This is a genomic window from Vibrio renipiscarius (genome assembly GCF_000827885.1).
GTDB classification, from domain to species: domain Bacteria; phylum Pseudomonadota; class Gammaproteobacteria; order Enterobacterales; family Vibrionaceae; genus Vibrio; species Vibrio renipiscarius.
The window spans coordinates 1-230,686 of the sequence record NZ_JTKH01000023.1 but is presented as its reverse complement, the minus strand read 5'-3'; the positions used below and the strand labels follow the sequence as shown (position 1 = coordinate 230,686).

The window sequence follows — 230,686 nt, the reverse complement described above, 5'->3', positions numbered from 1 at the left end:
ATCGAGTGTCATAACGTAATTGAGTTTTTGTTCATGTTCCAACGTAAAGCCTTCTAGTTGCTCAGGCTCTTCGTTGTGTAGACGAATTTCTTGATAGATGTGCTCACGCAGTTGGTAAAGGTGACGTCCGGCTGGAGTGACAGTAATCACCACACCATTGTCTGCCAAGGTGCGTGACATTTCTTCCGCTTTACATGGCGCATAGATGCGTAAAATGGCGTTTAAGCTTGCATCGGCAAATGGCAGGCGGTGACTGGAAGCAACCGTAAACTGACAATTCGGGTAGCGTTTGGCTGCAAAGCGAATCGCCACTTTTGAAATGTCTAAACCAAATACAGTGGAATCTTCCGATTGCGCTCGCAGCGAATTTGCCACTTCATCGGTGTAGTAGCCTTCGCCACAGCCGATATCAAGCAGTTGATGCTCTGTCTCGACAAGATATTGCGCACACAGTTGTGCAACAGCTTGTTTCATCGGTTGGTAGTAGTCTTTTTCCAAGAAACGACGGCGTGCTTGCATCATCTCTTTATTGTCGCCTGGATCTTTTGAACGTTTGTGCTGGACAGGCATCAGGTTGACATAGCCTTCTTTGGCAAGATCAAACCCATGGTTATTGCTGCAGCGGTACGTTCGCTCGGCAAAAGCAAGCGGTAGGTGACAAAGAGGACATTGATAAGACATAGTAAGCTCAACAGACGAAGTTAGGCGGCAGAGTCTAGCAAGAAAGCGTCGCGGGAAAAAGCCTTGGCAAAAGGGATTTGCTTATCGAGAGAACAAAAGCGCCCGCAGTGACGCGGGCGCTTGGAAAACAAGAAAATTTTGACGGAGGATTAAGCAGAGATAATGGTGCTTAGCTCGTAATTTTCATTAGGTTGTAGGGTTACGCCATCGTTGATGGTTGGTGCATGAAGTGTGGACTCCACACAGAACATGGTTTTGTAACCATCATTTTCCATGTCAGCCATATCTGTCGCCACTTCGATCCACGGGTTCCAGAGAACAGCAGAATTGTGACCGGCATTGGTGATATTCAAAGTACGGTTTAGCACTTGGTCTTCGACTTTGATCACAGCTTCTGGCTGAGTGTAAACGCGATCGATACCGGCTGTTAGCATCAGGTTTTCGCCGCCTTGACAGATCTTACCTTCTTGTAAACCATCAATATACTCAGCGCCCATGCCAGTGACTTGCATTTGTTCGATGTCACTGATGTTCAAGTAGGTATGCAATGCGCTAGAGAATGTCCAAGCATGATCGTCAATGTTTTGCACTTTCAATGTGACTTTCAATTCGTCACCGACTTCCATGACTAAGCGTAAATCAAATAAATGAGGCCAAATGCTAAGCGTATCTTCGCTTGGGAATAGCGCCAATTCGACGATCACGCCTTGCTCATTTTCACGGTGCTCTACCAATTCCCACTCTTGGCTGCGGGCAAAACCATGGGCAGGAGCCGCCACTCGGCCAAACCAAGGCCAACAGACCGGAATCCCACCACGCAGTGCTTTCTCGCCATCAAAGATCGCGGCTTTGCTCATCCAGATAAGATCTTCTTGGCCAGTCGGTTGATAAGACACAACGTGACCACCCAGTAGGGCAATACCCGCTACGGCCTTTTCGTGTATTACACGAACGATTTTCACTTCGCCTTGCTGAACGATAGTGACGTTATCTGAGAGAACAGCGATTGCTGGTAATTGAGACAAGTTCATAAAAGAGTCCTCGAATTTTAAAATTAGATTCCGTTGGCCCATTTTGGATCAAAGAGGTGAAAAATGAAAAACCAAAGGAATGTAATTTCGATAAAAGTCAGTATTTTAAGTATAAAATGCCGTTTTTTAGGTACTAAAAAGGCGACTCAAGAGCCGCCTTTTTTCACGATTTTTCTCAAAGAAAAGTTCGCTAATCGTTATCTAAGAAATTACTTAGAGATGTGTGCGATTAGGTCAAGAACTTTGTTTGAGTAACCGATTTCGTTGTCGTACCAAGATACAACTTTAACGAAGTTATCAGTTAGTGCGATACCAGCTTTAGCATCGAATACTGAAGTTTGAACTTCGCCAATGAAGTCTTGAGAAACAACTTGGTCTTCAGTGTAGCCTAGAACGCCTTTTAGTTCGCCTTCAGATGCTGCTTTCATAGCTGCACAGATAGCTTCGTAAGATGCGCCTTTCTCTAGGTTAACAGTTAGGTCAACTACAGAAACGTTAGCAGTTGGTACGCGGAAAGCCATACCAGTTAGTTTGCCGTTTAGTTCTGGAAGAACAACGCCTACTGCTTTAGCTGCACCAGTTGATGATGGGATGATGTTCTGAGAAGCACCACGACCACCACGCCAGTCTTTAGCTGAAGGACCATCTACAGTTTTTTGAGTAGCTGTAGTAGCGTGTACAGTTGTCATAAGACCTGAAACGATACCGAAGTTGTCGTTTAGAACTTTAGCGATAGGCGCTAGACAGTTTGTAGTACAAGAAGCGTTAGAAACGATGTCTTGGCCTGCGTAAGTTGAATCGTTTACGCCCATAACGAACATTGGAGTTGCGTCTTTAGAAGGACCAGTAAGAACAACTTTCTTAGCACCTGCAGTGATGTGTTGACGTGCAGTTGCGTCGTCTAGGAATAGACCAGTAGCTTCTGCTACTACGTCAACGCCGATTGCATCCCACTTAAGATCTTCAGGGTTGCGCTCTGCAGTTACACGTACAGTTACACGTACAGTTTTACCGTTAACGATTAGGTTACCGCCTTCAACTTCAACAGTACCGTTGAAACGGCCGTGAGTTGAGTCGTACTTTAGCATGTATGCCATGTATTCTACGTCGATAAGGTCGTTAATACCTACAACTTCAATGTCGTTGCGCTCTTGCGCTGCACGGAATACGAAACGACCGATACGGCCAAAACCGTTAATACCTACTTTGATAGTCATTATAGCTGCTCCACAACTTAATTTCTGATTAAAGATAACTGGTAGTAAAATTACAGAATCCAGTAAATGTCTGCAAGAGATAATCGGACTTAACTTGTTTAATGTCAAAAAAAACCGACGCTTTTTTTCACAATTAGTCGCAAATGGTTATCTTTTATACTGATATTTACTTTTTTACTGCCCAGTTGACATAAAATGGTCGCATGGCCAAATCTTAGCCAGCTTTCAAACTACTCTATCACGGTGAGAAAGTATGTGCTACAAAAGGTCGTGAAAGGTTAGTTTTTGGTAATAATCTAGCTAAAATTAGATTAGTAAACAAAGGAGTAAGCGAATGAAAACAGAAATTGAAAAAGTTTCCAAGCCGGAAGAATACTGGCGCGAACGCTTATCTGATGAGGAATTTCGCGTCTGCAGACAGCAAGGGACAGAAGCCCCTTTTAGCGGAAAGTTGTTGCACAATCGAGAATCAGGGGTTTATTCGTGCACGTGTTGCCAAGCCCCCTTGTTTCAATCAAGCAATAAGTTCGACTCAGGTTGTGGTTGGCCAAGCTTTGATGCCCCAATTAATGATCAAGCGGTGCGTTATTTAGAAGATCTGAGTCACGGAATGGTTCGTTCTGAGATTCGTTGCGCGACCTGTGATAGCCATCTAGGTCACGTTTTTCCAGATGGCCCACCGACGACCGGCGAGCGATTTTGTGTGAATTCTGTGTCGTTAATTTTCAACAATCAACAAAAAAGCGGTGATTAAATCACCGCTGTTTGTTTCATTCTTTCAAAATCAATGTGCTCTTACATTAAGGCTGACTCGTTAATTATTCTTATATAAAGGAATGATCGCTGTGCTGTAAGTGCCTTTTTCAATTGCGCTGTATACATCAAGCGCAATCTCATCGAGTTGTTGGTATTGCGCTTCGCTCAACCCATACATAAGTTGGCGGTTAAGTACAGAGGCGGTCGGAACCTTGTATTGCTTCGCGACTTGCGCCCATATATAAGCGCGTTCTTTATATTGGTTTTGGAAGTTCAGACTCGCCAGTGTCTTAATCGTATCAAGGTTGGTGTTTTTCCCATCCGCCAGTTCCAATGAACGGTTCAAAAGATATAACGTTTTGTTTACGTCACGGCTGGTATAAAAAGTGGCGAGTGCATATTGCATTTCGGCACTCTCAAGCGCTTTTGAACCTTCGAGTTGTAAAAAATAGCGACGCGCTTCCTTATCTCCCTCTTGGCTCCACAGGAAATAGAGTGCTTGTGCTGAGGCGGATTGTTTAATGTCTGCCACGACTCGCACTAACTCATCATTAATGTGCATCAGCGTGGTGAAGCGCTTTTCCTTACGATTGTTTTGATCGATAGGTTGGATTTGAGCGGCCAGCGATAAGCATTTTTTAAACTCAGTGAGAATATGGTATTCACGAATTTTGTTGTCGTCAGACGGGTTCTTTATTAACTCGAAACGATGCCAAACTAAGTCAGTTCTTGGTAATCGGCACTGACCATCGTCCATATTCAGATGCTCGCAGCGCAGTGCAGGATTTTCTTCACACAGTTGGTCGGTGTTTTTTCTTCCTTCAAAGCACCCGCTTAAAAGAAATCCTATGCCAATCATGGTGGCCAATTTGAGTCTGTTCATAATTTGCTGCTTGTGATCAGAGACGCTTATTCTGGGTTCATGTCTTGACTCGATTAACGAGCCAGTTATGTTTTGCTTAGACAATGACAATCAAGGATTATCCATGGACGCTGAGCAATTAGTTAATGCCATTACTCCAGAAGCATACGAGCGTTTGCTGTATGCGGTTGAAACCGGAAAGTGGCCAGAAGGAACGATTCTCTCCCAATCACAGCGTGATTCATGCATGCAAGCGGTGATGCTTTACCAAGCGAAACATAATCATGATGCCCAACATATGACGGTTGCTCAGGGGGGCGAAATCAGTTTTAAATCCAAAGCGGAACTCAAAAAACAATTTCAAAAAGCACAATCTGACATTGTCCGCGTCAACCCAAATGATATCGATTGACGTAAGAGATAGATAATAAAAAGGTAGATGCGTGGCATCTACCTTTTTTGTTTAATTATCCGCAGCACTTCTTAAATTTTTTGCCGCTGCCACAAATACACGGATCATTACGTCCTACTTTGAGGCTTTTGATTGGTTGAGAAAGACGCTCATCTTGTACTTCTTCTTGCAAAGTGTATTCACCATCAATGTAATACCAAAGACCGTCTTCACGCACAAAGCGGGAGCGCTCTTCAAGACAGTATTCTTCGTCATCTTGTTCAAAGTAGGCTTGAAAAGTAACGAAGCCTTCTTCGCTATTTTTGCCATCTTCGCTGCCCATGACTTCAAGAGATAACCAGTGACTGTGAACTGAATCTGCAATCGCATCGCGTTGAGCTTCAGCATCGCAGCTTGGGTGGTAAGTCTTAACCACAAAGTCGACCAGCTGTTTTACATGCGCGCTATAGCGAGCACGCATCAGTTGTTCTGGGGTTTGAGCGTGGTGATGATCAAGATGGACAGGTTGGCAACACTCTTCATAGCTAGTTAGGTTGCCGCAAGGACAATGACTCATACGAGCACCATTTGTTAGGCTGAAATTGGCGCTAGTGTATTGAGCCATCTACTGAGAGTAAAGAGCTACCTTACACTCATGGGTATTACGGCGCTAAATCGTATGATGGGGGTCTTCAACGTGATGTTATTTCTCGCCAAATGGGCGTGTTTCTAATGTGAGGCTATGTGGATCACAAGATAAAATGGAACCTTGTTCATACCAATCACCAAGTACAATACGTGTCATGGCCTGCTGATTCGAGCTCGTAAAACGGTGCGTGTTTGGGCGGTGGGTGTGGCCGTGAATCATCAAATCAACATTATGTGCCGTCATAACGTCTTCCACTTCGCTTTGTGTTACATCCATAATCTCCAGCGATTTGGATTGTTTCGTATCACGTGCGCCTTGCTGAATTTTGCCAACGATTTTTCTTTTAAGCATCATTGGTAAGCGATTGAATACCCATTGCAGCCAAGGTTGGTTTACTTTGGCACGAAATGCCAAGTATTGGGTATCTTCGGTACACAGCGTGTCGCCATGCAATATTACGGCTTTACGTCCATACAGGTCGATGACGGTTTCATCCCCCAATAATGTCATGCCCGTTTGCTTGGCAAAGCGTTGACCGACGAGGAAGTCGCGATTGCCCTTAACAAAAAAGCACGGCACACCACGGTCGGTGAGTTGTTTAAATTCCGCGCGAACTTGCTTGGCAAAATCACTGCTATCATCGTCGCCTACCCAAAAATCAAACAGATCACCAAGAACATATAATGCATCAGCATGGATGGCTTCGTTGCGCATGAACTGGGTGAAACAGCGATTGATGTCTGTCGTATTGGGAGAGAGGTGCAGATCGGAGATAAAGAGTGTGGTCATAATATTTGAAGAGTTAATAAAAAGGGCGCAAAGCGCCCTTTATTGACAACTATGCTTCGATAGTTGTGCCAGTGATTACCACGTCTTCTAGTGGTACATCTTGGTGCATACCGTAAGAGCCAGTGCTTACACCTTTGATTTGGTCAACGATGTCCATGCCTTCAACAACTTCAGCAAATACACAGTAACCCCAACCGTCTAGGCTTTCGCTACGGAAGTCTAGGAAAGTGTTGTTGCTCACGTTGATGAAGAACTGAGAGCTTGCCGAATGCGGTTCCATAGTACGAGCCATTGCAAGTGTACCCACTTTATTGCTTAGGCCGTTGTTTGCTTCGTTTTTGATCGTTGCACGAGTTGCCTTCTCACGTAGGCCAGACTCCATGCCACCACCTTGAATCATGAAACCATCGATAACACGGTGGAATAGTGTGTTGTCGTAAAAACCATCACGGCAGTACTGTAGGAAGTTTGCGCTTGTTTCTGGAGCGTTCTCAGTGTCTAGCTTAACTTTGATGTCACCAAAATTAGTGTGAAGGGTGATCATGATTGTATCCTTAACCGATGTTTTTGATTTGAGCTTAAGATTCTATCTTAACTTTTCAGACATTAATACGTGAAAAGAAGGGGTTCTCCTACCAGTATAGGTGCTAATGATGGCTTTTTAACCGTTTGAGGGATTACCTAATCAAGTGTGAATTGATATACTGAGTGCCTATTTTGTTTCACCCAGATTAAGCATAGAGATCATGTTAAAAATATATAACACACTCACAAGACAGAAAGAGGAATTCAAACCAATCACTGCTGGTAAAATCGGCATGTATGTCTGTGGGGTAACCATTTACGATCTCTGTCATATCGGTCATGGCCGCACGTTTGTTTCATTCGACGTGGTTTCACGCTACTTGCGTTACCTTGGTTACGATTTGACGTTCGTTCGTAATATCACGGATATTGATGACAAAATCATCAAACGTGCCAATGAAAACGGTGAAAGTTGCGAGTCATTGACTGAGCGTCTTATCGGTGAAATGCACGCAGATTTTGACGCGTTGAATATGAAGCGTCCAGATGTTGAACCTCGTGCTACGGAATATATCGACGAAATCATTGCGTTGGTTGAAAAGCTGATTGAACGTGGTTTTGCTTATGTCGCAAGCAATGGCGATGTGATGTTTGAAGTAAGCAAATTCGATGAATACGGCAAGCTGTCTAAGCAAGATCTTGATCAGCTACAAGCTGGTGCGCGCGTGGATATTGAATCGGCAAAACGCAGCCCACTCGACTTTGTATTATGGAAAATGTCTAAGCCTGGCGAACCTACATGGGAATCACCATGGGGCGCAGGCCGTCCAGGTTGGCACATCGAATGTTCAGCAATGAACTCTTCTATTCTTGGTAATCATTTCGATATCCATGGCGGTGGTTCTGATCTGCAGTTCCCACACCACGAAAATGAAATCGCTCAATCGTGCTGCGCGCATAACACCCAGTATGTGAATACTTGGATGCACAGCGGCATGGTGATGGTGGATAAAGAGAAAATGTCTAAATCGCTAGGCAACTTCTTCACTATTCGTGATGTATTGGGTCACTACGACGCAGAAACGGTTCGTTACTTCCTAATGTCTGGTCACTACCGTAGCCAACTAAACTACAGCGAAGAAAACCTAAACCAAGCGCGTGCTTCACTTGAGCGTCTATACACCTCGCTACGTGGTCTAGATCTGTCAGTTGAAGCGGCAGGTGGCGAAGAGTACCAAGCGCGTTTTAATGACGCGATGAACGATGACTTCAATACACCAGAAGCTTACTCAGTTCTGTTTGATATGGCGCGTGAGATTAACCGTCTGAAAGCTGAAAACGTAGAGCAAGCGAGCGCGCTCGGCGTGGTCATGCGTGAAATGGCAGAAGTGATTGGTATTCTTCATCAAGATGCAGAGGCCTTCTTAAAAGGTGATGCGGGTAACGATGATGAAGTGGCTGAAATTGAAGCATTGATCAAACTGCGTAACGATTCTCGTGCATCGAAAGATTGGGCTAACGCGGATTTAGCGCGTGATAAGCTTAACGAGATGGGTATTGAGCTAGAAGATGGCGCAGAGGGCACAACCTGGCGTCGTAAATAAACTCCACATCAATACGTTAGTGGATGTTTGAATAATTTTAAGGGGCTGAATCGTCAGCCCTTTTTTCTATCCGATTTGTTTATTTTTACAGGGTGTTTTTCGTGGCTCAGATGTACTTCTATTACTCGGCAATGAATGCGGGTAAATCCACTACGCTTCTTCAATCGTCATTTAATTACCAAGAGCGTGGTATGAACCCAGTGATTTTCACTGCGGCATTAGATGATCGCTACGGCATTGGTAAAGTGAGTTCGCGTATTGGTTTGCAGTCAGATGCTTTCTTGTTTAAGCCAGAAACCGACATGTTTAAGGCGATTGAAACCCTTAATAATGAAGAGAAGCGTCACTGTATTTTGATTGATGAATGTCAGTTCTTATCGAAAGAGCAGGTATATCAGTTAACGGAAGTGGTTGATAAATTGCATATTCCGGTGCTGTGCTACGGTCTTCGTACCGACTTTCTTGGTGAGTTGTTTGAAGGCAGTAAATACTTACTTTCTTGGGCAGATAAGCTGGTTGAGCTGAAAACGATTTGTCATTGTGGCCGTAAAGCGAACATGGTGATCCGCACAGACGAACACGGTAATGCGATTGCACAAGGTGATCAAGTGGCGATTGGTGGGAATGATCGTTACGTATCAGCTTGCCGTCAGCACTACAAAGAAGCACTGGGCCAATAAACGGCAATGATGCTTTTCGTGCAAAAACAAAAACCGGAGCCAATGGCTCCGGTTTTTGTTGCATTCGTAAATCTAAAGATTAACGAGCACGGAAGACGATGCGGCCTTTAGATAGGTCGTATGGAGTCATCTCTACAGTTACTTTGTCACCAGTAAGAATACGGATGTAGTTCTTACGCATTTTACCAGAGATGTGAGCAGTAACTACGTGACCGTTTTCTAGCTCAACACGGAACATTGTGTTTGGAAGAGTATCAAGGACTGTGCCTTGCATCTCAATTACGTCTTCTTTAGCCATTTATTCCTCTTTTTCAAAATGGACAATTTCAACCGGCTATTTGCGCCGATAAAAATGAATTAAGTAAAGTTGGGGCGTATTCTACCCTCGCCAAGTCTGATTTACTAGCCTTTGATGCGGTTGAAAGCGGACTTTGTAATTCATCGCTGGGCATTCATCAATTTGGTAACCGAGATAAAGCCACTGTTTTCCTTGGTTACGGCAATAATCAATTTGCAGTAATACCCCTAGGGTTCCAAGTGAAAACTCACTGTTTGGTTCGAAAAAGGTATAAAAAGCACTGGCACTATTGCTCAGAATATCGGTAACTGCAATGCCAATTAGGTTTCCGTTATCGTAAATGTGCAAATATTGTGTATTTAACCACGCACAATGCGAAAACTGAGCAAAGGTTTCACGGTTAGGTGGATACATACTGCCTTCACGATGGCGCGCTTCGATATAGCGGCTATAAAGTGAAAACCAATGCTCATCCATTTCTTCCTTGAGCTGATAGGTAATCCCTTTCGCTTTGGCCAGGAGGCGTTTTTGGCTGCGAGAGGGGGTGAAGTTTGGAATAGCAATACGAATCGGCTGGCAGGCGCTGCAAAGTTCACAGTGGGGCTTATACATCGTATCACCACTACGACGAAATCCATTGGCGAGCAACACTTCATAATTTGATGAGCTGTGCAGTTCCGGGTCTAATGCGACCGCGACGCGTTCTTGTCGATTCGGTAGATAGCTACAAGGATGGTTATCGGTTAAACCAATCCGAATTTGCTGCAAGTCAGAACTCATTTCATCTCTCGGTGGGTAAATTAAGCCATTGTGGCTGAAAGCACTGCTCCTCAAGAGCTTGATATCTTAAAGATAGCAGGCTTTGAATAAAGCTCTCTCGTTCCAGTTCAAATGCGCCTAAAGATTGCGTGTGCTCATTCAATACTTGGCAATCAATTAATTGTCCGCCTTGCTGCTGGAAATGATCGCAGAAATACCACAAAGCGATTTTTGATGCGTTACTTTCCAGGCTAAACATCGATTCGCCACAGAACAATTGCCCGATAGACAGCCCATACAAGCCGCCAATCAAACGATTTTCTTGCCATACTTCAACAGAGTGGCAGCGCCCTTGTTTTGCCAACGCTTTGTAAGCATGCCGCATATCTTCATTGAGCCAGGTTTCTTCCGCGCAGCGCAGGGCGGCACATTGGTCGATCACTTGAGCCGTCGCATGGTTGATACTGACTTGATATTGATGCTTGCGTTGGAATTTCTTCAAACTTTTTGATGGTTTAAACAGGCTGGGTTTGAATACGGCGCGAGGTGAAGGGCTCCACCATAAAATCGGTTCGCCTGGGCCATACCATGGAAATATGCCATTGTGGTAAGCTGTTAGTATACGATCTGCCGACAGATCACCGCCAAACGCTAATAAGCCATTGGGATCATCCAGTGCGTCAAATGGCGACGGGAAGCTCAAGTTATTGGGGTCGAGTTCTGTCAGATAAATAGCCATCAAGAGGTTTCGATTATGATGAAGAAGTGGGTATGGATATTATTGATTTTTCCTCTGTTTGCCAATGCCGCATATCAACGGAACGTGGCTCGTCCTGTCAATGAAGTCGTATTTGGCAAGGTTGATTCAGTCCGTTACATCACTCAGCAAGAAATTGTGGCGTCGAAAAGTAACGGTTGGGAAACGTTCTTAGGGGCCGTAGTGGGAGGCTTGGTGGGCAATCAATTTGGCGGTGGTACCGGTAAAGAAGTGGCGACTGCCGTCGGGGCGGTCGCGGGTGCAAGCGTTGCGCGTAATCGCGCCAATCAAAGCTACAGCGTTGAGTATCGACTGGTTGAGTTGCTGATACAAACAGACGACAAACGTTTGATCAATGTTATCCAAGATGTCGATAGTTCAATGATTTTCCAGCGCAATGATCCGGTTAGAATTCTCTATTTCAATGATGGCGTCCGAGTCGATAAAGAGTACTAATACTTCATTCTCTTGTTGTTCCTCATTGTGTGTTTTCCCGTCGTTAAAACTCGATTTGCTCTGGTTTTAGCGGCGGTTTTTCGTTAGTCTGCCAGTATGAAGAATTTTTCATCGCTCTTATGGAAGCGAGCGAGCAAGGAATAGTAGTCTCAATGGAAAGCCTTACATTACAACCAATCAATAAAGTCGATGGTGAGGTCAACTTACCGGGTTCTAAAAGCGTATCAAACCGTGCCTTACTGCTTGCGGCATTGGCGCAGGGAACCACACGTTTAACCAATTTGCTCGATAGTGACGACATTCGTCATATGCTCAATGCGTTGACTTCGCTCGGGGTTAATTATCGTTTGTCGGATGATAAGACTGAGTGTGAAGTGGATGGTTTAGGCGCTGCATTTTCAGGTGGACAGCGCGTTGGTGAACAGTGCGTTGCTGGACCAAGCGACGCGATTCAACCATTAGAATTATTCTTAGGTAACGCGGGCACCGCGATGCGCCCGTTAGCGGCCGCTTTATGTTTAGGTTCCGGTGAGTATGTGCTGACTGGTGAGCCACGCATGAAAGAGCGCCCAATTGGCCATTTGGTGGATGCGTTGCGTCAAGCCGGTGCCGAGATTCGCTACCTTGAAAATGACAACTACCCACCCATTCAGATTGTAGGTCGTGGCCTAAATGGCGGTAGCGTTGAGATTGATGGTTCTATCTCAAGCCAGTTCCTGACCGCATTTTTGATGTCAGCGCCATTAGCGAAAGACGATGTGACGATCAATATTATCGGTGATTTGGTGTCGAAACCTTACATCGATATTACCTTGCATATTATGGCTCAGTTTGGGGTTGAGGTAGAAAACCGTAATTACCAACAATTCGCGATTAAAGCCGGCCAACGCTATGTATCACCGGGTGACTTCTTGGTCGAAGGCGATGCGTCTTCGGCGTCCTATTTCTTAGCGGCGGCAGCGATTAAAGGTGGGGCGATTAAAGTTACCGGCATCGGTAAAAACAGCATCCAAGGTGATATTCAATTTGCTGACGCGTTAGAAAAAATGGGCGCGGACATTGAGTGGGGTGATGATTACGTGATTTCACGCGTGGGCAAGCTCAAAGCGGTTGATTTAGACTTTAATCATATCCCTGATGCCGCAATGACGATTGCCACGACAGCGTTGTTTGCAGAAGGCACAACGGCGATCCGCAATGTTTACAATTGGCGGGTGAAAGAGACCGATCGTTTGTCAGCGATGGCCACTGAGTTACGTAAAGTCGGTGCAGAAGTGGAAGAGGGGCATGATTACATCATCATAACCCCACCAACACAGCTTAAGCATGCCGCGATCGATACTTACGACGATCACCGCATGGCGATGTGTTTTTCTCTGGTGGCTTTAAGCGATACACCGGTGACGATTAATGATCCTAAGTGTACATCGAAGACATTTCCTGATTACTTCGACAAGTTGGCAGGGTTAAGTTGCTAAATTTTCAGGAAAATAAAAGCCAGAGTAAACCTCTGGCTTTTTTGTGTATGAACGAATTACCGTCGAGAATCAGTTTTCTAGCGTAAACTCTTTCGATAGGTGGTGAGCAAGATACTTAAACATATTGAAAACGGCGGTGGTATTTGCCGTTGGAATGCCTTGCTCATCTAAGAAGTAGTTACCTTTAAATATCAGTACTTCTTCTTTTTCTTCAACGCTATCTGCACGCATACCTTCGATGTAATCATCGTGGGCTTGAATGACTTGGTTGGCGATCAACAACAGATCAAACTGAGAAATGGTTTTTTTTTCGCTCATCATGGATGCCTTTAAATAGAGGGTGGACGAGATATGGCGCGATTGTACGTGCAGTCAGAGGCATTTTCCAATGACCTGTAACAATTTTAATCATTGCAAAGAGTTGAAATGTTTTGTGACGGGCGACATAAATCTGCGTACTTTGTTGGCAGAAATATAAACCACGCGTTTAGTATGTGGCACTTTATCAGGTAAGGCATTGATTGCTTGACCAAACTAATCGTTAAATGGGTTTACTCGCATGTTTAACGACTTGAGTAAGATCGCGCATTTGTCGAGCAGTCAAAAGTGATTTTAAAAAAAGATATTGATCTTCTGCTCATCTCGCTCGATAGTAAAAAAAGAAGCAATATTATAAGTATGTTGTGCGATAAATTCGCGTCATCAGTCACTAAAGGACACTAGAGTCAGTTATGGGTAAGTCACTCGTTATTGTGGAATCGCCTGCTAAGGCTAAGACCATCAATAAATATCTCGGTAAGGACTTCATCGTAAAGTCTAGTGTGGGTCACGTGCGTGATCTACCGACAGCGGGACAAAGCACCGGCCAAAAAGCGGCAGCGGTATCAACCAAAGGTATGAGCCCTGAAGAGAAAGCTCGTGTGAAGCACGAGAAAGATCGTAAATCGCTGATTAAAAAAATGGGTATTGACCCATTTAACGGCTGGGAAGCGAATTACCAAATACTACCGGGTAAAGAGAAGGTAGTCGCTGAGCTACAGAAACTCGCCGAAGACGCAGATTGCGTTTATCTCGCAACCGATTTGGACCGCGAAGGAGAAGCTATCGCATGGCACCTTCGTGAGATCATCGGTGGCGATGAAGAGCGATACAAGCGTGTAGTGTTTAACGAAATTACCAAAAATGCTATCCAGCAAGCGTTCGAGAAACCGGGCGAACTCAGCATGGATGGCGTTAATGCCCAACAAGCACGTCGTTTCATGGACCGTGTGGTTGGCTTTATGGTCTCTCCATTACTGTGGAAAAAAGTGGCTCGTGGCCTGTCAGCTGGTCGTGTTCAGTCAGTGGCAGTGAAGTTATTGGTTGAGCGTGAGCGCGAAATCAAAGCGTTTATCCCTGAAGAATTTTGGGATATTCACGCCAATACGAAGACGCAAAACAACACAGACTTCCGCTTACAGGTGGCTCAGAAGGATGGGGTGGTATTTAAACCAACCAATCAAGCTGACACCATGGCTGCGGTATCGGTACTTGAAAATGCGGCGTTTGAAGTGTGTAAACGCGAAGACCGTCCAACATCAAGTAAGCCATCTGCACCCTTTATTACGTCAACGCTTCAGCAAGCGGCAAGTACGCGCTTAGGCTACGGCGTTAAAAAGACCATGATGCTGGCTCAGCGCTTGTATGAAGCGGGTTACATCACCTATATGCGTACTGACTCAACTAACTTGAGTTCAGAGGCTGTAGAGACGCTACGCGAGTATATCGGTACAGAGTTCGGTGAAGCCTACCTACCTGCAAGTAAACTTGTGTACGGTAGTAAAGAGGGCGCTCAAGAGGCGCACGAAGCGATTCGTCCATCGGATGTCATGGTTAAGACTGAAGATCTTGTTTCTATGGAAGCGGATGCTCACAAACTGTACAACCTCATTTGGAACCAGTTTGTGGCGTGTCAAATGACACCTGCGCAATACGATTCAACGACCGTTAGTGTGAAAGCGGCGGAGTACACGCTAAAAGCGAAAGGTCGCATTCTGAAATTTGATGGTTGGACTCGCGTTCAACGTCCAATGGGCAAGAATGAAGACCAAATTCTTCCTGCGGTTCAAGTGGGTGACAAAATCGACCTGGTTGATCTTGAGCCTAAACAACACTTTACCAAGCCACCTGCTCGCTTTACTGAAGCGGCATTGGTTAAAGAACTTGAAAAGCGTGGTATTGGCCGTCCTTCAACGTACGCGTCAATTATCTCTACCATTCAAGATCGTGGTTACGTGAAGGTTGAACAACGTCGCTTCTACGCTGAAAAAATGGGTGAGATCGTTACTGACCGTCTTGATGGCAGCTTCCATGAGTTGATGAACTACGAGTTCACCTCAAAAATGGAACAGAAGCTTGACCAAGTTGCAGTCGGTGATGCGAACTGGAAATCCGTGCTTGATAACTTCTTTACCGATTTTACTGGTGATTTAGAGAAAGCGGAATTGGATGAAGATGTGGGTGGCATGAAGCCTAACCATATCGTTTATACCGATATCAAGTGTCCAACGTGTTCACGTGAGATGGGTATTCGTACGGCATCAACAGGCGTGTTCCTCGGTTGTTCTGGTTATGCTTTGCCACCGAAAGAGCGTTGCAAAACCACCATTAACCTAGGCGATGAAGAAGGCATTATCAACGTTCTTGAAGAAGATGTTGAAACGGCGGCTCTTCGAGCGAAAAAACGTTGTCCGATCTGTGAAACGGCGATGGATGCCTATCTCATCGATGATAAGCGTAAGCTGCATGTTTGTGGTAATAACCCGAACTGTGAAGGTTATGTTGTCGAGTTTGGTGAGTACAAAGTTAAAGGTTACGAAGGCCCACTGGTTGAGTGTGACAAGTGTGGTAGCGACATGGTTCTTAAGAACGGCCGCTTCGGTAAATACATGGATTGCACCAGCGAAACCTGTAAGAACACGCGTAAGATTCTTAAAAATGGTGAAGTTGCACCACCGAAAGAAGATCCAGTACATCTGCCAGAACTGCCGTGTGAAAATTCAGACGCGTACTTTGTTTTACGTGACGGTGCCTCTGGTTTGTTCTTAGCGGCGAGTACTTTCCCTAAATCACGTGAAACACGTGCGCCATTAGTGGAAGAGCTAAAACGCTTTAAAGATCGTATTTCTGCGAAGTTCCATTATCTTGCGGATGCACCAGAGAAAGATCCTGACGGTCTGCCAATGGTTGTGCGTTTTAGCCGTAAGACGAAAGAGAACTATGTACGTTCTGAAGTGGACGGTAAGCCATCAGGTTACACCGCACTTTTCGAGAATGGAAAGTGGGAAATCACGGATAAGCGTAAAAACAAATAATCGAAAGTGAATCAAAAAAGCAGCGATAATTCGCTGCTTTTTTTTTGTCTCAAGATCGTCGCTAAATAACACATCTAATCACCCATCGTTACAAGCGTTCAGTTATTCATCAGTTTTCAATCTAATACCGAGTTGACTCTCAGTAATTGTAATTTATAGGTTTATCTTCTTGCTAGGTGCGTCACAATTTTGTTTGGTGTAAGTTAATGAAATGTGTCTTGCGCAACAGAATGTGTGAGCTAAGTCAGGCGCTTATTAAGTAACCTGTGAGCATCAACCGGTATGGGATATTTTAAATTGTAATCTTTGTCAGATACGATAATTTATAGCCAACGATTTGCACATATTGATGGAGGGTTTTACATAATATCTCCGGGTGATTACTGAGTTTTTACTCAAATTCGAACTAAAGATGCCAAGATTAGGCGTCAAATTATAAATAATATGGAGAGTTAAAAATGGCTGGTGTTTTAGGGATGATCCTTGCTGGTGGAGAGGGCTCAAGATTGCGTCCGTTGACGGAATCTCGTAGTAAGCCTTCGGTTCCTTTCGGTGGCAGCTACCGCCTTATCGATTTCGCGCTAAACAATTTTGTTAATGCTGACCTGATGCGCATTTATGTGCTGACGCAATTCAAATCTCAATCGCTGTTTCATCACTTGAAAAAAGGGTGGAACATCAATGGTATTACTGACCGTTTTATTGACCCAATTCCTGCGCAAATGCGTACAGGGAAGCGTTGGTATGAAGGTACGGCTGATGCCATCTATCAAAATTTACGTTTTATGGAGTTGGCTGAACCTGAGCAAGTGTGTATTTTCGGGTCGGACCATATCTATAAAATGGACATCAAGCAGATGCTTGATTTCCACAAACAAAAAGAAGCTTCTTTGACCGTATCAGCGTTACGTATGCCATTGTCTCAAGCCTCCCAATTTGGAGTAATTGAAGTGGATACGGAAGGGCGTATGATCGGTTTTGAAGAAAAACCAGAGAATCCAAAATCTATCCCAGGTGATCCAGGTTTTGCGCTTGTCTCTATGGGTAACTATGTCTTTGAAGCTCCAGCTTTATTTTCTGAGTTGGTTGAAGACGCTGACAACCCAGATTCAACCCACGATTTTGGTAAAGATATCATTCCGAAGATGTTCCCGCGTGGCGATGTCTATGTGTATGACTTCAGTACCAACAAAATTACGGGTGAGAAAGAAGAAGTTTATTGGCGCGATGTTGGTACCATTCATGCGTACTGGGAAGCGCATATGGACTTATTGCGTAAAGATGCACCGTTCTCGCTTTATAACCGCAAGTGGCCAATTCATACTTACTACCCACCATTGCCACCTGCGACATTCACTGACTGTGATAACGGCCGCGTTCAGATCATCGATAGCCTAGTTTGTAACGGTAGCTTGGTACGCGGATCGCGTATTGAAAAATCGGTATTGGGTTTCCGCAGTAACATTGCATCGGCTTGTGATATTTCAGAAAGTATCTTGCTTGGTGATGTGAAGATTGGTGAAGGCTGTGTTTTACGTCGAGTCATCATCGATAAAAATGTGGACATTGCACCAGGGACACAAGTGGGTGTTAACCTGAAAGAAGATCGCAAACACTTCCATGTTTCTGATGAAGGCATTGTGGTGATTCCTAAAGGAGCAAAAGTTGGCTACTAAGAATTTATCGATACTGTTTGTAGCATCGGAAATTGAAGGGCTAATCAAAAGCGGTGGCTTAGCGGATGTCGCTAAGGCACTGCCTGAAGCGTTACGTTCACTAGGTCAAGATGCGCGAGTGGCATTGCCAGCCTATCAAAAAATTGCGGGGATTGATCAAGCTCCCGTCATTTTAGATACTCATCTTGAGCATTGGCCGCATACGCCATATCAAGTTCGCCAACTGCATGTTGGCGATATACCGGTTTTTGCGATTGAGTGCGCTCAGTACTTCAGTCGTGATGAGATGTATTCTGAATACAATCAAGCGTATCCTGATAATGGTGAACGCTTTTCATTTTTCAGTGCTGCTAGCTTGGATATGTTGGCTAAATTGGGTTTTCAGCCAGATATCATCCATGCCAATGATTGGCATACGGGATTTGTTCCTTACCTACTAAAGCATCGTTATGCTGAATGCCCATTCTTTGCCAATACGAAGAGTGTCATTTCGATTCATAATGCCGTTTTCAAAGGCGTATTTAGCTATGAAGAAGTGCATTGTTTACCTGAAATGCAAGTGCATTATGCCCCTGATGCGGCAGTAAGTAATACGCACATTACCATGCTAAAAGCGGGCGTAATGACGGCAGATAAAATCAATGCAGTCAGCCCAACTTATGCTCAAGAACTCCAAACAGAGCTTGGCAGTCATGGTATGGCAGCAGAGTTCCGTGCGCGTTCTGCAGATTTAGTCGGCATTCTTAATGGTTGTGATTATGGGGCTTGGAGCCCGGAAACGGATCATTATTTACCGCTCAACTTCAAAGCCAATAAGCAAAGTATGTTGCGCGGTAAGAAAGCGAGTAAAAATGCCCTTCAAGAGCGAGTCGGATTACCGATCATTGACAATGCAATGTATGGGATGGTTTGCCGCCTGACAAATCAGAAGGGTGTGCAGTATTTGATCCCAATCCTTGAGCGTTTCTTGAAGTTGGATGTGCAAGTGGTGATCGTTGGAACCGGCGATCCTAAGTTGGCATATCAACTCAAAGCGATTGCTGAGCGTTACAGTGAGAAGTTTGCGTTTGTTGAAGCTTACGATAACGAGTTGGCTCACTGGGTTGAAGCGGGTTCTGATTTCTTTTTAATGCCTTCTGAATTTGAGCCTTGCGGCCTCAATCAGATCTACAGCATGGCTTATGGTACTTTGCCAATTGTACGTGCTGTTGGTGGGTTAAAAGACAGTGTCGTGGATTACGACAGTGCACCACAGCAAGCGACGGGGTTTGTGTTTGATTTACCAGAACCGCTCGAGTTGCTCAGCATCATGCAACGTTCACTACTGCTTTATACGCAAGACCCTGCGGAAATGAGACGCGTGCAACTATACGCTATGGAGAAAAATTTCTGCTGGAAACAAGCGGCAGATGAATACCTTTCTTTGTATCATGCGGCCTTTCATTAACCTCTGAGTCTGTGTAAGACAGGTTATGAATGTAAAAAAAGACGTCTAATGACGTCTTTTTTTACATATTAATCGTCTCAACCCCTCATAAATTGACCTAATTTGACGTAAAAATTCGCGACATTGTGGTAGTCTTCCTTTTCCCTATTTGAGACAAGCCAGTTTATATAGATGAGCGAAACTCTGCTTTTTCATAAGACCTATCCGCATCCAACCAGTAAAGAGTGGGTTGTATTCATTCACGGTGCAGGAGGCAGTTCTTCGATATGGTTTAAACAAATCAAAGCCTATAAAGCGCATTTTAATCTGTTGCTGATCGATCTGCGTGGCCATGGCAAATCCAACCAGCTTATTAAAGAAATTATTACTAATCGTTACACGTTTAAAACGGTGACTCTGGATATATTGCAAGTCTTGGATCATCTGAAAATTCAATCGGCGCATTTTGTCGGAATGTCGTTAGGGACGATCATCGTTCGCAATTTAGCTGAGTTGGCGTCAGGTCGAGTCAAATCGATGGTGCTAGGTGGCGCTGTAACGCGCTTGAATACACGTTCACAGCTATTGGTGAAGGTAGGTAACTACTGCAAGCATATTGTGCCTTACATGTGGCTATATCGATTATTTGCGTATGTTGTGATGCCACAGCGTGCTCAAAAACAATCTCGACATCTATTTATCCGAGAAGCAAAGAAGTTATGCCAGAAAGAGTTTAAGCGTTGGTTTATCTTAGCGGCGGATGTAAACCCGTTGATGCGCTATTTCAAAGAAAGAGAATTGCCGATCCCAACCTTATATCTGATGGGCGATCGCGATTACATGTTCATCAAACCGGTGAAAGAAATGGTTGCGGTGCATCAACTCAGTCAGCTCAAAGAGATTGCGAACTGTGGTCATGTCTGCAATATCGAGCGTCCTGAAGAATTTAACCAGCACTCAATCGCCTTTATTCGCCAACAAATCATGGTGAATTAACGTCAGCGGTTTCATGAATCACTTGTGAAACCGGCTTAACTGGCTGAGCTCATCGGTGAGCCACATTGCCAGCATAGGCCAAATTGCCCTTCATTCTCTTCGCCGCAACTTAAGCAATGCCATGATTGTTCAAGTTGCGGTTGTTCAAACTGCGCCACCAACGCTTGTGCCTTCTCCTGTTGGCGACCATCGAGTAACCAAACATAGGGTTCGCTGGCTTCACCAAAAGGCAACTCGCCTTGTAGGCCGAAAAGGCCTTCGCCTCTCACTTCACAATCGATATTATTTGAACGCAAAAGCTCACACACAATGTGCGCTTGAGGTGGATTGTTTGCGCTAAATATTTTCACTAAGCTTCTCCGTTAGACGCCTTAGGATTGTGTTTAATTTTAGCCATGATCCATTTCGCGACAATAGGGAACACGCCAAGCAGAGCAAAAGAAACCAACACAGACGGTGACACAATGCCTGACAGTGATTCTATTTGGGCTAGTTGGGTGCCCGCATTAAGATAAACGGCGGTGCCAGGCAGCATTCCGATTTGGCTGACCAAGTAGAAACGGGCTGCCGTTATTGGGGTGAGGCCCATTAATAAGTTTATGAGAAAAAATGGGAATACAGGGAGCAAGCGGAGTGAAAACAGATAAAACGCGCCGTCTTTTTCTACGCCTTGGTTGATCGCTGAGAGTTTGTCACCAAATTTACGTTGCACCCAGTCTCGGAGTAAAAAACGACTGCTAAGAAAGGCAAGCGTTGCTCCTAGTGTGCTGGCAAAAGAAACCAAGACGAGGCTGGTCCAAAAGCCAAATAGAGCTGCGCCAAGCAGTGTCACAACGGCAGCACCAGGAATGGAGAAGGCGGTAATGGCAAGATAGGCAAAGAAATAGAGTGCGGCGGCGAGCACGAAGTTTTGTTCAATACTCAATGCGAGCTGTGCTTGTTGAGCTTTGGCATTTTCTAGCGTGAGTTGATCACCAAACTGCGTGATTAGCAGCGCAATGATGGCAATAAGCAGTAAGCCGAAAAGTAATTTTTTATTCATCTTTGTTCTCACTTAGCGAAGCATGATGTCATCACTGACTTTCTTAACTTTAGATGACTTTGAGCGAATTCGGTATCAGAGTGTGTTTTGTATAGGAACTTAAAAACAAAGAAAAACTTTCAAAAAAAAACCAGCGATTATCGCTGGCGTTTATTTCATGAGGCTGATCAGTGTCCAAGAGTGGACATCAATTCTTGGCGACGAGATTGCGGGATAACAGACCAATGAGTGCCTTTAATCGCGCCTTCCAGTGCCCACAGAAGTTCCAAACTCACATTAGAGTCATGCGATGCTTGAATCGCTTGGTAGGCTTTAAGCGATCCTGCTTGCTCTAAACCTTCGACTGATTCGATCCCCGCCTTTTTCAACATGCGTTCAGTTGCAAGACGCAGATTGGGTAAATCTTTAATTCGTGTCGGTTTGGTTTTTTCTTGGGTATTTTTTTCTTGCTTGGCAAGAGAAAGCGCAGCCATACCGATTTGCAGTGTTTTTTCACTGTCTTGGTACCAGGCTTCACTTAGGGCAAAGTATTTGGTGACAACAGGAAAGCCTCGCTTGTGATAAACGTACGGTTCTAACCCTTGTTGCTTGAATTGTTCGATAAGGGCACTGTCGGCACGAATATGAAGTTTATCGTGAACGACAAGCGCAAACATTGTGTCGTCGGCGAAAATGCCAAACCCACCAAACATAGAGCGAGATCTGATTCGACCTAGTGGCTCAAAAAGTCTCATTGAGTCTTTAAGTATTGGTTTATCCATTCTGTACTTTCTCGGAGTATGTTTATATACGCCACCTAATTCAGGCCGAGAGAATAGCAGTCAATGCAGTATCTGGATTTTAATCAGTAATGTGTGCATTTCTACCATCGGTAACCCCGCTGCCGTGCATATAAAATGTGTAGGCCGGTGGCTTTGCGTCCCAACTTTTCAGATTGGTTTGCCCTGTGCGTGACTTAATTTGCTGAGCTAAAGATTAAAGGGTAATTAGCAGGATAATGTGTTTACTATGAAATAAATGTGACTTTTATTCAAGAGTAAGTTTTGATTTTGAGGTATTAGCCGAAGGATTGACCTTCGGCTAATCTTTGCAGGATCATTGAGTTAGTTGATTTTTGCTACGGTACTACGTTCAACAATCTCTGGGTGCATTTCAAAAACACGCTTTTCATGTTCTTTGTCTTTAATGCGCTCAAGTAAAATTTCAAACGCGTTTTTACCGACACGGCGTTTTGGTTGGTGGACAGTCGTTAGCGGTGGTGAAAAGTATTCAGCCAACTCAATGTTGTCGTAACCAATAACGGAAATGTCTTGAGGTACACGAATGCCTTTTTGCTGCAGGCGGCTCATTAAGCCAAGAGCCATGGTGTCGTTGAAGCAGAAAACCGCCGTAGGACGCTTGTCCATTGCGGCTAGTTGGTCGGCAGCAAGTACCGCGGTATCACATTCAAAGTTACCTTCAAGAATCCAATCTTCATTAACGGCAAGTTGAGCTTGGTTCATCGCGCGTTTAAAGCCCAAAATACGCTCTTGGCAAACCGCTTTTTCAAAGTGACCACTTAAACAAGCGATGTCTTTATGACCGTGATCAATCAGGAACTTAGTTGCTAGGTAGCCACCTTCTTCCGAGTTGTCGATGATGTTGTCAGCCTGAGATGTTTCTGGGCCCCAATCCATCACGACTTTAGGAATGTCTTTGTGATTGTTCAGCATTTCGCTCAATTCTTCCGTAAGGTCAGAACACATCACCAAAATGCCATCTACACGTTTTTCCGCCAACATACGAATATAGTCGCGTTGTTTTTCGTAGATACCGCCAGTATTACATAGAATCAAGGTGTAACCTTGACGGTAACAGTAGCTTTCAACGCCGTCGATAACTTCAGAGAAGAATAGGTTGGTTGATTGAGTGACTAGCATACCGATAGTACGAGTGGTATTGCATTTTAGGCTACGAGCAACCGCACTGGGTGCATAGTTTAGCTCTTTCACTGCTGCGTTCACGCGTTCTTGCGTTGTCTCTGCAACAAAACGAGTTTTGTTGATCACGTGTGACACAGTTGTGGTTGATACGCCGGCAAGGCGCGCAACATCTTTAATAGTGGCCATAAGGGGTTGTCCTATCTATAGCTGCCACCGCGGTATTCACATATCAGAATAATTTGGCAGAAAGTATTAAAAACACAAAAACCGCTTACTTAATGGCAGCGGTTTGTATTTAATTCATTAATTTTTATCGTTTGCGTTGTCGATTTTAGACCGCATCTCGTCTGGGGGCAAATAAAAATCGAATCCCCCATCCGGTTATTGATGTATTCGGCTTATTCGCCTTTCAGGTATTGGCAATCCAGTTCTAAAAATGCCACCAGTAGCGAGACTACCGCAGAGTAAAAACCAAACTTATCGAGCGTTTGGCATTTAGCTGAAAACTTAGGACCCCAGCTTAAAATGTGCTGACGGATAAACGCTTCTTGCTCTGCGAGTGCCGCTTCAAAGTGTGGCTCTTGCTCTAGCTCGTTTGAACGAATGATGAGGTTGCCTAACAAGTCCAGCTCGATCGCGATATGATCAGCAGGTTCGTTTAGACCTTTCTCAACCGCAACGCTGTGTTTTTCCAGCAATGCGTCCATCTCGTTCGCCGGCTTATCGTGAAGTAAGCCAGTCGTACCAATGTACATTGACGCGTAAGGCAAAGCAGACTCTTTGTCGGATTTCAAAAACAAATCACAAAAATCTGCTGACAACTCTAATTGACCATCTTCACGGTCAATTTGGCGATTCAGTGCATCGACGACACGGTCAATGGCGGGTTTAAGGCTCGGGTTTTCACCAAGACCACTTAAAAAGCTGCGAATCTCAGGGCTTTGATATTGTTCTAAATCTGCCACAGTAAGCTCTTTGGCAAATAAGCTAGAGAACCACCAGTAAATTTCTGAACGCTTTTCGTTAAACGCTTTCAACTCTTGCATCAAACAATGCTCCTATTTTTATGCTGTTCTTATTCTAGCGAAGAAAGATGAATAGGGATAACACACAATAAAGTAAAATGCGTCGATAAATGGCAAAATGTTAACGGATGAGCTGGTTTTGTTTTGAATCAATAAAAAATCATCTTTCTTGATTTTAATGTAACAAATACTAGAAATATGACGATTTATGAATAGAATACACTGGAATACAATTCCCAATGTAAAATAAGTGGTTTAGATGAGCTATCACGTATTAGTTGTAGAAGATGACGCAGTAACTCGCAGTAAGCTTGTTGGCTACTTTCAAAATGAAGGTTATACAGTCAGCGAAGCAGAAAGCGGCGAGCAGATGCGTGACACACTACAAAATCATGCGATTGATTTAGTCATGCTAGACATCAATCTTCCTGGTGAAGATGGTTTGATGTTAACGCGTGAACTACGCAGTCAATCTGACATTGGAATTATCCTGGTAACAGGACGCACGGATAGCATTGATAAAATCGTTGGCTTAGAAATGGGTGCCGACGACTACGTAACAAAACCGTTTGAACTGCGCGAACTGTTGGTACGTGTAAAAAATCTACTGTGGCGCATTTCGTCTGCACGTAATGCTGGCAGTGTTGTTGATCAGAAAAACGACACGAATTTAGTTCGTTTTGGCGAGTGGATGTTTGATGTCCAGCGTCGTGCGCTTAGCCGTAACGGTGAGCCAGTAAAACTGACTAAAGCGGAATACGAGCTTCTAGTCGCGCTTTCAACGTACCCGAACCAAGTGCTTAGCCGTGAGCGTATTTTGAATATGATCAGCCATCGAGTGGATGCACCTAACGATCGTACCATTGATGTACTGATTCGTCGTATGCGCGCTAAGATGGAGTTTGATCCAAAGAACCCTCAAATCTTTGTGACTGTTCATGGTGAAGGTTATATGTTCGCGGGTGATTAACCCGCGATGATACCGTTCAATAATAAAAAAACCGAAGCCTAGGCTTCGGTTTTTCTTTATCTACTTTTCTTTATCAACACAGCATCAACACAGCACGGCGGCAAAGAATTACAGATTACTCTGCGATGCTTCGACGCTGGTTTCTTCATAATCTGACGCCCAATTTCGCAAGCTTTGCCAAATACGACCGAGAGTCTCGTGCCAATAGCGCTCAGTTTGTTCTAAATAAACCGCTTTTGGCGTGTATTTATTCCACGCTTGATGCACTTCATTTTGCGCAAGATAATTGGTTGGCGCCGGGTAGGGGGTTAACCCTGCAGAATGAAATTCATTGAGTGCGCGTTGCATATGGCTGGCCGATGTCACCAACACCACTTCTTTGCGTTTGACAAAAGCGGCGGCTTGGCGGGCTTCTTCCCACGTATCTTTCGCGGTTTCCAGCAGGATGATATCGGATTTTGATACCCCAAGCGCAAGCGCTACTTTCGCCATCATACGCGCATTGCTGACTTCAGAACCGCCAGCATAACCGGACAAAATGAGCTTTGATCCCGGGTAGATGCGCAGAATGCGGATCCCTTCGGCCAAGCGCATTAATGCGGTGCGACTCAGTTCAGAGGTCGGCGGAATGGAATCATCCACCACATGCCCACTGCCAAGTACCATGACGTAATCAATCGACTTATCGACGGGTAAAAAACCGCTGTATTGACGCTCAATCGGCATCAATAGGCGAGAAGCAGTAGGTTGGAATGAAATTAAAAATATTCCGATAAAAGAAAAGAGCACAACAAAGCAGCCTGTTTTCTGCTTTCTTGTAAACATGATCAACATTAAGCCAATAAAGCCAATGATCAGCATCGCTGGTAAAGGCATGAGCAAAGATGAGACGACTTTTTTCAGCTCAAACATACTTAAATAGTCCGAAAAAACACCAGTTGGTTATAATTTAAGAGAATCCCTCTTTATATCTGCCCTTCTTGTGACAGAATAGCAGCACGATTGGACATGATAACTCAAGCTGCTGTGACTGAAGACCGTAATTTCGACGATATTGCCCACAAATTTGCAAAAAACATATACGGCTCTGACAAAGGCGAAATTCGTCAAGTCATTGTCTGGCAAGATCTTGAACAAGCTCTCGCCAAATTAGGCGCTGATTCGCAAACTATTCAAGTGCTCGATGCCGGTGGCGGACTTGCGCAAATGTCGCAAAAGATTGCCCAACTCGGACATCAAGTAGCGCTGTGTGATCTATCTTCTGAGATGTTGCAGATTGCAAAACAAGAAATAGAACGTAACGGTCTACTTGACCACTATCGACTCATTCATTCTCCGGTACAGGAGATTGCTCAGCATATGGATGCTCAGGTAGATTTGGTGATGTTCCATGCGGTAATGGAATGGTTAGTTGATCCTAAATCTGCATTGAAGACGGTGCTTGAGCAAGTAAAACCAGAGGGCATCGCATCGGTGATGTTCTACAACCACCACGGTTTGGTTTATAAAAATGCTGTGTGTGGCAACATTCCGCATGTCCTTGATGGCATGCCACACCGCAAACGGTTTAAACTTCAACCGCAGAAAGGCTTAATTCCTGAAGAGGTCTATCAATGGATCGAAGAGGCGGGTTTTGAAATCTGTGGTAAATCGGGCATTCGCTGTTTTAGTGATTACATTGGTAATCGTAAAAACATGGGCGAATTCCAGTATGAAGATGTGTTGGCGTTAGAAGAAAAATTCTGTCGACAAGAGCCTTACCTCTCATTAGGCCGATACATACACGTATGGGCGAAGAAAAAAGATAAACAGGAAGAACAATGAGTGAGATGACTCTCAATGTTGCTGAGCAGCCGATCGACGAATTAGTCGGCTGGGTGAAGCAGCACGATTTCTCATTGAACCTAAGCAGCGAAAGATTAGCGTTTCTTATCGCAATCTCAGTATTGAGTAATGAAAGGTTTGATGAAGAATTGGGTGAAGGTGAGCTCCATGATGCGTTCATTATCGTCACTCGATTATTTGAAGATACCGGTGAAGCGTCGGCATTTCGTGCGAATAACGCGATTAACGAAATGGTTAAGCAGCGCCTAATTAGCCGTTTTACTAGTGAAGTGAATGATGGCGTCAGTATTTATCGTTTGTCACCTTTGGCGATCGGTATTACGGATTATTACGTTCGTCACCGTGAGTTCTCCCGCCTGAAATTATCGATTCAATTATCGATGGTGGCCGATGAAATGGCGAAAGCGATTGAAGCGGCGCAAAAAGGCGGAACGCCGGGTCACTGGAAGAAAAACGTGTATGGCGTATTGAAATACTCCGTAGGCGAAATTTTTGACCAGATCGACCTCAACCAGCGTGTGATGGATGAGCAGCAACAATCAGTGAAACTGCAAATTGCAGAGTTGCTGAACAAAGATTGGCGCGAAGCGATCAATAACTGTGAAGCGTTGCTGTCTGAAACGTCAACCACGCTACGTGAACTGCAAGATACCTTACAAGCGGCCGGTGATGAGCTGCAAACGCAGATCTTGGATATCCAAGAAATCATCTACGGTGATGAAGAGCTTGAGTTTGTCGAAGAGACCTTATTTGGCCTTCAGATGAAGCTTGACCGCATTACCCGCTGGGGTCAGCAAGCGATCGATTTGTGGATTGGTTATGACCGTCACGTACACAAGTTTATCCGTACTGCGATTGATATGGATAAGAACCGTGCGTTTAGCACGCGTCTGCGTCAATCCATGAAAGACTACTTCGATATGCCTTGGTTCTTAACCTATGCCGACGCTGAGCGTTTGAGCGACTTACGTGATGAAGCCCTTGTGTTACGTGACGATGAAGTGACAGGTCAAGTGCCATTAGAAGTAGAATACGAAGAGTTTCAACAAGTCAATGATGAGCTGTCAGAGCGCATTGGCGAGATGCTTAGAGCGCATAAAGAGCAAGGCGCTCCGATTGATTTAGGGATCGTATTGCGCGATTACCTAGCCCTGCATCCACGCACTCATCATTTTGATTTAGCCCGAATTGTTGTCGACCAAGCCGTCAGAATGGGTTACTCCGAAGCGGATTACCAAGCGGTTCAGCCAGACTGGCAAGCGATCAACGAATTTGGTGCAAAGGTACAAGCAAATGTCATCGACCGATACTAATGAATACATGTCAGAAAAACTGACAAAAGCAATTTCTAATCCCCTGTTTCCTGCGCTTGATAGCGTGCTGCGAGCTGGGCGTCATATCTCAAGTGAAGACTTAGATAACCATGCGCTGTTGTCTGATTTTGAGACCGATTTAGCGTTGTTTTATCAGCGCTACAACACTGAATTAGTGAAAGCGCCGGAAGGCTTCTTTTACTTGCGTCCTCGTTCAACGTCGTTGATCAGCCGCAGTGTGCTTTCTGAGCTGGACATGTTGGTAGGTAAGGTTCTGTGTTTCCTTTACCTTAGCCCTGAGCGTTTAGCGCACGAAGGGATCTTTACCAATCAAGAGTTGTACGAAGAGTTACTGCAATTAACCGATGAAAATAAGTTAATGAAGTTGGTGACTAACCGCGCAAATGGCTCTGATCTGGATAAAGAAAAGCTGTTTGATAAAGTGCGTACCTCATTACGTCGCCTGCGTCGCCTTGGCATGATCATCAATATCGGTGAAACCGGTAAATTCCGTATTAGTGAAGCGGTATTCCGCTTTGGTGCGGATGTTCGCGTGGGCGATGATGTGCGTGAAGCGCAACTGCGTCTTATCCGCGATGGTGAAGCGGTTATTCACACCAAAGAACCAAGTCAAGGCAGTTTGCTGAATGACGATGATCACCAAGAACAAGAAGAATTAGAGGGTGAAGCATGATTCAACGCGGTAAATACCAATCACTAACCATGATCAACTGGAACGGCTTCTTTGCTCGTACTTTTGATATCGATGGTTTGGTTACGACGCTATCGGGTGGTAACGGTGCGGGTAAGTCGACCACGATGGCGGCATTTATTACAGCGCTTATTCCTGACCAATCGCTGCTGCATTTCCGCAACACCACCGAAGCGGGCAGCAACCAAGCATCACGCGACAAAGGCCTTTACGGTAAATTGCAGCCGGGCGCCTGTTATGCGGCGTTGGATGTGGTTAACTCGCGTAATCAACGTCTATTGTTTGCGGTTAAGTTGCAGCAAGTCGCGGGTCGCGATAAAAAAGTCGATATCAAACCGTTTGTGATTCAAGGCTTACCAAGCCACGTGAAACCAACGGATCTATTGATTGAAAGCGTGTCAGAAACGCAAGCTCGTGTACGTCAAATTAACGAAGTGAAAGACAGCGTAGCGCAATACGAAGGTGTGCAATTTAAAGCATTCCCATCGATTGTCGATTACCATGCTCAGATGTTTGAGTACGGCGTTATTCCGAAGAAACTGCGTAACTCTTCTGACCGCTCAAAGTTCTATCGTTTGATTGAAGCATCACTGTACGGTGGTATTTCAAGTGCGATTACCCGCTCGCTACGTGATTACTTGCTGCCACAAAATGGCGGCGTGAAGAAAGCGTTCCAAGATATGGAATCAGCGCTGCGTGAAAACCGCATGACGCTAGAAGCGATCAAAACGACTCAAGCTGACCGTGACTTGTTCAAACATTTGATTACTGAATCGACCAACTACGTGGCGGCCGATTACATGCGCCATGCCAATGAGCGTCGTAATAAAATTGAACAAACCATGTCATTGCGTGGCGAGCTATTTGGTTCACGCCAAAGCCTGATTGAGCAAAATAACCTGCTTAATCGAGTGCAAGAAGAGCTGGAATTATTGATTGAAGGCGAAGCGGCACTTGAGCAAGACCATCAAGCGGCATCTGATCACCTGCAATTGGTTCAAAATGCTCTGCGTCAGCAAGAAAAAATCGCCCGTTACCAAGAAGATCTTGAAGAGCTGAGTGAGCGTCTTGAAGAGCAAGCGATGGTCGTGGAAGAAGCGCAAGAGCGCGTGCTGATGTCTGAAGAGCAGGCGACGGTTGCTGAAGAAGAAGTGGATAGCTTGAAAACGCAGTTGGCCGATTACCAACAAGCGTTGGATATGCAGCAAACGCGTGCGTTGCAATATCAACAAGCGGTGGAAGCGTTAGGCAAAGCACAACAATTGTTGTCGGATGACTCGCTGACCGCAGAAACGGCGCAAGCCTTGGTTTCGCAGCTCAAACATCGTGAAACAGACAACACCACTACGCTGTTGGCTCTAAAGCATAAATTGGATATGTCATCGGCGGCGGCAAAGCAGTTTGAGACGGCACTGCGCCTCGTTCGCAGTGTGCGTGGTGAGGTCGCACGTGAAGAGGCGGCTGAACAAGCAAAGCAAGTGATCGTTCAAGCTCGTGAAGCTAAACAGGTGAGTGAGAATGAAGCCCAATGGCGTGCTCAACATCGCGATTTAGAACGCAGCTTAGTGCAGCAGCGCCAAGCTCGTGAGCTTGGTCAAGACTATCAAAAGCAACACAATGTTGAGTTGGTTGATGAGATAAGTTTTGAACAAGAGCGTGAGCGTCACGCGGTACAGATTGAATCGTTAGAATTTGCACAAGATGAATTGCGTGAACAACGCAGTGAGCAACGTCGCACTGAGCAAGATGCCCTAGCTGACATCAATAAACTGGAAGCAAGCGCTCCAACGTGGATTGCAGCAAACGATGCCCTTGAAAGTTTAAAAGAGCAAAGTGGTGCAGAGCTTGAAGACAGTCAAGCGGTCATGACGCAAATGCAATTGGTGCTTGAGGAAGAAAAGCAGCAGTCGATTGCGAAAGACAAACTGGCTGAACGTCGCGCCTTCCTAGACAGTGAAATTGAGCGTTTGGCGTCGCCAGGTGGTTCAAACGACCCTCGTGTTAAAGGCCTAGCGGATACGCTGGGTGGCGTACTGCTGTCTGAAATTTATGATGACATTACCTTGAGTGATGCGCCTTATTTCAGTGCGATGTACGGTCCGGCACGTCATGCTATCGTGGTCTCTGATTTATCAGGTATCGAAGAAAAGCTGGTTGAGTTGGATGATTGTCCAGAAGACTTGTACATCATTGAAGGTGATATCGACGCGTTTGATGACAGCTCATTTGATGCAGAAGAGCTGGAAGGCGCGGTATGTGTGCGTCTTAACGAGCGTCAACTGCGTTACTCTCGCTTGCCTGAAATTCCATTGTTTGGTCGCGCGGCGCGTGAACAACGTTTGGAACTATTGCGCGCAGAGCGTGAAGAAGTGGTTGAGAACCACGCTAAAGCGGCGTTTGATTCGCAAAAGCTTCAGCGCCTTTACCAAGCATTCAACAACTTTGTCGCGAAGCACATTCAGGTTGCGTTCCTAGCAGACCCGGAACAAACACTGCTGGCAGTACGTGAAAAACGCAGTCAAGCGGCGCGCATTGTGTCTGAACTCGACAGCAAAGAACAGCAACAACGCAGCCAGTTGATGGCCAGTAAGCAAGCGATCTCATTGTTGGATAAGCTCGCACCCATCATGCGCTTTATCGAAGATGAAACGCTAGAAGCGCGTTTTGCTGAACTAGAAGATAAGTTGGCTCAAGTATCACAAGCAAAAGGCTTCTTAACGCTGCATGCTAAATCAGTGGCGGAATTGGAAAGCGTTATTAGTGCACTGGATATCGACCCTGAGCAATTTGATGCATTAGAAGCCGATTACCAAGCGGCGGATCGTCAGCTACAAACGCTGAAAACCCAAATTTTTGCGTTGTCAGATTTGGTTGAACGTCGCCATTACTTCGCTTACTCCGATTCGGTGGCACTATTAAGCAAGAGCAGTGAACTGAGTGAACAGCTAAAAGCGAAGTTGGTTGATGCTGAACGTATGCGTACACGCAGCCGTGATGAGCTTAAGCAAACTCGCGAGCAGATGAACCAGTACAACCAAGTGTTGGCATCACTGAAGAGTTCGCACCATGCGAAACAAGAAACGGTACAAGAATTTAAACTAGAGCTGCAAGAATTTGGTGTGACAGCCGATGAAGGTGCAGCAGAACGTGCACAGCGTCGTCGTGATGAACTGCAAGAGCGTCTGCACGTTTCTCGTAGCCGTAAGAGCGAGCATGAGCGTACGATCACCTCGACAGAGCTTGAGATGAAGACGCTGGCGAAGCGCATGAAGAAAGTGCAGAAGGAATACTCTGAGCTGCGTACCTTCGTGGTGTTAGCGAAAGCCGGTTGGTGTTCAGTGCTACGTCTTGCTCGTGCGAATGATGTTGAGCGTCGCCTACACAAGCGTGAACTGGCCTACATGTCGGCATCTGAGCTACGCTCTATGTCAGATAAGTCGTTGGGTGCATTGCGTCTGGCGGTATCGGATAACGATGACTTGCGCGATTCACTGCGTTTGTCTGAAGATACGGCTTACCCAGAACGCAAAGTATTGTTCTACATCGCGGTTTATCAGCATCTGCGCGAGCGTATTCGTCAAGACATCATTCGTACGGATGACCCGGTAGAAGCCATTGAAGAGATGGAAGTTGAATTGGCTCGTCTAACCGAAGAGCTGACTCAACGTGAAAACCGTCTGGCGATCAGTTCGGATTCTGTGGCGAGCATCATTAAGAAAACGATCCAACGTGAACAGAACCGCATCCGTATGCTGAACCAAGGCTTGTCTAACATTGCCTTTGGTCAAGTACAAGGTGTGCGTTTGAATGTGAAGATTCGTGAAAGTCATGAAGTATTACTGAATGGCTTGGCAACGCAACAAGAGCAACACAAAGACTTGTTTGAGAGCCCACGCTTTACCTTCTCTGAAGCTATGGCAAAACTGTTCCAGCGAGTGAACCCGCATATTGATATGGGTCAGCGTTCGCCTCAGATTCTTGGAGAAGAACTGCTTGATTACCGTAACTACCTCGAACTCAGCGTTGAAGTTTGTCGTGGTTCTGATGGTTGGTTACAAGCAGAATCAGGCGCATTGTCAACGGGTGAGGCGATTGGTACTGGTCAGTCTATCCTATTGATGGTTGTTCAGAGCTGGGAAGAAGAGTCTCGTCGTCTGCGCAGTAAAGACATCATTCCATGTCGCTTGTTGTTCCTTGATGAAGCCGCGCGTCTGGATACCAAGTCTATCTCGACCTTGTTTGAGTTGTGTGACCGTCTGGATATGCAGCTTCTGATCGCCGCTCCAGAGAACATTAGCCCAGAAAAAGGCACGACCTACAAACTGGTACGTAAAGTGTTCAAAGACCACGAACATGTTCACGTAGTAGGCTTGCGTGGTTTCGGCCAAACAGAGAAGCCGAAGAGTGATGTTCAGCAGTTGATTGAAGAGTTGTAATTTTCCAATCTGTTACTGAATATTCGGATATTGAAAGGCTACCTGAGGGTAGCCTTTTTTGTCTCGAGCTGGGAAGGAACGGTTGGAGAGGGCGATAAAAAAGCTGCCGAAAGGCAGCTTTAAAATATCAACAACACTTAGTTACATCACGATCAAAGTGGTGTCGCGAAATGTTTAACGGCGTAAGCGACTCGCTCTTCTGGCTTAGGATAGTCAGCAGGCATACCAAGGGCTTCAATGTGGCGAAGGCGAGGTAATAAACCCGCACCATTGGCAATTTGAATTGCTAAGCCAGGGCGAGCATTCAATTCCAATACCATCGGTCCTTCTTCTTTATCGAGCACCATGTCAGTTCCCATGTAGCCGAGTCCAGTCATTTCCCAAGCGCTGGAAGCCAGCACAAGTAACTTTTCCCAGTGAGGCACTTGCAAAGTCATTAAATCTTTATCGGTGTCCGGGTGCAGTTTGATCGGCCGATCAAATTGTACAGCACGAATGGCTCGGCCTGTCGCAATATCAAGCCCAACCCCGACTGCGCCTTGGTGCAAGTTCGCTTTACCATCAGAGGCTGAGGTAGAACAACGCATCATCGCCATGACCGGGTAGCCTTTAAAGACGATAATGCGCACATCCGGCACGCCTTCATAACTGAAGCCGTCGAAGCAGTCATCGAATTTAATCAGGTTCTCAACCACGGCGACATCATTCTTGCCGCCTAGTGAGAATAAACCAGCCAATGCGTTACTGATATGACGTTCCACATCTTCTTGGTTGATGGTTGCTCCAGATGGCTTGGTGTAAACCCCATCCTTATGAGAGATCACCACCAAAATACCTTTACCACCGCTGCCTTGTGCGGGTTTGATAACAAAACCTGGCCATTCTTTGACCATGTTATGAATCTTGCCGACATCCGCTTGGTGGCGAATAACACCGATCAGTTTTGGTACCGTTGCGCCAGCCTCTTCCGCGATGATCTTTGTTTTTAGCTTATCATCGACCAAAGGGTATTTAGAGCGATCATTGTAACGACCAATGTAACTGTGGTTACGTTGGTTCATCCCCATGATCCCTTTATGGCGCAATCTATATGGCGAGGTATAGCGTTCTACTAAGCGAGAAAGAAACATAAGCTTAATCCTCAACTAAAGGTTTAAAACGACGCAATTCCGTGAGGCGGTAACCGGTGTACGTACCGAGCAATAGAATACAAGCCAGTACCAACAGTTGCAGACCAATAAAGTTAAAGGTTAGATGCTGAACATACGAGTTGGTCATCGCGAGGTAAACAAGTACCGCAGTCATCAATGAGCCGCCACCTTGCAGTACCACTTCTTTCGGACCTTCTTCTTCCCATAGAATCGACATACGTTCGATCGTCCATGACAAGATGATCATAGGGAAGAACGTAATCGATAGACCCTCGGTTAGGCCGACTTTAAAGGCCACGACGGTAAATACGGAAATAATCATGATTACGGTGATGATCACCGCAGAGATCCGGGCCACCAGCAGTAGGTTAAGCCTTGAGAGGTAACTACGGATAACCAAACCCGTACCGACAATCAAAAGGAAACCGACAATACCGGTCACAAGCTGGGTCTGCACGAAGGCAACCGCGATGAGGACAGGCATGAATGTGCCTGAGGTTTTCAAACCAATGATCACACGCAAGAAGACGACAATTAGCGCACCAATTGGGATCAGCATGATGGTTTTAAACATCGCTTGCTCTTCGAGCGGCAAACTATGGATAGAGAGGTTGAGTAGGCCGTCCGCTTGCACTTTATCGGCAGTTGCTTGTTGAGGAGAGACCTCCTGAGCAATCATAGAAAAATGCACTTGGCTGTTTTGACCGCCGACTAAATCGAGCAGTGAAACATTGGATTCATCCCAGACCAAAATATTTGGAGAGATCGCTTGGTCGGATGTTTCAGGATTGAAAAGCAACCAATGCTGGCCATCCCAGACTTGGTTCATGTGCTGAATGGTTTGACGACGACGGCCGTCTTCCAGCTCAATCACGCCGACAATTTTACCTGGAATCTTGCTGAACGCTAAAATCTTATCGACCGCTTCAACTTTAGACATTTTGTTGAGGATCAAAGCCGCATTTTGGCTGTCGCTGTCGTTGAGTTGCTTGATCAGCTCGCGGGTAAAAGTCACATTGTCTGCTGAGCGTTTGTTGGCGCGTTCGATCAGGGCAATCGCCGCAGCTTCAACCGGGCCATCAAACGTAGGGGCTTGAATTTCACCACTTGGTTCTATAGAAGCAACTTTGGCTTGAGGGTCAACCAAGAACTGAGCTTTGTAATAGATCGTTTCAGGCCCGCTTGCTTGACGAACCGACCATTCTGCACGGCGGCCGTTTTCAGAAGTCACGTAAGCCACGCCATAGCCTGGCGAAGAGGAAGATTCACTCACCAACGTAAAGCCGGTTTGAGTGTCAGGTACAGCGAGTGACGCTTTTACAGGTTTGTTTTCAGCATCAAACTGCACACGGGCTTCAATATCCCAGACTTGGCGAGTTTCACCTGGAGTCCACGGCACGCCGTAGCTTTGGTGTCTGAAAATGCTGAGTGCAGTACCTGCAATCACAAGTAAGCTTACAAAAATGTAAAAAGGGACTTTTGAAGTCATAAAAGGCCTTAAATGGGTTATTTTTCCTCAGACTGAACGTATTTCTTACTTACGTCCACCACCGCGATATCTTTAATAAATTCACGTCCAAGCAATACAGGATGGCTCATCTGCGAGCGGTCTGCCAATGTAAATTGTGCTTTTTCATGGATTTTTCCCACTTTGACCCAAAGTTCAACCACTGCTCGGCGTTCAACTTCTTCGTTAGTAGATTGACGAATTTTAACAAACTTTAAGACAGGGGCTTCAATCCAATTGTTGTCATCCATTGGCGTTTGTTCATCAGACAAATGGAAGCGCACCCATTTTTTTCCGTTACGTTCAAATTGTTCGATGTCGACGGCATTCAATGACGAGGTTGCCGCACCGGTATCGACACGCGCATCAAACGTTTGCTTGATTGAATCAATCGTCACTTGCTCAATTTCGCCCAACGTCACACCGTGAACGGGATTCGTTGGTGCCGGCGCTGGTGAGGCCATCACAACCGGCGCAGGAGGCGTGCTTTGATAGTCTTCAATTTTGGTTAACGTGGTTTCTTGAAGTTGGAACGAGCGCTCTTGCAGTTGAATCAATTTTTCTTCTAGTGTCACAATCTGTGCAGATTGCTGCTCTAGATGAAGATTAAGAGAGTCAATTTGAGCACTAAGGTTCGTATCGATATTTTGAAGGGTCGAGAGGGTTTGCTGGTGGTTTTGCTCGACTTTCATTAAAGAGCAGCCCGACAGCAGTGTGACAGCGATAACTGGAGTGATACGGATGAACATTAAAACGCCTGCGTATAGTCTGTTTTATATCAGCAAGTGGTTTTGGCTTGTCGTACTTACCGATAATGATATGAGTTAATTAACAATTTGATTTTAGCTTAAGGTTTGGGAAATCTCATAGACCTAGTTCAAAAAGTTCTTATGAGAAGAGAATGTAACAGTAGAAAAATCAAAAAATAAGGACGCATTATGCATCCTTATTTAATTTTGTCTAAGGTTACTTACATGAGATCTATTCTGAGTTAAATCTATGTCAATAATTGGTAGCGTTTAGACATTTTTTCTTAATAAATCTATGGCTTAGTTGCTACAAGTACCGCACGACGAGGGGCTGGATGGCCTTCTACCGTTTTACTTGAATCGTTAGGATCAAGGTAATCTGGGAGGGAATTATGCGTCATCCAGTCTGTGGTGCGTTGTTCACCAACCGACGTTACGTTCTCATCAACAATGCGCACATCGATAAAGCCCACTTGTTCTAGCCATACTTTCAGTGCTTTGGCGGAAGGGAAGAAGTAAACATTGCGCATTTGTGCATAACGGTCAAATGGCACTAACACCGAGGTTTCATCACCTTCAATCACTAAGGTTTCCAGTACCAATTCACCACCTGAGACCAGTTGGTCTTTCAGTTGGATCAGGTGATCAAGTGGAGAGCGGCGGTGGTAAAGCACACCCATGCTAAACACCGTATCAAATGCTTCTAGCTTAGGCAGTTGTTCAATGCCTAGCGGGAGAAGATGTGCACGCTGGTCATCGCCCATCATTTTACGAATGGCTTCAAATTGAATCAGGAAGAGGTGTGAAGGGTCAATCCCCACACACATACGCGCGCCAGCGCCAAGCATGCGCCACATGTGGTAGCCGTTACCACAGCCAACATCTAGAACGTTACGGTCCTTTAGTGGGCTGATATGCGGTAATACGCGGTCCCATTTCCAGTCGCTACGCCATTCGGTATCAATATGAATGCCGTGTACGTGGTATGGGCCTTTGCGCCACGGATGGAAAGTACGCAGTAAGTTCTCAAGCTTTTTCAGCTCGCCCGGGTGCATCGGCTCGTTATTCGTTATCGTCACCGACTCGGTGATATCGATATTGTCTGGCGTTCCTGCCGGAATTTTATTCAGTGCACGTAGCCAGCGGTCAAAATCGCCATGCTCGGCATTCTGCCAATCGGTCAGTTGTTGTGGCAAAACATTCAGCCAAGGTTGCAGGCGCGTATCTTGGGCGATGAGTTGGTAAAAATTGGCAAAATTAAACATAGGTTTTCACTGAGTAAATAAAATAGAAATATGACACAAAGGCCAAAGGCGCAGAGTTTCTCGTTGCTTATTATTTGATGGCGAACATTGAACCAAAATTAAAGCACTGGAACCAAACATCAAAGCTAGTAAAGCCAATCTCGGCAAAGCGTTCTTTGTGTTCTCTTTTTGAATCAGGACGCATTACATTTTCAATCGCACTGCGTTTTTGGCTGATTTCAAGTTCGCTGTAACCATTGGCACGCTTAAAGTCATGGTGCAGGTCGATCAGCAGTTCATTGGCAACGGCATCTTCGAACACATACTTCTCGGACAGAATTAAAATGCCACCCGGGCGTAAACCCGCGTATATCTTTTCGAGTAGTGTGTAACGATCGGCCGGCGATAGAAATTGCAGCGTGAAGTTTAGCACCACCACTGACGCGTCTTTAATCTCGATATGACGAATATCCGCTTCGACGATCTCGACAGGCGTATCACTGCGGTAGGCATTTACGTGTAGCTTACAGCGCTCTACCATCGCAGAGGAGTTATCAACCCCAATGATCTTACAGCCTTCTTGCTGAATATGACGACGCATAGAGAGCGTAGCCGCGCCTAATGAGCAGCCCAAGTCATAGACATTACTGTGTGGTTTTGCAAAGCGTTCAGCCAGCATGCCAATCGCGGAGATAATATTGCTATAACCCGGAACCGAGCGCTGAATCATATCAGGGAAGACTTCCGCGACACGCTCATCAAACGTGAAGTCACCGATTTTATCGATAGGAGCCGAAAAAATGGTATCCGAATTGCTCTTAGGGTTCATAAGTTATCTCGCGCTATTGCGACTAGCATGGAAAAGGGCGCGTATTTTATGAAAATTTCACGCTTCTGTCATGTATTGCGTTATTGCTTGTAAAAAAGGCCCTTAAAACATCGTCAGTTGGTTGTCATCATTCTTGGATGACAAGGCTGGAAAGGCGGCGATGTCGGGTAGGGCAATATGACTTTGCAATTGTTGATAGAGCGCTAGAGCCAGCTCCGGCGCCAAGACGTTATCGGGCGTGTGGACCATTAAATAGGGCTGCTTTCCTTGTCGTATCCACTCTGGTAATTTCGCAAGCCAAGGCTTGAATAGCGCCATGTTGGCGTCGAGTTCAGGATGGCCAATGAAACGGATCATCGGATGATTGGCGGTCGAAATTGCGTGGACGGGCACTCGTGGTTTTTTCTTTTGCGCGTCGATAATCACGTCGTTTATCGGTTCTGCTGAGAAGACGGGGCGGCTGTCCATAATAATGCGATCGATTCCGCTCTCGATTAACCACTGATTTAAGCGTTTCTCATCGTCATTTTTGGCGAAAAAACCGAGGTGACGCACTTCAACACCCAGTGGAAAGTTGGGCGGAAACAAGGCGCAAAATTTTTGGAGAGTCGGCAAATCTGCCGGCGTGAACGCGGCAGGCAGTTGAATTGTCCACTGTCCGATACGCTCATGCAGCGGGGACATGACTTGCATGAAGTCTTTGAGCTGTGCTTGGCAGCCTTTCAGCATCTGTTGGTGCGTAATGGCTTGAGGCAGTTTGAAGGTAAACTTGAAATCATCATGGCTGGCGGCATGCCAATTGCGCACAGTCTGGGGGCTGGGCGTGGCGTAGAAAGTGGTATTGCCTTCTACGGTATGAAATACCTGCGTGTACTTTTCTAGCCGCTCGGCGGGCTTGGTGCTTGAACCATAAAAACCTTGTTGCCACTGATTATGTGACCACATGGTGAGCCCAAGGCGAATCGGTAATGACGTCATAATCTCGCTTGCCAATTGTCCATTCCCGATACTTTACGAAACTTTTACTAAAATCACTAGCAGACCACGATATCCAATGGGTTGAGATGCGCACTGACGCTCGCATATAAAGGTAACTTGGGGTTATAATCAGCGCCAATTTTTGTCATTGATGCCATTTTGCCCCTTAGCTGGTTTAAAAAGCACCAATAGACAGTAAATCGCAATAAATTGTATGTTGAATAGTCGATTTTCCATCGCTTTCAGCGTATAAATGGAACTTTGCTCTGTCGATATTTTTATGCTCGACAGACGGTATTAACAAAATTAGAGAGATTGGGAATTTCATTATGCGTACCCATTACTGTGGTCACCTGAACAAGTCCCTTGCAGGACAAACTGTAGAACTTTGCGGCTGGGTTAACCGTCGCCGTGATTTGGGCGGTCTTATTTTTATCGATATGCGCGATCGCGAAGGTATCGTTCAGGTAGTAGTTGATCCAGACATGGCTGATGCTTACAAAGTCGCAGAGCAACTACGCAATGAATTCTGTATCAAACTGACTGGTGAAGTACGCGCTCGTCCTGAAAGCCAAATCAATGCAGGTATGGCAACGGGTGAAGTTGAGATCCTAGCGTCAGGTCTTGAAATCATTAACCGTTCTGATGTGCTTCCTCTAGACTTCAACCAAAAGAACTCTGAAGAGCAGCGTCTAAAATACCGCTACTTAGATCTACGTCGTCCAGAAATGAGCGATCGCATCAAACTGCGTGCAAAAGCGTCAAGCTTTGTTCGTCGTTTCCTTGATGAAAATGGTTTCCTAGACATCGAAACGCCAGTACTAACCAAAGCAACGCCAGAAGGCGCTCGTGACTACCTAGTACCAAGCCGTGTACACAAAGGCAGCTTCTACGCGCTACCTCAATCACCACAGCTATTCAAACAGCTACTGATGATGTCTGGTTTTGACCGTTACTACCAAATCGTTAAATGTTTCCGTGATGAAGATCTACGTGCTGACCGTCAGCCTGAATTTACTCAGATCGATATCGAAACGTCTTTCATGTCTGCTGAGCAAGTACGTGAAAAAACAGAAGCGATGATTCGTCAAATGTGGCAAGAGCTTCTAAATGTTGATCTGGGTGAATTCCCAATCATGTCATTTGAAGAAGCGGCGCGTCGTTTTGGTTCTGATAAACCCGATCTACGTAACCCACTTGAACTTGTAGACGTGGCTGACATCCTGAAAGATGTGGACTTCAAAGTGTTCTCTGGTCCTGCCAATGACGAAAAAGGCCGCGTAGCGGTAATTCGCGTTCCTGGCGGTGCTGCACTGTCTCGTAAGCAAATCGACGAGTACACTAACTTTGTTGGCATCTACGGCGCGAAAGGCCTAGCATGGATGAAAGTGAACGATCGTGCGGCTGGCTTTGAAGGCGTACAGTCTCCAGTGGCTAAGTTCCTGAACGAAGAAGTGGTTGCTCAAATCCTAGATCGCACTCAAGCAGAAACGGGCGACATCATTCTATTCGGCGCAGACAGCAAGCGTATCGTAACTGAAGCGATGGGCGCACTGCGTCTGAAGCTAGGTACTGACCTTGAGCTGACTGATAAAGCAGCATGGAAACCGCTATGGGTTATTGACTTCCCAATGTTTGAAGAAGATGACGAAGGCAACCTGCATGCTATGCACCACCCATTCACGTCTCCTCTAGGCCTAACGGCTGAAGAGCTAACGGCGAACCCTGCGTCAGCAAACTCAAATGCTTACGATATGGTTATTAACGGCTACGAAGTGGGCGGTGGTTCAGTACGTATTCATAACGCAGAAATGCAATCGGCAGTATTTAGCATTCTAGGTATTGAAGCGGACGAGCAAAAAGCGAAGTTTGGCTTCCTACTAGACGCATTGAAATTTGGTACGCCACCACACGCAGGTCTTGCATTCGGTCTAGACCGTCTAGTGATGCTACTATGTGGTACAGACAACATCCGTGATGTTATCGCGTTCCCTAAAACGACGGCGGCTTCATGTCTACTGACTAACGCTCCAAGTCTTGCAAACCCTGCATCACTTGATGAGTTAGCGATTGCCGTGACAGCAGCGAAAGAGAAATCAGCTGAGTAATTAAATCAGTCTTGATTGAAAAAAACCACTTCAAACGAAGTGGTTTTTTTGTTTTTGGTGCAATGTATTCAACGCGATGGGGTGAGTCAGTACTCACGTCCGCTGGGCATTAAGCAAAGATCGTACGTAACCATAATCCCCACGGAGTAGTCACACCGGCCGTGAGGTATTTAATGTCGCCATTTTTGATGATAGCAATGGTGGGGGTGACGCTGATCCCCCATTCTCGGCTAATATGGCCTTGCTGATCGTTGATGACCGGAAATTGGTGTTGCTTTGCCGTCAGGTAAGATTGGATGCGGGCATCATCTCCGGATGATAGTGCGACCGTAACGACGTGATGATCCTCTGCAAACCAATCGACCGTTGGGCTGACCCATTTACACGCCCCGCACCATGTCGCCCAGAAATAGACAATCACCGGTTGGCCATCTTGGCTTAACGCGTTGACGTCAACCAACTCGCCGTTGATATCGAATGCCTGAATCTCAGGCGCTTTGCCTTTGGGGGCGTCATTGCTGTGATAAAAATCCATGCCATACGAAGCAACCCCGATGATAACGATGGCGAAAAACAGCTCTCTTAGCCAGTATCGCCACCGTGGTTTTTTATTGTGTGTGCTCATGCTATTTGCTCGCTTGCTTGATCGCTTCCATCACGTGTTGCTCGGATAATATGACGGGTAATGGGATACCTTTTGGTGCATTGGGGCCATAAACGATATTAAACGGCACGCCGTAGCGTCCATTACTGTGTAAGTATTGAGTTACGTTGTCGTTTGGTGTTGTCCAATCACCTTTCATCAACACCATATTCGGTTTTTGTAATTCACTATAGACGGGGTCTTGTAAGATCACGCCGATCTTATTGGCTTTACACGTGATGCACCAATCGGCGGTCACATCGACAAACACGGTTTTGCCTTGATCAGTAAGTTGGGTAATGGTGTCGCTGCGTAGCGTTTGCCAGTTTAAATCGTCGACAGTCGGGGTTGCCCAATGGTCGGCGGTCAAACTACCTATGAGCAAGACCGTTCCACCGCCGAGGGTAAAGGTGGCGATAATAGGAATGAACACCTTGCGGCCATACTGCTTTACCAACCAAATAAAGGTGAATAATGTGATGGTGAGGCCAACGAGCCAAACGACACCTACGCCAAAAAATGGCGATAGTAAACTGATGAGCCAGTAGGTGGTGGCGAGCATCATCAAGCCAAAACCTATCTTAACTCGATTCATCCACACGCCCGGTTTTGGCATAAATTGAACCAGCTTGGGCGCGATGGCAAACAGTAGCCACGGCGCATTCATACCGATGCCAAGCGCAATAAAGATAACCCACAGTTCGCCTATACTTGCCCCTAGCGCGTAAGCCACTGCCGTACCAAGAAAAGGGGCGCTGCATGGTGTGGCGAGTAACGTAGCAAACATACCTTGCACAAAATGCCCTAGATAACTCTGCTTTCCTTGCTGTGCAGCCCATGTATTGAGGCGCGATGGCAGGCGAAATTCAAATAACCCCAGTAAGTTGAGTGCAAAAATGAAGGTGACGGACAACATCAATACAATAAATTGCACACTTTGGAATTGAATACCCCAGCCAACACTGCCGCCACCCATTTTGAGTGCGGTCAGCATACCGGCAAGAAGGGCAAATGACGTTATGATCCCCAATGCCGAAGCGATAAAGGACGCTCTGATCTGTTGTGCCGAAGCATCATATTGCAGCGCGATGCTGTTGAGCTTTAACCCCAGCACAGGCAACACACACGGCATCACATTGAGAATCAAACCCCCAATCAGAGCGAAGGCGATCATCGCGATCATGCTGGTGGTCTTGGTTTGAATCGGCGTCGCTCCAACAGGCGTTGCTATCTCTGTGGCAAAGGTCGTGTCAGCGACCGTCACGACGACCGATTTTCCACTGAGATCAACGTGGCCTTTCCAATTACTCACATTGAAGATGGCCGTGAGCAGATGGCCCGCGGAAGATTCACTATCGCCACCCGTTATTAATCGAGGTTTTCCAAAAAACTCGTTATCGACATCGTGACCATCAACTAAGACTTGTGGGGATTGCCACGCGGTTTTATTGATTAGTTGAACAATGAATTGCTGTTGTGCGTCATCCCAATAGCTGGCTGAAACGTGAACATCGTTATTGGGGCGTGGGCTTTGGCTTAAGCCTTGATTGAAGAGAAACATCGCCTCTTGTTCTATCTTCAATGCGCGAGGGTCAATCGTCATCTCGATGGGATAATCGGTGATGACGCAAATATCCGTGCAGGAAGGTAAACGCAGACGAGCACTCAGTTGCGCGGGTTGATCGGCGTGCTCTAAGGTGATCGTTAATGGGAAGGCGACATGAGATTGATAGCCTAATGTTTGAATGCCCAATTGCTTAAAATAGCGTGGAACAGGCCAGTGCCATTCGATCTGTTTGATATTGTTGGATGCAGACCAATCCAGTTCTGGTGCAATACCTGCCTCACCGGGGCTGCGCCAATAAGTTTTCCAATTATCGGCCAGTTTGACATCAAGCACCGCTTGCAGGGTTTGATTGTTTGCATCGGCTTCGCCTGTCAACATCAGGCGCAGTTCGTCCGGCGGATGAGTATGATCGCTGATCCACCCCGTGGTCTGCGCAAGGGCGCTGGCGGCAAATAGTACACTCGCGAGTAGGGCAATCAGCATACTTGCCTTGCGCCTAATGGTGGCCTTTGTCATATGACAGGCTAAATCGTAAATACGTCGGTTTTCTAACACAAAAAATCTCCAAAAATAAATATGAATAAAAGGGCGGCCTAAGCGCGTTTTATTCTTGGAAGACGCAGTGTGTTAAATGCAGTCGCCGTTTTGGTTGAGGTGCTGGCGTTAGACGACGGATAGTCGTGTGGACGAATCGACCACGCCAAGCCAGTAATAAACATAGGACGATAAAAGGCGCAAGCCAATCGGTTTTCGTGGAGAGTTGTGGCAATGATTGTTGGCCGACATGACAAGGATCGCGATTATCACTGGTTGCGATATTGGCTTGAGCGTCGTTAAGACTTAATTGAAATGTGCGCTGATAGAGCGATTGCCATTGTGTCGCTTCGTTTGATGACCCACGAAGCGCCCCGTTGCTGGCAGTGTTTATCCATTGAGTGGCATCAAATACGGCTTTATTCAGACATGAAAAAACCACCAAGCTGATAAGGATCAGTGCCCAGTGCGGTAAGCGATATCGTTTATTGGTGTGAATATGAATCGCCTGTCACCAACAAGGTTCAGAAGAGAATGAACGCCAGCCTAGAGAAGATAGGATACGGATTCAAGAGCGGAATTGTAAAACGGCATGATCCAATCTTAATCGAGCCGTTTTACTGCTGCGATGATGCTTTTTCGCTATTTCAGCGTGATTTCTTTCCATTCGCCTGGTTGGAGATCGCCTAAAGCAATCTCACCAACAGAGTGGCGAATCAAACGTAATGTCGGGAAACCAATATGTGCGGTCATACGGCGGACTTGGCGATTACGACCTTCAATGATGGTCAAGGCAATCCAAGTGGTCGGGATATTGGCACGAAAACGAACAGGGGGCGTGCGCTCCCAAACCTCTGGCGCGGTCATGATTTCAACGTTTGCTGGGAGCGTCATGCCATCTTTAAGCTCAACCCCTTCGCGTAACTTATCCAAATCTGCTTCGCTTGGTGCACCATCGACTTGAACCCAGTAAGTTTTTGGCGATTTAGAGCTTGGTTGTGTCAACTTCGCCTGCAAAATACCATCGTTGGTCAGTACTAATAAACCTTCACTATCACGATCTAAACGACCAGCAGGGTAGACCTCTTTCACATCGATGAAGTCGGCTAAAGTTTTGCGACCTTCGCCATCGGTAAACTGAGTCAAGGTATCAAAAGGTTTGTTGAACACAATGACCTTACGCTGATCGGGCGAGATTTTAGGTTTGGTTGAAGCCGTCTTCTTGCGATGTGTTGAAGAATGCGTTTTTGTGCGCGTGGCTTGATCGTCGCGTTTGAAACGTTTTGTCGTTCCTTGAGATGATTTATTTGAAGACGAACGACTAGAACGTGTCTGCATGTTAACTACCCTGCAAAAATGTAAATAATATGTGTGAATGGATTTAAAGATTATACGGTTTACGCTATCATTTGCGCGCCGAAATTTGGATTGACGCACGGTATATCGAAGTAGCAAATTGGCCTTTTTGGCGTTTGTTACTCACTTCATGTGGTGTCAAACAACTCGGGAATAGAGGACTATTACCCATCGTCGTTTCTTTCAAGGTATAGCCTGAAACAGAAATGTGTGACAGAGCTCAGAATCCTGCACCTTGACGTCATTTGGGTATAGTAGACTATTATGATGATTTTGTTTAATTATAACGATTAGCTCTCATGGATTTTGCCCAAATGGGCAAAGAATTAAAGAGACGAACAAATCGTAAGCAAGCGAGGGGACGATGCGGTAACTTGCTGGCGAACACATAGTCAAAGCTAAACACCCCATAGGCTTTGTTAGAACAATAGGGAAATTTCATGCCTACAGATAAACCTACAATCATTTATACCATTACTGATGAAGCTCCCGCGTTAGCGACCTATTCGCTATTGCCAATCATCCAATCATTTACTGCTTCATCGGGTATTAACGTTGATACACGAGATATATCTCTTGCTGGGCGTATTATTGCTAACTTCCCAGACTACTTAACGGAAGAACAACGTATTGGCGATGCGCTGGCTGAATTAGGTGAATTGGCGAAAACACCCCAGGCAAACATCATTAAATTGCCAAACATTTCAGCTTCTGTACCTCAATTGAAAGCGGCAATCAAAGAGTTGCAAGCGAAAGGCTACAACTTACCGAATTACCCTGAAGAGTGTCATAGCGACGAAGAAAAAGCGGTTCAAGCGACTTACGACAAGATCAAAGGCAGTGCGGTAAACCCAGTATTGCGTGAAGGTAACTCTGATCGTCGCGCGCCACTCTCAGTGAAGAACTACGCAAAGAAAAATCCACACTCGATGGGGGCGTGGTCAAAAGAGTCGTTGTCGCATGTTTCTAGCATGGCGGACAAAGATTTCTTTGGTAGCGAAAAGTCGGTCACAGTGAATGGCGCAACCAACGTTAAAATTGAATTTGTTGGTGCGGATGGCACCAGTAAAGAACTGAAAGCACCGTTTGCACTGCAAGATAAAGAAATCATCGACAGCGCGGTGTTAAATAAAGCGGCACTCGTGAGCTTCTTTGAAGAACAAATTGAAGAAGCTAAGCAACAAGACGTCCTTTTGTCACTGCACCTGAAAGCCACGATGATGAAGGTATCGGATCCGGTGATCTTTGGTCATGCGGTTAAAGTTTACTATAAAGATGTCTTTGCCAAATACGGTACGTTATTCGAAGAGCTAGGCGTTGACGTCAATAATGGCTTGGGCGACGTATACTCGAAAATTGAGGCGTTACCTTCGGCACAGAAAGAAGAAATCGAAGCGGCATTGCAAGCGGTGTATGAAACACAACCACCATTGGCAATGGTTGACTCTGACCGAGGCATTACCAACCTACACGTGCCAAGCGATATCATTGTGGATGCATCTATGCCAGCAATGTTGCGTTCATCGGGACAAATGTGGGGTCCAGACGGTAAACAAAAAGACACCAAAGCGTTGATCCCAGATCGCAGCTATGCGGGCATTTACCAAGCGGTGATCGATTTTTGTAAGCAATACGGTGCGTTTGACCCAACCACCATGGGCAGTGTGCCTAACGTGGGTTTGATGGCGCAAAAAGCGGAAGAGTATGGTTCTCATGATAAAACGTTTATCTTAGACGGGGCTGGTACGGTTCGTATCGTGGATGCTTCTGGTGCTGTGCTACTAGAACAAAGCGTTGAAGAAGGCGACATCTTCCGTATGTGTCAGGTTAAAGACGCGCCGATTCAAGATTGGGTAAAACTAGCGGTCACCCGTGCTCGCGCTGCAAATGTCCCAGCGGTTTTTTGGTTAGACGAAGCCCGTGCCCACGATGCTGAGCTGATTAAGAAAGTGAATGCCTACTTACCGGATTACGATACGGCTGGCCTAGAGCTTAAGATCCTTTCTCCTATTGATGCATGTCAGTTCTCATTGGAGCGTATCAAAGAAGGACTGGATACGATTTCCGTCACGGGTAACGTATTGCGTGATTACTTGACCGACTTGTTCCCAATTTTAGAACTGGGCACTTCAGCAAAAATGCTATCGATTGTTCCGCTAATGAATGGCGGCGGTCTGTTTGAAACAGGGGCGGGTGGTTCGGCGCCTAAACATGTCCAGCAGGTCGAAAAAGAAAACCACTTACGCTGGGATTCATTAGGAGAGTTCTTAGCATTAGCGGCTTCCCTAGAGCACCTGAGCACCGTATCTGGCAACGACAAAGCGCAAGTTTTGGCGGATGCACTCGATAAAGCCACTGGTGAGTTCCTCGATAACAACAAGTCGCCATCACGTAAAGTTGGTGAGTTGGACAACCGTGGCAGCCACTACTTCCTTGCGACGTACTGGGCACAAGCGTTGGCAACGCAATCGGCAGATGCTGAGTTAGCGGCTGAATTTGCTCCTATCGCGAAGGCTTTAGCGGAAGGTGAAAAGCAGATTGTTGCTGAGCTTAATGGCGCACAGGGCATCGTAGGTGATTTGGGCGGTTACTATGCATTAGAAGATGGCAAAGTCTCCTCGCTGATGCGTCCGAGTGCGACATTGAATCGCATTCTTCATCGTTAAGTTTTAATGACGCGATGTTGATGATCTAAAAAACCGCCGAGTGGCGGTTTTTTTATCTACACGCAAAATGTAATCGTAAATTTATTATAATAATATGCACTCGGCAGCGATTATTTTGCGGGTTCAGCCTCCACTGGAGTAACGACGCTCGCGTGATAACCTTTTGGGCCTTCTTCGACCTCGAATAACACGTGTTGGCCGGCTTTCAGAGTACGGTAGCCATCCATTTGGATAGTGGAGTAGTGAGCGAACACATCACTCTCGTCCCCTTCCGCACAAATAAAACCAAATCCTTTGGCGTTGTTAAACCATTTTACTGTACCTGTCGCCATGCTTACGTCCCTCATGCATTGTTTACTGATGTTGTTAAATGACCACACTCCTGTGCGGTGATACGACGATAGTGAAAAATCACCCAACCGTTGGCGAATTTTTAAGTCACTATTTTTCCAGAGTAGTCAATGATAGAGTACAGTCAATAGGAAAAAGGTATTACTTACTGAATATTCACATACAATTGTGCTGCATGCATTACAGTTTGATAACGATTTTCACGCTGGCGACATAAAAGTTTGAATGAATTTAGTGACGGTTGATGTATTTTTGGTCACTTGTTATGTCTTTCTGCAGACAAAGAAATCTTTTATTTGCAGCGATACCATTGCTGGATTAGTCTTTAAGTATGGGGTTTTAACTGCTTGTGCTTTTTGCTCTTACTAAGATATCCATCTAATTTTTCCGTACGACGAAATGTTAAAGTAATTAACGAAACTGTGTAGATTATACGAATCATGAGCAAGCATTTTGAATGGGTAACACCAGACTCAGATCTTCTTGAGTTAGAAAAAACAGAAGTGAAGCCACCATCCATGTATCACGTTGTTTTGAATAACGATGATTACACACCGATGGACTTTGTCATTGAAATCTTGGAGCGATTTTTTTCAATGGATATCGACAAAGCAACCCAGATCATGCTCCAGATCCACTATGAAGGGAAAGCCATTTGCGGCACATTTACCGCGGAAGTGGCTGAAACCAAAGTTGCTCAAGTAACAATGTATTCAAGGGAAAATGAGCACCCATTGCTTTGTACTATGGAACAAGCTTAACGCTTGAACGGACAATTTTAGTTGTTCTTTGAGGAGGTCCTTATGCTGAATAAAGAATTAGAGTCGAGTCTGAATGGCGCATTCGCTCGTGCCCGAGACAAACGACATGAGTTTATGACTGTCGAGCACCTCCTGCTTGCATTGTTAGAAAATGATGCCGCGCGAGATGCTTTGGTCGCTTGTCAGGCTGACATTGATGCACTTCGCAATGAGCTTGATGTATTTATCGATCAAACCACGCCTCTCATCCCTGAAAATGACGAAACACGTGAAACGCAGCCAACATTGAGTTTCCAGCGCGTATTACAGCGTGCCGTGTTCCACGTCCAATCATCTGGTCGCAGTGAAGTGACAGGCGCGAATGTACTTGTCGCCATTTTTAGTGAACAAGAATCACACGCCGCGTACCTATTGAAAAAGAACGATGTGAGCCGATTAGATATCGTGAATTTCATCTCTCACGGGATCACCAAAGGCGCCAGCTCTAATGACGAGCCATCTTCGGATTCTTTCGGGAGTGAAACCCCGGTAGAAGAAGCGAATGGAGAAGAACGTCTAGAAAGTTTCGCTTCTAACTTGAATCAATTGGCTAAGCAGGGACAAATCGACCCGCTGATTGGCCGTGACAAAGAACTTGAACGTACGGTCCAAGTACTGTGTCGTCGTCGCAAAAATAATCCGCTATTAGTCGGTGAAGCGGGTGTCGGTAAAACGGCGATTGCGGAAGGCTTAGCATGGCGCATTGTTGAAGGCCAAGTGCCAGACATTATCAAAGACAGCGTGATCTATTCGTTAGATATTGGTTCGCTGTTGGCGGGTACAAAATATCGTGGCGACTTTGAAAAGCGTTTCAAAACCATTTTGAAACAGCTTGAAAAAGAAGATGATGCGATTCTATTTATCGATGAAATTCATACCATTATCGGCGCAGGCGCTGCTTCTGGCGGCCAAGTCGATGCTGCAAATCTGATTAAGCCACTACTAAGCAGCGGTAAACTGCGCTGTATTGGTTCAACGACTTATCAAGAATACAGCAACATTTTTGAGAAAGAACGCGCGCTTGCTCGTCGCTTCCAAAAAATCGATGTGGTCGAGCCATCGCTAGATGACACCACCAAGATTTTGATGGGTTTAAAACCGAAATATGAAGCGCACCATGAAGTTCGTTATACCAATAAAGCGCTTCGTGCAGCCGTTGAGTTATCTGCGAAATACATTAATGAACGTCATTTGCCAGATAAAGCGATTGATGTCATTGATGAAGCCGGTGCGCGCAGTCGCTTAGCCCCTGCCAGTCGCCGTAAGAAAACTGTCGGCGTAGCAGACATCGAAGCAATGGTTGCGAAGATGGCACGTATTCCTGAGAAATCAGTGTCGTCATCAGATAAAGAAACCCTGCAAACGCTTGAAAAGAAAATGAAGATGATGGTGTTTGGTCAAGATGGCGCAATCGAAGTCTTAACCGAAGCAATCAAGCTGACGCGTGCCGGCCTCGGTGCTGATAATAAACCAGTCGGTTCATTCTTGTTTGCTGGCCCAACCGGCGTCGGTAAAACGGAAGTAACGGTACAGTTATCAAAACTGCTGGGCATCGAACTACTGCGTTTTGACATGTCTGAGTATGGCGAACGTCACTCAGTGAGTCGTTTGATTGGCGCACCTCCAGGTTATGTGGGTTATGATCAAGGCGGTCTACTGACCGATGCGGTCCTAAAACATCCGCATTCAGTGGTGTTACTTGATGAAATCGAAAAAGCGCACCCTGATATCTTTAACTTGTTATTGCAAGTGATGGATAACGGTACGCTAACGGATAACAACGGCCGTAAAGCGGATTTCCGTAACGTAATTTTGGTAATGACCACCAACGCTGGTGTGCAAGAAACCGAAAAACGTTCTATTGGTTTGGTGCAGCAAGATCACAGCCCAGATGCGATGGCAGAGATCAAAAAAGTCTTTACGCCAGAGTTCCGTAACCGTTTAGATAACATTATGTGGTTCAATAGCTTAGATGAAGAAGTGATTCATCAAGTGGTGGATAAATTCATCGTTGAACTGCAAGCGCAATTGGATGCGCGTGGTGTCTCTATGGAAGTGTCTGATGACGCACGTAAGTGGTTAGCAGCCAAAGGTTACGATAAAGCGATGGGGGCACGTCCAATGGGACGAGTGATCCAAGATAAGCTGAAAAAACCATTGGCGAATGAACTGTTGTTTGGTGCGCTGGTGGATGGCGGCTCAGTGAAAGTCACATTGAAAGACGACGAACTGAAATTCTTCTTTGATCAAGAGAAAGAAGCGGTTGCTCACTAAATCACGCGACACTTGAATTAATCGCTTAAATCGAAAAGCCAGAACGCATGTTCTGGCTTTTTTCTTGGTTAAAATATGTTTTTGGTCGTTACAGCGCCAACGAGTGACGGATGTGCTGATACGCAATATCGACGTCATGGGGTATGGGTTGTTCGATTTGAAACCCTTTCGACGGATAGTTTTTAATTCGCTCAAAATCCCCCAACATGGCTTCTATGACGGTAAATAAGTCGATTTCATCAGTAAAGTAATCATCAAAGCGGTGTTTGGTTGATGTGACAGATACATGCTCAACGGGCATTGGCCATTGCTTCATAAATGTTGCGTAGGCGCGTCGTTCCATGTACGGCTTTTGTACTAAGATGAAGCGTTTAAACGACAGGCCTAATTCTTGTAAGCGCTGTGCGCCGAATAAAACATTTTCACCACTGTTGGACGCGCGATTTTCAATAATAATATCTTCAGCCGGTACGCCAAGGTCTTGTGCGATTACCGCAAATGTTTCCGCTTCACTTTGTTCAAAGACGCCCTCGGTTAAACGGCCAAAACCGCCGGAGAAAAGAATCTTGCCAGCCATTCCCTGCAGGTAGAGTTGCGCGGCATGTTCCGCGACTCGAAGGTCGTTACTACCCAACACAAAAATACAATCGGCTGGTGTCATGTCATGATCAAGCTGCATGTATTGCCACAAAACATCGATGTGACGAAATAGAGGAGTGTGTGTGTTCACGATAGGTACTCCTACAATAACTCTAATGTGTGGTGAAAGTGAAAACGATAGCCGAGTTGCATGATCTTATCGGCACTGACTAATTTATCGTCGATATGTACGATAGGGGGGAGCGGTTCGTCGCGACCGGCACGTTGAAGTGCGGTTTGATAAAATTCGGCTTTGTTGGTGGTGTTAGGTGTGGTGGCATTGACCACATCGGCAGACAGATTTAATGCAGCGAAACTCACCACACCAACCGCGTCAATTTGATGCACCATGTTGGCAGGGGCGCGATCGCTGACTTGGCGAAGCTTTCCTGCAAAATTGGCGGGATTTCGATTAGGGCCAAGCAAGCCACTACAGCGAACAATGGCGTATTCCAAACCACTCTCTATGAGCGTTTGTTCGGCTTCAAGCATGATCTTAGCGTTAGTAGAAAAGGCATCATCGTTTAGAGCCAACGCGAGCGTCGCATCGTCTTCATGCATGGTGCCAGCCCGGTCAGGATAGACGGTTGTCGAGCTGACCATGACTATTTTTTTGATGTTTATTTGTTGCGCGATAGCAACCAGTTTCGCCCAATATTCGGCATATTCAGTGCCTTTTCCGCGACGAAATCCAGGCGGGAAACAGCCAATAATCATATCAAGCTGTAGTGGCTTTAACCGCTGAATACAGATCTCGATATCGTCGCTTAGATCGATCTGTACCGTGCTAAAACCGAGTGCGTTTAGAGTATCGCATCCTTGCGAGGTGGTTTTACTCACCGTGACCGAATGGCCTAAGTTGACCAAGAATTGAGAGAGCGGCTGGCCGAGCCAACCTCCACCAATGATCCCTATTTGTTTCATCACTCACCTCCGATTAGATTTGTTTTTCTGCGTTGAGCAGCAGTCGCAGCTGTTGCCGCATAAAAGTATGCGCTGGGCAATGGCTCACCGTTTGATGCTGAATGACATCAATATTGGCGTGCCACGATAAGTTTTCAAACTGAGAACGCAGTTGAATGAGCTTACCGCTTGATAAAGCAGGTTGTGCGATGTGTTTCGGCAACATCCCCCAACCAAAGCCGCTACTGATGAGTTCCAATAAAATATAGTGACTGTCGGCAAACCATACCTCAGGACTATGTGCATGCTGAAAACTGCTCATTTCACTCGATTTAGACCGTATCACGATTTGTCGGTGCAATCTAAGCATATCAAGGTGCGGAACGGTCTCTTGGGCCAAAGCGTGATGGCTTGCTACGTAGACATCAAATTCAACACTTCCCAGCCCTTCAAAGTCGAGATTGTCGTCTAGCGATACCTCATTGAACATTATCCCCATCGTGGCACGTTGTTGTTTCACCAAGGCGATGATATCGATGCTTGACGCGGTAAGGCATTCAAATCGTAATGTTGGGTAGCGAGCGCACACAGCATTGAGTGCGGCGGACAACTGTGTCATCGGGATGCCTTCATCGACGGCTAGGGTAATATCTTGAAATTCGATATGTTCCAGATGCAACGCGCAGTTCAGTAAGCGTTGATGCTGAATAAGCGAAGCTTTGGCGTAGGGCAGCAAACGTTGGCCGTGCAGGGTGAGTTTAGGGTAACGAGAACTGCGGTCGAAAAGCTCAAATCCACAGTCGATCTCAATATTCATCACGTGTTGACTGATGGCCGATTGCACTTTTTTAAGCTTTCGTGCTGCGGCAGAAAAAGAGCCTTGCTCAACGGTGGTCACAAAGGCTTCAAGTTGCTCAATACTAAACATATCACTTTAACTGATGGTATCTAACTTTTAACTATCATAGATGTAGATAAAAATAAGCGCAAATCGAAATAGACTGTGAGAAACACCATGCAAACGAAAGAGCGAATTTTCCACGCTGTAACATTTGAAGCCATCGCCTTGGCAATCATCATTCCAACGACCGCGTTGCTCACAGGTAAGGCGACGGGTGACTTAGCCATTGTTGGCGTCGGTCTAAGTCTGTTTACGGTGGTTTGGAATTATTTTTACAACATTTTATTTGACCGTTGGTTTGGCAGTGAGCGCTCGAATCGCTCATTGGCACTGCGAATTGGCCATACGTTTGGCTTTGAAGGTGGGTTGATTTTCTTATCGGTGCCGACCATTGCGTGGTTTTTGCAAATCGGTATTGGCGCAGCGTTATTGCTAGAAGCGGGCTTTCTCGTGTTCTTTTTCTTCTATGCGACGGGATTTAACTGGGTGTATGACCGAATCCAACCTTATCGTCGGCTGTTTACTCAAAATGTCGTTCTTTAAAAGAGTGGAACAGACGTATTGAATGAGAAATACACAAGGATAGGCATTAAAAAAGAGCACCTTGGGTGCTCTTTTTCCAGATTATTTTTGAGTGCTTAATACACGCAAAATTTTATCTGCATTTTCGGCTACTTCGATACCTTCATCGGTCAAGTAACCACCATCTGGTAAGGTACAAAGTCCTTTTTCAAATAAACTTTTCACGGCTAACTGCACGTCTTCTGATGCATCGCTGTGAACTTTAATGCCAGTAGCTGAGCTACTAATGTCGAATTGCAGTAGCAAATTAAGTTCTGATAGATATTCTGGCAAGTATTTCATGGTTTGTTCCTTATAATTAGTACCAACACCCGTATAACCTCAAACGACGATTTATTCTCAATCTAAACGCTTTTGTTACGGGGTATCTTAAAAGTACTGCTAATACGGCTTGGAAACAATGCTCTACGATAAGAATTGTTAGGCAGCCCAAAAAAGTAGATTTTTGCATAACGAATACTATTAATATGAAAAATTAGACTAAACGGAAAAAAACGCCAGTAAATAAATCAAACAATAATGTTAAGTTTATGATTTTTCGTTGTTTGTGGCTATTGCTATTAGGTTGATTTACCTGTTTTTATACGATTAGGACTCGATTGGAATCACGTGGGAAATCTCATTTTAAACAATTCAAGTTAACGTCAAAATTAGTACTTGAATTTGTGTTTAATTAGGAGGATTATCCGCGACCATAAACTCACCCGCTTCAAATTGTCACGCTATTATGAATCTCAATCAATTTGACTCTTTATTGCCGCCACAAATGGCTGAGCGCGCTGCTGAAATTGGCCTAGGCAAAGCAACCAAAGATCCTGTTAAGTCTTTTCTTCTCGCAATTTCTGCCGGTATTCATATCGGGATTGCTTTTATATTCTATACCACTGTGACGACTGGTGCGTCAGATATGGCTTGGGGTATGACACGCCTAATTGGCGGCATTGCTTTTAGTCTTGGTCTGATTCTTGTGGTTGTAACGGGTGGAGAGCTGTTTACCAGTTCGGTGTTGACCTTGGTCGCGCGCGCGAGCGGTAAAATCTCTTGGGGTATGCTGTTTAAAAACTGGTGTGTTGTCTATGTTGGCAACCTGATCGGTGCGATTCTATTGGTCGGCTGTATGCTATTGACTAAACAATACATGTTTGATCATGGGCAGGTCGGTCTAAACGCGATGGCCATCTCACAGCACAAATTGCACCACGGCTTTTTCCAAGCGATGGCCCTCGGCATTATGTGTAATGTCCTCGTCTGTATTGCGGTATGGATGACGTTCAGTGGTCGCACATTAACCGATAAGATCATGGTGATGATTTTACCCGTGGCAATGTTTGTTTCGGCTGGTTTTGAGCACTGTATTGCGAATATGTTCCAAGTGCCGATGGCGATAGGGATCAAGAACTTCGCCCCGGCTGAATTTTGGCAAATGACGGGCGCAAATATCGCCGATTACGCCGATCTTAATATGATTGATTTCATCACGAACAATCTGTTGCCAGTAACGCTTGGCAATATTATTGGTGGTGGATTATTTGTTGGTATGTGGTATTGGCTTATCTATCTACGAGATGACCAGCATTGATCAACCCACACATCATCAAGAAGGCTCGCATTGCGGGCCTTTTTTACATCCATACATCGCCAATATGGTCAGGAAGAAGCCACCCATACCCCTTCAACTCCTTTGGTTTATCAACTAACCAGTTTCTTTGGTCGTCATGCTCTCGAAAAGTTTCTGGGGTCTGTGTGAGCGATTGATCTAATACATCCCATGGCATTTTGTTCGTCCTTTGTGTGATGATTTACGCCTATCAGAGGGAAGTGTAGAGTGTGTTTTTTGCGCATTTATGACAGCGATAAAGGCAAAAATTCGCGATGTTAAATAACTGCCTACAGTGTTATCCACAGATTTTGTGGATAAGATCGTGATGATAATGGTGTTCAAGCAAGTAATGAGATCACTTTTTGTGAGGTCTCGCAAGAATACGGCCATTGTTATTGATGCATGTCTTTATCGCTAAAGAGAGCGTAGTGGTCGTTGATATTGAGAGCGTTACAAATATCGCGACCATAATCATGAGCTGATATTTTATTGCGATGATTGGACTGGCACCGCCCAAAATTTGTCCGGTCATCATACCCGGCAACGTCACAAGCCCCATCGTACTCATACTGGCCAGAGAAGGCGCGAGTGACTTTTGAATGGCTTCACGCACAAAAGGCACACTTGCGTAGCGTGGTGAAGCGCCTAGCGATATAGCGCCTTCGTATTCCGCTTTACGGTGCTCAAAGCTAGCAAAGAGATTTTGTAGTGCAACGATATTGCCACTTAACGAGTTGCCTAACAGCATCCCCGCTAAAGGAATTAGGTATTGTGCATTATAGAGTGGGGTAGGTCGAATGACCGCCAAACAGATAATCGCGATAACCGGAAAACCGCCTAATATCAGGCCCAAAGTCGCCGGTCCAAGCAACTTACTTTTTGGTAGTCGCGCTTTGTTGGTGATGGAACTTGCACCAATCAAAACCATCACCAACAGCCAGATAATATTGATCACTGGGTTACTAATTTTGAAGAGGTAATCGAGATAAAGGCCAACCAGCACGAGTTGAATCGCCATTCGAGCCACGCTAATGAGCAGCTCTTTTTCGATACGTAATTGATAGTATCGACTGATCATTACTGGGATGAATAGAGTACAAAAAAAGAGGGCCAATGTTGCCCATGAAATATCAACTACAGATGTCATAAATGTTCCTTGATGTCAGGAATCATTGTACCGCATTTAGCGTTAATGACGCACAAATTCAACGTAGAACAAGGCTATACTTGGAGGAGTTGTTTTTATCTAATCATTAACATAAGTAGAACAACATGGTTAAAAAGTGCGCCGAATTGCGTTAAAATGGCCGAAAGCGAGCCGGAAAGATAAAAGCATTATGTTATAGATTTCCAACAGTTATGCTCTTAACATTTCTTCATAAGTGGAGGTATGTTGACACATAAAACCTTAATCAAACACATCTCTGTGTCAACTCAAAAAAGTAGAGAATAACAACGTTTCTACGGGAGTAATTGATTGAACCATACGAAGAATATGGTCTAGAATTTTCCTTAGAAACAGTAAAACAAATAGTTCAAATTTTGGGCTAACCAAAAACACTAAATACACAATAGGCAAATGTATGAGTGATGTTAACAAAATTGAAAAAGGCGAGAAGCTTTCGCTGGAGTGGAAATCTTTCCTCTTCATCACAGTGATTCTCTTTCCAATTCTTAGTGTCGCATTCGTAGGCGGTTACGGATTTATCGTTTGGGCACTGCAAGTGTTCTTCTTTGGTCCTCCTGGCGCGCATGGTATGTAAGCCTCGGCTCACAACGACACTTCTATATAAGAATTTTAAGAGAGCAAATCATGAAGAATATGATTATTAAACTGTGGCGCACCATGTCGCGCCCGGCAGTTCATATCAGCCTAGGTGTGCTGACGATGGGCGGCTTTATCGCAGGTGTTATTTTCTGGGGTGGTTTTAACACTGCACTAGAAGTCACCAACACAGAGAAGTTCTGTATCAGCTGTCACACAATGCGTGACAACGTGTACGTAGAACTGCAAGAGACGGTGCACTGGAAAAACCATTCCGGTGTTCGCGCTACGTGTCCTGACTGTCACGTTCCACATAACTGGACGGACAAAATTGCACGTAAGATGCAAGCTTCAAAAGAAGTTTTTGCTCAAGTATTCGGCAACTACGATGAACCTGGCGTGTTTGAAGAGCGCCGTATCGAACTTGCAAAACATGAATGGGATCGTTTCTCTGCAAACAAATCTCAAGAATGTAAAGATTGTCACAACTATGAATCAATGGATTTCGAGCAAATGTCTCCGACTGCTCGTATTCAGATGAAACAAGCGGCAGAAAAAGATCAAAGCTGTGTGGATTGCCACAAAGGTATCGCACACAACCTACCAGCAGGTATGGATAGCATTGGCGGTATCGTTGGTGATCTAGAAGGTCTGGCTTCAGGCACTAACTACGATGTTGGTCAAACGCTTGTAAGTGTTCGTCACCTACCAATTTATTTCGATGATAAAGGCGAGAAAGAAGCGGGTCTTCTAAACCCTGCATCAAGCGTGAAAGTAATCGCAGATAAAGGCGACTACGCTGAAGTTGAAATCGATGGCTGGCGTAAGGCGAAAGGCTTTGGTCGCGTAATTCAAGCTGATTTTGGTAAAAACATTGCAGTCGCTTCTCTTCTTAAAGAAGCATCAACAGACAGCAAAGTGGTGACTACTGGCGAGAAGAAAGTGGATGAGCTAACGGGTCTTCCTTGGGAGAAAGTAGCTGCGACAGTATGGATTAAGAAAGAATCTATGCTGAACGACATTACACCAATCTGGGAAAAATCAGCAGAAGCGTACAAAACAAACTGTTCTGTTTGTCACACTCAACCAGCTGAAGCGCACTTCGATGCGAACACTTGGCCAGGTATGTTCGACGGTATGCTTGCATTCGTTAACCTAGATACAGACAGCGAAGCATTGATCTTGAAGTATCTACAGATGCACTCTTCAGATTTTGCTGAAGGTCACCACTAATACGCGTCGGATGGAGTAATTTTAATGGCAATTACACGAAGAAGTTTTCTTAAGGGCGTAGCGACGACAAGTGCTGCGTCAGTAATCGGTCCTAGCCTGTTAGCGTCAGCTTCAGCTAGTGCTGCAGAGAGCACGGGTACTTGGAAAGTAACCGGTTCTCACTGGGGCGCATTCCGCGCCCACATCTACGCGGGTAAAGTTCAAGAGATCCAACCAATTGAACTAGATAAAAACCCAACCGAGATGTTGAACGGTATTAAAGGCATCATCTACAGCCCATCACGTGTACGTTACCCAATGGTGCGTCTAGATTGGTTGAAGAAGCACAAATACAGCGCTGAAACTCGCGGTAACAACCGTTTCATCCGTGTGACTTGGGATGAAGCGCTAGACTTGTTCTACCGTGAACTTGAACGTGTGCAAAAAGACTACGGTCCTTGGGCTCTACACGCTGGCCAGACTGGTTGGAACCAAACAGGTTCATTCAACAACTGTACTGCGCACATGCAACGTGCTGTCGGTATGCATGGTAACTTCATCACGAAAGTAGGTGACTACTCGACGGGTGCTGGCCAAACCATCATGCCTTACGTTCTAGGCTCTACAGAAGTTTACGCGCAAGGTACTTCTTGGTCTGAGATTCTTGAGAATTCAGACAACATCGTACTTTGGGCAAATGACCCAGTGAAAAACCTACAAGTAGGTTGGAACTGTGAAACGCATGAGTCATTCAAGTACCTAGCGCAACTGCAAGAAAAAGTAGCGAAAGGCGAAATCAATGTTCTTTCTGTTGACCCAGTTAAGAACAAAACTCAGCGTTACCTGAATAACGATCACCTGTACATCAACCCGATGACAGACGTGGCGTTCATGATGGCAGTTGCTCACGTTCTTTATAACGAAAACCTATACGACAAAGAGTTCATCGCGACTTACTGTCTAGGTTTCGACGACTTCATTGGTTACGTACAAGGCGAAACCAAAGATAAAGTTGTTAAGACTCCTGAGTGGGCTGAAGAGATCTGTGGCGTTAAAGCTGACAAGATCCGCGAATTTGCTCGCATGCTTGTGAACGGTCGTACACAGATCCTTATGGGTTGGTGTATCCAACGTCAAGAGCACGGTGAGCAGCCATACTGGGCAGCAGCAGTAGTTGCAGCGATGGTTGGTCAAATCGGTCTACCTGGCGGCGGTATCTCTTACGGTCACCACTACTCAAGTATCGGTGTTCCATCAACGGGCTTTGCTGGCCCTGGTGGTTTCCCTCGTAACCTTGATACGGGTTCTAAGCCAAAATGGGACAACAACGATTTTAACGGTTACAGCCGTACTATCCCTGTTGCTCGTTGGATTGACTGTCTACTTGAACCAGGCAAAGAGATTCGTTACAACGGTGGTAAAGTTAAACTTCCTGACTTCAAGATGATGATCATCTCAGGTTGTAACCCTTGGCATCACCACCAAGATCGTAACCGTATGAAGAAAGCATTCATGAAGCTTCAAACGGTAGTTACGATCGAGTTCGCTTGGACTGCTACATGTCGCTTCTCTGATATCGTGCTTCCAGCATGTACTCAGTGGGAACGTAACGACATTGACGTATACGGCTCGTACTCAAACAAAGGTTTGGTAGCGATGCACCGTCTAGTGGATCCATTGTTCCAATCTAAGACTGACTTCCAAATCATGAGTGAGCTTACTCAACGCTTTGGTCGTCGCGACGAGTACACTCGTGGTATGAGCGAGATGGAATGGATTCAAAGCCTATACAACGATTGTAAAGCAGCGAACACTGGTAAGTTTGAAATGCCAGAATTTGCTGAGTTCTGGGAGCAGAGTGTTCTAGATTTCGGCGAAGGTAAACCTTGGGTACGTCACGCTGACTTCCGTCAAGACCCTGAGATCAACCCTCTAGGTACACCGTCAGGCTTTATCGAGATCACTTCTCGTAAGATCGGCCGTTACGGTTACGAACACTGTCAAGAACACCCAATGTGGTTTGAAAAGACAGAACGTTCACACGGTGGTCCAGGTTCAGACAAACACCCGTTCTGGTTGCAATCTTGCCACCCAGACAAGCGTTTGCACTCACAAATGTGTGAGTCTGATGAATTCCGTGCAACTTACACCGTTCAAGGTCGTGAGCCGGTTTACATCAACCCGGTAGATGCAAAAGAAAAAGGCATCAAAGACGGTGACTTAGTACGTGTGTTTAACGACCGTGGTCAGCTAATGGCTGGTGCTGTTCTAACGGACAGCTACCCACGTGGTGTTATTCGTATCGAAGAAGGTGCATGGTACGGTCCACTAAGCGAAAAAGTGGGCGCTATCTGTACTTACGGCGATCCAAACACGCTAACACTCGATATCGGTTCTTCTGAGCTAGCTCAAGCAACGTCTGCAAACACTTGTATCGTTGACTTTGAGAAGTTCCAAGGCAAAGTACCACCAGTGACTTCATTCGGTGGTCCAATCGAAGTGAACTAATCACGCTTAATCTGTGATAGTGAAATGCAAAAACCAGCCCTCGGGCTGGTTTTTTTATGCCTCGATAACTTTTATGCCTCGAAATCACGGTTGCCTCAATAGGTATGCGTTTCCCAACTGCAACCTGTGTGATCATTACGCCTACCGCCCAGAGCGACCGAGGGTTAAGCTCGCCAATATAGAAGCTCTGCTATAAACTAAGCATCAAAATAAGACATTGATTAGGTTTTAGTATGTCTATCATCTTGGGAATTGACCCAGGCTCTCGTATCACTGGTTATGGCGTTATTCGCCAGCAGGGGCGTCATCTACAATACTTAGGTAGTGGTTGCATCCGAATGTCAGAAAAAGAATTACCAGGCCGCTTAAAACAAATTTATGCGGGCGTAACAGAAATCATCACTCAGTTTCAGCCGGATGTTTTTGCTATCGAGCAAGTCTTCATGTCCAAAAATGCGGATTCAGCTCTTAAGCTTGGACAGGCGCGTGGCAGCGCGATCGTTGCGGCAGTCAACGCCGATTTACCCGTTCATGAATACGCCGCGAGGTTGATCAAGCAAGCGGTGACCGGCACCGGTGGCGCAGACAAAAAACAAGTGCAGCATATGGTCATGCAAATGTTGAAATTACCAGCCTGCCCACAGGCGGATGCTGCCGATGCGCTTGGTGTGGCTATTTGTCATGCTAATACCAACAAAACGTTAGTCGCTTTAGCCGGAAAGGCCGTCAGCGCACGACGTGGCCGTTATCGTTAAACCTACTCGTCTACTAGCCTTCATAGCCAGTTTTTACTGGCTATCCATCCAGTTATTTATTATCATCAAACCACACTTTATTACACTAGGTATCTACCGTGATTGGACGTCTCCGCGGCATTTTGCTGGAAAAGCAACCTCCTGAACTCCTGATTGAAGTCAATGGCATTGGCTATGAAGTACAAATGCCGATGAGTTGCTTTTACGAATTACCCAATGTCGGTGAAGAAGCAATCATCTATACCCATTTTGTCGTTCGTGAAGACGCACAGCTACTCTATGGTTTTAACACCGTAAAAGAGCGTGCACTATTCCGCGAAGTCATCAAAGCGAATGGGGTAGGGCCTAAGCTTGGTTTAGGGATTCTGTCGGGCATGACGGCAACTCAGTTTGTTGCCAGTGTAGAGCGTGAAGACATTTCCACTTTAGTCAAATTGCCGGGTGTTGGTAAGAAAACGGCAGAACGTTTGGTCGTCGAAATGAAAGATCGCCTGAAAGGCTGGAGCGCTGGTGACTTATTTACGCCGTTTACCGATGCTGCACCGTTAGATAACGGTGGTAGCGCCAATCAAGGTCAAGCGGAAGAAGAGGCCGTGAGTGCCTTACTTGCACTGGGTTATAAACCTGTACAAGCATCTAAACTGGTCTCTCAAGTGATGAAGCCTGGCATGACCTGTGAAGCGCTGATCAAAGACGCGCTTAAATCGATGGTGTAGTAGGAAAAAGAATCATGATTGAAGCGGATCGATTGATCGCACCAGATATGCCGGTCTCACGCGAAGAAGACGTGATCGACCGCGCTATTCGCCCGAAGAAGCTGGCAGACTATCGTGGCCAAGACCACGTACGAAGCCAAATGGAAATCTTTATCCAAGCGGCCAAACTTCGTGGTGAGCCATTAGACCACTTGCTTATCTTTGGCCCTCCGGGACTTGGTAAAACAACGCTGGCGAATATTGTCGCGAACGAGATGGGCGTGAACATTCGTACCACTTCTGGACCTGTACTCGAAAAAGCGGGCGACCTGGCCGCATTGCTGACCAACCTTGAAGAAAATGACGTGCTCTTCATCGATGAAATACATCGCCTTAGCCCAATGGTTGAAGAAGTGCTCTATCCAGCAATGGAAGACTATCAGCTCGATATTATGATTGGTGAAGGCCCCGCAGCCCGCTCAATCAAAATTGATTTGCCTCCTTTTACGCTTATTGGCGCGACGACCCGTGCAGGATCGCTCACCTCGCCATTACGTGACCGTTTTGGTATTACACAACGTCTTGAGTATTACCAAGTCCCTGACTTGCAGCATATCGTTCAGCGCAGTGCCGATTGCTTAGGGTTATCGATGGAATCGGAAGGAGCGCTTGAAGTTGCTCGTCGTGCTCGTGGTACGCCACGTATCGCGAACCGCTTATTGCGCCGAGTGCGCGATTATGCCGAAGTGAAAGGCAATGGACACATTAGCCCAGATATTGCGGATAAAGCGCTTAATATGCTTGATGTCGATGCGCAAGGCTTCGATTACATGGATAGAAAGCTATTGCTCGCTATTATGGAAAAATTTGGCGGTGGACCGGTTGGCTTAGACAACATGGCTGCAGCGATAGGCGAAGAAAAAGACACCATAGAAGATGTTCTTGAACCTTACCTTATCCAACAAGGTTATTTACAACGTACTCCTCGCGGTCGAATTGCCACTGATCGTGCTTATTTGCACTTTGGTATTGATAAGTAAACTTTGATTACCAATCTGATCGTTCCCACTCAGGTGTTCGTAAAAAATTACGATAATTTGTGAACATTTGAGTGAGTTTGTTTTTATTCTCTCTTCAAAACTCATTGGTTGTGTCTTCGGTCACATTTAATCGATCTGATTTAGCGCTGTTTAAGTAGCGGGAATTCATGATTTGTTAATGTTCCAGAAGATTTATACGCCGTTTCACCTCTCATTTTCACTATCCACCATCGGCATAGTTGCCAAAATCTTGACTTAGATCAATCTGGTGCATTTTTGTTCGGGAATGCAAATTTAAACTTGATGTAGATCAAAGCGCACCTTTACTAGAAACCTTTTGAAACATCGGGCTTTTAGCAGTAATATTAGAGATAGCTATATTAGCTGATGCTTAACAATTAACTAACCATTGCGGCACATGTTTGCAACAAAAAGATGTTCTTATTAACATCTCTCGACTTGGTTCAACTGTCGAGGTGCCAAAGCAATTAATGTAGAGCGTGTCTTTCAGCCGACACATAGGAGTTACCATGATTGACATAGTTGATCTATCGCGGTTGCAGTTTGCTTTAACTGCGATGTATCACTTTCTATTCGTACCACTGACCCTAGGTATGGCATTCCTGCTTGCCATCATGGAATCACTGTACGTAATGACCGATAAGCAAATCTATAAGGACATGACAAAGTTCTGGGGTAAGCTTTTTGGTATTAACTTCGCCCTTGGTGTGGCTACAGGCCTAACCATGGAATTCCAGTTTGGTACGAACTGGTCTTATTATTCCCATTATGTAGGTGATATCTTCGGAGCACCTCTTGCCATTGAAGCCCTCGTTGCTTTCTTCTTAGAATCCACTTTTGTAGGTTTATTCTTCTTTGGTTGGGATCGACTGACAAAACGCCAGCACTTAGTGGTGACGTGGTTAGTTGCATTGGGTTCAAACTTCTCTGCGCTTTGGATTCTTATCGCGAACGGCTGGATGCAAAACCCAGTTGGCGCTGAATTCAACTTTGAAACCATGCGTATGGAAATGGTGAGCTTTGCTGATGTGGTGTTAAACCCAGTTGCTCAAGTTAAATTCGTTCACACCGTGGCTTCTGGCTACACCTGTGGCGCGATGTTTGTTCTTGGTATCAGCTCTTACTACCTAATTAAAGGTCGTGACGTCGCGTTTGCACGTCGTTCGTTTGCTATTGCAGCATCGTTCGGCATGGCCGCTATTCTTTCAACAATCGTACTGGGTGATGAATCGGGTTACGAGCTAGGCGAAGTTCAGAAAGTGAAACTGGCCGCAGTTGAAGCTGAATGGCATACAGAGCCTGCACCTGCCGCGTTCACGCTATTTGGTTTCCCAAACCAAGAAACGATGGAAACCGACTACGCGATCAAGATCCCTTACGTCATGGGTATTATCGCAACGCGTTCTTTCGATGAGCAAGTAACAGGCCTGCACGATCTTCGTGAAGACCACGTAGAGCGTATCCGTACGGGTATGTACGCGTACGAATTGCTAGAAAAACTTCGCTCAGGTGATAAATCAGAAGCGAACATGGCCGCGTTTGATGAAGTGAAAGGTGACCTAGGTTACGGCTTACTTCTGAAGCGTTACACTGACACCGTTACGGATGCGAGCGAAGCACAAATCCAAGCGGCAGCGGATGACTCTATCCCGACAGTATGGCCGCTATTCTGGTCGTTCCGTATCATGGTTGCCTGTGGCTTCATCATGTTGTTTGTCTTCGGTGCTGCATTCTGGCAAACCTGTCGTCAAAAGATTGAGCAGAAAACGTGGGTTCTTAAAGCCGCGCTATTTAGTATTCCATTACCTTGGATCGCAATTGAAGCGGGTTGGTTCGTTGCAGAATATGGTCGTCAACCATGGGCAGTCGGTGAAATTCTACCGGTTCATGTTGCGGCATCTGCTCTGACAGCGGCGGAAATTTGGACTTCACTATTTGCAATTCTAGCGCTTTACACGGTGTTCTTGATTGCTGAAGTTTACCTAATGGTTAAGTTTGCACGTAAAGGACCAAGCAGTCTGAAAACAGGCCGCTACCACTTCGAACAAAACGCTGACTCTGTTGAAGACAAAGTTAGTCGCCAAGTAGAAGCGTAAGGAGAAAGAATATGTTTGATTACGAAATCTTGCGATTCATCTGGTGGGTACTGATTGGTGTGCTGCTGGTTGGTTTCGCGATTACCGATGGTTTCGATATGGGTGTAGGCGCGCTTGTGCCTATTATCGGTAAGAACGACACTGAACGTCGCGTGATGATCAACTCGATCGCACCGCACTGGGATGGTAACCAAGTATGGCTTATCACCGCGGGTGGCGCTTTGTTCGCAGCATGGCCGCTTGTGTACGCAACGTCGTTCTCAGGTTTCTACCTGGCGATGATTCTGACGCTTGCCGCACTATGGCTACGTCCAATCGGTCTTGATTATCGTTCGAAAATTGAAGATAAAAAATGGCGTAACACTTGGGATATCTGTATCTCAATCAGTGGTTTCGTTCCGCCAATCATCTTCGGTGTCGCGTTTGGTAACCTACTGCAAGGCGTACCGTTCGAACTAAGCGATTTCATGATGCCGACGTACCACGGTTCGTTCTTTGGCCTATTGAATCCATTCGCGTTGCTGTGTGGTTTTGTTAGCTTGTTCATGATCTTGATGCAAGGTGCTGCTTGGCTACAAATGAAAACGACCGATGCGGTCCATACTCGTGCACGTAACGTCGCGCAAGTTATGGGTCTTCTAACGGTCGCGACATTTGTGATTGCAGGCTTCTTCATCCAAGGTATGGAAGGTTACGTTGTTAAATCTGTGATTGACACTGGCGCGGCATCGAATCCACTAACGAAAGAAGTGGTTCGTGAAGCAGGTGCATGGATGAACAACTTTGACGCTTACCCAGCGCTTTGGGCTGCGCCGCTATTAGGTATCGCAATGCCATTGCTTGCAGTACTTGCGTCTCGCTTTGAAAAATGTGGTTTTGCATTCCTATTCTCAAGCTTAGGTAATGCCGGCATTATCTTCACTGCGGGTCTATCAATGTTCCCGTTCGTGATGCCATCAAGCCGCGTTCCAAGCCATAGCTTGACAATGTGGGATGCGACATCCTCTGAACTAACGTTGAACCTGATGACGGGCGTTGCTTTTGTCATGGTGCCGATCATTCTTGGTTACACCACGTGGACGTACTACAAAATGTTCGGCCGCTTGGACAGCAAGTTCATTGAAGAAAACAAAAACTCACTTTACTAAGGAGCAATCATTATGTGGTATTTCGCATGGATTCTAGGTGTACTGCTTGCTTGCGCATTCGGTATCATCAACGCTCTTTGGTTAGAGCATTCAGAAATGATGGATAAAGACAGTGAGTGATCTCGCTGCAAAGGTGGCGAAGTTACATGCCCCTTTAGATAAGTCTCTGCTAAGAGGCTTATCTCTGATTTTAGGTTTTTTCCACGTCGCGATGGTGATGTGGGACCCTCATGCGTATTCAGAGGCGATAGGCGGATTTAATTCGGTTATCTCTCCTCTGATGATTTGGGCGATTTGCTCAAGCATGGTGTTTGGTTTGTCATTCAAACCGTATAACTGGTATTGGCAGATTCTATTCAGCCCATATTTCAGTTTAACGATCCTTATTTACTTAAGCGTCCTTTACGTTTGGTAATGATTTAGTCCAATAAAACATCAAAAAATCATTGAAATAGCGCCATACTTGATAAGTTGGCGCTATTTTTTTGTCTAACTTCTGAAATCGACTCGTCACGGGTGCACATCGCTCATAGAGTTGGGGTATAGTAATGTTACAAGATAGGATTTTAGAGTTTTATTGTGGATACAAACCTTCAGACTTTTGAATGGCCCGTTACCGTTTATTATGAAGATACTGATGCGGGCGGTGTGGTCTATCACTCCAATTACTTAAAGTACTTTGAACGCGCGCGAACAGAAATGCTTCGCAGTTTTGGTGTTTCGCAACAGACCTTATTGGAACAAAATATTGGTTTTGTGGTCCGACACATGGACATCGACTTTTTGCAGGGTGCACGTCTTGATGACCAGTTGACAGTGCGAACCACCATTTCAGATTTAAAAAAGGCCTCGTTAACCTTCTGTCAGGAGATCGTCAATCCTGAGAGTAAAACATTGTGCAGAACAATGGTTAAGGTAGCATGTATCGATAATCAGAGGATGAGACCTACGGCGATTCCTCAACCAATTTATATGGAGTTTTCTCTAAGTGACCGCTGATATCTCAATTCTTGACCTATTTTTGCAGGCCAGCTTACTGGTAAAGATGGTGATGTTGATCCTTCTTGGTATGTCAATTGCCTCTTGGGCGATGATCATCAAACGTAGCAAGGTACTTTCGCAAGCCCAGAAGGATACCGAATCGTTCGAAGATAAGTTTTGGTCTGGTACCGATCTTAAAATAATTTTCCAAACAGTCGATAAACGTAAAGACGAACTGTCTGGCACCGAAGAGATCTTTTATGCGGGTTTCTCTGAGTTTGCACGTTTGCACAAGTCGAATGCCAATTCTCCCGACTACATTATGGAAGGCACAGGGCGTGCGATGCGTGTGGCGGTGGCTCGTGAAGTGGATGAGCTTGAAACGAATCTTCCTTTCTTAGCCACAGTGGGTTCAATCAGTCCTTATATTGGTCTATTTGGTACCGTGTGGGGCATCATGCACGCCTTTATTGCTTTAGGTGAAGTGAAACAAGCGACATTAGCGATGGTTGCACCAGGGATTGCAGAAGCATTGGTTGCAACGGCAATGGGTTTGTTTGCCGCGATTCCTGCGGTGATGGCCTACAACCGCCTGAGCAACAAAGTCTCGAAGCTTGAGCATAACTACGCGACGTTCTCTGAAGAGTTTCATAGCATTCTGCACCGTCAAGCGATGGCTGGCAGGGAGTAACGCATGGCGGGTTATCAACCTAAAAAACGCAAAATGACCTGCGAGATCAACGTTGTCCCTTATATCGACGTGATGTTGGTGTTGTTGATCATTTTTATGGTGACGTCTCCGTTTGTCACTCAAGGTGTCGAAGTTGAATTGCCAAAGACAACCGCCGCCGAATCCATGCAGGACATGGCTGAAGATCCGAATATGAGCTTCATCATTGTTGAAGTGGATCGTGATGGCAACCTTGGTCTGAGCGTGAATGATGAAGAAGTGATGCGCGGCATCTCACTGCAAGATTTGGTTATTCGCGTCAAGGCAGAGCTAAGTTTGAAGCCTAATTCGCCGGTTGCGGTGGGTGGAGATGCAGCAACGCCGTATGCCGAGATTGTATTGATTTTGGACGAGTTGAGCCGAGCGGGAATCCCGAAAGTGGGCCTGCTAACGGACATCAAGGAATAAGTTCATTCACTCCATGAAAAACACAAAACCCAATAAAAATAAGTTAGGCAAGCCGATCATTATGTCGACAGCCTTACACGCGATTTTGATTGTTGCATTGCTTTGGGGAACCGATTTCACCATGTCAAAACCAGAGCCTGTCGGGCGCATGGTTGAGGCGGTGGTGATCGATCCCGCATTAGTGCGCAAGCAAGCGCAACAAATTCGTGAACAGCGCGAAGAGGCATCACGCAAAGAGCAAGATCGCCTTGATAAATTACGCCGTGAAAGCGAACAACTTGAGAAGAACCGTAAAAGCGAAGAAGAACGCATCCGCAAGCTGAAAGAACAACAAGTTAAAGAGGCGAAAGCGGCGCGTGATGCAGAGAAATTACGCAAGAAAAAAGAACAAGAGCGCAAAGTGGAAGAGGAGCGTGTTCGCAAAGAAACGGAGCGAGCCGTAAAACTTGAACAAGAGCGTAAAAAGAAAGAAGAAGCAATACGAGTAGCGGAAAAGCAGCGCCTTGAAAAAGAAGCCGCTGTCGCGAAAGCAGAGCAACTGCGTATTGAAAAAGAAAAAGCGGCAAAAGCGGCGCAAGAGAAAGCGCGCAAAGAGCAAGAAGCCGCCGCGAAAGCTGAGAAAGAACGCATAGCGAAAGAAAAAGCCGCGAAAGAGGCGGCTGAAAAAGCGCAGAAAGAAAAGCAGCGTTTAGAACGATTAGAGCAAGAACGCAAAGAGCAAGAAGCGGCGATGGACAACATCTTTGCTGGGCTTGAAAGCGAAACTGAACAAAACAGTGCTGCTCATAATCAGTTTGTGGATAGTGAAGTCGCTCGTTACGGCGCGATCTATACTCAGTTGATTACACAAAATTTGTTAGTGGAGGACTACTTCAAGGGAAAGTCTTGTCGAGTTAACTTGCGCCTTATTCCAACAGGAGCAGGGGCCATTGTAGGGAGCTTTAGTATCCTCGATGGTGATAACCGAGTTTGCTCAGCAACGAAACGTGCGGTCGCTCAAGTTCAAAGCTTCCCGTTACCGACAGACCCTGATGTAGTGAATAAACTGAAAAACATCAATTTAACCGTTGAACTTTAAATAAAGGACTAGCTAGTGTTAAAGCGACTAATAATAGGACTTTCGCTCGTGATTGCGAGCACGGTTCAATTCGCCAATGCGGCGCTTGAACTGGTGATTACCGATGGTATTGATTCGGCTCGTCCGATCGCGATTGTACCGTTTAAGTGGGAAGGCGAATCGCCTCTGCCGCAAGATGTCTCAGCGGTGATCGCCTCTGACTTACAACGCAGTGGCAAATTCAGCCCTGTTGCGACGAGTAAAATGCCCCAAACGCCTTATAACGCGGCGGAAGTGAACTTCGATGAGTGGACGCAATTAGGTGTTGATTCATTACTCACCGGTTCCATTTCACAAGACGCCAAAGGCGATTACGTCATTAATTACCAACTGGTGGATGTGGTTCGAGGCCAACTTACCCAAGGTGAAAGCCGTGGATTAGCTGAAGACGGTGAGCTTGTGCTCTCCAACGATCATGTGCTTTTCAATAAGCGCGCGACGGTGCCAGAAGCGCGTCTGCGTGAATACGCTCACCGTATCTCCGATTTAGTTTATGAAAAGCTCACCGGTGAGCGTGGCGCCTTTTTAACGCGCATCGCTTATGTCGTTGTGAGTGACAAAGAATCTTACCCATACCAATTGCGCGTGGCGGATTATGATGGTTACAACGAGCGTTTGGTCTTGCGTTCAAAGCAACCTCTGATGTCACCGTCTTGGTCGCCAGACGGCCAACAAATCGCGTATGTGAGTTTTCAAAATGGTCAGGCTGAAATTTATGTCATGAACATTTATACCGGTGAGCGAGAAAAGCTGACGTCGTACCCACGACACAATGGCGCACCTAAGTTTTCGCCAGACGGTAAAACGCTCGCGTTGGTGCTATCAAAAACCGGCAGCTTGCAGGTTTATACGATGGACATCAACACACGTAAGCTGACGCAAATAACACGTGGTAGATCAAATAATACGGAACCATTTTGGCATCCGGATGGTAAATCCTTGGTATTCACTTCTGATCGGGGTGGTAAACCACAGATTTATCAAGTAAATTTGGCTGATGGAGAGACAAACCGCATTACATGGCAGGGCAGTCAAAATCTAGGCGGTCAGATTACTCCAGATGGACGTTTTCTCGTGATGGTTAATCAAAGCAACACAGGTTTCAACCTTGCAAAGCAAGATTTAGAAACGGGTGCAGTGCAGATTTTAACCAAAACATTATTAGATGAATCGCCAAGTATCGCCCCAAATGGTGGTATGGTCATCTACAGCTCGATCTATAACAAAACCAACGTGTTATCGATGGTTTCTATAGATGGACGTTTTAAAGCCCGATTACCTGCCACGAACGGACGTGTTCGTGCACCTGCGTGGTCTCCGTTTTTGTAGCAAGTAAGTATTTAAAGTAAGGAAAACATAACAATGCAACTTAATAAAGTTCTTAAAGGGTTATTCATTGCACTACCGATTCTTGCGGTAACAGCATGTAGCTCAAGCGATGATGCTGCTAACGCGTCTGGTACAGAAACTAACACTGGCGCTTCAACGGCAACAACAGTTGTAGCAACGCCAATCGATCAGAGCGGTCAGCTAGCTGAGCAAGAGCTTAAAGATCAAGTTATGCAAGCTTCAACGATCTACTTCGAATTCGACAACGCAACGATTGCGAGCGATTACGAGAAAGTACTGGCTCTACATGCGGCATACCTAAGCTCTAACCCAGCGCTAAATGTCACAGTAGAAGGCCACGCGGATGAGCGCGGTACTCCTGAGTACAACATCGCACTTGGCGAGCGTCGTGCTCAAGCGGTATCTATGTACCTTCAAGCACTAGGTGTTAACGCAGACCAAATCGCTATCGTGAGCTACGGCGAAGAAAAACCGCTTGTGTTTGGTCAATCAGATGAAGCATACGCTAAGAACCGCCGCGCAGTTCTAGTGTACTAATTTGAGGAAGACCTCATGTTCAGTAACTTAAAGCAGGTTATTTCGCTTACGTTACTGGCCAGTGCAGCGAACATTGCGTTCGCTGCGCCTGCTCCAGTAGCCGATCTTGGTGGCAGTACCAGCACTTCTCGTACCTTCTCGTCTAGCGAGTCTGATATTCAGCGTTTAGAACGTCTTCTTGAAAATCGAAACCGCGTGCAGCTGAAAATGCAGCAGCAGTTGGATACGATGTCTTTAGAGGTGAGTGATCTTCGCGGGCAAATTGAAAAAAACAACTACGACATGCAGCAAATGTTGCAACGTCAAAGAGAGTTGTTTGTTGAACTTGATAAAGTTCGACAAGACGCGAAAACCGCCGCGGTTGTGCCTGTCGTAACCGATGCGAAACCGGTTGATACGCAAGGTACATTCAGCAGTAATGCCAATGAGCAAACCGCTTATCAAGATGCGGTGGATTTAATTCTTAAGCAACGTGATTATTCAGGAGCCATCAGTGCTTTTGTTCAATTTCAAAAGGATTATCCTAACTCAACGTTTATGCCCAATTCTCATTATTGGTTAGGGCAGCTTTATTTTGCTAAGAAGCAAGACAAAGAAGCGGTGAAGAGTTTTACGGCAGTGCTGACATACCAAGAGTCAAATAAGCGTGCAGATGCATTGGTTAAGCTTGGCGACATTGCCGAGCGCAACAACAATGCGGAGCAAGCGAAGAAATACTATCAACAAGTGGTAACTGAATACCCGGATAGTGCTTCTGCCAAAGTTGCGCAGAAAAAGCTCAACTAAACCGATATTGATAAGAAAAGGCGCGGATGCGCCTTTTTTTTATCCATGCTATCGCTTCAAACGCCTTTGATTCTTGATGTCGATCGGAGTTACAATGATCGGACTAATGGAAGTTGCGTAGAGCAAAGCAATGAGTCACATTCTAGATAAAATCGATACTGTTTACCCTTTTCCTCCGAAGCCAAAGCCATTGACGGCGGAACAGAAGCAAGCCCATATTGCCAATATTAAGCAACTGCTTATTGATAAAGACGCAGTGCTGATTGCCCACTATTACACGGACCCTGAAATTCAAGCTTTAGCGGAAGAGACGGGCGGTTTTGTTGGTGACTCATTAGAGATGGCAAAGTTTGGTAATCGTCATTCTGCGACAACATTAATTATTGCAGGCGTTCGCTTTATGGGGGAGTCAGCAAAAATTCTGACCCCAGAAAAGCGCATTTTAATGCCAACGCTTGATGCAGAATGTTCATTGGATTTAGGCTGCCCAGCAGATAAGTTCGCTGAATTTTGTGATGCACACCCTGATCACACCGTAGTGGTTTATGCAAACACCTCCGCCGCAGTGAAAGCGCGTGCAGATTGGGTCGTTACGTCAAGCATTGCACTTGAAATCGTCGAGCACCTTGATAGCGAAGACAAGCCAATTATCTGGGGGCCTGACCGCCACCTAGGTTCATACATTGCCAATAAAACGGGCGCAGACATGTTGCTTTGGCAAGGTGAGTGCGTGGTGCACGATGAGTTTTCAGCAGACGCATTACGTAAAATGAAAAGCGTCTATCCTGATGCGGCAATCCTTGTTCACCCTGAGTCACCAGCAAGCGTTGTTGAGTTAGCCGATGCGGTAGGCTCAACCAGCCAATTGATCAAAGCAGCGAAAGAATTACCGCAGCAAAAAATGATCGTAGCAACAGACAAAGGCATCTTCTTCAAGATGCAGCAATTGGTGCCAGAGAAAGAACTGATTGAAGCACCAACCGCGGGCGCTGGCGCGACTTGTCGTAGCTGTGCACATTGCCCTTGGATGGCGATGAATGGTTTGCAAGCGATTGAGCAAGCATTAAGTGAAGGTGGCGAACAACATGAAGTCTTTGTTGACGAGGCGCTTCGCGTTAAATCGCTTATTCCACTTAATCGCATGTTAGATTTTGCTGAGCAATTAAACTTGCAAGTAAAAGGTAACGCTTAATCTTTAGCGTTTCACGCGTAATGTAAGCAAACTAAGCGACGAATCTAATTCCGAGAAAACCAGCGTATTGCTGGTTTTTTTTCGCCCAAAATTTGACGACTGTTTTGATCGTTAGTGTTATCGCATCCATTTAACACGTTGCGAAGTGGCGCAAAAATTGTCAGCATTGTATACAATTACACCAATCAACATTAGTGAGTGGCTAGACGTTTGCGCGTTGCTCTAATGACGCCATTCTTTCAAAGACAGTAAAACGACATGATCAGTTACCTTGTTCAGTAAGCGTGATCAGAGACTGATGTTGATTTGTATAAATGATGCGACGATGGATTCTCAACTAGGATAGGTTATGGCAATTTGGTTCTATTTACGGCGCAAGCTTCAATCGACGCTGTTTGATTTAAGCGTCCGAAATTTAGTCTTTTTAACATTGTTTTATGTTGTCATGTCTTGGCTATTATTGACGTTGTCCGGTGAAGAGGACTTGACTCGCGACTGGTCAAATTTTGTCTACTACTTAATGGTGACTGCTTCAACGGTAGGGTATGGAGATTATTCGCCATCGACGAATGCCGGTAAGTGGGTGGTCATATTGTTTGTTATTCCTGGCGGTTTAGCGCTGTTTGCTTCAATTTTAGGGCAAGTGGGGGCTAATCTGGTCGAGTACTGGCGAGCAGGGGTTTTGGGGAAAAGGAAATTGAATACAACGAATCATATTTTGTTACTGGGATGGAATGGCCAGCGAACCTTGCATCTTATTCGGATGCTGCAACATGAAGAAGAGGGCAATCGTCCAATTGTTCTTTGTACCCGCTCAGATATTGAAAATCCGCTTCCTGGCGAAATTGGCTTTATTAAAGTGAGCAGCTATACCGACAGCCAAGAAATGGCGAACGCCAATATCGCTCAAGCGAGTTGTATTGTGGTGGATAACCTTGAAGACGACATTACGCTCTCAGCGTCTCTGTATTGCTCGAATGTAAATGCGAAGGCTCATCTGGTGGCGTATTTTAAAGATGAAGCGCTGAGCGCGCTCTTGAGCCAACATTGCCCTAATGCGGAGTGCATTCCCGCGGTTGGTGCTGAAATGCTCGCCAAAGCGGCGGTTGATCCTGGATCTAGTGCGCTCCATCAAGAGCTGCTCGCATCAACCCGAGGTATGACGCAATATTCCACATATTTTCCTAGCGATGCCGACCCCATTCAAGTAGAAGCAATCTTTTTGTTTTTTAAGAGGCATCATCAGGCCACACTTATTGCCTTGGAAGGGGATAACGGCATGGAGCTTAACCCCGAACTTACAGCAGAAATACAACCCGGGATGAAGTTGTTTTATATTGCTGATGAACGGATTGATGAGTTTAAATGGTCTGAGTTGTGACTATTGAGCGGTCAGTATTGATCTATCACTAATCGTCTATGACTCGTGGCCGATGACTAATGGGCGATGACTAGTAAACGATGGTGATTGAATCATCGTTATTGAGCTATCGTTATTGAGCTTTGGCTATTGAGTTACGGTAATTCAATCATCGCTGCCAATAATGGATAACCGGTAATAAAAAAGCCAGCAGCGGGTGCTACTGGCTTTGTCGATCTAGAACGAGACGATCGCCTTGTTGACAAGGTATCGTGTCGTTATTAATGCGTAAATTTAGTGGTCCGCTTCAACAAGTTGTACGCCACGCATGGTTAAACCTGACAGCATTGTCGGTACCGCATTGAAAATTTCTTCAAATTGCTCAAGACCTTCAACACCTTGTTCTGCGATGGTCGCCATTGAGGTTTCTGGATCATACAGCATGCTTAGGGACAGTAACACACCGCCTAGTAGCGCGTTTTCTTGGCTATCTTCGGGCATGATTGATTCCCAATCATCACGAGAAAGCTGCCAGCCTTGTAAAAAGCCTTCACAAAAATCGCGCGTTTGCTCGGTCACAATCTCTTCATCATCAAGCGCACAATCTGCAGGCCACTGCCATTGATTGCTCAGTAGTGAAGGTCGATATTCATTCCACAATGCAATGACTTGCTCTATATAACTCTCTAGCTGTTCACCATCACTAAACGGGGCAACTTCTTCGCCTCCCCATAGGAAAGGTAGCCATTCATGAGGATCGAGAATATGCGGTGCAGATGCCATTGCCGTCACAAAGCCATGTGTTTTAGCTTGGTTGATCAATTTATCTTGTAGTTCAGGCTGGGCGAGAATGTCTTGTAGAGTCAAAATGAATACCACTACGTCAGTTGTCAATGTTGATGGGGATATAGTAACAGTACCTTAACGACAAAAATAGGTTGCTGTTACTCAGTATTGACTATAATTTCATATAAACTTCAAAAATTCAGTTGGTTATGGATAAGAGCTCATCACTTAAAAGGAAGAGTATATTTGCCCTTGGCATGTACCTTGCCTTTGTTGTCGCCACCATCGGTACCGTCACTTACTTAGTGGTCGAACCCCCGGTAAGGGATCAACTCGTACTCAATCTTGATTCCCGTTCAAAAATCATTTCTAGTCAGATTGAATCGCCTTTAGAACGCTCTTTAGGTGTATTACAAAGTATTGTGAGTATTGGTAATTCTGGTGGAACTCAATCGCAACAAGCGGTTGCGCTTCAATCCCTGTTCAGCGTGGTTGATGGGGTGACGATAAGCGGTGGTTTGTGGCCAATACCGTATTCAATCGACGCGACAAACGCTTACCGCAGTCTGTTTTTTAATCGCGCAAGTGATGGCCTTGTTGACCAAATCTACGCTTGGGATAACCCAGCCTCTGGCGGCTATGATAAAGAATCTTGGTATACCTCCGTGGTGGATAATCCGTTAGGCAGCGTCTCTTGGTCTGCGGTGTATATTGACCCTTTTACTCACGTAAAAATGGTGACGGCTTCTTCCCCTTATTACTCTGATGATCAATTTAGAGGCGTTGCGACAATCGACATCTCGCTTGAAACCCTTATTGATTTTGTTCGTAAACATGCCGAGGAGCATGGACTGGGCGTTTTGGTTCGCGACAGCTTTGGTGAAGTGGTGCTTGAGCATAACTTTAAAGTGGCGGAAGACATTCATATTAGCCAACAAGAGTTTGGGCGCTTCCAATGGACCATAGATGTGGTGAATGCCAATCGCTTGGTTACTGAGCAGGTCTACGACTTGGTCAGAAAAGTCGAGATGGGCATCGTGCCCATTATGCTTTTGTGCGTATTGTTCGGCTATATATTGATCAATCGAACCATTATTGCGCCAATCACATTAATCGCGAAAAAGGTGGATGACTCCAAAGAAGGTGGGATCATTGACATTGATTATCGTCGCAATGATGAAATCAAACATCTCGTTGATACCTTTAATGAAAAAACGGTGTTTCTCGAGCAAGAGAAGAAGAAAGCGCAAGCCTCGACGCGGGCTAAGAGTGCGTTCTTAGCCACTATTTCGCATGAAATAAGAACGCCAATGAATGGCGTGTTAGGCACCGCTCAAATACTGCTTAAAACCGAATTGAGTGATGAACAACGCAAGCATTTAAAGACGCTGTACGATTCTGGTGATCACATGATGCTGCTACTTAATGAAATCCTCGATTTTTCAAAAATCGAGCAGGGGCATTTAGAGCTGGAGCGTGCTCCTTTCCCTCTCGAGTCGATCATTGGCAGCATTAACAGCGTGTATTACACCTTATGTTCCGAGAAAGGGCTGACCTTTAAGATTTATAACGACATCAGTAAAGACCGTTGGTATTTATCCGACAAAGCCCGATTACGGCAAGTGCTGTTTAATTTGCTAAATAACGCCGTAAAATTTACGTCGCAAGGTTTCGTTGATATCCATTTCAATGAAGTGACTCTTGATGATCGTAATTTCCTTACGATTAAGGTGTCTGATTCGGGCATCGGAATTGACCAATCTGCGCAGCAAAAAATCTTTAACCCTTTCGAGCAGGCTGAATCTTCCACGACTCGTCGTTTTGGTGGTACTGGGCTTGGCCTTGCGATAGTCAAACAAATTGCGGGATTAATGAATGGTGATGTGTCCGTACAGAGCTCAGTAGGGGTAGGAACAACGTTTGAAATCTCGCTTGAAATGGAACCGTGTTCACCAGCGAGCCGAGAGGTTATTGAGTGTCGCAAACATGATTACAGTGGCCTAAAAGCGCTTATCGTTGAAGATAATAGAACCAACACCATCATTATTGATTCTTTCATGAGTGGGAAAGGTTTCCAATGTGAGAACGTGGAAGACGGGCAACAGGCGGTCGATGCAATAAAGAATGGTCAGTACGATTTGATCTTAATGGACAATCATATGCCCAATAAAGATGGCATTACCGCCACCGCTGAAATTCGAGCGATGGCAAATGAGCGTGCCGACACACTAATCTTCGGTTGTACGGCTGATCTGTTCAGAGAAACGAGAGAACGAATGCTTGCCGCGGGTGTGGACTGTATTGTCTCTAAGCCGATTGATGAAAAAGAGCTTGATGATATGTTGTCGCGCTACTTTGACAAACTCTATCAGTTTAAGTCATCCCAAGAAGTGATGGAATCGACCCCATTCAATGCGGAACAACAACTGATCTCGCTGTACATTGCTGTCGAGAATGAAAACAGTGAAGAAGTGCAGCAGATACTCAATACCATCCATCATTATGCCCATCAACAGCCCTTGCAGAATGATGAGCAATTGCGTGAAACGTTGGTGCCTTTGATTCAAAAGAAAGTACTTCCCTCTACCCATGAACTAGACGTGCTCACCGTGCTCTTAAAAGACTGTTAGTCCCTAAGTTTATATTGCGGCCGATGATTATTATGCTCAAGTGACCTGTTGGTTACTTGAGCATTTTTGTCTGCTTATACATTGAAAAATAGGTGTTTATTTAGACTTGTTATTTTAATGTGACAGTTAATTCTGCTTAATTCATGTTCTAATTCTCAATAAATCTACTCTAATAGATTTGGCTGGTGCTTAATGTTGCCAATTGGCTTTTTGTTTAGTGATATATGCTGAGATTTTGAAATGAAGTTGCGTCGTTCTTTCTGTTTTCGTAGTGCAGCCGCAGATACGTTTGCGATGGTGGTGTTTTGCTTTATATCGGGCATGTTTATTGAAATCTTTATTTCAGGCATGACCTTTGAGCAATCATTGGCCTCTCGTCTGCTTTCTATCCCTGTTAATATCGCGATTGCATGGCCTTATGGTGTGTTCAGAGATGTGATTTTGCGTCAGGGCGCTCGAGTGTCTTCATCTAAACGCATGAAGAACTTATCGGATCTGGTGGCTTACGTTCTGTTTCAATCTCCTGTCTATGCTGGCATTTTATTTGCCGTTGGCGCTTCTAGTGAGCAAATTATTACCGCGGTTGCTTCGAACGCGCTTGTCTCATGTGGCATGGGGATTTTGTATGGCTACTTTTTAGATTTATGCCGTAAGTGGTTTAAAGTGCCAGGCTATTATTCTCAAGCCTAGTTTATGGATTAAGTCGATTAAAGTGTCACCAAATTAGCCAGAGAGTGAGCAGTTGATACGTTAGGGCGTTATTTTTTTAGCATTTGGCTTGACCTAACCCCATAGAATCATTAAATTAGCGCTCGTTAGCCAAGTTGCTAACGATTCGGTGAGTTGTCCGAGTGGCTGAAGGAGCACGCCTGGAAAGTGTGTATACGGCAACGTATCGAGAGTTCGAATCTCTCACTCACCGCCACATTCAAGTTTAAAGACGTCTCAGGACGTCTTTTTTCTTATCTAAAGATTATCAAAATCAATGAGTTACGGTTTCGTAGCGTTCCATAAAGTGTCGTAAAAGCGCTTGTCTAGAGTAATACCTAAAGTAATACCCAGTATTCCTACTTGATGCTAGTATTACTTTTGAGCACTAAATCAGGTATTACTTTATCGTCATTTTCTCTATCAGTTCGATCTTTAACTTGATGTAAGTTAAGCTGTTATCGACCAAAAGTAATACCTAGATTTTTCGAAAATTGAGTTTTGTTCAGGTATTACTTGAGGGATCAAAATGGCGAATAATCTCACGGCTAGGCAAATCCAAACGGCAAAGCCCAAAGATAAGCTCTATCGCTTATCTGATGGCGGCAATCTCTACTTTTGCGTGCGCACAAGCAATTCACGTTCTTGGCAGTTTCGTTATAAACGACCTGGTCAGGACAAAATCACTTATCTTTCCTTTGGTACTTATCCAGATATGTCTTTGGCGGAAGCGCGAGAGAAAGCGCTAGAAGCTCGAAAAATGCTTGCGGATGGTATTGATCCTCAGTTGGCCAAAGAAGAGCAAAAAGCCAAAGTTATTGTTGAGCAAAATGCGACGTTCAAGTTTGTCGCTGAGCAATGGAAGGCTGCGAAGGAAGGGCAGATAAAAGAGAAGACTCTTAATGGTAACTGGCGCAAACTGGAGCTCTATGCCTTTCCTAAGCTAGGCACGATACCCGTTAACAAAATCACGGCGCCTATCGCTATTGCGGCGTTGCGTCCCGTTGAAACACAAGGTTTATTAGAAACTGTAAAACGTACCGCCCAACTGATGAATGAGATCATGAATTATGCTGTAAACAGCGGTGTGATTCATTCTAATCCATTATCTGGTATCCGTGATGTGTTCAAGAAGCACAAAGTAGTGCACATGAAAGCGCTTCAACCTCATGAGATGCATGAGCTTATTCGAACGGTAGCAACAGCCAATATTCAGCACGTGACGCGCTTTTTGATTGAGTGGCAGCTTCATACCATGGTTCGCCCTAATGAAGCGTCAGGCGCTCGCTGGGAAGAAATAGATATGGCAAACCAGCTATGGATTATCCCGAAAGAGCGCATGAAAATGAACCGTGAGCATGTAGTTCCACTTACGACGCAAACACTGGCAATTCTTGAAGCTATCAAGCCAATTAGCGGACATCGAGAGTTTATATTTCCATCGAGTCGTAATCCTAAGGTTCCAACTGATTCTGAAACTGCCAACAAAGCACTAGGGCGGATGGGGTTTAAAGATAGGACAACAGCTCACGGTCTTCGAGCTTTGGCCAGTACAACACTTAATGAACAGGGCTTTGATGCAGATGTTATTGAAGCAGCCCTTGCTCACACAGACAAAAATCAAATACGTAAAGCATACAACCGTACAGATTACTTAGATTCACGACGTAGGTTAATGAGCTGGTGGAGTGAGCATATCGACAAATCGAGTTATGGAAGTTACAGCGTTACAGGCTCACGTCATTTAAGCCAGGTTATCTGATTTATGGCCGTAATATACGGCCACTTGCTATCGTTCAAAATTTTTACAGGCATATGTTATCTATGTGGTATTCACAAACAGAAGAGGTATGTATGCCTAAATCAACTATCCGTTTGATCCGTCTAAATGAAGTGCTTGGCATGACTGGCTTATCACGTTCTTGTATGTACCGCTTTATCGAAGCAAACCAGTTTCCGGCGCAAGTTCCGCTTGGTGGACGTGCTGTTGCTTGGGTAGAGAGTGAGGTGCAAGAATGGATTCAGCAACGTGTTAGCGCTAGATATTACTATGCTGAGTTATGATTTATTTGAGGGCTCTTTTGCCCTCATTGAGTATGGATCAAAGAATCTACAGAGAATCATTGCCCTCATTGAAAGCTTCCCAAGAGGAATTGACCAGTTTTTCAATTACATCAATCATGCTTGTTTCATGGAAATCGGCAACTTCTTGAAGTCTTTTTTTTGTTTCATCTTTCATTAAAAAGCTAACGCTAACTTTATTCTCATTTTCAGCTTTTTTTCTGAATTTGTGTTGGCTCCATGCGCGCTTGAACCGTTCGTATAACTTAGCTTGTTCCCGTTCACAGAAGCATAAAGAATGAAAAATACCTTCTATGATAGGGATGTAATTTTTCTCAGTAATTAAGTTTAAAGGGAGGTTCTCGTACTCTTCTAAAATCAATTTGTTTTCAGATATGTATTCAACAGCCCATCTCGCTTGCTCTTTGTTGTCATTTTTTAACCATTTGAAATTGAAGTGTTTTTTTGACAAAAAGTAACCATCTTTCAAAATTATTATTAGCGACTTTATTTTTTCAGGGTCTTCATTTATTGAAAGTATGGATGTTCTTAATTTTGTCTTTAAAGATGCCATGTCAGAGCATTGCATGATGTCATCTGATAATGCGTAGGATAGCTCATCTTCTATCGATAAACGCATAAGCATAAATACCAGTATTGATTTGTCATCCGAATCTAAAAAATCAATGCAATCCTCGCCAATTATGCCTTCTATAATTCTGTCAATTATTGAGATTGCAACACTGCTATTGCTAGCCTTTAATGGTGAGATCTTAGCTAACCCTTCTTCAATGAGATCAGATAATCGTTTTCGATTTAAAGAGATTTTATCTTCAGGGATTTCGAAGAAACCTTCTTGATTCCCCCTGATTATTATTTGTTCAAGTGATGTTTGAGATAATTTTTTTAAGTAACTCTTAAGTGTTTCTTCGTTTGGCTGATTCATTTTTTCTACTTAGTAGTTTTTTGATAGTTACAAAGTAGCATTGTTGGTGAATCTTTGTATCATTTTAGTAGTTACTATTTGTTCTTAACCTAGAATTTATCCTAGTGTAAGCGCAGTTTTTTGATACTAATCCCACTATTTTCCTTAGAACTTAACTTCAGAGTTATCAGTTTTGAACTGATTGGCCAGTAACTTACGCGATGACGCTCATCTGCAGTGTTTTGCTAGTTCTAGTTTTGAGGTGTGTAAGGAACAAGTCTTTCCTTATCCAAAGTTGAGATTGGGGATTGCGGTTATGGTTAATATACCTCCATGGTGGGGTGAAATTATTTTTAACAACCATCCACCTTTCTATACCGAACTAACCAGAGGTATAGAAAATGAAAACACTAAAAAAGAAAGTCACTCATAATGATGAGTTCAATGGCCTACCTGTTTTGAAACAGAAAGAAGGGCTGTTAGTTGATTATCTACAAAGGATTTATGACACGCTCGATTTAGCTTTGGACGATCATCCTAGAACGATGGCGGTAAGAGTTGATTTGCGATTGCCGCTTTTAATGGTGATGGAAGAATCAAATTTGATGAAAAACTTCATTGCTTCGTTGGATGCGCAAATACAGGCTGATTTAAGAAGGAAAGAAAGAGCAGGGAAACCGAAACGGAAATGTCGATTAAGATATGTATGGGTGAAGGAAAAAGATAAAGCGTTACATCATCACTATCACCTTGTTCTGCTGTTTAACAAGGATGTATATAACAGCCTGGGGTCATTCTCTAACCGAAACAACCTATCTCACAAAATTAAAACGGCATGGTGTCGGGCATTAGATACTGATCTTGATGATGGCTGTCGTCTAGTGCACTTTCCTGACAATTGTGTATACCACATCGATGTAAATAGCCTTAGGTCTTCTTCTGTTCTTGACGAGCTATTTCGTCGTCTCAGTTACTTTGCCAAAGTACGCACCAAGCAATTTGGTACTGGAAACAGAAACTTTGGTTGCTCAATAAAATAAAAAAAGAGAGGGGATACATCCCCTCTCGACTCGTTGTGATTAGTTAGCAGGCACTATGGGCAGTTCTTCACACATACCCATATTAGCCACGTCCACTAAAGTATCTAGAGAGTCACCACACTGCGTTTGGTGAGTGCCGTTAGGGTAAGTGGTACGTACAATCCAGATACCTTTGCTGTTCACGTCTGTGATGACATTTTTCTCAGCTGTACTTACAACTGATGTACGTGTCCAACGTGATGCCCCGTAAGATTCAGTTGAGTCCAGTGAGTAGTTCCAAGTTGAGAACTGGTCCAGCACTGTTGGGTCTGTGATGTTAGAGTACAAACCATCGTTGATTAGGTCATCGATAAAAGCATTGTCACCAAAGTCAAAACCCCACATACCAGCTTGTAGTAACACATTGCCGTTTTTCAATTCACGAATGACGTTAGCGTAAGGTACGCTAGAAGAGTACACGAGTGGATCTGCACATGCAGTATGGTCGTCAACTAGAACAGAAGCTGATACAGAGAATGTAACAGTGTCGTTACCGTAGTCTTTTGAGTTCTGTACGTAATCATTAGTTAAACCACAACCGTATTTGCTGATTTCTGGTAGGTAGTCGATTAGGTCATCAGTGTATTTTTGCACCGCGCCTTCTTCGGCTTTGATTTTGTTACGGTAAACGATGAGACGGCCTACAGTTTCTAAGTCAGCAGATACTTCAAATACACGTAGAGAATGTGTGTCGGCATCGAACACGCGTTCTTCGCGATACCACTTAGTGAAATTGCCTGCGTCGTCTTTCTCAACGTAGTACTCAACTGTAGCTTTCCAAGCGTTAGGGTTCGCATCGACTAGAGCTGAAGTTTCAGCGTAGCCTTTTGCTAGACCGCTGGTTAGAAGCTGGGCTAGTTGATGCTGCTCGGTGTTACCAGAAGCGATGAAGTCTGCGTATAGCTCGTTAGCAGGAATGTTGTAGCGGTTACCCAACTCGTATTCCTTCTCGGCGACTAGACGTGAAACTTTGTTTTGCGCTTCAGTATTAGCAGCTAACTCTTTGCAGTTGCTTACACCACTTTGCAATAGATCCGTTTCAACAGCTGACCAAATCACTGTAGTGAATGGAGTCGTAGCAAATACATCTTCGCCGACGTTGTCAGATGAGAATGAGGGTGGAAAGGTTAAGCGATAAGGTTTATTAACTAACCCATAATCGCTGTCGTACGCACCAGCAGGTACATCAACGATAATTGGCGAGTACTCTTTACAGATTAAGTCATCTTCTTCAATAGCAAAATCGAAGCGCCCGTTTTGATCAGTGATGTCACGAGGTTCATCCTCATCCATCACACCATTGAAGTTGTAGTCGAGGAATGCGGTAGCACCTTCAACATAACCATCAATCGCCAGTCCGCCAACTTTGGCAGACGTACTTGGATTAGTACTACCTCCATTACTATCGCTACCACCGCCACATGCGGCGAGTAGTAATAACCCAGATATGCTCAAGGTCGTTTTTATCGTTGTGTGTTTCATGGTGTGAGTTCCTTCTTGGAAAGGGGAATGTTGTTAAGTGAAAAATTGTTGGGGTAGTGATAAGCAAAAGTGGTTAGATACGCAGACAAAACCTTATTGATGAGGACTACGTGAAAGCTGTCTCGATATTGGTATGCAAGGTAAAAATGGTCTTGCTCCACGATAAACCCCAATGGGTTGACATACAGGCTCTTAGGTAGGTTTATGAGTGATAACCTAACTTCACGTTGGTAAAACACGGCAGTACATAAGGTTTCAAAAACCATACTGCTTGTTTCGTTGGAGTAAGTAGTGACTGGCGGCCGAATATCGATCAGTTTGCGCTTGGTACTTAGAGTGCTAAAAGGTGCGAAAGCACTATCCACCATGAGATGGTAAGAACGTGGTAAAAGCGTTTTTAAGTAGGCTTCTGCCCACAAAAACACCATGTGTTCACGAGGACCTAAAGCCAGTTTTGAATTCGCTGTACGGCGATAGCCATAAGGTTTGCTTGTCGCATCTTGTTCAACATCAAAGTAAGTTAATAAGCAATCAAGACAACGCTGAACAGTACGTTTACTTCGGGCGATCCCTTTATCGCTAACTGCAAGGTGCAGTTCACGTGCTGTTATTTTTCGTGTTGTGGGGATTAGGGAATAAATCTCGAATATCAATTCGAGGTGCTCGGCACTTCGTCGATTTGTACTAGTAGACATAGGACCACCAAATTTTAAGCACACTTATCTGGCCCCAAGACATGAATGTTTTGGAGAGATCGCGGGAAAAATGGGAGGACTGGTGGCCACACAGTCCTAGTAAAGATTACTTCTTAAAGTTCACTACAAGCTTGTCAGCCAGTGGATACTTAGCGATTTCATAGTCGGGGTTTAACGTCGCTATTTTGTGTGTCGCAATAGCTGCGGCAGAAGCTAAGCCAAAGATGACTGCGGGCCCAGAGGCCAGAGCTGCCGCCATAGTGGCAGAGCGTCCTGTGGTATATACACGGCACGACAGCCCTTGCTTTTCTATTAGTCGTTCTACCTTTTTTACCGTTTGGTTGAAATTTTTCACATTCGTTAAAGTGAACGATTCATGGCGGCGAATAAGGTCATTTAGAGACTGTTCATCAACGTGATGCAATACGTTGCTTTTACTCATTTGTTTTATCCTCGATCCGCACGTAGAGCACGGTGCTGTTAATTGGCGAAAGAATACGGACGAGTGAGACAGATAATGTCTCACTCAATTTTATTGGTATGGTTTTGTGAATTGACACGCAGATTGCTTGTGCCATGAAGTTAAAGGTCATTCCTCACATCACGAATATCGCTGAGATAGTAGCCACGCTGGATGAGCTCAAAGCTTGCCAAGAGGCTGCGTAAGTGCAGGGTGGGGTGATGCTTTGTTTCTTCAAATAAATCGTGGTCACTGAGTTCTGTCATTTCAGCTTTGACCTTTTGAAAGTGGGCACTGAGATGGTGATAGCCAGCGAGGGCGGCTTTAAGTAGGGCCTTTAGGAGCTTTTCGCGTAGTGGAGAAAAGGTGGTCATAACGTGTCCTTATGGTTTAGGGCACTGTGATGCGTGGGTACTTCATTTTTCACATCACCTCCTTATCTGATGAGAGACAAGCACGTTGCGTTGTCCAAAAAGAAAAGGAATCAACTATGAAAAATGAATCAGGCTTGTTGTATATCGCAGTCACGGCGTCCAGTGCAGGTGGCGGAATTGGTTTGGTGGTGTACGACAAAGCCGGTGAGCTAACAGACCAACAATGTTTACCGATGCAGGGATACACCTGTAATACAGAGCTAGAGCTGATTGCGTTGGTGGAGTGCATGCAGTATGCGCGTGATGGGGATGTCATCTATACCAGCAGTGATTTTTGTGTTCGTGGGTTTAACGAATGGATTGATACCTGGAAGCAAAAAGGTTGGCGAAAGTCAGACAAAAAGCCAGTTGCAAATCGCGACTTATGGCAACAGGTCGATGCGCTCCGAGCCGAGAAATACGTCGAGGTGATCAGAGCAACCTCCAGTACGCATCAAGCGTTGAACGAAGCGTATAACATGGCAAAACAAGCACTTAGCAAGTTGTAAGGCTCGTTTGCCCTGGCTTGGTCCTCGAATGGTGCTCAGCCCTTGTACCACAAGGGTTTGTCGCTCTCTCAAAGGCGAGCGTTTGTAATAAAATATGCCGATATAGAGCCTCAAATGGCACACTATATCGGCATTTTATTTTGTCTTTTTATCACGGCCAGACACTGGATTTTACCTTCAATCTAACGTACTCAGTGAGCACATCAATCCATGGTGTTAATGCGTTGTTGCTATTGGCAAAGTAACTCAGGGAAGTTCATTGCGGCGCAACAGAAACCTGGTCATATACCTCCATATCGGCGTAAGTAAGAAAGTTACTTTCCCATAACTGATAAAGCTCGATGGCTGAGATATTTCCTTTCATTGGCGCCCACCCACTGTACTGAGCATAAAACGACTGATCTCGAAAGTCGAAGTCGAGACAACGTTCAAGCTCAGGATAAGCACTACCCACGTACGTAAAATCTGTCGCGTACTCAATATTCCATCTACCATCACTTGATTGAGCAATAGCAATTTCAACAGGATGGAAACCTCCCGCTTCAGCGCTGTAGGAACTATCACGAAAGTTAAATACAAGATAAGTGCTGGTGGCAATATGCTCCTCTTCAGCGAGCTTATCGATAAGATTTCTACTCAGAAGGGAATGGAGTGATTTTGAAACAGGCAAGGTTGAAGCATTAAACAAAATATCAGACATGGTGATGCCTCCTACAAAGGTAAGATTAAAGCGAACAGAAAAGGGTTTAACTGATTTGGCTTAACTGGATATCGCTGAATGCTCGGCGATTTATGTGTCGCTCTAGTGCGGTGCACCAGGTGTTGAAAAGATCTAAAACAGCAGGCTGTGAGAGATCAGCAGTGCCAGCATCGGGCTGATAGCACCAATGGTTACGTAAGTGAAAGTACAGCTCGACATCAAGGGATTGGGCATTATCGCTTTGATAAGAAAAACTGGCGATAAACGCCAAGGACCAAGGTGCTAGATCTTTGTCTCTGCTTAATTGTATTTCGACAGGATGTAGTCCCACTCTAGATTGATAGTATGTCGGATCTCTAAAGTTGAATACTAGGCGCCTTGCATCATCAGGAACCTTGAAACGCGTCAAAAGGTTATCCATCGTTACACAAAAACTGATTGGCAGCCGGATACCTCTGTAATCATCAATGATCATAGCAACCCCCTCTCAGCAAATGAGACACAACTGTCTCCCACAACGAAATGGTCAAGCACTCGAATGTCCACCAGCGAGAGTGCTTCTTTTAAACGCTCAGTGATCCGTTTGTCCGCCTGAGATGGATTAGGATCTCCAGATGGATGGTTGTGAGCAAATATCACCGCGGCAGCATTGGCGTACAGAGCTTCTTTGACGACTTCTCTAGGATAAATGCTTGCGGAATCAACCGTGCCACGAAACAGCTCTTTAAACTCAATCAAGCGGTGCTGATTGTCTAAGAACATGACCGCGAAAACTTCATGTTCATACCCTGCCAATTTAAAGCGTAAGTAATCTGAGGTTGACGCGGGACTTGAAAACGCATCACCACGAACATAACGATCTTTGAGTATTTCAGCGGCTTCTTCGAGCACTCGGTGCTCATATTCTTTTTGAGGTAACAAACTACCGTAACGGGGAAAATGGGACATATTCAGGCTTCCTGTATCAGTCATGGAATGGATTCACAGAGATGACATATACCTGAAGAATTTTTGATTATACGTACTCAACGCCGATGCCACTTTTTTTTACCGAACTTGCTTATCCCATGAGGACCACAGCCATAGGAGGACGTCCCATGAGATTTCTAAAACTAAAAGAAGTAATGGAAAAAACAGCATTAAGCCGTTCAGCGATTTACCGAAAAATGAATGATGGTGAGTTTCCAAAATCCATCAGTTTAGGTGATAGGGCCGTGGCTTGGGTGGAAGGTGAGGTAGATGAGTGGATGGAGAATATACTAATGGAACGAAAGGCCATAGATTCTGGTAGCTAGTTGAATTAATAGAGAAATATTTATAGTGATTATTGGTATGTATCACTGAAGGCACCGTAGCCATTTGGTACTCTGGCCAGATACAATAAAAACTCAATTGGTGGGCTAGATGGACAAACAGGCGGCAGAGCAGTTACTCAAAACTGCAATTGGTGATGAAGGTGCTCAATTTCGAGATGGTCAATGGGAGGCAATTGACGCACTGGTAAACCACAATCAGAAATTGCTGGTGGTTCAACGAACAGGCTGGGGGAAAAGCTCAGTTTACTTCATCAGTACCAAAATCTTCAGAGATAGAGGCCAAGGACCAACAATCATTGTGTCACCTTTGCTTGCATTGATGCGCAATCAAATAGAATCGGCAGAGAGATTAGGATTAAATGCAGTTCGTTGGGATTCAACAAACCGTGATGAGAGACCTGCAATTTTACATGCGCTCAGAAACAATGAAATTGACGCGCTATTAATCCATCCGAAACAGTTTTCAAATGAAGAATTTAGAGAGCAAGTATTAGAGCCGATCTCTGATTACGTGGGCCTGATGGTTGTTGATGAGGCACATTGTATTTCTGACTGGGGTCATGATTTTATTCCTGAATATCGACAGATCGCTAATATCTTAAGCTCACTGCCCGCGAACACGGGGGTGTTGGGAACCACTGCTACTGCTAATAATAGAGTGGTCAACGATATTCATCGCCAACTCGGTGATATTCAGATTCAACGTGGTGAGTTAGGGCGTGACAGCTTATCGCTACAAAACATCAGTTTACCTGATCAAGCTTCAAGGCTCGCTTGGCTTTCTCAGATAATTCCGCAATTAGATGGTACTGGTATCGTTTACACTCTTACTACACGAGATGCGGAACAAGTTACTGAATGGTTAGTACGAAACGATATTAATGCTCGCGCTTATCATGGAAAAGTTACCCATCCTGATTTCGTTAGCCCTACAGGCAGCCTCGATACTAATCAATATCGTCAACATCTAGAATATTTGCTACTTAATAACCAAATAGATGTGTTGGTTGCAACGATGGCTCTAGGCATGGGCTATGACAAACCTGATTTAAGCTTTGTTATTCACTATCAATCACCAGGTTCAATTGTTGCTTATTACCAGCAAGTAGGAAGAGCGGGGCGTGGTATCAATAACGCAGTTGGCGTACTTTTGGCTGGGCGTGAAGATGCGGATATTCATGAGTACTTTCGTTCTTCAGCATTTCCTAGTCTTGAGCAGATTAATGAAATTCTAGATGAGCTTGCTCCTGTAGATGGATTGACAATGCGTCAGTTGGAAGAACGTACAAATCTACGTTTTGGCCAAATTGAGAAAGTGTTGAAGTTGCTTAGCGTAGAGAATCCGGCTCCTGTAGTTAAAGAGGGCTCACAATGGAAACGTACATCAGCTAGGTTCAATTTGGATCAGGATAGAATCGAACATCTGACGCAACAGCGAGAATTAGAATGGCAAGAGGTCCTAGATTATCAAGTGAGTGATAGTTGTTTAATGCTTTATCTTCGTCAAGCTCTGGATGATGAGGAAGCACAGCCATGCGGAAGATGCGCTGTGTGTCTTGAACAAGAAATTGTGAGTAGTGCTATAAACCCTTCATTAGCTCACGATGCAGGCATTTTTTTACGCCATGCAGAAATGCCAATAAAACCAAATGTACAGGTTGCAGCAGGAGCATTTGCTGAAGAAGGTTTTAGAGGTAACTTACCGCTCGAATTGAGAGCTCAAGAGGGCAGAGTATTATCTCGTTGGGGGGATGCGGGTTGGGGGCAAATGGTAAGAGATGATAAACATGAGAATCATTTCCGAGATGAGTTGGTTGATGCTATGGCAGATATGATGCTTGAACGTTGGGAGTTGGAAGAACGACCAACTTGGTTATGTTGTGTACCATCCCGCAACCATCCTGAACTAGTTCCTGACTATGCTAGGCGATTAGCTGAAAGGTTGGGGCTAGAATTTGTCGACGTGATACAAAAAGTTAGAGACAATGAGCAGCAAAAGTTCCAGCAAAACCGTTTTCATCAGTGTCGTAATTTAGATGGTGCTTTTGAAGTTCAGGAGTCGATACCAGAGGGTCCTTGCTTCTTAGTGGATGACATTGTTGATTCAGGATGGACGTTAACTGTTATAGCGGCGAAGCTTCAGCAAGCTGGCAGCGGAAAAGTATATCCGGTCGCTTTAGCTTCCACATCGGTAAATGATTAATGAATTTAACAACAACAGCGCAAGCGATTATTCTGCTTACCAGTTACTTTGGCAAGCAGGATAAAGATGCCGCAAAGCCGCTCACTAATGCGGAGTGGGCGCGTTTCGCTATGTGGTTGAGAGATAGCAAACTCAGTCCTGCCGACTTACTGGATAACAACAAGAAAGCGTTGTTATCTCAGTGGCGTGATCCAAAAAACAAAGTCACTCAAGAGCGAATTGAAGCCCTCTTAAAACGAGGGCATAGCATGGCACTAGCGCTCGAAAAATGGAGTCGATCTGGCCTATGGGTCATTACTCGCGCTGACAAAGAAAGCTACCCCAAACGTCTACTTCACCAACTTGGTAACCAGGCACCTCCTGTACTCTATGGATGCGGAGACAAAGCGCTACTCAAGGCTGGTGGTATTGCTGTAGTAGGTTCGCGTAATGCTTCGCTTGCAGATCTAGCGTATGCCGAACAGGTTGGGTCTAAAGCGGCGAGTGCTGGTTTGGGGACAGTTTCTGGTGGAGCAAGAGGAGTCGATGAGTCTTCAATGCTAGGAGCGATGAATGCTGGTGGTGCCGTTGTGGGTATACTCGCTGATAGTTTGTTGAAAGCTTCCACTTCAGCAAAGTACCGCAGTGGCTTAATGAATGGCAACGTTGTATTAGTCTCTCCTTTCAACCCAGAAGCTGGATTCAACCGCTTCAATGCAATGGACAGAAACAAATACATTTATTGTTTAGCGGATACCTCTTTAGTCGTTCATTCAGGTGCTAAAGGTGGTACTTGGGAAGGGGCTATTCAGAACTTAAAGAAAGGTTGGGTTCCTACTTGGGTGAAACAAACTCAAGATTCTTCGGCTGGCAATGCTGGAATTGTTGCAGCAGGAGCAAGTTGGTGTAGCGAGAACATTGTAGAGTTGGATGTTCAATCATTGTTGGTTAGCAGCACCAACCCTAACGTTAATCATCAAACGGATTTGTTTAACCAACCGCAAGCAGACTTGTTCGCACAGCCGAATGAAATGCCTCAGAGAGAGAGCAACGATGATCAGGTTGTAGAGGATGGTTCTGAGACAGAAACCAAACATAACGAAGCGGCACTAGATACTAAAGAATCCGCTTCACCGACAAAGGCAGAGCCTGAGGTTGTTTCCAAAGACAGCTTTTATTTATTGTTTGTTCAGTATCTACAAACTGTAGCCAGTGAGCCAATATCAGAAGCAGAACTTGTTGAAGCATCAGAACTGCACAAAGGGCAGGTAAAAAGCTGGTTAGCTCTCGCTCTAGAGCAAAATTTGATCACCAAGCTAACAAGACCGATTAGATATCAATGGATTGATGAAGATTGAAGCTGAATCATCCCAATCAGCTGATTAACAGCTACTAGAAAGGGAAGGTGACTTCCCTTGTATGTACTAATAAATATCGTCATTGTTACGACAATTCAAATTATTTGCATTTAGTTAGTTCAACACATGTAGATTACGATATTCGTCATAAGCGTACTGATCGGTCATACCGCTAATATAATCTTGGATGAGGCGGACTCGAAAATAAAACTCCCACACATCGTAACCAAAGTCGTAGGGTAGATAAGGAGTGTCAGACGGTTTATCTTTTTCTTGTTTTAATGTTTGCATCGCGATTTCGTATGCTCGAAGGTGCTTGTTGGGCAGCTTCTTGTAGAGTCTTCGCTCGTATAGAGGGGCCTTTTCAATGTTAGTGAAAGTATCTGCGCTCAAAAGTAATAAGGGCTTATACGCCTCAAGTAACCCTGTAATGATTCTATATCCTTGCAGTTCACTTTTTTCTACTTCTGGATCGCAGAAAGCATAGTTCATAGCAACATTCTTAAGAGCTTTTACTAATGCATGGTTCTGACTATGATCTTCGATTAGTGCTCTATTGAAGTTCCCATGAAATACCTTATCTATATTATCTATAAACTGCTTGCATGCATGTTGTGGTAGGCGTTTGTTTATCTCTACACGAAGAGTAATGAAGAAATGGCTGTTCGCACAGTTATCAGCTTTTGAAGCACTTTCACTGGCGACACTAACGATCCTTTTCATCTCATCATCGTTCTGTAAGCCATACTTTTCCACAAGAGATTGATATTCGTAATCTAAAGCATCTATTAGCTGCTCTACAGTGAGAATGCCTTTTTCAACGGCATCTTCAATGTCTGCAATCCCGTAAGAAATATCATCGGCAGCCTCCATTATGTATGAAAATGGGGAACGGCAATGAGAGTCCATAGACAACACTGTTTTCAATGACTCTATGTAGCGGTGCTCACTTAAGTAATAACCCACTTTTTTCATCAAATAGTCATAGTCTTTTAATAGCGGATTGTTCTGTGTTTTAGGTGATGGCTGATCTCCACGGCGAGTATACTTGAACACTCCGGATACTTGAGAATAGGTCAGATTGAGTCCGAGTATGGTGTGCACTAGGCGAATGGCTTGCGCATTGCCTTCGAAGTTAACTATGTCCTGTTGGATAGGCTTAGGTAAATTCAGCCGCGAGTTTCCTTTCTCATCTTTCATAAGAGAAGATAAGTTACGAGAAAACCAGTCATTTATTGCCTGCTCTCCAAAGTGTCCAAATGGTGGGTTGCCAACGTCATGCATTAAGCATGACATTTCGACTATCGATTCAAATTGACGCTCTAATCCGATTAGTTTGTAGTCTTGCTTAGATTCTTCTGAAAGCTCTTTAAAGATTAATTGAGTGATGTATCGGCCAACTTGTTGAACTTCGAGGGAATGAGTGAGACGACTGCGAACAGCGGCATTGCGTTCGAGAGGAAACACTTGAGTTTTTTGTTGAAGCCTTCTGATTGCAGCAGAGTTGAGGATTCTACCTCGATCACTTTCGAAGTTTCCTTGTGCAGCAATTTTATCAGGTTCAGTCAGTGAACGAGGTTTAGTGGCAATTCCATTGTGATATACCCTCGTCCCTCTAACTTTTTCGTTGAAGTTGATAGTCATAATCTTTTCTCATTGTTTAGCTCGCTGAGTAAACTATAACCAATACGCGAATGTGTTCATATCAGGTTGTACGATTAATGTGATTAGGCATTTAATCATGCCTGTTGAAGGGATGTTTCAAAAACTATCTAATCGCAAGCAGTTGGCGATGATAGTGATTTGTCCAATTTTGATGTGTTCATTTTTTAGAACTAGATTGTTATTAATTTCCCTTTTGCTGACATGGTTTTTCAGTTTAATATGCAACAACTATATATGAAGTCGTGCCTGCTTGGTTTTTGGTGAGCGTTAGCTTAAATCTGACGTTGTACGTAGTTATGAAAGCTTGAAAACACAGGACCATTTACGAAAAGGAATATTTAGATTGACAGAAGTCTCCTCTCAGATTGTAAACAGCAGCGCCATTCCTGCGTGGAGTGGGTTTGTTTATCAAGGTAAAGTTGCCTTGTATCACGCGATACGTCTTCTTACGCAAGAGGATTCCGAAGCTGATTACCTGAATGTCGAGCACCTAGATGATTTTGTGATACATGATCGCAGCGGTCACATTTTATCTCTTCACCAGGTCAAAGCTATGAAGAGTGACAAGCGGTATTCTTATAACTCTGCCTTGCAACAAGCATCAAAAATATCAGAGAGATGTAATGAGAACACTGTTAGATGGTTTCACGTTTCTGTGGGGCTTGATGACTTTTCTGATTGGGCTGCTAATGACGCTAATGGCGAGCATCTTGTTCAGTTTTATCAGTATCATGATGATCGTTATTATGTTGAAACGAAATCTATCGATACTAAACTCAATGAAATTGTTGAACAGTACCTTAGCACATACGAACTGCCATCCACAGAATTACTAATTGCGCATAAATTGGCTAAGTTGCATGTATTGTTAGCTGGTAAGGTGAACTTAGCTCATTATCGAAACCAGCATGAGTCGATGAACAAATTTGAAGCTGCCGAATCTATTCCAATTTATTTTTCTGACATTGTAAGTTGTTTGCGTTCTGAGGTAATTCATAGTGATGATCGAGCAGCAATTCTGTTTGAGTTTAGAAAGACTCTTTTGGATAGAACCGATCAAATTTTAGATAGTCTTCAAGAAAATGATTCTGTTAATTTGAATGGTATTTGCCAATGTAGATTTGCAGTAGCGAATATGGATGTTCCTTCTTTAACTCGACTCTATTATTCAAAGAAACCAAACCAAAAGGAGATCTCATTATCTGGTTTTAGTAATGATACAGTAGATAATTATTTAAGAGTTATTCTTAGTATCATGGGAGTTAAAACATCTGAAGACTTACCACACTATTTCAAAAATGGATTAGGCTCATTTCTTCCTACTGCTATGAAGTTCGATTTTTTAAATCAAGAGTTAGATATAAAGCAAATTCAAGAAAATGTTGATGCTCTTCGTGGAAACCTGACCATACAAGATGTGCTTTATGAATACGATAATCTAGTTGTACATATGGATAGTGCTCCATTTCCACTTAATAGTGAATCTAGTTCTACTGGTAAATTCACAGAAATATCTGAAAATGATAGAAACCGAATCACAAAAATAAACAATGTAAGGTTTGTGTCAGTTCGTGACGCAAGTGATGAAATAAATGATTAATAAAATAATTAATACGCTATCAAGCAACTCTCCGTGTCAGTTTGAGCTAGTAGAACAAGATGCTGATCAGTTTTATTTTTATCGTTCTAGGTCGAGCAACTATCATCGTTTTCTGGCAGTTGTTAAGGTTTCGAAACTGATGAAACCAAATGAGCTTAATCAGTGGGTCTTGGCAAACACACCGAGCATTCTAAGAGAGCAACCTACTTTTGCAAAGAATACAGATGTAGTGGTTTTGTTCGAGCTGGATCGGTTAGCCGATGTAATTGACTATGAAAGTGAGATTTTTGCTTTAGAGGAAGATAGCTATAGTTTTAAAAAACATGTTTTGTATTACGCTCAAACCGAACTAGATCTTCTTAATGAAAATGATACAAGTGATATTGCTAATTTGATAAAAGATCAAAGTAAATTCAGCTTATACAAGAAATCTCCAATGGTTGAGTCAGAGTACGGCATTGCGAGCCGTATATACATTAAGCTTCCTTTTTTATCTGTTCCTGTAGATGAATCAGAATTAGATGACCCTTGTCAGTTGGCGGATGAATACTTGCAAAAAGTAGGTTTATTGGCGATAGGCAATGAATTTGAAGCGCTCACAAGCAATAGTAATAATTACAAAGGAATAGTTGAGGAGTATATTCGTGGCAAGATGGCGAATTCACAGGCTGAAGATTAATGGTTTCAAGGTATTTACGCAGTTTTCAGAAAGCTATTCGTCTGATCTAGTTATCTATGATGGACCGAATGGCTTTGGTAAAACCTCCTTATTTGATGCCAAACAACTGCTTTTTTGTTGTGAACTCCCGAGAATCTCGGCTAGACATCGCGCGCTAAAAAGTGGTAGCAAAAAATACAATCGTAGTATATTTCAAAATCACAATTGCCATGATGGGATATCTATTATCGCAGAGCTTAAAAAAGGCAATGAAATACTTTATGTGATGAGACTGGCTAAACAGGAAGATTTAGATTTAAGTGTAAATAGACCTAATAGTTTTAATGAATTTAAGCTTTATGAGCTATCTGGTTTCGATGAAACTGCTAGTCCTAGGCTAATTGATGATGAGAAACAGTTTTGGTCAGAGAAATTTGGAAATAAGTTTCTGGAAAACTTCCCAGTGCTTAACTACTTGCAGCAAGATAGTAAATCAATTGTTATTCCTGACGGATGTAATAGTGATAAACGAACAGATCAAATAAGTCACCTACTTAATCTTGATGAGCTAGATATCAGAATTGATACCATTGGTAAGTTAAAGTCTGAGTCAAAGGCACAGCTCGGAGAGACGAATAAAGTATATATTGAGCAAAAAACTCAGCTAGAAGAGTTACAGCGGACTTTAACTGTTAGTGATGCAACCCCAGTTGCTTACACTAAGCTTACGGAGCTAAAGATTACTCCACAGTGGGATCTCAAAACGCCATTTACTGTAGGTAGTTTCAAAAACTTAGATCAACTATTGGGTCAACTTGATTTACTAAATCAAGTCTATGTTGGCCGACACGAGGTTGCTAAGAGGATAAGGAACCAACAAAAAATTGAATTCACTAAACGAAATGAATTTGATTTGGCTGTTAGGCTTTTTCATCATTTCGACAAGCTTCCAGACTTACATAAAAATAAAGCGGAGTTAGATAAGTTAGAAAAAATCTGTAGCGCACTGGATACTGATGTATCAAAGCTCACTTCATCACATGGTTCGTTAATTTCTTCATATATAGAAGAACAAGAATCTATCAAACTTATGCAACTGCTCGATGATAAGAATAAGCTACATTTAGGCCACAGTAGTGTGAGCAAAAAGCAAGCAGTAGTGATGCAATTACGAACAAAATTACTCCAAACAGTTGATAATAGTGAGCATGACTGCCCACTTTGTGGCTTTGACTATCAAGAGAACAGCATACTACTATCGGCAATCGAGGCGAAGACAGCTCTACTGGAGCAAAAACTAACCACGATCGGTTTGCAAATTAATCAATGTTACCAAGCGCTAGAGGGCATCCTTGTACCTTTGAAGGCAAAATATATTCCATTGTTAGAAACGGTCAGGCGTGAGTTTAACGTAAAATTGCATTCTGAGTTAGCTGAATATGAACATCAAATGCAGCGATTGGTCTCTATTGGACAAAAATTGGAAATGCAAGGGATTAAGTTACCAAGGGTTTATGCCTCTGACTCAGAAGACCAATCGAAACAAGTTTCAGCAGTCAATACCGCTATTCTTCGATCGTTGGAGCCAGAAGATGAGATGTTATCAACGAATCAGTTTGACTTCTTCAAAGCTCATTTTTCCGATCTAAGCAAGCTTGAAAATTTGACAGAAGAGCAGATTGAGCAGAAGAAAAACTACATTCAGCAACAGTATAAATTGACGGTAAATGCGTCGATTATTGAGCGGCAAAAGGATGTAGAATTTTATCATTCAAAATATCTGCATTTAGAAGACTTATGTTCAAAGTTAGAAAATATAGAAACCCAGCTTAAACGTGCACGTACACACTATACCAATCAAACACTAGGTCAAATGGAGTCACTTTTTCATATCTATAGTGGACGATTGCTACAAAACTATCAAAGTGGGCTAGGGGTGTTTATCGATACGCCTAATGGTAAACAGCGAAAAACAGCTGCAATGAACTTTACTACGGTACGTGACTCTGAGCATGATGCCGCGCTCTCGATGAGCAGCGGCCAAATCAGCGCTCTTTCGCTATCTTTATTTCTTGCGCTTAACAAAAAATACGCCAAAACTGCGTTTGTGTTTATTGACGATCCAACACAATGTATGGATGAGATTAACATAGCATCGTTGAGTGATTTGCTCCGTGTTGAACTAAGGGATAGGCAAGTAGTAATGTCTACACATGAACAGGATATCTCAGATTACTTGTGCTATAGATATGGTAAAGCCGGGCTTTCCAGAAAGCAGGTGAACTTGTTAGAAAAGGTTAAACTTTTATCAAATTAAAATAATGCTCATTAAAACTTGCGTACCAAGATGCGGTATCGGTTGTCTTAGGTAATACCTGAAGTAATACCTGACTGTGACTTTTTGTTTTAAATTTAAATAAATTAATAGTTTAATGGTTAAACTCTGCTGTCTCACTCGAATGATATGTTGATTATTTTAGCTCGCTTGCTAATACATGAGTAATGGGAACGCCTCTCAGTAAAGATAGGCGTTTAGCAAATTCTGTTCAGTCAATGGACTAAATCACTTTAAATTGTCTAGTCCCTGTAACAGAGAGGCTGCCTTGTGCGGCTTCTTCGATATGCTCGCTCCACCAGCACATCATTGGCTTTCTGCGTTCTAGATAATCCGTGCGGTTATAAGCACTGCGAACCTGATCGTCGTCAACGTGCGCCAGTGCCGCTTCAATTAAATCAGCATCGAATCCTTGTTCGTTAAGAGTGGTACTTGCCAGTGAACGTAAGCCATGGCTTACGAGCCTTCCTGCAAAGCCCATGCGCTTAAGTGCCATGTTTGCAGTTTGACTATTACATGGCTTTTTTGGATCGCGATCTGAAGGAAAGACAAATTCTCTATGGCCACTAATCGGTTTCATCACTTCTAAAAGTGCCAGCATCTGCTCAGTGAGCGGGATGCGGTGCTCTCTTCTTTTTTTCATTCTCTCTGCGGGAATCGTCCAAATTTTCTCTCCAAAATTAATCTCATCCCATCTTGCACCAGAGGCTTCAGCGGGACGCGTCATAGTATGCAGCTGCCACTCAATCAAACAACGAGTAGTACGCTTGATACTGGCATTAGCAATCGCTCCCATAAGCTCAGGGAGCTCAGCAGGTGCAAGTGCAGCCATGTTTTCTTTTTTCGGTTTTTTGAAGGCAGCCCGAATCCCTGTTAATGGGTTAGCTTGAATCAATCCACAGTTAGTGGCGAAATTCATCACTTCGTTTAGGCGTTGTGCTAGGCGCTTAACTGTTTCCAAGCTGCCTTTTGCTTCAATGGGTTTGAGTAGAGTAATGATCTCAGGTGCCGTGATCGCTTTAACCGGTTTATCTGCGATATACGGAAAAATATGCAATTCGAGTGAGCGCCAGATATCAACCGCATAATCAGGTGTTACTGAGTCTTTCTTAATTTCAAACCAGTCTGACGTGACTTTTAAGAAGGTGTGTTCGTGGATTTCTTTATGTGCTTGCTGTTGGCGATTACGTTCTTCTTGAGGATCGATATCTTGCGCGATCAGCTCTTTGGCTGAAAGTGAGCTTTTTCGTGCCTGTACTAGAGATACATCAGGATACCGGCCCAGGCTCAAGTTGGCGCGTTTTCCGCTGGTAGGACGATAATAGTTGAGCTGCCATTGTTTAGAGCCACTAGGTAAAACTCGTAGTTTTAATCCTTGTCCATCTACGAGGTAGTACTCTTTTTCTCTTGGTCTAGCATTTTTGACTTCCGTAGCGGATAGCTGTTTTGTTTGTCTAGGCATCTGTAGGAACCAAAAGTTAGGAACATAAAACCTAGGTTCCTACAACGGTTCCTAAAAGTCAAAGATGCTATGAAACACTCTGGAACCTTAGTGAATGCTAAGTTGTTGATTTCTGGTTATTACAGGCATAAAAAAAGACGTCCTGAGACGTCTTGATTTAATGAATTGGTGGAGCTGGCGGGAGCAGCCATCAAAGTTTGCAAAATTCAACAACTTCAGTGAGTTAGGTTGTTTGTTGTTTCTGAAAAAGTTCACTTAGTACCGTATCTTAGTACCATTTTCACTGAGCATCAATCAATGTTGATGGGATTCGCTTCAATGTGAGATTCAGTTCAGCTCCTCGTTTAGGAGTTGAACCGAGATCTGGCTTTACATTTACACTTTCCGTTTCTTCTGCTGTTTGGCAACACGCTCAGCCATTGCCACTTGAAATTTTTTGGTTTTCTCGATTCTTGCGATCAGAGTGCGTTTATAAGCTTTAATTTTTCCGGCATTTTGCTCTTTACCCTCAAGCAAGCTTTTGATCATGGTATCAGTCCAGTTGCGTTCTTGTTTGAGTCCAGTTTTCGAAATCCATGTTTTGTGCCACATTTGGCTAAGGTGTTCACGCTGCTGGCGACCATACTCACGTCTTTCCGCTTCTGAATATAAGTGCCACTTTCCGTTGTAGTAAGGCATATTTAAATAATTTCGTTTTTAATTTTATTTATATTTTCTGTTTGTGTGGGTGATGTGTTTTTTGCTTTCAGTTCTTCATAAGTTTTGAGTAGTCTATTTTTCTGGCGCTTCAGTTGTCTCTCGTCGCGTTCTGCTTTCGCCCTTAACCACTTGTCAAACTGCACTTGCATCTGTTTGATTGTTTTTTCAATTTCAAGCGCGTCAGTGGCTTTTTGATGCTGATATTGCCACGTCGAGAGTCTGCGACCTTTTTCCACTTCAACTGGTTCGTAAGTGCGATGATCGATGCCCACATGCTTAAGCACTGATTGATTGAATGCTTGCTTGATAAGCTTGGTGGCTTTCTTTTGCTGTAGTTCCTTTAGAACACGGTTACCAACCACTTTACCGATAATTAAATGCACATGGTCGCCACTTCCCTTGGTTCCGTTTTGGCTTTGTTGGTGTAGCACTGCTCGAATCTGTTGCCTGTATTGAGCGAACTCAGATTTATTCAGCTTGCAAAGCTTTGCTAACGTTAAACAGCAATCTTTTACTATGGATGTCCAATGCGTATCCGATGGGCGGTATCCCTTGGGTAAAGTTAGGCAATATTCTATGGCATAGCTTGAGATTGGGCGACCACCACGGCGGTTATATAACTGTTGATTGAGTCTGAATTGTTCGCCAGCGATAGCGATTCGATTTGATGTTTCAGCACAACCAAAAAGGGAGATTAGAGCTTCACTGTGTTTGTGGTTTGCGTGTTTTGGGTTAAGTAGGTAGCGCTCGCGCATCAAGACTCCGTCTGATGCGAGACGCACTGGTTGTGTTGTAACCGTCCAGTTTTTAAGCATAGTGGTTTGTTTAATTTAAGCTTAAAAATTCTTTTTCGTTATTGCAAATAACTGAGCGGAAACATTTCATATCTAAGCTTGGTTCCAGATAGGACAACGGCTTCGCTATTCGTTATCCGCTGGTGAGATGGGAGTACCCCTCTCAACTCCCCCTAATAGATCGGAGCATATTTGCAGCCAACAATAATAATTATTACTCTTTAAATAAACGTTATGGCTGAACATATTCTAACCAAAAAGCTATTTTGGTATTGCTACGAACTTGAAAAATATGAAACGACGTCACTTGAGCAACAAGTGATTAAGAAAGCAAAACAGGCTGGCTTTATCACCAATGCGGAGTCTGCTGACAACTTATCTAAGCTTGCTTGGATCAAGAAAATGACTAAACATGCTGAAGATGCTTTTAAGCTAGAGGAAGTGGCAGAGGGGGAGCAGCTTGAAGTCACGATTGATAACTTTAAACAGCTTGTTGAGCGCAGAGAGAAGCATGTGAGCGATGTTTTAGAGATGCTTGCGAAGTATGTTTTGGATGCCTCGCCTGCATACAAAGGTTGATGTGATTGCGTTTTTTAGAGCACCTAAATTGGTGCTCTTTTGCATTCCTCAAAAATTAGACTCAAGAATAGCTTGAGAAAGCTGTCCATATTACAATGCAACCAATGTCATTTAGGTTGTAGAAAGCATGAATAGCGTACAAATAGAAGAAAATGTTAAGAGCTTGGTAAAACAAGTATCAAGCCAAGAAATATCAAAAGATGATTTTGTCTACGAGCTATTGTTGGCTTACGGGCATCGTAAATCAGTAGTCAGCCGTGTTAAGTCAGGTGAGCGTAACTTAGCGAAGACTGCTGGTGAAGTGATCTTAAAGCGTCATCTGTACTTCAAGCCATGTACCTCAAACTTGTTCGCTGAAATTGATGCCCTCAAGAACAGTAAAACGGTTGCTACTAATAAGATTCGCTTTGTTGTTGTTACTGACTTCTCTCAGCTCATTGCTATTGATACCAAGACTCAAGACACACTTGATATCGAGCTTGGTCAACTAGCGAAGCACTTCGACTTCTTCCTGCCTTGGGCGGGTATGGAGAAAATGGTTTACCGTGGTGAGAACCCTGCGGATGTTAAAGCTGCTGAAAAAATGGCAGATTTCTTTGACCATATCAAAGCAACTAACTACCCAGAGAATGCAACCAAAGAGCAATTGCATGAGATGGTGGTATTCCTCAACCGCTTGCTTTTCTGCTTCTTTGCCGAAGACACCAAAATCTTCTCTGAGAACCAATTCACGAATCTTTTGAACCAACACACTCAGGAAGATGGTTCCGATTTGGTTGGTGTGTTTGAGCGCCTTTTTGATGTGTTAAATACACCGGCACATCAGCGTAACGATTTACCTAAGTATCTTAATGACTTCCCATATGTGAATGGTGGTTTATTTAAGAAACAAATCAAAGTGCCTACGTTTGATGCCAAAGCTCGCCGTATGCTATTGGATTCTGGTTCTTTGGACTGGTCTGATATCAACCCAGATATCTTCGGTTCTATGATTCAAGGTGTTGCCGACCCAGAAACTCGCAGCAAAATGGGGATGCACTACACATCGGTATCAAACATCATGAAAGTGATTGAGCCGCTGTTCTTGAACGATCTTTATGAAGAGTTTGATAAGTGTAATGACAACATCAACAAACTAAAGAAACTTCAGGTGCGTCTAAGCCGCATTAAGTTCTTTGACCCAGCGTGTGGCTCAGGCAACTTCTTGATCATTACCTATAAAGAAATTCGTGAGCTAGAGATTGAGATTCTCAAGCGCATTCGTGAGCTAGAGGGCGAGTCGGACTCAGGAATGATGGGGTTATTTGACGAGTCTCATTCGGCAATCCGTCTTGACCAGTTCTATGGTATCGAACTTGATGACTTTGCTCATGAGATGGCGATTCTTTCTCTTTGGTTAGTCGAGCACCAGATGAACATGGTGTTTGAGACCGAGTTTGGTTACACGGCACCAACGCTTCCATTGAAGCAAAGTGGGAGAATTGTTGCGGGCAATGCTGCTGTAGTTGATTGGGAATTAGTTTGTCCTGCAACAGAAACGGATGAGGTTTATATATTGGGTAATCCTCCATATCTTGGGGCTAGACAGCAGAACAAGCAACAAAAATCCGAGCTAAAAGATCTTCTCAAGCATCTTAAAGGTTGTCACAACCTAGACTACATCGCTATTTGGTTCTATAAAGCGTCCCTGTACTGTGCAGGAAAGAATGCTGTCAAAGCTGCATTTGTGTCAACTAACTCGATTGTTCAGGGGGTGCAAGTTGAAACGCTATGGCCTGCTATTTTTGAAAAGGCAATTGAGATTGACTTTTGTTACTCATCGTTTAAATGGACGAACAATGCAAAAAATAAGGCTGCTGTTATCTGCGTAATCATAGGTATAAGAAATACCACCAAAGCCCCAAAGTTTATCTATGATGAACGCAGCATATTAACAGTGGATAATATTAATGCATATTTGTCACCAGCAGAGTCTGTTTTTGTCGAGCAAAGAAAAAAATGTTTATCTCAATTACCCCCAGTGAACTACGGTAGCTTTGCATTAGATGATGGTAATCTAACTTTATCTAAAGAAGAAGCTGAAGAATTATCTCATGATAATGTTGCCCAAAAATACATTAGAGAATTTGTCGGCTCAAAAGAGCTTATTCAAGGAAATGAAAGATATTGTTTATGGCTAGATAGTGGCTATGAACATAGTGAGAAATTATCTGAGAGAGTGAATCGAGTAAAGTGTTGGCGAGAGCAAAGTGATCGAGCTGCCACTGTAAAATTAGCATCTGTTCCTCACAAGTTTGCAGAGATAAGACAGCCAGATTCACCTTATTTAGCATTTCCTACAATTTCTTCCGAAAGAAGAGAGTATATACCAGCTAAATTTTACGAGCCTGACACAATTGCCTCAAACCAAATATATGTTATTCCAAATGCAGAGCTTTGGCACTTTGCTATTCTGAGTTCTTCTATGCATATGACATGGATAAAGGCTATTGGGGGAAGATTAAAGTCTGACTATCGTTACTCAGCAGCACTTTTGTATAACACATTCCCTTTACCTGCTCTGACTGAAGCTCAAAAAGAATCGTTATCAGAGCTTGCTATAAATGTAATCACTGCACGTGAAAGTTATCCTGAGCACTCTCTCGCGAAACTATATGATCCAGAACTAATGCCACTTATACTGAGAGAAGCTCATGAGGCTGTTGACAAATTAGTTTGTTCACTTTTCTCAAAAAAACCACTTTTAGAACATGAAGCGCGTTTGGCAGCTCTGTTTAATACATATCATCGTATGATAATGGAGACTAAATAATGCCTGATTTAGTCAATGTAACTTATGCTCAAACAGGTGAAAGCACCAACACCAATGAGATGGGGATGAGAGCCATGCAGGCTCGCGCTTTTGAGCAGCGTGCAAGTCAATATTTACTGATTAAAGCACCACCTGCTTCTGGTAAATCTCGTGCCCTAATGTTCATTGGTTTAGACAAGCTTCATAACCAAGGCATCGATAAGGTAATTGTTGCCGTTCCTGAACGTTCTATCGGCGGCTCTTTTGGCTACACTGAGCTAAATAAATTCGGTTTCTTTGCGGATTGGAACATCAATCCGCATTACAACCTTTGTACATCTGCCAGCAATCAAAGCAAAGTTAAAATCTTTAAAGAGTTTTTAGATAGTGATGAGCGTATTTTAATCTGTACTCACGCTACCTTACGCTTTGCATACCAAGAGTTAGAAGACTCAGCTTTTGACAATACCTTATTGGCAATCGATGAATTCCACCATGTTTCTGCTGATGGTGACAACGTGTTGGGTGATGTGTTGCGTGCGCTTATTGAGAACAGCACCGCACACATCGTCGCGATGACGGGGTCTTACTTCCGTGGGGATAGTGTATCTATCCTGACCCCAGAAGATGAGATGAAGTTCGATAAGGTTTCTTTTAACTATTACGAGCAGTTGAACGGCTATCAGTACCTCAAATCTTTGGGTATCGGCTACCACTTCTATAAGGGGCATTACCTCACAGCAATTGAAGAGGTGTTGGATACCGATAAGAAAACGATTGTTCATATCCCTAATGTAAACTCTGCTGAATCGGGAAAAGATGATAAGTATGAACAGGTTGCGGCAATCTTGGACATTATTGGTGAGCACCAGTTCACTGATCCTGAGACTGGCGTCATTCATATCAAGCGTAAAGAAGATGGCAAAATCATCAAAGTTGCCGACCTCGTATGGGATGAAAAAGACAGAGAGAAAACCCAAGCGTTTTTACGTGATATCAAGCATGAAGATGACATCGATATCATTATTGCGCTAGGCATGGCGAAAGAGGGCTTTGACTGGAGTTTTTGTGAGCATGCTTTGACGATTGGGTATCGCAACTCTTTGACTGAAATCGTACAGATTATTGGTCGTTGTACTCGTGATAGCCACAATAAGACTCACGCTCAGTTTACCAACTTGATTGCGGAACCTGATGCTTCAAGTGATCAGGTTAACTATGCTGTGAACAACATGCTCAAGGCAATCACATGTTCTCTTCTCATGGAGCAAGTGTTGGCACCAAACTTTAAGTTTAAAGCAAAAGATCCAGCCGATAAGGAGCCAACACCGCCTGGAGTGATCAGTATTGGTGGTTTAAAAGAGCCAAGTACCAAGCGTACTAAGCAGATATTAGAAACAGACCTTGATGATCTAAAAGCCTCTATTTTGCAAGATGACAACATCGTCAAAGCCTCAGCAGCAGGTCACGATCCTGAAGTTATCAACAAGGTGTTGATCCCTAAACTTATCGAGAAGAAGTACCCTGATCTTTCTAAAGATGAGATAGAGGAGATTCGTCAACGAGTGGTTGTGGATTCAGCGATCTCAACTTCTGAGATTAAAGAAGAGGGGGGCAAGAAGTTTGTTCGCATGGCGGATAAGTTCATCAATATTGATGAGCTACACATTGACCTTATCGATCAGGTAAACCCGTTCCAGAAGGCATTTGAGATTCTGTCAAAAGCAGTTAACACCGATACGCTCAAGTTGATTCAAGACTCTATCGAATCGACTCGCATGCAAATGTCCAAAGAAGAAGCCATTGCACTGTGGCCGAAAGTTCAAGAGTTTGTAAATGCAAATGGCGGGCGACATCCAGATATTAATTCTCGTAATGGTCGTGAACGTGAGTTGGCTCAGTGCATTATCTATCTGCGCCGCCTTGCTCAAGAGCAGGCAGCACAAGCTCAGAAAGAGGCAATGTAGATGGAAGATTGGCTGAAAGATATCCTTGCTTCAGATACGCAAGGCTTATTAAAAACAAAACCTAAATCATCGGCACCAACAGCCGATGACCATTTACTGGCTAAGTTTAAGCAGATTAATGAGTTTTTTGATAAGAATGGAAGAGAGCCACAGGCGAATCGTGGCAACCCGATTGAGCTGATGCGCAGTAAAAGCCTAGAGTCTATCCGTAGCAATGAACAGCATTGTCGTGCGCTAGAGCAGTTCGATATTCATGGACTGTTACCTCGATTAGAAGAACTTAAACCGGATTCTATTGAAGCGATACTTACTGATGACGCACTAGGGATATTGGATCTGCCTGATGACAGCATCTTTAATCTAAAGCACGTTAAGAAGACTTTAGAAATGCCCCGTCATGTTGCCAAGCGTAAGAAGTGTGCCAACTTTGACGACTATGAACCTCTGTTTCAACAGTGTCACGCAGATCTTAAGACTGGCGAAAAAGAAGCGGTTCAATTTACTGGTGAGCAACAAATTCAAAAGGGTATGTTCTTCATTCTCCATGGCATCACTTGCTATGTCTCAGACATGGAAGAGAGGCAAAAGAAGAATGGTAAGGTAAATGCTCGATTGCATCTTGTTTTTGAGAATGGTACGGAATCAGACATGTTACTACGCTCGCTGGCTACCGAACTGTATAAGGACGAAACGGGTAGACGAATCCTAGACAAGAGTGATAAAGCTTTAGATGAACTGCTAAACATCACTCGTGAGGATCAAAAGTCTGGTTATATTTACATCCTAAAATCTTTAAGTAGTGAGCCAGAGATTAACAGTGTGAATAACCTCTATAAGATCGGTTACTCAACAACTCCGGTAAAACAGCGTATTGCCAATGCAGAGAATGAGCCAACTTACCTGATGGCACCAGTTCAATTAGTCTCAGAGTTTGAGTGCTACAACATGAGAGCAAATAAGTTTGAGGGTTTATTGCATACTTTCTTTGGTCATTCTTGTTTGGATGTGAAAGTAGCTGATCACAAAGGGATTGCTCATACACCTAGAGAATGGTTTATTGCTCCCCTAGAATGCATTAAACAAGCAATACAGATGCTGATCACGGGTGACATCGTTAACTATCGTTATGATGCTATAACTCAGCAGATTGTGGAGAGGTAGCCGAGTGATGTCTGATGAGTTTGGCACGCAAAAGGACTTGTTTCCGATTCAGACACACCTTGATGCGATGGGTATTCAGAGAATGTCTTTGCGTTATTTGTTTGCTGAGGGCGTTCTGTCATTTGACCCAGATAAAGTTGAGCATTTGAGCTTAACTCAGGTTTTGGAACTCAAAGTTCTGAAGCCGCTTATTCTTGTTGATGCGAGAATAGAAGAGATTCGTTCAATTGTTGAACTTATAGGGCTTATCAATGTTGATGCTGAGGGATCGCATTACTTTGACTGGACTAATTTTTTATGGGCAGAGGTTGTTCAAGAAGATGAACCATCAGAGGTTTGCCACCGCTTTATCGATAATTGTGAAGACAAAGAAGAGTTACAGGAATTAAAAGACGCAATTGAGCTTCGCTTGAAAGAGAGCCTGTGACCCAACGCTCCTCAAACTAACTAAACTACCCAATCAAGATCAGTTTGGGTGGTTTAAGTCGTTTTCCTTCCTTGAACCCCATAGTGTTAAACGAAACATATTTTGATGTTGAAGATTGGCATGTGTATAGCAAGATTGGATTTGAGTATCATTGAGCTTCGCTTGAAAGATATCCTGTGACCCAACGCTCCTCAAACTAACTAAACTACCCAATCTAGACTAGCTTGGGTAGTTTCAGTAGTTTAGGTTGCTACGTGAGGGAGATTAGCTGCTTGTTATGCTGATGCTTGGTTACAGCAATTGGTGCTCTGGGTAATTCTTGCAAGAATTTCAATACATCGCTGAGTTGTTTGGATGTGTATTTTTTACCCAAGGCTTGCTGTAACGGTGTACGGGTGATTGGTTGACCATTATTCGCAGCTACCAATTCTTTAATCTTCTTGAGAACTTCAAAGGCTTGAAGATTTGTCTGCTCTGCCTTGTAAGCTGCTGCTTCAGTTCCAAAAATATACCTGACTGATTCATGCCAGTAGTCGATCCACGCTAAAGATGCTGTCAGATGATTTGCTGTTAATACAGTGGTCATATCTAGCGCTGCAAACAACATTGCATACATAGTCGCGTAGTGAGGTGCTCTGGTCATAAGCGACTTTTCAATGGATCCATTTGCACCGATTTGCTTTAAGTCACCGTATTTCTCGCGCCATAGCTCTTCGTAGCAATCACCCATCGTCAGAGTTTTTGGGCTTTCGTGGCACCAGCGCATAACTTCATTCAGTTTTTTTGCATGTTTTTGAAGAATTTCTTTTTCAGTTACTTTTGGAATTGGTTCATAAACAGGTTCAGTTCCAGAGAAGATGGGGAATCTATTTAAGAAACCATTTGAAATAGAAACAGAATCCAACTTTGCCACTAGCTCTTCAGGAGTAATTTGGCCAAGGATACATACGTCAGGCTTTGTACACTTTACGCGATCTGTTTTCGTCATTGGTTCAAGTGATTCTGCGTCAAATAACTTGCGTATGGTACCACTCAGAATACTGCCCGGAGTATTACTTTTTACCATAATATTATAAAACTCGGGTTCTCGTACTAAAAGCCTTTTATCTTCTACACCTTGTTGTGATTCTCCATTTTGATTAGTAATACCATCACGAAGCTCATAAGCAATTCCCTCACCAGTTGATAATCCACCAGTAAAAACTCTTGCGTATAACGGAAGACCTGATTGGGTACTCTTACTATTTTCACCTAATTGATGAATGGCTTCATTAAATAAAGCACTAGTTTGTTTTTCGGTAACACCTTTGCCACATCCTGTTGGAAGAACTTGCAAGGAGAAATTACGAATTTCTGTTTGACCCGCAGCAAAAGGTAGGACGAAATAAGTTGATGGAATTGAAGCTGCAATGCCCATCATAATATTATTTGCGACAAATTCACGTTTGGCTTCATTTTTATGAGTCAAATCATCAGACATTTCTGATAGGAAACTATAGTAAGCTTCTTGGCGTAGTTTTGGTGGAATAGCTACAAGTTCATTCTCATTGAAGCTTGTTTTTTCAATAGACGTAACCTGAATGTTATCAGTAAATTGTTCAGTAATATCATCTTGCGATGTGAAGAATTTTTTAATGTAATTAAACATAAATGTCTCGATTTTTTATTTTAAATTGAGGTCTAATTAAATATAAATAAACTAGACCTAAGTTGGTTAAGGTGATGCCTTAATTGTAAAATGGCTTTATATGTGAAATGTGAGAGTCATCAATTAATTCTACGACTTCTAATAGTTTGCTTGGTTGAAACTTCTTTCCATACAAATCAAAAGAAATTGAGTTATGGCTATGACCAAGTAATTCTTCTACAATAGCTTTGGAGACTTCTTTCCTTTTTAATTCTGAAGAGAATGTATGTCGGAAAGAATGAGCATCAAGACCTTTCCCTAAGCCAAGTGAAGCTCTACGGCGTGCAAACCATTTCGATACGCTGTGAGAGTAATATCCATTTTTTGCCTTCAACTCATCAAATAATAAGTTAGTGTTTTTTGACTTTACGAATTCAATGAAACCACGTTCTAGCAAAGCGGAATGAATTGGAATAATACGAGCTGAATGCATATTCTTAACTCGTTGCCCATCGTTGTTTTCATGAATAATAAGGCACCAAATATTATCGATTAATTTAATATCTTCGCGCCATAGCTGACACAATTCATTTAAGCGAGCACCTGTTAGTCTTAGTAGCAGTGGAATCCAATAATAATAACTATGTTTAAACTTAAAACTGGTGTAATCATCCATATGAAAGATTGACGTCAGTTGTTCATCGTTGAAATCAAACCTTACATCTTTTGCTCTAGGCTTCAGCGTTGGCAGCTTATAAAAGTGATTAGTTTTAATATATCCGTGTGATACGCACCAAGTGCAGAACGTTGACATGCATTGGATGATGCCTTTAATTGTTCTTGGGCTTAGTGTCGGTTTACCAAGAGTTTTATTTAACTCAATTACCTCTAAAGGCTTCAGCCCTTTAAATTCAGAATGCTTTCGTACATTTTTAGGATAATGTTTTAATTGGTTTCTTAAATTCTCAGCGTGTTTTCTACTTAGTGAATCGAGATTATCAGTTCCCAAAATAGATAGTGATAGAGAAATTTTATAATCCAAAGCGTCGATACTTTTATCTGTGGCAGTCTTAAATTCACGCGTTGAATTAATATATATTTTTTTGACTTCGAATGGAGTCTGATAGTTCTTTTTAATATTTGAAAGAGCATAAATACAAACACAGGCAAAAATGCACAAAGATGTAATAGCTACATTTAGCAGAAAGGATTCTTCTAGCATTTGAAATTCTCAAAAATATAGTTAGGTATTAATTTACAATGAGGCATGTTTAATGCACTCACATGGGTAATGTCGACAGAGGGCAATTTAACAGCGTTATTTTTTATTGCAATAGTGGCAAATTTTGCTAAAAATTGAACTGATAGTTTTTTGAGCTGGAATTAAATTATTAAAATTTGAACTAACAAGTGAGAGGGTATATTTTGCTATGTGGTGTTAGTTCAAATTTTGACAAAATAAAAATCATCTTAATAAAATGGTTGTTTCTTGGTCGTGGTCTTACCAGTGGAGAAATTTATCATGTGCTTGTTTTATGAGCATGTTCTAGTGTTCTGATCTCGATTTCGGCGTGTTTCGATATTTTCCATGAACTAGTTTTTGAGTGCTTTCGATACAGGCGTGACATCAATCATGTTGATGATCTCTTGAAGTTGATTCACATCTAGTCCCTTACCATATCGATCATAAGTGATGCTGTTTTGAGAGTGACCAAGCAGCTCACCAGCGACAATGTGAGATATTTGCTGTCTCTTAAATTGAGTGGCAACAGTATGTCTGAATGAGTGAAAATCGTGCCCTTTATCGAACCCTAACTTAGTTTTGAAGCGTCCAAACCATTTCGATGCAGCGGAACCAAACCCATCTCTAGAATCTTTTAGTTCCGGAAATACTCGCTCATGTTGTACTGATTGCACAAATTCAATGAAGCCAAGGGTAAGCAGTTTAGCGTGGATTGGTACTATACGGCGGCTTGTTAAGTTCTTTAGTTTTTGTCCCTCAAACCTGTCGTCAATGCGTAGCAGCCAAATGCCGTCGACTTGGTAAACATCCGCTTTGTAGAATTGGCAAAGCTCGTTAAGCCTTGCTCCAGTAAAATAGGCGAGCAATGGCAGCCAGAAGTAATAAGGGTGTTTGTGCTGGTGTTTGGTGCGAGCGATGGCACCGAAAATTTTCTCAAGATCCGTGTGAGTGTAAGCACTTTTGGCTTCGCTATCTCGACGTGTTTTTTTGAATCGGATCGCTTTGAATGGGTTAACGTCAGTGAGTTCGTTCAATTGACACCATTCAAAGAACCCAGATAATTTTTGGCAGTAGTCCCTTACGGATTCCTCGCTTAGTGTCGGTAGCCCCAAGCTTTTATTTAACTCGATGGCGTCATGACCTGATATACCTTTAAATTGTTTGTGCTTTTTGAGGTTGGTCGGGTAGTTGCGTAGGAGTGATGCCACCGTCTCGGCGTCAGAGCGTCGAATCGCTTTTAAGTGTGGTTTGCCAACAAGGTCGAGAACAATTTTACATTTGGCTTTTAACATCGTTAGCGCTTTCGGTGAGATGTGCTGGGCTTTGTACTTACAAAAGCGTTCTAGCGCGTCATAACAAGATACTTCGTTTATTGATGGGGTCTTTACTTGCGAAATGGTAGGTGTGGAAGGGTGCTTATCGAGTGATGTTGCTGCCGCTGGCGTCAAGATGGTCTTGCGAACCTGTATTTCAAGCTCAAGAGCCATAATAGCGGCTTCTGCTTTATCTGATGTTTTGAGAGAGCGTTTGATCTCACGACGGTCATCAAAGAGGTGACGATGATGCGGAGGAACTTGGTAACGAAATTGCCAAATGCCAGATTTTGAAATGTGTAGATAGCGCATGTTTTAGTACCAAAATTTAGTACAAACAGCCTAGACCTAGATGTTTAAATACAAAAAGGGCGATAACTCAAAGAGTTACCGCCCTTTCCAAACGTTTGGTGGAGCTGGCGGGAGTTGAACCCGCGTCCGAAAACCTTTCATCATTGGTACTACATGCTTAGTCGATCTTTAATTTCACCATCCACCTGCGAACCGACACGCTAGTAAATGGCTATCCTGAATTAAAATTCGAACTTCATCTCTCAGGCGGGAGAATCCGATCTAGCTAGTTTGGGTTTGACTCTTTGTTATTCCCCGTCTTACAAGCGGAAGCTAGGGCAAAAAGGCTCTTGGCAGGTTATTAAGCTGCTAGTGCGTAGTTTTCGTCGTTTGCGACTATTTTTTTGCGGTTTATTAACGAGGCCTACCGCACCTCGGCATGCACCTCAGACTTCTGAATTCCCGTCGAATCCTGAATCAGCCCCAAGTGTTTGAAACATAGTAACAGAAAAGCTTAGCCTGTCTAGTACTCTGCGTCTAAGTGGTTAAGTTTAACGCAATGAGCTCTTCATTACGCGCGATTTCTCACGAGCCCACTCTTTTTCTTTCTGATCAGTACGTTTGTCGTGAAGTTTTTTACCTTTCGCAACGCCGATTTTGATCTTTACCCAAGAGTTAACCCAATAAAGAGCAAGGGCCGCCAAAGTCATACCTTCACGGTTGATTCTGCCTGTTAGGTTGTCAAGTTCACGACGGCTCATTAAAAGCTTACGTACGCGAGTAGGGTTTGCGACAACGTGTGTGGATGCTTGATTAAGAGGAGTGATAGTCATTCCGCTGACAAAGGCTTCTCCGTCACGCATAAACACGTAGCTTTCTGCGATATTGGCTTTACCTTGGCGAAGGGCTTTCACTTCCCAGCCTTGTAGCTCCATGCCAGCTTCAATTTCATCATCAATGAAGTATTCGTGGCGAGCTTTCTTGTTTAGCGCGATAGTGTTACTACCCGCTTTTTGTGTTGTTTTTTTCTTTGCCATAATAGCTGCATTATAAAGTGCACAATGGGCTTAGCATATCCCTTTATTTACGCTTACCGCAAATAAAAGTAACATTGCTGTGAGCATACGTGCGAATGTTCGCAGTGAGGAGAATATATGAAGCAAGTCAGCCGTTCTGCATTGGTGTCATTTAGTGCAGAGCAAATGTTTGATCTGGTGAATGATGTCGCCAGCTATCCTGAGTTTTTGCCAGGGTGTTCGGGTTCTCGCGTCTTAGAGAGCCACGCAACGTCGATGGTTGCTTCTGTTGATGTCTCAAAAGCGGGTATCAGTAAAACCTTTACTACTTCCAATGAGTTAATCGCAGGAGAGGCGATTGTAATGAACTTGGTTGATGGACCTTTTAAAACGTTAAAAGGGGGGTGGTACTTTACACCACTTGATGATCAAGCGTGTAAAGTTGAGCTAAAGCTGGAATTTGAATTTTCAAGTAAGATGATTGAAATGGCTTTTGGAAAGATTTTCAATGAGTTGACGAGTAATATGGTCAATTCATTTACCAAGCGCGCGAAACAGGTGTATCAGTGTTATGAGTATTGAGTCGGAAATGATTCACGTCGAAGTGGTGTACGCACTACCGAATGAACAGCGAGTGTTTACGCTTGTTGTGAATCAAGCGATGATCGTTGAAGAAATTATCGCTCAATCAGGGGTGTTAGAACTCTACCCTGAGATTGATTTGAAACAGAATAAAGTAGGCGTGTTTAGCCGTAATGTTCGGTTGGATGCGACGGTTAGAAACGGCGATCGCATTGAAATTTATCGTCCGTTATTAGCTGACCCGAAAGATATTCGTCGTAAGCGCGCTGAACAAGCTAAAGCTGCGGGTACCGCTGATCCTGTCACGGGTGGCAAACCTAATGAGATGCGTAAAAAAGACTAGATCTTGGTATTACGTGATGTAAAAAAATAGGCTCGCCAAATGGCGGGCCTATTTTTAATCGAAAGTTTTGTTAGTTGATACTTTCAAAGAAGGTGTCACTCGTAGGGAAGTCCCCTTTGATTTCAACTAAACGGCCTTGCTCGTCAAAGTTTGCGATCAAATTGCGCTGAATAGATTCGTTGTGACCTTCCGTGTGCAGATAAATGTAATACCAAGTGTCTGGGTACCCATTTTCAACAAGCATTGATGAGCCTAAGACATAGCGAACTTGCTCTTTGCTCATGCCAAACTTCAATTGGTTTACTGCTTCTTGTTCTACATAGTTGCCTTGGTTTATATCAATACGATAAACCAATTTTTCTAGTAGTGAACAGCCCGTTAGCATCGTAAGGGCTAGAGGGATTGTGATAAGCCACTTTTTCAATTGCATACTCAAATTCTTGTAACTATCCATATAAACTGGCCTGATAATAAACAAGCTAGCCCGTAATGTAAAAAGCTCATCTTGTTTTGAATAAGTTCAGACCACGATTTTTGAGTTAGGTTGCAAAGTCAGGACATAATTCACGAAAAAATGTCGATTAAGCCGCGACGAGCAGTTCACGGGCGTTAGCTAACGTTGATTCCGTAATTTTGCTACCACCAAGTAAGCGGGCTAATTCGGCGACGCGCTTCTCTTCACAAAGTTGATTCATTTGCGTTTCGGTTTTGCCTGCTTTGGTCTGCTTAGCCACAAACAGTTGCTGGTGGCCACATCCCGCAACTTGCGGCAAGTGAGTGACACACATGACTTGGGTAGACTCACCCAGTTTGCGTAGCATTTTTCCGACAACAGCGGCGGTCGGCCCACTGATACCGACATCGACTTCATCGAAAATTAAACTCGGTGTATCAACTTTTTGAGCAGTGATCACTTGGATCGCTAATGAAATCCGTGAAAGCTCACCACCAGAAGCCACTTTTGCAATAGGTTGCATTGGTTGGCCTGGGTTTGTAGAGACCACAAAGCAAACACTGTCTAAACCTAGAGGCGAAGGGTGTGTGCCCGTATTGTTTACCTCAATGCTAAATTGTGCTTTTTCCATGCTGAGTTCATGCATGCTCGCGGTAATTAATTTGTTTAATTCTTTGGCATAACGGCTGCGAGATTTCCCCAGTTTTTCGGCGCTGGCGGTGAAGGCTTGATATTTGGCTTCGACGTCGTGCGCGAGTTCGTCTAATTTTTCATCAGAACAATCAAGTTGTTCGATTTGCGTTAGCAAATCTTGATGATGCTGGTAGAGATCTTCAGGCAAAACGTGGTGCTTACGCGACATCGACATAACTTTAGAAAATCGCTCTTCAACAAATGCCATACGAGCAGGGTCCACATCAATACTATCGAGGTAATGACGCAGTTCCGTGTTGGCTTCTTCAATTTGAATGATCGCTTCTGACAGCATATTTGGCAGTTCGGCCAGTTTTTCGTCCAATTCGGCCAGCTCAATTAAGGACTGATTGGCCGATTGCAAAATACTAAGCGCATTAACTTCTTCGCCTTCGTATATAAGTTCGATGGCTTGCTGGCAGGTTGAGGCAAGCTCTCCACTATTCGAGAGGCGTTTGTGTTCTTGTTCGAGTTGCTCATATTCATCCTCGCCAAGAGAGAGCTCGTTGAGCTCTTTGATTTGGTATTCTAGCAATTGCTTTTGCGCTTGATTCTGCGCGCTATTTTCACGCAATTGCTTCAAGCTATTGTCTGCTTGTCGCCACACTTGGTAAGCATTGCGGGTGCTTTTAAGCAGGTTGAGGTGACCGGCATATTGATCAAGCATGGCTAATTGATATTCGCTTTTCATCAGTTGATGATGCGCATGCTGGCCGTGAATATTAATGAGCCTTTGACCCAGTGATTTTAACTGTGAAAGAGGGACAGGGCTGCCATTGATAAAAGCACGCGATCGGCCATCTTTGGTAATCGTACGGCGCAATATACAGTCATTGCCATCGAGCAGTTCGTTATCTTCTAACCATCGCATTGCGTGGACGTTGTTCTCTAATGAAAAAGCAGCACTCACTTCGGTTTTTTCTTCACCTTGTCGCACCATTCCAGCGTCCGCTCTGCCGCCTAGGCATAAGCCAAGTGCGTCGATAGCGATAGATTTACCCGCGCCGGTTTCACCTGTGATGGTGGTCATTCCTTTGGAGAGCTCTAGCTGCAAAGATTTAACAATAGCGAAATTATTAACACTTAGATGAGCCAGCATTTTGATTACCTGTTTAAATGAACAATACTGTATATAATGTCAGTATATACTGTTTCTTTATACAGTAAAGATGTGGGGTAAAATTTTTTTGTGAATAAGATCAGGGTGCTGCGACTAAAGGTCGGGAGTTTGTAGCGTGATTTATTGTAAGTGGAAGCTAATAAAAGAACTCGAGGGTGGCGAAGCAAGGCTTGAAGATAGGCGTGAAAGGAAGCGCTGGGGGATGCTCAGGAAGCTAGGGAGTAACGCGAAGCCGAAGCTTCGCGTCTTAAATCATTAAAAAAGCTTACTCGACCACCCCAGCTTGCTACGTAATACATGATAGTAGCTATAATCTTTCGGGTGTATGAGCGTCAAAATATTAGGGCTTTGATAGATATGAATTTCATCACCGGGTGAAACGGGCAGTGAGACTTGACCATCACAACTCACTTCTTGTGTGCCTCGGTTGTCAGGAGATACAACGAGTTTGATGCGTCTTTTGCTGTCTACCACCAATGGGCGGCTGGACAATGTGTGTGGAAACATCGGCACCAATGAAATCGCGTTGAGGCTTGGAGAAAGGATCGGGCCTCCACCGGATAATGAGTAAGCGGTTGAGCCGGTTGGGGTCGAAATAATTAAGCCGTCAGAGCGTTGAGAAAAAGCGAAAATATCATCAATATAGACTTCAAATTCAATCATGCGCGCAACTTGACCAGGGTGGAGCACGGCCTCATTTAATGCTGCGTTATGGCTTTTAATTTGTTTATGGCGATGAATCTCAGTTTCGAGCAAGAAGCGCTCTTCTTCAATGTACTCACCCTCTAACACCGCCTTTAACGTAGCGTGGAAGTCTTCTGGGTTCAGGTCTGTTAGAAACCCTAGATTACCTCTGTTGACACCAATGACTCGAATGTCAAAGCGAGAGAGAACACGAGCAGCTCCCAACATGTTGCCATCACCACCCACCACAATCGCGAGATCGGCAACTTTACCCAATTGAATCAGGCTGGCAAAATGCGCTTGAGGAATGTCGTCAAGGATTTCGCTCAGTCTATCGTCAATATAAACGCGGTAACCTTGCTCCATGAGCCAATAATACAATTCCTGGTGGGTTTGAATTGCTTGTTGATCTCGAGGTTTTCCTATGATGGCGATAACTTCAAAAGGTTTTTTCATAACTTTTCCGATCGAAATGGACTTGAATCAATAATCTTCATCCCCATAATAATGGCAAGAGTGAACAATATGCGAGTTTTTGTGTAGCTAACGCCGAATAATCGTGATGTATTAGCAAGACAAAGCGTCGAATTCTGGAGATATCATGAGCAACGAAGACAAAAAAATCCACGAAGAAGAAGTACAACAACAAAACACAGTAGAAACTGAAGTTGAAGCGGTTGGTACAGAAGCTGATATCGAATGGAACGAAGAGAGTGAGCAAGACGTGCAAGAAGCAAAGATTGCACAATTAGAAGCCGCGTTACTTTCAAGTGAAGCAAAAATCAAAGAGCAGCAAGACAGCGTACTGCGTGCGAAAGCAGAAGTAGAAAATATGCGTCGTCGTACTGAAACGGAAATTGATAAAGCGCGTAAGTACGCACTGAACAAATTTGCTGAAGGCCTTCTTCCGGTTATCGATAACCTAGAGCGCGCAATTGCCGCAGCGGATGCTGAGCATGAAGCGGTGAAGCCTCTGTTTGAAGGTGTCGAACTTACGCATAAAACATTTGTTGATACGATCGCGAAATTTGGTTTGAAAGAGATCAATCCAGAAGGTGAAACATTCAACCCTGAATTCCACCAAGCGATGTCGATCCAAGAAAGCCCTGACCACGCAGCAAACACGGTAATGTTTGTTATGCAGAAAGGTTATGAGCTAAATGGTCGCGTGATTCGTCCAGCCATGGTTATGGTTGCAAAATAACGTTTCACCATTTTCTTATATTGTTAACGCCCCTTCGTAAGAGGGGGCGTTTTTTTATGTTTTGAGAATGGTGGTGGGGGCGTGATTTACGAAAACCAGAGGGAAAAAGACCGATTAATTCATTTAAATCGATAAAAGCATAAAAAATTCCAATTTTTTTTGTTTTTTCCCTTGAAATGCGTTTTGACGCCCTTATCTAAGGTGCATACAAGAAGCAAACGTAATCATGTTTGTTTGTGAGCAAGGGTTGAAACCCAATTCTTTATCCCCCACATATGGGATAGAGCAAAATAAAATAGAATTTATTCGGAGATAGCCTGATGGGTAGAATCATTGGTATTGATTTAGGTACTACTAACTCTTGTGTTGCAGTTTTAGACGGCGACAAACCACGTGTAATTGAAAACGCGGAAGGCGAGCGTACAACCGCATCGGTTGTTGCATACACAGACGGTGAAACACTAGTAGGTCAACCTGCTAAACGTCAAGCAGTTACAAACCCAACTAACACGCTATTTGCAATCAAGCGTTTGATCGGTCGTCGTTTTGAAGACCAAGAAGTTCAGCGTGATATCGAAATCATGCCTTACAAAATTGTAAAAGCTGATAACGGTGATGCTTGGGTAGAAGCGCAAGGCCAAAAAATGGCTGCTCCTCAAGTTTCAGCTGAAATCTTGAAAAAGATGAAGAAAACAGCAGAAGATTTCCTAGGTGAAGAAGTAACGGCAGCTGTTATCACAGTTCCTGCATACTTTAACGATGCACAGCGTCAAGCAACAAAAGATGCTGGCCGTATCGCAGGTCTAGAAGTTAAACGTATCATCAACGAACCAACGGCAGCAGCACTTGCATACGGTCTTGATAAAAAAGGCGGCGATCGCACTATCGCAGTATACGACCTTGGTGGTGGTACATTCGATATCTCTATCATCGAAATCGATGAAGTTGAAGGCGAGAAAACATTCGAAGTTCTAGCAACCAACGGTGACACTCACCTAGGTGGCGAAGATTTCGATACTCGCATGATCAACTACCTAGTTGACGAATTCCAAAAAGAGCAAGGCATCAATCTTAAGACTGATCCTCTAGCGATGCAGCGTGTTAAAGAAGCAGCAGAAAAAGCGAAAATCGAGCTTTCTTCTACTACTCAAACTGACGTGAATCTACCTTACGTAACTGCAGATGCGACTGGTCCTAAGCACATGAACGTAAAAGTGACTCGTGCGAAACTAGAATCTCTAGTTGAAGACCTAGTACAACGTTCTCTAGAGCCGTTAAAAGTTGCTCTAGCAGATGCTGACCTATCAGTAAACGATATCACTGACGTAATCCTAGTGGGTGGTCAGACTCGTATGCCTATGGTTCAAGCAAAAGTGGCTGAGTTCTTCGGTAAAGAAGCACGTCGCGATGTAAACCCTGATGAAGCAGTAGCAATGGGTGCTGCAGTTCAAGGTGGTGTACTAGCGGGTGAAGTGAAAGACGTATTGCTACTAGACGTTACTCCACTGTCTCTAGGTATCGAGACAATGGGCGGCGTAATGACTAAGCTTGTTGAGAAAAACACGACTATCCCAACAAAAGCAAACCAAGTTTTCTCTACAGCTGAAGACAACCAAAGCGCAGTAACGATTCACGTAATCCAAGGTGAGCGTAAGCAAGCAAGCATGAACAAATCTCTAGGTCAATTTAACCTAGAAGGCATTCAAGCTGCGCCACGTGGCATGCCACAAATCGAAGTAACTTTCGACCTTGATGCGGATGGTATCCTAAACGTATCTGCGAAAGACAAAACGACTGGTAAAGAAACGAAGATCACGATCCAAGCTTCTGGCGGTCTAAGCGATGAAGACATCGAGAAAATGGTTCAAGAAGCAGAAGCGAACAAAGAAGCGGACAAAAAGTTCGAAGAGCTAGCGACTGCACGTAACCAAGCTGACCAAATGATTCACGGTACTCGTAAGCAAATTGAAGAAGCGGGTGAAGCGCTTCCTGCAGACGAGAAAGAGAAGATTGAAGCAGCAATCGCAGAACTTGAAGTTGCACGTAAAGGCGACGACAAAGAAGCAATCGATGCGAAAGTTCAAGCGCTAGCAGCTGCGGCTCAAAAGCTAATGGAAATCGCTCAACAGCAAGCTCAAGCACAACAAGGTGCTGACGCAGGCCAACAACAGCAATCTCAAGAAGATGATGTTGTTGATGCTGAGTTTGAAGAAGTGAAAGACGATAAGAAGTAATTTTCGTCGCTAGGTAGCGAGATTTCGTTGTCGGAGGCGCTCACTGACTCTCGTGAGCGGTGCGTCTCCTTCTAGAGTTCAAAGCTACCTATCCTAGAAAATCCTTATTGGAATTCAAATGCGGGCGTCAGAGGCAACTCTCACGCCCGTATGTTTGTAATTAGAGTTTGTCTTTCTAGCTAAATACTTTGGGTTAACGACTTTAAGTAATGAGTTTGATGAAAAAGCTTTTAGCTAGAATGATATAAAACATTAAGCGGCTCTATTTTTAGAGTTGTTTGCAGCAATGAATTGGTGACGAAAGCATGTCAAAACGTGATTTTTACGAAGTATTAGGCGTAAGCCGTGATGCAGAAGAGCGCGAAATTAAGAAAGCGTACAAGCGCTTAGCGATGAAATTCCACCCAGACCGTAATCAGGGTGATGAAACTGCATCAGACAAGTTTAAAGAAGTAAAAGAAGCGTACGAAATCCTAACCGATTCTCAAAAGAAAGCGGCGTATGATCAATATGGTCACGCAGCATTTGAACAAGGTGGCGGCGGCTACGGCGGTGGTTTTGGTGGCGGCGGTGCTGATTTCGGCGACATCTTCGGTGATGTATTTGGTGACATTTTTGGTGGCGGTCGTCGTGGCGGCGGTCACTCACGTGCGCAGCGTGGTTCAGATTTACGCTACAACATGGAATTGTCTTTAGAAGAAGCGGTTCGTGGTGTATCGAAAGAAATCGAAATTCCAACACTGGTTCATTGTGATAGCTGTGATGGCAGCGGTGCTAAGAAAGGCACTTCAGCGGATACTTGTGGTACGTGTCATGGCCACGGTCAGGTACAAATGCGTCAAGGTTTCTTCGCTGTTCAGCAAACCTGTCCTACCTGTCATGGTCAAGGTAAGATCATTAAAGATCCATGTAATGTATGTCATGGTCAAGGCCGCAAAGAAAAAACTAAAACCTTAAACGTGAAGATCCCTGCCGGTGTTGATACGGGCGATCGTATTCGTTTGACTGGTGAAGGTGAAGCGGGAGAAATGGGCGCGCCAGCAGGTGACTTGTATGTACAAGTTCATGTTAAAGAGCACCACATTTTTGAACGTGAAGGCAACAATCTTTATTGTGAAGTACCGGTGAGCTTTGCAATGGCAGCGCTAGGTGGTGAAGTTGAAGTCCCAACGCTAGATGGCCGTGTAAGCCTGAAAGTGCCTTCTGAGACTCAAACTGGCCGTATGTTCCGCATGCGTGGTAAGGGTGTGAAAGGAGTTCGTGGCGGCGGTATTGGCGATTTGATCGTTAAACTGGTTGTTGAAACCCCAGTGAACCTGAGCTCACGTCAAAAAGAACTGCTTAAAGAGTTTGAAGAGTCTTGTGGTGGCGATGCTGCAACTAAGCATAAGCCTAAATCGGAAGGTTTCTTCAACGGTGTGAAGAAATTCTTCGATGATCTCACTAGCTAGTTATAGCGATTGAGAAGATGATTAAAAAAGCCTGCATTATGCAGGCTTTTTGCTATCTGGACGATGTTGATGGAAAGTGGCTAGGGAGGTGTCATTAGAATAACGAGTTAACGGTAATCGGATTCTTGTGCTAAGCGATTTTCTTGCGTAAATGTCAGCCCACTGTACCTAATTGCGATTAGTCCCAGCACTCAGAGGGATATAGCGTATTTGATGAATCGAGAGTCATTGTTTTATCGGCCTTTAAGCACGAGTCATCATCTTGCCCCTTCGTTGACAGTGCATTGGCGCTGATGATGTAAGGTTGCGAGCCAGTACTTGAAATTTTAAACGAATACCGTGTTGAATCGCTTTCGCAGAGTGTACACACCCCGCCAGGAATAAGAGAGCTTAAGTCATAACCGCCATCATAGTCGTGCTCTAACTGGAGTTGAAGCTTCGCTAAATCTGCTTGAGCAGTTGCTCGATGGGCATTTAACGTGTGCTGCTGGTAACTCGGGTAAGCAAACATGATCAAAATGCCTACAATGCCGACGACAACCAATAACTCGATCAACGTCATACCTGATATTTGGGATCGTGATTTGTTACATGTAAATTTTCGAATCATTTCGAGTTGTTCCTTATCGCCATACATCCCATTGTTTGATAAGTGATAGCATCGGTGCAAGAGGATTTAGTGGGTAGATGTGATTTACATGAGAAAATGGGAATTAGCTCGCGGGTTTACTCTGCTTGAATTGATCATCACCCTGTCTGTTCTAGCGGTGCTTTTTATTTCCGCTATGCCTGCATTTAAGTCGATAACGGAGCGCGCACAAGTTGAGCAGTTAACCACTGAGTTAACCGGTTTTTTCCAATACGCTCGATCAGAAGCGGTATTGAGAAATAAAGACTTGTATGCCCACATTACCTTTCCACAAGGTATTTCACATAGCGTCCCGAACTGGTCAATGACGTTGACCGATTCTGATGTAACGGGCGCGGGAACGACGATAAGCCAATTGAGTGGCAACGCCTTTACGAGCATTTCGGTTTTCCATACCTATTCGTCAGATCAAATCTCATTTGATGGCGTTCGAGGTCGAGCTAAATCAGGGACATTTAAGCTTTTTCCAACCAATGACACGACGAAACAAATCGAATTAAGAACATCCAACCCACCAGGGCGCATCAAAGTGTGCGGCGCAGAAGGGGACCTTTATGGCTATAAAGAGTGTTAAGCCACCTAGCTTCCAACGCGGCGCCTTACTGATTGAAATGCTGGTCTCTTTGGTTTTGGGGATCATGGCCATTTCACTCATTATTAGCATCTTGTTCAGCGGCTATCGTGTCGCGAGCAAAAATTCCCTCGAACTGTTTGTGTTACAAAACTTAGCGATTACCAGTGAAATGATGCGTTCAGATATACAGCGCGCGGGTTATGCCGGTATTTCTGGTGGGTCAATCACGCTGTCAGGTGCAAGCGACGTCGTTGTGATAAGCGGTGCGAGCATGGGGTTTGTTTACCATGATCCTAAGTCGGGAAAATACCAACACGTTAAGTACAAAGCTGAAAATAATAGGCTTTATAGCTGCGAAAAAAAATCCAGCACAATTCTGTCGTTTGATAGTTTGAACGGCTGCAACAATCTGTTTGATCAAAATATGTTGTCTGTGACTTCTTTTGCCGTCTCAACAATAGAGCTTACGAGCAGCAGTGCGATAAGTACGATGAGTGATGTGTATTTGGAAGCTGAGCTTGTTGATGGTCAGTACAATCATTCGGTGCTGACGAAAATTAAACAAAGAAACTGGTTATAACTATGATGAAGCAAAAAGGATTTGTCACGCTGGCGATTACCTCTGTGCTGTTGACGATTGTACTGGGTTATTCATTGAGCTCTTATCGTGGCGTGTTATACCAAATAAAGGTCGCTAACAATGAAGTCGCCGCTCGACAAGCGCATTGGCGAGCAGAAGGTGGACTGGAGTGTGCCTACGCAAAAATAGTGCACGATAAGGATATAACAAAACTTCCTGAGTCTGTCTCTGCGAGCTATTTTAAAAATGTTTGTTCTATTCCATTGTCACTCTATCAAGTCGTCACGAAAAGCAGTGGAGGCGGGGACTATTCAGTTTTAGCACAAGTCTCGGAATCGGATGGCACTAAAATAGAAAAATCGATTTCTATTGATGATGGTACTGGAAAAGGCGCGATTCAATCAGAAGCGACGATTAAGCTCATTTCGGATAACAACATCGAGATCAACCCGGATGTGAATTCAAGGCAATTAGACAATCAAAAATTTGAATGTATTGCGATGAGGTTTAGGGAAAAAGTTATTTATACACACAATAACGGCAAGCTGATTACAGAAGATCCCGCGATTACACCACCAGGTTTTACTCGATGTGATGCTCAAACTACTTTGGCATCCAGTGCCACTATATCCGCGACGGGTAGCGCACCGAATGGCGCATTCTTATCTGACTATCAACAAGATTCGGAGATAGACACGTTCTATAACTATTTTGGTCTGGAAAAAACGGCCAGTAATATTAATGATATTAAGTCGGAGTATCACCAGATCAACTTATCATCGAGTATTGCTTGCGCGAGTGAGATTCAAAATGCCTTTGTGACACTAAATAAAAAGAAAGTATGGGTGACGGGGGATTGTGTTATTTTTCCCAGTTTATTGGTTCAAGATGGTGGGGGGAGCGTAATCCCTAAAAGTTTAGTGCTAGAAAATGGCATCTTTTTGAGTTCGGGATCCACCGTGTTTGATGGTTCATTTTACCACATGGTCAATATGAACATTTTTGATGATCCAAACAGTAGCGGTAAGGATTTGGATTTACTGTCTGATCGTTGGAGTGATGCGATTGCCCAAGACGCCAATTTAACCGCGCTTAGTAGCTTGGTCGAAGCGAACTCTATTTATATTGATAATGGTTCATTCTTTCCTAAAGGCGGGATATCGTTCGATTATCCTGGCGGGCTATCGACGATTAAAGGCTCATTAAACCTCGATTATCTGAGTCAATATAACCCTCATGACAATCCATTGAAGGTGACTTGGAAGGGAGGATCTTGGAATGATCTCTAAACAACGTGGTTTTAGCTTAGTTGAAGTCATGGTGGTGTTTATGATGATCGGCATTGCGGCGACAGGGCTGATTAAGCTGCAAACGGATGTTCAGATTAAGGCTGAATATGCTAAGACGAGCATCCAAGCATTGCATTTAGCGGAGTCACAATTAGAGCATTTTCGCCAGCGAGGAGGCACGTCGATTACCCATAGTTATACCTTTTCTGATGTTCATTCTGAGTGCAATGCAATGAATAAAAATACAGCCACATTGCCTATTCAGTTGAGTTGTTCATCAACGCTATCGCTTTCCGATGCGCTAAGTACCATCAATGTAACGGCCTATTGGCTTGACCGACAAAAAAATGAGCAAAGCATTGTGTTAAAAACTATGATTTCTCAGTACAGCGAGTTTGATTAGTTTTTGTCTTCTAGCACAGAAAAGTTGCGTTTCTTTTCAAAAAGGTTGAAATATTGTTTGCTGCATTAGGGTTGTTTTGTTTGTTTGTTGTTATTTCATGCTCTAATTTTGCAAAATATGTCTCCAAACATGGAAATTTTTTCAGGACTATGTGCTTTTGTGTTGTGAATTGAATAAAATGCTCAACTGAACAATGACCGCTATAAATATATCGATAGGTCATCAGTTATCACAACATCACATATGGAATTACCATGAGTAATCAAGCTGCAAATAAAGCACCATTACCTAAGCCGAGTGGTATGGATCGCTTCTTAAACGCGATTGAACGCGCAGGCAATAAAATCCCGGACCCAGCAATTTTGTTCTTCTGGGCTCTTGTTATCACTTGGGTACTATCAGCTCTTTTGTCAAACGTAACGTTTGATCTTGTTAACCCTCGTACCGGTGATGCACTATCAGTAACTAACCTGTTAACTGGCGAAGCGCTTGCGAGCTTCCTTGCGAACATGGTGACCACATTCACAGGTTTTGCGCCTCTTGGTATCGTATTGGTTGCGATGCTAGGTGTCGGTGTTGCTGACTCTTCTGGCTTTATCACCACTGGCCTTAAGAAAATGCTGAACTTCACGCCAGCGAAACTACTAACGCCAATGCTGATCTTGGTTGCGATCGTTTCGCACACGGCAGCGGATGCGGGTTACGTATTGGTTATCCCTCTTGGTGGTATCATCTTCCACGCAGCGGGTCGTCACCCTCTTGCGGGTATTGCAGCTGCATTCGCTGGTGTATCTGGTGGTTTCTCTGCGAACTTTATTCCTTCTGGTATCGACCCATTATTGGCAAGTTTCACGCAATCTGCCGCTCAAGTTTTAGATCCAGAATACATCGTTAACCCACTAGCGAACATTTACTTCACTGGCTTGTCGTCTGTGATTATTATCTGTATCGGTTGGTATGTAACTGAGAAGATCATTGAGCCTCGCTTGGCAAATATGCCAGTTGATGAAGATGCAGAAAAAGCACCAGACCTAGGTACTTTCACGGCTATCGAATCAAAAGCATTCCGCGCTGCGGGTTGGGCGATGATGGCGGGTATCGCACTGCTTGTTGCTGCGCTTATTCCAGAAACATCAGCACTACGTTCACCATTAGGTGAGCTGACGGCGTTTGACGCTCCTGTAATGAAGTCAATCGTGCCACTGATCTTTATCCTGTTTATCATTCCTGGTTACGTTTACGGTAAAGTTGCGGGTACGTTTAAAACTAGCAATGACGTTATCAAAGCAATGGCAACCACCATGTCTACCATGGGCGCGTACATTGTAATGTCATTCTTCTGTGCGCAATTCCTATCGGTATTTGCACAATCAAACATCGGTACCATGCTAGCGCTATACGGTGCTGAAGGTCTGAAGGCGATGAACCTATCAGGTGAAGCGACGATCGTTGGTATGATTCTACTGACAGCGTCGGTTAACCTTTTGATCGGCTCTTCTTCAGCGAAGTGGGCTCTAATTGGTCCAATCCTAGTTCCAATGCTAATGGCGGTTGGTATCTCTCCTGAGCTATCTCAAGCGGCATACCGCGTAGGCGACTCAGTATCGAATATCATCTCTCCATTGATGGTGTTCTTCCCACTTGTCGTGGTTTACTGTCAACGTTACGTTAAGTCGACCGGTATCGGTACGCTAGCATCAATGATGATGCCATTCTCTATCGCGATGCTAATCGGTTGGTCTATCTTCCTAATCGCATACTGGATGATTGGTATTCCTCTAGGTATCCAAGCACCTTACGAATACGTAATGCAATAAATACAAATGGTTACGAGCCTACCCAATTGGGTAGGCTTTTTTTTATCTGCGACACGTATTACACTCTGGCGGCGGTCATTTTGTTACCGTTATCAATTAGGAAAAAATAACCATTTATGAAAATTCTGCTTTTAGTAGGGTTAATTGTTTTAAACGGTCTATTTGCGATGTCAGAAATCGCATTAGTGGCAGCCAAAAATAGTCGACTTAAACGCTTAGCTGAAAAGCATCGTGCCGCTCAAGTTGCACTAGAACTGAAAGAAAATCCCACTCGTTTCCTCTCCACTATCCAGATCGGTATAACGGTCATTGGTTTGCTCAGCGGTATTGTGGGTGAAGCAACGTTATCAGTGCCTTTGGCGGTACAGCTTGAGCTTTGGGGCTTAGACGCCACTCAGGCCGATATTTTATCAACGGCGATTGTCGTAGTGGGTATTACTTACTTTGCGATTGTTGTTGGCGAACTTGTACCGAAACGTTTTGCGCAATCTCAAGCGGAAACCATTGCAGTCTTAGTTGCACTGCCGATCTATTGGGTGTCAAAAATCACCACGCCATTTGTTTTTGCGTTATCTTGGTCAACCGAGACACTGTTGAAGTTATTGGGGCAAAAAAGCCAAGAAGACAGTGTGACGGAAGACGACATTCACGCGTTGGTGAAAGAAGGTTCAGAGTCAGGTGTGATTGAACGTGGTGAGCAAGAGATGATCCGCAATATTTTGCAGCTTGATGATCGCTTAGTCAGCTCGTTGATGACGCCACGTCGCGATGTGGACTTCATTGATATCGATCAGCCGATTGAACTGCTCCTTAAGCGACTTCGTTCGACTAAGCACAGCGTCTTCCCGCTATGCCAAGGGCACATGAATAAGATAGTGGGCACGGTATCGGCTAAGTCGCTGCTTAATCAAGCTAATAATCTCACCATTCAAGTGATCATGGGGCTATCAAAAGCGCCGGTTTATATCCCTGAATCGATGAAGGGTTTGCGTTTGCTTAGCTACTTTAAAGAGTCGGGCACCGAGATGGCATTTATTGTCGATGAATACGGTGATGTTCAAGGGCTTGTGACGCACTATGATGTGCTAGAAGCGATTGCTGGCGAATTGTCGAATAACCCGAACGATCTTTGGTCAGAAGAGATTGATGGCGAACTGTTCGTTGATGGTTTGATTCCAATCAGTGAATTGAAAAACCGCTTAGAGCTTTCTGAACTAGAAGGTGAAAGTGAAGGCTTCCAAACGCTGAATGGTTGGGTCACTTGGTTGATTGGTCGCTTACCAGAGCTAGGTGAAGTGATCGATTGTCAGCAGTGGCACTTTGAAATTGTCGCGGTCGAAAATAATCGCATCGCGAGCGTGAAAGTGACCCCAATTGAGCAGCAAGCGAGCGAGTAACGTCAGCACTGTTGTTTATTATGACTAAGATTAGGTATGCTTCGCAGCATACCTATTTTTTTGTCTGTCTTTAGGAGCCGACTTTGTCGCAATCCCATAATCAATCGCATGTTTCACCGAATCTTTTAGAGGATTCTGCCGCACAATCGTCGGAGCAATTTAGTGCGCAAGATGAGCATTTTATGCGTCGCGCGATGGCTTTGGCTACACAGGCAGAACAGCAAGGGGAAGTGCCGGTCGGGGCGGTGTTGGTGAAAGATGGAGAGATCATTGCCGAGGGATGGAACCAATCTATTGGCTTACATGATGCCAGCGCCCACGCAGAGATGCAGGCCATTCGCAAGGCAGGTCAAGCACTGGAAAACTATCGCTTACTCGATACGACGCTCTATGTCACGCTAGAGCCTTGCCCTATGTGTGCTGGAGCGTTACTACATAGCCGTGTAAAGCGCATTGTTTTTGGAGCTCCCGATCTTAAAGCGGGTGCAGCAGGAACCGTTCTGAATTTATTTGAACACCAAGCCGCTTATCACTACGCCGATGTGCTTCAAGGGTTACTTGAAGAAGAGTGCCGCAGCCAACTGCAGGCCTTTTTTAAGCGTCGTCGTAAAGAGATCAAAGCGCGTAAGCAAGCGGAAAAGAAAGAAGCGGGACAGGGCGAGTAATACTATTGAAGTGAGGTTAGTAAAGATAAAGCGCTACTTACTAACCTCCGAATTTCATCTAACACTCAAAGACAACTCAAGTTGAGCTAAAGTCAGCCAAAGGCTTAGTAACTTGATAGCTGCATGAATGCTCGATGGCGGGCAATCACCTTTTTCTTATTGTTGACTAGCTTACGCTTACGGCGGTTTGCAGCAACAGTCTTAGTAAGGCGTTTTGATTGCATGCGACGTTTACGCATAGACACAATCTCCTACAGATATCTGTAAAAACAATATTCCTGAAAATTGACACAAACTTCCCCTCTCTTACTCGCGAAAGAAGGCGTTGAAGAGTGTTCAGAGTGTCAGAGGTAGCTTCGCGGATGATCGTCGACAGAGGTCACTGAATGAGTGAATCAATGGCTCTGTTTGTGCGAAGGGCCGTGAGTATGTCTGGTTTCGCGGGGAAATATCAAGAAAGAGCCTCAACTAAGTGAGGCTCTTTTGATTTGGATTCGGTTATTGCGCCGTGGCGGCCGATTCGCTATTTGTTGACTCGCTATTGGCAGCCGAGGAAGTCGCGCCAGAAGCGGCGCTGATCGAGTTACTGGCGGCCGACAACACGCTTGGATCCAGTTTAATCACCGTCAGGTCATTGATATCGACTTCACCTTCATCCGGCGTTTGCTGCTCAATATGACCAATAATGCTCTGGTAGTAGCGACGAATATTTTCCACGTAGTTTTTGGCTTCATCACCACGCGCATAACCATAACGGGTTTGGCGATGGTATTTGGCTTGGCGAAGCAGCGGTAAGCGTTCTTTTACATCCGCCCATTGATCAGGGTTGCCCCCTTGTTTTTTCGTTAAGCGACGAGCATCCATTACGTGGCCATAACCGACATTGTATGATGCCAACGCAAACCAAATCTTTTCATGCTGTTCAACCGAGTCCGGAATTCGAGCCACCATTCTACGTAGGTACTCTACGCCACCTTTCACCGATTGTTCCGGATCAAGACGATTGGTGACACCCACACTTTTAGCGGTTGGCAGCGTGAGCATCATCATGCCGCGGACGCCTGTTGGCGATCGTGCAATCGGGTTCCAATGGGATTCTTGGTAGGCCAATGCCGCAATCAAGCGCCAGTCAAATTCTTCTGAATATTGTTTAAATAATGTCGACCATTTTGGCAGCGTTTTATCAAGGGCACGGATAAAGGCGCGGGTATCAACATAATCAAACGTGCCAATATGGCCAATGTATTTTTCTTCTAACTGAGCCAGTTCACCGGATTGCTTTAAGTGACCAAAAAACTCAATCACCATCGCATAGAGGCTTTCATCATCAGAACGGCGTAAGAACCAAGACGTTGGTTGATCCTCGGTCAACTCAAAGGCGGTCGCCACTGAAGGATAAATACGTTGGGACAAGGAGACTTCGACAGAATCGGCGACCGTAAAGCGAATATCACCTTCTGATACGAGCTTTAATAGATCGTTAACGTCAGCATCGGGATCAACCGTGTATTCAAATTCAGGGTGAGCTTCCTTAATTTTGCTGAGCGTCTGGTTAAAGTGAGAATCCCCCACGATGGTGATTAGAGGTTTGCCACCATTTTCTTCCATTAACTCGCTTTGCTTGGCTAATAGCTGCTTGAGATTACGTGGACGCCATGTCCCTTTTTCATAAATGAGCTGTTGGCTGACATAGTAATAGGCAGGGCCTGGACGAAAACGCTGAACACGCTCAGGTGATTGCGTTAAGCCTGCGGCAATAATATCGATCTCACCATTTTCTAAAGCAGGGTAGAGGTTTGAAATGCGGTAAGCCGGTTTCATTTCTAAACGAACGCCAAGCTCTTCTGCAAATTGTCGAGCAATTTCATAATCCAAACCGGCAGGGCCATCAGGACCGATGTAATAAGAAAGCTGGTTGTTTAGAGTGCCCACGCGTAGTACACCGCGATCGCGAATTTGGTCTAGATCGCTTTTGGGTTCAGATTCAATCTGACAGCCCGTGAGTAAGAGCACGCTGAAAACAAACACTAAATACGTCTGTGCTTTGGTTAAAAATTGGCTACACATTTATTGATTCTCATACTTCATATACGGCCTTTATATCAGAGTGAAGAGAGAAGGCAAAGTTCAGCGAAAGCGTTCGAGAGCACCGCGTTATTTTTGTACAACGGCGCTGTAATTCAAATTTGACAAAAAAAAGTGCGCAAACGTTTGCTTTTGATGTTACATCACAAAACCAATTGCTTTATAATGCCTGCGAAACCGAGAGGTAGGATTGGTATAGTTTCATCGTCATTGCCCGTTAAGATTATGAATTTATTCCAATATTACTTCATGTCTATTGGCCTTTTTGATGGTTTTTTGCCACAGAAGGGAAATAGCTCTAACCTATTGTAGAGAGACCTAAGCTCATGAGAATTTTGCGTGGCTCCCCAGCTCTTTCAGAGTTTCGTGTTAACAAGCTTCTTGAACTTTGCCGTGAACAGAAATTGCCAGTAACGGCTATTTACGCGGAATTTATGCATTTTGCTAATTTGACCGCCGAGCTTGCTCAGCCTGAGCTTGAGAAGTTAGAAAAGTTGCTTACTTACGGCCCAACGATCGAAGAACATGATCCTGAAGGTCTGCTGCTTCTTGTCACGCCGCGTCCTGGTACGATTTCGCCATGGTCTTCAAAAGCGACCGATATTGCACGTAATTGTGGCTTAGACAATGTGCAACGTCTTGAACGCGGTACGGCGTACTACGTTGAAACGTCGGAAGAGCTCAATGAACTGCAAAAATTAGAGCTTAAAGCGGTCTTGCATGATCGCATGATGGAAGTGGTCTTTACCGATTTTGATGCGGCAGAGGCGCTGTTTCATGTTTCTCAGCCAAGACCATACGCGGAAGTGGATCTATTAGCCGGTGGTCGTGCTGCGCTTGAAGACGCAAACGTTACCCTAGGTCTTGCACTTGCAGAAGATGAGATTGATTACCTTCTTGAAAGCTTCACTGAGAAGCTAGGTCGTAACCCGACTGACATCGAGCTAATGATGTTTGCACAAGCGAACTCAGAGCACTGTCGTCATAAGATCTTCAACGCTGATTGGACGATTGATGGCGTTAAGCAAGAAAAATCATTGTTTAAAATGATTAAGAACACCTTTGAAGTGACCCCTGATCACGTATTGTCGGCTTATAAAGATAACGCCGCGGTCATGACAGGTTCTGAAGTCGGTCGTTTCTTCCCAGATCCAGAAACTCGCCAGTACAACTATCACCAAGAGAAAACCCACATCTTGATGAAAGTGGAAACGCACAACCACCCAACCGCAATCTCTCCGTGGCCGGGCGCATCTACAGGTTCGGGCGGTGAAATTCGTGATGAAGGCGCAACGGGTATTGGTGGTAAGCCAAAAGCCGGTCTTGTTGCTTTCTCTGTCTCTAACCTTAAGATCCCGAATTTCGTTCAACCTTGGGAAACTGATTTTGGTAAGCCAAGCCGTATCGTTACTGCTTTGGATATCATGCTTGAAGGTCCTCTGGGTGGCGCAGCATTCAACAACGAATTTGGTCGTCCAAACCTACTTGGCTACTTCCGTACTTACGAAGAGAAAGTAAACTCTCACGCAGGTGAAGAAGTGCGTGGTTACCACAAACCAATAATGCTAGCTGGTGGTCTTGGTAACATCCGTGACGAGCATGTTCAGAAGAAAGAGATCCCGGTCGGTGCAAGCCTAATTGTTCTTGGTGGTCCTGCGATGAACATCGGCCTTGGTGGCGGTGCCGCTTCTTCCATGGCATCAGGCCAATCAGCAGAGGATCTTGATTTCGCTTCAGTACAACGTGAAAACCCAGAGATGGAGCGTCGTTGTCAGGAAGTTATTGACCGTTGTTGGCAGCTTGGTGATGCGAACCCAATCGCATTCATCCATGATGTGGGCGCGGGCGGTATCTCGAATGCACTTCCTGAGCTAGTCGACGATGGTGAGCGTGGCGGTATCTTTAACCTACGTGATGTACCAAACGATGAGCCGGGCATGAGCCCACTTGAGATCTGGTGTAACGAATCTCAAGAGCGTTACGTGATGGCGGTTGCTGATAAAGACATGGCAACATTCGACGCGATTTGTAAGCGTGAGCGTGCACCATACGCAGTGGTGGGTAAAGCAACGGAAGAGCGTGAGCTTAAACTTGAAGATTCACACTTCGACAACACGCCAATCGACATGCCAATGGACATCTTATTAGGTAAAACACCTAAGATGCACCGTGACGCGAAAACGCTAAAAGCGAACAACCCTGCGATTGACCGCTCTGGTATCGAAATCAACGAAGCGGTTGACCGTGTTCTTCGCTTGCCAACCGTCGCTGAGAAAACCTTCCTTATCACTATCGGTGACCGCTCGGTAACAGGCCTTGTGGCTCGTGACCAAATGGTTGGTCCATGGCAGGTTCCAGTTGCAAACTGCGCAGTAACAGCGGCAAGTTACGACTCTTACCACGGTGAAGCAATGTCTCTTGGTGAGCGCACGCCTGTGGCACTTCTCGACTTCGGCGCATCGGCTCGTCTAGCGGTGGGTGAAGCAATCACTAACATCGCTGCGACCAACATCGGCGATATCAAACACATTAAACTGTCGGCTAACTGGATGTCTCCAGCAGGTCACCCAGGTGAAGATGCCGGTCTTTACGAAGCGGTTAAAGCGGTTGGTGAAGAACTATGTCCGGCACTGGGTCTCACTATCCCTGTGGGTAAAGACTCAATGTCAATGAAGACGAAGTGGGAAGAGAACGGTGAGCAGAAAGAAGTCACGTCTCCGCTATCTCTTGTCATCACTGCGTTCGCACGTGTTGAAGATATTCGTAAGACGATCACGCCTCAGCTTCGCACCCCTGATAACCTTGAAGGTCTAGGCAACACTTCCCTAGTTCTTATCGACCTTGGTAATGGCAAAAACCGTATGGGTGCGACAGCACTTGCTCAGGTTTACAAGCAGCTTGGTGATAAGCCTGCAGACGTAGACAACGCAGCACAGCTAAAAGGCTTCTACGAAGGCGTTCAAGCACTTGTAGCGAACGACCAAGTTGTCGCTTACCACGATAAAGGCGATGGTGGTCTATTCGTAACGCTAGCAGAAATGGCATTCGCAGGTCACTGTGGTGTTAACGCAAACATTGAAGCGTTAGGTGAAGACACACTAGCAGCACTATTCAATGAAGAGTTGGGTGCGGTAATTCAAGTACGTAACGATGACTTAGATGTTGTCCTTTCGACTCTTGCTGCCAATGGCCTAGAAGCGTGTTCACACGTAATCGGCTCGGTGGTTGATTCTGATGAGATCGTAATTAAGTCTGGTGAGTTTGTTGTTATCCAACGTAATCGTACGGAATTACGTACTATCTGGGCTGAGACGACGCATAAGATGCAAGGTCTACGTGATAACCCAGTGTGTGCTGACCAAGAGCACGAAGCGAAGAAAGACAACTCAGACCCAGGTCTGAACGTGAAACTCAGCTTTGACGTAAACGAAGATATTGCAGCGCCGTACATCAACGCTCCTATGATAAATAAGGGTGCGAAGCCTAAGATGGCAATTCTACGTGAGCAGGGTGTTAACTCTCACGTTGAAATGGCCGCAGCGTTTGACCGCGCAGGTTTTGAAGCAACAGATATTCACATGAGCGACATCCTAACGGGTCAAGCGGTTCTAGAAGAATACAACGGCCTTGTCGCTTGTGGTGGCTTCTCTTACGGTGACGTACTAGGTGCGGGTGAAGGTTGGGCTAAATCAATCTTGTTCAACGAAGATGCGCGCAACCAGTTTGAAGGCTTCTTCAAGCGTGAAGATACTTTCTCTCTTGGTGTGTGTAACGGTTGCCAGATGTTGTCTAACCTGCGTGAACTGATTCCTGGTGCTGAGTACTGGCCACGTTTCGTTCGCAACGAATCAGAGCGTTTTGAAGCTCGTTTCAGCCTAGTTGAAGTTCAGAAGTCAGATTCTGTATTCTTTAACGGCATGGAAGGTTCTCGTATGCCAATCGCGGTTTCTCACGGTGAAGGCCGCGTAGAAGTGCGTGACAACGACCACCTAAACGCGATTGAAAACTCAGGTACAGTTGCTCTACGTTACGTTGATAATAACGGTAACCCAACGCAGCAATACCCGAATAACCCGAATGGTTCGCCAAACGCTATCACTGGTTTAACCACGACGGATGGCCGCGTGACGATCATGATGCCTCACCCAGAGCGTGTTTTCCGCACGGTGGCAAACTCTTGGTCTCCAGAAGGTTGGGGCGAGAATGGCGCTTGGATGCGTATGTTCCAAAACGCACGTAAGAATGTAGGCTAATATAAACGAGCTTTATGTTGTCTAGCGTCACGAAAGAACAAAGCGCAGCCTGATTGGCTGCGTTTTTTATTCTTTAACGCATGAATTGAGCCTAAGAAGGATGTTGAACCAGTTTGTGATCAAGATCTTATTCGAAAAGAACAAAATAAATGCGGCGCGCTAGAATCTTTTATGCTCTAATACCGCGCTTACCAAGGGATGGTGTTAAACAGCTCAGCTTCGATGGAGTTATCAAGTTGACCGATCCCTGAATAATCCCTAGGAAATAGAAATGTCTAAAAACAAAAAATTCGCAATCCGCGTGATTGAAAAACGCGCTGGTTGGACTGCAGAAATCACTCGTCAAGTTACTTCACGTAAAACGGTAGTCTCTAAGCGTGAAGCTGGCTTCGAAACTGAAGAACTTGCACAAGCTTGGGCTGAAAACGAGCTACTAGGTTTTGTTAAAAACCAAGCAGAACGTAACGAGCGTAAAGGTCAGCAACGTGTTGAGCGTAACGAACGTCAAGAGCGTCAAGAGCGTGAAGCGGCTGAACGTCATGCAGCATACCTTAAAGCTCGTAGCGAAGCGCGTGATGAAGAAGACGAAGAATTTGACGATTACGAAGACTAATCTCTGCGTTTTCTCTGTTCTAAAAAAAAACCGCCTGATGGCGGTTTTTTGTATTCTATGGTCGCAATCGCGTGCTTAGCGGAATTGACCGACTTCAGGTAAGAATTCAAAACCTGCGGTCGCGAGTTTGGTTTCCAGCTCGGCTCTATCAATATCAAAAAAAGCCACGAGTTCGTTCAAATCGCCCGCAAAATCATCACGTAATTTTAAGTTGATGATACTCATCAGCATGATTGTGTCCATGCTTTGGAAATTCGCGAGATCCATACTTAGTCCTCGAAATCAGAAATGAGTAGGTTTGCTGCAGCAAAAGCCGCTTTTTCACGAATGGTGAGATCAATATTTGTATCCGCTGCCACTTCATTCAGCGCACGTACCGCACAGGTAATTGCTTGAGGGATGTAGCCTTGATCGCCACTGCCAATTTGTGCGTAAAGCTCGCGTATTAAGTCACAACAATCGTAAACTTTCATCGTCATCTACTTCCAATTAAAATGAGAACTTCTCTCAATATACACAGACTCCCAATCAAACTCAAAGCGAGAGCTTGCGCTACCTCAAGAGTCGCGTGGAACTGACGCTAATTTAGCCAATTTGTCGATATTATGGCAATGGAAACTAGCGGTTAACTTGTATTTCAAGCTGTTGTATTACTTCAGGGGCGAGCTGTAATTGCTTCGCGAGCTCTTGCAAGTACGCCTTTTCCATAAAGTTTTGCTCATCAACGACCAATAATGACGCAAGGTAGACTTCTGCTGCTTGCTGTGGACTAGACGCTAAGCGGGCAATTTGTGTGGGATCGAGTGGTTTATTGAGTTCTTGATGAATCAGTTCGCGCAGTTCCTGATCCGCACCTGATTGCTCAATAGCTGATTCTATTTGAGCCATTTCATCATTATCCACATGGCCATCAGCCTTGGCTGCGGCAATCATGGCTTTAATAATTAGTTGGTTGTGTATCGGTTGGCGATCGTCAAACTGTTCGTTGCTGGTGGCAGGAGTTGATTGTTTGCTCTGCCAATCGTTGTAAACCTTGTAAGCTAATGCACCAAGAGCGGCAGCGCCGCCTACTTTTAGAGCGCTTTTACCCACTTTAGCGCCCATTTTTCGACTCTTTTTTGATCCCATTAACAGGCCAACCAAGCCGCCGCCGACTGCGCCCGTACCAAGAGACTTTAGCGAGCCAGAGCTTGATTGTTTTTTCAGTTGTTCTTGGCCTTGGCGCACGATGTCTGAGCTGAGCGCTTGATTAAGTAGTGATTTAAGATCCATGTAACCTCCGCTGCTGCATGAGATGTTGTTCAGATGATTCATTCCCATGGCGTAAAAAATTGAGCTTGTTAATGATCAACCTAACGTATCTAAGATGAATAGGGGATTAACACAAAAGGAATGGAAGGCATATCGTCAGTGAAGAGCGGATTTACCAGGCATAAAAAAAGCGAACGGAGCGTTCGCTTTTGACATTGGAAGCCGATCGGCCGTTATTCTGGCGCGTAACCGTGCATACTCAGTAGCTCACCATCGAGGTAAGCGGCTTTGCCATCGACCATTTCTAAGCGGCCTTCAACGAACCATTTTGCCACCATTGGGTAGATGCGGTGTTCTTGGTTCTGTACGCGTTCAGTGAGTGTTTCAACGGTATCTTCATCAAAGATCGGTACTTTTGCTTGCAAGATCACTGGGCCACCATCGAGTTGCTCTGTGACAAAATGAACACTGGTGCCGTGTTCTTCATCGCCAGCGTGAATCGCACGTTGATAGGTGTTCAAGCCTGGATATTTTGGCAGCAATGAAGGATGGATGTTGATCATGCGGCCCATATAGTGGCGAACGAATTCACCACTTAGAATGCGCATGTAGCCTGCTAAGATAATTAAATCTGGCTTGAACTCATCCATTTGACGCATCAATTCATGATCGAAAGCGTCGCGAGTATCGAACGCTTTAGGATCAAGAAATACTCCTGCGGCGCCCGCCTCTTTTGCACGCTCAAGTGCATAGGCTTCCGCTTTATTAGAGAATACGGCGGTCACTTTGCCATCGGTGATTGAAGAATCACACGCGTCAATGATGGCCTGTAGGTTGGAGCCATTTCCTGAAACTAAAACAACGATACTCTTCATGTTTAATTGATCTCTACTTGCTCTTCGCCTGTTTGTGCCTGAGCAATTTTACCAATTACCCATGCGTTTTCGCCTTCTTCTTGCAGCAGTTTCACTGCGGCATCTGCTTGATCGGCAGGAAGTGCAACCACAAGGCCGACACCACAGTTAAAGGTACGGTACATCTCATGCGTTGTGACGTTGCCTTTCTCTTGTAGCCATTTGAAGATCACTGGCCACTCCCAACTGTTGCCATCAACCACAGCTTTCGTGCCCTGAGGAAGAACGCGTGGGATGTTCTCCCAGAAACCACCACCGGTAATGTGTGAGATTGCATGAATGTCATGCTGCTCAATCATTTTCAGTGCTGATTTAATGTAAATACGTGTTGGTTCGAGCAGGTGCTCACCAATCGTGCGGCCAGCAAGCTCTTCGTTTTTGTCTGCGCCAGAGACTTCTAGAATTTTACGAACCAGAGAGTAACCATTTGAGTGAGGGCCACTTGAACCAACGGCAATCAGTGCATCACCTGCCGCAACTTTGCTGCCGTCGATGATGTCTTCTTTCTCTACCACGCCAACACAGAAGCCAGCAACGTCGTAATCTTCACCTTCGTACATGCCCGGCATTTCAGCCGTTTCACCACCGATCAGCGAACAACCAGCTTGGATACAGCCTTCTGCAATACCTGTGACAACGGCTGCTGCCGTATCCACATCAAGTTTGCCTGTCGCGTAGTAATCAAGGAAAAAGAGTGGTTCGCCGCCTTGTACAATAAGGTCGTTCACACACATTGCCACAAGGTCGATACCGATTGTGTCATGCTTGTTCATATCCAACGCGAGGCGAAGTTTTGTACCGACACCATCGGTGCCTGATACCAATACGGGCTGTTTATATTTGGTCGGTAGTTCACACAACGCACCAAAACCACCAATTCCACCCATAACTTCAGGGCGACGAGTACGCTTTACCGCACCTTTAATTCGATCAACAAGTGCATTACCTGCATCGATATCAACGCCAGCATCTTTATAACTCAGAGAAGTATTATTGCCACTCACAGGAAATCCTCGGTTAAGTAAATTGGATATGAGAAAACGGCGCTATTCTACCAGTTGATAAATACCAATGGCAAACGTTTGCGTCAGTTTTTTATCTTATGCAAGATCAAGAAATAGAGAACGAAATCGTTTATAATCTGAAGGTTTATTTGAAAAATACCCTATTTGCCGGAGATGGACATGAAAGTTGTTGAAGTAAAACACCCGCTTGTTAAACATAAAATTGGTCTAATGAGAGAAGGTGACATCAGCACTAAGCGCTTCCGCGAGTTAGCGACTGAAGTTGGTAGCCTGCTAACTTATGAAGCAACCGCAGACTTTGAAACTGAGAAAGTGACCATTGATGGTTGGAATGGCCCAGTTGAAGTAGATCAAATCAAAGGTAAAAAAGTAACGGTTGTGCCAATCCTACGTGCGGGTCTTGGTATGATGGATGGTGTTCTTGAGCATATGCCAAGTGCACGTATCAGCGTTGTTGGTATTTACCGCGATGAAGAAACACTTGAGCCAGTACCATACTTTAACAAGCTTGCTTCAAACATTGATGAGCGTATTGCTCTCGTGGTTGATCCAATGCTAGCAACGGGTGGTTCTATGATCGCAACGATTGACCTACTGAAAGAGAAAGGTTGTCAGGCGATTAAGGTTCTTGTACTTGTGGCGGCACCTGAAGGTATTGAAGCGCTAGAAAAAGCACACCCAGATGTAGAATTGTACACGGCTGCTATCGACGAAAAACTGAATGACAAAGGTTACATCGTTCCTGGTCTTGGTGACGCAGGCGATAAGATCTTCGGCACGAAGTAATCGCGAAAATAAGATCGAATGATATAAAAAAGGAAGCTTCGGCTTCCTTTTTTTCGTTTAAAGTTAGGCTAGCACGATAAGAATACGGTGTTCCAAGTGATATCCGCCTAGGGTCATTATGTGGGTCACTGACGTATTGTGATTGGCGCTAAGAGCGTGTTGCGATATAAAAAAAGGGCTGCTTTTCAGCAACCCTCATATCGTTTTGGTTTTATTTTTTCAAACCCAATGTGCCGCCTACGCGAGATTTATGGTTTGGATTTGATGAGTTCGGGCGCGATGAACTCGGACGAGATGAGTGCTCATCACGTTTGGTGTTATTAAATGGCTTGCTGCCTTTATTATCGCTTGAACGATTTTGGTAGCTTGGCTTGTCATTATAACGGTCATTACTGCGTTGACTAGTGCGCTCGTTAGTACGTTCTTGGTTACGGTCGCTGTAGCGGTCGTTAGAGCGTTCTTGGTTACGGTCGCTGTAGCGGTCGTTAGAACGTTCTTGATTGCGCTCGCTGCTACGTTCATATCCACGCTCGCGGCTTTGCTCGCCATGACGGCCTCGCTTTGAGTTCGGAGCATGACGGAATTCGTCGGCATTGCGACCTTTAAAGGTGCGAGTATTTTGATTGCGGCGCGCCGTAGATTCTTGGTTCTCTTCGCGACTATCAAATAGCTTCGCATCGGTTGCTTTACGGATGTGTTTGCCTTTTGAATCGGTTTTAGACGCTTCTTCTGTGCTCACTGAACCTTCACACATCGCGTGAATTTCATTGATTTCATCATCGCTCAAATAGCGCCAGCGGCCATTTGGGATATCATCAAGTGTGATGTTCATGATGCGAACACGGCGCAGCTTAAAGACTTCGAAACCAAGTGCTTCACACATACGACGAATTTGGCGGTTTAAGCCTTGCGTCAATACAATACGGAATGAGAATTTTGTTTCTTTAGTCACTTTACATGGCAACGTCACGGTATCAAGGATATTAACCCCAGCGCCCATGCGACGAATGAAATCGTCAGTGATTGCCTTGTCGACACGCACAACATATTCTTTTTCGTGGTTGTTACCAGCGCGTAAGATCTTATTAACGATATCGCCATCGTTAGTCAGAAAGATCAAACCATCAGAAGGTTTATCAAGACGACCGATAGGGAAGATGCGTGAGCGGTGGCCAATAAAATCCACAATGTTGCCTGGAATATCGCGCTCAGTCGTACAAGTAATACCTGTTGGCTTATTCAAAGCAATGTAAACCGGTTTTTCTTTGGCTTTGACTGGCTGGCCATCAATGCAAACATCATCACCAAGCATGACTTTCGTTCCCATTTCTGGGATTTGGCCATTGATGGTGACACGACCTTGGTCAATCAGCTTATCCGCCTCTCGACGTGAGCAGTAGCCCGTTTCACTGATGAATTTATTTAGGCGTTTTGCGTTATCTTGTGACATTTAGGTATTCCTTAACGTTTCCCAACGGCAGTTAATTGAAAAAAAGCGCAGCCCGTATGGCTGCGCTTCACATTTTAACACTAGAAAAAGGCTTAACCTAACCGTTTTTGATGGCGCTCACGGTTTTCTAGTTTTTTTTCTGAGCTTTTTCTTAAAAGGACATATACCGCCCCCGTTCCGCCATGAAACGCTTGCGCGCTGTGGACCGATTGCACTTCTTTAATTTGTGCCAACCACTGTGCGAGGTAACTTTTCATTTGGGCGGGTGGATTTGAGCGCTCACCACGGCCATGCACGATAAGCACAGTACGAATATCCATCCGAATACACTGCTTTAAAAACACGACAACTTCGTCTCTGGCTTGCTTAAGCGTACGTCGATGCAAGTCTAGTTTGGCTTGTATTGGGTATTTGCCTAACCTCAGTTTACGAAACACGCCATCTTGCACGCCATCGCGTTTGAATTCGATGATGTCTTCCGGTTTTAGAGGCACGGCGTAATCAATTGAAAGATAGTCAGGATCTTTTTCGGTCAGCCAAACGGCGGCAGCTTGTTTGGCAAGATGCGCATCACTGGTGTGATGGATCTTTTTTAATTCAGCCGTGTCATTATGGAGAGGTTTTACATCGCCCATGATCTGTTGGAAAAGGGCGAAATCGTCGTCTTGAGACATAAGGGCATCTCAGGGGTTGAATCCAATAAACTTATTATACTGAAGCTGGATGGCAAAGGGACAAATTTTATTACGAAATGAAGGTGTGGACAGCACCGAATGCGGACGGCATCGACATCAAATAAAAAGTATCGATACAAAAGAATCGCTCTCGAAGGCGTTGGTATTCATGGTAATGCCATGGCAGATCAAGCGAAGTTGATGACTTTATGCTGTCTTTCACTCTATTTTCTTTGATATCCAATGATTCATTGAGATAAAGCGATAAGATAACGATGGAACGGGATGGCATTTTTTGTGTTTAGGCTGTGCGATTTCGTTGGTTATTTATACGATCTTAATCTTATTGTTTGTATTTTAGGCACTTAAACCATAAAAATGAAAAAGCTGCATAAAATCACTTGCGTTAAATTCAGGAATTAGTAATATACGCCTCGTCGACAGGCAATGAGCCTTGTAAGACATCTCGGTGAATAGCGCAGCTTGGTAGCGCATCTGGTTTGGGACCAGAGGGTCGGGGGTTCGAATCCCTCTTCACCGACCACATTAAAGAAAGCCGCAGCAGAAATGTTGCGGCTTTTTTGCATTTTCTCGCCAAAACTGCTGACTCGTTACTTATCCTGATTAGTATGAGCTATTGGCAGGGCCGCAACGATGGTTAGGTTCGTGTTTTTATTTCTTCTATTTCTTCGTTAAGCCGCTAGTACTTGAACTCACAATTGGCATTACGGCTCTTTGAACGTTGCGTAATGGTAAAGCCCTGATCTTGCAGCAGTGATATTAAGCTGCTCTCTCCAATCAAATGCAATGTGCCGACCACCACCAAATAATTACCTTGTTTCTTCGGCAATATATCTTCTTTCGCTAGCTTCTCTGCCCAGTCCTGATTGCGTTGATGGATAAACGCCTGTTCAAATTCTGGCGACATCTCCGTTAACGTCGCAAATTCATTCAGTTTCGCGATGTCACCACGCTTCCAACTCTTGATTAAACAATGGGTGGTATTTTCTGAATGATCGAACTGCTCGATTGCGTCCGTCAGCAATTCTTCACCATCATTGTTTTGCTGAGTGAGTAAATCAATTTGAAACTGCAGAGTCTCTAAACCGATGATGGGCTTTCCTTCGCTCACCGCTTGTGACAGTAACCGTAGATCGACGCCATCTTTTGCTTGATAGCCTAAGTACTCTAGTTGCTTCATCTGTATCGCCAAAGCGGATGCCCAAGGCGGAGTCTGTAATAACTGCTGACCATTAAGGTTCAATAGATTGGCAATGCCCAATAGCTCTTTTTGCTGTGATTGCGTCAAGACATCTTGGCTGACTTTATCAGCACGAGGGTATTGAATGTTTTGTTGGTTGCGAATGTCCGCTTCAAGGATGAGTCCATCAGAGTGCTGCAAGAACGTTGTGATTGCACTCGGGAGTGGGTACATATCGGCGTCCCCCACATGAACGGATCCTACAAGCAATAGGTTCAGTTTTCCCTTGCTCGCTTGCCAGTAGAGTGGTTCTGCATAAGATAGTGGGCTAATGAGTAGGGTAGCGAGCAAGCAAAGCAATCGAGTCATAGACGGTCCAATAGCAGGCAGTGATCGGGTTGCTTATAAGCATGAGTCTAATTGAGTTGTGATGCAACTGGTTATGGTTGCTTCATATTTTGCGGCGTCTTGCGGTGGCAATGTGAACGATGGACACGTTATTGAGTGATTCAATGTGTTGAATAATCGTATTACTTTGCATTAAGAATTAAGAAAATGATGAGAACAACTAATTTTTAGATGTGAAATAACTCGCAAAAAGACGCTTTGTAGTCTGTTAGGCAATAAAAAGCCCGGCATTAACCGGGCTTATCGAATCGCAAAAGGAACGGATTAAGCGATTTGAGATTGCTGCTCTTCAATTTGTTGCTCAGTGCTGATTGGGCTTTCTGCGCCATGCATCCAGCGAACCAGTGTGTTTGAGAACATCAGTAGAAGAAGACCCGATAGCGTTGCAGTGACCGCAATGCCACCGAAGATGTGCATTGCACCAAGCTCACCAACATGTGAACCGATGTAGCCTGCTACGTAGTTTGCAATAGCATTAAAGCCAAACCATGCGCCCATCATCAGTGAGGCAAGACGTAGCGGAGCAAGTTTCGTCACCAGCGATAGACCGATCGGGGATAAACACAATTCGCCCAGAGTATGGAAGAAGAACGCACCGACGAGCCAAAGCATTGAGGTTTTCACGCCTGTATCACCACCTTGCTCCATGACCGCACCAACCATACATAAGAAGCCAAGTGCTAGGAAGAACAGTGCGAACGCAAATTTCACCGGTGAATTTGGTTCACGTTTACCCAGTTTCACCCAGAAAGCCGCCAATACGGGTGCTAAGGTGATAATAAAGAACGGGTTAAGTGATTGGAACCAAGCTGCCGGCACTTCAAAGTTGCCAATCATACGGTCAGTGTATTGCTGAGTGTAGATGTTCATTAGACCACCAGCTTGCTCGAAACCTGCCCAGAACACGATCACGAAAAGACCCATAATCAAGATGACTTTTAAGCGATCCATCTCTTGTTTGGTTAGTGGCTCTTTTCCTTTTGAATTTTTTAAATCCAAATCGCGTTTAGCTGCGGGTATACGACCAATGTCGCCAAGCCAAGACTGCGCAAGCCCCATTTGCATTACCAAGCTAATGATCATGCCGATACCAGCGGCAACAAAACCGGCTTTCCAACCAAATTCATTGGTGACTGAACCAGAAACGACACCGGCCAGCAGTGCACCAATATTGATGCCCATGTAGAAAATGGTAAACGCGCCATCGCGTCGGTTGTCGCCTTCTTTATAAAGGTCTCCAACCATGGTTGAGATGTTTGGTTTGAATAACCCGTTACCCGCAATGAGAAGTGCCAAGCCTAGGTAAAAGCTGTGCATCATCGTCATACCTAGCATATCTGCAGGTAATGCCAATGTGAATTGACCAATGGCCATGAGTGCGCCACCAATGAGAATTGAGCGACGTTGGCCTAGGTGGTTATCGGCTAACCAGCCGCCGATAAGCGGGGTAATGTAGACGAGTCCAGTATAAATGCCGTAGAGATCTAGAGCATCTTTAGTCGACCAGCCTAAGCCACCGTTTAAAGTGGTATCGGTTAAATATAAGACTAAAACGGCACGCATCGCATAGTAAGAGAAGCGTTCCCAAAGTTCAGTGCCGAAAAGTAAAAATAGGCCACGAGGGTGACCAAAAAATTGTCGATGTTGTGTTGGCATAAGTTTTACTAATAGTTATTAATAGAGAATTTTATGGTGGTAATACCTATACATGATGAAATTAAGTAATGCAAATTATCTATAATTAGGTGTAGTTTGCAAAAGTGTGATAAGTAGCTGATAAGTGTATTTTTAGTCACCAATGTGATGATATTGCGTCCATTTAAAAACTAAGGTTTCATATTTGGTGCGTCTGTTCTTGCGAGATATTCGTGTATTAGGTGATTGTTTTTATTTGATTAAATAAAAAAAGGACGCCGAAGCGTCCCTTTTTTATGATTGACTTTTAGTAGGCGTCGTTGTGAACAGCCTTCACAGCACGACCGGAAGGGTCTGCACAGTTCTTGAACGATTCGTCCCATTCAATGGCTTTTGCCGATGAACAAGCCACCGACGGACCACCAGGTACACATTCTGCCGCTGAAGGCAGCGGGAACAACTCTTCAAAGATTTCACGGTAAACGTAGCCTTCTTTGGTTGTTGGTGTGTTATATGGGAAGCGGAAAGCCGCGGTTTCGAGTTGCTGTTCAGTCACTTTCTCTTCTGCGACTTCTTTGAGCGTATCAATCCAGCTGTAGCCAACGCCATCAGAGAATTGCTCTTTCTGACGCCATGCAATCGCTTCTGGCAAGTAATGCTCAAAACATTCACGCAAGATGTGTTTTTCCATCTTACCGTTGCCGCACATTTTATCTGCTGGGTTTAGGCGCATTGCGACATCGATAAACTCTTTATCAAGGAAAGGTACGCGTCCCTCAACGCCCCATGCTGCCAGTGATTTGTTCGCACGTGCACAGTCGAACATGTTCAGTGCAAGCAGTTTACGAACGGTTTCTTCATGGAACTCTTGTGCATTAGGTGCTTTATGGAAGTAAAGGTAACCACCGAAGATCTCGTCGGCACCTTCGCCTGACAGCACCATTTTTATGCCCATTGCTTTGATCTTACGACCAAGCAAGAACATTGGGGTTGAAGCTCGAATCGTTGTCACGTCGTATGTTTCGATGTGATAAATCACATCACGAATCGCATCTAAGCCTTCTTGAATGGTGTAAGTCATCTCATGGTGAACAGTACCAATTTGGTCGGCGACTTCACGCGCAGCTTTTAAATCAGGCGCACCTTCTAAGCCAATCGCAAACGAGTGAAGTTGAGGCCACCATGCTTCAGATTTTTCATCATCTTCAATGCGCATCGCGGCATAACGTTTTGCGACAGCGGAAGTGATGGAAGAGTCAAGACCGCCAGAGAGGAGCACACCATAAGGAACATCCGTCATTAGCTGACGTTTGATCGCAGCTTCTAGCGCGGCAGTCAGCTCTTCTTTGCTGGTATGATTGTCTTTCACGGCAGCATAGTCGTTCCAGTCACGAAGGTAGTAGCGTTGCGGCTCACTGTCTTGACTGCTGTAACTGCTACCAGGAGGAAATTCACTGATGGTTTTACAAATAGGCACGAGTGCTTTCATCTCAGAGGCCACATAGTAGTTGCCATGCTCATCAAAACCTTGATAAAGCGGGATAATACCGATGTGATCACGACCCACTAGATATTGGTCTTTCTCTTCGTCATAAAGGACGAAAGCAAAAATGCCGTTTAATTCTTCAAGCAGCGCTTCACCCATGTCTTGGTAGAGCGCCAAAATAACTTCACAGTCAGAATCGGTTTGGAAGTCGTACTTGCCTTCGTAGCGAGCACGGATCTCTTTGTGGTTATAGATTTCACCGTTAACTGCCAGTATGTGTTTGCCGCTTGGGCTATAGATAGGTTGTGCACCACTGTTTAGGCCAACGATTGCAAGACGTTCGTGAGCGAGGATGGCGTTATCTGAAGAGTAAATACCTGACCAATCCGGTCCGCGGTGGCGAAGTTTTTTCGACATCTCAAGTGCGATAGGGCGCAATTGAGCAGCGTCGCTTTTAATATCTAAAATGCCAAAAATTGAACACATACTAATCCCTTATTTAAATTTTATTTATCTCTTGTATATAAATCTGCCATTCTGGTTAAAAAATGCAACAGCTAGCGATAAAAAAAATCACAAAACCGCCATTGCATTAAATATTATTTAATTTAACTTTGATTGATTAAAAAAAATCCACCTATTGGTGGATTTTAAACCGTTTATCTAAGTCTGATAAATAAAGCACTAAAAAAACTATGGTTTTTCAAAGTTTGGTCGCAACTGTTCGCAAACGTGTCGCGCAAAGCCACTACCCGCTTCGCTGTAAATATTAAAGGCAGCATCGACGCCGTTTTCGACGAGAGTGTCGATTTGATCTGGGTATGCCGCAATGGCTGCGATCTGGCCTTGATAGTTACGCAGTCTCAATTGCTCAAGCGCGATTTGATTCCCTTGGTGATGAGGCATTGCTAACAAGACCAGTTTTACGTTTCCAGTATCTAAGATTCGCTCCCAGAAATCAGGGTCAGTCGCATCGCCTGAAATGACGTTGCGACCATGGTGTTTATGGGTATTCGCCGCTTCTTCACGCACTTCAATGCCTAGGCAAACTTTCCCGTAACGGTTGAGTAACTCATCATAAGCGCCGGTACCGATACGCCCCATGCCTAAAATGAGGATTTGGGCTTGGCCAGGATTGATCAGTTGATCTCGAGCGTGCAGTTTTTCTGCCGCGTGTTCTTTTAACCAGCGACCAGAACGTTGATAGAGAGCATGGCCTTGGCGGTTAATGGGCGCGGCCAGAATGAATGAAATCGATACCGCTATTGCGAGTGCAACCAAAATATCGCCACTCATCCAGCCCATCTTAAAGGCAAGCCCACCGACGATTAAGCCAAATTCGCTGTAGTTAAACAAACTCAAAGAGGAAAGTAATGAGGTTCGAACTCGAAATTTAAACGAATTGAGCACCAAGAAATATAAGATGCCTTTCAGTGGCAGCATCAACATGAAAATCAGCGCGAGCGCAAAGCCGGCTAAGGTTGGTTGCTCTGATAAACCGATGTTGAGGAAGAAGCAGACCAGAAAAAGTTCTTTCAAGTTGAACAGCGATTTCGACAGTTCCGAGGCCTTCTTGTGACCGGCTAATAGCATGCCTAAAATCAAGGCTCCCAGATCGGCCTTCATGCCAACCAGTTCAAAAAGCCCTGCGCCAACCACGAGTGCGAAGAAGATGCCAAAGAGCACCAGCATTTCACCATGGCCCACCCAATCAAGTAGCTTGTAGAACAATGGGCGAAGCAATGGCAAGGCAAATAAGATGATGGCGTACCATTCGGGCAGTTTTCCGGTCGAGACGGTCAGGAAGACAACCGCGAAGATGTCCTGCATGACCAAAATACCAATCGCAATCGTACCGTAAGTAGCGTTAAGCTCCCCTTTTTCTTGCAAGGATTTAACCGCAAAAACAGTACTGGAGAACGAAAGGGCAAAACCGAGTAACACAATTTGCTCAAGGCTCATTGCCGCCAGTGAACCCACGCCGAGTACTTTTAAGCACAGCAAAGCAGCTGAAAATAGCAAGGTGGACAAGAGGTTATGGATGGATGCGCCGGCCCAAATTTCTTTTGAGAGTAAAGTTTTAAGATCGAGCTTCAAACCAATGGTGAAGAGAAGTAGGGTGACGCCTAAATCGGCAAGCGTAATAATGGTGTCGTTAGAGCTGAAACCTGCCATTTTTAAACCAAAGCCAGCAAGTAGGAAGCCAACTAAGGGTGGTAAGTTACATTTTAATGCGATAAAGCCTGCGATAAACGCGGCTGAAATTAGAATAATTTCCATATTATAAAAGCGGGTGTCCTAAAAAAGAAAAGGCTACATCGTACGACATAGCCTCATATTCTAACTCAATTGGTAACGTAAACGATCAGTCTTCAAGCAACTTTTGTAACAAAACCCCATTAAGCATCGCGCGTTTGATCATGGCGAATGCGCTCATGGTCGGCTGCTTATCGATTTCAGACGCGACAATCGGCAATTCTGAATGGAAAGTCGGCAGTGATTGGTTTTCCACATTGCGACGTATCGCAGGGAAAAGGATCTCTTCGCAGCTGGTGATATCACCGGCGATAATGACTTTTTGAGGGTTAAATAAGTTGATGGTCATCGCGATGGCTTTACCCAACTGATTACCCACGCGGACTAAACTTTGCTGCGCAAGCTCATCACCGCGGTTGGCGTGCTCGCATATTTCTTTAATCGTAATGCTCGGCAGTTCAGAAAGACTCGACACATAGCCCTGTGCGATCAGTTTTTTCACTCGATCAACAATCGCAGGGTTTGCAGCGACGGTTTCTAAACAACCAAAGTTACCGCATTGGCATTGTTCGCCAAGCGGATCAATTTGAATGTGACCAATTTCACCGACGTTACGGTTATAACCCAGGAAGACTTGTCCGTTAACAATAATACCCGCACCGGTACCACGGTGCACACTCACTAAGATTGAGTCTTGGCAGTCTTGGCTTGCGCCAAAGTAGTGCTCCGCAAGGGCCATGCCGCGAACATCGTTACCGACGAAACATTCAACGTGGAACGTATTACGAATCAAATCCCCTAACGGTAAGTTATCGACGTTGATATTTGGCATGTATTCAACGACGCCAGTTTCAGGGTTAATGAGTCCAGGTAACGCGATGCCAATGGCGATGAGTTGATCGATGATCGATTGATTGTGTTCAATGAAGTTTTTCAGGAACAACAGCAACCCATCGACAAGCTCGCCTTGAGTGGTGTAGTAAAATTCTTGATAGTCTGAAGCCAGCTCTTTTCCGCCAAGGTCAAAGAGACTGAACTGAATGTAATCGCGGCCTAAGCGCACGGCGACAGAGTGAAAAGGGGCTTCTTCTGTCGTTAGGGATATCGCGCGACGTCCACCGGTAGAGGCTTGTTGAGCGACCTCTTTAATGAGGCCGCGCTCGAGCAGTTGGCGGGTTATTTTAGTGACGCTCGCAGGAGCTAAATGACTGACGTCAGCAACCTGTATCCGTGAGATAGGAGCTTGCTGGTCAATGAGTCTGTAAACTGCTGCACTGTTTAGTTGTTTAACTAAATCTACGTTACCTATTTGTCCGCCATTCATGTTTACACTTGCTCGTATTGTCCGTTAACAACATTCGCTTGGATTTGGAAGTCACGGTTAAAGACAGTTAGGTTGGCAATCATGCCTTTTTTGATTCGGCCTAATTTGCTATCAACACCTATTGCTTTTGCAGGATACAAAGTAGCCATGCGCAGTGCTTCATCCAAAGCGATTCCGACGTGCTCAACAGTATTTTGTACTGCCTCAATCATTGTGAGAGCCGAGCCGCCTAGTGTGCCGTTTTCATCAACACACTTACCTTCTTTGTAATATACTTTCTTACCAACAAAAATAAAGTATTCCATGTCGGCACCTGCAGGAGCTGTGGCATCGGTCACTAATACTAATTTTTCGCCCTTAATTTTGTGAGCGATACGGATATTTGCATAGTCGACGTGGAAACCGTCGGCAATGATACCGGCATAAACATCAGGTGTATCATAAATTGCACCAACAACACCGGGTTCGCGACCGACCATTGGTGTCATTGCATTAAATAGGTGAGTGGCAAAGGTAATGCCGTGCTCAAAACTTTCACGCGCTTCGGCGTAAGTTGCGTTGGTATGACCGATAGACACGACAATACCGGCTTCTTTTAGGCGAGTGATGTGTGCTGGATCATTGTGTTCTGGCGCTAAGGTGACTTTCGCGATGACATCTGCGTTCGCACACATGAAGTCGATCATGCCGTTATCCGATGGGCGAATGTAATCCACACTGTGGATGCCTTTTTTGGCCACGTTTAAGTAAGGGCCTTCTAGGTGCAAGCCGAGTGACTGGTTTTGGTATTTTTCATTGTATTCACGAGCGGCTGCTACCGATTGGCGCATATCTTCGTCTGATGAAGTAATGAGGGTAGGAAGAAAGCTTGTGCAACCTGATTTTAGATTCGCTTCATGCATGATCTGCATTGTTTCAGCTGTAATTTCATCATTCAGCATCACGCCGCCACAACCATTTAACTGCAAATCAATAAAGCCAGGGCTTAGATTTGCACCGTTTAGATCGCGAGTTTCAATGCCTTGAGGCAGTGCCGAGATAGGGCACACTGAATCGATGACATCATTGTTGATAATGACAGCGTGATCCACAAGAACATCGTTGCCTGTATAGATTTTACAGTTTGTTAGCGCATACATGATTAGCTAATCCTTATAAAGTTGAAGTCTTGAACTTTTGTCGCGACCCAAAACCGGAGACAAAACCCTCACTTGTTTACTTTATTTGTGAGCTTCAATTAGGTCGCAAAATATGTTTAGCAAACGAAGGATTCCTCCTCTTTAGACACTGCTGTTGTGCGATTCATCGCGAAATCATTCTGTCGTTTTTATCAATTTTGTTGTTCAGCATAAAGCCTTATACAGTATGACTTGACTGTCGAATATTTCATATTTCAGCAGGCTGGATGATATCTGCTAATTTCCATTTTTTTGAATTGTAAAATAAGTTTTATGATCTCGCTAGCAAAAACCTTCGACTGGACCTGTTTCTGGTGATTATGATCACAAATGGTAAGGTTTTAATTTGCGGAGCAAAATTAATGTCATAAACTGAGTTGGACTAAATTGAGCAACAAAAAAAAGTGGCTCGACCAAAATACAAATCCTATAGGGGGAACTAAAGGTGAATATTCTTGGATATGCACAGAAGTTAGGTAAAGCACTTATGCTTCCTATCGCAACACTACCTGTTGCGGCACTTCTACTACGACTCGGTCAACCTGACCTACTAGACATCGCGTTTATGGCTTCTGCTGGTAACGCTATCTTCAGCCAACTACCACTACTATTTGGTCTTGGTATCGCTATCGGTCTTTCTAAAGATGGTAACGGTGCTGCAGGTCTTGCTGGTGCAGTTGCTTACTTCGTTCTAACGGCTACAGCTGCAACAATTGATGCAAGCGTTAACATGTCATTCTTTGGTGGTATCATCGCTGGTATCATCGCAGGCCACTCTTACAACGCTTTCCACATGACTCGTCTTCCAGAATGGTTGGCATTCTTTGCAGGTAAACGTCTAGTTCCTATCATGGCTGGTCTGTTTGCTCTAGTAATGGGTGCAGTAATGGGTGTGGTATGGCCTTCAATCCAAGGCGGCCTTGACGCTCTAGCGCACGCAGTATCAACTTCTGGTGCGGTTGGCCAATTTGTATACGGTACTCTTAACCGTGCACTTATCCCTGTCGGTCTACACCACGTATTGAACTCTTACTTCTGGTTCGGTATGGGTTCTTGTCAAGAGATCATGATCTCTACTGCATCTGCAGCGGGTCAAGCTCTACCATCTCTAAAACAGTTGTGTGTGGATCCTGCTCTAGCGAAAACGCTAGTTGTTGGTCAAGAGTACACGTTCAACTTTGTTAACACAGTGACGCCTGAAATCACTGCAACAGTTAACACAGTAACTGAGACAATCAAGTCTGGTGACCTACATCGCTTCTTCGGTGGCGACAAGTCTGCTGGCGTATTCATGAACGGTTTCTTCCCAGTAATGATGTTCGGCCTACCTGGTGCAGCGCTTGCAATGTACCTAGCAGCGCCTGCTGAAAAACGCAGCCAAGTTGGTGGTGCACTATTCTCAGTAGCATTCTGTTCATTCCTAACGGGTATTACAGAGCCTCTAGAGTTCATGTTTGTGTTCCTAGCGCCTGCTCTATACGCAATGCACGCAGTATTTACGGGTCTATCTCTAGTAGTAGCAAACATGTTCGGTACTCTGCACGGCTTCGGCTTCTCTGCAGGTCTTATCGACTTCCTACTAAACTGGGGTCTAGCGACTAAACCACTAGTACTTCTTGTTATCGGCTTAGGTTTCGGTGCTCTATACTTCTTCACATTCAGCTTCGCAATCCGCGCTTTCAACTTGAAGTCGCCAGGCCGTGAAGACGATGACGAAGCAGCTCCTGCAGCGCCAGCTGGTGAAGCAGTGAAAGGTGACCTAGCTCGCCAATACCTAAAAGCACTTGGTGGTCACGAAAACCTGACTTCAATCGATGCTTGTATCACTCGTCTACGTCTTACTCTAAAAGACCGCTCTATTGCTGATGAAGTTGTTCTTAAGAAGCTTGGTGCGAAAGGTGTGGTGAAACTAGGTGAAAAGAACCTACAAGTTATCCTTGGTCCTCTAGCGGAAATCGTTGCTGGCGAAATGAAAGCAATCGGTGCTAACGAAGACCTATCTGATGTAAAACTACCTTAGTAACCTTCGGGTAAAATGTTAGTGTAAAAGCCTCCTTCGGGAGGCTTTTTTGTTTTAGAGCAACGGAAAAACACAGCATGGTTATTTTGCCAGCGATGTGGCGGTATTATTTGTCAATAAAAGACGAGTTCTTGTTGTGTCTTGAGTCAGAATTGTGGATCATTAGTCTCATTATGCTCTGAGGCGTGTATTAACCTTCTCAGAGCCATTTTTTTCTGACAATACTAAAACTAATTGAGGTGCTCAGATGAGTGAAGCTGAAGCTCGTCCATCGAATTTCATTCGCCAAATCATCGATAAAGATCTAGCGGATGGTACACACACAAGCGTGCATACTCGTTTCCCGCCAGAGCCTAACGGTTACCTGCATATCGGTCACGCTAAGTCAATTTGCCTAAACTTTGGTATTGCTCAGGACTATCAGGGTAAGTGTAATCTTCGTTTTGATGATACCAACCCAGAAAAAGAAGACGTTGAATACGTTGAGTCAATTAAGAATGATGTGAGCTGGCTAGGCTTTGAGTGGGAAGGTGAGGCATGTTACTCATCAAACTACTTCGACGCGCTATACGGCTACGCAGTGGAATTAATTACTAAAGGCTTAGCGTATGTTGAAGAGCTAAGTCCTGAGCAGATCCGTGAATACCGCGGTACGCTAACGCAACCTGGTAAGCCAAGCCCATACCGCGACCGCAGTGTGGAAGAGAACCTAGCGCTATTTGAAAAGATGCGTGACGGTGGCTTCCAAGAAGGTACAGCGTGTCTACGTGCGAAGATCGATATGGCATCATCGTTCATCGTAATGCGCGATCCTGTTCTTTACCGTGTGCGTTTTGCAGAGCATCACCAAACGGGTGATAAGTGGTGCATTTACCCAATGTACGACTTTACGCACTGTATCTCGGATGCGCTAGAAGGCATTACACATTCAATCTGTACGCTTGAGTTCCAAGACAACCGTCGTCTATACGATTGGGTTCTTGATAACATCACGATTGATTGCCAACCTCGTCAGTACGAGTTTAGCCGTCTAAATCTAGAATACACCGTGATGTCTAAGCGTAAGCTGAACCAACTTGTGACTGAGAAATTGGTTAACGGTTGGGACGACCCACGCATGCCAACGATTTCGGGTCTACGTCGTCGTGGTTTTACGTCTGCGTCTATTCGTGAATTCTGTAAGCGTATTGGTGTTACAAAGCAAGACAACATGATCGAAATGGGCTCACTTGAGTCTTGTATCCGTGATGATCTGAACGAAAACGCACCACGTGCGATGGCGGTTCTTGATCCGGTTAAGATCGTGATTGAAAACTTTGAGCAAGGTAAAGTGGAAACACTGACCATTGCTAACCATCCAAACAAGCCTGAAATGGGCGACCGCGAAGTACCATTTACTCGTGAAGTTTGGATTGAGCGTGAAGATTTCCGTGAAGAAGCGAACAAGAAGTACAAGCGTTTAGTACTAGGTAAAGAAGTACGTCTACGTGGTGCATACGTGATTCAAGCTGACCGCATCGAGAAAGATGAGCAAGGCAATATCACCACGATCTTCTGTAGCTACGATTCAGAAACGCTAGGTAAGAACCCTGCTGATGGCCGTAAAGTGAAAGGTGTTATTCACTGGGTATCTGCAGAGCAAGGTGTTCCGGCTGACATTCGTCTTTATGATCGTCTGTTTACAGTTCCTAACCCAGCAGCAGCAGATAACTTTGCTGAAACCATTAACCCAGATTCACTGGTTGTATTGAATGGTTTTGTTGAGCCAAGCCTAGCATCTGCGGAAGCGGAAAAAGGCTACCAGTTTGAGCGTATGGGCTATTTCTGTGCGGATAAGAAAGACTCTTCTGCAGAGAAGCTTGTCTTCAACCGTACGGTTGGTCTACGTGATACTTGGGCTAAAATGGACGCTGAGTAATCGCTAGCGATTGATATGAAAAATGCCAGTCTAATGACTGGCATTTTTGTATCTAGAATTTGTATCGAGGATGCATTGCGCTAGTCTGTTGATTGAATGTATCTGTTGGTCTCTTTCAATGGGCAGAGCAGGATCATGCGATAATAAAAAAGCGCCGTTAGGCGCTTTTTTAATTGATTACTTCGCTTTGTGAGCGTCAGGGTTACCTTTACAGGTACCGTCACCACATTTACCATAAAGGTATAGGCTGTGGTTGGTTAACGTCACATTGTATTTTGCTGCGATTTCACGTTGACGTTCTTCGATGACGTTGTCAGAGAACTCGATAACTTCACCACAGTCTAGGCAAACTAGATGGTCGTGGTGGTGTTGAGTTGAGAGTTCAAACACTGATTTGCCACCTTCAAAATGGTGACGAGTTACGATGCCAGCATCATCAAACTGGTTTAATACTCGATAAACAGTCGCCAAACCAATCTCTTCGCCAAGATCGATCAGCTTTTTGTACAACTCTTCAGCACTGATGTGTTGGCAGTCAGGTTGCTGTAATACTTCTAAAATTTTAAGTCTAGGTAGCGTTACCTTAAGACCAGCATCCTTTAGCGCTTGATTATTGTCTGACATATACTTTCCCGTTGATGATCTGCAGCGTTTCACAGAATTCAATATTGCCACCATTATAGGGCAGGTTACGGTAACAATAAACCACGAACTTCAAAGGGTTACTCATATTTATTATAAAGTTGTGGGGTGTCACGGATAAAACTGGTCTAATTAGTTACAATTCATTAACCTTTGTTTCTTTATTGTCAGTGTTGATCTATGAGTTCTTTATTTTCAATGGTTTATAAGCCGGGCTTTGTTAAATTTGCTTTGAATATATGGCCGCCATTCTGGGGGGCAGGGATAAAAATCATCTCAATCAGTGCCGATTTTCGTCAGGTTGAGGTGCAGCTTAAACTTCGCTGGTGGAATAAAAATGCTAATCGAAGTCAGTATGGCGGCAGTATATTTTCACTTACAGATCCGATTTATGCATTGATGCTCATGGGAATATTAGGAGAGGAATATTTCGTTTGGGATAAAGAAGCGAGCATTAATTTTATTCAGCCAGGTCGAGGTGATCTTTTTGCTCAATTTCATCTGACGAGTGGCCAACTCGATGACATATACCGCTTAACGGATTCCGGTCAAAAATGCTTTCCTGAATTTATCACGCATATTAAAAATCAGCAGGGTGATGTGGTTGCGGAAGTACAACGCAAATTGTACGTGCGGAAAAAGCCGAAGTATCGCGAAGGTGAAGAAATTTCGTAAGAGTTAGATAGAAAAAAACCTCCCGGAGGAGGTTCTTTAGAAATTAGCCTTCAAGCTCAGCTAGGCACATTTCATCATAAATTTGTTTACACCAGTTGTTTACGCGCTCTTCAGTCAGCTCTGGTTGACGGTCTTCATCAATACATAGACCGATAAACTGGCTATCGTCGCCTTCAACAAGTGCTTTTGACGCTTCGAACTCGTAACTTTCTGACGCTGTGTAACCTAGGATGGTGCCGCCTTTTGCTTCAACGATGTCACGTACTGTACCCATCGCATCACAGAAGTACTCTGCGTAATCTTCTTGGTCGCCACAACCAAAAATAGCAACAAGCTTGGTCGAGAAATCGATTTGCTCAAGTTCTGGGAAGAAGTCATCCCAATCACATTGCGCTTCACCGTAATACCACGTAGGGATACCGAGTAGAAGAAGATCAAAATTATCGATGTCTTCTTTGCTGCTTTTCGCAATGTCTTGAACGTTAACTAGTTGATTACCTAGTTGCTTTTGAATCATCTTTGCAACAGCTTCAGTGTTACCTGTGTCACTACCAAAGAAGATACCTACACTTGCCATAGAGTCATTACCTTTACAATTGTCTACTTATTAGCAGGGGAATAAGAGTTAACCTAAACCTGTTCCTTCCCAACTCAGCTGGATTAATCCTTTAAGGATGAATCCGGCACAACCAAGAAAGAGAACTAACCACACGATTCGACGACCAAATGGAGGAACATTGCCAGCATTGAGTACATCTTTTATCGCCATACCGATTAAGAAAAAGAGTGCGGCGAACAGAAGATCGAGACCAATGGACTCAAGCATGTTCATGTAGTCGTAAAGCATGGTATCCCTTTATGCTAATTTACTTGCGCAGCACTATACCACTGTTATTAGCCAAAGTTAATGCGATCGTCTCTCACTTTATACTTATACCAATAGAAATAATCCGTGGTTCATTCTTGTCGATCAAACGTCTTGCTCATGTTGTTATTGTTTTGTTTTTTAGACGCATGAAATGAGCATCATGCGTTATTTATCATCGGCAAAAAACCGATGCCTTTTGTTGCGATACACCCTGTATATTGGCGAAGGCACTGAGTTTTATGAGATGAACTTGCGAATAGTGCGTAACACTTCTTCGGGCTTTTCTGCGTGCAACCAATGGCCGGTGTTGGCAATGACGTGAGCTTTGGCATTTTGAAATTGGGCTTGAATCGGCTTTTGATGCTCTGCTAACAGGTAATCAGAGTCAGCCCCTTTAATAAACAGAGTGGCCGTGGCTATCTTGTTGATAGGTTGCCAGCCAATAATGTTTGCGTAGTTTTCCCAAAGATTATCGACGTTGAATCGCCAAGCAAAGTTCGTGTTATTGTTGTACAGCGACTTGCCTAAAAACTGTCGTACCCCTTCTATCTCAATATGATCGGCCAGAATCGCCATGGCTTGTTTGCGATCAGTCGGCTTTGCAGACGCAACGGCTTTTAAGCCAGCAAAAACATTGGTGTGGCGATGTTGGGTGTATTCGACGGGGGCCATGTCGAGCACGATCAGTTTTTCAATCTGATTTTCCAGCCGTTCGGCCACTTTCATCGCGACTTTTCCGCCCATAGAGTGGCCGATGAGCGTTAGGCGTTCTATCGATAAATGCTTAATTAATTCAATGACATCTTGCGCTTGTACCGCGTAGGTATGATCACTTGAATGCAAGGATTGCCCATGGTTACGAAGATCAATACTCAGCACTTGGTGATCGTGCTTTAAATCGCGCGCAAGAAGGCCAAGGTTATCAAGATTGCCGAATAAACCGTGGATCAAAACAATGGTGTGACCCTCACCTTCGAGTTTGTAGTTGAGCTGCTGTGACATTTTATCTTATTCGTGACTGGTTTAACGTAGAGTCTGAGAGAAGATCTCGCTATAATCGCCACAGAGTTTAAACATAGAGATTGTGAAAAGCGAATGAAAACAATTGAGGTTGATGAGGATCTATACCGTTACATCGCCGGTCAAACCCAACATATCGGTGAAAGTGCATCCGATATTTTGCGTCGATTGCTGAATGTAGATGGGCAGGTTCAAGCCGCTCAACAGCAGCCTATCATCGAGCCTATCGGTTTGGTGATCAGTAAAGATGCTGTAAAAGAAGTTCAACTAGATGGCGTGAAAGAGATGCGTTCTCTGCTTATCTCAGATGAGTTTGCTGGTCTTAAAAAAGCCATCGACCGTTTTATGCTAGTTCTTTCCACGCTGCATCGTATTGATCCAGAAGGTTTCTCGGAAGCGACTCAAGTTAAAGGTCGTAAGCGTGTGTATTTTGCTGACAATGAGCAAACGTTGCTTGCTAATGGCAATACCACCAAGCCGAAAGCGATTCCTGCTTCTCCTTTTTGGGTTATTACAAACAACAATACCAGTCGTAAAAGACAAATGGTTGACCAGCTCATGTCACGGATGAGTTTTCCTGCAGATTTGATTGAGAAGGTTACTTTCTCAATCTAGTTTGTAGCACAGAGCCTCATAATATTGTGTTGATATCATTATGGGGCTTTTTTGTATCTATAAATTTAGAAAGGATGTCAAAATGGCTATGCACCCAAGAGCTGGACAAAAAGCTCAACAACAGGATTTGCACAATATTCCTGCTTTAGTTTCAAACTACTTTTTATTGCAACCGGAACCAAGTAATCCGGATCATAAAGTGGAGTTTGGTACTTCTGGTCACCGTGGTACGGCTGACAAAGCAACGTTCAACGAACATCACATCTTAGCGATTGCTCAAGCGATCGCTGAAGTACGTGCAGAGCAAGGTACGACAGGGCCACTATTTGTGGGTAAAGATACTCACGCGTTGTCAGAACCAGCCTTTGCCAGCGTATTGGAAGTGTTAATTGCGAACGGGATTGAAGTGATTGTTCAGCAGGATGGCGGTTACACGCCAACGCCTGGGGTATCGCATGCTATTTTGACCTATAACCTAACGCATCAAGATAAAGCCGATGGCATTGTGATCACACCATCACATAACCCACCGCAAGATGGCGGCATCAAGTACAACCCGACTCATGGTGGTCCAGCGGAAGACGCGCTAACGAAAGCCATTGAAAACCGCGCTAACGTACTTATCGCCGAAGGCTTGCAAGGTGTGAAACGTATGCCGCTTGCGGATGCGAAAATCTCACCATTGTTTAAGCAAGTTGATCTGGTCAAGCCATATATTGATGACTTAGTGAATGTTATCGATATGGAAGCGATCCAAAAAGCGAACTTAAAACTGGGTGTTGATCCACTCGGTGGCAGTGGCATTGATTACTGGCGTCAAATTGGTAAAGCGTACAATCTTGATCTTACGCTGGTGAGCGAAGCGATTGATCCTACGTTCCAATTTATGTCATTGGATAAAGATGGTGTGGTACGTATGGATTGTTCATCACCATACGCCATGGCGGGTTTGTTAGCTCTGAAAGACGACTATGACTTGGCGTTTGGTAATGATCCTGATTACGATCGTCACGGCATTGTAACCGCAAAAGGTTTGATGAATCCGAACCACTTCCTTGCGGTATGTATCGATTACCTTTATCGCCATCGTGAAGGATGGGGTAAAGAGGTTGCGGTTGGCAAAACACTCGTTTCTAGTGCGTTGATTGACCGTGTCGTTGCGGATCTTGGCCGTGAATTGTGCGAAGTACCTGTCGGCTTTAAGTGGTTTGTTGATGGCTTATACAGCGGTCAATTTGGTTTTGGCGGTGAAGAAAGCGCTGGAGCATCATTCCTACGTAAAGATGGCACGCCATGGGCGACAGACAAAGATGGCATTATTCTTTGTCTACTAGCGGCTGAAATTACGGCCGTAACCGGTAAAAACCCGCAGCAATATTACGAAGAGCTTGCGGCGAAGCATGGCGAATCGAAGTATAACCGTATTCAAGCGGTGGCGAATGGCCCGCAAAAAGACGTACTGAAGAAGCTTTCACCAGAGATGGTGTTAGCGGATACCTTAGCTGGTGACGCGATTACAGCTCGTTTGACTCACGCTCCGGGTAATGGTGCGGCGATTGGTGGTCTTAAAGTGACGACTGAAAACGGCTGGTTTGCAGCGCGTCCGTCAGGCACGGAAGATATCTACAAGATCTATTGTGAAAGCTTTAAAGGCGAAGAGCACTTGAAGCAAATTGAAAAAGAAGCACAAGAGATTGTTAACCAAGTATTTGCTGACGCTGGATTGTAATTCATAAACGCGTAAATATTGTTAAAGAGCTGTCGCTACCGCCTCAGCTCTTTTTTATACCTGTCATTTGCCCTTTCAATGACCTGGCCAGCCATCGGGTACCACAAACCAAAATTGTCCACACTCAGTTTGAGCATGAATAAAGCGCTCAGGGCTGGCGGTGACAGATTCTCGGCTCTCACCAAGGCCGGTCGCCCAGCGATCTTTAGATAAATGAAAAAGTTCTTGCTCAATTTGATGAGATTGAGAATAGAAGCACCAGTAGCCATTGATTATATTGGGGTTAATAGGGTGGTTAAGGCAATGTGTTGGTGTTATTTCATGGCTAAATGGATTGGTATAAAGTCGTCCTTGCATCAATAGATGATGAGAGGTTACGTCAAGTTGCGGGTAGTGTTGATGGAAGGTTTCAGAGCGCGACATCGCCAGTTGATGATTGAGCATGCGGTCGAGTTTTTTATCGAGTTGATCATGGGCGTTCGGTCCGAACCACGTTCCTTGATGAAGGAGATAAAACTTTATAGCCACTTCCCAATGTTCCAACTGCTCGTCTTGTCGGTTGGAGACTAAGAGATCGATAGCGCCCAGCGTTTTGCCATCTTGGTTGAGTTGTATTTCCTCCATTGCGACTTGGTAATGTGGACTCAGTTTGAAGGCCTCAGTGCACAGGTGCTGATAAAGAAATCCCAAGCGGCGGTTTCCCTGGTATTGACTCCGTTCAGGCAGTGGCTGGGATTGTAAACCGCTTAAATCAGAAAATGGCGAACGTGATGCAATCAGGTTGGGTTGAGTTAGAATCCAATGATAAAAATCCGTCAATGTAGTCATAATCATCCATAAGCGATTGTTCGCGTTTGTTTCGACATTGAGTATTGAAGTTGTTATAACTTTGGCAATAAATAACGCCGACAATAAAGCCTTTCTAAAGTCAGGATACGGGAAAGTATGATGAATAATCTACAACTAGAAAAATTACTTAACGAAAAACTGTCTCCTCAGTTAATTAAAGATTACAGCCCTAACGGTTTGCAGGTTGAAGGCGCGACCGAGATAAACGTTGTGGTGACTGGTGTCACTGCCTCCCAAGCGTTGATCGATAAAGCCGTTGAGCTTAACGCCGATGCTTTGCTGGTGCATCACGGTTACTTTTGGAAAGGTGAACCGGAACCGATCCGAGGTATGAAGGGTAAGCGCATTCGTACCTTGATTAAAAATGACATCAATCTGTTCGGTTATCACTTGCCACTCGATATTCATCCTGAGCTGGGCAATAACGCTGAATTAGCCCGTCTGTTGGAGATTGAAGTAGAAGGTGGTCTTGAAGGGCATCCTCAATCAGTCGCAATGTTTGGTCGCTTAAAACAGCCTCTAACGGGGGCTCAGCTTGCGGAACGAATTAATCGAGCGCTAGATAGAGCCCCGTTGCATATTGCGCCTGACAACGCAGACAAGCTGATTGAAACGATTGGTTGGTGCACTGGTGGCGGTCAAGATTATATTGAACTGGCTGCGCAACATGGTTTAGATGCGTTTATCTCTGGTGAAATTTCAGAGCGCACGACTTACAGCGCGCGTGAGCTTGATATTCATTACTTTGCCGCCGGTCATCATGCAACAGAGCGTTACGGTATTAAAGCGCTGGGCGAGTGGTTAGCGGCTGAACATGACCTTGATGTGACCTTTATCGATATTGATAACCTGGTTTAGTGAGACCAAGCCGCAGAAATAGATAAACGGCTTTGTCGCACAAATGTCGAATCGATTACGGGGCCTGATTTGCATCAGGCAGAGCGAAGTCGAGAAGGCAAAAAAGAAAAGGGGTTGATGTTAAACATCAACCCCTTTTTGGTTTCTATTAATCAATGATTTTAACTATCGATTATTCACGTTCATGAATGGGTGCAAACTCACGCTGAGTTTGACCAGTATAGAGCTGACGTGGACGGCCGATACGGTTTGCAGGATCACTGTGCATTTCATTCCAATGTGCAATCCAGCCGATAGTACGAGACATGGCAAAGATAACGGTAAACATAGAAACGGGAATACCAATCGCTTTAAGAATGATACCTGAGTAGAAATCGACATTTGGGTAGAGTTTCTTCGACACAAAATACTCATCCGAAAGCGCAATACGCTCCAGCTCCATCGCTACATCCAGCAATGGGTCTTGAATATTCAGCTCAGTCAGGACTTCATGACATGCTTCACGCATGACAGTTGCACGAGGATCGTAGTTTTTGTAAACGCGGTGACCAAAGCCCATCAGACGGAATGGATCATCTTTGTCTTTCGCGCGTTCAACAAACTCCGGAATGTTATCGACACTGCCGATCTCTTCTAACATCTTCAAGCAAGCTTCATTTGCGCCGCCGTGAGCAGGGCCCCAAAGCGATGCAATACCCGCCGCGATACAAGCAAATGGGTTAGCACCTGATGAACCTGCAAGACGGACTGTTGAGGTTGATGCGTTTTGTTCGTGATCTGCGTGGAGTGTGAAAATTTTATCCATCGCACGCGCAACCACTGGATTGACTTCGTATTCTTCACATGGATTTGCAAACATCATGTGGAGGAAGTTTTCTGCGTAGTTTAGATCGTTACGTGGATAGATGAATGGCTGGCCGATGGAGTATTTGTAACACATGGCCGCCAATGTAGGCATTTTAGACAGCAGACGATAGGCTGCAATTTCACGGTGTACGTCGTTATTAATATCAAGTGAATCATGATAGAAGGCAGCGAGAGCACCAACAACACCACACATAACTGCCATTGGGTGAGCATCACGGCGGAAGCCATGGAAGAAGCTAGCAATTTGCTCATGCACCATTGTGTGGCGAGTAACGGTTGTCTTAAATCGTTCGTATTGCTCACGTGTAGGGGCTTCACCGTAAAGAAGAATATAACAGACTTCTAAATAATCAGCATTGTTTGCTAATTGATCGATAGGGAAGCCACGGTGTAATAACACACCTTTGCCGCCGTCAATGTAGGTGATTTGGGATTCACAAGATGCAGTGGCAAGAAAACCAGGATCAAAGGTAAAGTACCCATTTGCTCCAAGTTTGCGAACATCGATTACTTGGGGACCAATAGACCCCGCCATAATCGGCAGTTCGATCGGCGCTTTACCTTCAATATGAAGCGTCGCTTTCTTATCCGCCATAACAATCTCCTTTGTTTATTATTTAATCCATCCAGGATGTTTATGTGCCATTTTTGTACGTCTCTTCACGTACAAAGTCAATTATTCTCCTCTGATGTGTGCACTTGTTATTATTTTTTGCGCGTAATAAGTTAAAAAGCTGGTCTGTGTAGCAAAAATTGTTACACCAATTGTATTAGAATGTTGCCAACCGTATAGTGCTCGAGTGAAGTATAAGAGAAACCTAATAAATTCAAGGGTTGAAAGAAACTATTTTGATAGCCTTGAGTACGTTATTTAACAGAATTTTTACATTTTAGCGGCGGTATCGGATGGTTTGCTGTTAATTTAATGTTAAGTTTTATTGGGTTCAGCTCTGTATTTCTTTAATAACTATAAATGCTCTAGTGAGCTGAGTGAGCAAGCCCGTGAAAGAAAGAAAGTCAAGACCTGTAAACCTAGACTTGCAAACCATGCACTTTCCGATCACTGCTATCGCATCCATTGTCCATCGTGTGGCGGGTGTGATTACATTTGTAGCAGTCGGTATCCTGCTGTGGTTGCTGTCTCTATCTCTATCCTCTCCTGTAGGATTTAAGCAAGCGGCTGACCTAATTGATGGTTGGTTCGTTACCTTTATTCTGTGGGGAATCCTAACCGCTTTAGCCTACCACATTGTCGGTGGTGTTCGTCATTTGATGATGGACATGGGCTATTTTGAAGAACTCGACACTGGTGCATTAAGCGCGAAAGTCTCTTTTGCTGTGACTGCGGTGTTGTCGATACTTGCGGGGATAATGGTATGGTAAAAAACGTTTCATCCTTCGGTCGTAACGGTGTACATGATTTCCTGTTGATTCGTGTGACCGCCATTCTTATGACCTTATACACGATCTATTTGGTGAGCTTTTGTGCTTTCACCGATATCTCTTACGTTTCCTGGACTCAATTTTTCGCGGGGACCTTCACCAAAGCTTTTACTATGGTGACGCTCACTTGCATATTGATCCACGCTTGGATTGGCCTCTGGCAAGTTCTGACTGACTATATCAAATGCACTAAATTGCGTGGTGGTTTGCAAGTGGGTGTTGTGGCATTGCTATTAGGTTACTTCTTCTCTGGCCTATTTATTTTGTGGGGTGCGTAAGTGTCTATTCCAGTTCGTGAATTCGATGCCGTAGTAATCGGCGCAGGTGGTGCAGGCATGCGTGCGGCACTGCAAATTTCTGAGCAGGGCCTGTCATGTGCGCTGCTATCTAAGGTTTTCCCAACTCGTTCTCATACCGTATCTGCTCAAGGTGGTATTACGGTAGCGCTAGGTAATGCGCACGAAGATCATTGGGAACAGCATATGTACGATACCGTAAAAGGCTCCGATTACATCGGTGACCAAGACGCGATCGAATACATGTGTAAAAACGGCCCTGAATCGGTGATTGAACTTGAGAAGATGGGACTGCCGTTTTCTCGTTTCGATAACGGTACGATTTATCAGCGCCCGTTTGGTGGCCAGTCGAAGAACTTCGGTGGTGAGCAAGCCGCGCGCACAGCGGCGGCCGCTGACCGTACTGGCCATGCACTATTGCATACCTTGTATCAACAAAACATCAAGCATAAAACCACCGTCTTTTCAGAGTGGTATGCGCTTGATTTAGTGAAAAATGAAGACGGTGCCATTCTTGGTTGTACTGCACTTTGCATGGAAACCGGCGAGGTGTGCTATTTCAAATCGAAAGCCACTATTCTGGCTACAGGTGGCGCAGGGCGTATTTATGCCTCGACCACCAACGCGCACATTAATACCGGTGATGGTGTGGGCATGGCGATTCGTGCTGGCGTACCAATGCAAGACATTGAAATGTGGCAGTTCCACCCAACGGGTATCGCAGGCGCAGGTGTATTGGTGACAGAAGGTTGTCGCGGTGAAGGTGGCTACTTACTGAATAAAGATGGCGAACGATTCATGGAGCGCTATGCACCGAATGCCAAAGACTTGGCAGGGCGTGATGTGGTTGCTCGTTCAATGATGATCGAGATCCGTGAAGGCCGAGGCTGTGATGGCCCGTGGGGTCCACACATCAAACTGAAATTGGATCACCTGGGTAAAGAAACATTGGAGTCTCGTCTTCCAGGGGTTTGTGAGTTATCACGTACTTTTGCTCACGTTGATCCGGTCAAAGAGCCAATTCCAGTTATTCCTACTTGTCACTATATGATGGGGGGCGTGCCAACACAGGTCTCTGGTCAAGCGATTAAGCAAGACGAAGCCGGTAATGATGTTGAAATCCAAGGTCTGTTTGCGTGTGGTGAAATCGCTTCGGTATCGGTGCATGGCGCCAACCGTTTGGGAGGCAACTCGCTACTTGACCTTGTCGTATTCGGGCGAGCAACAGGCTTACATTTAGGTGAAGTTCTGGATAAGCAAGCAGAGGCGAAGCCTGCAACGGATGAAGACATTGAGCGTTCACTTGAGCGTTATAACCGTTGGGAAAACAGTACTGATGGTGAAGACCCTGCTCAAATTCGTAAAGATCTACAGCAGTGCATGCAAAATAACTTCTCCGTCTTCCGTGAAGGTGATGCGATGGCGAAAGGTCTTGAGGAACTTAAGGTTATTCGAGATCGCTTGAAGAATGCTTATCTTGCGGATAAGTCTACCGAGTTTAACACTCAGCGCATTGAGTGCCTTGAGCTAGAAAACTTGATGGAAACCGCCTACGCGACAGCGGTAGCGGCGAACTTCCGTACAGAAAGTCGTGGTGCACATGCTCGATTTGACTTCCCTGATAGGGATGATGAGCAATGGTTATGTCACTCCATCTACAACCCTGAGACAGAGTCAATGTCTAAGCGTGGTGTGAACATGGAACCTGTCCATCGTGAAGCTTTTCCGCCGAAAGCACGTACATACTAAGGGAGGATAGATGATGAAAATGAACTTCTCTTTGTATCGTTACAATCCCGATACAGACGATAAACCTTTTATGAAGGACTACATTCTTGAGGTAGAAGAAGGCTCAGACATGATGCTTTTGGATGCGCTGATCCTACTTAAAGAACAAGACCCGACGATATCATTCCGCCGTTCATGTCGCGAAGGCGTCTGTGGCTCCGATGGTATGAACATGAATGGCAAGAATGGACTTGCGTGTGTGACGCCATTGTCCGCGCTGGCGGGCGATAAGATTGTCATCCGTCCGCTACCCGGCTTGCCGGTAGTGCGTGATCTTATCGTCGATATGACTCAGTTTTATGATAACTACGCGAAAGTAAAACCGTTTTTGGTGGCTGATGACGCATTGCCACCGTCACGTGAAAACTTGCAACTACCGGAAGAGCGAGCGCATCTTGATGGTTTGTATGAATGCATTATGTGTGCATGTTGTACGACCTCGTGCCCTTCTTTCTGGTGGAATCCTGATAAGTTTATCGGCCCGGCTGGGTTGTTAGCCGCTTATCGTTGGTTGATTGATAGTCGCGATACTGCAACAGAAGAAAGATTGTCCGATCTCGATGACGCTTTTAGTGTTTTTCGTTGCCATGGCATAATGAATTGTGTAAGTGTTTGTCCTAAGGGATTAAATCCGACGAAAGCAATCGGTCATATCAAAACAATGCTGGTTAATCGTTCGGTATAAACAGAACAAGCTTGCCGCTATTCAATGATTGAATAGCGGCCTATTACAAGCTCGGCATAGACCGCAGCAAACGTGAAAACTACTGGTTAAGGGAAAATATGCACAACGGTGTGATGAAGGCATGGCTCGAGTCCTCACACTTGGCTGGCGCCAATGCAACGTATGTAGAGGACCTCTACGAACTGTATCTAAGTGACCCCGACCTGGTAAGTGAAGAGTGGATTCGTGTATTTGAAGGGTTGCCGAAACCTACACAAGATGTAGTGGAACAACCCCATTCACGTGTTCGTGATTACTTCCGTCGACTCGCTCAAGAAACAAAGCATTACAATGTCCAAGTTAGCGACCCCGATGTCGATGCGAAACAAGTTAAAGTTCTTCAGCTGATCAATGCGTACCGTTTCCGCGGTCATGAGGCTGCAGAATTGGATCCTCTCGGTTTATGGAACCGACCTCCGGTGCTTGAGTTAGCGCCTTCGTACCATAATCTTACCGATGATGATTTAGAAGAAACCTTCAATGTCGGCTCTTTTGCGATTGGGCAAGAGACGATGCGTCTGAAAGATATCCTCTCCTCGTTAAAACAAATCTACTGTGGTTCGATTGGTGCAGAATACATGCACATTATCGACACTGAGCAAAAGCGTTGGATACAGCAACGTCTTGAGCCTGTAGTGGGTAAGCCGCAATTTACCGCTGAGGAGAAACGCGAGTTTCTTGACGAGTTGACCGCAGCAGAAGGTCTTGAACGTTATTTAGGCGCGAAATTCCCTGGCGCGAAGCGTTTCTCATTGGAAGGTGGCGATGCCATGATCCCGATGATGAAAGAGCTTATTCGCCATGCCGGTAAAAGCGGTATGCGTGAAGTCGTGATTGGTATGGCCCACCGTGGCCGTCTGAATATGCTGGTCAACGTTCTGGGTAAAAAACCGCAAGATCTGTTTGATGAATTTGCCGGTAAGCATGGTGAATCATGGGGTACTGGCGATGTGAAATATCACCAAGGCTTCTCTGCGGATTTCGCCACACCGGGTGGTGATGTTCACTTAGCTTTGGCATTTAACCCATCGCACCTTGAGATTGTTAACCCTGTGGTGATGGGCTCGGTTCGCGCGCGTCAAGATCGCTTAGGCGATAGAGATGGCAGTACGGTACTACCAATCACCATCCATGGCGATTCAGCAATTGCTGGCCAAGGTGTTGTGGCAGAAACCTTCAACATGTCGCAAGCTCGTGGTTATAGAGTTGGTGGTACGGTACGCGTTGTCGTCAATAACCAAGTTGGTTTTACGACGTCAAATCCACGCGATATGCGCTCAACAATGTACTGTACTGACATCGCGAAGATGGTACAGGCGCCAATTTTCCACGTGAACGCCGATGATCCTGAAGCGGTGGCATTCGTGACTCGAATTGCACTTGATTACCGCAATGAGTTCAAGCGCGACGTGGTGATTGATTTGGTTTGTTACCGACGCCATGGCCATAACGAAGCCGATGAGCCGAATGCGACTCAGCCGCTGATGTATCAAAAAATCAAAAAACACCCAACACCACGTAAACTTTACGCCGATGTGCTTATCGAACGCGGTGATTACGATATTGAAACGGCGACTCAAATGGTCAATGAGTATCGTGATGCGCTCGATCGCGGTGAAGTGGTCGTAAAAGAATGGCGCCCAATGGCATTGCATTCTGTCGACTGGTCTCCGTATCTTGGTCATGATTGGGATACTCAGTGGAATAGCCAATATGGCAAAGAGCGCTTGCTCGAATTGGGTCATCGCTTATGCCAAGTACCGGAAAGCCACAAGTTACAGAGCCGAGTGAATAAGCTCTATAACGATCGTATCTCGATGATGAATGGCGAGAAAGCGGTAGATTGGGGCATGGCTGAAACATTGGCTTACGCCACGTTAGTCGACGATGGCAAGCGCATCCGTATTTCGGGTCAAGATGCCGGCCGTGGTACGTTCTTCCATCGCCACTCTGTACTGCACAACCAAACAGATGCGAGCACTTACATCCCATTAGCCAATGTGCATGATAAGCAGGGGCCTTTCCAAGTGATTGACTCGGTACTGTCTGAAGAAGCGGTATTGGCTTTTGAATATGGCTATGCAACCGCAGAACCCGGTGGCCTAACGATTTGGGAAGCACAGTTTGGTGATTTTGCTAACGGTGCCCAAGTCGTAATCGACCAATTTATTTCATCGGGTGAGCAAAAATGGGCACGTCTATGTGGCCTAACCATGCTGCTTCCACACGGTTATGAAGGTCAAGGTCCTGAGCACTCTTCAGCACGTCTAGAGCGTTACTTACAATTGTGTGCAGAGCAGAACATGCAAGTTGTCGTACCTTCGACGCCTGCGCAGGTTTACCACATGATTCGCCGCCAGGTTGTGCGTCCGATGCGTCGTCCTTTGATCGTTATGTCGCCTAAATCTCTGCTGCGCCATCCATTGTGTACGTCGAGTTTAGAAGATTTGTCTGATGGCACATTCTTACCCGCTATCCCTGAAATTGATGCTCTAGATGCCAGCCAAGTTAAGCGCGTCGTATTCTGTTCAGGCAAGGTGTATTACGACCTACTTGAGCAGCGTCGTAAAGACGAGCGCAATAATGTGGCGATTGTTCGTATTGAGCAGCTTTACCCATTCCCATTGGAAGAGGTCAAAGCGGCGATAGAAGCGTATAGCAATGTCGAAGATTTCGTTTGGTGTCAGGAAGAACCACAAAACCAAGGTGCTTGGTATTGTAGCCAACATAATTTCATTGCAGCGATTCCTGCGGGTAAAGCGTTGAAATACGCCGGTCGCCCAGCATCGGCATCACCAGCAGTGGGTTATATGTCGGTTCACCTGAAACAACAAAAAGCATTGGTTGAAGAGGCTCTGATCATCGGTGTGAACACCTCAGATTCTAAAACCGCGAATAAAGAACTAGAAGTATAAGGAAGATAGAAATGACAATTGAAATTCTGGTTCCAGATTTACCTGAATCAGTCGCTGACGCAACGGTTGCGACTTGGCATAAACAACCCGGCGATATCGTTGCTCGTGACGATGTGTTAGTTGACATTGAAACCGACAAAGTTGTCCTTGAAGTGCCAGCGCCAGAAGCAGGTGTATTGGAAGCGATTATAGAAGTTGAAGGTGCGACGGTTTTATCAAAGCAACTTCTCGCAAAAATTAAACCGGGTGCTGTGGCGGGTGAGCCAACAACAGATACGACGGAAGAATCACAAGCCTCACCAGATAAGCGCCACAAAGCGTCTTTAACGGAAGAGAGCAATGATTCACTCAGTCCTGCCGTTCGTCGCTTGTTGGCTGAGCATGGTCTTGAAGCGAATCAAGTGAAAGGCACCGGTGTCGGTGGTCGTATTACGCGTGAAGACATTGATGCGCATTTGGCGAGCGCAAAAGCGGCGCCAGCAGTACAAGAAAGTGCAGCGCCAGCGCCTGCCGCGGCGCGCAGCCAAAAACGTGTGCCTATGACACGTCTACGCAAGACCGTCGCAAACCGCTTGCTTGAAGCGAAGAACAGTACGGCGATGTTGACCACGTTTAATGAAGTCAACATGAAACCAATCATGGACTTGCGTGCACAGTACCAAGAGCAGTTTGAAAAGCGTCATGGTATTCGATTGGGCTTTATGTCGTTCTATGTTAAAGCCGTAACGGAAGCCTTAAAACGCTACCCAGAAGTGAATGCATCGATCGACGGTGAAGATATCGTTTACCACAACTACTTCGATATCAGCATGGCCGTTTCTACGCCTCGCGGCCTCGTCACGCCAGTATTGAAAGACTGCGATACGCTAGGATTCGCGGAAGTAGAAAAAGGCATTAAAGAGCTCGCAATCAAAGGTCGTGACGGAAAGTTAACGGTCGATGAATTGATGGGGGGGAACTTTACTATCACCAATGGTGGTGTGTTTGGTTCACTCATGTCGACGCCAATCATCAACCCGCCGCAATCGGCTATCTTGGGTATGCATAAGATTCAAGATCGTCCAATGGCGGTTAATGGCAATGTTGAAATCTTACCAATGATGTATTTGGCATTGTCTTATGACCACCGTTTAATCGATGGCCGTGAGTCAGTGGGCTTCCTTGTAACCATTAAAGAGTTACTTGAAGACCCAGCACGTCTCTTGTTAGACGTTTAGTATCGCTGAAACGTCGAGTTATCTCTGATAGCTCGACGCTTAAAGTGCCCGAGGCTAGACTAGCTCAACGGTCCGGCCTTCATTTGAATCGTATTGCGATTGATTTGAGAAGACCATGCAGACGTAAAAACAGTGCTCAAACTGTGACGTTATGGAAATAATAAATCCCCTGAGGGAATAATAAACGGAATATCAAAATGAATTTGCATGAATACCAAGCCAAACAGCTGTTTGCAGAATTCGGTTTGCCTGTGCCAGAAGGCTACGCTTGTGACACACCACAAGAAGCATTTGAAGCGGCAGGCCGTATTAGTACTGAGAAGAAAGTCGTTAAATGTCAGGTTCACGCTGGTGGCCGCGGTAAAGCGGGCGGCGTTGAATTGCATGATACGAAAGATGGCGTAAAAGAATTTGCGCAAAAGTGGCTAGGTAAAAACCTCGTTACTTACCAGACTGACGCCAATGGTCAGCCGGTATCGAAAATCCTAGTGGAAGAAGCGTCAAGCATTGCTAACGAGCTTTACCTAGGCGCGGTTGTTGACCGTTCGACTCAACGTATTGTATTCATGGCTTCAACCGAAGGTGGCGTTGAAATTGAAAAAGTGGCGGAAGAAACGCCAGAACTGATTCATAAAGCCGCCATTGATCCTCTTGTGGGTCCGCAGGCTTATCAAGGCCGCGAGCTCGCATTCAAACTAGGCCTTAAAGGCGACCAAATTAAACAGTTCGTTAAGATCTTTATTGGTCTTGGCGAGATGTTCGCGCAATACGATCTTGCGTTACTGGAAATCAACCCTCTGGTTATTACTGGCGATGACAACCTATTGTGTCTCGATGGTAAAATTAATATCGATTCAAATGCCCTCTACCGTCAGCCAAAATTACGTGAAATGCACGATCCTTCGCAAGAAGATGAGCGTGAAGCGCACGCGGCTCAGTGGGAGCTTAATTATGTTGCTCTTGATGGCAACATCGGTTGTATGGTGAATGGTGCAGGCCTCGCAATGGGCACGATGGATATCGTCAATCTACACGGTGGCCAACCTGCGAACTTCCTTGATGTCGGCGGCGGTGCCACCAAAGAGCGCGTAACGGAAGCATTCAAAATTATCCTTTCTGACAGCAATGTAAAAGCGGTCTTCGTCAATATCTTTGGTGGTATTGTACGTTGTGACTTGATTGCCGAAGGCATTATTGGTGCTGTTGAAGAAGTGGGTGTGGAAGTTCCGGTTGTCGTGCGCCTTGAAGGTAACAACGCGCCATTAGGCTCGCAAAAACTGGCTGAAAGTGGCCTAAACATCATTGCGGCAAATTCTCTATCAGAAGCTGCAGAAAAAGTCGTAGCGGCAGCGGAGGGCAAATAATGTCAGTACTAATTAACAAAGATACCAAGGTTATTTGTCAAGGTTTCACCGGTGGTCAGGGAACATTCCACTCTGAACAAGCGATCGCTTACGGAACAAAAATGGTGGGCGGGGTATCACCAGGTAAAGGTGGCCAAATGCACCTTGGTCTTCCCGTTTTTAACACGGTACGCGACGCGGTTGAAGTGACGGGTGCAACGGCATCGGTGATTTATGTACCAGCGCCATTCTGTAAAGATGCGATTTTAGAAGCGATCGATGCGGGTATCAAACTGATCGTGACCATTACAGAAGGTATTCCAACGCTTGATTTACTAGATGTCAAAGTGCGTCTTGATGAGGCGGGCGTAGTGATGATCGGTCCAAACTGTCCGGGCGTGATTACACCAGATGAATGTAAGATTGGTATCATGCCGGGTCACATTCATAAGAAAGGTAAAGTGGGTATTGTGTCTCGTTCTGGGACATTGACTTACGAAGCCGTTAAGCAAACCACCGATGAAGGTTTTGGTCAGTCAACGTGTGTTGGTATCGGTGGTGATCCAATTCCAGGCTCAAACTTTATCGACATTTTGAAACTGTTCCAAGCGGACCCTGAAACGGAAGCGATCGTAATGATCGGTGAAATCGGTGGTACGGCGGAAGAGGAAGCGGCTGCGTTTATCAAGGACAACGTCACTAAGCCGGTTGTTTCGTATATTGCGGGTGTGACGGCTCCTCCGGGTAAGCGCATGGGGCATGCTGGCGCGATTATCTCTGGTGGTAAAGGCACCGCAGAAGATAAATTCGCAGCGCTTGAAGCGGCGGGTGTTAAGACGGTGAAGTCTTTGGCTGATATCGGCAAAGCATTACGTGAGGTCACGGGTTGGTAATACCAAACATGTGATCAGTGCTGCTCGCTCTGAGTCTTCAGATTGCGCGGTCAATAAAAAGGCTTGGCATTGTGCCAAGCCTTTTTGCATTTCAGGGCCTTATCTAGAATCGTGTGGCCTTCTATTGGGCGAGTTTTGCTTCCAATGCGCTCAGTCGAGATTGCAGGTCAAGAATTTGCGCTTCTAATTGAGTAATGCGACTGTCTTCTGATTGTGGGGCGGCCGCCACTTCAATTTTGGGTATTCTGTTTGAGCTTTTCCAACTTTTAATGGTGCCGATGAGGGCAGGGATTGGGACTGACGTTTTTAATCGGCTTTTGACTAATGCGACGGTCGGTTCTTTGCCTTCTGCAATTAATGCGGTGATGACTTGCTCAAGTTCTAAGCTGATATCTTTGGTGAGCATGTGAGGTCCTTGTTAGCACTTTACTACCAATCAACACGGGGCTTTGGCCATTTTTGGAAAATATCTGACCGCTTATCCTGATTGGTATAAACATCGATGTTAATGACTGATTTCATCATACTGGCTCGTGCTCAATTAGGCGAATGGAAAAATGCTCAATCGCGTGTGAGAGATCGCTTACAAATGGTGTGAGATAAATAACGTAATGGCATTGGTTGAGGTCTTATTTATAACCTTAAGCTTATGATTTATTAGGTTTTGACTGTTTATTGTTCTAGGGGGTAATTTAAAAGTGTGACATGGTGCAATTGTTTATGACCAAGATTCGCGTAAATTACTCTGTGTCGAACGGAGTTTGACAAGGAAATCAAATCACTAAGGATGTGATTATCTTCAGGATGAAGATTTTAAGTTCGGAAGGAACCACGAACTTAGCATGGAGCTTGGAGAGAAAAGGATCTCACTGTGTCGAGGATGACACGGGCAAGGACTGCTTAGGACATCTCTAGGATAGAGAAAGGACAGCATTAGGACGATGCCAGGGACACCGCTCAAGGATCAAGTGATGTGCGCTAACGGGGATGGTTAGCTTATAGGAATTAAGGACACCGCTAGGATAGCGATGGACGGAAATTACTGAAGGATTCAGTAGCTATTACGGATGATGCATGGAGCATTTTCAGTAGCTGGATTGCTGCGAGTAAGACTATAGCCCCGATACTTATGTGTCGGGGCTTTTCTTCTTACGGTAAAAAAATAAAAAAACTAACGACGTCAATCAAATCCATAATTATAAAAATAGTATTTAAATAAACTTGTACGGCTAACTCAATCAATAAAATCGGCTTAAGTCCCTTCTGATTTCAGAAGTATTTGCTATACATAATTTTCAAACAAGGAATTGTTGTGACGATCGTAACTCGCCGTGCGTTATTAATACCTTATAACGAGTCGCTCCAATCGGACTTTTTGGTGCTCAATTGCTGCGCCAAAAATCGTGCGCATATGAATGGCCCACACACTGTTGCCACTGCTAAGCAGATCTTTCAAAAACTCCTTAATGATGAAAACTCCTACGCTAGAGCAGTGCTTGATAGCCGAACTCGAGACTACATGGGGCACATTGTGATCAGTCATCTCGATTCGCAACCTGAGCTTAGTTATATTTTTGATAAAGCGTACTGGGGACAAGGGATTGCGTTTGAATCACTGAAAGCGTTTTTTGGCAAGGCGGTAAGAGATTTGAATCTTCATCAAGTTAAGGCTACCTCGACGATCGACCATCAAGCCTCGATACAATTACTCGATAAATTGGGTTTTGAATTTAAGGGCCAATATGACGATGATTTTGGCCCTTATTACGAGTATCAGTTTACATACGATGAGGTGGCAGATGAAACTTCACTATATGGAAACCTTGCATAATCAGTTGGCCTTGGTAGCAATCATCGCCAAGCGCTGAAAATTCAAACTGATAAATACTATGCCAACGCCAGACTCCGTCTGGCGTTTTGATTTTATGCGTTTTCAATGCGGTGCTGATCAATTGTAATTCCAATTGGTCACATTTGCGTTGAATGGCCGTTTTGGCTAATTCAGATTGGCGGCGTTGCTGCCAAAAGAGCATGCAGACGAAGCATAATGCCAAAATAGCCAGTAGATCAGAAATCATAGGTTTTCTCGTCTTAAGCCTTGGTTGCTTGCTGCAGTTTTAGCAACGCATTGGCCAGTTCTGGCGATGGTGATGAATGCAACAGTGGCAATAGAACCATGCGTAATTCAGGCAGCATGACTAAGTCGGCAAAGAGTTGATTAAACAGTGCTTGATTCCCCGTTTGCGCTAAACGTAGAAGAAACTGCTCTGCAGTCTCGGCATTGGCCAGTAGGTGCCAGCAGCGACCCGCAATCCCAATGAGAACCTCTTGATGGCTTAAGCGAGGATGGGCCAAAATAGCATCAATAATGGGGGCTGAAAGGCTTGTGTCAGCGCCCGCTAAAGCGCGTGCGTAGGCAGAAAGTAAAAATAAATCTGGATTTTGGCTATCCATTTCAATGCGCGCAAGTTCTGCGATACGGCTAGCGAGTTTGTCTTTTATGTCGACATGCTCAAGCGCGCCCAACGTTGCATACAAAGGTTCATTAGGTAAGTGCTTCAGCGCATTGCGGACCATGACACCATTTTCTTCTTGGCCTAAACGAGCGCACATATCGGTGATGCCTTGCAGACCAACCGTTTGCCATTTATCCCAACCAAGACCACCAGAGAAATAGTGCTGAGCATGCTCATAATATTGGCTGCACGTTAGATCCAGTGTGGCGCGAATTTGGCTATGAAACACCGCCATCTTTTCTTCGGCGGGTTTAAAGGTGTAAGGATTGTTGGCTAATTTTTGTTGCTGATCCTCATTCATCTCTTGATTCAAGCGTGTTCCCATCGCTTCGAGTACATACTTAATAAAGTTGCCAACGTCGGTTTGTTTTAATAGGCCGCGCTCATCGAGTTCAAATTTAAGAAACCAAATCCAAGGCTGTTTCGCTTCGTTCCAATACGCAATAGCAAGATGGGCCTTACGTTGCATCGGATAAGGGTAAGGTTGTTGACCCAATTCAATATCCGCGAAGGTTTGGTTTGAAATCGTTTTAATTCGACGCCCCAAATCAAAAATTTGGTAATGACAGCCGCTGTTTTTTAACAGTTCACTTAAGGTATGAATCGTATCCATGGAAGACTTTTCCTAACTTTCTTTACCTTATAGATGGTACTCTATGCGCTATTTTCAAGGTCCTCGACAAAGATAAATGAAACAAGATATTCCTTTGATCGCATTATTAGATGAGCTCGAGCTGCAAATGCACTCACTCGGTTGTTGGCAAAGCGAAGCGCCGTCTGCAGAAGCATTAGCGAGCACAGAGCCTTTTGCCATTGATACACTTGAACCTCAGCAATGGCTGCAATGGATCTTTTTACCTAAGATCCGCGCGATGATTAATGCTCAACAATCGGTTCCTTCAGGTTTCTCTATGGTGGGCTATTTTGAGCAGAGTTGGCAGCAGCAAGCGCAATACGCCGCTTTACTTACGGTGATCCGCCGAATTGATCAAGAGGTCGCTTAGATGTTAGAAATCATTTATCAGGACGAATACTTTGTCGCGGTGAATAAACCGGCCGGAATGTTGGTGCACCGCAGTTGGCTCGATAAGCATGAAACACAATTTGCGATGCAGACGTTGCGCGATCAAATTGGTCAGCATGTGTTTCCTTTGCATCGATTAGATCGCCCAACGTCCGGCGTTTTGGTGTTTGGTTTGTCGAGTGAGATTGCCTCGAAAATGATGCCAATCTTTGCCAATCATGAGATGAAGAAAACGTATCATGCGGTGGTACGTGGTTGGATTGAAGAAGCGGGGCGTCTTGATTACGCATTGAAAGTTGATCTGGACAAAATTGCCGATAAATTTGCCAAGCAAGATCAAGAAGCACAAGAAGCGATAACGGATTATATCCCACTAGCAAAAGTGGAAGTGCCTCATTCAACGGGCAAGTTCCCGACAACGCGTTATAGCATGGTTGAATTGAGCCCTTTGACTGGCCGTAAACATCAGTTACGCCGCCATATGGCTCACCTACGCCATCCTATTGTCGGAGATACGACGCATGGTGAAGGGCGCCATAATCGCTTATTCAATAATGTTTATGATTCGCACCGTTTGTTGTTGCATGCTGCGTCGTTGGAGTTTATCCACCCTTATACACAGCAAAAACTCACGATCAGTGCCGGGTTTGATGAAACATGGCATAAGCTCTGTGATGAATTTGAATGGGCGCTGCCAAGCCTCACCGCAACCGCATAACGCGCACAAAAAAGCCCTCAAACTGAGGGCTTTTTAACATCAATCAAATCGCGGGTTATTTTGCGATGTATTGGCGAATCGAGTGTTCAATACCTTGGCTATCTAAACCAAGATCGGCATACAGTTCTTCCTGTGTGCCTTGCGGTACAAAGTAATCGGGTAAACCAAGGTTTAGTACCGGTTTTAGGATCTTTTCATGCATCATGAACTCAATCACGCCCGCACCCGCACCGCCTGCAATCGCATTTTCTTCTAGCGTCACCAGTACATCGTGATCGGCGGCAAGTTGCTTAATCAATTCATGATCAAGTGGTTTAGCAAAGCGCATATCCGCAACGGTCGCGTTTAGCTTTTCTGCCGCTTCTAGTGCGCTTGGCATGAAGGTGCCAAAGTTCAGAATGGCCACTTTTTCGCCTTGACGTACCAAGCGACCTTTACCGATTTCCAATGCCGTAAATGTTTGCTCGATCTCGGTGCCCATACCACTCCCACGAGGGTAACGCACGGCACTTGGGCCGGTGTGAGTATGACCCGTGTAGAGCATTTGACGACATTCGTTTTCATCGCTTGGCGTCATGATCACCATGTTCGGGATACAGCGCATAAAGCTAATATCAAACGCACCTTGGTGAGTTTGGCCATCAGCGCCAACCAAACCGGCACGGTCAATGGCGAACATCACCGGTAAGTCCATAATCGCGACGTCGTGGATTAATTGATCATAGCCACGCTGTAAAAACGTCGAGTAGATAGCAACAATTGGATGATTGCCCGCAATCGCCATGCCCGTCGCGAGAGTGACCGCATGCTGCTCTGCAATCGCAACATCAAAGTATTGCTCTGGGAATTCTTTAGAGAAGCGCACCATGCCAGAACCTTCACGCATAGCCGGCGTGATCGCCATCAGCTTAGGATCTTGCGCAGCCATATCGCATAAAAAGTCACCAAAAATCTTGGAGAAACTTGGCTTACTGCTACTGCTTTTTGGCAAGCTTGAGTGGCTTGGGTCAAATTTCGGCACGCCATGGTAACCAATCGGATCTTTCTCCGCAGGTTCATAGCCTTTGCCTTTTTTGGTCATGATGTGTAGAAATTGCGGACCTTTCAGCTCACGCATATTCTTCAGCGTTTTCACCAGCTCAATCACATCGTGACCATCCACTGGACCGATATAGTTAAAACCAAGCTCTTCAAATAGTGTGCCTGGAATCATCATGCCTTTTAGGTGTTCTTCTGTACGTCGTACTAATTCTTTGATTGGCGGTACGCCAGAAAGTACGCGTTTGCCGCCTTCGCGGATCGAGGTATAGAAGTTACCAGAAAGCAGTTGAGCTAAGTGGTTATTGAGTGCGCCAACGTTTTCAGAAATCGACATTTCATTGTCGTTCAGGATCACCAACATATCCGGATGAATGTCACCGGCGTGGTTCATCGCCTCAAACGCCATACCAGCAGTGATCGCACCATCACCAATGACACTGACCACTTTGCGGTTCTGTGCTTCTTTGTGTGCGCTGATCGCCATACCAAGTGCAGCACTGATAGACGTTGATGAGTGACCGACAGAAAGCGTGTCGTATTCGCTTTCTCCGCGCCAAGGGAACGGATGTAGACCATTTTTTTGGCGAATAGTCGACAGTTGCTCGCGGCGACCAGTAAGAATTTTGTGTGGATAAGCTTGATGGCCTACGTCCCAAATGAGTTGGTCAAACGGGGTTTTATAGACGTAGTGAAGCGCCACGGTTAACTCTACCGTGCCTAATCCTGATGCCAAGTGGCCGCTCGACTGGCTGACCGAGTTCAAAAGATAGGTGCGTAGCTCATCACATAGCTTAGGCAGCACATCTTTCGGCAGGCTGCGCAGTTCATCTGGCGTATTTGCCAGTGCCAGTGTTGGGTACTTAGATATATCAAGAGTCATAGTATTGCGCGCTTATAGTGTTAATTTTTGCGCTCGATGACGTATCGGGCGAACTCTTCTAGTAATCGTGTATTGTAAGGGATCGCTTGCAATGCTTGAAGCGCTTCCTCTAACAGATTGTTAGCTTTGTTGATAGCACCTTCTAATCCTAGCAGAGCTGGGTAGGTGCTTTTATTCAACTCTTGGTCTGAGCCTTGTGGCTTGCCGAGCGTTTCTGTGTCGCTGATAATATCCAAGATATCGTCTTGCACTTGGAAAGCGAGGCCAATTGCGTCCGCGTATTTATCCAGCAGCGGCAGCATTTCAACGCCTTTTTCACCCGCCGCCAGTGCGCCGAGGCGAATCGCACTTTTCATCAACGCGCCGGTTTTATTTCGGTGAATTTCTTCCAATTCACTGAGACTGACCAGTCGATTTTCCGCTTGCAGATCGAGCGATTGCCCCATACACATGCCAGCGGCACCAGACGCTTGTGCGAGCACTTGTATCATCTTAATACGTTGTGCTTCTGCAATCGGATCCAGTTTACCTTCAGCCAGTATAGTAAAGGCAAGAGTCTGCAAGGCATCGCCAGTTAAAATCGCGGTCGCTTCGTCAAATTTGATGTGACAAGTCATGTGACCACGACGTAATGCGTCATCGTCCATTGCTGGTAAATCATCGTGAATCAGCGAGTAGGCGTGAATGCACTCGACGGCAGAAGCCGGAGTGTCGAGGTTTTCTACATCGCAGCCAAGCATTTGGCCTGTGATATAAACCAAAAACGGACGAGCGCGTTTACCGCCTAATATTAAGCCGTAACGCATCGCTTCAATCAGCGTTTGATTTTGGTGAGGATATTGATCCAACCACCATTCTAATTGTTGGCTATTTCGTTGTTGAAACGATGTTAATGCTTCAAGCATACAGTAATCTTCTAACGGTGCTATTCAGGCTGAGAGGAAAAGTCAGACAACGCGGCGTCATCATCATTTTGCAACAAGATACTAACGCGCTGTTCCGCATCGTTCAGTTTGCTTTGACCTGCACGCGCCAAGCCGATGCCGCGCTCAAATTTCTTTAGCGCATCATCCAACGCTAAATCCCCATTTTCTAAGTCTTCAACGATAGTATCTAACTCGTCAATGGTCGCCTCAAAGGTCATATTTTCAGGTTTCTTGCTCGCCATAATATTTCTAGATTAGGAAAGATGCACGAAAGTTACCTTAGCCGTTAATGATGGTCAAATTTAACAGAGGAAAATTGTTATAAAAATCGAGCTAAAACAGAGTAAAGATAAGGGGAAAATAGGGGAGTGATTCGTTGTGACGAAATGATCTATAACGAAATCGATGAATTATCCACCAATGCTAGGTGTTGCTTGAGGGGAATGTGAATGCGATGCCAATAAAAAAATTAAAGATTCACAAGCGCTGCCGATATAATTCCAGAGACAGTATAAAAGGTTAGCATGAGGAGTGCTTTGTGGATTTAGCTACGCTAATTGGACTCATTGGCGGTTTCGCCTTCGTGATCATGGCGATGTTGTTGGGCGGAAGCCTAGGAATGTTCGTCGACGTCACGTCGATCCTTATCGTTATTGGTGGTTCTGCATTTGTGGTGTTGATGAAATTCACGGCCGGGCAATTTTTTGGTGCCGCTAAAATCGCCGGTAAAGCTTTTATGTTTAAAACCGATGAGCCAGAAGATCTGATCGCGAAGATTGTCGAAATGGCAGACTCCGCTCGCAAAGGGGGCTTTCTCGCGCTTGAAGAGATGGAGATGACCAACAGCTTCATGCAAAAAGGCATCGATTTATTGGTGGATGGGCATGATGCCGACGTTGTACGAGCAGCATTGCAAAAAGACATCTCTCTGACCGATGAACGCCATGAAAAAGGCACCAGCGTATTTAGAGCATTCGGTGACGTTGCGCCCGCGATGGGGATGATTGGTACGTTAGTCGGTTTGGTGGCGATGTTATCGAATATGGATGATCCGAAATCCATAGGACCTGCGATGGCGGTCGCTTTGTTGACCACGCTGTACGGTGCTGTTCTATCGAATATGGTGTTCTTCCCGATTGCCGATAAATTATCGCTGCGTCGTGAGCAAGAAAAACTCAATCGTCGTTTAATTATGGATGGCGTTCTGGCCATTCAAGATGGTCAAAACCCTCGTGTGATTGATAGCTACCTGAAAAATTACCTCAATGAAGGTAAACGATCCCTTGATGTGGACGCTTAGTAAGGAAGCCCTATGGATGATGATAAAGGCTGCAAATGTCCACCACCAGGCGCACCATTATGGATGACGACTTTTTCTGATTTAATGACCTTGTTGATGTGTTTCTTTGTCTTGTTGCTTTCTTTTTCAGAAATGGACGTGCTCAAATTTAGACAAATCGCGGGGTCGATGAAATTCGCCTTTGGTATCCAAAACCGCTTGGAAGTCAAAGATATCCCGAAAGGGACCAGCATTATCGCGCAAGAGTTCCGTCCTGGCCGCCCTGAACCGACGCCGATTGATGTGATCATGCAGCAAACCATCGACATTACGCAGCAAACCTTAGAGTTTCATGAAGGTGAATCCGATCGCGCTGGGGGAACTCAGCGTGAGAAAGGCAAACTGACCGGTGGTCAATCACCGGAAACGTCAACGCAAGACAATCAAAATACCGAATCGGACAGCGAGCAATCCCAAGCTTCAGAGATGTCAGAAGAAATGGAGACCCTAATGGAATCCATCAAAAAAGCACTAGAGCGGGAGATACAAGAAGGCGCGATTGAGATTGATAATCTCGGTCAGCAAATCGTCATTCGTATTCGCGAAAAAGGCGCATTCCCTGCTGACTCCGCGTTCTTGCAGCCTAAGTTTCGTCCATTAGTGCGTCAAGTGGCGGAGCTAGTCAAAGATGTGCCGGGGATCATTCGCATATCGGGCCATACAGACAATCAGCGTCTGGATTCCGAGTTGTATCGGTCTAATTGGGACCTTTCCGCGCAAAGAGCGGTCTCTGTCGCTCAAGAGATGGAAGCGGTTCGAGGCTTTTCGCATCAACGGTTGCGTGTCCGCGGAATGGCCGATACTGAGCCTTTAGGTCCGAATGATACTGAGTTGCAACGGTCTAAAAACCGTCGGGTTGAAATCAGCATTATGCAGGGCGAACCCTTATATAGTGACGAAGTTCAGGTTTCAAACCCGTAATAAATGCCTAAACTAAAAAGACGAGCTTAAAGCTCGTCTTTTTTATGATCTTTTCATCATGTATAATCCGCGCCCTTAAGGACCTCTATACTGCGAAAATACGTTTAATGACGGAATGTATATTGGTGATGATTGCGAATAACTGTTAACCAGTGAAGTGAAGTATGAAATTTATTGTAAAACCTCATCCAGAAATTTTTGTAAAAAGTGAATCAGTGCGCAAGCGCTTCACAAAGATTCTTGAAGGCAATATTCGCAACATTATCAGAAACCGTACATCAGCGGTTGCGGTATTTAACCGCCGTGATCACATTGAAGTGACTTCAGAAAGTGATCAATTCCACGCAGAAGTATTGGAAATTCTGACGCACACGCCAGGTATTCATCACGTTCTAGAAGTGAAGCAATCGGAATTTACCGATTTGCATAACATCTATGAGCAAGTGCTGGAACTGAGCGGCTCGTTAGTTGAAAACAAAACATTTGTTGTTCGTGCTAAGCGTCGTGGTAAGCATGACTTCACGTCTATCGAACTAGAGCGTTATGTTGGCGGTGGTTTAAACCAAGCGGTCGCGACGGCGAAAGTACAACTTAAATCGCCTGATGTGACGATTAAAGTCGAAGTTGATCATGACAAGCTGAACCAAATTCTAGCTCGCCATAAAGGCTTAGGTGGTTTCCCTCTAGGTACACAAGAAGATCTTCTGAGCCTGATCTCAGGCGGCTTTGACTCTGGCGTTTCTAGCTACCTGCATATCAAGCGTGGCTCAAAAGTGCATTACTGCTTCTTCAATCTAGGTGGCCCAGCGCACGAGATTGGCGTAAAGCAAGTGGCTTATTACCTATGGAACAAATACGGTTCATCAGCCAAAGTTCGCTTTATCTCGGTAGATTTTGATCCTGTTGTTGCAGAGATCTTAGAGAAAGTGGATGACGGTCAAATGGGCGTTATCTTGAAGCGTATGTTTATGCGTGCGGCAGGTAAAGTTGCTGAGAAGTTTGATATTCAAGCACTGATAACGGGTGAGGCACTTGGTCAAGTTTCTAGCCAAACGCTGACGAACTTACGCCATATCGACAACGTGACAGATACATTGATCCTGCGTCCGCTGATTAACTGGGACAAAGAAGACATCATCAATGTTGCTCGTGATATCGGTACGGAAGATTTTGCGAAGACCATGCCTGAATACTGTGGCGTTATTTCGAAAAAGCCAACCGTGAAAGCCGTGAAGTCGAAGCTAGAGATCGAAGAAGCGAAATTTGACTTTGATATCCTCGATCGAGTTATTCAAGAAGCGCGCAGCATCGATATTCGTGAAATCGCGAAGCAGACTGAAGAAGCGGTTCCTGAAGTTGAGCAAGTTCAAGCGGTTGAAGAGCATGCGATTGTTCTGGATATCCGTAGCCCAGATGAAGAAGATGAGAAGCCACTTGAAATTGAAGGCGTTGAAGTGAAACACTTGCCGTTCTACAAGTTAGGTACTCAGTTTGGTGATCTTGACCAGAGCAAGACCTACCTTCTTTACTGTGAGCGTGGCGTGATGAGCCGCTTGCAAGCGCTGTACTTGCAAGAGCAAGGCTTTGCTAATGTAAAAGTATATCGCCCATAGTCGTTATCGATGGGTTGCTTGTCGATGCGTTATCGTTGTTTATAACGCATCATTAAAGCGAATAAGAAGCGCAAATCGTTGATTCGGTTTGCGCTTTTTTTATGCCTGTCTCTTTATCGCAGGCATAAAAAAACACCGCCTAAAGGCGGTGCTAAAAAATTTGACAGACAGGTCAAAAAAACAGGAAGTATACGTCCCGTCTCTAGGGATTCAGAGAGACGAAACCATGGTAGAAATTCTACCCAACTCGAAGTACGAGTTTGCAAACACAACATCGCAACAACAAAGCCAATTGATTTCAAAGAAACCAAGCCGTTCAGGCTTGTCTTGCGGGACGAAATATAGAATTTCTCTGGTCGTCAGGCAACGGACATTTTATAATGTTTCAGATTAAAAAAACTAATCCAGTTTATTGAAGGCGCCTATGTCCAGAAGATTACCCCCGTTGAATTCGTTGAAGGTATTTGAAGCCGCTGCTCGCCACTTGAGTTTTACTCGTGCAGCAGAAGAATTATTTGTGACGCAGGCCGCAGTTAGCCATCAAATCAAGGCGTTAGAAGAGTTTCTTAGCTTGAAACTGTTCCGCCGCCGTAACCGTTCTTTACTGTTGACCGAAGAAGGGCAAAGCTACTTCCTCGACATTAAAGACATTTTCACCTCGCTAGCCGAAGCCACAGATAAAGTCTTAGAACGCAGCGAAAAAGGTGCACTGACGATTAGTTTACCGCCAAGTTTTGCGATTCAATGGCTCGTGCCGCGTTTAGCGGATTTTAATCAACAACAACCGGATATCGATGTCCGCATTAAAGCGGTTGATATGGATGAAGGTTCGTTGACCGATGACGTGGATGTCGCGATTTATTATGGCCGAGGAAATTGGCCTGGCTTACGTGCCGATAAACTCTATCAAGAGTTTTTGATCCCACTTTGCTCACCGTCTCTCTTATTGGGCGTTAAACCATTAGAAGAATTAGGTGATTTGAAGAACCATACTTTGCTGCACGATACATCGCGTAAAGATTGGAAGCACTTTGCTAAGTTTCATGGCGTGGAAGGTGTGAACTTAAACCATGGGCCGATTTTTAGTCATTCGACGATGGTTTTACAAGCGGCGGCGCATGGTCAAGGCGTTGCACTTGGCAATAACGTATTAGCACAGCCAGAACTTGAAGCGGGCCGTTTAATTGCCCCATTCGATGAAATGCTGGTCTCAAAGAATGCTTTCTATGTGGTTTGTCATGAGAAGCAAGCGGATATGGGCAGAATAGCCACTTTCCGTGACTGGATGCTCGCGAAAGCGCACAGTGAGCAAGAGGAACTATTGGACGATGACGAATAACGTAATGATTGACGGTGCAGAGAATGCGCCGTTATTTATTTTTGCTCATGGCGCAGGTGCAGGCATGGACCATGCGTTCATGCAGCAAGTGGCTATGGGACTGGTGGCGAAAGGCATCCGAGTGGTGCGCTTTAATTTTCCGTATATGGTGCAACGTGCAGAATTAGGCACTAAACGTCCGCCGGATCGCGCACCTAAGTTACTCGAAGCCTTTGAGCGCATTATTGCTCAATATGCCGATAAACCAGTGGTCATTGGTGGGAAATCAATGGGTGGCCGTATGGCGAGCTTATTGAGTGAACATCCGCTGGTGGCGGGGATCGCCTGTTTAGGTTTTCCTTTTCATCCGCCAGGCAAGCCAGAAAAGTACAAAGGCGAACATTTAGCGTCGTTGGCGAAACCTTGTCTTATTTTACAAGGTGAACGCGATACGTTCGGTAAACGTGAAGAGTTTGCCCAGTTTGCTTTTTCGCCGAGTGTCCGCAGCTCGTTTCTTCCTGATGGCGATCATGGCTTTAAGCCGCGTAAGCGCTCGGGATTTACTGAGCAAGGTAATATTGATTTGGCGGTCGACACGCTGAGTCAGTATATTTTTGAACTCTATGATATTGCCGAGAGGTCGCATGAAAGCGAATAAACTACTGGCTATCGGGGGATCGCTTGCGGGAGTGGGTGTGGCGTTAGGTGCCTTTGCCTCCCATGGACTTAAAGCGATGTTATCCCCCTATCTACTTGAAGTCTTTAGCATTGGTGTCCAATATCAGTTTATCCATGCGATGGCAATTATTGCTTGTGGCATTCTGATGATGAACAAAGTCAGTGTAAAAGCGCAAAAGTATTTTTTCATCGCCGCGATTTGCTTTATTATCGGCATCTTTTGTTTTAGCGGCAGCCTTTATGCCTTAGCATTAAGTGGAATAAAATGGTTTGGACCGATTACTCCGCTTGGTGGCATGACCTTTATGTTAGGTTGGGCTTTGTTCGTCTATGCAGCACTACAGAACAACAGAGGTGAGTAAGTGAAACAACTAATGCTCTATTGCCGTCCCGGCTTTGAGAAAGAGTGTGCGGGTGAAATTCAAGATCGAGCGAGTTCGCTGGAAGTGTTCGGTTTTCCGCGCGTTCAAAAAAACTCTGGTTTCGTGTTGTTTGAGTGTTACCAATCTGGTGATGCAGCCAAGCTAGTGAAAGGGTTAGATTTTAAATCGCTGATTTTTGCTCGCCAAATGTTCGCCGTTGCTGTTGAACTGACCGACTTGCCACGTGAAGACCGTATTTCGCCAATTCTGCAAGAGTTGAGTGAAGCGGAAGGCATGCCAATGTGTGGTGATCTACGCATTGAAACGCCAGACACGAACGAAGCGAAAGAACTTCTTAAGTTCTGCCGTAAGTTCACTGTGCCAATGCGCCAAGCCCTGCGTGGCAAAGGCATTTTGTTTAATAAAGACAACCCGAAGAAGCCAGTATTGCACCTTTGTTTTGTTGAGCCTGGCCATTGCTACATTGGTTACTCATTGCCAACAAACAACTCGCAGTTCTTTATGGGCATTCCTCGTCTTAAGTTCCCTGCTGATGCGCCAAGCCGCTCTACATTGAAGCTTGAAGAGGCTTTCCACGTATTTATCCCTCGTGAAGAGTGGGATGAACGTTTAGCTTCTGGCATGTGGTGTGTTGATTTAGGTGCGTGTCCGGGTGGTTGGACTTATCAGCTGGTTAAGCGCTCTATGTTCGTCCACTCGGTGGATAATGGCATGATGGCGCAAAGCCTTATGGATACAGGCCAAGTTAAGCACCACCAAGAAGACGGCTTTAAGTTTGAGCCACCACGTAAAAACGTGAAATGGTTGGTGTGTGACATGATTGAGAAGCCATCGCGCGTTGCTCAATTGATGGGTGAATGGCTGATCAGTGGTTGGACTCAAGAAGCGATTTTTAACTTAAAATTGCCGATGAAAGGTCGCTATGATGAAGTTCTTGGTGATATCGAGAACTTGAAAAAGTTCCTTATTGAGAATCATGTGAAGTTTAATCTTCAAGCGAAGCACCTTTACCATGACCGTGAAGAAATTACGGTGCATGTTCAGAGCTTGTCGAATATCTCTCCGCACTAAGCGCTGACGAGCGATCGTTGACGCTATTGTAAAAAGCGCCCATTGGGCGCTTTTTTTATCGAGGCTATTTGCTACTGTTACGCGTCACTTTTGGTTCGGGCCTTCGTAGCGCAGGTCTTGTAGATTAAAACCCAATTCAATGTCTGTTTTTAACTGAGCAACTTGGCGACAAGTTCTCGCCATCTCAATATGTTCATCAAACTTTTTGCGGTATTTCTTCACCAGTTCATCCGAGGCATGCGCCTGCTCAATGGTCTCAAACTGAGTTAAGATTTCTTTGGCTGCTTTTGGCCCGACCCCCGGAATACCAGGGACTTGGCTGGAGCTGACGCCGGTTAATCCCCAGTAATCAGCTAACTGGCAAGGTTTTACCCCAAACTCTTTTTCAATAAAAGGTGCGTCTAACCAGCGGTGTTGAAAATAATCGCGAATTTGCAGCGTTGGGGAAAGCAACTGACAGTAACCTTTGTCGGTTGAGATGATGGTGACTTTTTCATTGTGGCTGGCGACTTTGATGGCGAGTGTTGCCACTAAATCGTCGGCTTCATCACCATCAGAAAGCAAAGAATCGATGCCCATTTTCCACCATGCATCTTGAATGGCATCAAGGCCGTTGAGCAGAGGCTCGGGCATCGGCTTACGATTTTGTTTGTACTCAGGCAGAATGTCCGCGCGCCAACCTCGCTCTTGTAGGTGGTGATCGAACACCGCGACGATATGAGTGGGTTGTGCTTCGTTGATAATGCGGGTGAGCGTTCGCCCAGTGGTTTCTATTGTTCTTGCAATGTCGGTGGGATCGGGCTGCACAGAGTGTACGCGGCGGATCAGGTTTAGAGCATCGATAATGACAAGATGAATAGACATAAGCATTTAAAAAGTAAGGGCCATAGGGCTCTTATTGTAAATGAAGTGAGGGATAAAGCCAGCCAGATGCGGCGATATCCCGGATTCGCAGGTTGATTCGTTAGTTAATTCGAACGAGCGACTCGTTCGAATTACTCATGTTTCAAGGATGGCTATTTCGAATCGGTCGCGATTCGATAACATGGCTCATAGGCCGTGTTGCCAGGGAGCTTCATGCGATGTTGCGTGACAAAATCTTTCAGCAGCAAGTCCATTTTCTTCATTAACTCGCGATCGCCATCGAGTACGAAGGGGCCGTTGCGCTCAATTTCACGAATACCTTCGGCTTTCACGTTACCCGCAACAATACCCGAAAAGGCTTGGCGCAGAGCAGCGGCTAAGTTTTCTGGGCGTTGGTTGAGGTGTAAGTCGAGGCTGGCCATGTTTTCATGGGTAGGATCGAATGGCAATTGGAACTCAGGTTCGATCTTTAGCGACCAGTTAAAGCTATAGGCATCGCCGGTGTCTTTACGATGCTGGCGAACGTCATCCATGCTTTGCTTCATGATTTTCGCCACTTTAGCCGGATTATCGATGACAATTTGATAATGCTTCTGCGCAGCTTCACCTAATGTGTCACCAATAAATTGATCAATTGAACGGAAGTACGCTTCGCTCTCTTTAGGGCCGGTGAGGATAATCGGTAGCGGTTGGTCTGCATTTTCTGGGTGCATCATAATGCCCAAGATGTAGAGCAGTTCTTCAGCGGTGCCCGGTCCACCAGGGAAAATGACAATCCCGTGCGCCATACGCACAAATGCTTCTAGACGTTTTTCAATATCCGGCATGATAACCAGCTCATTGACGATAGGATTTGGTGGCTCCGCTGCAATGATTGACGGTTCGGTTAAACCAAGATAGCGCTGTGACGTGTAGCGCTGCTTAGCGTGCCCGATGGCCGCGCCTTTCATTGGGCCTTCCATTGCACCTGGACCACAGCCAGTACAGATATTCAGCTCACGTAAGCCCATTTCGTTACCGACTTCGCGGGTGTACTGGTACTCGGTTGGATTAATGGAGTGGCCACCCCAACAAACGATCATGTTGGGTTCGATACCCGGGGTAAGCGTGCCTGCGTTACGTAAAATACCAAACACCAAGTTGGTGATGTGGGTGGCGTTGGTGAGGTTTAAGCGCTGATTGTCCGCCAAGTGCATGTTGACGTAAACAATGTCGCGTAGCACCGAAAATAGGTGTTCTTGAATGCCTTTAATGATTTGGCCATCAACGAACGCATGCTCTGGTGGGTTCGTTAGCTCGAGCTTAATGCCGCGCTCACGACGCATCACAGTCACATCAAAAGATTTGTTTTTATCCAGCAGCTCTTTTGAGTTGTCGGTGTGGCTGCCTGAATTCAGAACGGCTAACGTACAGTTGCGATAGAGCTGATAAAGATCACTGGATGCGGTTTTTTTAAGGCGCTCAACTTCAAGTTGAGAAAGTAAATCCATACTCCCTGCGGGACTGATATGGGTGATCATAGAGACCTCCTTGCAATAATGATCAAAGCCAATATGACTGCGTGTTGATTGTGACTATTAACATAACCGAGGAGAAAATAAGGCTGTTGCCAGTTCACGCATGACATAGGCGTAGCATTTAGCTTAGCACTCTGAGCGGAGGAGGGAAGACTAAACAATTGATATCAATACATCTATCACGATTACTTCGTCACAAGGAAGATCCCATGGACGATGATGCGCACGTGAAAAAGCCGCTGAGTGGTTAGCTCTAGCGGCTTTGTTTTGTTCATTGATGGTTTAAGACGAGTAGGAAGGCTAGGTGCTTTCCGGTTAGGTCCAAATGAACTGGTTGGTCCCGATTTTTTTACTCTCTTGTAATTGAACGCGAAGGCGTTCTAAAACTTCTTCTGGTGTATCAGAATGTTTAAACACCGTACTCGCGACCGATAACGTAATGTTTAAATTATTTTCGCGAAATTTAAACGGTAATCGGGAAATCTGAGTTTGGATCGATTTGACCAATTCAAGGCTTTCCGAATCGACACGGTCAGGGAAAATAACCACAAACTCTTCACCAGAATAACGCGCGATAATATCCGTATTGGCTAAGTCTGATTTAATGCAACGAGCAATGATTTTGAGTGCTTTATCGCCCGCGGTATAACCAAAACTGTCATTCACGGCTTTGAATCCATCAATATCAAATTGCACCACTCGCAAGTTGTGTTGATTACGAATCCAGCGACGATATTCGATTTCCATTTTTTCGTTGAATGCCGTGCGATTCAATACGCGCGTCAAAGGATCTTGTTGAATGCGTTCCGCTTGATCGTCAAGACGACGACGATAGTCTTGTGTGGTTTCGGCTAGCGATTCAAGCTGACCATGGCCAAATTGCATTCGCTCAATAAGCGCTTTCTCGCGTTGTTCTGCATATTTTAAGCGTTCTGAGAGTGACGATAGCTGGTCAAAAAGAGGCGATAGGCTTTGCTGTGCCGCCTCAATAGACGACGATTCTCTTAATAACGAATGGCTTTCTGAAATGAGTGTGTGCAACTCTTTGCCATGCTCAACCCGCTGTTCAAAATAGCTTAGACTTTGATCCGTAATTTGCGCTGAGCTTTTTAACGAACTGGCGAGGGATTCATTCACTTGCGACAGAAATTGTTGCGACGTTTTACGTTCAGAATTGGTGCCTTGAACGACTAACTTTAGTATGTGTAACGTTTCTTCAAGTAATGATTGAGTACTAACGCCAAGTAATAATTTTGCACGAATGTCACTGAGCTGTTCACCTGACTCACCGGTGAAATCGAGTTCGGTGATCAGCTGCTGTAACTCGTCATTGAGTTTATTGAGTAATTCTCTGCTCGAATCGTTATGCAAAATAGGCGTGGCATGGTCAGGGTTGCTGGCGAATATTTTGATTGAACGCTCATAGATAGCCAATAGTTTAATGGCTTGTTCTGACTGGGCCGTATTTGATCGGGCACAAAAGCTCAGCAGGTCACGAAGATCGCGTTTAATCTTCGAGGGAATACCTGCGACTCTTAATAGTGTTTCACCAGCATGTTTTACTTGTGAATCAAGCTGCTTCTTGTGTTTATCCATAACGACAGTGTGCTGTTTGATTAAGCGTTCTAGTATCACTAGCTTGGGAATAAGCGTGCTAATGTCTTTTTGTTTCTCAATTGTCACTTTTAATTCAAGTAGACCGGAAAGCAGGCGAGGATCGTCGGTAGCACATGCATCACTCAAAGAGGTTAGTAGGCGTTGTAATACCTGTTGTTCTCTTCTGTGTTTGAATGAGCTGTCTCGTTGTGTCAATCGAACCTGTTCCAATTGAGATTTCAGATGATGTAACTGAGACTGAATATCTTGTTCGAGTGCGCCCATGTAAATCTAAACTTTAGCTCTATTTGATCAATGAAGACCTTATTAATTAATCTATTGATAATAACAAATAATATCGCTGCGTCACGGTCTGTCGGAGATTTTTGCGCCAGCTTTTAGTCATCTTTTAAGATTTTTTTGAGCCTCTCCTCATTATTGAAAGATGAGTGCACTTTTATTAATCCTTGGCTAATCGCGTGCTTGCATGCTTTTCGTACATTTCCAGTCGCCAGACTGGCTGCCGGCGCATTTTCAATGGCCCGTAAATACACCCATTGGCTGGTGTGCTCTTGCAAACTCAGTGTGCGAGCCGCCCCCGTTGCCATCAATAAAATATCCATTAACTCTTTATCATTGAGCGCGGTATACGCTCTAGGTAGAAATGGATAGTCTACAACTCCCACACGAACAATGCGGTTGATTGTGCGTTCAGGGCGGAAGTCATCACTCCACTGCTGAATCTTTTCAACGATATCGTAAGGATCGTTATCGCGGTCACTATTGGGCTCGATATAGAGCAACTGAGCATCAGAAAAATGGTAAACCCGGGCCGGTGATTTGATTTTCTCACGCAGATAGAGGCCAAATTCTTTTTCTATTTTAAGCCCTTCAATATAGCCATGCTGCATATGTAGGTTGCGCAAAAAGGGCAGATCAATCATCACAAAACGTAAACGGTCGTTGAGAGGTTCGTGAATTAACTCACCGATATACCACTTTTCAAACTGATCGTTACTTGCTTCAAGCGATGCGGGCAGTTTGGCGTTCAACATGCGTAGGTTACGCAACCCTGAACGAGAGTGGGTAAACAGGTTTTTGTTGAGCGCGCTAATCTCTTCTTTTTGTAGACGCAAGACATGACCACGACGCAGTACGATAAGCACGAGCAGTGATCCGATGATAAAGAGAGCGAAAGCAATCTTTTGGAATTTTCGATGTTCTGCTTGAGTGAGTTCTAAATCTTGTTGCATGCCTTCCATGTGAATGGCTCGCTCAACAAAGTCTTTTTGCTGGCGGAAAGCATCTTCACTAATCAAATCCAACTGTTGCTGTTCAATCATCGCCAATTTGTTGTATTTCTTAAGGTACGTCAATGCTGTTTGATATTGCTTATTTAGCTCATAGCCATGATTGATTAAGCGGTAAGCGTTTTTTTGGATGCTAATATCGTTGATTTCTTGACTCAGCTTGAGTGCCTTTTTGGCATTGTCGATGGTTTCTTTGCTCAGCTTTTTATGAGACGCCAACCCTGCGCGCAATAGGTATGCGTAGGCTTGGAGCTTTGGCGTATTTTTATACGTTAATAGCTTCTCGGCACGTTCTAAGTATTGCTCTGCGAGTGTGAAATTCACCAATTGCAGATAGGTTGCAGACAGTGAAATACGAATATCAATTTCGTTGGTAATGTTATTCAGTGTGCGTTCGTGATCCATCGCATTGAAAAACTGCACTAAGGCGAGGTTATATTTACCTTGTAGATAATAGATATCACCCATCAGTTTTAGCACGGCGGGCAAGGTTGGCGATTCATTGTAGTTGTCGTAAAAATCGGCAGCCTGCGATAAATGGGTAATGGCTTTATCAAGCACGCGACGTTCATAAAATAATTGGCCTAAGCGATAGTTTACTTTGCTTAGTAATGCGCCGTGATCTTCTCCAATCGCTTTCCAATAAGCGGTAAGAAATTCTGAAAGCGCTTTATTGTATTGCTTATGCGCCAGTAAGTGGTCACCCACCGCGATGTGGTATGAAATCACGACATAAGAAGATTTCACACTGTTCACATAGGGTTTGAGTTGGTCAAATAGTTTGTTGGCCAGTACTAACTCGCCTTCTTTCGACGCGATTTCGGCTTCTAGCATCGCGCTAGTGTATTTGAGGCCCTTTGCTAATAGCTCGGGATTTTTGACCGTTTTGTAAGCGTCTTCCACTTGGTTAAGTTGCTGGCGTGCTTTGATGGCGTCGCCAGACGATAACCAAGCCAGACGAATTTTATGCAGCTCGACATCGAGTCCAAGGTAAGGCAGTTTATATTGGATGGTGAGTGCCTTAGCATCCTCAAGGTGTAACAGAGCTAAGCTGGGATGGCCTAGGTTGAACTCCGCATCCGCCAAAATTTTCAGAGCATCAATCGTTGCCCCTGGTGAGCGGAAACGGTTGTCGGCTTCATCGCGAGAAATCGATGATGGGCTTTTATCTGAATGATCCGTTAATGTGCGCTGGGCTAGATAATCGGAAGCTAAGCGGCGTGCCTGCTTAGGAACGATATCCACTAAACTATTGGCTTCATTCAGTATGGGAGAGGTGTAAACCGGCGCGGCAAAAGCCAGCGGTGATACCCACAAAACCCAAAAACAGAGCCAATGCTCCCAGCGCAATTTATGCATCCTAAAAACTATCCTTATTGACGAGCCATACGTTGATTGTGGCTTGGCTGCGTATGCTCAGTAGAGCGGTAAGGGTTGATATCTAAACCACCTCGGCGAGTATAACGCGCATAAACCGTCAGTGAATCCGGTTTACAGTAGGTCATTATGTCAGTAAAGATACGTTCAACACATTGCTCGTGAAACTCATTGTGCTCACGAAACGAAACGATGTATCGTAACAGAGCTTCACGATTGATTTTTTGACCGTGATATTGAATTTCAACACTACCCCAGTCTGGTTGGTTAGTAATTAGGCAGTTAGACTTAAGTAAATGGCTATGCAGGGATTCGCTAACGATTTCTTGTTCGGCTGCGCCGTCAAGCAAGGTTGCATCAAACTCATAATGCGTGATCTCAATATCTTGATGATCGATACATTCACCCGCCATCGTAACGACAACGCTATCGGTATAATCTTCTACCGAGCGCAGTGTCACGCTCACTGCTTCCCCGGCACAAGCAGACAGGTCTTTAATTAAAGTGGCTTCTACTTCATCCCAGCTAGCAAAGCGAGTTTGGTTCAAACTATTAAGATAGAGCTTGAATGATTTAGATTCGATTAAATTTGCGCTGGTGGCCGGAATCGTCACATCACCAACTGCCACTTGCGGCAATCCGTTATTGTTCAACCAAGAGAGTTCATACAAGGTCCAAATATCGCAACCGTGGAAAGGCAGCGTTTCACCCAGTTCAAGATCGTCGCGGTTTAGGCTGCGTGGTACAGGCTGAAGTAGCGATGGGTTATAGAGACTTGCGTACTCAGTCTTTTGGCCTAGCGTTAACCCGGCGAGCTCTTTAGCGTTGGAATATTTACTCATACTTTGCATCGATTTGGATTAGAATGACGGGAATTTTACGCAATCTCGCACCCAGTGTCATTAAATTGGAGTACCGAATGGCTGACAACGTCATGCAAGCCTTACGCACATTCAGTGAAAAATACCGTTCAGCCTTTCAAGCGCAACATGGCTCATTGCCAATCAGTGAAGAATTAGCCGACCTCGTTTCCCCTTGTGTGGAACAAAAACGCGCGGATAGCGTCGAGTGGCAAGCGTTTCCACGTGATGAGTTCGCTGATTTCACCAACGTGGAACAGGGCATTGAATTGATATTGCATGACGACATTAAGCAATTCTACGGTAGCCAATACAGTGCCGATATGGACGCTATCTGGAATGGTAATGGTCTGTCACTATTACAAGTTTGGAATGATGAAGATTTTGTACGCCTACAAGAGAACATCCTTGGTCACTTGGTGACACAGCGTCGTTTAAAACTCAAACCGACGGTGTTTATTGCGGCGACAGAGGCTGAGCTCGATGTGATTTCTATCTGCAACCTAAGCGGCAATGTACTGCTTGAGCGCTTGGGTACGGATAAGCGAGACGTATTGGCAGACAATGTTGCTGAGTTTTTGGCTAACTTAGAACCTGCGGTGTAATCATGTACGTTGTTGAACTTCAATTTGAGTGTTTTGATAACACCACCATCAGTGCTGTGGATAAAGCCATCAATGGTTTGATGGATGCACTGCGCTACAACGGTCAAGTGCTGGGTCGCGAATTTCCTATTGTCATGGGCGATGGCGAGTTCTATGTGCGTGTTGTTTGTCCTGAAAAACAAAGTTTACACCCAAACAACCACTCTGATTTTGTCAAAGTGTGTATGAACCGCTTGGCGGAGGCGAGTTTATTAGCGCCAAAAATGCGCATGTTGGGACGTGACTTAAATTCAGAAGAAGCCGCGGAAGAAGAAACGCCAAGCTGGCAAGTACTCTACACGACGTATGTCCATACTTGTTCACCACTGCGCAGTGGTGAAACGTTACTGCCGATCCCATTATACCGTAATGGGCCAACTTTAAATGGTGATCATAAAGCCGTCGTTAAATGGCAAACTGAATGGCAAGCGTGTGATGAGTTGCAAATGGCCGGTGGTTGCCGCGCTGAGCATGCAGCGCTACATGAAATTTGCGATACCGACAGCGTGCTGTTCAAGCGTGGTTGGGATTTGCGCGGTCGAATTGAGTTCTTAACCACCATTCCTACCTATTACTATCAGTATCGAGTCGGTGGTGCGAATTTAGTGGAAGAAAAGAGCCGCAAGTGTCCGAAGTGTGGTGGGGATTGGCTGCTGGACGAGCCGTTACACGATATCTTCTACTTCAAGTGCGATGATTGCCGAATCGTCTCTAACATCTCGTGGGATCATATTAAGTAGCGCATATTCATTTGAGTGTGAGCCAATGAGCGCGAGCCAAGATAAGCACGTTATTGTCTAGATGATGTAAAAGACCCGCCGGACGAGCCCTTAGTTGGTGTATTAGTCTTTAGGCGGGTTTTTGCTTTCTGGCTGATCGTCTTGAGATGAAGACGTTTGTTGATCGGCAGGATCGCGCTTTTTCATCTGACCCATTTTCATATTGGCGGTGTATTTCAGTACGGCAATATTACCGATGATGACACACAAAACGATGGTAATGATGACCCAAGGGTTGGTTAATAAATCCATCATGCTTCTCCGCTAATATTGGTAATAAAGTGAGTGTAGATGTAATCAAGTAAGCTTAACACCTCTTCCATCGCCAAGATGGGATCAAGGCGCAATTGTTGCTCAAGCATGGCCGGGGAGAATTGCGCCAAGCAATATTGGGCGGTACTACGATGGCTAATATGCCAAGGTTCTGGCGCGACACCGCCAAGATCGTCGGCATAAGGAAAGAAAAACCCAAACTCAGCAAGGTGCTCTTTCAGCCAAGCGTAAAACGGTGCTTGATGGCCTTGTAAGTACTCCCAAGGTTCGAGCTGTAATTGCACGCCTTCAGGCAGTAAATCACGGTCAAAAAGATCGAACTCGCTTCCCCAGTGGTGACGACTGCCGCCAGGTAGCGCCGACCAACGCAAAATAGCCAAGACTTTTTCGTCGAGGCTTAATACCGAGCATTCGATTGGTTGGCTCGCGCTATCTAGAATGGGCGTGCGCCCCGAGACCTTATTATTCCAAATGGTTTTTTGTCGTTCGAAATCACGAAAACCACTGGCAATATTGAGATTAAATCCCGCCTGAGTCGCCGCTTGCTTAAGGCGCAATAAATCGTTGGCAACGTCAAGATGCACCAAGAACGCTTTCTGGCCAATCACCACCTCAGTGAGGTGGCTTTGGCTTTGACCTGTGAGTTGTTCAGGCGTCATGATCACGCGAGGATATTCTCCAATACTTTTTGATACATATCGGTGAGTTTCTCTAGATCAGCAATACTGACGCACTCATTCACTTTATGAATAGTGGCATTCACCGGACCGAGTTCCACCACTTGCGTCCCCATTTGAGCAATGAATCGCCCATCAGAGGTGCCACCCGTGGTCAGTAATTGTGGCTCTTTATGATTAACATCGGAAACCCCTTTGACCACGGCACTGAGTAGTGTCCCTGTATCCGTTAAAAACGGTTGTCCGCTTAACGTCCACTTTAGATCGTAATCTAAGCCGTGAGCATCTAAGGTTGAGTTAACGCGACGTTTGATTTCACTATCGGTCAGCTCTGTGCTGAAGCGGAAGTTAAACTGAACATCGAACTCACCCGGAATGACATTTGATGCACCGGTTCCAGCGGCTAGATTTGGGATCTGAAAGCTGGTCGGAGGGAAATAATCATTGCCATTGTCCCATTGCGTGGTCGCAAGTTCAGCTAATGCCGGTAGTGCTTGATGAATGGGGTTATTTGCCAGATGAGGGTAGGCGACATGGCCTTGAATGCCATTAACGCGCAGATCGCCGGTGATGGAACCACGACGGCCATTTTTCACCACATCACCCACGGCATGGGTACTCGATGGTTCACCCACGATACACATATCAATGATTTCATCACGCGCCATTAAAGTATCAACCACGCGAGTGGTTCCGTTAATAAACGGACCTTCCTCATCGGAAGTAATCAAAAAGGCAATTGATCCTGTGTGGGCGGGATTTTCTTCGATGAAGCGCTCCACGGCCACAATCATACAGGCGAGCGATCCTTTCATATCTGCTGCGCCACGGCCATGTAGGTAGCCATCAATGACGGTGGGTTCAAACGGCGGGGTACGCCATTGTTCTACAGGGCCTGCGGGGACGACATCGGTATGACCAGCAAAGGCAAATAGAGGCGCTTCAGCACCACGGCGAGCCCAAAAGTTGGTGGTGTCCTCAAACACCATCACTTCAATTTCAAACCCAAGTGATTTTAAACGGTCAATCATCACTTGTTGGCAACCCGCATCTTCCGGAGTTACCGATTGTCGGCCAATTAAATCTTTTGCCAGAGCCAATACAGGGCTATCGCTCATCCTTGAAATCCTTTTTTTAATAGTATTATGCAAAAACTGCTGCGTATTGATCGGCTTTAAAACCAAGGTGGTATTGCCCATCAACAAATAAAATTGGTCGCTTGATCATGGCTGGTTGCTCGACCAGCAGTGTCATCGCGCTCTGTTCGTTTAAACCTTCTTTTTGTTCTTGGCTTAGTTGACGAAAAGTAGTGCCACGTTTATTTACGACATTTTCCCAACCGAGTGCTTGGCAAAATTGAGTCATCATCTCAGCATCAATACCTTGCTTACGGTAGTCGTGAAAGTCAAATTCCACATTGTGCTCGGTGAGCCATTTCTTCGCTTTTTTTATCGTGTCGCAATTTGGAATGCCATACATAGTGACTTTCATTGTTATCCCCTGAAGTGACTTTTGTGCCGTTCTAGCGAGAGCGGCATGCAATGTTTTATTGTCTTATTTTATTGAGTTTATCGTCTGACTTCTTTTCATTTTCGCGACGTTTCGTGCAAAACATAGGCACGAAATTGGCGCAAATAATCGAGAAATTAGGCGTTCAATGAATCCTATCAGGAACTGGAGTGGGAAACAAAAGTGTGATCTATATATTTTGGTGAGTAAAAAAGGTCCTTTTACGGGATAGAGGAATGGCGAGTTATTGATCGAACGCAAAAAACGGTTTGGATAAAAGGAAATAATGTCCCTTGAAGTTTATAGGAGGTATCAATGGAACTGAGTCCTGTGTTCGCAAGGCGTTTGTATTTAGCTCTGTTAGTTGAAAATCTAGAGAGACCAAATGTTCCTAAATTGATTGAGCAGACTGGATGGCCACGTCGCACAATTCAAGATGTAATTAAAGCATTACCCGGTATTGGTATTGAACTTGCTTTTGTTCAAGATGGTCGACGTCACAATGATGGTTATTACCAACTGTCAGATTGGGGCCCTTTTGACAGCCAGTGGGTGACCGACCGAGAACCTGATATTGCGGCAAGTTTGGGCTTTCGAGCTTAATCGATGTTCTCATTTGAGTGAATCGATGCAGATTTGAAATTGCATTGTCTTTACTCGCCACAAGCCTTCCTCACGCTTTTAGGCCGTCGTCTATATTTCGTCATTACCATGACATTGATATGCATTGCCAACGACGGTGAATGAGGTCGTAAAATCTTGTGGGGATATCATGTATACCGTATCCGCGCCAAGTTTCTTGGCGCGGTTTTTTATTTCATTGACTGCGCCTTGAATGAGGACGTCGTTGGGATAAAACCAGTAAGAATACCAATGGCCTTCACTTCCCGTCACTTCTCCTAACCAAAAGCAGTCTTCTGCATTAAAGCCGCTATCAAATCTTACATGTACGGTATCAGCATCTGATTCAAGTTGTTGCGAAGGCGCCGAGCAGCCCAGAAGGCTCGCGCATAGAGCACTAAGAACGACCCATTTACATTGTTTGTGACGCATAGATTAAGAACCCTATCCAACTGAGAGCAAGAAGACTCCATGGCAGTATAGAGCTTTTCGTTGCGTTGGGTTTAGATGCCGTTAAGGGTTGTGGATCTTCGTCACGATTCTCATTTTCAACGCGTTTTGTGCGCTGTACTTTTTTCTTCGCTTTATCTGCTTGGCGTGATTTTTCTTTTTGTTGTTTCTTATAAAGCGCGATGCCTTTTTCGATACCTTGGGCGATCAGTTTGGTTTGTTCTTTTGTTTGTGCCGGCTTTTTAGTGGCCTTTGCAATACTCATTGCATCGTCTTGAGTTTGTTGCGACGGAATAATTTTGTTTTTCATTTTAGGTGTTTACCGCAGGATCAAAGATAAGCTCATCCTAGCACGATATCATCTTTAATTAATCGCGGATTTGCTTTGATTGTGTCATGTTATGACGCGCGGAGTAGAAGCTAACGGCTGGCCAAAGTGGAGGGGTGGTGACTCACTAAAAGCCGATATATTGGCTTTTAGTGACAACGATGATGGCTGGGCTTACGCACATCCGCCATCGTTGTTTGAGTGAGTAGGGGGATTGTTCTCACTGCTATTATATGACCCGTTACTTGGTGAAAATGACCTCAGCTTGGCGCTCTTCTGGCTTATCCATGCCGGTTTGCCAGAACCAGTATGTGATGTTACCAGGGCAGTTCAAGCTCACGACTTTATGATTACCATGGCAATCAATAGCATGAATAGTGACACCTTCAGTGTAGCCGTCTTTAAGGTAATCGAGATCGCGAATGGCCTCATAGACCGCTTCATCCAAACTCATCCCCATTTTCATATATAGCACCACGGAATGTGCGGTCGAACAGCGAATGGCCATCTCTCCGGTGTGCGTACATGCGCACGCACCATAACGGCTATCGGCATAAGAACCAGCACCAATGATGGGGCTGTCGCCTAAACGACCTGGGTATTTCCACGCCCAACCCGACGTAGAGGTCGCAACACTGATTTTCTTATTGATGTCGCTGCTCAAAAATACCGTGGTATCACGCACGCGTTCTGGATCGGTCGCGTTATTTGATAACGGTGCGAGCGGTACGTTCGGGAAGGCAGCTTGCTCTTCTGGCGTCATCGCTTGTTCGAGCTTTTCCCACCAAACTTGCTTGGAATCTTCAATCAGGTTGTCACCCGCGACCGCACCGATTTCTTTGGCGAATATTGCCGCGCCTTCACCGACCAATATTTCATGGTTCAGGTCGGTCATGACATGGTGCGCGACTTCTACTGGATGCATGTAACCTTTTAGTGCGCCAACCGCGCCAGTGCGCAAGCTGTCGCCATCCATAACCGAACCATCAAGCTCCATTTCACCTAACACATTTGGCCAGCCACCGTAGCCTACCGTGCGCACTCGTGGATCGAGTTCAACTAATTTAATCCCTTCAACTAAAGAGCGAAGCCCTTCTTCACCAGCTTGTAAGCGGCGAGCGGATTCTTCAATGCCAGGGTAGGCTTCTGAGTTGGCGAGCAAAATCATGGGGTTTTCCTTATTTATCATTATTAGTATGAGAAGCAATGTGTTGGCAAAGTGCGGTTAGCAAAAATGTGCCGTATCCAGAGGCCGCTTTTGGATAGATCTTGCGATGTGTCATACCCAAAGACATGGCCGCGGAATCGATGTGAATCCACTTTTGGCCGGGTGACACAAAATGATTAAGGAAGGTTGCAGCGACACTGGCACCAGCATCACCGTCTTCGCTGCCATGGCGAACATCGGCGAAATCACTTTTCAGTGCTGCTTCAAAGAGGTCAGTGCCAATCGGCATTTCCCACAATGGTTCAGAACAACTGTCACCCGCCACCTTCGCCAGCGTTTTCAACTCGTCACTGTTCCCCATTAAGGAGGCAAATGCCTTCCCTAAGGACACACCCGTTGCGCCCGTCAGGGTCGCGATATCAATCAAGTAGTCAGGTTGGTAAGTTTGCTGCGCGTAGTGCATGACATCAGCCAATACCATGCGTCCTTCTGCATCGGTCGAGATAATTTCGACGCTTTTGCCAGACAACATGGTGACCACATCCCCCGGCTTAATCGCACCGCCTGATGGCATGTTTTCCACCAATCCACACAAACCAATAACACGCACAGGCAGGTGCAATTGCGTTATTGCATTCAATGCACCCACGACGGCTGCCGCCCCCCCCATGTCGACTTTCATGGTGCTCATGCGCAGTTGCCCTTTGATACTGATACCGCCCGTATCAAACGTGACACCTTTACCGACCAAGACGATCGTCGTTTGTGCACCTTCAGGATGGTAATCCAAGCACAACATACGGCCGTCACGGTCACTGCCCTGAGAGATACCGACGAGGCCTCCAAAGCCTTGTTCACGCATTTCAGACTCAGTCAAAAATGACAATTGAGTGTTGTCCATCGGCAGTTCTTGCACGGCACTGACGAAGGATTCGGGATAAATCACGTTGCCGGGTTTGTTCACCAGTTCACGGGCAATAAGCTGACTTTTCGCCAATACTTGCCCTTCAAAAAACGCACCTGACAATGTCGGCTCGGCCGTTTGTAACTCAAACGCATTGATGATTGGCTCGAGATGAAAACTGTCTCTGTGCTTATAGTCATACGCAGATAGCGCTAAGCCCAATGACACCCACTTCGCCCACACTGTTGGCGAATGTAAGGCCAAGACGTCATCATCGATATGAAGCTCAAGTGTCTGTGCCTGCTTGAACGTTGACGCGAGCAAGTAACCAATGTCTTGCAGATCGGCGACGCTATATCCTGCTTTTGTTATTTCACTGTTGAATCCATCAACGTCCTGATTCACGTCCAGTGTTTTACCTTCACTCATCGCCAAGTGTAAGGTTCTTGTTGTTTGGCACCCAGTGTCTTTAATGCGAATAAATACTAATTGAAACATCCTGATTTCCTCTGCTTATCTCTGCGCTAGTCGAAGAGATAACAACGTACAAAGTGGTTGTCTGATAATTCGGTAACAGGTGGCAGTGCCTCCTGACATTTCGGTGTTGTGTGTAAGCATCGTCCTGCAAACGGGCATCCCACACTGTCTGGCGTCCAAAGTGGAATTTCACCGTGATTGCCTTTGAGCTTTTCATGAATCGATTTGCTTGGATCGGGCACTGCTGACACCAACAATTGGGTGTAAGGGTGCTGAGGGGCGTGAATGATCTCATCCACATCACCCCATTCCACCATGTGACCGACATACATCACCGCTAAGTCTTCTGCGATATATCGAGCCGTGGCAATATCGTGAGTGATGTAAAGCAGCGCCATTTGACGCTCACGTTTCATCTCTTCCATCAGATTAAGCACACCAGCACGGATAGACACATCGAGCATGGATGTGGGCTCATCGGCAAGAACAACCTCAGCGCCGACCGCAATGTTACGAGCTAAGTTGACACGTTGACGTTGCCCGCCAGAAAGCTGGTGAGGGAACTTAGCGGCGGTGGCTTCTGGTGGAATCAGGCCGACTTGCTCAAGTAGGTGATATACGGTTTGCTCAAGCTCTTTTTTATTCCCTGCGGGCACTTTGTTGTGGATCAACAACGGGCGAGCGAGATGGTGAAAAATCGTATGAGTAGGATTGAGCGAACCAAACGGGTCTTGCCATACCATTTGTACACCTTGACGGTATTTAGTCAGGTCATCACGCTTGGTAATGGTTTCAATGTCACGGCCAAAATATTCAATGTGCCCCCCGGTTGGGGGATACATCTTGGCGATCATTTTGGCGGTGGTGGATTTACCAGAGCCGGATTCACCCACAACAGCCAAACCGCGGCCCTTGTACATTTTGAAAGAGACGTCGTTAATCGCTCGCATCGTTGATTTTTTTATTGAATTACTGCTCACCGCAAAATCTTTGATCAGATTTTTACCTTCGATGATCGGTGTTCCGATAGGCTTACTCATAGTGCCTCCTAAATACGGCTTCGGACGTCATTTATTGACCAATTTTGGTAAACAGATGGCAGTTTGAGAAACGTTCAGGCTCAATCTGACTTAATTGTGTTGGCGTCGTAAAGCACGCTGGCTGGGTTTTGTTACAGCGTGTTTGGAAGCGACAACCTCGCGGTATTTCGAGTAAATTTAATGGATTACCCTTAATTCCGGTTAACTTCGTCTTTGGCCCAGTGAGCGGTGGAAATGAACTGCCTAACCCTTCGGTGTACGGGTGGAACGGGGCTTCGAGGATTTGTTTTGATGGTGCAATTTCAATGAGCTCACCGGAATACATGATGCCGATTCGGTCTGAGAACTCGACCATCAACGACAAGTCATGTGTGATAAACAGTATGGAAAAGCCAAACTCTTCTTTTAAGGCATAAATTTTTTGTAGAATTTCACGTTGAACCACGACATCCAGGGCGGTCGTTGGCTCATCCATGATGATCATTTTAGGATCGAGTGCCAGAGCAATCGCGATCACTAAACGTTGACGCATGCCACCAGAGAACTGATGTGGGTAATCCCGTAGACGGTTAGGATGAATATCCACCAGTTCCAATAAACTTTCAGCGCGGCGAATGGCTTGTTTGCGGTCCATCTTAGTGTGACGCATGATCACATCACAAAATTGCTCTTCCACGGTCAGAACCGGGTTTAACGCATTCATTGCACTTTGAAATACCATCGACATTTCACGCCAGCGAAAGGTAGACATCTCGGCGTCTGTTTTTTTCAAAATGTCGCCGTGACCATCAAAAATCACTTCACCACCGGTAATATAGGCTGGCGGCTTATGCAGGCGCATTAGCGAGAAAGCGACCGTTGACTTGCCGCAACCCGATTCACCAGCAAGACCGAAAACCTCACCTTTACCTATGTCAAAACTGACATTGTTGACCGCACGCACATCACCCGCTGCGGTAATGTAATCGACACACAGATTACGAATAGAGATTTGTGGATTCGCCATTATTTCGCTCCACTTTCAGTAACAGGATGAGGCATTTCAGTGTCAGTCATGTCAGCAATGGTTATTGGACGAGGGCTGTGGTCTTCTTTGTGAGCACGTAATTGAGGGTTAGCGATTTCATCAACCGCAAAGTTAAGCAGTGACAATCCAATCGCGATAAAGGTTAACGCGGTACATGGGGCTAGAATCTCCCACCAAGCGCCGACCAGCATTGATGAAGATGTTTGCACGTTATAAAGCATGACTCCCCAACTAATCGCGTTAGGATCGCCAAGACCTAAGAATGACAAACTCGCCTCGGTCATAATGGCCAGCAATACACAGCCGATAAAACTCGCCCCAACAATCGACATTAGGTTGGGTAAAATTTCAACCGCAATAATACGCCATGAAGATTCGCCTAATACTTCAGCGGCGCGAATAAACTCTTTTTCCCGCAAAGATAAAGTTTGGGCACGCACGACGCGAGCCCCCCAAGCCCAGGAGGTGATCGCAATGACGACCGCAATCGTGAGTGGCCCTGCTTGGCCAATAAAAGCGGCAATAATGAACAGCAGTGGCAGTTGCGGAATAACCAGCATGATATTCATTGCGGCTGTCAGGAGCTCATCAACTTTCCCGCCAAAGTACCCCGCAGAAATACCAATAGAGGTCGCGAGAAAACAAACCATTACACCAGCACCAAGACCGACAGCTATGGAGGTGCGCGCACCGTAGATCAACTGTGACCATACATCGCGGCCCATACGAGTCGTGCCAAGAATATGGTCAGCATCTTGGGACATTAAGAGGGTACGTTTGTTCGTTGCAAGGTGAGTTGCAATCCAGCCATCAGGGTTATTTTGCGCGGCTTTAACGACAAATGCAGGATATTCATGGGGATTGCCAGTTCCACGATCGGGTGCATGTTGGGTGATAAGTGGTGCAAAGATGGCGGCTAAACCAAAAACCACTAGGATACATAAACCGGCTAACGATTTTGGGTTACGCACCAGTAACTGAATGAGACCCTTCATATTATTTATCTCCCTTACGAATGCGGGGATCGAGCACCACAATGAATAAATCAGCCACAAAGTTAAAAAACAGCATAAAGAGTGTCATTAACAGTAATTGCCCTTGTAAAACCTGATAGTCACGGGCGTGGATGGCATTGAGTAGTACGGTGCCAAGCCCAGGATAGTTAAAGATCATTTCGACAATCAATTGACCACTGATTGCAGTGCCTAAAGCCATAGAAAGCGCGGTCACACTAGGTAGCATGGCGTTACGAGCAGCATAGTTAAAAATAACCCGATTCTCGCTAAGGCCTTTCGCTTTCGCCATCACGATAAAGTCTTCATTAAGGAGATTGATCATGTTGTTACGCATGCTAATTAAGAAGCCACCAATTTGGCTGACAGTGGCACACAATAATGGCAAGGCGGCGTGGTACATTACATCTTTATAAAATGCCCAACTTGACCAGTCTGGGGTCGTGCCTGAGGTATAAGCATTGCCTGTTGGGAACCATTCTAAACCGATGGCAAAGGTGAACATCACCAACATCGCAATGACGACGGCGGGAATGGATTGCACGACCAGCATCGTGGGTGAGATTAAACTGTCGTAATGACTTCCGCGACGCCAAGCCGCAAAAATCCCCATTACTGAGCCAATACAAAACGATAGAATGATCGCCGTACCTGTTAAGAAAAGCGACCAGCCAATAGCACTGCCTAATAATTCGTTGACAGATAAAGGATAGAACTTTATTGATATCCCCCATTGACCGGTGAATATATTCGCGATGTAAGAGAAATACTGCTCATATAAAGGTCCGTCAACAAAGCCAAGTAACTTTTTCATGGCTTCAATACGTTCTGGACTCACGTGAGCTGTCGCATTAGCAAACATCATAGTGACGGGATCGCCCGGCATTGCGCGTGGTAAAATAAAATTTAGCGTTGCAGCAAATAAGAGTGCAACTAAATAAAAAGATAATCGCCGAAAAAAGAATCCCATATTATTCATTCCTAATAAATATATATGAACGATAAATGATCACCGCAACTCTAAATTGTGCTGCGGTGATTTTTATTATGCTTTTGGTTTGAGATCTAATACGTGCAGCAAACGCTCAGGTACACCAGCCCAAGAAAGAGGGCGTCCTTTCGGATTGTCGGCACTCCACCAACCGGTATAACGGGTTTCATTAAACTGGTAGACATCGACCCCTGACATGACAGGAATCGTAATTTGATTTTCGGCAATAATTTTTTGGATTTTATGGGCAATATCTTTTTGCTCATCTTGATTGGCTGTTTTGTAGAAGCTATCAAGGAAGTTGTCCAAGTCATTATTTTTAAAGAAGTGCATTGCGAAGCGTGGCATGCTCGCACCTTGTTGATAGCGCGAATGATAAGCACTATTCCAATAACGGAATGGGTCAGCACCATTAAAGTAGTTGGTGTAGGCCATATCATAATTGCCACTCGTCATTGCTTTGTTATAAACCGCAAAATCAGAGGTTTTGGCTTTTGCATTTATACCTGCGGTTTGCAGTTGCTCAACACCCAATTGAACGGTGTTATTGAAATCTGTCCAGCCTGTTGGGGACTGAATCGCGATCTCAATTTTTTTACCCGTTGGGGTTTCAATATAACCATCGCCGTCAATGTCTTTAAAACCGGCTTTATCTAATAAAGCTTTTGCGCCATCAAGATTGAAGGTGTTGAAGCCTTTGTATTGATTATAAATTTCTCTGTCAGCCCAGAACTCTAAGCCCTTACCTAAGCCAGAAGCATAATCATTGACAATACCGTTACCGTAAAACGCCACATCGATGATCTTTTGGCGATCAATCACCATAGAAAGTGCGCGACGGAAATCAATATTATTGATTGCTTCGTTATTACCTTCGTGTGGTGATTTGAAGTTCATCATAAAAGCTTGCGTACTGGCCGCTGGATACCAGTATTTATGATTTGGGTTGCGATCTGCATAAATCATATCAACGTCAGGAATAAAAGCACTGGTCCAGTCGAGCTCTGATCGAATGATTTTGTTGAGTAACTGATCGTTATTGGCAATTTGTGGAACTCGTAAACAATCAACTTCAAGGTTGTCGTTATCCCAGTAATTTGGGTTACGACATTGGACATACAATTGAGGAGTAAAAGTATCGATCTCTGTAAATGGACCTGAGCCCACCGGGTTTTCGTTTGTAAATAATTCAGGATTTTTAATCTCTTTCCAAATGTGTTTTGGAACAATCGGTATGGTTGAGATTTCATAAGGAAGGTTGGAGTTCGCCTCCGTCAACTCAAAAATAACGTTATTGCCATCTTGGCGAACACTTTTGACCCAACGGTCCATGCTTTTAGGGTCAAGCTCTGGTTTATCGTGAATGAGCTGAAATGAATACACGACATCTTCTGCCGTAAAAGGCTTGCCATCAGACCATTTTACGCCCTCTCTAATTTCAAATGTCACCTGCATTAGATCATCAGACATATAGAAATTTTTAGCTAAACGCATGACGGGTTTATTACCGTGCATTTGATTGAAAATCACTAGAGGCTCATAAACAAAGTCGGTAGTTGTACGTAAGTTCGTTGCCAAGTATGGGTTAAAGTTACGTATCATTGTCGGATAGAAATCAGCGACGATGGTGAGCTGATTTTTTTGTTCAGCAAACGCTGTAGGGGCACTAATCGCTGCCATTATCACTAGTGCTAATCGGTGGACTTTATTTATTCTCATGATGATTCCTTATTATGAGTATCGACGTTTAATGCTGGATTAATAATGAATTATTAATTACTTATTTTATTGTTAAATTGATGGTTGTCTCAAAAGTTATATTGGTTTTAATTATTTCATGAACTAGATGTTGATCTTGTTTTTGTGTTTAAAATTAGAGTAAGCGTGATGTCTAATTTGTTCTTGGCGCAATTAATCACACCTGAAAATTAATTCAAGTGTGGTTAATTTAGTTTTATTTTAAGCTTGTCTAATCGTGGTTAGCTAGTAAGTACCTCGGAGGTGATAAAGCGTTAAGCTGCTTTTTATCGTGTCAATGTCACACTTGCCAATATATTTTAGACGCTGCTTTCTTCCGCTAATATCACTCGGTAATAAGGTGAAACTGCTATCGCTAAAGCGACCATCGCATTCAAGTTGTGGTTCGAGAAACAACACTGGATAATCACAATCTAACTCTAGCCAAATAGCGTCGTTGTCTTGAATTATTTCGCTGGTGATATTCGCCGCTTGTAAACGAGCATATTTAAACAGGCACGGATAGTAGTCATTTTCTAGAGTGCTGCCATCTTCGGCGGTTAAATGGACATGGTAGAACACCTGTTGGGATTCTTCCGTTGTCAGTGGCTGGTCTATTTGCCATAAAATATCACTACTGTCCGCCGCTAAAGTGGCATCAATTGACCATGCGTCGAGTTGTTTTCCTTGCCAATTTAGCTTGATGACATGTCCTGTAACCGGCATGGGTTGATGATGGTCATTGACGACATGTAGGCATAATGGCTGTTGTGGTTCCTGAATAAATGTCGCCATCACAGGGGCGAAGAAACGTTTCGCATGGTGATGTAATTGCTTCCAGCGACCAGTATATTCTATGCTTGACCAAGAACTTACCGGCCAACAATCATTGAGTTGCCAGTAAAGAATCCCGCGACAATGTTGCTTGTGGGCGCGCCAATATTCAGTAGCCGTTTTAATCGCTAATGCTTGCTGTACTTGGCTTAAGTAAAGCATATTGGCAAAGCTCGTTGGAAAACGGAAATAACGGGTAAACATTTCAGTGATAATACTATTACCACGATTATTTTTTTGGTGTTGCTCAAAAGTGGGAGAGGTAATATTCCAATCTTCAGTTTCACAGAAAGTTTTGATCGTTGGCAATGACGGCCATGATTGATAACCGAACTCAGAGCAAAAACGAGGTTTTACGCTGTGGTACGCATCAAAGGATTTACCAGAGTGCCAGACATCCCAAAAGTGCATATCACCCCGGTTATCATCATGCCATGCGTCGCCAAAATCGAGTTCACCGTTACAGGGTGAACTGGCCCAAAAGCGGCGGCTTGGATCTTGTTCATTCACCACTTGTTGTAGCATCCGGTTAAGACGGTCGTAGTTCACCACGTATTTTTCACGATTATTTTTGGACTCGTCATACCAACCAATCGCCCCAATGACTTCGTTATCGCCACACCACAACGCCAGCGATGGGTGGTCGGCAAGGCGCTTCACTTGATCACGAACTTCAAGCTCAACATCTTTTAAAAACTCAGCCGTTGATGGGTAGAGCGCGCAGGCAAACATCAAATCTTGCCAAACTAATAACCCTAGCTCATCGCATAAGTCGTAAAAAACATCATGCTCATACATGCCACCACCCCAAACTCGAATCATGTTCATGTTGGCAGCGGCTGCATCTTCAAGAAGTTGACGATAACGCTCAGGTGTTTGGCGGCTCGGCAATGCATCGAGTGGGATCCAGTTTGCGCCTTTGGCCGTTATCGCTTTGCCGTTGACAACAAAAGTCATTGCGCTGCCAATCTCATCAGGCTGGGTATCTAACTGCAGTTCACGTAAGCCTAATCGTTTTTCAATGGTGTGGTTATTAAGGGTGACCGTTAAGGAATACAGCGGTTGTTCACCATATCCAGCAGGCCACCATCGTTGCGGGTTGATCACCGTAATGGTTTTGCTAACGCTATGTTTACCAATGCTTTCTGGGGTGATGTTGATAGCGTATCGCTGTTGATTAAACTCAATTTCAAGCGTGCTCTCGCACTGTTCGAGCATTGTTTCATAATCAATGTTCACGGTGACCTCACAATCACCATTATTTAACCAGTTTTGTTGTGTGGATAGATTGTGTAATCGAGTGGCATACACTTCCTTCAAAATGATGGATTGGTATACCCCAGTTGATAACAAGCAAATTCCCCAATCCCAACCAGAATGACATTGGGTTTTACGTAATGTATTCATGTGTGGGATTTGATTGTTACCTACCGCCCAAGGTACAGGAAAAGGAAGGCGTTCAGCGCGGCGTTTGGCTTCTTCATCATTGCGGTCTAGTGCAATACTGATGTGGTTAATACCTGGCTTAAGGAAGGGAAGAATATCAACGTGATAGAGACGGAACATATTACTGCATGTCACGACTTGCTTACCGTTGATGCAAATGGTGGCCATAGTATCAACAAACGACAGGCATAAATCGATCGCACTCGCATCAAGTTGGTGCTGCTCTAATGTGAATTCGCGAGTAAGTAACCATTCACTTTCACCCACCCACTGAATAAGCTGTTCATTACAGCCAAAGTAGGGTTGTGGCAGCAAATTTGCTGCGATGAGCGCGGAATGAACATCACCCGGTAATGCGCAGGGCACGTTAATATGCGCATGTTGAGGTGATGATAATTGCCAGTAGCCGTCTAAGGAAAGGTGCGACACGTAATACTCCTTACTGTGTGATAATGCAACACGTTGAATGAGCAGTGTATGACGATGTAAAGTACATGAGCAGTGGATTAATAATGCAATTGCTGGATTTTTGTATTTGTTTGGTGGTTTTGCGACCAGGCTGTATTTTATTCACTTTAGAGAGCGCGTCATGCGATTGCGTCATATTCTCGGCCCAAAGGAGTCCAGATTTACGTTAAGGATCACCAGAGCCAATCATTGCATGACTAATGCGGCAAATATGTTTTTAGCTCGTGGAGCTACATGGTATAAAGTGAACCCCCATTTATTTCAAATAGCTTTTTTCTGTGCATTACACAATCGAACAATACGATAAAAACGGCTTTCTTAATGCACCAAAGTGGCTTTGGCTTGGCTGGATGCTATTAGCAAAAGCCTGGGTGGTTTTTGTGGTCGCAGGTGCGAGCCGAGAGAGCGGCAGTACCATATTAAGTTACGTCTACCCTGACCATGATATGCTCTATTTAGGACTGATCATGGGCATTCCAAGTATCGCTTTAATGTGGTTAGTGAGTTTACGCACCCCAGAGCGTCGATGGGCTTGCGTATTTGTCTCTTGGGGTAAGCCTATCAGCTTAATAACGGCCGCAAGCCAATTAATGCAAAGTGTGTATCATGTCTATTTACAAGCGGGCGCGTTCAGCTGGGCAAACGGCTTAATCATGTTGCTGCTCTTGTGGTTTTGTATTTACATTTTCAAAAGTAAAACCGTAAGAGATTGTTTTAAGATCCCCGCAGGCGAAGGGGAATAGCGAACGAATGATCCCAATCAACGACGTGACCTCAATTATTATTACACTGAGAACAAATAAGATAATCAGGAGCTTATAATGCTACAGTCTCAAACGGCCATTCTTCCAGAGGCCGAACCATTTGCGCAATACGTTCAGCTGAAAGTACACCAAAATGCGGAGCGAGTTTTAACAGAACTACAAGCATTGCCAGCATTAATCAAAGAGCTTAATCAGCAGCAAGCGAATGCGAATCTTTCGGTTTCTATCGCATTTACCCATGGTTTTTGGGGGCAGCTTAACCAAGCGATGCCGGCTGAATTAATTGAGTTTCCATCATTGGGTGAAGGCGATATTGTTGCGCCAACCAGTGATGTCGATGTGCTTGTGCATTTGCATTCTTCACGCCCTGATTTGCATTTTTACGTGGTAAGAAAACTATTATCGGCGATTGCTGACGACGTAACAGTTATCGATGAAACGGCGGGTTTCCGCTATCTTGATGCCCGCGATATGACCATGTTCATCGACGGCACGGAAAACCCGAAAGAAGGGATGCGTCACGAAGTCGCGATTATCCCACAAGGCGAGTTTGAGGGTGGCAGCTATGTCATGGTTCAACGCTTTATCCATAACTTGCCTGCTTGGAATCGTTTGAGTGTTCAAGCACAAGAAAAAGTGATTGGTCGTACTAAGCCAGATTCGATCGAATTAGACGATGTACCGGCCGCATCACATGTTGGCCGCGTTGATATCAAAGAAGATGGAAAAGGCCTGAAAATTGTACGCCATAGCCTGCCATACGGCAGCGCAAGTGGTGAACATGGCCTACTATTCATTGCTTACTGCAACACGCTACACAATTTCAAAACCATGTTAGAAAGCATGTACGGTGTAACGGATGGTAAAACTGACCAGATGCTTCGCTTTACTCATGCGGTAACCGGTGCGTACTTCTTCGCGCCAAGCCAAGAAATGCTGCAACGTCTAGCGATTAAGCCTGAGTAGTCACACTCAGTCTAAACAGAATCAGTTGAAATCGTCAGCACGCATCAGCCTGGCGTGATGTATTGAAAACCGAGCGTCGTTGCTCGGTTTTTTTATGCCTGCGATGCCTCAAATAACAAAAAAATTAAAGATTCCTCAGGCTCGCCGATAAAAAGACAATACCGATAAAAGGCGATGCATGTTATGACGATTACGGTTAATACCAATGTCTCAGCAATGACCGCGCAGCGTCATTTAGGCCACGCCACTCACTTGTTGAACCAGTCTTTAGAGAGGCTTTCCTCGGGAAGTCGTATCAATAGTGCTAAAGATGACGCGGCAGGGTTGCAGATATCCAATCGACTTGAAGCCCAAATGAGTGGCCTCGATGTGGCGATGCGTAATGCCAATGATGGTATTTCGATTATGCAAACGGCAGAAGGCGCGATGAGCGAGTCGAGCAGTATTTTGCAGCGGATGCGCGATCTTTCACTGCAATCGTCTAACGGTGCCAATAGTGATTCTGACCGACAAGCCTTGCAAGAAGAAATGACCGCGTTGAATGATGAGTTAAATCGCATTGCGGAAACCACGGCGTTCGGTGGCCGAAAATTACTGAATGGTACGTTTAAAGAGGCGGCGTTTCAGATCGGAGCCAGTTCTGGTGAAGCGGTACAGGTGTCGTTGAATAATATGCGTACCGATACTCTCGCAATGGGAGGCTTTCGCTATCTCGCAGGGGCTCAAGCGGATGCATCGTGGCAAGTCGGTGCGGAGAATCGTCAATTCAATCTTTCTTTTACTGATGCGAAAGGGCAACAAGCGTACATTCATATAGAAGCTCGAATCGGGGATGATATCGAAGAATTGGCCACCTATATCAATGGTCAAACCGATAAAGTCTCCGCTTCCGTTAATGAAGACGGTCGATTACAGATCTATATGGCGGGCAAGGAAACCTCAGGCTCGATTGTTTTCTCTGGCAGTCTCGCCAATCACTTGCAAATGAATTTAACGGGATATGAGTCGGTTGATAGCTTGGATATTACCCAAGTTGGCGGTGCGCAGCGCGCCGTCTCAGTCATTGATACTGCTCTAGAGTTTGTTGACCGCCACCGCGCTGAACTCGGAGCGATGCAAAATCGCTTTGATCATTCGATCAATAATCTTGGTCATGTTCGCGAGAACCTTTCAGCCTCGAACAGCCGAATTAAAGATACGGATTATGCCAAAGAAACCACGCAAATGGTCAAACAACAAATTTTGCAGCAAGTGAGTACTTCCATTCTTGCTCAGGCCAAACAACAACCCAATCTAGCGTTGACACTATTGGCGTAAGGCTCTGCCGATGAGCGTGCGTATATAGGCAAAATCAAAAAGTTCGTGTTATCGACCATCGCGAGTAAAGCTTGAGTAAAAAAATCAATTTTTTATGGGTTTTATCCGCTTTATCACACTTAGTGAGCGAAAGAGATTTTTTTCAAAAAAAACGTAAATAATTTCTAAAGGTTTTCAAAACCAAGCCGTTAATAAAAGTAACTTTGAGAGAACTACTTGGTTTTCCGAGACGTCGGAAGCCGGAAACATCGGAAAATCAATTGGAGAATACACCATGGCAGTGAATGTAAATACTAACGTTTCAGCAATGACAGCTCAGCGCTACCTTAACCAAGCGACAAGCGCACAACAAACGTCAATGGAACGTCTATCATCGGGTTCTAAAATCAACAGCGCAAAAGATGACGCTGCGGGTCTACAAATTTCAAACCGTTTGAATGTACAAAGTCGCGGTCTAGATGTTGCTGTACGTAACGCGAACGATGGTATCTCTATCGCTCAAACCGCTGAAGGCGCGATGAACGAAACGACGAACATCCTGCAACGTATGCGTGACCTATCGCTACAATCTTCAAATGGTTCTAACTCTGATTCAGATCGTGTTGCAATCCAAGAAGAGGTGACCTCACTAAACGATGAGTTGAACCGTATTGCAGAGACAACCTCTTTCGGTGGCAATAAGCTTTTAAACGGCACGTTTACTTCTAAATCAATGCAAATTGGTTCTGACAGCGGTGAAGCCGTTAAGTTAACGCTAAACAACATGCGCAGCGACGACGCTAGCATGGGTGGCACTGTGTTTAAAGAAACACCACCAGAAGGTGGCGCGCCAAGAGCCAGCGACTGGAGCGTAGTAGGTACGGACAAAGCATTAACCATTACTGCTGGAACGGGTGATGATGCACCGGCTATTACTATTATCGCTAAAGAAGGCGACAACATTGAAGAGTTAGCGACTTACATCAACGGCCAAACCGATATGGTAAAAGCTTCTGTTGACGAAGATGGTCGCTTACAGATGTTCACAGATGGTAAAGAAGGTGCGATTACTTTCACTGGTACATTAGCTACTGAGTTAGGTATGGCTGCGGGTGTTGCTCAAACGGTTAACGACATTGATGTAACAACCGTGGGCGGTGCGCAAAACTCAGTGGCAGTGATTGATGCTGCGCTTAAGAGTGTTGATAGCCACCGTGCAGAATTGGGTGCATTCCAAAACCGTTTCGACCATGCGATCAACAACCTTGATAACATCAACGAAAACGTAAACGCATCTAAGAGCCGTATCAAAGATACAGACTTCGCGAAAGAAACAACGGCAATGACTAAGTCGCAAATTCTTTCTCAAGCATCAAGCTCTATTCTTGCTCAAGCGAAACAAGCGCCAAACGCGGCACTAAGCCTACTAGGCTAATTGTTCGAGTAAATAAAAATCCAGCTTAGGCTGGATTTTTTTGGTTCTAAGGCATGCAATCCGATGGATGCCTTGGTGCTTATGATCTACTCATGGAGAGTTCCCCCGATATTCAATGGAACAAGGAGGGGAAAAGGAGATTGTTATGGAGATGCCACCCTACGTAACGAACATTCAGTCCTACAGTTCAACAAATGGCACTAAAATTGCTTCTGAATATGGACAATCGCAAGGGCTGCCTTCTTTGTCAGAGAAGGTCGTTGCATCAGAGTTAAATCAGTTAGCCTCACGCCAGGTTGAACAAACCATGGAAGCGGTGCAAGTCACGCAGCAACTTTCAGAACAAGAGCGTGAGAAAGTGGTGGAGCAAATGAATGAATTTATTGCCACCGTGAATACCGGTTTATCGTTTCGGGTTGATGAAGAATCCGGACGTGATGTTGTTACCATCTATGAAGAGAGCACTGGGGATATTATTCGCCAGATCCCTGATGAAGAGATGTTAGAAGTCTTGCGACGCCTGAGAGAACAAACCGCTCGTTATTCTTCAGGGTTGTTGATTGACAAGGTGTAATCGTATTTTTGAGGTGAGTTAAATGAGTTTTGGCCCGGTAGGGATGAATTCTGGCATGGATATCAATGCCATGGTCGGTAAAATTGTGGATGCAGAGCGTGCCCCCAAGCAGCAGCGTATCTACAATGAACAGATCAAAATTGAATCCAGTGTTAGTGCCTACGGTCGGCTTAGAGAGTCGCTGGATACGATGAAAAACTTAATGGCAAGTTTTCGTCATGAGAATGCGTTTTCGGCAAGAAAAGTGGATACGTCGGATGACGCGGTTGTCTCTGCGACAGCGACAACAAAGGCGATCGCAGGTCGTTACTCTGTCGATGTGTTACAATTGGCACAGAGCCATAAAGTAGCATCGGATGTCTTTGATCGTAATGAAAAATTTGATGAAGGCAAGCTACGCATCGCGATGGGTAAGCGTTCGTTTGAGGTTGATGTAAAACAAAACTCGACGCTGTCGGATGTGGTGCGAGGCATTAATAGTAGCTCAGACAACCCCGGGGTTCGCTCTTCGATCATCAATGATGTGAATGGACCGCGATTGATTGTCGCTTCTGACCACTCTGGTCAGGAAAATGGCGTGAGCATGAGTGTAGAAACGACCGCGCCGAATAATGCCCTTAAGCGTCTTGAATACAAAACATTGGAACAACGAGTCTCTGATCTTGAAAAAGCTCGCGCAACCGCGCAGGAATTACTGAGCCCGTTGACACCGCAAGAGCAGTTGGTCGCGGATAGAATTGCGCAGCGCAATATCGACGCGGCCAAGATTGTTGACAAAGAAATTGCCGATGCCACTAAACAAGCGGCAAGCATTGTCGATCCGAATGCCGTAAAAGATGTCACCCCGACCAATCCCATTTCTGAAAAAGCGCTTGCTGCTGCCGCAAAGGCGGGTCAAACCGCCAACCAGTACATCAAACCAGAAGACCGAATTCCAGGCTGGACAGAGACCGCATCAGGCACGTTACTGGACTCTTATTGGGAGCCAGAACCAGAACTGGATGACAAAGCGCGGGAAAAATCCGCGGAGGTTCCGGGTTGGAATAACACCGCTTCGGGCACATTGACGGATTCATATGTTACGCCAAAAGAAGCGCAAGCGGCATTGGATCAAAAATTAGCGGCAGAGCAAGCCGTGATTGCCGCGGCGCATCAAGATGAAATGGATCATATCGATGCGGCTTTAGCCGGCGGCGACATGGACGATGCACAAGCCAAACACGCTAAAATGGCCCTGTTAGCGCCTGAGCAAAGAGATTATTTGCAGCGTATCGAGCAAGCCCAAAACGATTTAAAAATGGCGCAAACCTCTTTTGATACCTATCGAGGTATGAGCCAAGTACAAGCAGCGCAAGATTCTAAAGTGTTGTTGGATGGCGTGGCACAATTATCCAGTAATAACAACGTGATTGAAGACGCGATTGACGGTGTCGACTTAACGTTAAAAGGCCGTACTCAGCCTGGTAAAGAAGCATCAGAAATTGACATCGAATATGATCGCCAAGGTGTGCGCGAAGATATTGAACAATTTGTTTCGGCGTACAATCAGTTTTATCAGCTATCGAAAGAGTTGGCGGCGCACGATCCGGTGACAGGCCAAGCGGGGCCTCTCGCGGGGGATAGCATCATGCGCAGTGCAGACAACAAGCTAAGAGCGGTGTTTTCACAATCCGTTGAGCCTGCCCCTCAAGATTTAAAATCACTGACCGAATTTGGTATTACCACTACACGCCAAGGGGCGCTTGAAATTAACTATGAAATGCTCGATCGCCAGATCAACCTTAACTTTAATAAATTAGAAGATTTCTTTGGTGGTAATAAAGGGTTTGCCAAAAAAGTAGAAGATGCCATTCATGGTGTTACTGGCAGTCAAGGTTCGCTGCGTACCCGAGAGCAAAGCTTAGTGGAACGCAATTATCGCCTGCAAGATGATCAAGTGAAATTGGATCGTCGCATGGAAGGCTTAGAAGATCGCACGCACGCAAAATTCAGCGCGATGCAAGACTCAACCAGCAATATGCAGGCTCAACTCGCGGGGATGATGAGTGCACTTAGCCGATAATTTCTATGATCAACTCGTACAGCTAAGTGATCTAGATCGCACAATCACGAATGAGCTTTCATTTGATAATATTAACACTGAAGAAATCACGCAACTGGTCGATAACAGAAAGCAGTTGTTATTGAGTCTCTTCAGGGCCATTGAGGGATCCCCCCAACTGGCACAAACAGAGCAGTGGCAAGTTGCCATAAAACAGACGCAAGGTGTCGTGGCCTTGATGCAAAATAAAACCACGGCGATAGGTCAAACCCTATATAAATATCGACACGGCAATAAGTCCGTTCAACAATATAAAAAGTTTTTGTAAAAGAGGAAAGTTATGCGCGGTTCATTACAGGCTTATAAGAAGGTATCGGTAGACAGCCAACTCACCGCGGCCTCGCCGCATAAAATCGTGCAGATGTTGATGGCTGGCGCTATTGAGCGCTTGATCCAAGGTAAAGCAGCCATGCAGCAGGGTAATATACCAGTAAAGGGTGAACGTTTGGGCAAGGCGCTCGACATTATCATCAGTTTACGCAGCTGTTTATCAATGGATGACGGTGGTGATATCGCCCAGAACCTAGATCAACTTTACGAATTTATGATCACTCAAATTACCGCGGCAAATCATAAGAATGATCCGCAACCGATTGATGATGTGATCGACATTATTCGCGAAATAAAATCGGCGTGGGATCAAATCCCAGCGGAGTATCACAACCTGACCGCGAAAGATGTGGGTCTGTGATCATTTCATTAAAAAGGTTAAAATAATTAGGCATTTAAATAAAATAGCTTTGGCTGCATATCACACGGCCTAATTGCTTGGTTGCCTTATTTTTTTTATCAAATAAAATAGAAGCCACTCACTAGCCTAGTGGCTTTTTTTGTTGCTGAAATTTGTACATTGACAACAGTTAATCACAACTCGAACTCATCGACGCAATATTCATAGATTTAGCAGCTCCAAGTATTTAATGAAGGCGATCATTCTCACCTATGCAAGGCTTAGCAAAATTACTTGTTATTGAAGACGACGCTCAGGCGCGAACCAATTTAGAATCTATCTTAGGTTTTGTTGGTGAGCCTTGCGAAGTCATTCATGCTGCACAAATAGACGCTTTAGATTTTTCAGGCGTTTGGTCTGGTTGTATTGTGGGATCGATCCTGCACCCTGACCAAGCGGTGAAACTGAGCAAATACCTATCACGTGCGAACCATATACCGCTTCTTATCGCCAATAAGCAGTTTCCTTTCGCTGAAGACATGACCAACTATGTTGGCGATCTTGCTTACCCACTGAATTACCCTCAATTGAGTGAAGCTTTACGTCACTGTAAAGATTTCTTAGGTCGTAAAGGGGTGAATGTTCCTTCTTCTACGCGTAAAAATACGCTATTTCGCAGCCTTGTTGGACAAAGTCTAGGCATCAAAGACGTTCGTCATTTGATTGATCAAGTCTCTTCAACAGAAGCCAATGTCCTTATCTTAGGGGAATCGGGTACGGGTAAAGAAGTCGTGGCGCGTAATATTCACTATCATTCATCTCGTCGCGGTGGCCCTTTTGTTCCGATCAATTGTGGAGCGATTCCACCAGATCTATTAGAGAGTGAACTCTTTGGCCATGAAAAAGGCGCGTTTACTGGAGCGATCACCGCCCGTAAAGGTCGTTTTGAGTTGGCTGAAGGCGGCACTCTGTTTTTAGACGAAATTGGTGATATGCCAATGCCAATGCAGGTGAAGTTGTTACGTGTATTGCAAGAACGTTGCTTTGAACGTGTTGGGGGTAATAATACGATTCGTGCGGATGTTCGTGTCGTAGCGGCCACCCATCGCAATCTTGATTCAATGATTAGCGATGAGTCTTTCCGTGAAGATTTGTACTATCGCCTCAATGTCTTCCCAATTGAAATGCCGGCGTTACGTGATCGCAAAGAAGACATCCCGCTCTTACTGCAAGAACTGATGACTCGTATGCAAGCGGAAGGCGCGCAACCGATCTGCTTTACACCACGCGCAATCAACTCACTTATGGAGCATGATTGGCCTGGTAACGTACGCGAACTTGCCAACTTAGTGGAACGCATGATTATCCTGTATCCGAACAGCTTGGTCGATGTGAATCATCTGCCGACGAAATACCGTTACAGTGATATCCCTGAGTTCCAACCAGAATACCATTCAGCGGCGTCGATCGAAGAGCAAGAGCGTGATGTATTACACAACATCTTCTCCGAGGATTTCAGTCTGGATGAATTGGACGTCTTCGCGAACAGTGAGCATGCTCCACAAGATTTGCCGCCAGAAGGGCTAAATCTGAAAGAGATGTTGGCAGAACTCGAAGTGAACATGATCAACCAAGCGCTTGATGCGCAAGGTGGCGTGGTTGCTCGCGCGGCAGACATGCTGGGCATGCGTCGTACAACGCTGGTGGAAAAAATGCGTAAGTACAGCTTACAGCGTTAATCTGCGGTGCGAATTCCTTAATGTCAAAATAATGACTAAAGGTTAAGTTGTTGATAATATTAATTAATGGCCTGGCGTGTATTTTGCATGTTAGGCCATTGTAGTATTTGAGGCAAAAAAACGGCAGACAGCGAAAAGCAGATGGATAACTACTTAGGATCTCTAGAAGAACAAGTTGAGCGTTACAAACAAGTGCTGGATGTGATGCCAGCAGGGGTGATATTGCTCGACACCCAAGGCGTGGTGCGTGAAGTCAATCCAGAAGCGGAGCGGTTATTGGAAGTACCGCTCGTAGGCCACAAGTGGTTTGAAGTCATCCAATGGGCATTTGCGCCACGTGAAGATGATGGTCATGAGATTTCGTTGCGTAATGGACGAAAAGTGCGTTTAGCGATCTCAGCCTCCGCGACTGGGCAACTTATCTTGATCACCGACTTAACGGAAACGCGTTTATTGCAATCGCGCGTGAGTGATTTGCAGCGCTTGTCTTCTTTAGGGCGGATGGTCGCTTCATTAGCTCATCAGGTTCGCACGCCACTTTCAAGCGCCATGTTGTACGCCTCAAACCTTGCGACGCCCAACTTACCGCCTGCCACCAAAGAGCGCTTTCAAAGTAAGTTAGTCGATCGCCTGCAAGATTTAGAAAAGCAGGTGAATGACATGCTGTTGTTTGCAAAGGGGGGCGACAATAAAGTCGTTAAGATTTTTACCATCGCAGATTTAGTCGCTGAATTTTCCCCAATGGTGGAAAGCGCCCTCAAAAATAATGCGATTGATTACGGCTTAGAGGTGGAAGAAGCCTCGACGCGCTTAATGGGTAACGCGAATGCGATTGCCTCGGCGCTCAGTAACTTAGTGATGAATGCGATACAAATGGCCGGCAAGGAATCGCAAATCGATGTGTTTTTTCGTCCGGTCAATAACGAATTAAAAATTTCGGTTCAAGACAGTGGACCGGGTGTACCTCAAGCACTACAGCAAAAAATCATGGAGCCATTTTTCACGACGCGCTCTCAAGGCACTGGCCTTGGCTTGGCCGTAGTACAAATGGTGAGTCGCGCGCATGATGGCCGGCTTGAACTCATATCAGAGGAAGGGGATGGGGCGTGTTTTACGATGTGTTTACCGTTAGAAAATGCCCAACAACCTGACCAATCAGTCACGACTGGAGAATAACATGGCTCAAAGCAAGGTACTTATTGTCGAAGATGATGAAGGTCTACGCGAAGCGTTAGTGGACACCTTAGCGCTTGCTGGCTACGAATGGCTAGAAGCAGACAGTGCTGAAGATGCGCTGGTGAAACTAAAATCGAACGCTGTCGACATTGTTGTTTCAGACGTGCAAATGGCTGGGATGGGTGGTCTTGCCCTACTGCGCAATATCAAACAGCATTGGCCTAATTTACCCGTACTGCTGATGACAGCGTATGCCAATATCGAAGACGCGGTTTCGGCGATGAAAGACGGCGCGATCGATTACATGGCTAAGCCGTTTGCGCCAGAAGTACTTTTGAATATGGTCAGTCGTTACGCGCCCGTGAAATCGGACGATAACGGCGATGCGATCGTCGCTGATGAAAAAAGTTTAAAACTGTTGGCTTTAGCCGACAAAGTGGCACGAACAGACGCCAACGTCATGATCTTGGGGCCGAGTGGTTCAGGTAAAGAAGTGATGTCTCGCTACATTCACAACGCCTCTAACCGTAAAGCGGGCCCTTTTGTGGCGATTAACTGTGCCGCCATTCCTGACAACATGCTGGAAGCGACGCTGTTTGGCTACGAAAAAGGGGCGTTTACCGGTGCGGTACAAGCGTGTCCAGGTAAGTTTGAGCAAGCACAAGGTGGCACCATTTTACTTGATGAAATCAGTGAGATGGATCTGAGCTTACAAGTGAAGTTATTGCGCGTATTGCAAGAGCGCGAAGTGGAGCGTTTGGGCAGCCGAAAAAGCATCAAATTAGATGTACGTGTCTTGGCGACCAGTAACCGCGATCTCAAGCAATACGTATTGGAAGGCCACTTTCGTGAAGACTTGTATTACCGCCTAAATGTTTTCCCAATAACTTGGCCAGCACTGTGTGAACGCAAAGGCGATATTGAGCCGCTTGCTCGTCACTTGGTTGAGCGCAACTGCCAAAAGCTGGGGATGCCAGTCCCGAGTTTAAGCGATGAAGCGTTGAGTAAACTGCTGTGCTACCCATGGCCTGGTAATGTACGCGAACTCGATAACGTCGTACAACGCGCCCTGATTCTAAGTGAAAACGGTGATATTGGCGGAGAGCACATTTTACTTGAAGGGCTCGATTGGCAAGACGCGACAAGTCTGCAGCAAGTTGTCGAAAATTGTACGATTTCAGCGCCGACGATCAAGCCGGTAGCCGAAGTTGAATTCGATAGAGTTTCTCCGGCAAATACGGGGCTTGGAAATGAACTAAGGGATCAAGAATACGCCATTATTATTGAAACTTTAGTTGAGTGCTCGGGCCGCAGAAAAGAAATGGCGGATAAGCTTGGGATCAGCCCACGCACTTTACGTTACAAGCTCGCAAAAATGCGCGATGCAGGGATTGATATTCCAAACTAACGTGCTATTTTCGTAGAATTAATGGCGCGTGGCATATTCTTTGCTGCGTCAGTAATGTAACGCAGTCACTTGTCAAAAAAATGACAGTAGAGGTAGTAATGAGAATTGATGGATTTAATAGTGAAATGCAGGCCATGATGTTGGACGCTGCTAGCGCTAAACCCGTCGCAACAGGTCACACTGTTGGAGCAGATTTTAAAGATCTGTTGACTAATGCCATCAATAATGTCAATAGCCTGTCTAAGACCTCTGGCGACTTACAAACTCGATTTGATAGTGGCGATAATAACGTCTCTCTTTCTGATGTGATGATCGCAAGAAATAAATCGAGTGTCGCTTTTGAAGCCACGATTCAAGTACGCAATAAACTTGTTGAAGCGTATAAAGAATTGATGAATATGCCAGTGTAGGTTAGGTAGTCTCTGTGTCTAATTCAAACCAATCAACAGATTTGGCTCTTTCTGAGTCGTCACACAATGGCCTCATTGGTCATGGTGGAATCGATGGCGGAAGCCAAAATCCCGATCTTGATGAAAAAAGTAGCTCAAAATTTGATTTAGCCGTTGGCGATCTTGATTTAATGCGCCAAGTGGTGCTTGTGCTGTCGATTTCTATCTGTGTCGCCTTAATCGTAATGTTGTTTTTCTGGGTGAAAGAACCAGAAATGCGCCCTCTTGGTGCCTATGAAACAGAAGAACTGATCCCAGTACTGGATTATTTGGATGCGCAAAAACAAGATTATTCGTTAGATGGCAATACCATCATGGTGCCGGTCAACGAATACAGTGGACTCAAACTTAACCTTGCTCGTGCTGGCCTAAATCAGGCCACGGAAGAAGGTGACGATATCTTGCTGCAAGATATGGGGTTTGGTGTTTCCCAACGCTTAGAGTTAGAGCGTCTCAAACTCAGTCGTGAGCGTCAGTTATCTCAAGCAATAGAAGAAATGAAACAAGTGCGTAAAGCGCGTGTTCTTCTTGCGCTACCCAAGCAAAGTGTATTTGTCCGCCACAATCAAGAGGCCTCTGCATCGGTATTTTTAACGCTGAAAAGTGGTAATAATCTCAAGCAGGAAGAAGTGGATTCTATCGTTGATATGGTCTCTAGTGCGGTGCCAGGAATGACGCCCAATCGCATTACGGTGACAGATCAACATGGCCGCTTATTAAGTTCAGGTTCGCAAGATGAAGCCTCAATGGCGCGTCGTAAAGAGCATGAACTTGAGCGTAAACAAGAATCGGCATTACGTGAGAAAATTGACTCGGTATTGATCCCGATTCTTGGCTTTGGTAACTACACGGCGCAAGTTGATATTGAACTGGATTTCAGCGCGGTCGAGCAGACCCGCAAAAGTTTTGATCCGAATACTCAATCGACCCGCAGTGAATATACGCTGGAAGATTATAACAACGGCAACGTGGTCGCCGGTGTTCCGGGGGCGCTCAGCAATCAACCCCCGTCAGATGCATCGATTCCTCAAGACGTCGCGCAAATGAAAAATGGCAGCATTCTGGGCCAAGGTTCAGTGCATAAAGAAGCGACACGTAACTTTGAGTTGGATACGACGATCAGCCACGAACGTCGCCAAACGGGTGTCGTTAATCGTCAAACCGTCGCGGTTGCCATTAAAAATCGACCAGTGGTAAACCCGACAACAGGGGAAACCACTTATCAACCGCTTGCGGAGTCTGAGTTAAATGCTATCCGCCAATTGCTGATTGGTGCTGTGGGCTTTAGCCAAAATCGCGGCGATTTATTGAATGTCCTCAGCATGCAGTTTGCGCTGCCGGAAGTGGAAAGTGTGGTTGAATCCCCGATTTGGGAACATCCAAACTTTAACGATTGGGTTCGTTGGTTCGCCAGTGTGTTGGTGGTTGCGATTGTCGTGATTGTGTTGGTTCGTCCAGCGATGAAGAAATTACTTAATCCTGCTGCGGACAATGATGAGCAACTTTATGGCCCTGATGGTATGCCAATCGGCGCGGATGGTGAAACGAGCCTAATTGGCGGTGATCTTGATGGCGGTGAATTGTTCGAGTTTGGTTCAAGCATCGACTTACCAAACTTGCATAAAGATGAAGACGTATTAAAAGCGGTGCGAGCTCTGGTGGCAAATGAACCAGAATTAGCGGCGCAAGTAGTGAAGAACTGGATGAAAGATGGCCAATGAAATCATAGCTCAGGATCAAAGCACAGAGATCGTTGAATCAAGCATCGACATCTCTTCGATTCCTGGTGACGAGCGAGCAGCAATCTTGTTGCTCAGTCTTAACGAAGAAGATGCGGCGGGTATTATCCGCCATCTCGAGCCCAAGCAAGTTCAACGAGTCGGCAGTGCCATGGCTCGCGCGGCCGATTTAAGCCAAGACAAAGTGGGCGCTGTGCACCGTGCTTTTTTGGAAGACATTCAAAAATACACCAACATTGGCATGGGCAGTGAAGACTTCATGCGTAATACCTTGGTTGCTGCGTTAGGCCAAGATAAAGCGAATAACTTGGTGGACCAAATCTTATTGGGTACCGGCTCAAAGGGTCTCGATTCATTAAAGTGGATGGACCCTCGCCAAGTTGCAAGCATCATCATTAACGAACACCCACAGATCCAAACCATTGTTCTTTCTTACCTCGATCCGGATCAGTCAGCTGAAATTTTGTCGCAGTTTGCCGAGCGTGATCGCCTTGATTTGATGATGCGAATTGCCAACCTTGAAGAAGTTCAACCATCGGCGCTGGCTGAATTGAACGAGATCATGGAGAAGCAGTTTGCCGGTCAAGCGGGCGCACAAGCAGCCAAAATTGGCGGCTTAAAAGCGGCGGCGGAGATCATGAACTATATGGACAACAACGTCGAAGGTGTCTTGATGGAGCAAATTCGCGATCAAGACGAAGACATGGCAACGCAAATTCAAGATCTTATGTTTGTGTTTGAAAACCTTATCGAAGTTGATGACCAAGGCATTCAAAAACTGTTGCGTGATGTACCTCAAGATGTATTGCAACGAGCGCTTAAAGGGGCGGATGACGGCCTACGAGATAAGATCTTTAAGAACATGTCGAAGCGTGCCGGTGAAATGATGCGCGATGATTTGGACGCAATGCCTCCAATTAAAGTCTCTGATGTAGAAGCGTCACAAAAAGAAGTGTTGGCGATTGCTCGTCGTATGGCGGACGCGGGTGAGCTGATGCTCTCTGGCGGC

At 44.9% G+C, this 230,686-nt stretch carries 213 protein-coding genes, 2 tRNA genes, 1 other RNA gene and 1 riboswitch (1 of these 217 cut by a window edge); of the genes, 115 read left to right on the top strand and 101 right to left on the bottom strand.

Annotation, left to right across the window (positions count from 1 at the left end; genetic code table 11):
• The 3 genes from rlmA to gap all read right to left on the bottom strand — a co-directional run.
• Nucleotides 1-681, bottom strand: the 5' portion of a protein-coding gene (gene rlmA / locus OJ16_RS13455; RefSeq protein WP_040991707.1) for a 23S rRNA (guanine(745)-N(1))-methyltransferase. The gene continues 141 nt to the left of window position 1, outside the view; only the first 681 of its 822 coding nucleotides appear in the window; its start codon is at nt 679-681; its stop codon lies off the left edge, out of view.
• A gap of 149 nt (nt 682-830) precedes the next feature.
• Complete coding sequence (locus OJ16_RS13450; protein WP_040991705.1) at nt 831-1,712, bottom strand: D-hexose-6-phosphate mutarotase; 882 nt, start codon at nt 1,710-1,712, stop codon at nt 831-833.
• 209 nt (nt 1,713-1,921) lie between these two features.
• Complete coding sequence (gene gap / locus OJ16_RS13445) at nt 1,922-2,929, bottom strand: type I glyceraldehyde-3-phosphate dehydrogenase (RefSeq protein ID WP_040991703.1); 1,008 nt, start codon at nt 2,927-2,929, stop codon at nt 1,922-1,924.
• Nucleotides 2,930-3,263: 334 nt separating this feature from the next.
• Here gap and msrB point away from each other — a divergent pair, with 334 nt between their 5' ends.
• Nucleotides 3,264-3,683: a peptide-methionine (R)-S-oxide reductase MsrB gene (gene msrB, locus OJ16_RS13440; protein WP_040991701.1), complete on the top strand. Its 420-nt coding sequence runs from the start codon at nt 3,264-3,266 to the stop codon at nt 3,681-3,683.
• 60 nt (nt 3,684-3,743) lie between these two features.
• Here the strand turns inward: msrB and OJ16_RS13435 are convergent, their stop codons facing one another.
• Nucleotides 3,744-4,568: a DUF2989 domain-containing protein gene (locus tag OJ16_RS13435; RefSeq protein ID WP_040991698.1), complete on the bottom strand. Its 825-nt coding sequence runs from the start codon at nt 4,566-4,568 to the stop codon at nt 3,744-3,746.
• Between the two features lie 103 nt (nt 4,569-4,671).
• Here OJ16_RS13435 and OJ16_RS13430 point away from each other — a divergent pair, with 103 nt between their 5' ends.
• Entirely contained in the window at nt 4,672-4,959 is a 288-nt protein-coding gene (locus tag OJ16_RS13430; protein ID WP_040991696.1) for a YeaC family protein, read from the top strand.
• Nucleotides 4,960-5,014: 55 nt separating this feature from the next.
• Here OJ16_RS13430 and OJ16_RS13425 read toward each other — a convergent pair whose 3' ends face one another.
• The 3 genes from OJ16_RS13425 to OJ16_RS13415 form a co-directional block, all read right to left on the bottom strand.
• Nucleotides 5,015-5,515, bottom strand: a complete 501-nt coding sequence (locus OJ16_RS13425; protein ID WP_040991815.1) for a YchJ family protein — start codon at nt 5,513-5,515, stop codon at nt 5,015-5,017.
• Nucleotides 5,516-5,641: 126 nt separating this feature from the next.
• Complete coding sequence (lpxH, locus tag OJ16_RS13420) at nt 5,642-6,376, bottom strand: UDP-2,3-diacylglucosamine diphosphatase (RefSeq protein WP_040991693.1); 735 nt, start codon at nt 6,374-6,376, stop codon at nt 5,642-5,644.
• A 49-nt stretch (nt 6,377-6,425) separates the two neighbouring features.
• Nucleotides 6,426-6,920, bottom strand: a complete 495-nt coding sequence (locus OJ16_RS13415) for a peptidylprolyl isomerase (RefSeq protein WP_040991691.1) — start codon at nt 6,918-6,920, stop codon at nt 6,426-6,428.
• Nucleotides 6,921-7,122: 202 nt separating this feature from the next.
• On the opposite strand from OJ16_RS13415, the gene cysS reads away from it, so the two are divergent.
• Together cysS and OJ16_RS13405 are read left to right on the top strand one after the other, a co-directional pair.
• On the top strand, nt 7,123-8,505 hold the full coding sequence (gene cysS, locus OJ16_RS13410) for a cysteine--tRNA ligase (RefSeq protein ID WP_040991689.1): 1,383 nt from the start codon (nt 7,123-7,125) through the stop codon (nt 8,503-8,505).
• Nucleotides 8,506-8,606: 101 nt separating this feature from the next.
• The gene (locus OJ16_RS13405; protein ID WP_040991687.1) at nt 8,607-9,185 is read left to right on the top strand and encodes a thymidine kinase; all 579 of its coding nucleotides are present in this window, start codon (nt 8,607-8,609) and stop codon (nt 9,183-9,185) included.
• Between the two features lie 79 nt (nt 9,186-9,264).
• On the opposite strand, the gene infA is transcribed toward OJ16_RS13405, so the two are convergent.
• The 3 genes from infA to aat form a co-directional block, all read right to left on the bottom strand.
• Nucleotides 9,265-9,483 carry a translation initiation factor IF-1 gene (gene infA, locus OJ16_RS13400; protein WP_001040192.1) on the bottom strand — a complete coding sequence of 73 codons (219 nt, stop codon included), beginning with the start codon at nt 9,481-9,483 and terminating at the stop codon, nt 9,265-9,267.
• Between the two features lie 81 nt (nt 9,484-9,564).
• Nucleotides 9,565-10,263 (bottom strand): arginyltransferase, encoded by a 699-nt coding sequence (locus OJ16_RS13395; RefSeq protein ID WP_040991539.1) that lies wholly within the window; start codon nt 10,261-10,263, stop codon nt 9,565-9,567.
• A gap of 1 nt (nt 10,264) precedes the next feature.
• Complete coding sequence (aat, locus tag OJ16_RS13390; protein ID WP_040991537.1) at nt 10,265-10,981, bottom strand: leucyl/phenylalanyl-tRNA--protein transferase; 717 nt, start codon at nt 10,979-10,981, stop codon at nt 10,265-10,267.
• A gap of 18 nt (nt 10,982-10,999) precedes the next feature.
• Between aat and OJ16_RS13385 the strand changes: the two genes are divergently transcribed.
• Nucleotides 11,000-11,455 carry an outer membrane lipoprotein gene (locus tag OJ16_RS13385; RefSeq protein WP_040991813.1) on the top strand — a complete coding sequence of 152 codons (456 nt, stop codon included), beginning with the start codon at nt 11,000-11,002 and terminating at the stop codon, nt 11,453-11,455.
• A 152-nt stretch (nt 11,456-11,607) separates the two neighbouring features.
• Nucleotides 11,608-12,933, top strand: a complete 1,326-nt coding sequence (gene aroA / locus OJ16_RS13380; protein ID WP_040991535.1) for a 3-phosphoshikimate 1-carboxyvinyltransferase — start codon at nt 11,608-11,610, stop codon at nt 12,931-12,933.
• Nucleotides 12,934-13,002: 69 nt separating this feature from the next.
• Here the strand turns inward: aroA and OJ16_RS13375 are convergent, their stop codons facing one another.
• Nucleotides 13,003-13,251 (bottom strand): YciN family protein, encoded by a 249-nt coding sequence (locus OJ16_RS13375; protein WP_040991533.1) that lies wholly within the window; start codon nt 13,249-13,251, stop codon nt 13,003-13,005.
• A 413-nt stretch (nt 13,252-13,664) separates the two neighbouring features.
• Here OJ16_RS13375 and topA point away from each other — a divergent pair, with 413 nt between their 5' ends.
• The 4 genes from topA to OJ16_RS13355 all read left to right on the top strand — a co-directional run bounded on the left by topA (nt 13,665) and on the right by OJ16_RS13355 (nt 20,384).
• Nucleotides 13,665-16,286, top strand: a complete 2,622-nt coding sequence (gene topA, locus OJ16_RS13370) for a type I DNA topoisomerase (protein WP_040991531.1) — start codon at nt 13,665-13,667, stop codon at nt 16,284-16,286.
• Nucleotides 16,287-16,744: 458 nt separating this feature from the next.
• Complete coding sequence (gene glgC, locus OJ16_RS13365) at nt 16,745-17,962, top strand: glucose-1-phosphate adenylyltransferase (RefSeq protein WP_040991529.1); 1,218 nt, start codon at nt 16,745-16,747, stop codon at nt 17,960-17,962.
• A complete protein-coding gene (gene glgA / locus OJ16_RS13360) occupies nt 17,952-19,409 on the top strand; it encodes a glycogen synthase GlgA (RefSeq protein WP_040991528.1) in 1,458 nt (485 codons plus the stop codon). Before glgC ends, glgA begins: the two co-directional genes overlap by 11 nt.
• A gap of 171 nt (nt 19,410-19,580) precedes the next feature.
• Nucleotides 19,581-20,384: an alpha/beta fold hydrolase gene (locus tag OJ16_RS13355; protein ID WP_040991525.1), complete on the top strand. Its 804-nt coding sequence runs from the start codon at nt 19,581-19,583 to the stop codon at nt 20,382-20,384.
• 35 nt (nt 20,385-20,419) lie between these two features.
• Here the strand turns inward: OJ16_RS13355 and OJ16_RS13350 are convergent, their stop codons facing one another.
• The 5 genes from OJ16_RS13350 to torD all read right to left on the bottom strand — a co-directional run bounded on the left by OJ16_RS13350 (nt 20,420) and on the right by torD (nt 24,394).
• On the bottom strand, nt 20,420-20,734 hold the full coding sequence (locus tag OJ16_RS13350) for a putative signal transducing protein (protein ID WP_040991523.1): 315 nt from the start codon (nt 20,732-20,734) through the stop codon (nt 20,420-20,422).
• Nucleotides 20,734-21,426 (bottom strand): TVP38/TMEM64 family protein, encoded by a 693-nt coding sequence (locus OJ16_RS13345; RefSeq protein ID WP_040991521.1) that lies wholly within the window; start codon nt 21,424-21,426, stop codon nt 20,734-20,736. The genes OJ16_RS13350 and OJ16_RS13345 overlap by 1 nt, the downstream gene beginning before the upstream one ends.
• Before the next feature lie 167 nt (nt 21,427-21,593).
• A complete protein-coding gene (locus OJ16_RS13340) occupies nt 21,594-22,187 on the bottom strand; it encodes a TfoX/Sxy family DNA transformation protein (RefSeq protein WP_040991519.1) in 594 nt (197 codons plus the stop codon).
• Between the two features lie 106 nt (nt 22,188-22,293).
• Nucleotides 22,294-22,380: riboswitch (cyclic di-GMP riboswitch) on the bottom strand.
• A gap of 149 nt (nt 22,381-22,529) precedes the next feature.
• A complete protein-coding gene (purR, locus tag OJ16_RS13335) occupies nt 22,530-23,534 on the bottom strand; it encodes an HTH-type transcriptional repressor PurR (protein ID WP_040991517.1) in 1,005 nt (334 codons plus the stop codon).
• 212 nt (nt 23,535-23,746) lie between these two features.
• Nucleotides 23,747-24,394 (bottom strand): molecular chaperone TorD, encoded by a 648-nt coding sequence (torD, locus tag OJ16_RS13330; RefSeq protein ID WP_040991515.1) that lies wholly within the window; start codon nt 24,392-24,394, stop codon nt 23,747-23,749.
• Nucleotides 24,395-24,632: 238 nt separating this feature from the next.
• Here torD and torR point away from each other — a divergent pair, with 238 nt between their 5' ends.
• Entirely contained in the window at nt 24,633-25,343 is a 711-nt protein-coding gene (gene torR, locus OJ16_RS13325) for a two-component system response regulator TorR (protein WP_040991513.1), read from the top strand.
• 108 nt (nt 25,344-25,451) lie between these two features.
• On the opposite strand, the gene elyC is transcribed toward torR, so the two are convergent.
• Entirely contained in the window at nt 25,452-26,255 is an 804-nt protein-coding gene (gene elyC, locus OJ16_RS13320) for an envelope biogenesis factor ElyC (protein ID WP_040991511.1), read from the bottom strand.
• A gap of 114 nt (nt 26,256-26,369) precedes the next feature.
• On the opposite strand from elyC, the gene cmoM reads away from it, so the two are divergent.
• The 4 genes from cmoM to mukB are packed head-to-tail and all read left to right on the top strand — an operon-like array spanning nt 26,370 to nt 33,649.
• On the top strand, nt 26,370-27,167 hold the full coding sequence (gene cmoM / locus OJ16_RS13315) for a tRNA uridine 5-oxyacetic acid(34) methyltransferase CmoM (protein ID WP_152613852.1): 798 nt from the start codon (nt 26,370-26,372) through the stop codon (nt 27,165-27,167).
• Complete coding sequence (mukF, locus tag OJ16_RS13310; RefSeq protein WP_040991507.1) at nt 27,164-28,501, top strand: chromosome partition protein MukF; 1,338 nt, start codon at nt 27,164-27,166, stop codon at nt 28,499-28,501. Before cmoM ends, mukF begins: the two co-directional genes overlap by 4 nt.
• On the top strand, nt 28,482-29,195 hold the full coding sequence (gene mukE / locus OJ16_RS13305) for a chromosome partition protein MukE (protein ID WP_040991505.1): 714 nt from the start codon (nt 28,482-28,484) through the stop codon (nt 29,193-29,195). The genes mukF and mukE overlap by 20 nt, the downstream gene beginning before the upstream one ends.
• Nucleotides 29,192-33,649 (top strand): chromosome partition protein MukB, encoded by a 4,458-nt coding sequence (gene mukB, locus OJ16_RS13300; RefSeq protein ID WP_040991503.1) that lies wholly within the window; start codon nt 29,192-29,194, stop codon nt 33,647-33,649. Before mukE ends, mukB begins: the two co-directional genes overlap by 4 nt.
• Nucleotides 33,650-33,801: 152 nt before the next feature.
• On the opposite strand, the gene OJ16_RS13295 is transcribed toward mukB, so the two are convergent.
• The 6 genes from OJ16_RS13295 to OJ16_RS13270 form a co-directional block, all read right to left on the bottom strand.
• Complete coding sequence (locus tag OJ16_RS13295) at nt 33,802-34,779, bottom strand: alpha-L-glutamate ligase-like protein (RefSeq protein ID WP_040991501.1); 978 nt, start codon at nt 34,777-34,779, stop codon at nt 33,802-33,804.
• 4 nt (nt 34,780-34,783) lie between these two features.
• Nucleotides 34,784-36,289, bottom strand: a complete 1,506-nt coding sequence (locus OJ16_RS13290) for an inactive transglutaminase family protein (RefSeq protein WP_040991499.1) — start codon at nt 36,287-36,289, stop codon at nt 34,784-34,786.
• Nucleotides 36,290-36,306: 17 nt separating this feature from the next.
• Nucleotides 36,307-37,056: an ATP-dependent zinc protease family protein gene (locus OJ16_RS13285; protein WP_040991497.1), complete on the bottom strand. Its 750-nt coding sequence runs from the start codon at nt 37,054-37,056 to the stop codon at nt 36,307-36,309.
• A 293-nt stretch (nt 37,057-37,349) separates the two neighbouring features.
• Nucleotides 37,350-38,321 carry a tRNA 5-methoxyuridine(34)/uridine 5-oxyacetic acid(34) synthase CmoB gene (gene cmoB / locus OJ16_RS13280; RefSeq protein ID WP_040991495.1) on the bottom strand — a complete coding sequence of 324 codons (972 nt, stop codon included), beginning with the start codon at nt 38,319-38,321 and terminating at the stop codon, nt 37,350-37,352.
• 70 nt (nt 38,322-38,391) lie between these two features.
• Nucleotides 38,392-39,129 carry a carboxy-S-adenosyl-L-methionine synthase CmoA gene (gene cmoA, locus OJ16_RS13275; RefSeq protein WP_040991493.1) on the bottom strand — a complete coding sequence of 246 codons (738 nt, stop codon included), beginning with the start codon at nt 39,127-39,129 and terminating at the stop codon, nt 38,392-38,394.
• Nucleotides 39,130-39,231: 102 nt separating this feature from the next.
• Nucleotides 39,232-40,107, bottom strand: coding sequence for a DUF72 domain-containing protein (locus OJ16_RS13270; RefSeq protein ID WP_040991491.1), 876 nt, complete (start codon nt 40,105-40,107; stop codon nt 39,232-39,234).
• A gap of 329 nt (nt 40,108-40,436) precedes the next feature.
• Here OJ16_RS13270 and aspS point away from each other — a divergent pair, with 329 nt between their 5' ends.
• Nucleotides 40,437-42,215, top strand: coding sequence for an aspartate--tRNA ligase (gene aspS / locus OJ16_RS13265; protein ID WP_040991489.1), 1,779 nt, complete (start codon nt 40,437-40,439; stop codon nt 42,213-42,215).
• A gap of 109 nt (nt 42,216-42,324) precedes the next feature.
• Here the strand turns inward: aspS and OJ16_RS13260 are convergent, their stop codons facing one another.
• From OJ16_RS13260 to OJ16_RS13245, 4 genes are all read right to left on the bottom strand, one after another.
• Nucleotides 42,325-42,840 carry a protein disulfide oxidoreductase gene (locus OJ16_RS13260; protein ID WP_040991487.1) on the bottom strand — a complete coding sequence of 172 codons (516 nt, stop codon included), beginning with the start codon at nt 42,838-42,840 and terminating at the stop codon, nt 42,325-42,327.
• A 1-nt stretch (nt 42,841) separates the two neighbouring features.
• Nucleotides 42,842-44,941 carry a protein-disulfide reductase DsbD family protein gene (locus OJ16_RS13255; RefSeq protein ID WP_040991811.1) on the bottom strand — a complete coding sequence of 700 codons (2,100 nt, stop codon included), beginning with the start codon at nt 44,939-44,941 and terminating at the stop codon, nt 42,842-42,844.
• Nucleotides 44,942-45,029: 88 nt separating this feature from the next.
• Complete coding sequence (locus OJ16_RS13250; RefSeq protein ID WP_052811646.1) at nt 45,030-45,401, bottom strand: hypothetical protein; 372 nt, start codon at nt 45,399-45,401, stop codon at nt 45,030-45,032.
• Between the two features lie 200 nt (nt 45,402-45,601).
• A complete protein-coding gene (locus tag OJ16_RS13245; protein ID WP_040991482.1) occupies nt 45,602-46,297 on the bottom strand; it encodes a pseudouridine synthase in 696 nt (231 codons plus the stop codon).
• A 458-nt stretch (nt 46,298-46,755) separates the two neighbouring features.
• On the opposite strand from OJ16_RS13245, the gene OJ16_RS13240 reads away from it, so the two are divergent.
• Nucleotides 46,756-48,981 (top strand): NADP-dependent isocitrate dehydrogenase, encoded by a 2,226-nt coding sequence (locus OJ16_RS13240; protein ID WP_040991480.1) that lies wholly within the window; start codon nt 46,756-46,758, stop codon nt 48,979-48,981.
• 110 nt (nt 48,982-49,091) lie between these two features.
• On the opposite strand, the gene cspD is transcribed toward OJ16_RS13240, so the two are convergent.
• Entirely contained in the window at nt 49,092-49,313 is a 222-nt protein-coding gene (gene cspD / locus OJ16_RS13235) for a cold shock domain-containing protein CspD (RefSeq protein WP_040991478.1), read from the bottom strand.
• Nucleotides 49,314-49,772: 459 nt separating this feature from the next.
• Between cspD and clpS the strand changes: the two genes are divergently transcribed.
• Nucleotides 49,773-50,093, top strand: a complete 321-nt coding sequence (gene clpS, locus OJ16_RS13230) for an ATP-dependent Clp protease adapter ClpS (protein WP_005600095.1) — start codon at nt 49,773-49,775, stop codon at nt 50,091-50,093.
• 42 nt (nt 50,094-50,135) lie between these two features.
• Nucleotides 50,136-52,406, top strand: coding sequence for an ATP-dependent Clp protease ATP-binding subunit ClpA (gene clpA / locus OJ16_RS13225; RefSeq protein ID WP_040991475.1), 2,271 nt, complete (start codon nt 50,136-50,138; stop codon nt 52,404-52,406).
• Nucleotides 52,407-52,494: 88 nt separating this feature from the next.
• Here clpA and OJ16_RS13220 read toward each other — a convergent pair whose 3' ends face one another.
• Genes OJ16_RS13220 through OJ16_RS13210 form a run of 3 tightly spaced genes read right to left on the bottom strand, consistent with a single transcriptional unit; the run spans nt 52,495 to nt 54,876 of the window.
• The gene (locus OJ16_RS13220) at nt 52,495-53,136 is read right to left on the bottom strand and encodes a YdcF family protein (protein ID WP_040991473.1); all 642 of its coding nucleotides are present in this window, start codon (nt 53,134-53,136) and stop codon (nt 52,495-52,497) included.
• A gap of 11 nt (nt 53,137-53,147) precedes the next feature.
• Nucleotides 53,148-53,969, bottom strand: coding sequence for an NAD(P)H-binding protein (locus tag OJ16_RS13215; protein ID WP_040991471.1), 822 nt, complete (start codon nt 53,967-53,969; stop codon nt 53,148-53,150).
• Nucleotides 53,970-53,982: 13 nt separating this feature from the next.
• Nucleotides 53,983-54,876, bottom strand: a complete 894-nt coding sequence (locus tag OJ16_RS13210; RefSeq protein WP_040991469.1) for a LysR family transcriptional regulator — start codon at nt 54,874-54,876, stop codon at nt 53,983-53,985.
• Nucleotides 54,877-54,963: 87 nt separating this feature from the next.
• On the opposite strand from OJ16_RS13210, the gene OJ16_RS13205 reads away from it, so the two are divergent.
• On the top strand, nt 54,964-55,392 hold the full coding sequence (locus OJ16_RS13205; protein ID WP_040991467.1) for a PACE efflux transporter: 429 nt from the start codon (nt 54,964-54,966) through the stop codon (nt 55,390-55,392).
• Between the two features lie 81 nt (nt 55,393-55,473).
• On the opposite strand, the gene OJ16_RS13200 is transcribed toward OJ16_RS13205, so the two are convergent.
• Nucleotides 55,474-55,713 carry a TIGR02647 family protein gene (locus OJ16_RS13200; RefSeq protein WP_040991465.1) on the bottom strand — a complete coding sequence of 80 codons (240 nt, stop codon included), beginning with the start codon at nt 55,711-55,713 and terminating at the stop codon, nt 55,474-55,476.
• A gap of 445 nt (nt 55,714-56,158) precedes the next feature.
• On the opposite strand from OJ16_RS13200, the gene focA reads away from it, so the two are divergent.
• Nucleotides 56,159-57,010, top strand: coding sequence for a formate transporter FocA (gene focA, locus OJ16_RS13195; protein ID WP_040991459.1), 852 nt, complete (start codon nt 56,159-56,161; stop codon nt 57,008-57,010).
• A gap of 376 nt (nt 57,011-57,386) precedes the next feature.
• On the opposite strand, the gene OJ16_RS13190 is transcribed toward focA, so the two are convergent.
• Nucleotides 57,387-58,178 carry an ABC transporter permease gene (locus OJ16_RS13190; protein WP_040991458.1) on the bottom strand — a complete coding sequence of 264 codons (792 nt, stop codon included), beginning with the start codon at nt 58,176-58,178 and terminating at the stop codon, nt 57,387-57,389.
• Between the two features lie 436 nt (nt 58,179-58,614).
• On the opposite strand from OJ16_RS13190, the gene torE reads away from it, so the two are divergent.
• From torE to OJ16_RS13095, 19 genes are all read left to right on the top strand, one after another.
• Nucleotides 58,615-58,794, top strand: a complete 180-nt coding sequence (gene torE, locus OJ16_RS13185) for a trimethylamine N-oxide reductase system protein TorE (protein WP_040991456.1) — start codon at nt 58,615-58,617, stop codon at nt 58,792-58,794.
• 50 nt (nt 58,795-58,844) lie between these two features.
• Nucleotides 58,845-60,029, top strand: coding sequence for a pentaheme c-type cytochrome TorC (gene torC, locus OJ16_RS13180; RefSeq protein WP_040991454.1), 1,185 nt, complete (start codon nt 58,845-58,847; stop codon nt 60,027-60,029).
• Nucleotides 60,030-60,053: 24 nt separating this feature from the next.
• On the top strand, nt 60,054-62,516 hold the full coding sequence (torA, locus tag OJ16_RS13175; protein WP_040991452.1) for a trimethylamine-N-oxide reductase TorA: 2,463 nt from the start codon (nt 60,054-60,056) through the stop codon (nt 62,514-62,516).
• Nucleotides 62,517-62,749: 233 nt separating this feature from the next.
• Entirely contained in the window at nt 62,750-63,271 is a 522-nt protein-coding gene (ruvC, locus tag OJ16_RS13170) for a crossover junction endodeoxyribonuclease RuvC (protein ID WP_040991450.1), read from the top strand.
• 98 nt (nt 63,272-63,369) lie between these two features.
• The gene (gene ruvA / locus OJ16_RS13165) at nt 63,370-63,987 is read left to right on the top strand and encodes a Holliday junction branch migration protein RuvA (RefSeq protein ID WP_040991448.1); all 618 of its coding nucleotides are present in this window, start codon (nt 63,370-63,372) and stop codon (nt 63,985-63,987) included.
• 14 nt (nt 63,988-64,001) lie between these two features.
• Nucleotides 64,002-65,006 (top strand): Holliday junction branch migration DNA helicase RuvB, encoded by a 1,005-nt coding sequence (ruvB, locus tag OJ16_RS13160; protein ID WP_040991446.1) that lies wholly within the window; start codon nt 64,002-64,004, stop codon nt 65,004-65,006.
• Between the two features lie 530 nt (nt 65,007-65,536).
• Nucleotides 65,537-67,123 carry a cytochrome ubiquinol oxidase subunit I gene (gene cydA / locus OJ16_RS13155; protein ID WP_040991444.1) on the top strand — a complete coding sequence of 529 codons (1,587 nt, stop codon included), beginning with the start codon at nt 65,537-65,539 and terminating at the stop codon, nt 67,121-67,123.
• A gap of 11 nt (nt 67,124-67,134) precedes the next feature.
• The gene (gene cydB / locus OJ16_RS13150; RefSeq protein WP_040991442.1) at nt 67,135-68,271 is read left to right on the top strand and encodes a cytochrome d ubiquinol oxidase subunit II; all 1,137 of its coding nucleotides are present in this window, start codon (nt 67,135-67,137) and stop codon (nt 68,269-68,271) included.
• A gap of 12 nt (nt 68,272-68,283) precedes the next feature.
• Complete coding sequence (gene cydX / locus OJ16_RS19790; protein ID WP_000270284.1) at nt 68,284-68,391, top strand: cytochrome bd-I oxidase subunit CydX; 108 nt, start codon at nt 68,284-68,286, stop codon at nt 68,389-68,391.
• The gene (ybgE, locus tag OJ16_RS13140; RefSeq protein WP_040991399.1) at nt 68,384-68,686 is read left to right on the top strand and encodes a cyd operon protein YbgE; all 303 of its coding nucleotides are present in this window, start codon (nt 68,384-68,386) and stop codon (nt 68,684-68,686) included. Before cydX ends, ybgE begins: the two co-directional genes overlap by 8 nt.
• A gap of 164 nt (nt 68,687-68,850) precedes the next feature.
• Complete coding sequence (gene ybgC / locus OJ16_RS13135; protein ID WP_040991397.1) at nt 68,851-69,270, top strand: tol-pal system-associated acyl-CoA thioesterase; 420 nt, start codon at nt 68,851-68,853, stop codon at nt 69,268-69,270.
• Nucleotides 69,260-69,943, top strand: a complete 684-nt coding sequence (gene tolQ / locus OJ16_RS13130) for a protein TolQ (RefSeq protein WP_040991395.1) — start codon at nt 69,260-69,262, stop codon at nt 69,941-69,943. Before ybgC ends, tolQ begins: the two co-directional genes overlap by 11 nt.
• A gap of 3 nt (nt 69,944-69,946) precedes the next feature.
• Nucleotides 69,947-70,390: an ExbD/TolR family protein gene (locus OJ16_RS13125; protein ID WP_040991393.1), complete on the top strand. Its 444-nt coding sequence runs from the start codon at nt 69,947-69,949 to the stop codon at nt 70,388-70,390.
• 13 nt (nt 70,391-70,403) lie between these two features.
• A complete protein-coding gene (gene tolA / locus OJ16_RS13120; protein ID WP_040991391.1) occupies nt 70,404-71,468 on the top strand; it encodes a cell envelope integrity protein TolA in 1,065 nt (354 codons plus the stop codon).
• Between the two features lie 15 nt (nt 71,469-71,483).
• Nucleotides 71,484-72,836 carry a Tol-Pal system beta propeller repeat protein TolB gene (gene tolB, locus OJ16_RS13115; RefSeq protein WP_040991389.1) on the top strand — a complete coding sequence of 451 codons (1,353 nt, stop codon included), beginning with the start codon at nt 71,484-71,486 and terminating at the stop codon, nt 72,834-72,836.
• 33 nt (nt 72,837-72,869) lie between these two features.
• Entirely contained in the window at nt 72,870-73,394 is a 525-nt protein-coding gene (pal, locus tag OJ16_RS13110) for a peptidoglycan-associated lipoprotein Pal (RefSeq protein WP_040991387.1), read from the top strand.
• Nucleotides 73,395-73,409: 15 nt separating this feature from the next.
• The gene (ybgF, locus tag OJ16_RS13105; RefSeq protein WP_040991385.1) at nt 73,410-74,180 is read left to right on the top strand and encodes a tol-pal system protein YbgF; all 771 of its coding nucleotides are present in this window, start codon (nt 73,410-73,412) and stop codon (nt 74,178-74,180) included.
• 130 nt (nt 74,181-74,310) lie between these two features.
• Nucleotides 74,311-75,372 carry a quinolinate synthase NadA gene (gene nadA / locus OJ16_RS13100; RefSeq protein ID WP_040991383.1) on the top strand — a complete coding sequence of 354 codons (1,062 nt, stop codon included), beginning with the start codon at nt 74,311-74,313 and terminating at the stop codon, nt 75,370-75,372.
• Nucleotides 75,373-75,721: 349 nt separating this feature from the next.
• Nucleotides 75,722-76,753, top strand: a complete 1,032-nt coding sequence (locus tag OJ16_RS13095) for a potassium channel protein (RefSeq protein ID WP_040991381.1) — start codon at nt 75,722-75,724, stop codon at nt 76,751-76,753.
• A gap of 273 nt (nt 76,754-77,026) precedes the next feature.
• Here the strand turns inward: OJ16_RS13095 and OJ16_RS13090 are convergent, their stop codons facing one another.
• On the bottom strand, nt 77,027-77,599 hold the full coding sequence (locus tag OJ16_RS13090; protein WP_040991808.1) for a UPF0149 family protein: 573 nt from the start codon (nt 77,597-77,599) through the stop codon (nt 77,027-77,029).
• Between the two features lie 128 nt (nt 77,600-77,727).
• Between OJ16_RS13090 and OJ16_RS13085 the strand changes: the two genes are divergently transcribed.
• The 5 genes from OJ16_RS13085 (at nt 77,728) to OJ16_RS13065 (ending at nt 82,920) form a co-directional block, all read left to right on the top strand.
• Nucleotides 77,728-80,148, top strand: coding sequence for a hybrid sensor histidine kinase/response regulator (locus tag OJ16_RS13085; RefSeq protein WP_040991379.1), 2,421 nt, complete (start codon nt 77,728-77,730; stop codon nt 80,146-80,148).
• Nucleotides 80,149-80,388: 240 nt separating this feature from the next.
• Nucleotides 80,389-80,838, top strand: a complete 450-nt coding sequence (locus OJ16_RS13080; protein WP_040991377.1) for an L-alanine exporter AlaE — start codon at nt 80,389-80,391, stop codon at nt 80,836-80,838.
• 147 nt (nt 80,839-80,985) lie between these two features.
• A tRNA-Ser gene (locus OJ16_RS13075) sits at nt 80,986-81,073 on the top strand.
• Nucleotides 81,074-81,385: 312 nt separating this feature from the next.
• On the top strand, nt 81,386-82,618 hold the full coding sequence (locus OJ16_RS13070) for a tyrosine-type recombinase/integrase (protein WP_040991375.1): 1,233 nt from the start codon (nt 81,386-81,388) through the stop codon (nt 82,616-82,618).
• 92 nt (nt 82,619-82,710) lie between these two features.
• Nucleotides 82,711-82,920 carry a helix-turn-helix transcriptional regulator gene (locus OJ16_RS13065; RefSeq protein ID WP_039554204.1) on the top strand — a complete coding sequence of 70 codons (210 nt, stop codon included), beginning with the start codon at nt 82,711-82,713 and terminating at the stop codon, nt 82,918-82,920.
• 46 nt (nt 82,921-82,966) lie between these two features.
• Here OJ16_RS13065 and OJ16_RS13060 read toward each other — a convergent pair whose 3' ends face one another.
• Nucleotides 82,967-83,863 carry a hypothetical protein gene (locus OJ16_RS13060; RefSeq protein ID WP_040991371.1) on the bottom strand — a complete coding sequence of 299 codons (897 nt, stop codon included), beginning with the start codon at nt 83,861-83,863 and terminating at the stop codon, nt 82,967-82,969.
• A 380-nt stretch (nt 83,864-84,243) separates the two neighbouring features.
• Here OJ16_RS13060 and OJ16_RS13055 point away from each other — a divergent pair, with 380 nt between their 5' ends.
• Nucleotides 84,244-84,882: an inovirus Gp2 family protein gene (locus OJ16_RS13055; RefSeq protein WP_011150769.1), complete on the top strand. Its 639-nt coding sequence runs from the start codon at nt 84,244-84,246 to the stop codon at nt 84,880-84,882.
• 39 nt (nt 84,883-84,921) lie between these two features.
• Here OJ16_RS13055 and OJ16_RS13050 read toward each other — a convergent pair whose 3' ends face one another.
• From OJ16_RS13050 to OJ16_RS13035, 4 genes are all read right to left on the bottom strand, one after another.
• Nucleotides 84,922-86,403 (bottom strand): hypothetical protein, encoded by a 1,482-nt coding sequence (locus tag OJ16_RS13050; protein ID WP_040991365.1) that lies wholly within the window; start codon nt 86,401-86,403, stop codon nt 84,922-84,924.
• Nucleotides 86,400-87,098, bottom strand: coding sequence for a hypothetical protein (locus tag OJ16_RS13045; protein WP_040991363.1), 699 nt, complete (start codon nt 87,096-87,098; stop codon nt 86,400-86,402). The genes OJ16_RS13050 and OJ16_RS13045 overlap by 4 nt, the downstream gene beginning before the upstream one ends.
• Nucleotides 87,099-87,204: 106 nt before the next feature.
• Nucleotides 87,205-87,540, bottom strand: a complete 336-nt coding sequence (locus OJ16_RS13040; RefSeq protein WP_040991361.1) for a hypothetical protein — start codon at nt 87,538-87,540, stop codon at nt 87,205-87,207.
• A 140-nt stretch (nt 87,541-87,680) separates the two neighbouring features.
• On the bottom strand, nt 87,681-87,932 hold the full coding sequence (locus tag OJ16_RS13035) for a hypothetical protein (RefSeq protein ID WP_040991359.1): 252 nt from the start codon (nt 87,930-87,932) through the stop codon (nt 87,681-87,683).
• 29 nt (nt 87,933-87,961) lie between these two features.
• Here OJ16_RS13035 and OJ16_RS13030 point away from each other — a divergent pair, with 29 nt between their 5' ends.
• Nucleotides 87,962-88,480 (top strand): ribonuclease HI, encoded by a 519-nt coding sequence (locus OJ16_RS13030; RefSeq protein WP_082030240.1) that lies wholly within the window; start codon nt 87,962-87,964, stop codon nt 88,478-88,480.
• 256 nt (nt 88,481-88,736) lie between these two features.
• On the opposite strand, the gene OJ16_RS13025 is transcribed toward OJ16_RS13030, so the two are convergent.
• The 3 genes from OJ16_RS13025 to radC are packed head-to-tail and all read right to left on the bottom strand — an operon-like array spanning nt 88,737 to nt 90,128.
• Entirely contained in the window at nt 88,737-89,180 is a 444-nt protein-coding gene (locus tag OJ16_RS13025; protein ID WP_040991355.1) for a DUF2787 domain-containing protein, read from the bottom strand.
• Between the two features lie 46 nt (nt 89,181-89,226).
• Nucleotides 89,227-89,655, bottom strand: coding sequence for a DUF2787 family protein (locus OJ16_RS13020; protein ID WP_040991353.1), 429 nt, complete (start codon nt 89,653-89,655; stop codon nt 89,227-89,229).
• Nucleotides 89,652-90,128 (bottom strand): RadC family protein, encoded by a 477-nt coding sequence (radC, locus tag OJ16_RS13015; RefSeq protein WP_040991351.1) that lies wholly within the window; start codon nt 90,126-90,128, stop codon nt 89,652-89,654. The genes OJ16_RS13020 and radC overlap by 4 nt, the downstream gene beginning before the upstream one ends.
• A gap of 149 nt (nt 90,129-90,277) precedes the next feature.
• Here radC and OJ16_RS13010 point away from each other — a divergent pair, with 149 nt between their 5' ends.
• The 3 genes from OJ16_RS13010 to OJ16_RS13000 all read left to right on the top strand — a co-directional run bounded on the left by OJ16_RS13010 (nt 90,278) and on the right by OJ16_RS13000 (nt 94,036).
• Nucleotides 90,278-90,475, top strand: coding sequence for an AlpA family transcriptional regulator (locus OJ16_RS13010; RefSeq protein ID WP_040991349.1), 198 nt, complete (start codon nt 90,278-90,280; stop codon nt 90,473-90,475).
• A 109-nt stretch (nt 90,476-90,584) separates the two neighbouring features.
• Entirely contained in the window at nt 90,585-92,699 is a 2,115-nt protein-coding gene (locus tag OJ16_RS13005; RefSeq protein WP_040991347.1) for a RecQ family ATP-dependent DNA helicase, read from the top strand.
• Nucleotides 92,699-94,036: a DNA-processing protein DprA gene (locus tag OJ16_RS13000; RefSeq protein WP_040991345.1), complete on the top strand. Its 1,338-nt coding sequence runs from the start codon at nt 92,699-92,701 to the stop codon at nt 94,034-94,036. Before OJ16_RS13005 ends, OJ16_RS13000 begins: the two co-directional genes overlap by 1 nt.
• Nucleotides 94,037-94,150: 114 nt before the next feature.
• Here the strand turns inward: OJ16_RS13000 and dgt are convergent, their stop codons facing one another.
• Complete coding sequence (gene dgt, locus OJ16_RS12995; RefSeq protein ID WP_040991343.1) at nt 94,151-95,680, bottom strand: dGTPase; 1,530 nt, start codon at nt 95,678-95,680, stop codon at nt 94,151-94,153.
• Between the two features lie 364 nt (nt 95,681-96,044).
• Here dgt and OJ16_RS19625 point away from each other — a divergent pair, with 364 nt between their 5' ends.
• Genes OJ16_RS19625 through OJ16_RS12980 form a run of 3 tightly spaced genes read left to right on the top strand, consistent with a single transcriptional unit; the run spans nt 96,045 to nt 100,276 of the window.
• The gene (locus tag OJ16_RS19625; RefSeq protein WP_052810413.1) at nt 96,045-97,301 is read left to right on the top strand and encodes an ABC-three component system protein; all 1,257 of its coding nucleotides are present in this window, start codon (nt 96,045-96,047) and stop codon (nt 97,299-97,301) included.
• Entirely contained in the window at nt 97,294-97,980 is a 687-nt protein-coding gene (locus tag OJ16_RS19620) for an ABC-three component system middle component 1 (RefSeq protein ID WP_052810412.1), read from the top strand. Before OJ16_RS19625 ends, OJ16_RS19620 begins: the two co-directional genes overlap by 8 nt.
• The gene (locus OJ16_RS12980; protein ID WP_040991341.1) at nt 97,946-100,276 is read left to right on the top strand and encodes an ATP-binding protein; all 2,331 of its coding nucleotides are present in this window, start codon (nt 97,946-97,948) and stop codon (nt 100,274-100,276) included. Before OJ16_RS19620 ends, OJ16_RS12980 begins: the two co-directional genes overlap by 35 nt.
• A gap of 241 nt (nt 100,277-100,517) precedes the next feature.
• Here the strand turns inward: OJ16_RS12980 and OJ16_RS12975 are convergent, their stop codons facing one another.
• From OJ16_RS12975 to OJ16_RS12965, 3 genes are all read right to left on the bottom strand, one after another.
• Complete coding sequence (locus OJ16_RS12975; protein WP_040991339.1) at nt 100,518-101,756, bottom strand: integrase domain-containing protein; 1,239 nt, start codon at nt 101,754-101,756, stop codon at nt 100,518-100,520.
• Nucleotides 101,757-102,131: 375 nt separating this feature from the next.
• Nucleotides 102,132-102,434, bottom strand: coding sequence for a hypothetical protein (locus OJ16_RS12970; RefSeq protein WP_040991337.1), 303 nt, complete (start codon nt 102,432-102,434; stop codon nt 102,132-102,134).
• A gap of 2 nt (nt 102,435-102,436) precedes the next feature.
• A complete protein-coding gene (locus OJ16_RS12965; protein WP_040991335.1) occupies nt 102,437-103,270 on the bottom strand; it encodes a phage protein in 834 nt (277 codons plus the stop codon).
• Nucleotides 103,271-103,483: 213 nt separating this feature from the next.
• Between OJ16_RS12965 and OJ16_RS12960 the strand changes: the two genes are divergently transcribed.
• The 5 genes from OJ16_RS12960 to OJ16_RS12940 all read left to right on the top strand — a co-directional run bounded on the left by OJ16_RS12960 (nt 103,484) and on the right by OJ16_RS12940 (nt 110,174).
• Complete coding sequence (locus OJ16_RS12960) at nt 103,484-103,828, top strand: hypothetical protein (RefSeq protein ID WP_040991333.1); 345 nt, start codon at nt 103,484-103,486, stop codon at nt 103,826-103,828.
• A 127-nt stretch (nt 103,829-103,955) separates the two neighbouring features.
• Nucleotides 103,956-106,640, top strand: a complete 2,685-nt coding sequence (locus OJ16_RS12955; RefSeq protein ID WP_040991331.1) for a DNA methyltransferase — start codon at nt 103,956-103,958, stop codon at nt 106,638-106,640.
• Nucleotides 106,640-108,586 carry a DEAD/DEAH box helicase gene (locus tag OJ16_RS12950; RefSeq protein WP_040991329.1) on the top strand — a complete coding sequence of 649 codons (1,947 nt, stop codon included), beginning with the start codon at nt 106,640-106,642 and terminating at the stop codon, nt 108,584-108,586. The genes OJ16_RS12955 and OJ16_RS12950 overlap by 1 nt, the downstream gene beginning before the upstream one ends.
• Entirely contained in the window at nt 108,587-109,747 is a 1,161-nt protein-coding gene (locus tag OJ16_RS12945) for a GIY-YIG nuclease family protein (protein ID WP_040991326.1), read from the top strand.
• 7 nt (nt 109,748-109,754) lie between these two features.
• The gene (locus OJ16_RS12940) at nt 109,755-110,174 is read left to right on the top strand and encodes a hypothetical protein (protein WP_040991324.1); all 420 of its coding nucleotides are present in this window, start codon (nt 109,755-109,757) and stop codon (nt 110,172-110,174) included.
• 250 nt (nt 110,175-110,424) lie between these two features.
• Here the strand turns inward: OJ16_RS12940 and OJ16_RS12935 are convergent, their stop codons facing one another.
• The 5 genes from OJ16_RS12935 to smpB form a co-directional block, all read right to left on the bottom strand.
• Nucleotides 110,425-111,822, bottom strand: a complete 1,398-nt coding sequence (locus OJ16_RS12935) for a DUF3987 domain-containing protein (RefSeq protein ID WP_052810411.1) — start codon at nt 111,820-111,822, stop codon at nt 110,425-110,427.
• Nucleotides 111,823-111,901: 79 nt separating this feature from the next.
• On the bottom strand, nt 111,902-113,023 hold the full coding sequence (locus OJ16_RS12930) for a site-specific integrase (RefSeq protein ID WP_052810410.1): 1,122 nt from the start codon (nt 113,021-113,023) through the stop codon (nt 111,902-111,904).
• A 371-nt stretch (nt 113,024-113,394) separates the two neighbouring features.
• On the bottom strand, nt 113,395-114,669 hold the full coding sequence (locus OJ16_RS12925; protein WP_040991322.1) for a site-specific integrase: 1,275 nt from the start codon (nt 114,667-114,669) through the stop codon (nt 113,395-113,397).
• A gap of 96 nt (nt 114,670-114,765) precedes the next feature.
• Nucleotides 114,766-115,133, bottom strand: a transfer-messenger RNA (tmRNA) gene (gene ssrA, locus OJ16_RS19785).
• A gap of 66 nt (nt 115,134-115,199) precedes the next feature.
• Nucleotides 115,200-115,685, bottom strand: a complete 486-nt coding sequence (smpB, locus tag OJ16_RS12920) for an SsrA-binding protein SmpB (RefSeq protein ID WP_040991320.1) — start codon at nt 115,683-115,685, stop codon at nt 115,200-115,202.
• A gap of 117 nt (nt 115,686-115,802) precedes the next feature.
• On the opposite strand from smpB, the gene OJ16_RS12915 reads away from it, so the two are divergent.
• Nucleotides 115,803-116,246: an SRPBCC family protein gene (locus tag OJ16_RS12915; protein WP_040991318.1), complete on the top strand. Its 444-nt coding sequence runs from the start codon at nt 115,803-115,805 to the stop codon at nt 116,244-116,246.
• Nucleotides 116,236-116,589, top strand: coding sequence for an RnfH family protein (locus OJ16_RS12910; protein ID WP_040991316.1), 354 nt, complete (start codon nt 116,236-116,238; stop codon nt 116,587-116,589). Before OJ16_RS12915 ends, OJ16_RS12910 begins: the two co-directional genes overlap by 11 nt.
• A gap of 70 nt (nt 116,590-116,659) precedes the next feature.
• On the opposite strand, the gene bamE is transcribed toward OJ16_RS12910, so the two are convergent.
• The 3 genes from bamE to nadK all read right to left on the bottom strand — a co-directional run bounded on the left by bamE (nt 116,660) and on the right by nadK (nt 119,996).
• On the bottom strand, nt 116,660-117,019 hold the full coding sequence (gene bamE, locus OJ16_RS12905) for an outer membrane protein assembly factor BamE (RefSeq protein ID WP_040991314.1): 360 nt from the start codon (nt 117,017-117,019) through the stop codon (nt 116,660-116,662).
• Nucleotides 117,020-117,170: 151 nt separating this feature from the next.
• On the bottom strand, nt 117,171-118,835 hold the full coding sequence (gene recN / locus OJ16_RS12900; protein WP_040991312.1) for a DNA repair protein RecN: 1,665 nt from the start codon (nt 118,833-118,835) through the stop codon (nt 117,171-117,173).
• A gap of 276 nt (nt 118,836-119,111) precedes the next feature.
• Nucleotides 119,112-119,996 (bottom strand): NAD(+) kinase, encoded by an 885-nt coding sequence (gene nadK / locus OJ16_RS12895; RefSeq protein ID WP_040991310.1) that lies wholly within the window; start codon nt 119,994-119,996, stop codon nt 119,112-119,114.
• Between the two features lie 145 nt (nt 119,997-120,141).
• Between nadK and grpE the strand changes: the two genes are divergently transcribed.
• The 3 genes from grpE to dnaJ all read left to right on the top strand — a co-directional run bounded on the left by grpE (nt 120,142) and on the right by dnaJ (nt 124,429).
• Nucleotides 120,142-120,744, top strand: coding sequence for a nucleotide exchange factor GrpE (gene grpE, locus OJ16_RS12890; RefSeq protein WP_040991308.1), 603 nt, complete (start codon nt 120,142-120,144; stop codon nt 120,742-120,744).
• 320 nt (nt 120,745-121,064) lie between these two features.
• Nucleotides 121,065-122,978 carry a molecular chaperone DnaK gene (gene dnaK, locus OJ16_RS12885; protein WP_040991306.1) on the top strand — a complete coding sequence of 638 codons (1,914 nt, stop codon included), beginning with the start codon at nt 121,065-121,067 and terminating at the stop codon, nt 122,976-122,978.
• Nucleotides 122,979-123,283: 305 nt separating this feature from the next.
• Nucleotides 123,284-124,429 carry a molecular chaperone DnaJ gene (gene dnaJ, locus OJ16_RS12880; RefSeq protein WP_040991304.1) on the top strand — a complete coding sequence of 382 codons (1,146 nt, stop codon included), beginning with the start codon at nt 123,284-123,286 and terminating at the stop codon, nt 124,427-124,429.
• Nucleotides 124,430-124,607: 178 nt separating this feature from the next.
• Here the strand turns inward: dnaJ and OJ16_RS12875 are convergent, their stop codons facing one another.
• Nucleotides 124,608-125,039, bottom strand: a complete 432-nt coding sequence (locus OJ16_RS12875) for a type IV pilin protein (RefSeq protein WP_040991302.1) — start codon at nt 125,037-125,039, stop codon at nt 124,608-124,610.
• An 88-nt stretch (nt 125,040-125,127) separates the two neighbouring features.
• Between OJ16_RS12875 and OJ16_RS12870 the strand changes: the two genes are divergently transcribed.
• From OJ16_RS12870 to tadA, 7 genes are all read left to right on the top strand, one after another.
• Complete coding sequence (locus OJ16_RS12870) at nt 125,128-125,652, top strand: GspH/FimT family pseudopilin (RefSeq protein ID WP_040991300.1); 525 nt, start codon at nt 125,128-125,130, stop codon at nt 125,650-125,652.
• Entirely contained in the window at nt 125,633-126,232 is a 600-nt protein-coding gene (locus OJ16_RS12865) for a PilW family protein (RefSeq protein ID WP_040991298.1), read from the top strand. The genes OJ16_RS12870 and OJ16_RS12865 overlap by 20 nt, the downstream gene beginning before the upstream one ends.
• Before the next feature lie 2 nt (nt 126,233-126,234).
• The gene (locus OJ16_RS12860) at nt 126,235-127,521 is read left to right on the top strand and encodes a hypothetical protein (protein ID WP_040991296.1); all 1,287 of its coding nucleotides are present in this window, start codon (nt 126,235-126,237) and stop codon (nt 127,519-127,521) included.
• Entirely contained in the window at nt 127,511-127,924 is a 414-nt protein-coding gene (locus tag OJ16_RS12855; protein WP_040991294.1) for a type IV pilus modification PilV family protein, read from the top strand. Before OJ16_RS12860 ends, OJ16_RS12855 begins: the two co-directional genes overlap by 11 nt.
• 254 nt (nt 127,925-128,178) lie before the next feature.
• Nucleotides 128,179-129,741 carry an AbgT family transporter gene (locus tag OJ16_RS12850; RefSeq protein ID WP_040991292.1) on the top strand — a complete coding sequence of 521 codons (1,563 nt, stop codon included), beginning with the start codon at nt 128,179-128,181 and terminating at the stop codon, nt 129,739-129,741.
• Nucleotides 129,742-129,857: 116 nt separating this feature from the next.
• Nucleotides 129,858-131,138, top strand: a complete 1,281-nt coding sequence (locus tag OJ16_RS12845) for a hemolysin family protein (protein WP_040991290.1) — start codon at nt 129,858-129,860, stop codon at nt 131,136-131,138.
• Between the two features lie 83 nt (nt 131,139-131,221).
• Nucleotides 131,222-131,803, top strand: coding sequence for a tRNA adenosine(34) deaminase TadA (gene tadA, locus OJ16_RS12840; RefSeq protein WP_082030238.1), 582 nt, complete (start codon nt 131,222-131,224; stop codon nt 131,801-131,803).
• A gap of 104 nt (nt 131,804-131,907) precedes the next feature.
• Here the strand turns inward: tadA and OJ16_RS20240 are convergent, their stop codons facing one another.
• Together OJ16_RS20240 and mltF are read right to left on the bottom strand one after the other, a co-directional pair.
• Complete coding sequence (locus OJ16_RS20240) at nt 131,908-132,042, bottom strand: hypothetical protein (RefSeq protein WP_005593284.1); 135 nt, start codon at nt 132,040-132,042, stop codon at nt 131,908-131,910.
• Nucleotides 132,043-132,301: 259 nt separating this feature from the next.
• Complete coding sequence (gene mltF, locus OJ16_RS12835; protein WP_040991288.1) at nt 132,302-133,870, bottom strand: membrane-bound lytic murein transglycosylase MltF; 1,569 nt, start codon at nt 133,868-133,870, stop codon at nt 132,302-132,304.
• Nucleotides 133,871-134,214: 344 nt separating this feature from the next.
• Here mltF and purL point away from each other — a divergent pair, with 344 nt between their 5' ends.
• Together purL and OJ16_RS12825 are read left to right on the top strand one after the other, a co-directional pair.
• Nucleotides 134,215-138,141 carry a phosphoribosylformylglycinamidine synthase gene (gene purL, locus OJ16_RS12830; RefSeq protein WP_040991286.1) on the top strand — a complete coding sequence of 1,309 codons (3,927 nt, stop codon included), beginning with the start codon at nt 134,215-134,217 and terminating at the stop codon, nt 138,139-138,141.
• A 271-nt stretch (nt 138,142-138,412) separates the two neighbouring features.
• Nucleotides 138,413-138,754 (top strand): DUF3622 domain-containing protein, encoded by a 342-nt coding sequence (locus OJ16_RS12825; protein WP_040991284.1) that lies wholly within the window; start codon nt 138,413-138,415, stop codon nt 138,752-138,754.
• Between the two features lie 75 nt (nt 138,755-138,829).
• On the opposite strand, the gene OJ16_RS12820 is transcribed toward OJ16_RS12825, so the two are convergent.
• From OJ16_RS12820 to purM, 5 genes are all read right to left on the bottom strand, one after another.
• Nucleotides 138,830-139,021, bottom strand: coding sequence for a DUF4250 domain-containing protein (locus tag OJ16_RS12820; protein ID WP_040991282.1), 192 nt, complete (start codon nt 139,019-139,021; stop codon nt 138,830-138,832).
• 2 nt (nt 139,022-139,023) lie between these two features.
• Nucleotides 139,024-139,227: a YaeP family protein gene (locus tag OJ16_RS12815; RefSeq protein WP_040991796.1), complete on the bottom strand. Its 204-nt coding sequence runs from the start codon at nt 139,225-139,227 to the stop codon at nt 139,024-139,026.
• A gap of 145 nt (nt 139,228-139,372) precedes the next feature.
• A complete protein-coding gene (locus OJ16_RS12810) occupies nt 139,373-140,026 on the bottom strand; it encodes a tellurite resistance TerB family protein (protein WP_040991280.1) in 654 nt (217 codons plus the stop codon).
• A 212-nt stretch (nt 140,027-140,238) separates the two neighbouring features.
• Complete coding sequence (purN, locus tag OJ16_RS12805) at nt 140,239-140,880, bottom strand: phosphoribosylglycinamide formyltransferase (RefSeq protein ID WP_040991278.1); 642 nt, start codon at nt 140,878-140,880, stop codon at nt 140,239-140,241.
• Between the two features lie 2 nt (nt 140,881-140,882).
• A complete protein-coding gene (purM, locus tag OJ16_RS12800) occupies nt 140,883-141,923 on the bottom strand; it encodes a phosphoribosylformylglycinamidine cyclo-ligase (RefSeq protein WP_040991275.1) in 1,041 nt (346 codons plus the stop codon).
• A gap of 180 nt (nt 141,924-142,103) precedes the next feature.
• Between purM and upp the strand changes: the two genes are divergently transcribed.
• A complete protein-coding gene (gene upp, locus OJ16_RS12795) occupies nt 142,104-142,730 on the top strand; it encodes a uracil phosphoribosyltransferase (protein ID WP_005599329.1) in 627 nt (208 codons plus the stop codon).
• Nucleotides 142,731-142,941: 211 nt separating this feature from the next.
• Here the strand turns inward: upp and rluF are convergent, their stop codons facing one another.
• A complete protein-coding gene (gene rluF, locus OJ16_RS12790) occupies nt 142,942-144,180 on the bottom strand; it encodes a 23S rRNA pseudouridine(2604) synthase RluF (protein ID WP_040991273.1) in 1,239 nt (412 codons plus the stop codon).
• A 92-nt stretch (nt 144,181-144,272) separates the two neighbouring features.
• A complete protein-coding gene (gene smrA, locus OJ16_RS12785) occupies nt 144,273-144,854 on the bottom strand; it encodes a DNA endonuclease SmrA (RefSeq protein WP_040991271.1) in 582 nt (193 codons plus the stop codon).
• A gap of 467 nt (nt 144,855-145,321) precedes the next feature.
• Between smrA and OJ16_RS12780 the strand changes: the two genes are divergently transcribed.
• Nucleotides 145,322-145,398 (top strand) — tRNA-Pro (locus tag OJ16_RS12780).
• A gap of 156 nt (nt 145,399-145,554) precedes the next feature.
• On the opposite strand, the gene OJ16_RS12775 is transcribed toward OJ16_RS12780, so the two are convergent.
• The 6 genes from OJ16_RS12775 to nagA form a co-directional block, all read right to left on the bottom strand.
• Entirely contained in the window at nt 145,555-146,424 is an 870-nt protein-coding gene (locus OJ16_RS12775) for a TraB/GumN family protein (RefSeq protein WP_040991269.1), read from the bottom strand.
• A 303-nt stretch (nt 146,425-146,727) separates the two neighbouring features.
• Nucleotides 146,728-148,119 carry a peptide MFS transporter gene (locus OJ16_RS12770; protein WP_040991267.1) on the bottom strand — a complete coding sequence of 464 codons (1,392 nt, stop codon included), beginning with the start codon at nt 148,117-148,119 and terminating at the stop codon, nt 146,728-146,730.
• 286 nt (nt 148,120-148,405) lie between these two features.
• The gene (asnB, locus tag OJ16_RS12765) at nt 148,406-150,070 is read right to left on the bottom strand and encodes an asparagine synthase B (RefSeq protein ID WP_040991265.1); all 1,665 of its coding nucleotides are present in this window, start codon (nt 150,068-150,070) and stop codon (nt 148,406-148,408) included.
• A 207-nt stretch (nt 150,071-150,277) separates the two neighbouring features.
• On the bottom strand, nt 150,278-151,864 hold the full coding sequence (locus OJ16_RS12760; RefSeq protein WP_040991263.1) for a cation:proton antiporter family protein: 1,587 nt from the start codon (nt 151,862-151,864) through the stop codon (nt 150,278-150,280).
• Nucleotides 151,865-151,949: 85 nt separating this feature from the next.
• Entirely contained in the window at nt 151,950-153,164 is a 1,215-nt protein-coding gene (nagC, locus tag OJ16_RS12755) for a DNA-binding transcriptional regulator NagC (RefSeq protein ID WP_040991261.1), read from the bottom strand.
• Nucleotides 153,165-153,166: 2 nt separating this feature from the next.
• Nucleotides 153,167-154,303, bottom strand: a complete 1,137-nt coding sequence (gene nagA, locus OJ16_RS12750) for an N-acetylglucosamine-6-phosphate deacetylase (RefSeq protein ID WP_040991259.1) — start codon at nt 154,301-154,303, stop codon at nt 153,167-153,169.
• A 484-nt stretch (nt 154,304-154,787) separates the two neighbouring features.
• Here nagA and nagE point away from each other — a divergent pair, with 484 nt between their 5' ends.
• Both nagE and glnS read left to right on the top strand, forming a co-directional pair.
• Nucleotides 154,788-156,362: an N-acetylglucosamine-specific PTS transporter subunit IIBC gene (gene nagE / locus OJ16_RS12745; RefSeq protein ID WP_040991257.1), complete on the top strand. Its 1,575-nt coding sequence runs from the start codon at nt 154,788-154,790 to the stop codon at nt 156,360-156,362.
• A 247-nt stretch (nt 156,363-156,609) separates the two neighbouring features.
• Nucleotides 156,610-158,280, top strand: a complete 1,671-nt coding sequence (gene glnS / locus OJ16_RS12740) for a glutamine--tRNA ligase (protein WP_040991255.1) — start codon at nt 156,610-156,612, stop codon at nt 158,278-158,280.
• A gap of 177 nt (nt 158,281-158,457) precedes the next feature.
• Here glnS and fcrX read toward each other — a convergent pair whose 3' ends face one another.
• Nucleotides 158,458-158,904 carry a ferric iron uptake transcriptional regulator FcrX gene (gene fcrX, locus OJ16_RS12735; protein WP_006710465.1) on the bottom strand — a complete coding sequence of 149 codons (447 nt, stop codon included), beginning with the start codon at nt 158,902-158,904 and terminating at the stop codon, nt 158,458-158,460.
• Nucleotides 158,905-159,102: 198 nt separating this feature from the next.
• Between fcrX and OJ16_RS12730 the strand changes: the two genes are divergently transcribed.
• A complete protein-coding gene (locus tag OJ16_RS12730) occupies nt 159,103-159,597 on the top strand; it encodes a DUF4442 domain-containing protein (RefSeq protein WP_040991252.1) in 495 nt (164 codons plus the stop codon).
• Nucleotides 159,598-159,640: 43 nt separating this feature from the next.
• Here OJ16_RS12730 and fldA read toward each other — a convergent pair whose 3' ends face one another.
• The 3 genes from fldA to OJ16_RS12715 form a co-directional block, all read right to left on the bottom strand.
• On the bottom strand, nt 159,641-160,174 hold the full coding sequence (fldA, locus tag OJ16_RS12725; protein ID WP_040991250.1) for a flavodoxin FldA: 534 nt from the start codon (nt 160,172-160,174) through the stop codon (nt 159,641-159,643).
• Between the two features lie 48 nt (nt 160,175-160,222).
• A complete protein-coding gene (locus OJ16_RS12720) occupies nt 160,223-160,444 on the bottom strand; it encodes a DUF2788 domain-containing protein (protein WP_040991248.1) in 222 nt (73 codons plus the stop codon).
• A gap of 258 nt (nt 160,445-160,702) precedes the next feature.
• Nucleotides 160,703-161,467 carry an alpha/beta fold hydrolase gene (locus OJ16_RS12715; protein ID WP_040991246.1) on the bottom strand — a complete coding sequence of 255 codons (765 nt, stop codon included), beginning with the start codon at nt 161,465-161,467 and terminating at the stop codon, nt 160,703-160,705.
• A gap of 93 nt (nt 161,468-161,560) precedes the next feature.
• Here OJ16_RS12715 and seqA point away from each other — a divergent pair, with 93 nt between their 5' ends.
• Together seqA and pgm are read left to right on the top strand one after the other, a co-directional pair.
• Nucleotides 161,561-162,100, top strand: coding sequence for a replication initiation negative regulator SeqA (gene seqA / locus OJ16_RS12710; protein ID WP_040991243.1), 540 nt, complete (start codon nt 161,561-161,563; stop codon nt 162,098-162,100).
• Nucleotides 162,101-162,182: 82 nt separating this feature from the next.
• Nucleotides 162,183-163,829: a phosphoglucomutase (alpha-D-glucose-1,6-bisphosphate-dependent) gene (gene pgm / locus OJ16_RS12705; protein ID WP_040991241.1), complete on the top strand. Its 1,647-nt coding sequence runs from the start codon at nt 162,183-162,185 to the stop codon at nt 163,827-163,829.
• A gap of 75 nt (nt 163,830-163,904) precedes the next feature.
• On the opposite strand, the gene OJ16_RS12700 is transcribed toward pgm, so the two are convergent.
• Complete coding sequence (locus OJ16_RS12700; RefSeq protein WP_040991239.1) at nt 163,905-164,657, bottom strand: DUF1853 family protein; 753 nt, start codon at nt 164,655-164,657, stop codon at nt 163,905-163,907.
• Between the two features lie 120 nt (nt 164,658-164,777).
• Between OJ16_RS12700 and OJ16_RS12695 the strand changes: the two genes are divergently transcribed.
• Complete coding sequence (locus OJ16_RS12695) at nt 164,778-165,536, top strand: Nif3-like dinuclear metal center hexameric protein (RefSeq protein ID WP_040991237.1); 759 nt, start codon at nt 164,778-164,780, stop codon at nt 165,534-165,536.
• Nucleotides 165,537-165,708: 172 nt separating this feature from the next.
• On the opposite strand, the gene OJ16_RS12690 is transcribed toward OJ16_RS12695, so the two are convergent.
• Nucleotides 165,709-166,998 carry a citrate synthase gene (locus OJ16_RS12690; protein WP_040991235.1) on the bottom strand — a complete coding sequence of 430 codons (1,290 nt, stop codon included), beginning with the start codon at nt 166,996-166,998 and terminating at the stop codon, nt 165,709-165,711.
• Nucleotides 166,999-167,393: 395 nt separating this feature from the next.
• Here OJ16_RS12690 and sdhC point away from each other — a divergent pair, with 395 nt between their 5' ends.
• The 8 genes from sdhC (at nt 167,394) to sucD (ending at nt 177,022) form a co-directional block, all read left to right on the top strand.
• A complete protein-coding gene (gene sdhC, locus OJ16_RS12685) occupies nt 167,394-167,786 on the top strand; it encodes a succinate dehydrogenase cytochrome b556 subunit (RefSeq protein ID WP_040991233.1) in 393 nt (130 codons plus the stop codon).
• Nucleotides 167,780-168,124 carry a succinate dehydrogenase, hydrophobic membrane anchor protein gene (sdhD, locus tag OJ16_RS12680; protein WP_040991231.1) on the top strand — a complete coding sequence of 115 codons (345 nt, stop codon included), beginning with the start codon at nt 167,780-167,782 and terminating at the stop codon, nt 168,122-168,124. The genes sdhC and sdhD overlap by 7 nt, the downstream gene beginning before the upstream one ends.
• Complete coding sequence (gene sdhA / locus OJ16_RS12675; RefSeq protein WP_040991229.1) at nt 168,125-169,891, top strand: succinate dehydrogenase flavoprotein subunit; 1,767 nt, start codon at nt 168,125-168,127, stop codon at nt 169,889-169,891.
• A gap of 13 nt (nt 169,892-169,904) precedes the next feature.
• Nucleotides 169,905-170,615: a succinate dehydrogenase iron-sulfur subunit gene (locus tag OJ16_RS12670; protein ID WP_040991794.1), complete on the top strand. Its 711-nt coding sequence runs from the start codon at nt 169,905-169,907 to the stop codon at nt 170,613-170,615.
• 98 nt (nt 170,616-170,713) lie between these two features.
• Nucleotides 170,714-173,569, top strand: coding sequence for a 2-oxoglutarate dehydrogenase E1 component (sucA, locus tag OJ16_RS12665; protein WP_040991227.1), 2,856 nt, complete (start codon nt 170,714-170,716; stop codon nt 173,567-173,569).
• 11 nt (nt 173,570-173,580) lie between these two features.
• Nucleotides 173,581-174,786 (top strand): 2-oxoglutarate dehydrogenase complex dihydrolipoyllysine-residue succinyltransferase, encoded by a 1,206-nt coding sequence (odhB, locus tag OJ16_RS12660; protein WP_040991225.1) that lies wholly within the window; start codon nt 173,581-173,583, stop codon nt 174,784-174,786.
• 197 nt (nt 174,787-174,983) lie between these two features.
• Nucleotides 174,984-176,150: an ADP-forming succinate--CoA ligase subunit beta gene (sucC, locus tag OJ16_RS12655; protein WP_005599007.1), complete on the top strand. Its 1,167-nt coding sequence runs from the start codon at nt 174,984-174,986 to the stop codon at nt 176,148-176,150.
• Nucleotides 176,150-177,022 carry a succinate--CoA ligase subunit alpha gene (gene sucD / locus OJ16_RS12650; protein ID WP_040991221.1) on the top strand — a complete coding sequence of 291 codons (873 nt, stop codon included), beginning with the start codon at nt 176,150-176,152 and terminating at the stop codon, nt 177,020-177,022. The genes sucC and sucD overlap by 1 nt, the downstream gene beginning before the upstream one ends.
• 121 nt (nt 177,023-177,143) lie before the next feature.
• Here sucD and OJ16_RS12645 read toward each other — a convergent pair whose 3' ends face one another.
• On the bottom strand, nt 177,144-177,428 hold the full coding sequence (locus OJ16_RS12645) for a hypothetical protein (protein WP_040991219.1): 285 nt from the start codon (nt 177,426-177,428) through the stop codon (nt 177,144-177,146).
• Nucleotides 177,429-178,334: 906 nt separating this feature from the next.
• Here OJ16_RS12645 and OJ16_RS12640 point away from each other — a divergent pair.
• The gene (locus tag OJ16_RS12640) at nt 178,335-178,853 is read left to right on the top strand and encodes a GNAT family N-acetyltransferase (RefSeq protein WP_040991217.1); all 519 of its coding nucleotides are present in this window, start codon (nt 178,335-178,337) and stop codon (nt 178,851-178,853) included.
• Here the strand turns inward: OJ16_RS12640 and OJ16_RS12635 are convergent.
• Together OJ16_RS12635 and OJ16_RS12630 are read right to left on the bottom strand one after the other, a co-directional pair.
• Nucleotides 178,801-179,100 carry a DUF3301 domain-containing protein gene (locus tag OJ16_RS12635; RefSeq protein ID WP_040991215.1) on the bottom strand — a complete coding sequence of 100 codons (300 nt, stop codon included), beginning with the start codon at nt 179,098-179,100 and terminating at the stop codon, nt 178,801-178,803. The two genes, OJ16_RS12640 and OJ16_RS12635, sit on opposite strands and share 53 nt — an antisense overlap.
• A 13-nt stretch (nt 179,101-179,113) precedes the next feature.
• Nucleotides 179,114-180,151: a DUF3549 family protein gene (locus tag OJ16_RS12630; protein WP_040991213.1), complete on the bottom strand. Its 1,038-nt coding sequence runs from the start codon at nt 180,149-180,151 to the stop codon at nt 179,114-179,116.
• Nucleotides 180,152-180,227: 76 nt separating this feature from the next.
• Here OJ16_RS12630 and OJ16_RS12625 point away from each other — a divergent pair, with 76 nt between their 5' ends.
• Both OJ16_RS12625 and truC read left to right on the top strand, forming a co-directional pair.
• Nucleotides 180,228-180,542 (top strand): YqcC family protein, encoded by a 315-nt coding sequence (locus OJ16_RS12625; RefSeq protein WP_040991212.1) that lies wholly within the window; start codon nt 180,228-180,230, stop codon nt 180,540-180,542.
• A complete protein-coding gene (truC, locus tag OJ16_RS12620) occupies nt 180,543-181,280 on the top strand; it encodes a tRNA pseudouridine(65) synthase TruC (RefSeq protein ID WP_040991210.1) in 738 nt (245 codons plus the stop codon). It abuts the gene before it with no gap.
• A gap of 55 nt (nt 181,281-181,335) precedes the next feature.
• Here the strand turns inward: truC and dxs are convergent, their stop codons facing one another.
• The 3 genes from dxs to xseB are packed head-to-tail and all read right to left on the bottom strand — an operon-like array spanning nt 181,336 to nt 184,369.
• Nucleotides 181,336-183,201, bottom strand: coding sequence for a 1-deoxy-D-xylulose-5-phosphate synthase (gene dxs / locus OJ16_RS12615; protein WP_040991208.1), 1,866 nt, complete (start codon nt 183,199-183,201; stop codon nt 181,336-181,338).
• A gap of 20 nt (nt 183,202-183,221) precedes the next feature.
• The gene (gene ispA / locus OJ16_RS12610) at nt 183,222-184,106 is read right to left on the bottom strand and encodes a (2E,6E)-farnesyl diphosphate synthase (protein WP_040991206.1); all 885 of its coding nucleotides are present in this window, start codon (nt 184,104-184,106) and stop codon (nt 183,222-183,224) included.
• A 20-nt stretch (nt 184,107-184,126) separates the two neighbouring features.
• Nucleotides 184,127-184,369: an exodeoxyribonuclease VII small subunit gene (xseB, locus tag OJ16_RS12605; RefSeq protein WP_040991204.1), complete on the bottom strand. Its 243-nt coding sequence runs from the start codon at nt 184,367-184,369 to the stop codon at nt 184,127-184,129.
• Nucleotides 184,370-184,665: 296 nt separating this feature from the next.
• Between xseB and pomA the strand changes: the two genes are divergently transcribed.
• The 7 genes from pomA (at nt 184,666) to rlmM (ending at nt 191,450) form a co-directional block, all read left to right on the top strand.
• Complete coding sequence (gene pomA, locus OJ16_RS12600) at nt 184,666-185,427, top strand: flagellar motor protein PomA (RefSeq protein WP_040991202.1); 762 nt, start codon at nt 184,666-184,668, stop codon at nt 185,425-185,427.
• Nucleotides 185,428-185,439: 12 nt separating this feature from the next.
• Nucleotides 185,440-186,387 carry a flagellar motor protein MotB gene (locus OJ16_RS12595; RefSeq protein ID WP_040991200.1) on the top strand — a complete coding sequence of 316 codons (948 nt, stop codon included), beginning with the start codon at nt 185,440-185,442 and terminating at the stop codon, nt 186,385-186,387.
• Nucleotides 186,388-186,551: 164 nt separating this feature from the next.
• Nucleotides 186,552-188,000: a tRNA uracil 4-sulfurtransferase ThiI gene (gene thiI, locus OJ16_RS12590; protein WP_040991198.1), complete on the top strand. Its 1,449-nt coding sequence runs from the start codon at nt 186,552-186,554 to the stop codon at nt 187,998-188,000.
• Nucleotides 188,001-188,424: 424 nt separating this feature from the next.
• Entirely contained in the window at nt 188,425-189,339 is a 915-nt protein-coding gene (locus OJ16_RS12585; protein WP_040991196.1) for a transcriptional regulator GcvA, read from the top strand.
• Nucleotides 189,329-189,976 carry an alpha/beta fold hydrolase gene (locus OJ16_RS12580; protein ID WP_040991194.1) on the top strand — a complete coding sequence of 216 codons (648 nt, stop codon included), beginning with the start codon at nt 189,329-189,331 and terminating at the stop codon, nt 189,974-189,976. The genes OJ16_RS12585 and OJ16_RS12580 overlap by 11 nt, the downstream gene beginning before the upstream one ends.
• Nucleotides 189,963-190,358, top strand: coding sequence for a DUF423 domain-containing protein (locus OJ16_RS12575; protein ID WP_040991192.1), 396 nt, complete (start codon nt 189,963-189,965; stop codon nt 190,356-190,358). Before OJ16_RS12580 ends, OJ16_RS12575 begins: the two co-directional genes overlap by 14 nt.
• The gene (rlmM, locus tag OJ16_RS12570) at nt 190,359-191,450 is read left to right on the top strand and encodes a 23S rRNA (cytidine(2498)-2'-O)-methyltransferase RlmM (RefSeq protein ID WP_040991190.1); all 1,092 of its coding nucleotides are present in this window, start codon (nt 190,359-190,361) and stop codon (nt 191,448-191,450) included.
• Nucleotides 191,451-191,534: 84 nt separating this feature from the next.
• Here rlmM and xni read toward each other — a convergent pair whose 3' ends face one another.
• The 5 genes from xni to queF form a co-directional block, all read right to left on the bottom strand.
• Nucleotides 191,535-192,314, bottom strand: coding sequence for a flap endonuclease Xni (xni, locus tag OJ16_RS12565; protein WP_040991188.1), 780 nt, complete (start codon nt 192,312-192,314; stop codon nt 191,535-191,537).
• 152 nt (nt 192,315-192,466) lie between these two features.
• Nucleotides 192,467-193,834 carry a nucleotide 5'-monophosphate nucleosidase PpnN gene (gene ppnN, locus OJ16_RS12560; RefSeq protein ID WP_040991186.1) on the bottom strand — a complete coding sequence of 456 codons (1,368 nt, stop codon included), beginning with the start codon at nt 193,832-193,834 and terminating at the stop codon, nt 192,467-192,469.
• A gap of 312 nt (nt 193,835-194,146) precedes the next feature.
• The gene (locus OJ16_RS12555; protein ID WP_040991184.1) at nt 194,147-195,712 is read right to left on the bottom strand and encodes a GGDEF domain-containing protein; all 1,566 of its coding nucleotides are present in this window, start codon (nt 195,710-195,712) and stop codon (nt 194,147-194,149) included.
• A gap of 113 nt (nt 195,713-195,825) precedes the next feature.
• A complete protein-coding gene (locus tag OJ16_RS12550; RefSeq protein WP_040991182.1) occupies nt 195,826-198,096 on the bottom strand; it encodes a tetratricopeptide repeat protein in 2,271 nt (756 codons plus the stop codon).
• A 14-nt stretch (nt 198,097-198,110) separates the two neighbouring features.
• A complete protein-coding gene (queF, locus tag OJ16_RS12545) occupies nt 198,111-198,956 on the bottom strand; it encodes an NADPH-dependent 7-cyano-7-deazaguanine reductase QueF (protein WP_040991180.1) in 846 nt (281 codons plus the stop codon).
• 77 nt (nt 198,957-199,033) lie between these two features.
• Here queF and syd point away from each other — a divergent pair, with 77 nt between their 5' ends.
• Nucleotides 199,034-199,579 carry a SecY-interacting protein gene (syd, locus tag OJ16_RS12540; protein WP_040991178.1) on the top strand — a complete coding sequence of 182 codons (546 nt, stop codon included), beginning with the start codon at nt 199,034-199,036 and terminating at the stop codon, nt 199,577-199,579.
• A gap of 2 nt (nt 199,580-199,581) precedes the next feature.
• Nucleotides 199,582-200,358, top strand: a complete 777-nt coding sequence (locus tag OJ16_RS12535) for a Zn-ribbon-containing protein (RefSeq protein WP_040991176.1) — start codon at nt 199,582-199,584, stop codon at nt 200,356-200,358.
• A 102-nt stretch (nt 200,359-200,460) separates the two neighbouring features.
• Here the strand turns inward: OJ16_RS12535 and OJ16_RS12530 are convergent, their stop codons facing one another.
• The 4 genes from OJ16_RS12530 to OJ16_RS12515 are packed head-to-tail and all read right to left on the bottom strand — an operon-like array spanning nt 200,461 to nt 202,838.
• Complete coding sequence (locus tag OJ16_RS12530; protein WP_040991175.1) at nt 200,461-200,649, bottom strand: DUF2897 family protein; 189 nt, start codon at nt 200,647-200,649, stop codon at nt 200,461-200,463.
• Nucleotides 200,649-201,329: a M15 family metallopeptidase gene (locus OJ16_RS12525; protein ID WP_040991172.1), complete on the bottom strand. Its 681-nt coding sequence runs from the start codon at nt 201,327-201,329 to the stop codon at nt 200,649-200,651. Before OJ16_RS12525 ends, OJ16_RS12530 begins: the two co-directional genes overlap by 1 nt.
• 2 nt (nt 201,330-201,331) lie before the next feature.
• Nucleotides 201,332-202,465, bottom strand: a complete 1,134-nt coding sequence (gene dapE, locus OJ16_RS12520) for a succinyl-diaminopimelate desuccinylase (protein ID WP_040991170.1) — start codon at nt 202,463-202,465, stop codon at nt 201,332-201,334.
• 25 nt (nt 202,466-202,490) lie between these two features.
• Nucleotides 202,491-202,838, bottom strand: coding sequence for an ArsC family reductase (locus tag OJ16_RS12515; RefSeq protein ID WP_040991168.1), 348 nt, complete (start codon nt 202,836-202,838; stop codon nt 202,491-202,493).
• Nucleotides 202,839-203,171: 333 nt separating this feature from the next.
• Between OJ16_RS12515 and OJ16_RS12510 the strand changes: the two genes are divergently transcribed.
• Nucleotides 203,172-203,459 carry a winged helix-turn-helix domain-containing protein gene (locus OJ16_RS12510; protein ID WP_040991166.1) on the top strand — a complete coding sequence of 96 codons (288 nt, stop codon included), beginning with the start codon at nt 203,172-203,174 and terminating at the stop codon, nt 203,457-203,459.
• Nucleotides 203,460-203,549: 90 nt separating this feature from the next.
• Here the strand turns inward: OJ16_RS12510 and OJ16_RS12505 are convergent, their stop codons facing one another.
• The 10 genes from OJ16_RS12505 to OJ16_RS12460 all read right to left on the bottom strand — a co-directional run bounded on the left by OJ16_RS12505 (nt 203,550) and on the right by OJ16_RS12460 (nt 215,321).
• Complete coding sequence (locus OJ16_RS12505) at nt 203,550-203,909, bottom strand: DUF4156 domain-containing protein (protein ID WP_040991164.1); 360 nt, start codon at nt 203,907-203,909, stop codon at nt 203,550-203,552.
• A complete protein-coding gene (locus OJ16_RS12500; protein WP_040991162.1) occupies nt 203,890-204,237 on the bottom strand; it encodes a DUF2956 domain-containing protein in 348 nt (115 codons plus the stop codon). The genes OJ16_RS12505 and OJ16_RS12500 overlap by 20 nt, the downstream gene beginning before the upstream one ends.
• Nucleotides 204,238-204,496: 259 nt before the next feature.
• Entirely contained in the window at nt 204,497-205,423 is a 927-nt protein-coding gene (locus OJ16_RS12495; protein WP_040991160.1) for a N(4)-(beta-N-acetylglucosaminyl)-L-asparaginase, read from the bottom strand.
• A 10-nt stretch (nt 205,424-205,433) separates the two neighbouring features.
• Entirely contained in the window at nt 205,434-206,825 is a 1,392-nt protein-coding gene (locus OJ16_RS12490; RefSeq protein WP_040991158.1) for a M17 family metallopeptidase, read from the bottom strand.
• Nucleotides 206,826-206,851: 26 nt separating this feature from the next.
• Complete coding sequence (locus OJ16_RS12485) at nt 206,852-207,844, bottom strand: ABC transporter ATP-binding protein (RefSeq protein WP_040991156.1); 993 nt, start codon at nt 207,842-207,844, stop codon at nt 206,852-206,854.
• A gap of 31 nt (nt 207,845-207,875) precedes the next feature.
• Nucleotides 207,876-208,850, bottom strand: coding sequence for an ABC transporter ATP-binding protein (locus OJ16_RS12480; protein ID WP_040991154.1), 975 nt, complete (start codon nt 208,848-208,850; stop codon nt 207,876-207,878).
• Nucleotides 208,850-209,866 carry an ABC transporter permease gene (locus OJ16_RS12475; protein WP_082030235.1) on the bottom strand — a complete coding sequence of 339 codons (1,017 nt, stop codon included), beginning with the start codon at nt 209,864-209,866 and terminating at the stop codon, nt 208,850-208,852. Before OJ16_RS12475 ends, OJ16_RS12480 begins: the two co-directional genes overlap by 1 nt.
• A 1-nt stretch (nt 209,867) precedes the next feature.
• Nucleotides 209,868-210,854 (bottom strand): ABC transporter permease, encoded by a 987-nt coding sequence (locus OJ16_RS12470; RefSeq protein ID WP_040991152.1) that lies wholly within the window; start codon nt 210,852-210,854, stop codon nt 209,868-209,870.
• 75 nt (nt 210,855-210,929) lie between these two features.
• Nucleotides 210,930-212,594 carry an ABC transporter substrate-binding protein gene (locus OJ16_RS12465; RefSeq protein WP_040991151.1) on the bottom strand — a complete coding sequence of 555 codons (1,665 nt, stop codon included), beginning with the start codon at nt 212,592-212,594 and terminating at the stop codon, nt 210,930-210,932.
• A gap of 264 nt (nt 212,595-212,858) precedes the next feature.
• Complete coding sequence (locus OJ16_RS12460; protein WP_040991149.1) at nt 212,859-215,321, bottom strand: beta-mannosidase; 2,463 nt, start codon at nt 215,319-215,321, stop codon at nt 212,859-212,861.
• Nucleotides 215,322-215,638: 317 nt separating this feature from the next.
• Here OJ16_RS12460 and OJ16_RS12455 point away from each other — a divergent pair, with 317 nt between their 5' ends.
• From OJ16_RS12455 to fliG, 14 genes are all read left to right on the top strand, one after another.
• Complete coding sequence (locus OJ16_RS12455; RefSeq protein ID WP_040991147.1) at nt 215,639-216,103, top strand: DUF2919 domain-containing protein; 465 nt, start codon at nt 215,639-215,641, stop codon at nt 216,101-216,103.
• A gap of 78 nt (nt 216,104-216,181) precedes the next feature.
• Nucleotides 216,182-217,090 (top strand): Dyp-type peroxidase, encoded by a 909-nt coding sequence (locus OJ16_RS12450; RefSeq protein WP_040991145.1) that lies wholly within the window; start codon nt 216,182-216,184, stop codon nt 217,088-217,090.
• A gap of 183 nt (nt 217,091-217,273) precedes the next feature.
• Entirely contained in the window at nt 217,274-218,407 is a 1,134-nt protein-coding gene (locus tag OJ16_RS12445; RefSeq protein WP_040991143.1) for a flagellin, read from the top strand.
• 274 nt (nt 218,408-218,681) lie between these two features.
• Nucleotides 218,682-219,821 (top strand): flagellin, encoded by a 1,140-nt coding sequence (locus tag OJ16_RS12440; protein WP_040991141.1) that lies wholly within the window; start codon nt 218,682-218,684, stop codon nt 219,819-219,821.
• 145 nt (nt 219,822-219,966) lie between these two features.
• Nucleotides 219,967-220,395, top strand: a complete 429-nt coding sequence (flaG, locus tag OJ16_RS12435) for a flagellar protein FlaG (RefSeq protein WP_040991139.1) — start codon at nt 219,967-219,969, stop codon at nt 220,393-220,395.
• Nucleotides 220,396-220,417: 22 nt separating this feature from the next.
• Complete coding sequence (fliD, locus tag OJ16_RS12430) at nt 220,418-222,457, top strand: flagellar filament capping protein FliD (protein WP_040991137.1); 2,040 nt, start codon at nt 220,418-220,420, stop codon at nt 222,455-222,457.
• A complete protein-coding gene (locus OJ16_RS12425) occupies nt 222,441-222,764 on the top strand; it encodes a flagellar protein FliT (protein ID WP_040991135.1) in 324 nt (107 codons plus the stop codon). Before fliD ends, OJ16_RS12425 begins: the two co-directional genes overlap by 17 nt.
• A gap of 12 nt (nt 222,765-222,776) precedes the next feature.
• A complete protein-coding gene (fliS, locus tag OJ16_RS12420) occupies nt 222,777-223,187 on the top strand; it encodes a flagellar export chaperone FliS (RefSeq protein WP_040991133.1) in 411 nt (136 codons plus the stop codon).
• Between the two features lie 251 nt (nt 223,188-223,438).
• Entirely contained in the window at nt 223,439-224,905 is a 1,467-nt protein-coding gene (locus OJ16_RS12415; protein WP_040991130.1) for a sigma-54 dependent transcriptional regulator, read from the top strand.
• A gap of 141 nt (nt 224,906-225,046) precedes the next feature.
• Nucleotides 225,047-226,081 carry a sensor histidine kinase gene (locus tag OJ16_RS12410; RefSeq protein WP_040991128.1) on the top strand — a complete coding sequence of 345 codons (1,035 nt, stop codon included), beginning with the start codon at nt 225,047-225,049 and terminating at the stop codon, nt 226,079-226,081.
• 1 nt (nt 226,082) lies between these two features.
• On the top strand, nt 226,083-227,489 hold the full coding sequence (locus OJ16_RS12405) for a sigma-54-dependent transcriptional regulator (RefSeq protein WP_040991126.1): 1,407 nt from the start codon (nt 226,083-226,085) through the stop codon (nt 227,487-227,489).
• Between the two features lie 98 nt (nt 227,490-227,587).
• Nucleotides 227,588-227,899, top strand: a complete 312-nt coding sequence (fliE, locus tag OJ16_RS12400) for a flagellar hook-basal body complex protein FliE (protein WP_040991124.1) — start codon at nt 227,588-227,590, stop codon at nt 227,897-227,899.
• A gap of 14 nt (nt 227,900-227,913) precedes the next feature.
• Nucleotides 227,914-229,659 carry a flagellar basal-body MS-ring/collar protein FliF gene (gene fliF, locus OJ16_RS12395; protein ID WP_040991122.1) on the top strand — a complete coding sequence of 582 codons (1,746 nt, stop codon included), beginning with the start codon at nt 227,914-227,916 and terminating at the stop codon, nt 229,657-229,659.
• Nucleotides 229,649-230,686: flagellar motor switch protein FliG (gene fliG, locus OJ16_RS12390; RefSeq protein ID WP_040991120.1), on the top strand; the 1,038-nt coding region annotated here is incomplete at its 3' end. The genes fliF and fliG, both read left to right, overlap by 11 nt.

Excerpts from the sequence above, each read along its gene's own strand:
- OJ16_RS13450 (WP_040991705.1), bottom strand. The coding sequence starts at position 1,712 with ATGAACTTGTCTCAATTACCAGCAATCGCTGTTCTCTCAGATAACGTC.
- gap (WP_040991703.1), bottom strand. The coding sequence starts at position 2,929 with ATGACTATCAAAGTAGGTATTAACGGTTTTGGCCGTATCGGTCGTTTC.
- msrB (WP_040991701.1), top strand. The coding sequence starts at position 3,264 with ATGAAAACAGAAATTGAAAAAGTTTCCAAGCCGGAAGAATACTGGCGC.
- OJ16_RS13435 (WP_040991698.1), bottom strand. The coding sequence starts at position 4,568 with ATGAACAGACTCAAATTGGCCACCATGATTGGCATAGGATTTCTTTTA.
- OJ16_RS13430 (WP_040991696.1), top strand. The coding sequence starts at position 4,672 with ATGGACGCTGAGCAATTAGTTAATGCCATTACTCCAGAAGCATACGAG.
- OJ16_RS13425 (WP_040991815.1), bottom strand. The coding sequence starts at position 5,515 with ATGAGTCATTGTCCTTGCGGCAACCTAACTAGCTATGAAGAGTGTTGC.
- lpxH (WP_040991693.1), bottom strand. The coding sequence starts at position 6,376 with ATGACCACACTCTTTATCTCCGATCTGCACCTCTCTCCCAATACGACA.
- OJ16_RS13415 (WP_040991691.1), bottom strand. The coding sequence starts at position 6,920 with ATGATCACCCTTCACACTAATTTTGGTGACATCAAAGTTAAGCTAGAC.
- cysS (WP_040991689.1), top strand. The coding sequence starts at position 7,123 with ATGTTAAAAATATATAACACACTCACAAGACAGAAAGAGGAATTCAAA.
- infA (WP_001040192.1), bottom strand. The coding sequence starts at position 9,483 with ATGGCTAAAGAAGACGTAATTGAGATGCAAGGCACAGTCCTTGATACT.
- OJ16_RS13395 (WP_040991539.1), bottom strand. The coding sequence starts at position 10,263 with ATGAGTTCTGACTTGCAGCAAATTCGGATTGGTTTAACCGATAACCAT.
- aat (WP_040991537.1), bottom strand. The coding sequence starts at position 10,981 with ATGGCTATTTATCTGACAGAACTCGACCCCAATAACTTGAGCTTCCCG.
- OJ16_RS13385 (WP_040991813.1), top strand. The coding sequence starts at position 11,000 with ATGAAGAAGTGGGTATGGATATTATTGATTTTTCCTCTGTTTGCCAAT.
- aroA (WP_040991535.1), top strand. The coding sequence starts at position 11,608 with ATGGAAAGCCTTACATTACAACCAATCAATAAAGTCGATGGTGAGGTC.
- OJ16_RS13375 (WP_040991533.1), bottom strand. The coding sequence starts at position 13,251 with ATGAGCGAAAAAAAAACCATTTCTCAGTTTGATCTGTTGTTGATCGCC.
- topA (WP_040991531.1), top strand. The coding sequence starts at position 13,665 with ATGGGTAAGTCACTCGTTATTGTGGAATCGCCTGCTAAGGCTAAGACC.
- glgC (WP_040991529.1), top strand. The coding sequence starts at position 16,745 with ATGGCTGGTGTTTTAGGGATGATCCTTGCTGGTGGAGAGGGCTCAAGA.
- OJ16_RS13355 (WP_040991525.1), top strand. The coding sequence starts at position 19,581 with ATGAGCGAAACTCTGCTTTTTCATAAGACCTATCCGCATCCAACCAGT.
- OJ16_RS13345 (WP_040991521.1), bottom strand. The coding sequence starts at position 21,426 with ATGAATAAAAAATTACTTTTCGGCTTACTGCTTATTGCCATCATTGCG.
- OJ16_RS13340 (WP_040991519.1), bottom strand. The coding sequence starts at position 22,187 with ATGGATAAACCAATACTTAAAGACTCAATGAGACTTTTTGAGCCACTA.
- purR (WP_040991517.1), bottom strand. The coding sequence starts at position 23,534 with ATGGCCACTATTAAAGATGTTGCGCGCCTTGCCGGCGTATCAACCACA.
- torD (WP_040991515.1), bottom strand. The coding sequence starts at position 24,394 with ATGCAAGAGTTGAAAGCGTTTAACGAAAAGCGTTCAGAAATTTACTGG.
- torR (WP_040991513.1), top strand. The coding sequence starts at position 24,633 with ATGAGCTATCACGTATTAGTTGTAGAAGATGACGCAGTAACTCGCAGT.
- elyC (WP_040991511.1), bottom strand. The coding sequence starts at position 26,255 with ATGTTTGAGCTGAAAAAAGTCGTCTCATCTTTGCTCATGCCTTTACCA.
- mukF (WP_040991507.1), top strand. The coding sequence starts at position 27,164 with ATGAGTGAGATGACTCTCAATGTTGCTGAGCAGCCGATCGACGAATTA.
- mukE (WP_040991505.1), top strand. The coding sequence starts at position 28,482 with ATGTCATCGACCGATACTAATGAATACATGTCAGAAAAACTGACAAAA.
- mukB (WP_040991503.1), top strand. The coding sequence starts at position 29,192 with ATGATTCAACGCGGTAAATACCAATCACTAACCATGATCAACTGGAAC.
- OJ16_RS13295 (WP_040991501.1), bottom strand. The coding sequence starts at position 34,779 with ATGTTTCTTTCTCGCTTAGTAGAACGCTATACCTCGCCATATAGATTG.
- OJ16_RS13290 (WP_040991499.1), bottom strand. The coding sequence starts at position 36,289 with ATGACTTCAAAAGTCCCTTTTTACATTTTTGTAAGCTTACTTGTGATT.
- OJ16_RS13285 (WP_040991497.1), bottom strand. The coding sequence starts at position 37,056 with ATGTTCATCCGTATCACTCCAGTTATCGCTGTCACACTGCTGTCGGGC.
- cmoB (WP_040991495.1), bottom strand. The coding sequence starts at position 38,321 with ATGTTTAATTTTGCCAATTTTTACCAACTCATCGCCCAAGATACGCGC.
- cmoA (WP_040991493.1), bottom strand. The coding sequence starts at position 39,129 with ATGAACCCTAAGAGCAATTCGGATACCATTTTTTCGGCTCCTATCGAT.
- OJ16_RS13270 (WP_040991491.1), bottom strand. The coding sequence starts at position 40,107 with ATGACGTCATTACCGATTCGCCTTGGGCTCACCATGTGGTCACATAAT.
- aspS (WP_040991489.1), top strand. The coding sequence starts at position 40,437 with ATGCGTACCCATTACTGTGGTCACCTGAACAAGTCCCTTGCAGGACAA.
- OJ16_RS13260 (WP_040991487.1), bottom strand. The coding sequence starts at position 42,840 with ATGAGCACACACAATAAAAAACCACGGTGGCGATACTGGCTAAGAGAG.
- OJ16_RS13255 (WP_040991811.1), bottom strand. The coding sequence starts at position 44,941 with ATGACAAAGGCCACCATTAGGCGCAAGGCAAGTATGCTGATTGCCCTA.
- OJ16_RS13245 (WP_040991482.1), bottom strand. The coding sequence starts at position 46,297 with ATGCAGACACGTTCTAGTCGTTCGTCTTCAAATAAATCATCTCAAGGA.
- OJ16_RS13240 (WP_040991480.1), top strand. The coding sequence starts at position 46,756 with ATGCCTACAGATAAACCTACAATCATTTATACCATTACTGATGAAGCT.
- cspD (WP_040991478.1), bottom strand. The coding sequence starts at position 49,313 with ATGGCGACAGGTACAGTAAAATGGTTTAACAACGCCAAAGGATTTGGT.
- clpS (WP_005600095.1), top strand. The coding sequence starts at position 49,773 with ATGAGCAAGCATTTTGAATGGGTAACACCAGACTCAGATCTTCTTGAG.
- clpA (WP_040991475.1), top strand. The coding sequence starts at position 50,136 with ATGCTGAATAAAGAATTAGAGTCGAGTCTGAATGGCGCATTCGCTCGT.
- OJ16_RS13215 (WP_040991471.1), bottom strand. The coding sequence starts at position 53,969 with ATGAAACAAATAGGGATCATTGGTGGAGGTTGGCTCGGCCAGCCGCTC.
- OJ16_RS13210 (WP_040991469.1), bottom strand. The coding sequence starts at position 54,876 with ATGTTTAGTATTGAGCAACTTGAAGCCTTTGTGACCACCGTTGAGCAA.
- OJ16_RS13205 (WP_040991467.1), top strand. The coding sequence starts at position 54,964 with ATGCAAACGAAAGAGCGAATTTTCCACGCTGTAACATTTGAAGCCATC.
- OJ16_RS13200 (WP_040991465.1), bottom strand. The coding sequence starts at position 55,713 with ATGAAATACTTGCCAGAATATCTATCAGAACTTAATTTGCTACTGCAA.
- focA (WP_040991459.1), top strand. The coding sequence starts at position 56,159 with ATGAATCTCAATCAATTTGACTCTTTATTGCCGCCACAAATGGCTGAG.
- OJ16_RS13190 (WP_040991458.1), bottom strand. The coding sequence starts at position 58,178 with ATGACATCTGTAGTTGATATTTCATGGGCAACATTGGCCCTCTTTTTT.
- torE (WP_040991456.1), top strand. The coding sequence starts at position 58,615 with ATGAGTGATGTTAACAAAATTGAAAAAGGCGAGAAGCTTTCGCTGGAG.
- torC (WP_040991454.1), top strand. The coding sequence starts at position 58,845 with ATGAAGAATATGATTATTAAACTGTGGCGCACCATGTCGCGCCCGGCA.
- torA (WP_040991452.1), top strand. The coding sequence starts at position 60,054 with ATGGCAATTACACGAAGAAGTTTTCTTAAGGGCGTAGCGACGACAAGT.
- ruvC (WP_040991450.1), top strand. The coding sequence starts at position 62,750 with ATGTCTATCATCTTGGGAATTGACCCAGGCTCTCGTATCACTGGTTAT.
- ruvB (WP_040991446.1), top strand. The coding sequence starts at position 64,002 with ATGATTGAAGCGGATCGATTGATCGCACCAGATATGCCGGTCTCACGC.
- cydA (WP_040991444.1), top strand. The coding sequence starts at position 65,537 with ATGATTGACATAGTTGATCTATCGCGGTTGCAGTTTGCTTTAACTGCG.
- cydB (WP_040991442.1), top strand. The coding sequence starts at position 67,135 with ATGTTTGATTACGAAATCTTGCGATTCATCTGGTGGGTACTGATTGGT.
- cydX (WP_000270284.1), top strand. The coding sequence starts at position 68,284 with ATGTGGTATTTCGCATGGATTCTAGGTGTACTGCTTGCTTGCGCATTC.
- OJ16_RS13125 (WP_040991393.1), top strand. The coding sequence starts at position 69,947 with ATGGCGGGTTATCAACCTAAAAAACGCAAAATGACCTGCGAGATCAAC.
- tolA (WP_040991391.1), top strand. The coding sequence starts at position 70,404 with ATGAAAAACACAAAACCCAATAAAAATAAGTTAGGCAAGCCGATCATT.
- pal (WP_040991387.1), top strand. The coding sequence starts at position 72,870 with ATGCAACTTAATAAAGTTCTTAAAGGGTTATTCATTGCACTACCGATT.
- ybgF (WP_040991385.1), top strand. The coding sequence starts at position 73,410 with ATGTTCAGTAACTTAAAGCAGGTTATTTCGCTTACGTTACTGGCCAGT.
- nadA (WP_040991383.1), top strand. The coding sequence starts at position 74,311 with ATGAGTCACATTCTAGATAAAATCGATACTGTTTACCCTTTTCCTCCG.
- OJ16_RS13095 (WP_040991381.1), top strand. The coding sequence starts at position 75,722 with ATGGCAATTTGGTTCTATTTACGGCGCAAGCTTCAATCGACGCTGTTT.
- OJ16_RS13085 (WP_040991379.1), top strand. The coding sequence starts at position 77,728 with ATGGATAAGAGCTCATCACTTAAAAGGAAGAGTATATTTGCCCTTGGC.
- OJ16_RS13080 (WP_040991377.1), top strand. The coding sequence starts at position 80,389 with ATGAAGTTGCGTCGTTCTTTCTGTTTTCGTAGTGCAGCCGCAGATACG.
- OJ16_RS13070 (WP_040991375.1), top strand. The coding sequence starts at position 81,386 with ATGGCGAATAATCTCACGGCTAGGCAAATCCAAACGGCAAAGCCCAAA.
- OJ16_RS13065 (WP_039554204.1), top strand. The coding sequence starts at position 82,711 with ATGCCTAAATCAACTATCCGTTTGATCCGTCTAAATGAAGTGCTTGGC.
- OJ16_RS13060 (WP_040991371.1), bottom strand. The coding sequence starts at position 83,863 with ATGAATCAGCCAAACGAAGAAACACTTAAGAGTTACTTAAAAAAATTA.
- OJ16_RS13055 (WP_011150769.1), top strand. The coding sequence starts at position 84,244 with ATGAAAACACTAAAAAAGAAAGTCACTCATAATGATGAGTTCAATGGC.
- OJ16_RS13050 (WP_040991365.1), bottom strand. The coding sequence starts at position 86,403 with ATGAAACACACAACGATAAAAACGACCTTGAGCATATCTGGGTTATTA.
- OJ16_RS13045 (WP_040991363.1), bottom strand. The coding sequence starts at position 87,098 with ATGTCTACTAGTACAAATCGACGAAGTGCCGAGCACCTCGAATTGATA.
- OJ16_RS13040 (WP_040991361.1), bottom strand. The coding sequence starts at position 87,540 with ATGAGTAAAAGCAACGTATTGCATCACGTTGATGAACAGTCTCTAAAT.
- OJ16_RS13035 (WP_040991359.1), bottom strand. The coding sequence starts at position 87,932 with ATGACCACCTTTTCTCCACTACGCGAAAAGCTCCTAAAGGCCCTACTT.
- OJ16_RS13030 (WP_082030240.1), top strand. The coding sequence starts at position 87,962 with ATGCGTGGGTACTTCATTTTTCACATCACCTCCTTATCTGATGAGAGA.
- OJ16_RS13025 (WP_040991355.1), bottom strand. The coding sequence starts at position 89,180 with ATGTCTGATATTTTGTTTAATGCTTCAACCTTGCCTGTTTCAAAATCA.
- OJ16_RS13020 (WP_040991353.1), bottom strand. The coding sequence starts at position 89,655 with ATGATCATTGATGATTACAGAGGTATCCGGCTGCCAATCAGTTTTTGT.
- radC (WP_040991351.1), bottom strand. The coding sequence starts at position 90,128 with ATGTCCCATTTTCCCCGTTACGGTAGTTTGTTACCTCAAAAAGAATAT.
- OJ16_RS13010 (WP_040991349.1), top strand. The coding sequence starts at position 90,278 with ATGAGATTTCTAAAACTAAAAGAAGTAATGGAAAAAACAGCATTAAGC.
- OJ16_RS13005 (WP_040991347.1), top strand. The coding sequence starts at position 90,585 with ATGGACAAACAGGCGGCAGAGCAGTTACTCAAAACTGCAATTGGTGAT.
- OJ16_RS13000 (WP_040991345.1), top strand. The coding sequence starts at position 92,699 with ATGAATTTAACAACAACAGCGCAAGCGATTATTCTGCTTACCAGTTAC.
- dgt (WP_040991343.1), bottom strand. The coding sequence starts at position 95,680 with ATGACTATCAACTTCAACGAAAAAGTTAGAGGGACGAGGGTATATCAC.
- OJ16_RS19620 (WP_052810412.1), top strand. The coding sequence starts at position 97,294 with ATGATTAATAAAATAATTAATACGCTATCAAGCAACTCTCCGTGTCAG.
- OJ16_RS12975 (WP_040991339.1), bottom strand. The coding sequence starts at position 101,756 with ATGCCTAGACAAACAAAACAGCTATCCGCTACGGAAGTCAAAAATGCT.
- OJ16_RS12970 (WP_040991337.1), bottom strand. The coding sequence starts at position 102,434 with ATGCCTTACTACAACGGAAAGTGGCACTTATATTCAGAAGCGGAAAGA.
- OJ16_RS12965 (WP_040991335.1), bottom strand. The coding sequence starts at position 103,270 with ATGCTTAAAAACTGGACGGTTACAACACAACCAGTGCGTCTCGCATCA.
- OJ16_RS12960 (WP_040991333.1), top strand. The coding sequence starts at position 103,484 with ATGGCTGAACATATTCTAACCAAAAAGCTATTTTGGTATTGCTACGAA.
- OJ16_RS12955 (WP_040991331.1), top strand. The coding sequence starts at position 103,956 with ATGAATAGCGTACAAATAGAAGAAAATGTTAAGAGCTTGGTAAAACAA.
- OJ16_RS12950 (WP_040991329.1), top strand. The coding sequence starts at position 106,640 with ATGCCTGATTTAGTCAATGTAACTTATGCTCAAACAGGTGAAAGCACC.
- OJ16_RS12945 (WP_040991326.1), top strand. The coding sequence starts at position 108,587 with ATGGAAGATTGGCTGAAAGATATCCTTGCTTCAGATACGCAAGGCTTA.
- OJ16_RS12940 (WP_040991324.1), top strand. The coding sequence starts at position 109,755 with ATGTCTGATGAGTTTGGCACGCAAAAGGACTTGTTTCCGATTCAGACA.
- OJ16_RS12935 (WP_052810411.1), bottom strand. The coding sequence starts at position 111,822 with ATGTTTAATTACATTAAAAAATTCTTCACATCGCAAGATGATATTACT.
- OJ16_RS12930 (WP_052810410.1), bottom strand. The coding sequence starts at position 113,023 with ATGCTAGAAGAATCCTTTCTGCTAAATGTAGCTATTACATCTTTGTGC.
- OJ16_RS12925 (WP_040991322.1), bottom strand. The coding sequence starts at position 114,669 with ATGCGCTATCTACACATTTCAAAATCTGGCATTTGGCAATTTCGTTAC.
- smpB (WP_040991320.1), bottom strand. The coding sequence starts at position 115,685 with ATGGCAAAGAAAAAAACAACACAAAAAGCGGGTAGTAACACTATCGCG.
- OJ16_RS12915 (WP_040991318.1), top strand. The coding sequence starts at position 115,803 with ATGAAGCAAGTCAGCCGTTCTGCATTGGTGTCATTTAGTGCAGAGCAA.
- OJ16_RS12910 (WP_040991316.1), top strand. The coding sequence starts at position 116,236 with ATGAGTATTGAGTCGGAAATGATTCACGTCGAAGTGGTGTACGCACTA.
- bamE (WP_040991314.1), bottom strand. The coding sequence starts at position 117,019 with ATGCAATTGAAAAAGTGGCTTATCACAATCCCTCTAGCCCTTACGATG.
- recN (WP_040991312.1), bottom strand. The coding sequence starts at position 118,835 with ATGCTGGCTCATCTAAGTGTTAATAATTTCGCTATTGTTAAATCTTTG.
- nadK (WP_040991310.1), bottom strand. The coding sequence starts at position 119,996 with ATGAAAAAACCTTTTGAAGTTATCGCCATCATAGGAAAACCTCGAGAT.
- grpE (WP_040991308.1), top strand. The coding sequence starts at position 120,142 with ATGAGCAACGAAGACAAAAAAATCCACGAAGAAGAAGTACAACAACAA.
- dnaK (WP_040991306.1), top strand. The coding sequence starts at position 121,065 with ATGGGTAGAATCATTGGTATTGATTTAGGTACTACTAACTCTTGTGTT.
- dnaJ (WP_040991304.1), top strand. The coding sequence starts at position 123,284 with ATGTCAAAACGTGATTTTTACGAAGTATTAGGCGTAAGCCGTGATGCA.
- OJ16_RS12875 (WP_040991302.1), bottom strand. The coding sequence starts at position 125,039 with ATGATTCGAAAATTTACATGTAACAAATCACGATCCCAAATATCAGGT.
- OJ16_RS12870 (WP_040991300.1), top strand. The coding sequence starts at position 125,128 with ATGAGAAAATGGGAATTAGCTCGCGGGTTTACTCTGCTTGAATTGATC.
- OJ16_RS12865 (WP_040991298.1), top strand. The coding sequence starts at position 125,633 with ATGGCTATAAAGAGTGTTAAGCCACCTAGCTTCCAACGCGGCGCCTTA.
- OJ16_RS12860 (WP_040991296.1), top strand. The coding sequence starts at position 126,235 with ATGATGAAGCAAAAAGGATTTGTCACGCTGGCGATTACCTCTGTGCTG.
- OJ16_RS12855 (WP_040991294.1), top strand. The coding sequence starts at position 127,511 with ATGATCTCTAAACAACGTGGTTTTAGCTTAGTTGAAGTCATGGTGGTG.
- OJ16_RS12850 (WP_040991292.1), top strand. The coding sequence starts at position 128,179 with ATGAGTAATCAAGCTGCAAATAAAGCACCATTACCTAAGCCGAGTGGT.
- OJ16_RS12845 (WP_040991290.1), top strand. The coding sequence starts at position 129,858 with ATGAAAATTCTGCTTTTAGTAGGGTTAATTGTTTTAAACGGTCTATTT.
- OJ16_RS20240 (WP_005593284.1), bottom strand. The coding sequence starts at position 132,042 with ATGCGTAAACGTCGCATGCAATCAAAACGCCTTACTAAGACTGTTGCT.
- mltF (WP_040991288.1), bottom strand. The coding sequence starts at position 133,870 with ATGTGTAGCCAATTTTTAACCAAAGCACAGACGTATTTAGTGTTTGTT.
- purL (WP_040991286.1), top strand. The coding sequence starts at position 134,215 with ATGAGAATTTTGCGTGGCTCCCCAGCTCTTTCAGAGTTTCGTGTTAAC.
- OJ16_RS12825 (WP_040991284.1), top strand. The coding sequence starts at position 138,413 with ATGTCTAAAAACAAAAAATTCGCAATCCGCGTGATTGAAAAACGCGCT.
- OJ16_RS12820 (WP_040991282.1), bottom strand. The coding sequence starts at position 139,021 with ATGGATCTCGCGAATTTCCAAAGCATGGACACAATCATGCTGATGAGT.
- OJ16_RS12815 (WP_040991796.1), bottom strand. The coding sequence starts at position 139,227 with ATGAAAGTTTACGATTGTTGTGACTTAATACGCGAGCTTTACGCACAA.
- OJ16_RS12810 (WP_040991280.1), bottom strand. The coding sequence starts at position 140,026 with ATGGATCTTAAATCACTACTTAATCAAGCGCTCAGCTCAGACATCGTG.
- purN (WP_040991278.1), bottom strand. The coding sequence starts at position 140,880 with ATGAAGAGTATCGTTGTTTTAGTTTCAGGAAATGGCTCCAACCTACAG.
- upp (WP_005599329.1), top strand. The coding sequence starts at position 142,104 with ATGAAAGTTGTTGAAGTAAAACACCCGCTTGTTAAACATAAAATTGGT.
- rluF (WP_040991273.1), bottom strand. The coding sequence starts at position 144,180 with ATGTCACAAGATAACGCAAAACGCCTAAATAAATTCATCAGTGAAACG.
- smrA (WP_040991271.1), bottom strand. The coding sequence starts at position 144,854 with ATGTCTCAAGACGACGATTTCGCCCTTTTCCAACAGATCATGGGCGAT.
- OJ16_RS12775 (WP_040991269.1), bottom strand. The coding sequence starts at position 146,424 with ATGACTCGATTGCTTTGCTTGCTCGCTACCCTACTCATTAGCCCACTA.
- OJ16_RS12770 (WP_040991267.1), bottom strand. The coding sequence starts at position 148,119 with ATGCCAACACAACATCGACAATTTTTTGGTCACCCTCGTGGCCTATTT.
- asnB (WP_040991265.1), bottom strand. The coding sequence starts at position 150,070 with ATGTGTTCAATTTTTGGCATTTTAGATATTAAAAGCGACGCTGCTCAA.
- OJ16_RS12760 (WP_040991263.1), bottom strand. The coding sequence starts at position 151,864 with ATGGAAATTATTCTAATTTCAGCCGCGTTTATCGCAGGCTTTATCGCA.
- nagC (WP_040991261.1), bottom strand. The coding sequence starts at position 153,164 with ATGAATGGCGGACAAATAGGTAACGTAGATTTAGTTAAACAACTAAAC.
- nagA (WP_040991259.1), bottom strand. The coding sequence starts at position 154,303 with ATGTATGCGCTAACAAACTGTAAAATCTATACAGGCAACGATGTTCTT.
- glnS (WP_040991255.1), top strand. The coding sequence starts at position 156,610 with ATGAGTGAAGCTGAAGCTCGTCCATCGAATTTCATTCGCCAAATCATC.
- fcrX (WP_006710465.1), bottom strand. The coding sequence starts at position 158,904 with ATGTCAGACAATAATCAAGCGCTAAAGGATGCTGGTCTTAAGGTAACG.
- OJ16_RS12730 (WP_040991252.1), top strand. The coding sequence starts at position 159,103 with ATGAGTTCTTTATTTTCAATGGTTTATAAGCCGGGCTTTGTTAAATTT.
- fldA (WP_040991250.1), bottom strand. The coding sequence starts at position 160,174 with ATGGCAAGTGTAGGTATCTTCTTTGGTAGTGACACAGGTAACACTGAA.
- OJ16_RS12720 (WP_040991248.1), bottom strand. The coding sequence starts at position 160,444 with ATGCTTTACGACTACATGAACATGCTTGAGTCCATTGGTCTCGATCTT.
- OJ16_RS12715 (WP_040991246.1), bottom strand. The coding sequence starts at position 161,467 with ATGTCACAGCAGCTCAACTACAAACTCGAAGGTGAGGGTCACACCATT.
- seqA (WP_040991243.1), top strand. The coding sequence starts at position 161,561 with ATGAAAACAATTGAGGTTGATGAGGATCTATACCGTTACATCGCCGGT.
- pgm (WP_040991241.1), top strand. The coding sequence starts at position 162,183 with ATGGCTATGCACCCAAGAGCTGGACAAAAAGCTCAACAACAGGATTTG.
- OJ16_RS12700 (WP_040991239.1), bottom strand. The coding sequence starts at position 164,657 with ATGACTACATTGACGGATTTTTATCATTGGATTCTAACTCAACCCAAC.
- OJ16_RS12695 (WP_040991237.1), top strand. The coding sequence starts at position 164,778 with ATGAATAATCTACAACTAGAAAAATTACTTAACGAAAAACTGTCTCCT.
- OJ16_RS12690 (WP_040991235.1), bottom strand. The coding sequence starts at position 166,998 with ATGGCGGATAAGAAAGCGACGCTTCATATTGAAGGTAAAGCGCCGATC.
- sdhD (WP_040991231.1), top strand. The coding sequence starts at position 167,780 with ATGGTAAAAAACGTTTCATCCTTCGGTCGTAACGGTGTACATGATTTC.
- OJ16_RS12670 (WP_040991794.1), top strand. The coding sequence starts at position 169,905 with ATGAAAATGAACTTCTCTTTGTATCGTTACAATCCCGATACAGACGAT.
- sucA (WP_040991227.1), top strand. The coding sequence starts at position 170,714 with ATGCACAACGGTGTGATGAAGGCATGGCTCGAGTCCTCACACTTGGCT.
- odhB (WP_040991225.1), top strand. The coding sequence starts at position 173,581 with ATGACAATTGAAATTCTGGTTCCAGATTTACCTGAATCAGTCGCTGAC.
- sucC (WP_005599007.1), top strand. The coding sequence starts at position 174,984 with ATGAATTTGCATGAATACCAAGCCAAACAGCTGTTTGCAGAATTCGGT.
- sucD (WP_040991221.1), top strand. The coding sequence starts at position 176,150 with ATGTCAGTACTAATTAACAAAGATACCAAGGTTATTTGTCAAGGTTTC.
- OJ16_RS12645 (WP_040991219.1), bottom strand. The coding sequence starts at position 177,428 with ATGCTCACCAAAGATATCAGCTTAGAACTTGAGCAAGTCATCACCGCA.
- OJ16_RS12635 (WP_040991215.1), bottom strand. The coding sequence starts at position 179,100 with ATGATTTCTGATCTACTGGCTATTTTGGCATTATGCTTCGTCTGCATG.
- OJ16_RS12630 (WP_040991213.1), bottom strand. The coding sequence starts at position 180,151 with ATGGATACGATTCATACCTTAAGTGAACTGTTAAAAAACAGCGGCTGT.
- OJ16_RS12625 (WP_040991212.1), top strand. The coding sequence starts at position 180,228 with ATGAAACAAGATATTCCTTTGATCGCATTATTAGATGAGCTCGAGCTG.
- truC (WP_040991210.1), top strand. The coding sequence starts at position 180,543 with ATGTTAGAAATCATTTATCAGGACGAATACTTTGTCGCGGTGAATAAA.
- dxs (WP_040991208.1), bottom strand. The coding sequence starts at position 183,201 with ATGACTCTTGATATATCTAAGTACCCAACACTGGCACTGGCAAATACG.
- ispA (WP_040991206.1), bottom strand. The coding sequence starts at position 184,106 with ATGCTTGAAGCATTAACATCGTTTCAACAACGAAATAGCCAACAATTA.
- xseB (WP_040991204.1), bottom strand. The coding sequence starts at position 184,369 with ATGGCGAGCAAGAAACCTGAAAATATGACCTTTGAGGCGACCATTGAC.
- OJ16_RS12595 (WP_040991200.1), top strand. The coding sequence starts at position 185,440 with ATGGATGATGATAAAGGCTGCAAATGTCCACCACCAGGCGCACCATTA.
- thiI (WP_040991198.1), top strand. The coding sequence starts at position 186,552 with ATGAAATTTATTGTAAAACCTCATCCAGAAATTTTTGTAAAAAGTGAA.
- OJ16_RS12585 (WP_040991196.1), top strand. The coding sequence starts at position 188,425 with ATGTCCAGAAGATTACCCCCGTTGAATTCGTTGAAGGTATTTGAAGCC.
- OJ16_RS12580 (WP_040991194.1), top strand. The coding sequence starts at position 189,329 with ATGACGAATAACGTAATGATTGACGGTGCAGAGAATGCGCCGTTATTT.
- OJ16_RS12575 (WP_040991192.1), top strand. The coding sequence starts at position 189,963 with ATGAAAGCGAATAAACTACTGGCTATCGGGGGATCGCTTGCGGGAGTG.
- xni (WP_040991188.1), bottom strand. The coding sequence starts at position 192,314 with ATGTCTATTCATCTTGTCATTATCGATGCTCTAAACCTGATCCGCCGC.
- ppnN (WP_040991186.1), bottom strand. The coding sequence starts at position 193,834 with ATGATCACCCATATCAGTCCCGCAGGGAGTATGGATTTACTTTCTCAA.
- OJ16_RS12555 (WP_040991184.1), bottom strand. The coding sequence starts at position 195,712 with ATGGGCGCACTCGAACAAGATATTCAGTCTCAGTTACATCATCTGAAA.
- OJ16_RS12550 (WP_040991182.1), bottom strand. The coding sequence starts at position 198,096 with ATGCATAAATTGCGCTGGGAGCATTGGCTCTGTTTTTGGGTTTTGTGG.
- queF (WP_040991180.1), bottom strand. The coding sequence starts at position 198,956 with ATGAGTAAATATTCCAACGCTAAAGAGCTCGCCGGGTTAACGCTAGGC.
- syd (WP_040991178.1), top strand. The coding sequence starts at position 199,034 with ATGGCTGACAACGTCATGCAAGCCTTACGCACATTCAGTGAAAAATAC.
- OJ16_RS12535 (WP_040991176.1), top strand. The coding sequence starts at position 199,582 with ATGTACGTTGTTGAACTTCAATTTGAGTGTTTTGATAACACCACCATC.
- OJ16_RS12530 (WP_040991175.1), bottom strand. The coding sequence starts at position 200,649 with ATGGATTTATTAACCAACCCTTGGGTCATCATTACCATCGTTTTGTGT.
- OJ16_RS12525 (WP_040991172.1), bottom strand. The coding sequence starts at position 201,329 with ATGACGCCTGAACAACTCACAGGTCAAAGCCAAAGCCACCTCACTGAG.
- dapE (WP_040991170.1), bottom strand. The coding sequence starts at position 202,465 with ATGAGCGATAGCCCTGTATTGGCTCTGGCAAAAGATTTAATTGGCCGA.
- OJ16_RS12515 (WP_040991168.1), bottom strand. The coding sequence starts at position 202,838 with ATGAAAGTCACTATGTATGGCATTCCAAATTGCGACACGATAAAAAAA.
- OJ16_RS12510 (WP_040991166.1), top strand. The coding sequence starts at position 203,172 with ATGGAACTGAGTCCTGTGTTCGCAAGGCGTTTGTATTTAGCTCTGTTA.
- OJ16_RS12505 (WP_040991164.1), bottom strand. The coding sequence starts at position 203,909 with ATGCGTCACAAACAATGTAAATGGGTCGTTCTTAGTGCTCTATGCGCG.
- OJ16_RS12500 (WP_040991162.1), bottom strand. The coding sequence starts at position 204,237 with ATGAAAAACAAAATTATTCCGTCGCAACAAACTCAAGACGATGCAATG.
- OJ16_RS12495 (WP_040991160.1), bottom strand. The coding sequence starts at position 205,423 with ATGATTTTGCTCGCCAACTCAGAAGCCTACCCTGGCATTGAAGAATCC.
- OJ16_RS12490 (WP_040991158.1), bottom strand. The coding sequence starts at position 206,825 with ATGTTTCAATTAGTATTTATTCGCATTAAAGACACTGGGTGCCAAACA.
- OJ16_RS12485 (WP_040991156.1), bottom strand. The coding sequence starts at position 207,844 with ATGAGTAAGCCTATCGGAACACCGATCATCGAAGGTAAAAATCTGATC.
- OJ16_RS12480 (WP_040991154.1), bottom strand. The coding sequence starts at position 208,850 with ATGGCGAATCCACAAATCTCTATTCGTAATCTGTGTGTCGATTACATT.
- OJ16_RS12475 (WP_082030235.1), bottom strand. The coding sequence starts at position 209,866 with ATGAAGGGTCTCATTCAGTTACTGGTGCGTAACCCAAAATCGTTAGCC.
- OJ16_RS12470 (WP_040991152.1), bottom strand. The coding sequence starts at position 210,854 with ATGGGATTCTTTTTTCGGCGATTATCTTTTTATTTAGTTGCACTCTTA.
- OJ16_RS12465 (WP_040991151.1), bottom strand. The coding sequence starts at position 212,594 with ATGAGAATAAATAAAGTCCACCGATTAGCACTAGTGATAATGGCAGCG.
- OJ16_RS12450 (WP_040991145.1), top strand. The coding sequence starts at position 216,182 with ATGCTACAGTCTCAAACGGCCATTCTTCCAGAGGCCGAACCATTTGCG.
- OJ16_RS12445 (WP_040991143.1), top strand. The coding sequence starts at position 217,274 with ATGACGATTACGGTTAATACCAATGTCTCAGCAATGACCGCGCAGCGT.
- OJ16_RS12440 (WP_040991141.1), top strand. The coding sequence starts at position 218,682 with ATGGCAGTGAATGTAAATACTAACGTTTCAGCAATGACAGCTCAGCGC.
- flaG (WP_040991139.1), top strand. The coding sequence starts at position 219,967 with ATGGAGATGCCACCCTACGTAACGAACATTCAGTCCTACAGTTCAACA.
- fliD (WP_040991137.1), top strand. The coding sequence starts at position 220,418 with ATGAGTTTTGGCCCGGTAGGGATGAATTCTGGCATGGATATCAATGCC.
- fliS (WP_040991133.1), top strand. The coding sequence starts at position 222,777 with ATGCGCGGTTCATTACAGGCTTATAAGAAGGTATCGGTAGACAGCCAA.
- OJ16_RS12415 (WP_040991130.1), top strand. The coding sequence starts at position 223,439 with ATGCAAGGCTTAGCAAAATTACTTGTTATTGAAGACGACGCTCAGGCG.
- OJ16_RS12410 (WP_040991128.1), top strand. The coding sequence starts at position 225,047 with ATGGATAACTACTTAGGATCTCTAGAAGAACAAGTTGAGCGTTACAAA.
- OJ16_RS12405 (WP_040991126.1), top strand. The coding sequence starts at position 226,083 with ATGGCTCAAAGCAAGGTACTTATTGTCGAAGATGATGAAGGTCTACGC.
- fliE (WP_040991124.1), top strand. The coding sequence starts at position 227,588 with ATGAGAATTGATGGATTTAATAGTGAAATGCAGGCCATGATGTTGGAC.